Origin of the sequence: Methylorubrum rhodinum, from assembly GCF_014199935.1 — a bacterium.
In the GTDB taxonomy this organism is placed as follows: Bacteria; Pseudomonadota; Alphaproteobacteria; order Rhizobiales; family Beijerinckiaceae; genus Methylobacterium; species Methylobacterium rhodinum.
The window spans coordinates 1-165,191 of record NZ_JACHOP010000010.1; the positions used below are offsets into that span (position 1 = coordinate 1).

Genomic DNA, 165,191 nt, shown 5'->3' on the forward strand with positions numbered 1-165,191 from the left:
ATCACAGGCCGGACATATGGATGCAGGTCAGCGCAACCAGATCACCGCTCCAAACCTTGCGAGAAGGGGGCCGTCCACATATGGATTCCGGGTTCCGCTGCGCGGCCCCGGAATGACGGTGTAGTTTTTGATTTGAGACGCTTCTGAACGGCTTGGGCGTGCTCACCAGCCCGATCCGTGTCTCAAGCCGCTTCCGGCCGCTCTTGTGGTGCCGGGGGCGTTGCGGCAAAGCGGGCCCCGTTCGAGCCCCGAGAGCCGCCCATGCACGACATCCGCGCCATCCGCGAGAACCCGCAAGGCTTCGACCACGATCTGAAGAGACGCGACCTCGCGCCCCTGTCGGCCGAGCTGATCGCCCTCGACGACGCCCGCAAGGGCGCGGTCTCGGCGGCGCAGGCCAATCAGGAGCGGCGCAACGCGCTGTCGAAGGAGATCGGCGGCGCCAAGAAGGCGAAGGACGAGGCCCGCGCCGCGGAACTGATGGCCGAGGTCGCCCGCCTCAAGGACGAGGCGCCGGGCCTGGAGGCCGCGCAAGCGGAAGCCGCCCAAACCCTCGACGCGCGGCTGGCCGCGATCCCGAACCGGCCAAAGGACGACGTGCCCGAGGGCGCCGACGAGCACGGCAACGTCCTGTATCGCGAGTTCAGTTCGTCGCGCGAAAAACTCACGGAAGGCCGCCAGCATTTCGAGCTGGGCGAGGCCACCGGCCTGATGGATTTCGAGGCCGCCGCCAAGCTCTCGGGCTCGCGCTTCGTGGTGCTGAAGGGGCAGCTCGCCCGGCTGGAGCGGGCGCTCGGGCAGTTCATGCTCGACCTCCACACGGGTGAGCATGGGTATACGGAGGTTGCGCCGCCGATTCTGGTGCGCGACGAGGCGATGTTCGGCACGGCGCAGCTGCCGAAATTTCGAGAAGATCAGTATGCAGCTGTTGACGGCGTAACACTGAATCAGCTTCAGCAAAATCTGGAAGATACCCAAGACCCGTCCACAATCTACAATACCCCAAAAGGCACTCCTAGTTTAGCACGAGACAACGCACGGGATGTGCTAGAATGGCTCCCTAAAGGCCGTCGATGGCTGATCCCCACCGCCGAAGTTCCCCTCACCAACCTCGTGCGCGAGTCGATCCTCACCGAGGACGCGTTGCCGCTGCGCCTCACCGCCCTCACCCCCTGCTTCCGCGCCGAGGCCGGCGCGGCGGGGCGCGACACCCGCGGCATGCTGCGTCAGCACCAGTTCAACAAGGTCGAACTCGTCTCGATCACGACTCCCGAAAAGTCGGCGGAGGAGCACGAGCGCATGCTCGATTGCGCCGAGGCGGTCCTGAAAAAGCTCGACTTGAGCTACCGGGTGATGACGCTCTGCACCGGCGACATGGGATTCGCCTCCCAAAAGACCTACGACATCGAGGTCTGGGTGCCGGGCCAGCAGACGTATCGGGAAATTTCCTCGTGCTCGGTCTGCGGCGATTTCCAGGCGCGGCGCATGGGCGCGCGCTTCCGGGGCAAGGAAGGCAAGGCCGTCAACTTCGTCCACACCCTCAACGGCTCGGGCGTCGCGGTCGGCCGCGCGCTCATCGCCGTGATGGAGAACTACCAGAACTCCGACGGCAGCATCACGGTCCCGTCGGCGCTCGCGCCCTACATGGGCGGCCTCACCCGGATCGAGGGACCGAACACCTGATGCGCATCCTGGTCACCAACGACGACGGCATCCACGCGCCGGGCCTGGAGACGCTGGAGGGCATCGCCCGCGCCTTGAGCGACGACGTCTGGGTCGTCGCGCCCGAGACCGACCAGTCGGGCGTGTCGCACTCGCTCTCGCTCAACGATCCGCTGCGCCTGCGCCAGATCTCGGAAAAACGGTTCGCCGTGAAGGGCACGCCGTCGGACTGCATCATCATGGGCGTGGCCCACCTGCTCAAGGACCATAAGCCCGACCTCGTGCTGTCGGGGGTCAACCGCGGCCAGAACGTCGCCGAGGACGTGACCTATTCGGGCACCATCGCGGGCGCCATGGAGGGCACCATCCTCGGCATCCGCTCGATCGCGATGAGCCAGGCCTACGGCGCGGGCGGGCGCACCGCCATCAAATGGGCCTGCGCCGCCGCGCACGGGCCACGGGTGATCCGAAAGATCCTGGAGACGGGAATCGAGCCCGGCATCGTCGTCAACGTCAACTTCCCCGATTGCGAGCCGGACGCGGTCGCCGGGGTCGCGGTGTCGGCCCAGGGGCGGCGCAACCAGGAACTCCTGCGCATCGACGCCCGCCAGGACGGGCGCGGCAACCCGTATTTCTGGCTCGCCTTCGCCAAGGCGCGGTTCGAGCCGGGCAACGGCACCGACCTGAAGGCGATCGCGGAGAACCGCATCTCGGTGACGCCGCTACGGCTCGACCTCACCGACGAGCCGGAGCTGACCCGCTTCGCCAAGGCGTTCGAGGAATAGCAGGATGGCCGGGCCCGACGTGGTCTCGGATGGCGCGCGTAACCCGACCGGTGGTCGGCTTCCGCGCGTTCGGCGGACGCCCGCCGCCCCGCATGTGCGGGGGCCATCGACGATGAGGCATCGTCGATGGGACGTCTGCCGAGGATGAACACGAGCGAAGACACGGCCGGCCTCAGCCGGGCGATCGGCAGCGCCGCCTTCGTGCTGGCGCTCCGCGAGCGCGGGGTGCGCGACACCGCCGTGCTGCGGGCGATGGAGCAGGTGCCGCGCGAACATTTCGCGCCGCCCCACCTGCGGGAGCATGCCCGGCGCGACATCGCCCTGCCGCTGCCGCACGGGCAGACCATGACGGCGCCCTCCGTCGCCGCCGCCATGCTCGGCGCCCTCGACGTGCAGGCAGGCGCCCGCGTGCTGGAGGTCGGCACCGGGTCGGGCTACGTCACCGCCCTGCTGGTGCGGCTGGGCGCCGGCCACGTGCGCAGCCTGGAGCGCTACGCCACCCTCGCCCGCGCCGCCCGCGACCGGCTGGGAGCCAATCTCAACGACGCCACGGTGGAGGCCGCCGACGGGCTCGGCCCCGGCGGCAGCGAGCGGCAGCGTTTCGACCGCATCCTGATCAACGGCGCCGTGGCGACCGTGCCGCCGCATTGCCTCGCGGCGCTGAACCCCGGCGGGCGGCTGGTCGCGGGGCTGTGGAGCGGCAGCACCTGCCGCCTCGTGACGCTCAATCGCGACGGCGAGGGCGCGCCGACGCGCCTCGACGGTCCCGTCCTGCGGCTCGGGCCGATGACGCCGGGCCGGGCGCGCGTGTCCTGAAGGCCGCAACCCGTCCCGCCAGCGCACGAAACCGACGCACGCCGCGCCCAAGGGAACGGATGCTTAACCTGAATCCCGTTTGAATAGTCGCATCAAGTTGCGTCAGGTGGAACGGGTGCGTCGATGCGGGTTCGGGGTTCGGTTCTGGGCTTGAGGACGGTGTCGCGCTTCGCCCTCATCGCCGTCATCGGTGGCGGTCTCGCCGCCTGTTCGTCGGACGCCTCGCGTCTGGGCGATCCCTTCGGCAACCCGTTCTCGGGGCTGATGGGCGGTGAGCCCGCCGCCACGGGCAGCCTCGGCGGCGAGGGGGAGGCCGACATCGCGCCGGCCCCCGCGATCCGCACGCCGCGGGTCCAGTCGCAGGCGCTGCCCGCGCCGAACCTCTCGCCCCGTCCGATGGCGATCGGCCCGGCCCCGGCCGCCACCGCCGCCCGCGTGGCCTCGGCCGAGGCCATGAGCGCGACGTCCGGTGTCGTCTCCGGCATGAACCCGTCGGCCGCGGGCCTGAACCCGGATGCGGGCCGCGCCATGACCCCGCGCGCCGCCTCGCCGGTGCCCGCGCCGAAACTCCAGTTCGGCAAGCCGGCCGACAAGGCCGAGGAGAAGCTCGCCGAGAAGAAGGCCGCCGAGGCCGCCGCCCGCGAGGCCGCCACCAAGGCCGCCGAGGCGAAGGCGGTGGAAGCCCGCCGCGAGGCCGAGCGGCAGGCCGCCGCGGCCAAGATCGCCGAGGCCAAGGCCGCCGAGAAGGCCGCCGCCGCCAAGGCCGCGGAGTCGAAGAAACTCGCCGACGTGAAGAAGGCGGTCGAGGCCAAGAAGGCGGCAGAGGCCGAAGCCAAGAAGCTCGAGGACAAGAAGTCCGAGGGCAAGCTCGCGGACGCCAAGAAGCGCGTCCGTCCGGGCCAGACCGACAAGGCCGAGACCAAGGAAGCCAAGGCGGACGCGAAGACCGCCGACCCCAAAGCCGAGGCCAAGCGCAGTGCCGAGGCCGAGGCCGCCCGCAAGGCGGAAGCCGAGGCGAAGCTCGCCAAGGCGGACGCCGCCCGGAAGCTCGCCGAGGCCAAGGCCGCGGAGACCGCCGCGAAGGCCGCCGCCGCCAAGGAGGCGAAGGAAGCCAAGGAGACCAAGCAGGCCGCCGCAGCCCCGGTGAAGGTCGCGAGCGCCGACGCCGCCGCCCCGGTGGCGGCTCCGGCCGCGAGCGAATCCGCCGAGTCGTTCCGCTGGCCGGCCAAGGGCCGCGTCATCAACGGCTACGGCTCGGCCGGCAACGAGGGCATCAACATCGCGGTGCCCGAGGGCACGCCGGTCAAGGCGGCCGAGGACGGCACGGTGGCCTATGCGGGCTCGGACGTGAAGGGCTACGGCAAGCTGGTGCTGGTGCGGCACAACAACGGCTACGTCTCGGCCTACGCCCATAACGGCGAGCTCGACGTGCGCCCCGGCGAGAAGGTGAAGCGCGGCCAGACCATCGCCAAGTCGGGCGCGACCGGCAACGTCACCTCGCCCCAGCTCCACTTCGAGATCCGGAAAGGCGCGACCCCGGTCGACCCGATGCCGCACCTCGCCAGCAACTGATTTTTGGGTTTCGGGACAGAGGCGGCGGCTCCGGGAGGGGCCGCCGCCTTTCGCTTGCGCGGGCACAAGCGTTGCGTGAGGGAACGGCTCGGGCCATCCTATCGGCGAACCTCGATCCGCCGCCGCAATGCCTCCCCCCCGCCTTTCCGACCTTCCGCACGCCAACCGCATCTTCGTCGATCGTGAAGAGCCGCAGCGCGTCTTCGAGACGGCGGCCTTCGCGATTCCCGCCGACCGCGCCGCCTTGCGCGTGTTCTACGGCATCGGCGGCCAGGGCAAGACCGCGCTCTGCCGCGAGTTGATCCGCAAGACCGGGCCGGGGGGCGACCCGTCCTACGGCTTCCTGCGCTGCGCGCTGCTCGACCTCCACGGGCGCCCCAAAACCGATCCCGACCTGTTGCTCGTCTGGATCCGCAACGGCTTCGCCGAGGCCGGGATCGACCTGCCGGCCTTCGATCTCGCCCTGGCGCTGGCCTGGGAGGCGTCGCGCGGGGAGGCGCCCTTCCCGACGCTGACGAAGCCCTGGCTGGCGCGCGCGACCGGCACGGCGCGCAACGCGGTGGACGAGGGCGGCAACTGGCTCGGCAGCGACACCGCCAAGGAGATGATCGGCGAGGCGGTCGGCGAGATTCCCGGCGTCGGCTTCCTCGCCCGGCGCCTCGGCAACTGGGCGATCGACCGGGGGAAGCGCGCCTATCTCGACCGCACCCGCGACTCGCTCAAGCGGCTCTATGACGACACCGGGGCGCTGAGGCCGCCGCACGAGCTGTCGGCTTTGCTGCCGTGGATGCTGGCGCAGGACCTCAACCATTACGTCGCGCGGCACCCGGACGAGCGGCTGGTGCTGTTCATCGACGAGTACGAGCGGGTCTTCGAGCAGGGCGGCGCGGGTGCGCGCTGGGTCGAGAACCCGTTCGACCGCCACATGCGCGCGCTGCTGGGCGAGACGAACGGGCTCTTGGCCGTGTTCTTCTCCCGCGAGCGCCTGCCCTGGGAAGCGAACTCGGACTGGCGCGACGACCTCGCCGGCCACCAGCATCTTTTGGGCGGCCTCGCCGACGCGGATGCCGACGCCTTCCTCGCGGCGATCCCGATTGAGGACGCGGCGATCCGCGCAGCGATCATCGACGGCGCGCGGGAGCGCGCGGGCGCGGAGGCCCCGGTCTACCCACTGATGCTCGACCTCCAGGTCGAACACTGGCGCAACCTCTCGGCCAAGGGACAGGCGGCACCCGAGCGCTTTACCGTCGAGGCGGAGACCTCCGACGACCGCTGCATCAAGATGATCAAGCAGGTTCTGCGAGATTACGGCGATCCGCTCCAGACGACGATCGAGCGCCTGTCGGTCGCGCAACGCTTTGACCGTGCCGCCTTCGCTTGCGTGGTAAAAACCTTCGGCACGGCCGTGCCACAGGACAGCTTCGAGCGGATTGCAGACCTATCCTTCGTCACCCGCGCGCCCGACGGGTTCCTTAGCCTGCACGACGTGGTCGCCGTGGCGATCCGCAGCCAGTTGGACGAGGACAAACGGCGTACGTCGATCGATGCCTTGCTCGACCACTACACGGCACGGGCCCGCGTCGAGTCGCATTTCGATCTGACGGACGCGCACGTGCTCGCGCTGTTCGAGGCAGCGTCCTTAAGATGGGCACAGGGCGCCGAAGGGTACGTCACTTGGCTTTTCGAAATCGTGGAGCCATTACAAATTTCCGCTCGATATGCCGAAGCTACGGCACTCTGGCGCAATGCCCTGACCCTGATCGAGACAGCACTTTACTCCAATCACCCGGACACAATCAAAAGCCTCAACAACCTCGCCTTCCTCCTCAACGTACAAGGCGACTATGCTGGAGCTAGGCCCTTCTACGAACGCGCTCTGGCTATGCGCGAGGAAGCGCTTGAACCTAACCATCTCGACACGGCCTTAAGTCTCAATAACCTTGCCGGCCTGCTCAGGGATCAGGGCGATTATGCTGGAGCCAAGCCACTTTGCGAGCGTGCCCTCGCTATCCACGAGATGGTGCTCGGACCCAACCACCCCGACACGGCCATAAGCCTCAACAATCTTGCCGACCTACTCAATAATCAAGGCGACTATGCCCGAGCCAAGCCTCTTTACGAGCGCGCCCTCGCTATCCAAGAAATGGCGTTCGGACCCGACCACCCCGGCACAGCCATAAGCCTCAACAACCTTGCCGGCCTACTCAGCAATCAAGGCGATTATGCAGGGGCCAAGCCCCTCTGCGAGCGCGCCCTAATTATTACAGAGGAAGCATTTGGACCTAACCACCCCCAAGTTGCCAGAATTCTCAACAACTTCGCGGGGCTTCTTATTGCGCAAGGCGACTGTGCAGGGGCTAAACCCCTCTACGAGCGCGCCCTACTCATCACAGAGGAATCACTCGGACCTAGCCATCCCAACACGGTCACGAGCCTCAACAACCTCGCCAAGTTGCTCAGTGCACAGCGCGAATATGAGAAAGCCAAACCTCTCTACGAACGCGCCCTGGCCATCGCTGAGAAAACACTCGGACACGACCATCCCAACACGGCCACGAGCCTCAACAACCTCGCTGGGCTGCTCGACAACGCTGGAGCTGAACCCCTCTACAAGCGCGCCCTAGCCATCTGCGAGAAAGCGCTCGGACTAAATCATCCAACCACGCGGATCGTCAGAGAAAATCTCGAAAGCGTTCTTTCGGGTCGTCCAATAATCTCTTTCGCCACAGGCTCATACACCTTCAAGCCGCTGCCCCAGCCGCCCCGCTAAATCCTGGATGAACTGGAACGCCGTGCGGCCCGAGCGCGAGCCCCGCGTGGTGGCCCATTCGAGCGCCTCGGCGCGCAGCCGCTCCGGCTCCGCGGTCAGGCCGTAGCGCTCCGCGTAGGCGGAAATCATCGCCAGATATTCGTCCTGGCTGCATTTGTGGAAGCCGAGCCAGAGGCCGAAGCGGTCGGAGAGCGAGACCTTCTCCTCCACCGCCTCGCCGGGATTGATCGCGGTGGAGCGCTCGTTCTCGACCATCTCGCGGGCGAGCAGGTGGCGGCGATTGGAGGTGGCGTAGAACAGGACGTTTTCGGGCCGGCCCTCGATGCCGCCGTCGAGCGCGGTCTTGAGCGACTTGTAGGAGGTGTCGTCGGCGTCGAACGACAGGTCGTCGCAGAACACCAGCCAGCGGTGGGGATCGTCGCGCAGCAGGCTCATCAGCTCGGGCAGCGCCTCGATGTCCTCGCGGTGGATCTCGACGAGCTTCATCGCGAGATTTGTCCCATCGGTGCCCTCGGCGCGGCGCCCGTTGATCTCGGCCTGCGCCGCCTTGACCAGCGACGACTTGCCCATGCCGCGGGCACCCCACAGCAGGGCGTTGTTGGCCGGGAGCCCCTTCGCGAAGCGCTCGGTGTTCTCCACCAGCGTGTCGCGGGCGCGGTCGATGCCGGTCAGCAGGCCGATCTCGACGCGGTTGACCTTGGGCACCGGGATCAGCCGGCGCTCGGGCCCCCACAGGAAGGCGTCGGCCGCCGAGGTGTCGACCTTCGAGACGGAAGGGGGCGCGGCGCGCTCAAGCGCGGTGGCGATCCGTTCCAAGAGCGGCAGCAGGTCGGCGGGCGTCGGCGCAGCGGCCATGGCGATGTCCGGTTCTCAGGGGAGGGCACCCGCCCTCGTGTCGCCCGGCTGTGTAGGCGCTTCGCACGCAAATGGGGAGGCAGGATGCATGCACGGCCTCGGACCCGACCGACGGGACCACGCGACGCCTCGCTGTCAGGAGGATTTCGCCGAGGAGGGCAGCGCCCTGGAGCCGCGACAGGACTCGTCCTCTCGCAACCTCGACGGATCCCTCACCCGTAGGCCGCCAGCGCCCGCACCCCGCCCGGCTCGGCCACCGGCACACCGGCATCGACATATTCGTTGAGCTTGTTGCGCAGCGTGCGGATCGAGATGCCGAGGATGCGGGCGGCATGCGTGCGGTTGCCGAGGCAATGGTCGAGGGTGTCGAGGATCAGGTCGCGCTCGACGTCGGCGACGGTGCGGCCGACGAGGCCGCGGGTGGCGGCCTCCGCCAGGGTCGCGGCGCGCTCGACCGGGCCGGAGGGAGCAGCATGAGCCAGGGATTCGCCCTCCGGGCTCAGGATCGCGTCGGGACCGATCTCGGCGCCCTGCGCCAGCAGCACGGCGCGGTGGATCGTGTTCTCCAGTTCGCGCACGTTGCCGCGCCACGGGTTGCGGGCGACGAGGCTCTGGCCCTCGCGGGCGAGCGCGCGGACCGGCACGCCGTTGATCTCGGCGTATTTGCGGGCGAAGTGGGCGGCGAGTTCGAGGATGTCGGCGGGGCGCTCGCGCAGCGGCGGCAGGCGCAGGTGCACGACGTTGAGGCGGTAGAACAGGTCCTCGCGGAACGTCCCCTTCTTGACCTCCTCGGCGAGGTTGCGGTTCGAGGTGGCGAGCACGCGGATATCGACCTTCACGGGGGCTGCGCCGCCGACCCGGTCGATCACCCGCTCCTGCAGGGCGCGCAGGAGCTTGGATTGCAGCCGCACGTCCATCTCGGAAATCTCGTCGAGGAGCAGCGTGCCGCCGTTGGCCTCCTCGAACCGGCCGATGCGCCGGGCGACCGCCCCGGTGAACGCACCCTTCTCGTGGCCGAACAGCTCGGATTCGAGCAGGGCCTCGGGGATCGCCGCGCAGTTGACGCAGACGAAGGGCCGGCTGCCGCGGTTCGACTTGGCGTGGACGTGGCGGGCCAGCACCTCCTTGCCGGTGCCGCTCTCGCCGGTGATGAGCACCGAGGCCTCCGAGCGGGCGACCTGCTCGGCGAGCTTGACCACCCGCTCCATCGACGGATCGCGCCAGACGAAGCTGCGGGCATCCGCCGCCACCGCCTCCAGCACCGCCGCGATCAGCTCGGGATCGGGCGGCAGGGGGATGTACTCCTTGGCGCCGGCCTGGATCGCGGCGACCGCGGCGCGGGCGTCGGAGGCGATGCCGCAGGCGACCACGGGGGTGCGGATGCGCTCCTCGGCGAGCGCCCGCACGAGCCGGGCGATGTCGAGCCCGACATCGGCCATGACGAGGTCGCCGCCCTTGGCGCGCAGCACCGCGAGCCCCTGCTCGATGCCTTCCGCATGGGTCACCGAGGCGCCCCGGTGCATGGCGATCTTCGAGGCGGTGACCAGCTCGCCCGAGAGCCGTCCGACGATGAGGAGCCGCATGACGTCGTCCTGTTCCTGATCCCGTCGGCGAGTGACCGCCTCGGTTGAGCGTGCATCCCCTCTCCCCGCACGCGGGGAGAGGGCCGCGACGACCCTGTCGTCGGCGCGGCGAGGCGGCAGCCGAAGGTGAGGGGGCGGTTCCGGAGAGGCACATCCTGAGACGCCCCCTCACCGTCGCTCCGGCTTCGCCTTCGCTTCCCGTAGGCACGACAAGGTGCCTACGGGCCTCTCCCCGCGTGCGGGGAGAGGGGGGCCCGGCGGAGCCGGGCACGAAAAAAACGGCTAGTGATCGTTCTTGATGATCTCGGTCATGGTGACGCCGAGGCGTTCCTCGACGAGGACGACCTCGCCGCGGGCGACGAGGCGGTTGTTGACGAAGACGTCGATGGCCTCGCCGACCTTGCGGTCGAGCTCCAGCACGGCGCCGGGGCCGAGGCGCAAGAGGTCGCCGATCGGCATGCGCGAGGAGCCGAGCACCGCCGAGACCACCACCGGCACGTCGAAGACCTGCTCGAGGTCGGCGGCGCTCTTGGGCGTGGTCGGCACGTCGCGCACCGAGCCGGGGCCGCCCTCGTCGTAGGCGAGGTCGGTGTCGTTGAGCTGGGGCAGGCTGAAATCGTCGCGGGGCATCGGGGCCTCAGGGCTCGGAAGGGATGCAGGGCGTCAGGGCGTCGGCGACGGCGGCCTCGATGCGGGCGCGCGTGCGCACCACGCCGCCGTCGGCCCATTCGAGGCGGGCGTCGCCCGGCGGCATGTCGGGCTCGCCGAGCACGACGAGGCGGCCCTCGAAGCCGTGCTCGCGGGCCAGCCGCCGCATCAGCGTCTCGGCCTCCTCGACGAGGCTCTCGTTGAGCCGCAGCACGAGATGGGGCACGCCGCGCAGGTGGCGGAGCGCGGCGCGGGCCGCCTCCTCGACGCCGGCGAGCGGCTTCGCGTCGATGGCCTCGCCCGCGATGCGTTTCGCCAGCGCGGCGGCGAAGGCCAGCGCCTGCGCCTCGCGCTCGGCGTCGCGGGCATCCGACTGGTGGATCAGTCCGGCGGCGGCGAGGCCGACGCGGGTGAGGGCGTCGGCGAGCCGCGCCTGCCCCTGGGCGGCGGCCTCGGCGCGGCCCTCCTGCAGGCCGCGGGCATGCGCCGTGGCCGCCGCCGCATCGCGCTCGGCGGCGGCCTGGGCGGCGGCTTCGGCCTCGGCCGGGGAGGGGCCGCGGGCGCGGCCGAAATCGGTGTCGAACAGGAACGGGCGGGAGGCGCGCATCAATAGACCAGCTCCTCCTCGCCGCCGTTCTTGGCGATCATGATCTCACCCTTCTCGGCCAAATCCTTGGCGAGCTCGGTCATCTTGGCCTGGGCCTCGTCGACCTCCTTGAGGCGGATCGGGCCCATCGAGCCCATCTCGTCGTTGAGGTTCTTGGCCGCCCGGCTCGACATCTGGCCCATGAAGAAGCCCCGCACCCGCTCGTCGGCGCCCTTCAGCGCCCGGCACAGGGTGTCGTTGTCGACCTTGCGCATCAGGGTCTGGACCGAGCCCGGATCGAGCTTGAGCAGGTCCTCGAAGGTGAACATCAGCTGCCGGATCTTCTTGGCCGAGCCGCGGTTGGCCTGGTCGATCGCGGCGAGGAAGCGCGTCTCGGTCTGGCGGTCGAAGGCGTTGAACACCTCGGCCATCAGCTCGTGCGCGTCGCGGCGCGTGGTCTGGGCGATGGTGGAGACGAATTCGACCCGCAGGGTCTCCTCGATGTGGCGCAGGGCCTCCTTCTGCACCGTCTCCATCCGCAGCATCCGGTTGAGCACGTCGATGGCGAATTCTTCCGGCAGGATGGTGAGGACCTTGGCGGCGTAGTCGGCCCGCACCTTCGAGAGCACGACGGCGACCGTCTGCGGGTACTCGTTGCGCAGGAAGTTCGCGAGGATCTCGGGGTCGATCTGGACGATCGAGCCCCAGACGCGCTTGCCCGACGCGCCCTTGATCTCCGCCATGATCGAGGAGACCTGCTCGGGCGGGAAGATCTTGAGCAGCAGTGCCTCGGTGCGCTCGAAGTTCGAGGTCATGCCGCCGCCCGAGGAGAGGCGCGAGACGAAGTCGACGATCAGCTTCTCGACGGTGCCGGCCTCCAGCGAGCCGAGCTGCACCATCGCGTGGGAGACGATCTTGATCTCCTCCTCCTCCAGGCGCTGCCAGATCGGCGCGCCCTCCTCCTCGCCGAGCAGCAGCAGCAGGGCGGCGGCGCGCTGCGGCCCCGGCATCTGCGCGAAGGCGGCCGACGAGTCGATGCTCTCCATCGCGGCGGTGAAGTTGACGCCCGCGGACGGATTGACGCCTGCCGACATGGTGCTGCTCCCTCCTCAGGCGTCTCAGGTGTCGTGGATCCAGTTGCGCAGCACCTCGACGGTCTCGGTCGGGCTCGCCCGCACCATGTCGACCACGCGCTCCACCGTCTCGGCCTGGATCTGGCCGTTGATCTTGGCCGATTCCAGGAAGCGGTTGGTGCTGCTCGTGCGCGCCGGCTCGGACCCGCCCTCGCCCGCGGCGGCCTCGCCCCCGCCGGCCAGCGCCAGCGCGCCGGCCGGCCCCATGATCGCGGCCATCGGCGTCTCGGATTCGAGCACGCGCCGGAGGAGCGGGCGCACCACCGCCATCAGCACGATCAGGGTGAGGAGGCTCAGCACGGCGAGCTCGACCATGCGCATCACCTCCTCCTTGCTCGGGCTCATGAGCGACTGGAGCAGGCTCGGCTCGGCGAGGTCGCCCACTGCCGGCACCTCGGCGAAGCGCAGGTTGACCACCTCGACCTGATCGCCCCGCGCCTTGTCGAAGCCGACCGCGGTGCGCACCAGCGCGGCGATCCGCTCGATCTCGGCCGGGGGGCGCGGCTGGTAGGTCGCCTTGCCGTCGGCGCCGGGCACGTAGAGCCCGTCGACCACCACGGCGACCGAGAGGCGCTTGAGGCGCCCGCCCTCCAGGGTCTCGACCCGGGTGACGCGGGAGATCTCGTAGTTCGTGGTCTCCTCGTTCTTCTGGCTCTGGTCCTTCTGGGCCTGCTGGCCCTGCCCCTGGCCGGCGCCGGGCAATTCGTTGCCGACGGTGACCTGCCCCTCGCCGCCTCCACTCTGCGAGTTCTCGGAGCGGGTCTGGGTCGAGCGCACGACGCGGCTCTCGGGATCGAAGCTCTCCGAGCGGCTCTCGACCCGGTTGAGGTCCATCTCGGCGGCGACCTGCACCCGCGCGCGGCCCTGGCCGACGATGCCGGCGACGATCTCCTCGATCTGCGCGCGCAGGCGCCGCTCGATGCCGCCCTGGCGCTCCTCCATCAGGCCCGCGCCCTCGGCCTCGGCGCCCCGCGCCCCGTCGGCGAGCAGCCTTCCGCGCTCGTCGACGATCGAGACCCGCTCGGGCTTCAGGCCCTCGACCGCCGAGGCCGCGAGATGGCGGATGGCGCGCACCTGGCCCGGATCGAGGTCGCCCATCAGCTTGACCACGATGGCGGCGGACGGGGCCTCGCGGTCGCGCTCGAACAGGCGCCGCTCCGGGATGACGAGGTGGACGCGGGCCGCCTGGACCCGGCCGATGGCGCGGATCGAGCGGGCGAGCTCGCCCTCCATCGCCCGCAGGTGGTTCACGTTCTGGACGAAGCTGGTGGAGGAGAAGGCGTCGCCCTTGTCGAAGATCTCGTAGCCGACGCCGCCCTGGCTCGGCAGGCCCTTGCCGGCGAGATCCATGCGCAGCTTGGCCAGATCGGCGCGGGGCGCCATCACGGTCTGGCCGGAATCGCCCTTGGTCTCGTAGGCGATGCCCCGCGCATCGAGTTCCCGGACGACGGCGGAGGAATCCTGCATCGACAGGTCGGAGAACAGCACGCCCATGTCGGGGCGCGAGACCCGCAGGATCACGAAGGCGAAGAAGCCGACGAGCGTCAGCGTCACGGCCGCCATCGCGGCGATGCGCGCGGGGCCCAGCTTCGTCACCAGTTCGAGGATCGGCTTCACGGTCGGTCGCGGCCCACGGCGAGAGGCGCGGGCGCATGTCCGGCGCCCACCCGGCAAGAATTGCCCAGGCGGTGGTTAGCGGGGGGTTAATGCGGGGCGGCGGGACCGTTCAGAAACGCGAAAGCCGCCTTGCGTCTCCGCGAGGCGGCTTCCCGATGAGCTGGGCGAGACAAGCCTCGCACCAGACTGATCCGTTTGAAGAAGGATCAGTGCCGGTAGTGCTGGATGCGCGTGGTGCGCAGGCCCGCGAGTCCGTGCTGATCGATGGAGTACTGCCAGCTGAGGAATTCCTCGGTGGTGAGGGTGTAGCGCTGGCAGGCCTCCTCCAGGCTGAGGAGACCACCGCGCACCGCGGCGACGACTTCGGCCTTGCGGCGGATGACCCAACGGCGGGTGGAAACGGGGGGGAGATCGGCGATCGTCAGGGGGCTGCCGTCGGGCCCGATCACATACTTCACGCGGGGCCGGGGGGTCTCGGTCATGATACGCTCTACACTCGACTGACCTGTCGAGAGCCAAGCTACTTGCGCCCGCTTAAAAGTTCTTGAAGTGGGTCGATCGAATGTGATTCGTCGTTTTGGGGCAGGTGTGGAAAACGCTTGCTGCACCGCATCAAGTCGCTGATGCCACGAGCGATTTGACCGCCGACGCCGGAACGCGCGCCGAACCGATGGTCAGCACCGGCTCCGTGCCGCTGAGGTCCACCCCGTCGACCTTGCCGCTCACCTTGGTGTCGACCGCGACCTTGGCGCCGGTGGCGTCGATGGCGTCGACCGTGATCGTGTACTGCCCGTCCTTGACGGTGAGGCCGGAGGCGGCGGCGCCGTTCCAGTCGAAGGTTTGGCTGCCGGCCTTGAGCGTCGTCGTCTTGGTGGCGACGACGCTCCCGTCCGCACCCTTGATCGTGACGATCGCGCGGGCCGCGGCGCGGGCCGGGTTGAGGCTCCAGCTTGCCTTGCCGCCGGTCAGGTCGGTGGTGGCGCCCTCGGCCACGACCGAGCGGCCGATCAGGCTCGAGGTCGAGGCCGCGGCCGAGGCCTTCGAATTGGCCATGATCGTGCCGAGCTGGTCGTTGGTCTTGAGCTGCTGCTCGACGCCCGCGAACTGCACCAGCTGCTGGGTGAACTGGTTGGTGTCCATCGGGTCGAGGGGGTTCTGGTTCCGGAGCTGCGTGGTCAGCAGCGTGAGGAACTGGGTGAAGTTGCCCGCGATCGCCTTGGTGTCGACCGTCGTGGTGGCCGTCGCGTTCGTGATGCTGGTGCTGCTGCCGATGCCCGCGGCCATGGTCTTTATATCCTAGATGCGGATGTCGAGGCCGCCCGTCGCGCGCAGGCGGCGGAGGGCGGAGGGATCGAGGGCGAGGGCTTCCGCCTCGCGGCCGGTCGCGGCGCCGGTGCGCGCGCCGGGGGCGCTGGCCTGCTCGGGGGTGCGCCCGGAATTCTGGCCGTCCTGGCCGCCCGTCTCGCCGCGCAGCGACAGGCCGATGCCGTCCGTGGCCTCGAAGCCGGCCTGCGCCAGCGCCTGCTGCAGGGCGCCCGCGTCGCGCTGGAGCAGCGCCAGGGTCTCGGGCCGCTCGACGGTGAGATGGGCCCGCGCCCGCCCGGCCTCCCGGTCGAGGTCGAGCGACACCTCGATCGCGCCGAGTTCGACCGGATCGAGCCGGATCGCGAAGCGGGCGGCCCCGGCGAGCGTGCGCAGGCCGATCGTCATCGGCACGGCGCCCAGCGGGATCGGGGCGGGCAGGGCAGGGGTGTTCCCCGCGGCAGGCGCGGCTTCCGCTGCGGCCGCAGCGGCGGGGCCGCCCGGCGCGGCGGTGTTTTGTAAGGGGGAGGAGAGAGCAGGCGCGGCGCCGGCATCGCTTCCGCTCGCGGCCGCGGCCAGCGCGGCCTCGAAGGCCTTAGCGCCGCCGAGCGCGTCGCCGTTGGCCCCATCGCCCGCGGCCACCTCAACCTTGGCCACCTCACTCTTGGCCACCTCACTCTTGGCAACATCGTCCCCGGTCGTTCCGGCTTCGGCCGTACCGGCCGGCTCGGCCCCGGCCGCAGCCTCTCCGACGGGCACGGCCGCGAAGGCTTGGCTTCCCGGCGCGACGACCGGCTCCGCCGACACCGCATGGCCGGGCTGCCCCTCCCATGCCGTCCCGGAGGCCGACGCGACCGGTGCCGCCGCAGGGGCGGGAACCGGCATCGGCGCGGGGCCGGCGACGCCTTCGGGCGTCGGATCGGTTGCCGCAGCCTCATCCTCCCGCGCCGCGCGCTCTTCGGCGGAGCCTTCGCCCGTCGCAGCGGCGACCGCACCCGCCGCGCCTTCCGGCGCAGGGGCCGCCTCGCCCGCCGCACCGGCCCGCTCGGCGTCCTTCGTGTCGCCGCCCTGCGCCTTCGCACCGTTCGCCGGGCGCGGCGCGGCTTCCTTCGGCGCGCTCTTCGGGCCGCCCTTGTCCGCGCCCTCGGCCGTTTCCGGGCGCGGCGCAGCCGCCTCGGCGGCCGGTGCCTCGGCCGGCGGCGCGCGCTTGGCCGCCCCAGCGGCCGCCGCCCGGCTCGCATCGTCCGCCGGCCGCGCCTCGCGCCCGACCTCGGCTTGGCGAGCATCCGATTGGCGCGCCTCGGCAACGCGGGCGCGATCCTGCCGCGCGGCGGCGGTCCGAGCCTCTGCCTGCGCCGCGTCGCGGCGATCCTGATCGAGGCTGAAGCGCTCGACGGTGGCGGCGCGCGTCGGCACGGCCTGCCGCGCCGACGACCATGCCGACATCTCCGTCCTGTCCGTGCGTGCGACCGTCATGCCTCGACCTCGTTCCGGCAGCCCCGGCGCAAGCCGCGCGCCAGTCCGCCGATCGGGCAAGCCGTTCACGGATCGAACGAATTTTCCGCTGCCGTCGACCCGCCCCGCGGCAGGCAAGCGAAAAATGCCGCCCGCCCGGCAGGTTTTGCCGGCCCAGCCCCTCGGTCCGTCCCTGGAAAACCGGGATCGGGATCGCTATAGACGAGGCCACGCGCGCGCCCTGTGCCGCTCGCGCCCTCGCGACGGTCCGCACGGGCCCATCACGGCCATGAACTCGCTCGATCTCCCGAAGCCCCCGCACGAGACGCGCGTCGTCGTCGCCATGTCGGGCGGCGTGGATTCCTCGGTGGTGGCCGGGCTGCTGAAGCGCGAGGGCTACGACGTCGTCGGCGTCACGCTCCAGCTCTACGATCACGGCGCGGCGACCCACCGCAAGGGCGCCTGCTGCGCGGGGCGCGACATCCACGATGCCCGCAACGTCGCCGAGACGCTGGGCATCCCCCACTACGTCCTCGACTACGAGGACCGCTTCCGCGAGTCGGTGATCGACCGCTTCGCCGAGAGCTATCTGTCGGGCGAGACGCCGATCCCCTGCGTCGAGTGCAACCGCTCGGTCAAGTTCCGCGACCTGCTCGGCATGGCCCGCGATCTCGGCGCCGAGGCTTTGGCCACCGGCCACTACGTCGCGAGCCGGCCGGCCGCGGGGGGAGGGCGCGCGCTCTACCGCGCCCTCGATCCGGCCCGCGACCAGAGCTACTTCCTCTACGCGACCACGCCCGAGCAGCTCGCCTTCCTGCGCTTTCCGCTCGGCGAGCGCCCCAAGGACGAGACCCGGGCGCTCGCCCGCGACCTGGGGCTGACGGTCGCCGACAAGGCCGACAGCCAGGACATCTGCTTCGTGCCCCAGGGCGGCTATGCCGACGTCATCGCCAAGCTGCGGCCCGAGGCGGCCCGCCCCGGCGCCATCGTCGATCTGGAAGGCCGCCAGCTCGGCGAGCACCAGGGCATCGTCCACTACACCGTCGGCCAGCGCCGCGGCCTGAAGCTCTCGGTCGGCGAACCGCTCTACGTCGTGCGGCTGGAGCCCGAGACCGCCCGCGTCGTCGTCGGCCCCCGCGCCGCGCTCGCCACCCGCCGCATCCGGCTGACCGGCCTCAACTGGCTCGGCGAGGGCGCGCCCGAGACGCTGGCCGACCTGCCGGTGGCCGTGCGCGTGCGCTCCACCCGCGAGCCGCGGCCCGCGCGCCTGTCGTGGAACGCCGCGGAGTCTTGCGCCGAAGTCGAACTCGCCGCCCCCGAGGACGGCGTCTCGCCGGGGCAGGCCTGCGTGATCTACGCCGACGACGGCCCCCGCGCCCGCGTGCTCGGCGGCGGCACCATCCGCCGCATCGGCGCGTTGCAGGCCGGAGCGGCCGAGGCGGCTTGATGGGACGCCTCGCGCAAAGCCCGTCGCAATCCGGTTTTCCGATAGCTTTATCCCTCGCCCCGTCCCGGCCTCAGCCCGGTTCGCGGCGCGACGGGACGATCTGAGAAAAGGGTCACGCACGCAATGCTGAACCAGCGGGCGCCCGAGGCCGGGCCGACCACCGACCTGATGCGCAAGGCCTATGCCCGCTGGGCGCCGGTCTACGACGTCGTCTACGACAAGCTGACCGAGCCCGCCGCCCGCGCCGCCGTCCAGGCCGCCGTCGCCCACGGGCCGCGGGTGCTGGAGGCCGGCGTCGGCACCGGCCTGTCGCTCGGCTACTACCCGCGCGACAGCTTCGTCTGCGGCGTCGATCTCTCGCAGGACATGCTGAAGCGCGCGAGCCGCAAGGTCGCCCGCCGCGGCCTCACCCACGTCAAGGGCCTGCAGGTCATGGACGTGTGCCGCCTCGGCTACCGGGACGCCAGCTTCGACGCGGTGGTGGCGCAGTTCCTGATCACCCTGGTGCCCGACCCGGAAGCGGCGCTGACCGAGTTCCTGCGGGTGGTGCGCCCCGGCGGCGGCATCGTGCTCGCCAATCATTTCGGCCAGTCCAACGGCCCGGTCGCCCGCGTCGAGGAGATCGTCGCCCCGCTCTGCACCAAGATCGGCTGGTCCTCCGACTTCAAGGCGACCCGCATCGAAGCCTGGGCCCGCCGCAACGGCGTCGAGGTGATGGGCCTCGCCCCGACCTTCCCCGGCGGCTTCTTCAAGATCCTCCGGATGCGCAAGCCCGGCTGATGGGCAATTCCGGGATCCCAAAGGGATCATCCCTTTGGCGGGGCACCGGGGCGGAGCCCCGGTCTCCCTCCCAACCAGGGCTCCGCCCTGGACCCGCGAAAGGGCTTGCCCTTTCGAAACCCAGGATCGGGCGATGATGGAGGGTGGTCCCCGGCGGCGGGTCTGGCTGCGCTGGCTGCCGCTCGTGGTGCTGCTGGCCCTGTCCCTCGGGATCGCCGCCGCCGGCGGCGCGCGCCTGCTCGATCTCGACCGCATCTCCGAGGCCCGCGCCGCGCTCCAGGCCGCCGTCGCCGAGGACCGGGCGCGGGCCATCGCGCTCATGGCCCTCGTCTTCGTCGGCGGCGTGGTCGTCTCGATCCCTGCCGTCACCGTCGCGCTCACTTCCCTCTCCGGCCTCCTGTTCGGCACGCTCACCGGCGCCCTGATCTCGGTCGGTTCGGCGACCACGGGGGCGATGATCGTGTTCTCGATCGGGCGGCTCGCCGCGGGCGACCTGATCCGCCGCCGGGCCGGCCCCCGCCTCGGGCGCTTCGCCGAAGGCTTCCGCCGCGACGGCTTCGGCTACGTCCTGACCCTGCGGCTGCTGCCGATCTTCCCGTTCTGGATGACCAACCTCACGCCCGCGGCCTTCGGGGTGTCGTTCCGCAGCTTCTTCCTCGCCACCCTGCTCGGCCTGATGCCGGGCGCCTTCGTCTTCGCCGGCCTCGGCGCCGGCCTCGACGAGCTGCTCGCCGCCCGCGAGGCGACCCGCGCCGCCTGCCTCGCCGCGGGCGGCACGGATTGCGCCGTCGGCCTCGACCTGCGCTCCCTGGTGAGCCCGACCCTGATCGCCGCCCTCGCCGGACTCGCGGCCTTCGCGCTCCTGTCGGTTTATCTACGCAGACGTCTTGAGCGACGGACGCTCCGCGCATAAGACTTGCGCACAAGCGAGTGGCGCACGCCCCTCGTCCCGGGCGCCTCGGCCAGAGGTCAGGCCGGGGCGAGGGATGCGCCGCTCAGATCGACAGCCACAACGACGGGTGACGCTTGAGACGGCCCCGCTTTCCGTTCTCGCGCCGGGCTGGCACCCCGGAGCGGACGGACCGGCACGAACCGGCGGCTTTGGCCGCCCTTCCCGTGCCCCTGAACGTGCAATGTGAGATTTCGGCCGGGACGACGATGGGGGGAGCATCCCGCTTCCGCTCGGCCTCCCGCTCGCGCCTCGGCCTGTCGGGCCGGTTGTTCCTGCTCACCGTCGCCTTCGTGGTGCTGGCCGAGATCCTGGTCTTCGTGCCTCTGCTCGCGAGCTACCGGCTCTCGCGCCTGTCCGACCGCGTGGCGGCGGCCCAGGTCGCCGCCCTGGTGCTGCGGGCCGCTCCCGAGGGCAACGTCTCCGGCGACCTCGCCCGGCGCCTGCTGGCCGAGTTGGGCGCGCGGGCCATCGCGGTGCGCGACGGCGAGGCATGGCGGCTGCTCGCCGTCGAGCCGGTGCCCGAGGCGGTCGCCGAGACCGTGGACCTGCGCGAGCAGGATTGGACCGGTGCCGTCCGCGGCGCCTTCCGCACCCTGCTGTTTCCCGCCGACAAGCCGATCCGGGCGGTCGGCAACGGGCGGGGCGGCCTCGGGGCCGTCGAGGTCCTCGTGGACGAGGCGCCCCTGCGCGACCGGCTCGTCGCCTTCGCGCTGCGCCTGCTGGCCGCCTGCGCCGTCATCGCCGCCATCGCCGCCGGCCTCGTGTTCTTCGTGCTGCAGCGGACCATCGTGCGGCCGGTCCTGCGGCTCGCCCGCAACATCGCCGCCTTCGCCGACGATCCCGAGCGACCCGACCGCCCGGCGTCCGGCCCGCGCCGCACCGACGAGATCGGTCAGGCCGAGGCCGCGCTCGCCCGGATGGAAGTGGCGCTCGGCGGCGAGCTGCGCCAGAAGCGGCGGCTGGCCGAACTCGGCCTCTCGGTGAGCAAGATCAACCACGAGCTGCGCAACTTGCTCACCACCGCCCAGTTGCTGGGCGACCGGTTCGAGACCTCCTCCGATCCGCTGGTGCAGCGCGTCGCCCCGCGCCTCGTCGCCACCCTCGACCGGGCGATCCGCTTCTGCGAAGCGACGCTCGCCTACGGCCGGGCGACCGAGCCCAGCCCGCAGCGCCGCATGGTGGCTTTGGCCCCGCTCCTCGACGAGTTGCCCGACCTCGGCGGCCTCATGCCGGCCGCGGGCGTGCAGGTGAGCGTGCGCGCCCCCGACGACCTCGAGATCGACGCCGATCCCGAGCAGCTCCTGCGGGCGCTGACCAACCTCGTGCGCAACGCGGTCCAGGCCCACGCGGCTTCGCGCACCCAGGGCGCCCATGTCGAGATCGAGGGCTTTCGCGACGGCGCCCGCGGCTCGGGCCGCGTCACGATCCTTGTCTCGGACAATGGCCCCGGCGTGCCGCCCCGCGCGCGGGCCAACCTGTTTTCCGCCTTCCAGGGCTCGACCCGCCCCGGCGGCACGGGGCTCGGCCTCGCCATCGCCTCGGAGCTGGTGCGCCTCAACGGCGGCACTTTGGGCCTCGACGAGACCGCGAGCGGCGCCTGCTTCCGCCTCGTCATCCCGGACCGGGCGGCGCAGGCGAAGGCGGCGTAAAGCGACCGGCCTCCACCCCACACCCTCCTCCTGAGGTGCCGCGAAGCGGCCTCGAAGGAGGGCTCCAGGGATCGCACGCGAGTTGGAGGCCTCCTTCGAGGCTCCGCTTCGCTCCGCACCTCAGGATGAGGGCGTGGGTGGGAAAGGCCGCGTTTTACTCCGCCGCCGCCAGCGTCACCTCCGGCACCGGCACGCCGATGTCGCGCAGGAGCGCGGCGTCCTCGTCCGCCTCGTTGTTGGCGGTGGTGAGCAGGCGCTCGCCGTAGAAGATCGAGTTGGCGCCGGCCAGGAAGCAGAGGATCTGCGCCTCGCGGGTCAGGCTCTTGCGGCCGGCGCTGAGGCGCACGCGGGCCTTGGGCATGACGATGCGGGCGGTGGCGCACATCCGGACCAATTCGAGCGGATCGATCGGCGGGCGGTCCTCCAGCGGTGTGCCCTCGACGGCCACCAGCGCGTTGATCGGCACGCTCTCCGGATGCGGCGCGTGGTTGGCCAGCACCAGCAGCATCTCGGCCCGGTCGCGCACCCGCTCGCCCATGCCGACGATGCCGCCGCAGCAGACGCCGATGCCGGCCTCGCGCACGTGCTCCAGGGTCTGGAGCCGGTCCTCGTAGGTGCGCGTCGAGATGATGTCGCCGTAGAATTCGGGGCCGGTGTCGAGGTTGTGGTTGTAGGAGGTGAGCCCGGCCTCCGCGAGGCGCTGCGCTTGGCTATGCGTCAGCATGCCGAGGGTCACGCAGGCTTCCATCCCGAGACCGCGCACGCCGCGCACCATCTCCAGCACCGCGTCGAAGTCCGGCCCGTCCTTCGGCTTGCGCCACGCCGCGCCCATGCAGAAACGGTGCGCCCCGTTGGCTTTCGCCGCAGCGGCCTCCTTCAGCACGGCCTCCACCGGCATCAGCCGCTCGCGCGGCAGGTTGGCGCCCTTGTGATGGGCCGATTGCGGACAATAGGCGCAATCCTCGGGGCAGCCGCCGGTCTTGATCGAGAGCAGCGCGGCCCGCTGGATGTCGGCCGGGTCGTTGTGCGCCCGATGCACGAGGCCGGCCCGATGCACGAGGTCGAGCAGCGGCAGGTCGTGGATCGCCTGGATCTCGGACAGCGTCCAGTCGTGCCGGATGGCGGCCGGGGCGGCGGAGGAGGTGAGGGGGACAACGGTGTCGCTCATGGACACCTTTGAGGGCGAAGGCGGGGGAAAAATCAAGCCTTGCCGTGGAGCGGGCGGTTGTACGATGCTTGACTGGCAACCCTGCGGGGCCGCGCGTTGTCGCTGGACGGTGATTTGCCTAGATGTGGACGGCGGATCGGATCACGATCGAGATCGACGAGGCGGAAGGCTCCGAGATGATCGTCGTGATCGGGACGCCGTCCGGCATCGTGCGACTCGCCGGCGCGGTGCGGCTGTCGGGCGGCGTTCTGACGATCGAAGACGCGCATGTAGAGGGACTTGCGCCGGGCGCACTCCGGCGCAGCGGCCTGAATGCGATCGGTTCGAAAATCCTGGAGGTGACCGGTGCCGACTCGCTTGTCCTTCAAGGAAGCGCTCGCACGACGGGACGAAACCCCGGCCGAGCCCCCCGCCTTATCCGGTTCCCCCGCTAGGCTGCGGCTGTCGATGGCGGGGCCGATCCCGCAGCCCGTCACGGCGATCCAGACCATCAAGGCGCTTGGCACGTCCCTGCGCGAAGCGCACGCCGCGATGGACCGGATCGCGGCCGGCCACGCCGTCACTCTCGCTCTCACGATCCCGGACGAGCGCGATGTGCAGGCCGAATTCGCCGCTCTCGGCATTCATGCGCAGATCATGGACGCGGATATCGATGTTCGCGCCATCCGCCAGGGGCTCGACCTGACGCTCCAGGAATTCGCGATCCGCTTCGCGCTCGACCCCGACACCGTCCAGAGCTGGGAGCAGGGCCGCACCCGGCCCGATCCGGCCGCCGCCGTGCTGCTGCGGGTGATCGCGACGAACCCGGCGGCGGTGGATGCCGCGCTGATGTCCTAAGAAATCAATTCGTCGGCTCGCCCGCGGCGACCTTCGCGGTCCAGTCGTCGAACGCCACGACCCGTTGGCGCTGTTCGCCGAGGCCGTCGATGCGCAGCACCATCTCGTCGTCGCTGCGGAGGAAGCGCTGCGGCTTCATGCCGAGCCCCACGCCCGGCGGCGTGCCGGTGGTGATGACGTCGCCGGGCTCCAGCATCATGAAGTGCGAGACGTAGGCGACGATCTGCGCCACGTCGAAGATCATGGTGGCGGTCGAGCCGGTCTGCATCCGCCGCCCGTTGAGGTCGAGGCTCATCGCGAGGGTCTTCAGGTCGGGAATCTCGTCGAGCGTCACCAGCCAGGGGCCGAGCGGGCCGAAGGTCGGGCAGCCCTTGCCCTTCGTCCACGTGCCGCCGCGCTCCATCTGGAATTCGCGCTCGGACAGGTCGTTGCAGATGCACACGCCCGCCACGTAGCGCAGGGCCTCGTTGGCGTGGACATAAGAAGCGCGGGCGCCGATCACCACGGCGAGCTCCACCTCCCAGTCGGTCTTGGCCGAGCCCTTGGGCAGGATCACCGTGTCGTTGGGGCCGACGATGCAGGAGGGCGCCTTGTTGAACACGATCGGCTCGGCGGGAATCGCCGCGCCGGTCTCGGCGGCGTGGTCGGCATAGTTGAGGCCGATCGCCACGAAGTTGCGGGTGCCGCCGACGCAGGGGCCGAGACGGGTGCCCGCGGGCAGGAGCGGCAGGCTCTGCGGATCGATGCGGGCGAGCCGGTCGAGGGATTCGCGCGAGAGGCCGGGGCCGGCGATGTCGCGCAACACGCCCGAGAGGTCGCGCAGGCCGCCGTCGCGATCGACCAGACCCGGCCGCTCCTCGCCGTTCTCGCCGTGCCGGATCAGCTTCATCGCCGGATCTCCCTGAACTCTCCGGGGCTTTTGCGGCGAGCATGGCCGCCGCGGGGACGGGGTGCAAGCGCGGCCGCTCAAGATGGAGGCGAAACCCCGGCACCGCTCGTCCCGGTTTCCGGACGGGTCCGACGTGGCGCCGCGGCCACGGAAGACGGAGCCCGGCGCGACCGTGGCAAAAATCGCGCGGTCGGTAATTCTTGATTAAGTCATCCCCTCGAACCCTCGACGCGCGGTGCGTGAACCGCTTCGATTGTCGTCCTCGACAACGATCAAGAAACGCTCGGGAGAACGACATGACTGGGGAGACGATCCGTGCCCTCGCCTTCGCGGGGGCGGTCGCGGCGGCGTCGATGGGCGCGGCGACGGGGGCGCAGGCCGGCGCCTTCGGCCTGCGCGAGCAGAGCGCGCAGGGCCTGGGGCTCTCCTTCGCCGGGTCGGCCTCGGGCGCGGCGGGCGTCTCGTCGATCTTCTGGAACCCGGCGACCGTGACGATGCGGCCGGGCTTCGTCTCCGAGCAGAGCCTGACCTTCGTCAACCTGTCGGGCGAGATCCGGCCGACCGTCGGCACGGCTCCGTTCCTCGCGCCCTTCGGGGATTCCGGCGAGATCGGCCAGGGCGCCGTGCTGCCGTCCGGCGCGACCTCCTACCAGCTCACCGACCGCCTCTACGTCGGCATCCAGACCGGCGCGCCCTACGGCCTCGTCACCAAGCCGCGCCCCGACTGGGCCGGCTCGATCTACGGCCGCTCCTCGCGCATCTTCTCCCTCGCGTTCAATCCGGTCATCGGCTACCGGGTGAACGACTGGCTCTCGGTCGGCGTCGGCGCCAACATCGAGTATTTCCGCCTCACCCTGCGCCAGGCGGTGCCGGTCGCCGGCCTCTCCCCGGCCTTCTACCCGCCGGCCTTCCTCAAGGGCGAGTCGTGGAGCGCGGGCTGGACCGCGGGCGCGACGATCACCCCCTGGGACGGCACGGTGCTCGGCGTCGGCTACCGCTCCTCGGTCCATCACGACATCGACGGCTCGTTCGCCGTTCCCAACCCGGCGATCGCCTTCGCGGTCGGCGCGGTCAAGGCCAACCTCAACACGCCGGAGAAGCTCAGCGTCGGCCTGACCCAGGCGATCAACCCGGTCACCCGGATCAATCTCGGCTTCGAGTGGGACAATTGGTCGAGGGTCGGCGACATCGCCATCGTCTCGAAGCTGCTCGGCGTGCCGGTCACCGAGCTGCCGCTCAAGTTCAAGGATTCCTACTTCTACTCGGTCGGCCTGGAATACGACTGGTCGCCGAACCTGACGGTGCGCGGCGGCTTCGGCTACGACGACGGGCCGATCGACAATTCCAACCGCTCGGTGCGCCTGCCCGACAGCGACCGCTACATCGTCTCGGTCGGCGGCAGCTACCGTTGGAGCGACAAGCTGACCCTCAACGCCAGCTACGCCCACGTCTTCATCCAGAAGAACCGGATCGTGGCCGGCCCGGGCCAGAACTACAACGTCGGCAACATCCCGTTCGCGGCCGTCGCCGACGGCAGCGCCGACCTCGTCTCGGTGGGCTTCCGCTATGCCTGGGACAGCCCGGCCTCCGTCGCCCCGGCCCCGCTGGTGCGCAAGGACTGACGCCGTCCGGCGCGCCCGCAGGCGCGCCGTTTCCCGCATCGCCCGAAGCGTCGTCCCGGATTACCGATCCGGGGCGACGGTTTCGTTTGCGCTCCGTCGCCTCCCCGCGCGGGGCCTCTCCCGGCGCCTGCACCTTCCTGTGATCGGGCCGCGCCACCGCCTCAGGATGGGGGGCAGGGTCGGACGAACCGCAGCAACTCCTGGATGAGACGAGCGAAGCCGGCTCGATCGGCCGGCCTCACGCCTGCGCGATCCCGTCGAACGACAGGCACAGGTGACGCGGCCCCCTGAGCGAGGCGCCGGGCCGGTAGGGCGGCGGGTCCTCGACGAGCCGGGGGTTCCCGAGCCGCTTCGCGAGGGAGACGAGGGCGACCTCGGCCTCGATCCGGGCGAGCGGCGCGCCGACGCAGTAATGCAGGCCGCCGCCGAAGCCGAGATGGCGGTTGTCGGAGCGGTCCGGATCGAATCGGTCGGGATCGGCGAACCGGGCCGGATCGCGGTTGCCCGAGGCCAGCAGCAGCACGACGGGCGCGTCCTTCGGGATCGTCACGCCGGCGATCGGGATGTCGGCGACCGCGAGCCGCGTGCGGTACTGGACCGGCGGCTCGTAGCGCAGCATCTCCTCGATCAGGCGCGGCGCGATCTCCGGCTCACGCGCGAGCCGCTGCCAGTGCTCGGGGAAGCGCAGCAGCGTCAGCACGCTGTTGGTGATCAGGTTCACCGTCGTCTCGTGGCCGGCCACCAGCAGCAGCACCGCGGTGGCGATCAGGTCGAAGTCGTTCATCCGCTCGGTGTCGTCGTCGCCGTTGGCGAGATCCGTGAGGATGTCGTCCTGGGGCTCCTTGCGCTTCCTCGCGATCAGGTCGCGCAGGAACTCCGAGATCTCGGTGAAGCACTGCTCGTTCTTGGCCCGCGTCTCCTCGTCGCCGCGCTGGTTCGGCTCCAGCGCGGTGGCGAGCTGCGTCGCCCAGCCCTGGAATTGCGGCTCGTCCTCCGGCGGCACGCCGAGCAGCTTGCAGATCACCGTGACGGGGACCGGGTAGGAGAAGTCGTCGACGAGATCGATCCGGGCCTTGCCCTCGAATTTTTCGATGAGTTCGTTGGTGAGGTCGGTCGTCTCCTGGCGCATCCGCCGCACCCGCTCGGGCGAGAAGGCGCGCATCACGAGGCCGCGCAGGCGGTCGTGGTCGGGCGGATCGCGGAAGATGAAGGGCTGGTGGCGCCGCCTGATCTCGGCGCGGATCGGGCGCACGAAGAGGTCGGTGATCGGATGCCCGGTCCAGCGGAACTTCTGCGGGTCGGGCAGGTCCTCGGAACTGATGCGCGGATCGGAGATCAGGCGGGCGATCTCGGCATGCGTGCTGACGACGTAGGTGCCGTCCTCCTGGCGGCAGACCGGCTGGCGCCGCAATTGCGCGAAGAGCGGGTAGGGGTTCGCCCGGTTGTCGGGGTCGAGCACCTGCTCGAACAGCGTGGTGCAGCTCACGTCACGGCTCCTCGATACGCAGGCGCGGCTGGTCGATGGCGTCCTCGATCGGCGGGAACGGCGCGCGCTCGCGGATCGCGGCCTCGTAGGCGGGGAGCCAGCGGGCGCTGTCGATCGAGACCGCGGCGACCGTGCGGCCCTCACGCCCATAGAGCGCCACGAAGCGCCGCGCCTCCAGCGAGCCGTGGACGACGGCGAGGCTGTCGGCTCCGTCCGTCAGCCCGACGAGCTTGATCGTCAGCCCGAATTGCTGCGACCAGAAATCCGGCAGGTGGTCGTGGCGGGTCAGGCCCGCGGCGGGGCCGGCCAGCATGTTGTGCGCCGCCGCCTTCGCTTGCGCCCGCGCATTGCCCCAGTGCTCGACGGCGACCAGCGCCTCGTCCCCATGCGGGTTCGGCCAGCGGGCGACGTCGCCGGCCGCGAACACGTCCGGGACGATGTCGCCGTTGGTGCGCAAGGCCCGGCAATAGCCGTCGCACAGAACGCCGCCCTCGTCGGCCGCGAGGCCGGAGCCTTCGAGCCATTCGACGTTGCGGACCGTGCCGATCGCCGCCACGACGATGTCGGCCTCGATCCGCTCGCCCCCTTTGAGCGTCACGCCGGTCAGGCGACCGCCTTCCGCTTCCATCCGCTCGATCTCGGCGCCGAGCCGCAGATCGACGCCGCGCTCGCGGGCGATCGCGCCGACGAGGCCGCCGAGGCGGGGACCGAGGGCGGCTTCGAGCGGCTGGCCGTCGCGCACCAGCAGGGTGACCGGGATGTCGAGGTCGCGGCAGGTCGAGGCCACCTCGAAGCCGATGAAGCCGCCGCCGACGAGGACGACGCGCTTCGGCCCCGCCTTCAGCCGGCCCGCGAGCTTTTCGGAATCGTCGCGGGTGCGCAGGGTGAACACGCCGGCGAGCATGGCCTCGTCGGGCTTCGGCCAGGGCCGGGCGCGGGTGCCGGTGGCGATCAGCAGGCGGTCGTAGGGCAGCGTCGTGCCGTCGCCGAGGTTTACGGTATGGGCGCCGAGATCGAGCGCGCGGGCGGGCGTGCCGAGGCGAAATTCGGCGTTCAGGTCGGGATGGCGGGGCAGGGTGGTGTCGGGCGAAAAAAGCCCGCGCAGCACCTGCTTCGACAGCGGCGGCCGGTCGTAGGGCGCGTGCGGCTCGTCGCCGACCAGCGTCAGCGAGCCGGTGAAGCCGTGCGAGCGCAGGGCGTGGGCGGCGGAGAGGCCGGCGAGCGAGGCGCCGACGACGACGATCCGCTCCGGCGCCCCGGAGGGACCCGCGCTCACTTGGCCTCTCCGGCCGGGTCCGGATAGGCGGTGATGGCCCGCACCGGGCAGGCCTGGACCGCCCGCTCGATCTCGGCGCGCGCCGCCTCGTCGGGGGAGGGGTCGTAGACCAGGGCCTCGCGCCCGTGCAGCACGAAGTGCCGCGGCGCCGCGTAGATGCACTGGGCGTAGGCCTGGCAGCGGTTGAGATCGACGACGACCTTCATGCGCGGTTCGTTCGGGCTTTCACGAATGGGATGGCCTCATGAAACGCCGCGCGCGGCCGGATGTCCCCGCCGCGCGCTCGGCGTTTTGACGCGCGCCTGAGCGAGGGCGAGGCAGGGCAGAATTGGACCGTCGAAGCAACCTTACGGCCCGGCGGGCTCGATGGTGCCGAGGGTGCGCCGCCCCATCGCCCGCGCCTTGAGCCGAAGCGCCGGCTTCTCGATGCCGTACCAGGAGGCGGCGGCGACGATCAGCGTGAGCAGGATCGCCGGGGCGAGGAGGGCCAGCGCCCCGGCCGAAGGCGACAGCGCGTGCAGGCTCTGCTGCACCGGCCAGCCGTAGAGATAGACCCCGTAGGAGAGGTCCGCCTTCGGATCGAGGGCGGGGCGGGCGAGCACGGGCAGGAAGGCGAGCCAGATCGCCGTATAGCTCTCGGCGACGAACAGCAGCGTGCGCGCGGGCGCGTGCGGCTGGAGCAGGACGGCGAGGACGAGGCCGACGAGCGGCCAGGCCCCGAGCCGGATGCGGTCGCGCCCGAGATAGAGGCAGGCGCCGCAGGCGAAGATCAGCGGCAGGCGTAAAGCCGTCTCGACGCCCTTCGACAGGGTCGGCGCGGTGAATTCGAGCCACGCCAGGGTCAGCGCCAGCCCGGCGGCGAGCGCCGGCACGGCCCAGCGTCGACGCAACAATCCCAAAAGTCCGACGGCGAGGACGGCGGCGTAGCAGATCGTCTCGTATTTGAGCGTCCAGACCGTGCCGAGCGGGCTGCGCAGGGGATTGTCCTCGAACACGCCGGGCAGGCTGGCATTGCTCTTGAACGAGAGCAGCGTGCCGCGCACGAACCGCCACACTTCGGGGCTGGCACAATACTCGGCGAGCGGCAGCCGGGTCATCGCCGCGCCGAGGCCGAGGCCGACGACGAGCGTCGCGGCGATCAGCCCCGGCAGGATGCGCAAGGAGCGGGCGAGAACGTAGTCGCGCCATCCGCGCCGGTCGTAGCTCATGGTCACGAGGAAGCCCGAGACGGCGAAGAAGCCGTTCACCGCGTGCTCGCCGAGCGAGAAGCCGGTCGCGTGCACCAGCGGCTCGTCCTCGAACCGGCCGGTCACGACGCTAGCGGCGTGCGACAGCACCACCATCAGGGCCAGCGCGAGCCGCAGGGCGGAAAAGCCGTTGTGCGGGCGCGCCAGCGCTTCCGCCACGGTCGGGCCGGAGAGGAGGAACCTCACGGCACGAGTCCTTCGCGGGCGAGCGCCGAGGCCCCGCGGAGCGCCGCCCACGCGCCTATCGCCGAGCCGCCGTAGCGCTCGACGCCCGCGCGACGGAGGACGAGAGCGGAGAGCAGGGCCTTGGGGGCGTTGGTCATCAGCATGCCGAGGCTCGGGCTCGGCAGCCCGTATTTTCGGGACACATAGGCGCGCGACCACGCCTGATGCCAGCGGGTGCGGAACACCCGGCCGGGCTCCGGCGCGGAGGAGCGCCCGCGCCCGTGGAGCGCCACCGCGCCGTGGACATGGACCAGCGCGCGCCCCGCGTCCGTTACCCGGCGGCAGAGGTCGTCGTCCTCGTAGAACAGGAAGATGTTTTCGTCGAACCCGCCGAGATCGAGGAAGAAGGCCCGCTCGATCATCAGGCAGGCGCCCGAGAGGAAGGGTGCGCAGGCGTCGCCCTCCGGCAGGGCGCGCACGCCCTTCGGGTTGGCGAGGTAGGGGGCGAGCAGCGAGCGCGGCTGGTAGAAGAAGCGCCCGTCCGGCTCGTGGATGCGCGGGGCGAACAGGCCGGCATCCGGCCATTCCCGCGCGGCCGCCATGAGTGCCGCCGCCGCGCCGGGCTGGAGGATCAGGTCGGGGTTGAGGATCAGGACGTGGCTGGCGCCCTCGGCGGCGCGCACGCCGAGGGTGTTGGCGCGGCCGTAGCCCTCGTTGCGGGCGTTTCGGATGACGTGCGCGCCGTGCGCCCGCGCCACCGCGACGGAGGCGTCGCGGCTGGCATTGTCGACGACGAGGGTCCGCACGCCCTCGCGGGTGAGGGCGGCGAGGCAGTCGGGCAGGGCGCCCGCGCTGTCGTGGGCGACGACGACGGCGGTGAGGGTCGCGACCCCTGGCCCTCCCCCCTCCGCGGGGGAGGGTGGCCCCCGAAGGCGGTCGGGAGAGGGGAGCGACGCTTCCGGAGAGTTCGGAGCCAGCCCCTCTCCCGCCTCGCTCCGCGAGGCACCCTCCCCCGCGGAGGGGGGAGGGTTCGGCGGAAGCCTCACCCCTTCTTCTCGGGCAGATTCAGCCGGATGTGCAGCTCGCGCAGCTGCTTGGGCGTCACCTCGGCCGGCGCGCCCATCATCAGGTCCTCGGCGCGCTGGTTCATCGGGTACAGCACGACCTCGCGGATGTTCGGCTCCTCGCAGAGCAGCATGACGATGCGGTCCACACCCGGCGCGATGCCGCCGTGCGGCGGGGCGCCCAGCCGCAGGGCGTTCAGCATGCCGCCGAACTTCTCCTCCAGCACCTCACGGCCGTAGCCCGCGATACTGAACGCCTTCTCCATCACGTCGGGGCGGTGGTTCCGGATCGCGCCCGACGACAGCTCGATGCCGTTGCAGACGATGTCGTACTGGAACGCCTTGATCCCGAGGATTTTTTCGGAGTCTTCCTCGCCCAGCGCCAGGAACTCCTCGCGCTCGAAATTGGGCATCGAGAACGGGTTGTGGGAGAAGTCGATGCGCTTCTCGTCCTCGTTCCACTCGTACATCGGGAAGTCGACGACCCAGCAGAACGCGAACTGGTCCTTATCGGACAGACCCAGCTCGTCGCCGATGCGGATGCGCGCCTTGCCGGCGAGCCCGGCGGCCTTGGCCTCGGTCCCGGCTGCGAAGAACACCGCATCGCCCGCCTTGGCGCCCGCCTTCTGCGCGATGCGGGCCTGGATGTCGGCGGGGATGAACTTGGCGATCGGCCCCTTGCCGGTGAGCGCCCCGCCCTCTTCCTCGAACACGATGTAGCCGAGCCCCGGCGCGCCTTCCGAGCGGGCCCAGTCGTTGAGCTTGTCGAAGAACGAGCGCGGCTGGCCGGCCGCCCCCGTGGCGGGGATGGCGCGCACGACGCCGCCGGACTTGATCACGCCCTTGAACGCCTTGAACTCGACCGCGTCCTCGCCGAACTCGTCGGTGACGTCGGCGATGATCAGCGGGTTGCGCAGATCCGGCTTGTCGACGCCGTATTTCAGCATCGCGTCGGCGTAGGTGATGCGCGGGAATTCCTTCGTCACCCGCTTGGCCGCAGCGAACTCCTCGAACACGCCGCGCAGCACGGGTTCCACCGCCTGGAACACGTCCTCCTGCGTGACGAAGCTCATCTCGATGTCGAGCTGGTAGAACTCGCCCGGGCTACGGTCGGCGCGGGCGTCCTCGTCGCGAAAACAGGGGGCGATCTGGAAGTAGCGGTCGAAGCCCGCGATCATCGTGAGCTGCTTGAACTGCTGCGGGGCCTGCGGCAGCGCGTAGAATTTTCCGGGGTGGACGCGGGACGGGACGAGGTAGTCGCGCGCCCCCTCAGGCGAGGAGGCGGTCAGGATCGGCGTCTGAAATTCGAAAAAACCGCCCTCGCGCATGCGGCGGCGGAGCGAATCGATGATCGCGCCGCGCTTCATGATGTTGGCGTGCAGCTTCTCCCGGCGCAGATCGAGGAAGCGGTACTTGAGCCGCGTCTCCTCCGGGTATTCCTGATCGCCGAACACCTGCAGCGGCAGCTCGCCGGCCGGGCCCAGCACTTCGAGGTCGTCGATGTAGACTTCGATCGCGCCGGTCGGCAGCTCGGCGTTCTCGGTGCCGCCGGGCCTCGTGCGCACGCGCCCGTCGATGCGGATCACCCACTCGGAGCGGGCGGTCTCGGCGGCCTTGAAGGCCTTGGAATCGGTGTCGATCACGCACTGCGTCAGGCCGTAATGGTCGCGCAGGTCGATGAAGAGCACGCCGCCATGGTCGCGGATGCGGTGGCACCAGCCGGACAGGCGGACGCTGCCGCCGACGTCGGACGGGCGGAGCGCCCCGCAGGTATGGGTACGGTAACGGTGCATGGCGGGCTCTTGAGAATGAGGCCGGCACCATTCACGGGGAGGGGGGGAAGTCAAGGATTGTCGCCGCGCGGTCGGGTTTCAGGTCTCTCGCCGTCATTCCGGGGCGCGAAGCGAACCCGGAATCCATGACTGGGCTCGTCACCGTCCACGAGCCGCGCATCACGTGTGGATTCCGGGTCCTGCTGCGCGGTCCCGGAATGACGGCGGTGGATTGGCAATGGACGTCACAGCCGCGGGTCGAGCGCGTCCGACAGCCCGTCGCCCAGGCGGTTCAGCGCCATCAGGGTCACGACGAGAAACCCTGCGGGCGCGGCGAGCATCCAGGGCGCGGCCTCCAGGGCCCGCGCCCCTTCCGCGATCAGCACACCCCAGGAGGTGGCCGGCTCCTGCACGCCGAGGCCGAGAAAGGACAAAAAACTCTCCAGCAGGATCACCCGCGGCACCAGGAGCGTCGCAGCGGCGATGATCGGCCCCAGCGTGTTGGGCACGGCGTGGCGCACCAGCACCGCCCCGGTATCCGACCCCAGCGCATAGGCCGCGCGGAAAAAGTCGCGGCTTTTCAGGCTCATCGTCTGGGTGCGGACGATGCGGGCCATGTCGAGCCACTCGACCGCGGCCACCGCCACCAGCACCAGCCACAGGCCGGCGCGGAAGAACACGAGCAGCACGATGACGAAGAACACGAACGGCAGGGCGTAGAGGATATCGACGACCCGCATCATCAGCGCGTCGAGCCCGCCGCCGACGAGGCCGGAGACCGCGCCGTAGGTGACGCCGAGCGACAGGGCGACCAGGGTCGCGACGAGGCCGATCAGGAGCGAGACCCGGCCCGCCACGAGGCAGCGGGTGAGGAGGTCGCGCCCGAGCATATCGGTGCCGAGGAGGAAGTGGAGCCGCCGCAAAGGCGCCTCGACCACGAGCCTCCGGCCGTCGGGCGAGCGCTCGATAACGGTCGCGGGGCCGAACAGGTCGGAGCGCGGCAGGAGGACGAGGTTGCGCGGATCGATGGGCTTTTGGGCGTTAAGCGTCAGGCGGACTTGTCCGCCCTCCCGGCGCACGTCTTCGAGGGTGACGCGCATGCGCTGGGCGAGGCGGTCGAGGGCCGGGCGGATCTCGTCGGGCGTCGGGTGGGCGGACAGGCTCGGAGTGGTGCGGACGAAATCGGGATAGATCCGCTCCGGCGCGTGGCCGGTCAGGAACGGGCCGATCAGACAGGCCAGCGCGGTCGCCACGAGGGCGACGAGCGCCGCCACGGCGCCGCGGTCGCGGGCGAGGCGTCGGCGGGCCAGCGCCGTGAGCGAGGCGCTCATGCCGCCCGCATCCGCGGATCGAGGGCGGCGGCGATGAGGTCGGCGATCAGGTTGAAGGCCAGCACCAGCACGGCCACCAGCACCACCGTGCCCATCACCAGCGTGTAGTCGCGGTTGAGCGCGCCATCGACGAAGTAGCGGCCGATGCCGGGCAGGCCAAAAATGGTCTCGACCACGACCGAGCCGGTCATCAGCCCGGCGGCGAGCGGCCCGAGCGTCGCGACGACCGGCAGCAGCGCCCCGCGCAGGGCATGGCGGGCGACGCGAAGCCTCGAAAACCCCATGGCGCGCTGCGTTCGGATATGCGGCTGCACCAGCACCTCGGCGAGCGACGCGCGGGTGAGCCGGGCGATGCCGGCGGCATGCGGGAGCGCCAGCGTGATCACCGGCAGGACGAGGTTCTGCGGAGAGCCCCCACCCCAGCCGCCGACGGGGAGCCACGCGAGCCCGAGGCCGAAGCCGATCTGGAGGAGCGGCGCGATGACGAAGTTCGGCACCGCGAGGCCCAGCGAGGCGACGAGCCCGACGAGGCGGTCGGCGCGCCCGCCGCGGCGGACGGCGGCTAGGCTGCCGAGCGCGAGGCCGAGGGTCAGCGCCAGCACGAGCGCCAGCGCGCCCAGCGTCGCCGAGACCGGCAGGCCACGGGCGAACAGGTCGGCGACGGTGAGGTCGCGGAAGGTGAAGGAGGGGCCGAGATCGCCCCGCGCGAGGCCCGCGAGGTAGCGGAAAAACTGGACCGGCAGCGGCTCGTCGAGGCCGTAGAGCCGGCGCAGGTTCTCCATCGCGGCGGGCGGCAGCGGCCGCTCCAGATCGAACGGGCCGCCCGGCGCCAGCCGGATCAGGAAGAAGCTGCCGGCGATGACCAGGAACAGGGTCGGCAGGCTTTGCGCCAGCCGGCGCAGGAGGAGGGCGGTCATGCGGCGCGCTCCCACATCCACGCGGTGGACAGAATAGAGCGCCTCTCCTCCCCCTTGCGGGGAGGAGGGAGGAGGTGGGGGTGGTGCCGGATGTGGCTCGGCGATCCATCCTGAACCACCCCCACCCCTAACCCCTCCCCGCAAGGGGGAGGGGAATGTGCGGTGATGCTCATGCGTCGAGCCGGAGGTAGCGGGTGGGGGCGACGTTGCGGATGTTCTCGTGGACGCCGTGGAGGCGCGGCGCGATCAGCGCCTTCGACCGGTAGTGCAGCACAGGAATCCAGGGCAGCTCGTCGAGCACGATTTTTTCGGCGTCGAACAGCATCCGGGCGCGGCGGCCCACATCGCGCTCCTGGGCGGCGTCGGTGAGAAGCCCGTCGAACCGGGCATTCGACCAGCGCCCGGCATTGAACCCGTCGTTTCCGGTGCGGAGCAAAAACAAGAAGTTCTGCGGGTCGGAATAGTCGGCGATCCAGGACATGCGGGCGAGGTCGAAATCGCCGCCGTCGCGCATGTAGGCGAAGTGGGTCTTGGCGTCGGTGGCGACGAAGCGCGTCGTCACGCCGATGCCGCGCCAGACGTCGGCGAGCGCAATGGCGGTGTTGCGGTTGTTGTCGGTGACGTTGAAGCGGTACTCGACGCTCAGCGGATTCTTCGGCCCGAACCCGGCCTCGGAGAGGAGCTGCAGCGCCTGCTCCTCGCGGTCGATCGGCCCGTCCTCGCGGCCGGGCAGGAGCGGGGAGGGAAGCGCGTTGTCGAGGCCCGGCGGGCAGAACGAATAGGCCGGGGCCATGGTCTCGCCCCAGACGGCGGCGGCCAGGAATTCCCGGTCGATGGCGAGCGACAGGGCGCGGCGCACCCGCGGGTCGTCGAACGGCTTCTTGCGCGTGTTCACCCCGATCGCCATGAGGCCGAGCCCCGGCCCGAGCCGCACCTGCGGGCCGAACCGCTGCTTCAGCGAGGCGATCTGGTCGGCGGGGAGGTCGGCGAGCGAGTCGATCTCGCCGGCCGCATAGCGGCGTACGGCCGCGGCGAGGTCGGGAGTCGGCACGAAGTCGACTTGGGCAATCGGGATCGCGCCCGCATCGCGAAAATGCGGATTCTTGCGCAGGGTGATGCGGTCGTTCGGCACCCAGTCGATCAGGGCGTAGGGGCCGTTGGTGACGGCCCGGCCCGGCCGGGTGAAGCCGTCGCCCCATCGGGCGAGCGAGGGGCGATGGACCGGAAGCGCCGTCTGGTGGGTGAGGAGTTCGAGCAGGTAGGGCACCGGCTCGGCCAACGCGATCTCGACGGTGCCCGGATCGGGGGCGGCGACGCCGAGCGTCTCGAGGGGCGCCTCGCCGGCGTTGACGGCGGCCGCGCCGCGGATCGGAAACAGCACCTCGGCGTATTTCGCCCCCGTTTTTGGATCGAGGATGCGGCGCAGCGAGAACACGAAGTCGTCCGCGACCACCGGATCGCCGTTCGACCAGCGCCCGTCGGGGCGGAGCGCGAAGCGGTAGGTCAGGCGGTCGTCGGAGACGCTCCAGCGTTCCGCGACACCGGGGACGATGGTGCCGAAATTGTCGTAGGTGAGCAGCCCCTCGTAGAGATCGCGCAGGATATGCGCCTCGGCCACCGTCGAGGTCTTGTGCGGATCGAGCGTCTCCGGGTCGGCGTCGTTGCCGCGGCGGTAGACGGGGGCACCCGCCGCCCGCGCCGGCAAAGCCAGCGCCGCGGCGAGCGCCGTGCCTCCCTGCAGCCAGCGGCGGCGGTCGGGCCGCATTTGAGAAGTCAGGCGCCGGTGTCGCCGACGAGCCCGGCCGCCTCGATGCCGGCGAGCGCGCAGATCTCGTCGTTGTCCGAGGTGTCGCCGGAAATGCCGACGGCGCCGAGCAGGCGGCCGTCGGCCCCGCGGATCAGCACGCCGCCGGCCACCGGCACCAGGGCGTCGGGCCCGACGAGATGGCTCACCGCGGCGACGAAATGCGGCTGCTCCTCCGCCCGCTTGGCGATGGCGCGCGAGCCGAGGCCGAGCGCCAGCGCGCCGTTGGCCTTGCCGCGGGCGATCTCGGCGCGGCGCAGCGACGTGCCGTCCTCGGCGGCCAGGCACTTGAGGGCGCCGCGGGCGTCGTAGACCACGACCGCGAGCGGCTTCAGGTCGCGCGCGCGGGCGGTCTTCAGCGCGGTCGCCACGAGGGTCTGGGCGGCGGCGAGCGTCAGGTCGGTCATGGCGTGTCCTCGGTGATGCGTCTCCAAGGACATGCACCGGCGGACGCCGCCGCGCCAGCATTCAGGCGATGATGATCTCGGCGCGCACCGAGTTGGCGATGAAGCAGACCGCGTGCGCCTCCGCGTGCAGGGCCGCGAGCCTGTCCGCGTCGGGCGCCGCGCCGGTCCAGTCGATGGCGGGGTGGAGCACCACCCGCGTCACCGCCTGCCGTCCGGGGGCGATCTCGGCCATCGTGCCCTCCGCCCGGTCGCGGTAGGCGCTCACGCCGAACCCGGCGAGGCGGGCGACGTGGAGAAAACTCAGCATGTGGCAGGCGGAAAGTGCCGCCACCAGCATCTCCTCGGGATCGACCGCGGCCGGGTCGGCCCACTTGCCGACGACGTGGGGCGAGGCCGAGCCCGGCATCACGATCCCGCCGTCGAAGCGCAGGGTGTGGCCGCGGCCGTAGCGGCCGGCGGCGAAGTCCTCGCCTGCCCTCAACGACCAGTCGACCTCGGCGACGTGGCGTGCCATTGGTCTGAGCCTCACGATTGTTTCCGCGGGCGAGCCTATCGGAAGCGGCCGGGGCGGGCCACGGCGTGCCCTCCGCCGCGACCGGGCCCGGTGCGCCCGGGAAGACCAAGGACTCGCGGGAAGCGGCGACCATGCGCTACGGCACCACCAAGAAGATCCTCGTCACGGGGGGCGCGGGCTTTCTCGGCTCGCACCTGTGCGAGCGGCTGATCGCGCAGGGCCACGAAGTGCTGTGCGTCGACAACTTCTTCACCGGCGCGCGCCGCAACGTCGCCCACCTGCTCGACCACTCCTCCTTCGAGCTGATGCGCCACGACGTGACCTTCCCGCTCTACGTCGAGGTGGACGAGATCTACAATCTCGCCTGCCCGGCCTCGCCGGTGCATTACCAGTTCGATCCGGTGCAGACGACGAAGACCTCCGTGCACGGGGCGATCAACGTGCTGGGGCTCGCCAAGCGGGTGAAGGCTACCGTGCTCCAGGCCTCGACCTCGGAGGTCTACGGCGACCCGGAAGTGCACCCCCAGGCGGAGGAATATTGGGGCCGGGTCAACCCGATCGGCTTCCGCTCCTGCTACGACGAGGGCAAGCGCTGCGCCGAGACGCTGTTCTTCGACTATCACCGCCAGCACAAGGTGCCGATCAAGGTGGTGCGCATCTTCAACACCTACGGGCCGCGGATGCACCCCAACGACGGGCGCGTGGTCTCGAACCTGATCGTCCAGGCGTTGAAGGGCGAGGACATCACCCTCTACGGCGACGGCCAGCAGACCCGCTCGTTCTGCTACGTCGACGACCTGATCGAGGCGATGATGCGGATGATGGGCACAGGCCCCGAGGTGACCGGCCCGATCAACATCGGCAATCCCGGCGAGTTCACGATCCGGGAACTGGCCGAGGCCGTGCTCGACCTCACCGGCTCGAAGTCGAAGCTCGTCCACCGGCCGCTGCCGCCGGACGATCCGCGCCAGCGCCGGCCCGACATCACCAAGGCCCAGTCCGTGCTGGGATGGGAGCCGACGATTCCCCTGCGCGACGGCCTGACCAAGACCATCGGGTATTTCGACGCCTATCTCGCCTCCGAGCCGAAGGAAGGCTGAGCCGCGCCGCTTGACCTTGCCACGGTGGGAAGGTGGAGCCTGCGCGAGGCCGGCACGATCCGGATCGCGAGGGAGACGACACCGATGAAGACGCGCGTTGCGGCTGCGGCCGCCCTGGTTCTGCTGGGCTGCGCCCCCGCCCTGGCGATGCGCTGCTGCGGCGGCCCCGGCAAGGCCGCCATGTGCGCCAAGGACGGCATGGGCAAGGACGGCATCGGCAAGGGCGGCATGAAGGGCGGCATGGCGATGAGCCGCGCCGATAAGGGCGGCAAGGGCTGCTGCTGCGAGGGCATGTCGGGCCGGATGAGCCGCCGCGGCTGAACGCGGCAGGGACGGCGCTCGGGAGCGCCCTAGTTCAATCCGGAATCCCGAGCTGAGCAGGACCCCGATGAGTGCGCGTCATTCAGATCGCCCCACCACCGTCTGCCACATGACCACCTCGGTCGACGGGCGCATCAAGGTGCGGCGCTGGACGACGGTCGACGCGGATTCCCATTACGAGGCGATCCACGAAAAACTCGGCGGCGATGCCTGGATGTGCGGGCGCATCACCATGCAGGGCTACGCCGACAGCGCCGAGCCGCTGCCCGAGATCCCCGGAGAGGAGCCGGTCTCGCGCGAGGACCACGTGGCCCGCAGGGACGCCCTCGGCTACGCCGTGGCGCTCGATGCCCGCGGCGCGATGGATTGGGGCGCGCGCAACGACATCACCGGCGATCACGTCGTCGTGGTGACGACGGGGCAGGTCTCCGACGACCGCCTGCGCCGTCTCAGGGCCGGGGGCCAGTCCTACATCATCGCGGGCGAGCGCGAGGTCGATTTCAGTCTGGCGCTGCGCAAGCTCAAGGCGCTGTTCGGCATCGAGCGGCTGCTGATCGAGGGCGGCGGGCGCATCAACGGCTCGCTGCTCAAGGCCGGGCTGATCGACGAGTTGAGCCTGCTGCTCGCGCCCGCCGTCGACGGCGTGGCCGGCACGCCGGCGCTGTTCGACTTCGACGGCGAGGAGGCCGACTCGATGGGTTCGCGCCTGCGCCTGACCCGCACCGCCTGCGAGCCCTTCGACGACGGCACCGTCTGGCTCCGCTACCGCGTCGAACCGGCCTGAATCCGGATATCCGAAGGGATCCCATCCCCGGTCGTGTCCCAGGCGATGGTGTCGCCGAGGGGGGCATCGGCGTTTGCCGGGCGGGGTCGGGTTGCGACAGCCCGCCCCGAACCCGAGAGACCTCCGATGACCGACGCGATGATGGCCCTGCGCGGGACCCCATCGTGGCAGGCCACGATGGGGTCCCGCCGATGGAGAAGAGCGCCGACGCCGACCGGCTCCTGCTGCGCGAGATGCTCGGCTTTGCGGCCGAGCGGTTAGGGAGAGGGAGGTGGGCGGCCTGACCGGGGCGGCCCACGGCGAGAAGAGCCCGGAGTGTCCGGTCCGGCGCAACCGCTACCGTGACCGGGACCGGCAGACGCGGGCCGGCACGGTCGAGCGGCATCCCGAAATTGCGCAAGGGCACCTACTTCCCCGGCTTCCTGGAGGCGCGGCGGATGGCCGAGCCCTTCGACAGGATCAGGGTGAGGGGCGAATGGCCGTATCTCCGGATCGATGCGACCTCCATGACGGTGCGGGACGCCGGCCGCATCGTCTCTGTGGCGGGGCGATCGGGCCGGCTCGACGCGATGGCGGTTCCGCGCAACCACCACAGCGTTGCCGTGCTGATGACGGCCGGCCGGAGGAGGGCGATGCGCCGATGGCGACGGCACCGATCACCCGGACCTGCGGATCGTCACCCCGCCCGACCTGATCGTATCAGGCCCGTAGCCGGTTCATCGCGGCGGCCAGCGCGTAGGTCGCCCGGTCGCGTGCGAATTCCAGATTGATCTTGGCGATGCGCGCCTCGGCGAGCTCGGCGACCGTGTTGAGCACGTCGACGGTGGTCATCGAGCCGAGACGCAGCTCCATCTGCCGGCCCTGCACGGCGCGGGCGATCTTGCGCACGCGCTGCTCGGCCTGCGCCACCTGCTGGATCGTCGAGCGGCGCTGGTGGAAGGCGGCGGTGGCCTGGGCGAGCAGCGCGCGCTCCAGGTCGAGCGCCTCGTAGTCCTTCTGGCGTGCGACGGCGTGCTCCCGGGACAGGTTCGAGAACGCGCCCGGCTGGTAGATCGGGATCAGGGCCTGGAGCAGCGTGGTCGTGTCCTGGACCTTGTAGGGCGTGTTGGAGACGATGCCCCGCCGCGCGTGGGTGAAGACGAGGTTGAGTTGCGGCGAGAACTGGGAATAGGCGGCGCGCGCCGTGTAGGCGGCCGCGTCGGCGGACAGGCGAGCGGCGGCGAGCCTGCCATTGCTGTCGAGCAGGATCCCGCGCAGCTCCTCGGCCGAGTTCGGCAGGAGGGCGTTGGGCACCTGCGGGAGCTGACTTGGATTGGCTCCCGCGCCCGCAAGGCGCGCCAACTCGATCTCGGCGGTCGCGAGGTTCGCCCGGGCCTGTTCGAGCGCGCTCTCCGCCGCCGTGACCCGGGATTCGGCCAGCGCGGCCTCCGCGTTGGTGGCGTCGTGCACCTCGCGGCGGACGGCGACGCTGCGAGAGACCTTCCGCACGTCGGCGAGCCCCGCCTCGCGCAGCCGCACGATGGCCCGATCGCGCAGCACGGCGAGATAGGCGCTCGCGGTGTCGAGGAGGATCTGCTGGGCCTTGTCGTTCTGGAGGCCCCGGCCCGCGGCCACCGCGCTGCGGGCCGCCTGCATGTCGTTGAAGCGCCGCAGCCCGTCGAAGAGGGGCATGGTGAGGAGGAAGCCCTCCTCGTTCGCCTGCCGCCGCGGGACGGTGTCGAGCGCGCTCGGGGCGAGGGGATCGGTGAAGATGTCGGGGGTGTAGGTGATCTTGCTGTCCAGCCGGCGGCTCACGGCATAGCCGACCGTCGGCAGGAAGGCCTCGTAGCTGCCCCGCAGCTGCGCCTCCACGCCGGCCTGCCGCTCGTCGTCGGCCTTGCGATCGAAACTGGAGCGCAGGGCCATGCCCATCACGGACTCGATCGACTCGGCCCGCGGCCGGGCCGTGCCCGTCCCGAGCAGGACCGCGCCGATCAGGAGCGTCGCGCCCGTCCGCCACGCGGATCGGCACGCACCGCTTCCCTGATCCGTGGACGCCGTCGCCATGTGGAGAGTCTTGCCCGCTCACGCCCCCGGCGCGCCCGGCTCCATCAAAGGCCAGTCATGGTTAATCGGCCGTGAAGGAAGAAGGACTGGACTTGGCCTCCGCCTCGACTGGTCGAATCGCTCTCCCGCCGCGGCGCGACCTCAAGGTTGCGGCGCGGCCCTCGCCGCGTCACGCTCCGGCAGGGCGGCGAGCCACGCTTCGAGCCGCGCCGCGGCGCCCGGGTCGTCGAGGACGCGGTGCCCGGCCCCCGCCACGGCCGCGAAGGCGACGTTCGGCCCGGCCCCGGCCACGAGGCGCTCGGCGTCCTCGACCGGAATCACCGGATCGTCGCGGCCGTGCAGAACGAGCATGGGCGCGCGCACCCGCGCGAGGTCGGCGGCCACGTCGAAGGGATCGCGCATTCCCGAGGAGACCGGGAACATCCAGTAGCGCCGTGCCGCGATCTCGCGGATCGAGCGGTAGGCGCCCGCGAGCACGACCCCGCCGACCGGGCGCTCCGCGGCGAGCCGCAGGGCCAGGCCCGAGCCGAGGGACTCGCCCAGCACCACGATGTCCCGCGGGGCGAAGCCGGCCTCGGTCGCGTGGCGGTAGGCGGCCTCGGCGTCGCGGGTGAGCCCGGCCTCGGAGGGCGCGCCCGTCGAGCCCCCGAAGCCGCGGTAGTCGATCGCCAGCACCGCGCCGTGGGCGGCGAGTTCGCCCACCCGCGGGGCGCGGTCGGCCAGCGACCCGCCGGTGCCGTGCAGGTACAGGATCAGCCGCCGCCGCTCGCTCGGGACAAACCACGCGACGAGGCTCACCCCCGCCTCGGCGGCGATGGATCGCACCCGCGCACCGGGCAGGCCGAGCGCCTCCGGCGGCAGGGCGCGGGGATCGGGATCGAACAGGAGCGGGCGCTGGGCGAGGTACAGGGCCGCCGCCGCCGCCCCGTAGAGGGCGGCGAGGAGACCGAGCCCAGCGGCGAGCGCCCGGATCACGCCGAGCGCGTCGGCGGCGGGCCGTCGGGCTCGGCGAGCACCAGCATCAGGGTCAGTTCGGCCCTCAGCACCGGCCGCACCGCCTCGCCAGCCTCGGCCTCCGAGTCGGCCTTCAAGTCTGCGTTCGAGTCGGTTTCCACGCAGGCCGAGAGCCGAAGTGCCACCTTGCCCTCGGGCAGGGCGCTCACCCCGTCGAGCACGAAGACGCCTCGCAGGCGCGTCCCGCAACGGACGGGCGCGAGGAAGCGCACCCGGTCGGCGCCGAGGTTGAGCGCCGCCCGCACGCAGGGATGCGCGGGCAGGATCTCGCCCGCGGCGGCGCCCAGCAGCGACAGGGTCAGGTAGCCGTGCGCCACCGTCCCGCCGAACGGCGTCTCGGCGGCGGCGCGCACGGGATCGACGTGGACGAACTGGCGGTCGCCCGTGGCGTCGGCGAAGCGGTCGATCCGCGCCTGATCGACGAGGGTCCAGGCGGAGACGCCGATGCGCGTGCCGATCCGCTCGCGCAGGCCGGCCAGGAAGGCCGCCGGATCGTCGCGCGGGGGGACGGCGGACCGGACGGGGGCGAGGGCGGGGGATGCAGTCACGGCGGGCCGCCTCCTCAGATCCGCCGCAGGACGAGGCTGGCGTTCAGTCCCCCGAAGGCGAAGGAGTTCGACATGGCCGCCGGGATCGGCATCGCCCTGGCGGTCAGCGGGATCGCGTCGATGTCGAGTTCGGTATCGGGGTCGTTCAGGTGGGCGGTCGGCGGGGCGAGCCCACGTCGCATGGCCAGCACGGTCGCCACCGCTTCCAGGCCGCCCGCCGCGCCGAGCGCGTGGCCGGTGGCGCCCTTGGTGGAGGAGGTCGGCGGAAGCGCGCCCGCGCCGAACACCGCGCGCATCGCCCGCACCTCGGTCAGGTCGTTGGCGCGGGTGCCCGTGCCGTGCGCGTTCACGTAGGCGATCTCGGCGGGCGAGAGGCCGGCGTCCTCGAGCGCCGCCCGCATCGCCCGTGCCATGCCCTCGGCGGTCGGCGCGACGATGTCGCCCGCGTCCGCCCCGGAGCCGAAGCCGGCCAGCGCCACCTCGGGGCGCAGGCCGCGGGCCCGCGCATGCGCCTCGCGCTCCAGCACCAGCACCCCGGCGCCTTCCGAGACGACCAGCCCGTCCCGGTCGCGGGAGAACGGCCGGCAGCCCGTGCGGCTCATGATCTTCATGGCGTTCCAGGCCATCAGGGTGCCCCGCGACAGCGGCGCCTCGGTCCCGCCGGTGATCGCCACGTCGACGAGGCCGCCGCGCACGAGCCCCGCCGCCACGCCGATCGCGTGGGTGGCCGAGGCGCAGGCGCTCGCCACCACGAAGCACGGCCCTCGCGCCCCGAAGGCGATGGAGACCCAACTCGCCGAGGAACTGCCCATCGCCCGCACGATCGAGAAGGGGTGGGGGCGCTTGGTCTCGACGAACAGCCGCTCGTACTGCGTGTCGAGGCTGGTGAGCCCGCCGCCGCCGTTGCCGAGCACCACCGCGACCCGCTCGGGCGCGACCGAGCCCGGCACGAGGCCGGCCTCGGTCAGGGCTTGGCGCGCCGCGGCCACCGCCAACACCGCGTTGCGGTCGCAGGCGGCCGGGACCGGGATCGGCAGGTCCGCGAAGGCCTCGCCCTCCTCGACCTCGCCGCAGATCACCCCCGATCCGGGCAGGGCCCGGGCCGGGGCGAAGGCGGAGCGGCCCGCCGTCAGGTTCGCCCAGAACGTCTCGACGTCGAGGGCGCCTGGGGCTGCGACCCCGAGTCCGGAGACGACGACGGCGCTCACGCGGCCCGCGCCTTTGAGGCCAGCGCCGCGCGGATCATCCCGACGACCTCGCCGAAGGTGATCTCGCCCGCCGGCTTCGTGTTGGCGTTGAAGTTGATCTCGACGCCGAAGCGGTCCTCGATCTCGAACACGATCTCGACGAGGTCGAGGGAGTCGATCTGCGCTTCGTCCATGGTGGTCTGCGCGGTCCAGGCCGCGTCCGGGCTCTTCAGGTATTTGCGCACGATCGTGAACAGACCGCCCTCCACGTCCTCTTCATTGGCGGCGGCGGACGGGCGGTCGATGGCAGTGCTGGCGGCGGACATGACGGCTCCTCGGCGGATCTTCGGTCGATACCCGAGCGAGTGTCATAAATGGAACGTGTGCGTGCAAGCAATTTATCAGTCATTAAGCAGTTTGTGTTCAGGATGGTAAACGTGCATTTCTGAGTAATGGCTTGAAATTGAGTCTACGCAGTCCGCATCAGTTGCTGGATACCTCTCGTAAACCTAGCTTTGTCCCGTGGCCAGCGAAGGGCCGCCCGGCGAGGCAGGAGCCGAGCCGGACTTCCACGGAGGCATCTGATGAAGAAGCTCGACCTCTCGACCCTCTCGACCGTGTCCGGCGGCACCGACAAGGGCCACGGCCACGACAAGGGCTACGACAAGGGCCACGACAAGGGTCACGGCCACAAGGGCAAAGACAAGTCCTGAGTCCAGGCGGGCCTGAGGCCCGTCGAGCGCTGCGAGCCGATCGCAGCGTTCGCCCCGATCTGAGTTGGGCGTGGGCGAGGGGGGTTCCGGGCTTCCGAGGGTCTCCCTCGCTCTCCCCGGTGTCGTCCCCGAACCGGCCTGCGCCGCCCGTGGCGCCATGATCGAGATCAGCCGATCCGACGCCTTCGTCGCCGGCCTGCCCCTGCGGATACGCCGTGGCCTCCTGCGCGCGTCCTGGCGGGCGCGCCGCCTGTCGCGAACGCCGCCGGGCTTCGGACTCGCGCCCGTCTTCGAATCGCTCCTGCGTGTTCCGCGCGCGGAGGCCGCCCGCCTCGACGGCGAGGCGGTCTACGCGGACCGGCTCCAGGAACTGGAGTGGCTCGCCCTGCTCAACCGCCCGCACCGCGACATCGCCGCGGACCTGCGCCGGCTGCGGGTCGCCGGGCGCGCCCTGTTCGAGCGCGCCGCCACGGGCGGCAAGCCCGTGATCCTCGCGCCCATCCACATGGGCTGCTTCGTCCTGCCGCTGGCCGGGCTGATCCACAACACCTTCCGCGGCCGGCGCATGCTGATCCTGCGGGCGCGCGAGGATCATCCGCTCGAGACGCGGGTGATGGAGCGGATCAACGAGGCGGGCGTCGAGATGCGCTTCCTCAATGTGCGCGACAAGCAGGACTATATCGACGCGATCCGCTTCGCCCGGACCGGCTCGGTGATCGTCTCCTTCCTCGACCTGCCCGCGAGCTACGGTGTGGCCGCGGACACGACCCTGTTCGGACGCCCGGTGCGGCTGGGCCTCGGCATCGACGGCCTCGCCCGGCTGACCGAGGGAACGGTGATCCCGCTCTCGGTGACCTCGGGCGTGGCGGGCGACGAACTCCACGCCAGCGAGCCGTTCGAGGTGGCCGACAACGCCCCCGAGACCCGGCGCGGGGTGGTGGACCGCGTGCGCCGCCACATCGAGGCCTCGGTGCTGCGCGCGCCCGAGCAATGGGCGATGTGGCCACGCCTCGACGAGTTCCTGGTCGACGACGCCCCCACGTCCGTGCCCCCCGCGCAGGGAGCCGCCGCATGACCCCGTCCGGTGAACCGGAGGCTCCCGCCCCCGCCTCCGAGATGCGCCTCGCCGAAACCCACGGCGGCCTGGCCCCGTCGGAGCGTCCGGTCCAGGCGATCCCCGCCGCGCGCGTCCTGCAGACGATCGACCTGCGCCAGGATCGCAGCGCGAGCGTCGCGGCGCTGCTCGTCGTGGCCATCGTCGGCGCGGTGATCGCGGGATTGTGGTTCGGGCGCTTCGCGCAGACCGAAAGCGTGCGCGGGATCGTGGCCGCCACGGGCGGATTCGCGCGCATCGACGCACCGCGTGCCGGGATCGTCACCCGCATCGACGTGGGCCAGGGCGCCGCGGTGCGGCCCGGCCAGACGCTCTTCGCCCTGCGGATGGGCACCGCCACGGCGGGCGGCGAATCCGCCGTCGAGGCCGAGATCCGCAATCTCCGGCAGACCCGCAAGGGGCTTCAGGACGAGATCGCCCGCGCCGACGCCTTCATCGCCGAGGCCACGCGCCAGCAGGAGCAGATCGAGGCCGACCAGAAGCCCTTCTACGCGGGCCTCGCCGAGCAGACGAAGCGCAACCAGGCCGCGGTCGAGAAGACGCGGGCGACGGTGCGCCGCGTCGCGGCCTATGTCCGGCAGGGCGACGCGACCCGCGACCTTCTGGAGCAGCACGAGCGCACCGCCTTCGACTACGAGCGGCAGGTGGCCGAGCTGCAGCTCAAGCGCATGGAGTATCAGCGCCAGGACACCGAGCGGAAGCGCGCCTTCCGGGAACTCGTCGTCGCCAGGCAGTCGCAGCGGGCCGAGGCACAGGGCCGGATCGAGACGACCGACAGCCGGCTCGCCTCCCTGCGCACCGAGGCGCTCCTCGAGGTCCAGGCCCAGCACGCGGGCACGGTGCTGGCGCTCGCGGCCAAGGTCGGCGACTCGGTCAAGGCCGGCCAGTTCGTGGCCGCGGTGGGCGATCCCGACGCCGCGCCGGTGATCGTCGTCGAGGCCCCCGCCCGGGCGGTCGGCCTCGCCAAGGTCGGGCAGCGGGTCGTGCTCAAGTACGACGCCTTCCCCTTCAAGACCTTCGGCATCCACCACGGCACGGTGAGCTACATCTCGCAGGCCGCCATCCGCGGCACGCTCTCCGAGGAGCGCCAGGAGGGCGGGCTCGACCCGCGGCCGGTGCCGCTGCAATCGGCCTACCGCATCGAGATCGTGCCCGACCGGGCCGATGTCGACGCCTACGGCGAGCGGGTGCCGATCCGGATCGGCTCGACGCTCTCGGCCGACATCGTGGTCGAGCGCCGTCGTCTGATCGACTGGATGCTCGACCCGATCCGGGCCCTGCGCGGGCGCTGAGCTCGCAATTCCCACGATCCCCGGCGGGACGCCGCCGGGGCCGGTCCAGTTCGGGGACGCCGCCGATGTTCGCCGCCACCTTCGCCCGATTCTCCGGCAGCCCGCACCGGCGGCCGGTCCGCAGCGTCATGCAGAGCGAGTCCATGGAGTGCGGCCTGGCCTGCCTCGCCATGGTCGCCAACGCCCATCGCCACGACCTCGACCTGCCCTACCTGCGCGCGCTGTTCCCCCCCTCGCGCCGCGGCATGACCTTCGCCGAACTCGTCGAGGTGGCCGGTCAGATCGGGCTGGACGCGCAGGGGCTCGGCGTCGCCAACGTGGGCGAGCTCGCCCAGGTGAGCTGCCCGGCGATCCTGCACTGGAACGGCAACCACTTCGTGGTGCTGGAGAAGGTCGTGCGCGGGGCCTTCCACATCCACGATCCGGCCTTCGGCCTGCGCGTCTACGCCCGCGAGGACGTGGAGCGGCACTTCGGCGGCGTGGCGCTGGAATTCGAGCCCCGGGTCGACTTCAAGGCCGTCAAGGCCCAGCGCAAGTCGCTGTTCTGGAGCGTCTACCGCTCCTGCCGCGGCATCGAGCACACGATCGGGATGATCGCCGTGCTGTCCTTCGCCGCGACCCTGTTCACGCTGGCCACGCCCATCTTCCTCCAGACGGCCATCGACACGGTGATCCCGCAATACGACCTCGATCTGCTGACGGTCGTGATCGTCGGCCTGATCCTGTTCAGCGCCTTCGAGGCGGTCTCGCGCTGGCTGCGCGACGTGATCACGCTGCGCGCGGCGACGATGTTCGAGATCCACTTCACGCGCAACATCATCGGCCACGCCTTCCGCCTGCCGGTCGGCTTCTTCGAGGCCCGCCATCCCGGCGATTTCGTCACGCGCGTCAACTCGGTCGACCACATCAAGACTTTCCTGGTGACCGGCTTCGTCTCCTCGATCGCCGACGGCACCATGTCGATCCTGCTGATCGCCATGATGACCTACTACTCGCCCACCATGACGGCGGCCTCGCTGGGCACCCTCGCCGCCGCGATCCTGGTGCGCTTCGCGACCTACCCGCAGATCGCCCGCTCGACCGCCCAGTCGCTCGAGTCGCGCTCCGAGGAGCAGGCCCGCCTGCTCGACGGCCTCAACCAGATCGCCGCGCTGAAGGTCAGCAACTCGGGCGGGTTCTTCACGCTGAAGTGGCTGGAGAGCTTCACGCGCTTCGCGAACTTCAGCTACCGCTCCAAGAAGCTCTCCATCGACGCGGACCTGTTCCTGCACCTGATCTTCATGCTCGGCACGGTCGCGACCCTCTACATGGGGGTCGTCGACGTCATGAAGAGCACCCTCTCGGTCGGCGTGCTCTACGCCTTCTTCGCCCTGCGGACCTCGTTCTTCAACAGCATGAACGAGCTGATCATGAGCCTCCTGCAGCTCTCGGTGATGCGCGTGCACTTCGCGCGGCTCGACGACGTGCTCAACGAGGCGCCCGAGCCCGCGAGCGAGGGCGTCCACATCGCCCGGGTGATTCGGCGCGGCGTCAGCCTGGAGGACGTGGCGGTGCAGTTCGGCGCGAGCCAGCGCCCGCTTCTCTCCGACGTGAACCTGACGATCGACACCGCCCGCCACGAGACGATCGCGATCATCGGCCAGTCGGGCTGCGGCAAGTCCTCGCTGCTGCGCATCCTGGCGAGCCTGCACACGGCCCCGCGCGGGCGCGTCGTCGTCGACGGGCGCTCGCTCGACGAGTTCGGCGTGCACGAGTACCGCGCCAATATCGGCTGCGTCTTCGCCGACGACAGCCTGTTCGCGGGCACGGTCGCCGAGAACGTCGCCCTGCACGCCCCCGACGTGAGCCAGGACCGGATCGAGGCGGCGCTGGAGCAGGTCGGCCTGCTCGACGCGGTCCAGGGCCTGCCCCAGGGCTACGCGACGCTGCTCTCCGACGAGAGCCCGCTGCTCTCGACCGGCCAGCGCCGCCGGCTGATCCTGGCCCGCGCCCTGTGCCGGCGGCCCCGCCTGCTCCTGCTCGACGAGGTGACGGCCAATCTCGACCCGGCCTCGGAGGCCGAGCTGGTCCAGACGCTGATCCGCTTCCCCGCCGCCAAGGTGTTCGTGACCCATAGCGGCCACGTCCTGCCCTTCGCCGACCGCGTCCTGAAGGTCAGCGGAGGCCGGCTCGTGGATGTCACCCCGGAGAGCGCCGAGGCGGCCTGATCGTCGCCGGCGCCGAATGAGACGCGAACGGCCGCACACGAACGGCCCCTTCGACAGGCTCGGGATGAGGACTCGAGCGCTGCTGGCGCAGCCTGGGCGAGGACATGATCGACGGCACGTCTTCGAGGACCTCGATCATGGCTCGCGAGCTTCCGCGATCCATAGTCTCCTGCAACGCGATGCGCCCGCATCAGGCCCTCGGCGGCATCCCGAAGGCTTTCCCGACCGCCCTGATCGTCAACGGACCGACCCACCGCGATCAACGGATCGCCCAACATCCACACGATGGCGCTGATGTCGTCGCTCGGCCGCGAGGGCTGGGCACGGACGAAGTCCGCAGAGGTGATCTCCGCAGGGCGATCCCGGCGGCTCTGCGCCCTCGATGCCGGCCCCATGGACCGGCCGCCGGTTGCCCGGCGGGCGCGCCCGCGCCAGGAAGGGCGGGGGCCGGAGGGTCCCGCCACCCGTCCGAGGGCCCGAGCCATCCCCGCCTCCCCGCTGTCCTGCCCCACCCCCTTACCGCGGCAGCGCTCGCGCGGGTGTGTCGATCTCCATGTCGGTCCCGTCGGGGCGGGCGGGCCGACACGGCTGCGCGACATCGCGGAATCCGGCCCGTCGCGGCTGCGCTTCCCTCGGCAAGCCGGGACGATGGAGGGCATCCTCGTCAACACGGCCGGCGGCATCGCCTGCGGCGACGATTTTAGCGTCTCCGCCCGGCTCGATCCGGGCGCCGACCTCGTGCTGACGACCGTGGCGGCCGAGAAAGTCTACCGCTCCGACGGCCCTGTGAGCCGCGTCCACAACCGCCTCGAGCTCGGAGCCGGCGCCCGGCTCGCGTGGCTGCCGCAGGAGACGATCCTGTTCGACCGCGCGCGGCTGCGCCGGAGCTTCGAGGCCGATCTCGCCGCCGACGCCGCCCTGATCGTGGCCGAAATCACCGCCTTCGGCCGCGCCGCGCGGGGCGAGACGTTGGAGGACGCCCTGTTCGAGGACGTCTGGCGGGTGCGGCGCGCCCACAGACTCGTCTATGCCGACACCGTGCGGCTGGAGGGCCCGGTCTCGGCCCTGCTCGCCCGCGCGGCCATCGGCGGCGGGGCGCGGGCGATGGGCACGATCCTCGATTGTTCGCCCGGCGCCGAAGGCCGGATCGAGGAGGCCCGCGCCTGCCTCGAAGCGGCGGGCCCCGGCGGCACCGAGGCCGCCGCGAGCGCCTGGAACGGGCATCTCGTCCTGCGCCTGCTCGGCCCTGAGGTCGGGTCCTTGCGCGAACGCGTCGCCCGCTTCCTGTCCGCCTATCGCGGCGTGCCGATGCCGCGCGTGTGGCAGACTTGACAGGACGGCGGTCTCGCACGCCCCGTGCATGGTCCGCGCGAAATCGAAAAAATCCGGAGAGCGCCCGTGCTCCTCACCCCCCGCGAGAAAGACAAGCTTCTGGTCGCCATGGCGGCGCAGGTGGCCCGCAACCGGCTGGCGCGGGGGGTGAAGCTCAACCACCCGGAGGCGGTGGCGCTCATCACCGATGTCGTCGTCGAGGGCGCCCGCGACGGGCGCTCGGTGGCCGAACTGATGCAGGCCGGCGCCCACGTGCTCACCGCCGATCAGGTGATGCCGGGCATCCCCGAGATGATCCACGACATCCAGGTCGAGGCGACCTTCCCCGACGGCACCAAGCTCGTCACCGTCCATCACCCGATCCGCGGCGCGCCCTCCCAGGACGTGCCGGGTACGGTGACGACGCTGCCGGGCGACATCGAACTCAACGCGGGCGCGCCGCGTACCGTGGTCACGGTCGCCAACACCGGCGACCGGCCGATCCAGGTCGGCTCGCACTACCACTTCTTCGAGGTGAACCCCGGCTTGCGTTTCGACCGGGAAAAGGCCCGCGGCCAGCGCCTCGACATCGCGCCGGGCACCGCCGTGCGGTTCGAGCCGGGCTCGACCCGCGACGTGACGCTGGTGCCGCTCTCGGGCTCCCGCACCGTCTACGGCTTCCGCGGCGAGGTGATGGGCCGGCTGTGACACCGGCCCACCCCCACGCACGCGTCAGGGCAGGGCGCGCCTCACGGCTCGATCTCCGGCAGGGCGAGGTCGTCCACGCTCCAGGCCATGCCGAACAGGTCGCGCACGGCCTCGACCCGGCCTTCGCTCCCCGCCGCGTAGGTCAGCAGCCCCCCGATCACGCCGCGCGGGTCGCGCCCGTCATAGGCCTCGAAGGCGGCCTTGGTCAGCCGCTTGTCGAAGCGCCGGAAGGCAAGCGCGGCGTAGTCCTTGCGCGGCAGGCCGCGGTGCTCGGCCGCGAAAGCGCGGATGTCGGCGGCATGCGCCGCAGCCCGCGTTTCGATGGTCGCCTGATAGGCGAGCAGCCGCGCGGCCGCCGCCTCGGGCAGGATCGGCACCACGTCGTCGACGGCGCCCGCCGCGACCCAGGCCAGCACCGTCTTCTCCAGCCGCACGCCGGTGAGCGCGCGGTGGCGCAGCACGTAGCCGTCGGTCTTGAGCTTGAGTCGATGACCGTCCTCGAACGCCAGCACGTAGCCCTCGATGCCGGCCTCGCGGCGGGCCCGGGCGACGAACGCGGCGGCGTCCGCGAGCGGGGGCCCGGCCCGCACCACGGCGACGCCGAAGCGCGCCCCGAGCCGCACCAGCTCGGCCTGCGGCAGGTAGGCGCCGCTCACCATCGCCCGCGCCGCGAGCAGGGTGAGCGCCGGCCGCTCGTAGGCCACCACGATGCGGTTGTCCGGCGCGGTGAACTCGAAGATCGGCGTGATGCCGCCCGCGAGCAGGTGGTCGGCGAGATCGAGGAGGCCCGGATCGGCATGGCGTTGCGCCGCCGCGGCCTGCCCGGTGGCGCCCATCCGGGTCATGAACACGGTCGCGCCGTCGAGCCTGACCGGATGCACCATCGAGCCGTCGAGCTTGTCGAGCACGTGATGGGGCGCCGACCAGTCGATCTGTTCGATCCGCTGGCGCTCGCCGAGATTGAAGAACTTGTGGAAGGGCCGGCCGATGATCCGCCCGTCGCGGTCGAACTTCAGGCCGCGGCATTCCAGAGCCATGGCGGAGCTGAAGGTCTCGGGGACGGTGTAGACGTAATCGATCACCGTATGGTCGGGCCGTCGCGAGACGACGAAACCCCGATCGAAAGAAACGTGCGGTGTGACTTGGTCGAGATGTTCGATATTCGGGAATGTCATGTCCGTATCTTTTGCTTGAGGCGACGACGGGCGAAACCGGCACTAAATTTGCTGGAATACGGGCGACAAATTCGGTTCGCGATGAGCTTACGGTTCGACATGACGGTCTCCTTGTCCGACAAATCCGTCGGCGATTCGGTTATGAGCCGGGCGCGGTGCGGTGAGCAAGGCGGCGCGCCGCGAGAGGATCGGTCGTGAGCATTTTCCCCCACTGGCGCCTCAAGACCTCCGGCGAGGTCGCGCCCGACGAGCGGCTGCCCGCCGGCCAGACCCTGGTGCTCGGGCTCCAGCACGTCGTCGCGATGTTCGGCTCGACCGCGCTGGCGCCGATCCTGATGGGGTTCGACCCCAACACCGCGATCCTGTTCTCCGGAATCGGCACGCTGCTGTTCTTCGTGCTGACGGGCGGGCGGCTGCCGTCCTATCTCGGCTCCAGCTTCGCCTTCATCGCCGTGGTGATCGCCGCCACCGGCTATGCCGGCACCGGGCCGAACCCGAATATCGGCGTCGCGCTCGGGGGCATCGTCGCCTGCGGCGTGGTCTACGCGGCTATCGGGCTCGCCGTGCACCTGTCGGGCACCGCCTGGATCGAGCGGCTGATGCCCCCCGTCGTCACCGGCGCCATCGTCGCGGCGATCGGGCTCAACCTCGCGCCCGTCGCCGTGAAGAGCATCTCGGGCGCCGGCTTCGACACCGCGATGGGGCTGGTGACGGCGTTGCTCGTCGGGCTCGTGGCGGTGCGCGGGCATGGGCTCGCGCGGCGCCTGCCGATCCTGATCGGGGCGGGCCTCGCCTACGGGCTCTATCTCGTCCTCGCCAACGGGCTGGGGCTCGCCAAGCCGATCGACTTCGCTCGCCTCGGGGAGGCCGCCTGGATCGGCCTGCCGCATTTTTCGGCGCCGGTCTTCACCGCGCCCGCCATGGTGCTGATCGCGCCGGTCGCCCTCATCCTGGTCGCGGAGAACCTCGGCCATATCAAGGGGATCGCCGCGATGACGGGGCGCGACTACGATCCCCTCATCGGCCGCGGCTTCCTCGCCGACGGGCTCGCCACGATCCTGTCCGGGTTCGGTGGCGGCACCGGCGTGACGACCTATGCCGAGAACATGGGCGTGATGGCGGTCACCCGCATCTACTCGACGCTGGTCTTCGTCGCCGCGGCGGGCTTTGCCATCCTTCTCGGCTTCTCGCCGAAATTCGGCGCCCTGGTGCTGACGATCCCCGGGCCGGTCGTCGGCGGGCTGGCGCTCGTGGTGTTCGGCCTGATCGCCGCCACCGGCGGACGCATCTGGGTGCAGGACCGGACCGACTTCTCCGACGCCCGCAACCTCGTCACCGCGGCGGTCGCGCTGATCGCGGGCGCGGGCGACCTGACGGTGCGCCTGGGCGACTTCGCGATGGGCGGCATCGGCACCGCGACCTTCGGGGCGATCCTGGTCTACCACCTGCTCGGGTCCGGCCCCGCCCTGGTCGGCGAAGCCATTCATGGGGCTCCGCCCCAGACCCCGCCAAAGGGATGATCCCTTTGGGATCCCGATATCTCGCCGACGAGGGACACTGATGAGCACGCAGATACCCCCGGCCTCGCTGCCGCGTGGCGCCTACGCCGCCATGTTCGGACCCACGACCGGCGACCGCATCCGGCTGGCCGATACCGGCCTCGTCATCGAGGTCGAGCGCGATCTCACCACCTACGGCGAGGAGGTGAAGTTCGGCGGCGGCAAGGTGATCCGCGACGGCATGGGCCAGAGCCAGGTGACCAACGCCGCGGGCGCGGTCGACACCGTCATCACCAACGCGGTCGTCCTCGACCATTGGGGCATCGTGAAATGCGATGTCGGCCTCAAGGGCGGGCGCATCGTCCGGCTCGGCAAGGCCGGCAACCCGGACATCCAGCCGGGCGTCGACATCGTGGTCGGGCCGGGCACCGAAGTGATCGCGGGGGAGGGGAAGATCCTCACCGCGGGCGGCTTCGACAGCCACATCCACTACATCTGCCCGCAGCAGATCGAGGAGGCGCTCTGCTCCGGCGTCACGACCATGCTGGGCGGCGGCACCGGGCCGGCGCACGGGACGCTGGCCACCACCTGCACGCCGGGCCCCTGGCACCTCGCCCGGATGATCGAGGCCGCCGACCATTTCCCGATGAACCTCGCGTTTGCCGGCAAGGGCAACGCCTCGCTGCCCGGCGCCCTGGAGGAGATGGTGCGGGCGGGCGCCTGCGCGCTGAAACTCCATGAGGATTGGGGCACGACCCCGCAGGCCATCGACACCTGCCTCACGGTGGCGGATGCCCACGACGTGCAGGTGATGATCCACTCCGACACCCTCAACGAGGGCGGCTTCGTCGAGGACACGATTCACGCCTTCAAGGGCCGCACCATCCACGCCTTCCACACCGAAGGGGCGGGGGGCGGCCACGCGCCGGACATCATGAAGGTGGCGGGGCTCTCGAATGTGCTCCCGTCGTCGACGAACCCGACGCGCCCCTACACCAAAAATACCATCGACGAGCATCTCGACATGCTGATGGTGTGCCATCACCTCGACCCGTCGATCCCCGAGGATCTCGCCTTCGCCGAGAGCCGGATCCGGAAGGAGACCATCGCGGCCGAGGACATCCTGCACGATCTCGGCGCGCTCTCGATGATGTCCTCCGACAGTCAGGCGATGGGCCGGGTCGGCGAGGTGGTGATCCGCACGTGGCAGACCGCCGACAAGATGAAGCGCCAGCGCGGCGCCCTGCCCGGCGACGCTTCCGGCAACGACAACCTGCGCGCCCGCCGCTACGTGGCGAAATACACGATCAACCCGGCGATCGCCCACGGCGTGTCGCGCCATATCGGCTCGGTGGAGCCGGGCAAGCTCGCCGACCTCGTGCTGTGGTCGCCCGCCTTCTTCGGCGTGAAGCCAGACCTCGTGCTGAAGGGCGGCATGATCGCCACCGCGCCGATGGGCGACCCCAACGCCTCGATCCCGACGCCCCAGCCGGTGCATTACCGCCCGATGTTCGCCAGTTACGGCCGGGCGCCCTTCGCCACGGCGCTGACCTTCGTCTCCAAGGCGGCGATCGAGGACGGACTCTCGGCCCGGCTCAGGGTCAACAAGGAATTGGTCGCCGTCGAGAACACCCGCGAGGGAATCTCGAAGAAGAGCATGATCCTCAACGACGCGACGCCCGTGATCGAGATCGACCCCGAGACCTACGACGTGCGCGCCGACGGCGAGCTTCTGGTGTGCGAGCCGGCGGAGGTGGTGCCGATGGCGCAAAGGTATTTCCTGTTCTGATGCAGCGCGCCCGAACCCTCATCCGCCGCGATGCGCTCACAAGCGGCGAGATCGTCGACCGCGTCGTGCTCGACCACGGCGACCGGCATCGGCGCCGGATCGCCATGCGCGGCGTCGGCGGCACCGCGTTCCTGCTCGACCTCGCGCAGGCGACCGTGCTCGACGACGGGGACGCCCTCGTCCTCGACGACGGCCGTCTCGTCTGGGTCGAGGCGGCGCCCGAGCGCCTGCTGGAAATCCGGGCGCCCACCGACCATGCCCTCAAGCGCCTGATCTGGCATATCGGCAACCGGCACATCCCCGCCGAGATCGGGGCGGAGGCCGTGTGGATCGCGCAGGATCACGTGCTCGCCGAGATGGTGCGGGGGCTGGGCGGCAGCGCCGAGCCGGTGGAGCGGCCGTTCCGCCCCGAGGGTGGGGCCTACGAGGGCGGGCACGGCCACGCGCATTCGCACGATCACGATCATGATCACCACCACGGCCATCACCGGCATGATTGAGGCGCTGCGGCTGATGGCGTGGCTGTCGCCGGCCTATCCGGTCGGGGGCTTCGCCTATTCGCACGGCCTCGAATGGGCGGTGGAAGCCGGCATCGTGGCCGACGAGGCGGGTCTTTCGGAGTGGCTCGGCGACGTGCTGGAGCGGGGCTCCGGGCGCAACGACCTGATCCTGGCCGCCCACGCCCACGCTGCGGCCGGGGAGGGCGCCGTCCTGGAGGCGGTCAACGACCTCGCCCTGGCGATGGCGCCCTCGCGGGAGCTCCACTTGGAGACGAGCCAGCAGGGCCGCAGCTTCCTCGACGCGACGCTCGCGGCCTGGCCCTGCCCGGCCCTCGACGCGGTCGCGCAAGCCCTGCCCGGGCCGGTGGCGCTGCCGGTGGCCGTCGGCGCGGCGGCCTCCGCCCACGGCATGGCGCGCGGGCCGGTGCTCGCGGCCTACGGGCTCGCCTTCGTCCAGGCCATCGTCTCGGCCGCGCTCCGCGTCGCGCCGATCGGGCAGGCGGCCGGCACCCGCGTGGTCGCCGCGCTGGCTCCGCGGGTGGTGGCTCTGGCCGAGGCGGTCGAACCGCTCGGCCTCGACGCGCTCGGCTCGGCCACGCTTATGGTCGATCTCGGCTCGTTCCGGCACGAGACCCAGTATTCCCGGATCTTTCGCTCGTGAGGCTCGCAATGACAGAGGCGACGACATCCGCGAACGGCCCCTTACGCGTCGGCATCGGCGGCCCCGTCGGCTCCGGCAAGACGGCGCTGATGGAGCAGTTGTGTAAGCGGCTGCGCGATGCCTACGACATCTGCGCCATCACCAACGACATCTACACCAAGGAGGATGCCCGCCTCCTCACGGTCGCCGGGGCGCTGCCCGAGGAGCGGATCATGGGCGTCGAGACGGGCGGCTGCCCGCACACGGCGATCCGCGAGGACGCCTCGATCAACCTCGCGGCGGTGGCCGAGATGCGCCGCCGCTTCCCCGATCTCGACGTGGTGCTGATCGAATCCGGCGGCGACAACCTCGCCGCCACCTTCTCGCCGGAACTGGCCGACCTCACCCTCTACGTCATCGACGTGGCGGGCGGGGAGAAGATCCCGCGCAAGGGGGGGCCGGGCATCACCCGCTCCGACCTCCTCGTCGTCAACAAGACCGACCTCGCCCCCCTCGTCGGCGCGGATCTTGCCGTGATGGAGGCCGACACCCGCCGCATGCGGGGAACCCGGCCCTACGTCTTCGCCTCGCTGCGCGAGGGGCACGGGGCCGACGCCATCGCCCGCTTCGTCGTCGAGTCCGGGGGACTCGCCAAATGATCTTTGTTCGGAGAACCCGCATGATCTCTCGCTCCTTGGTGCCGGCAGCAATGCTCGTGCTCCTGCCCGGCGCGGCGCTGGCCCATCCGGGCCACGGCGAGGCGATGGGCTGGGCCGCGGGCTTTGCCCATCCGGTCGGCGGCGCCGACCACGTCCTGGCGATGGTCGCGGTCGGCATCATCGCCGGCCTCGTCGGCGGGCGGGCGCTCTGGCTGCTGCCGGCCTGCTTCCTCGGCATGATGACGCTGGGCGCGGGCGGGGCCATCGCCGGCCTCGACCTGCCCTTCGTCGAGCCGGCGATCCTCGCCTCCGTCGCGGCCTTCGCCGTGATGGCTTCTTGCGCCCGGATGATCCCGCTCGCGGCGCTGGCCGGCCTCGTCGGCGCCTTCGCCGTCTTCCATGGGGCGGCGCACGGGGCCGAGATGCCCGAGACCGCCTCGGGCCTCGCCTACGGCCTCGGCTTCCTCGCCGCGACCGCCGGGCTCCACGCGGCCGGCCTCGCCGCCGGGCTCGGGCTGACGCGGGTGCTGCCGCGCGCCAGCGCCGCGCCCCAAGACGCCTGATGCAGCTCCCCCGTCATCGCGAGGCGGAACTGACGCGATCCAGCGCTCCGCATTCTCCGAAGAGGGCGAGCCGCTGGATGAAGCGGTCCCGAGCGCGCCTCCTCTGGACAGTGCGGAGCACTGGATTGCTTCGGCTTCGCCTCGCAATGACGGGGAGAGGCAGCGACCGAAGCGGTCGTCCGGTCACCGTATCACGGGTGTCTCCCACGGGGCACAGCCGCACCGCTTCGCGGCCGGCGCGCCCGCTGGCGCGTTGACGGTGCAGGCGAGCGCCGTGCTAGCGTGAGCGTGACGGTTCCCCTCGGGGATCAAAAGGGAACGCGGTAAGGGTTTTTCGAGCCCGATGCCGCGGCTGCCCCCGCAACTGTGAGCGGCGAGCCTTCCGCCACCTGTGTCACTGGATGCGCCGCATCCGGGAAGACGGTGAGAGGGCCGCGACCCGCGAGCCAGGAGACCTGCCGTCAGCCGTGGTCACACGCGAGGCGCGTCGGGCGGGGTGCACCGATGGGTTGCCGGGGACGGCACCGATCCTGCTCAGGGCTCGGAGGTGTCCACGGCTTCGTTCGCGGTGACGTGCCACTGCCGTTGCCCGAGGCCCCCGTGTCCGATCCCCGTTCCCCGACCGTCCTGCGTCTGGCGGCGCTCGCCGCCGCGCTCCTGCCGCTGCCCGCCGTCGCGCAGGAGGCGGTCACGCTCGACGAACTCTCCGTCGCGAGCCAAGCGCCGTCGGCGCCCGCCGCCTTCTCGGCCAGCGCCGGTTACGTCGGCGGCGTCACCGGCATCGGCGGCGCGCTCCAGCCGGAGGCGTCGGCGAGCGGCGGCATCGTCTCCGGCGCGCAGGTCAACGCCCGGCCCGTCACCCGCCCCGGCGAGGTGCTGGAGGCGGTGCCCGGCCTGATCGTCACCCAGCATTCGGGAGAGGGGAAGGCCAATCAGTTCTTCCTGCGCGGGTTCAACCTCGACCACGGCACCGACATCGCCCTGTTCGTCGACGGCATGCCGGTCAACATGCGCACCCACGCCCACGGCCAGGGCTATGCCGACCTCAACTTCCTGATCCCCGAACTCGTCGGCGCGGTGGAGTTCCACAAGGGCCCCTACTTCGTGCGCGACGGCGACTTCGCCTCCGCCGGCTCGGTGCGGATCGACTATCTCGACACCGTGGCCAGGAACGTCGCCCTGACCTCGATCGGTTCGTTCGGCTACAAGCGCGCGCTCACCATCGCCTCCGCACCGCTGGGTGAAGGCAACCTGCTGGTCGCGGGCGAGGCGCAGACCTACGACGGGCCTTGGGACGTGCCGGACCGCCTGAAAAAACTCAACGGCGTCCTGCGCTACAGCCAGGGCACGGCGCTCGACGGCTTCTCCGTCACCGGCATGGCCTATTGGGCGAAGTGGAACGCCACCAACCAGATCCCGGAACGCGCGGTTGCGGAAGGCCTCATCGGCCGCTTCGGCACCCTCGATCCGACGGATGGCGGCGACACCGGCCGCTTCTCGCTGTCGGGCCGCTGGAGCCACACGGGCGAGGCCGGGATCACCCGGGCCAACGCCTACCTCATCCGCTACCGGATGAATCTGTGGAACAACTTCACCTACTTCCTCAACGATCCCGATAACGGCGACCAGTTCCGCCAGCTCGACGACCGGGTGCTCGGCGGCGCGGAAGTCAGCCACGTCGTCCCCGGTGACCTCTTCGGGATGCCGATGGAGAACGAGATCGGGGTGCAGACCCGCACCGACTCGATGCGGGTCGGCCTGTTCAACACCACGCGGCGGCAGTTCCGCTCGCCCGTGCTCGACGATCAGGTGCTGGAGACGAGCGCGGCGTTCTACGCCGAGAACCGGGTGCGCTGGACCGACTGGCTGCGCACCAGCGTGGGCTTCCGGGCCGACGGCTACTGGGCCGATGTCCGCTCGAACCTCGCCGGCGGCGCCTCCGGCCGACCCAGCGACGGCATCGTCAGCCCGAAGCTCGGCCTCGTGCTCGGGCCCTGGGCCGACACCGAACTCTATCTGAATTACGGCGGCGGCTTCCACTCGAACGACGTGCGCGGCGTCATCGCCACCGGCGATCCGGCGGGCGCGCTCGGCGTGCCGCGCGCGCCGTTCCTCGTGCCCTCGACCGGCTACGAGATCGGCCTGCGCAACCGCTCGATTGCCGGGCTGGAGACGGCAATCGCCCTGTTCCGGCTCGATCTCGCCTCGGAGAACCTGTTCCAGGGCGATTCCGGCACCACCGAGCCGAGCCGCCCGACCCGCCGCTTCGGCGTCGAGTGGACCAACCGCTACGCGCTGACCCCCTGGCTCCAGTTGGAGGGCGACCTGACGGTGACGAATGCGCGCTTCGCCGACCGCGTCCCGGATGCCGGCCGCCGCGTGCCCGACGCGCCGACCACCATCGCCTCGGCCGGGATCGGCTTCGGCGAGACCGAGGGCTGGTTCGGGTCCTTGCGCTTCCGCTATTTCGGCCAGCGACCGCTGATCGAGGACAATTCGGTGCGCTCGCGGGCAACCGCTCTGCTCAACGGCCGGATCGGCTACGCCTTCGGCAACGGCGTCAGCCTGTCGCTCGACGTCCTGAACCTGACGAACGCCAAGGCCGACCAGATCACGTACTATTACGTGTCCCGTCTGTCCGGCGAGGGTGCGGACGGTGTTCCCGACCGCCACTTCCACCCCGTCGAGCCCACCGCCGTGCGGCTGACGCTCGCCGGGCGCTTCTGACGAACGGGCGGGGGGGCCGTGATCGCCCCGCCCGTTCGTGACGGCCTCACACCACCAGGAAGTCGGCGTGTGTGAGCGCCGCCTTGTTGTCGAGAACGGCGAACTTCACCGCCGCGCCGCTGCCCGAGCCGTCCGCGTCGTAGAACAGCTCGCCCGTCGTCTGCTTGTACAGGATGCGGTCGCCCGCATCCGCATTGCCCGTGCTGATGTTCTTGAACGCGCCCTCGGCGAGCTGCCCCGGCGCCAGCGCGGAAAAGACGCTCTTCGACAGCCGCACCGTGTCCTCGGCCGCGAAGTCGACGATCCGGTCGACGTTGCCCGCGCCGAGCGCCGTCGAGAAGGCGAAGCTGTCCGCTCCGCCCCGGCCGGTCAGCACGTCGCCGCCGCCCCGGCCGTCGAGCACGTTGGCGCCGTTGTTGCCCACCAGCGACTGCCCGAATTCGTTGCCGGAGAGGTTGAACCGCGCCGAGCCGGTCGAGGCCAGCAGCTGCAGCGCCTCGATCTCCTGGCCGGCCCCGAGCGCGTAGCTCGCCGTCGCCAGCACCGTATCGCGCCCGCCGCCCGCCGCCTCGGTGATGCGGTCGCCGAGATTGTCGACGATGTAGGTGTCGCCGCCGCCGCGCCCCGTCATCGCATCGCGGCCGATACCGCCGTTGATGACGTTGGCGCCGTTGTTGCCCACCAGCGACTGGCTGATCGCGTTGCCGGTCAGGTTCAGGTTGGCCGAGCCGGTCGCGGCGAGCAGTTGCAGCCCCTCGATCTCCTGCCCGGCTTGGAGCGTGTAGCTCGTCGAGGCGAATACCCGGTCGACGCCCCCGCCCGAGGCCTCGAACACGAGGTCCCCGGCATTGTCGACGACGAAGGCGTCGTTGCCGGTCCCGCCCGTCAGCCGGTCGGCGCCCGCGCCGCCGTTGAGGGTGTCGGCGCCCGCCCCGCCGTTGAGCGTGTCGATGCCGTCGAGCGTGGTGAAGGTGTCGGCGCCGGAGCCGCCGGTCAGCGTGATGTTGCCGATGCTGGTGGTGGTGGTGCCGTCGCCGACCAGCGTGGTGGTGCCGCCGACGCTCTGCATGACGAAGCGCAAAGCCGCGGTGGCGCCGGAGCGGTCGATGATCGCGCTGTCGCTGTCCTGGCCGCCGAGCAGCACGTCGCGCCCGCCCAGGCTGATCAGGGTGTCCCGGCCGGCCCCGCCGTCGAGGCGGTTGTTTCCGGCATTGTCGCGCAGGGTGTTGGCGAGTTCGTTGCCGGTGAGGTCGAGGCTGGCGGTGCCGACGGCGAGTTCCAGCGTCTCGATCGACTGTCCGGCGGCCAGGACGTAGCTGACCGAGGCGCGGACGGTGTCGCTGCCCTCGCCGGCCCGCTCGAACACGCGGTCGCCGACATTGTCGACGCGATAGGTGTCGTTGCCGGCCCCGCCGGTGAGGCTGTCGGCGCCGCCCGCCCCGTCGAGGGTGTTGGCGCCGGCATTGCCGATCAGGGCATTGGAAAAGCCGTTGCCGGTCAGGCTGCGGGCGGCGGTGCCGGCGGGGTCGGCGAGCCGCAGGGTCTCGATCTCCTGGCCGATGCCGAGCGTGTAGCTGCCGCTGGTGACGACGGTGTCGTTGCCCTCGGCCCCGGCCTCGAACACCAGATCGTCGTTGCCGTCGACGATGTAGGTGTCGTCGCCCGCCCATCCGATTAGGCGGCTGGCGCCGCCGTTGCCGATCAGCGTCTGGCCGAACTCGTTGCCGATCAGATCGAAGGAAGCGCTCGACCGGCCGTCGCGGAAGCGGAACGTCTCGATCGAGTCGCCGGCGCCGAGGGTGTAGCTGACCGAGGTGACGACGGTATCCGATCCCGCATTCGCCCGCTCGATGACCGCGTCGTTCAGGTCGTCCACGTCGTAAGTGTCGTTTCCGGCACCGCCGTTGAGCTGATCGGCGCCCCCGCCGCCGTCGAGCACGTCGTCCCCGCTTCCGCCCTGGATCTGGTTGCGGAACTCGTTGCCGGTCAGCTTGACGGGGACGCGGCTGGAACCCGTGCTGAAAAAGAGCCTTTCGACCTCGGACCCGGCCGACAGCGTGAAGTCGACGGACGTGTAGACCGTATCCGCGAGGCCCTCGCCGACCGCTTCGATAACTTGATCGCCGGAATTCAATACATAGTATATGTCGTTTCCTATTCCGCCGAGCATACGATCTATGCCTGCACCACCGTCCAGCGTGTCATCGCCGCCATTTCCGATCAGAATATCGCTTCCCCCAAGTCCGTAAAGTTTATTACTTTGCTTGTTTCCGGCAAGGCTGTTATCGGACGCATTGCCAGTTCCTGAAAAAGAGTCAAAGTAGTAATCCAGATAATCGCGAAGAATAGCATTTTCTATATTCGCTGACAAGATGACGCTGAAATTGGTGGAGATCGTATCGATGCCGCCGCCCGCCTGCTCCTCGACCACATCCTTCGCGTTATCGAGGTAGTAGGCATCGTCGCCGGAGCCGCCGATCATGCGGTCGATCCCGCGATTGGCGTCAGTCCCATCGAGGGTGTCGTTACCGCTGCCGCCATCAAGGGTATCGCTACCCAAGCCACCTGTGAGGATATCGTCGCCGTCGAGCCCGCTGAGGACGTTGTTCCCCGACGTGCCGGCGATCACGTTGGCGAGGCCGTTGCCGGTCCCGGAAAGGCCGGCGGTGCCGGTCAGCACGAGATCATCGAGATTCGCGCCGAGCGTGGTCGAGAGGAAGGCGATGACGGTATCGCGCCCGGCCCCGGCCGCCTCGACGATCGTGTCGCCCACGTCGTCGACGTAGTAGCGATCGTCGCCGATCCCGCCACGAAGGATGTCGGGGCCGCGCCCGCCGTCGAGGATGTCGTTGCCGGCGGCGCCGCTCAGATCGTCCCGCCCGGCATTGCCGACGAGGGTGTCGTTGCCGCCGCCGCCATCGGCCTTGTCGTTGGCCGAGGAGAGCAGCACCGTCTCGCTGCTGCCGTCGCCGACGAAGGTCTGGGCACCGGAATGCGCCCGGACCTTGACGGTGAAGCTCTGGCCGTTGACCGCCGCCAGAAAATCGCCGTCCCGATCGTAATCGAGACCGAACGTCACGGTCTCGCCATAATTGGAATACGCCTCCGCGGGTGACCCGTCTCCCTTCGAGACTGTGGCGGTCACGAGGCTTCCGGTCTGGCCCGCGGGACGCGGCACATCCAAGACCAGGAGTCCATCGCTGTCGATGGCGTAGGAGTAGTCACCGAAGGAAACGGTGCCGCCGTCGCGGCTGAAGACCGGCTTGCCCGTGACCGGGACGCCGAAGAAGCTGCCGTCGTCGAGGAAGGAGAGCGGCGTGACCGCGCCGGTTCCGAGGCCCTTGAGGAAGACATCGAGCCCCCCGTTGATGTCGTTCGGGACGAGGTTGGCCGCCGTGCTCCGGAAGGCGATTGATCGGCCGTCCGGAGAGAACACCGCGTCGGTCGAATCACCGTTGCCCGCCACGCCGGAGGACGAGGTGGACACGAGGGTGACCGTGCCCGTGGCGATGTCCTTCACGAACACGTCCGAGAAGCCGTTCGCGTCGCCGGCCACGAGGTTGTCGGCCCTGCTGTGGAAGATGAGCTTGGTCCCGTCGGGCGACACGTCGAGGCCGCCGGACGCGGCGTTGGCCTGCCCGCCCGAGGCCGAGGTGGACACCCGCGTCACCGCGCCGGTCTCGAGGTTCTTGAGGAACACGTCGGCGACGCCGTTGGTGTCGCCCGCCACGAGGTTGCTGGACGTGCTGACGAAGGCGACGAACTTACCGCCGTTCACGAAATGCGCTTCGGTGGCCGTGCCGTTGCCGGCCGCACCCGACGACGATGAATTGACTTCGAATACAGCTCCTGATTTCATGTTGAGCGCCAAATAACTATACGATCTCTCATCATCAGGCTCAAGAGAGGCAACGCGCAGCAAGGCAGACAAGCTGTCGTCCGAGACGTAAGACTCGACGCCATAGCTTTCGAATTCCTTGAGAACAACGGGTTCGGACATGGCATCGACATCCACACGCAGCACGCGCGTGGATGTATTGGAATAATCGGCGTATTCGTATTCTATATAGTAGAAAAATTTGGAGTCCGTCGTAAATGAAACAGACCAATACGTAGAAGCATAGTCAAAAGGGCTGCTAGTGTAAGTGATTTTCTCACCTGTTATTTTGTTTTCGATTGTATATGTCCGATATTCTCTTGTAAATGATTTCTCGCCATCGGGGGATATGACCGTCACATTCTTGGGGTCGGGCGCCACGACCGGATCGAATGTTTCGTGAAGCGGCAGCGGCTGCTGAGAGTACGCATAGGTAACAGGAGAGCTTGCCACGAATCGACCCCATCTTCGCCTTGTTTGCCAAAGCTTGGCACGTCGCGTGTGAAGCAACGCGCTACAGTGGTTGTACCCAAAAAATTTCAACCTGACGAGAGCCGATCGGCGACACTGTCTTGAAGAGACGACGAGGTGTCGCGAAGAAACCCGGCCGGACGCGCATCGCGCGGCCGGCATAATGGTGCAAGCGCCCCACCGTGGCGCGATGACGCCCGTCCTCGCAGCCAGCAAAATCAGAATTATATGCCCGGCTTTCGCGACAGGAGGTCATCGTGAGGAAGCCGGAGAAGCCGGGCACGCAGGACAGCAAGACGCAGGAGGGCGGGGCGCTCGGCAATATCGACGAGCAGACCGGCGACCCCGGCAAGGGCACGTCGGGGGCGACGATGCGGCCCGAGGACAACCCCGACCCGTCGAAGGACCCCAAGCCCGAGACGCCTGGGGACGCGGACAAGCCGGGCTGAGGCTACTCCGCCGCCCGCAGCGGGCTCTCGTCCTCGCCGAGCCAGGCGGCGAGGGCGGCCCGCGCCCGGTCGGTCAGGGCCCGCTTCTTGAGCGCGGCCTTCTCGGGGCCGCGCAGGCGCTTGCCCGTCTCGTTGCGCGGCATCCGCTCCAGCGGCGGAAACAGGCCGAAATTCACGTTCATCGGCTGGAACGAGCGCGGCGCGTTGGAATCGGACTCCGCGCCCGCTTCCACGTGCCCGCCGGTGATGTGGGCGATCAGCGCGCCGAGCGCCGTCGTCGGGGGCAGGGGGGCCAGCGTCTCCCCGGCGGCCTCGGCGAGCGCGTAGCGGCCCGCCATCAGCCCGACCGCGGCGCTCTCGACATAGCCCTCGCAGCCGGTGATCTGGCCGGCGAAGCGCAACGAGGGTCGCGCCTTCAGCCGCAGGGTCGCGTCGAGCAGGCGCGGGGAATCGAGGTAGGTGTTGCGGTGCAAGCCGCCGAGGCGGGCGAACTCGGCGTTCTCCAGCCCCGGAATCGTGCGGAAGACGCGGATCTGCTCGGCGTGGCGCAGCTTGGTCTGGAAGCCCACCATGTTGAACAGGGTGCCGAGCGCGTTGTCCTGGCGCAGCTGGACGATGGCGCAGGGTTTCACCGTCGGGTCGTGCGGATTGGTGAGCCCCACCGGCTTCATCGGGCCGTGGCGCAGGGTCTCGGGGCCGCGCTCGGCCATCACCTCGATCGGCAGGCAGCCGTCGAAATAGGGGGTCGTGGCCTCCCATTCCTTGAACGAGGTCTTTTCGCCCGCGATCAGGGCGGCGATGAAGGCGTCGTACTGGGCCCGGTCCATCGGGCAGTTGAGGTAGTCGGCCCCGGTGCCGCCCGGCCCGGCCTTGTCGTAGCGCGACTGGAACCACGCGACGCCCATGTCGATCGAGTCGCGGTGGACGATCGGGGCGATGGCGTCGAAGAAGGCGAGCGACTCCTTGCCCGTGAGCCCAGCCACGGCCTCGGCCAGCGCCGGGGCGGTGAGGGGGCCGGTGGCCAGGATGGTCGGGCCCCAGGCCTCGGGGGGCAGGCCGGCGACTTCTTCGCGGACGATCGTCACGTTCGGATGCGCTTCGAGCGCGGCGGTGACGGCCCTGGAGAAGCCGTCGCGGTCGACCGCGAGCGCGCCGCCCGCGGGCACTTGGTGGGCGTCGGCCGCGCGCATGATCAGCGAGCCGAGGCGCCGCATCTCCTGATGCAGCAGGCCGACGGCGTTGCCGTTCGCGTCGTCCGAGCGGAACGAGTTCGAGCAGACCAGTTCGGCCAAGCCGTCGGTCCGGTGGGCCTCGGTGGCGCGATGGGGCCGCATCTCGTGCAGCACGACGCGCCCGCCGCCTTGCGCGATCTGCCACGCGGCCTCGGAACCGGCGAGCCCGCCGCCGACGATATGGATCGGATCCGTCATCGCGACGGGATAGAGCCCCGCGCGCCCGCGATCAATCCGGCCGTGCGCGGGCCGCCGACCCTCGGGCCGGTCCGGGCGGCGTTGCCGGGCTGCAAGGCCGCCGCAAAATCGTGGCCGCGGCCCGCCTCAGCCTTGTCACGGCAGGCCGGGGCCGGCATTCCTGTCACATCGATCCGCGCGACAAGCATCGCCGCAACCCTCGTCTGGAACTTTGCTCATGTCGGGCGGCCCTCTTCCGAGTCAGTACTTCGCCAATGTCTTCGGCCTGTATAAGAAGAGCGGGGCTTCGTTTCAGGTCGGGTTCGAATTCAACCTGGGAAGTGCGAACGTCACCGACCCCTCGGACGAGGCTGGGGACACCCCGACGCAGCTCGGCGACATTTCCTCGGACGGATTCGCCACGGACGAACCGTTCCTCGGCAGCGGTTTCACGTTCATCGGGACCGCGCAGGACGGGAACGGTTTCGTCGGGAAGAACTCCAGCGGAGACTATTTTCTTTTCACGGACAGGCGCTACGGCGACCTGTCGTACTTCACCGTGAAGGACGAAGCCTACGCTCTGGCCTGCTTCACATCCGGCACGCGCCTCGCGACCGCGGGGGGCCCCGTCGCGGTCGAAGATCTGGCGGTCGGCGACCGTGTCGTGACCGCATCCGGTGCGGAGCGCCCGGTCCGCTGGATCGGCCACCGCGCCCTCGCCTGCCGCGGCCGTGCCGACTGGCAACCGGTGCGCATCGCGGCGCATGCCTTCGGCGAGGGCCGCCCGGAGCGCGACCTCCTGGTCTCACCCGGCCACGCGCTCTGCGTCGACGTGCTCGGCGAGGTGCTGGTCCCGGCCGGCCGCCTCGTCAACGGCACCACGCTGGCCCGGATGGAGCTGGAGAGCGTCACCTACTGGCACGTCGAACTCGACGACCACGACATCCTGCTGGCCGAGGGTCTGCCCGCCGAAAGCTATCGGGACACCGGCAATCGCGGCTTCTTCGCCGAGGACGAAGGGTCCGGCGAGGCCGATCCGGCCCCGGGACCGGACGGATGGACGCAGCCCCGGACGGGGACCGAGCCCTGCCGCCCTCTCCATGAGGCGGGCGTGCTGGTCGAGGTCCTGCGCGACCGCCTGACGGACCGCGCCCGGTCGCTCGGCTGGCGTCTCGCCGAGGCGCCGCTGGCCGGTCTGCACCTCGTCGCCGACGGGCAGATCGTCCGTCCCGACATCGACGGCCTCGTCGCCCGCTTCGTCCTGTCGGCGGAGGCGCGGCAGGTGCGCCTCGTCTGCGACACCAGCGTTCCGGCCCATGTCGTGCCCGGCTCGACCGACGAGCGGCGGCTCGGCGTGGCGCTCGCCGCGCTGACCCTCGACGACGGACTGACCGGCCTGCGCACGATCGCGCTCGACGATCCCCGTCTCGGCGAGGGCTTCCATCCGCCCGACGGGGAGGGGGAGACGCGCTGGCGCTGGACCGACGGCTCGGCCCTGCTGCCGGACGCGTTGTGGGAGGGCTGCCGCGGCACGCTGTTCCTGCGGGTCGGGCTGTCCTGCCCCGCCCTGCCGCGCTGGATCGGCCCGCGCGAGGCCGCGGGCGTGGTCGAACTCGCCGAATTCCGGCGGCCGGTCTGACGACCGACGCATCGCGGCCGCCCCGTCATCGAGACGCCATCGTCCGGCACGGCCGGTCGGGCCCCTCCGCCGGCAGAGGAAGGCCTCGCGGCCTCAGATCGCCATTTCGGGCTGCGGGAAATGCGCCATGAAGCGCAGCCCGTCCCACAATTCGACGATCGCTTCCTCGGACCGCTGACGCGCCAGTGACAGCGCCTCGGCGTCGCTCGCCGCCGCCAGGGGCTCGCTCAGGAGCACTTGGCCGCTCTCGCTCAGAACCAGCACGCGATAGGCGGCGGGCAGTTCGGGGCAGATCGGCGGGCCGACGAAGAGAGGCAAGACCGGTCTCCGTGTCCGTTCAGGCGGGAGCACGAGGGTCTCTCAGCCGCTGGCGCCCAGGATTGCCCTGCCAGCGATCGGGCAAGTGTAAATCCCCGTAACATGAACGCAAGCCGAACACGGTGTGGGCCGAGGTCGCAGGGGCGGGGGCCCGTCCCCGAGACGCGGTCGGAAACCCCTATGAAATACCGATATCGAATCAGTTTTCGGAAATCCCGTGGCCGCCTTTCGGTCCCATGCTCCCGCGGAACCTCGCAGCCGCTCAGTGGAGCTTCGGCCCTACCAGGAAGCGCTCGCGGTCGACCGAGGTCAGCGAGAGGCGCAGCGAGCGGCCGTCGCGGTTGATCGTCAGCGGGACGCGCACGCCGGCCTCGCCGAGCGCCCAGACCTGCCGGAAGAAGCCCGCCAGATCCCCCACCGGCTCGCCCGCCACCTCCGCCAGCACGTCGCCGGGGCGCAGGTCGGCCGCCTCCGACGGGCCCTTGTCGGTCAGCCCCATCACCACGACGCCGTCCTCGGTCTCGGTGGCGTAGAGGCCGAGCCAGGGCCGAGGCGGCCGGTCGGCCCGGCCGCGGGTCTCGAGGTCGGCGAGGATCGGCGGCAGCAGCTCGATCGGCACCACCATGTTGATCGCCCGCGCGCCCGCGCTGCCGCCCTGCTGGAGCTGGAGCGAGCCGATGCCGATCAGGTCGCCCTCCGGCCCGATCAGGGCGGTGCCGCCCCAATGCGGGTGCGCCGGCGCCGTGAACAGCGCCTCGTCGAGGACGTATTCCCAGTAGCCCGCGAATTCCTGGCGCCCGACCAGCTCGACCGCGAGGCTGTGACCGCGCCCGCCCGCCCCCGCGACCACGGCGCGGTCGCCGATCCGCAAGGCGTCCGAGCGGCCGAGCCGCAGCGCCGGCAGGCCGAGATCGCCGAGCGCCTGGACGAGGCCGAAACCGGTGACGGCATCGTAGCCGACGACGTGGGCAGGCACGAAGCGCCCGTCATGGGTGGTGAGCCAGACGCTCTCGGCCTCGATCACGAGATAGCCGATGGTGAGCACGAGGCCGTCCTCGCGGATCACCACGCCGTTGCCGGCCCGCTCGGTGCCGAGCGTCTCGGCGGTGAAGGCCTCCGCGGGCACCCGCGAGGACAGCGAGACCACCGAGGCGAGCGCCCGTTCGAGGTCGTAGCCGTAGTCGCCCGGCTTCGGCTGCTGGGCGGCCGGGATCCTGTGTTCGCCGTGCGCGGCCATGCGACCCCTCTCCCGCGACGCCTCGACCCGACGAGAATCGGGCATCCGGCACAAGATAGGCGGCCGTGCCGCCGCCGACAGCCGCCTTCCCCGCGCATCCGGCAGGCACGGGTGATGGCGCGGAAGCCTCCCCTCCGATAGATTGCCCGCAACGCTCCCGCCAGACGGACGATCCCGAGCCGCCCGCATGCCCCAAGCCGCGCCGATCGAGACAGGAGCGGGCCGTGGCGCCGCCTGACGACATCGCCATCGCGGAGGATGCGGCGCTCGCCCGCCTCCTCGAACGGATCGCGACAGGGGACGAGGCGGCGCTCCGGGCGCTCTACGACCGCACGGCGGCGAAACTTCTCGGCATCGTCCTGCGTATCCAGCGCGACCGGAGCTTGGCCGAGGACGTGCTTCAGGACGTCTACCTGCGGATCTGGCATGCGGCCGGGTCCTACGCGCCCGCGGCGGGGGCGCCGCTCCCCTGGCTGTGCGCCATCGCGCGCAACCGGGCCATCGATGGGGTCCGCCGCCGAAGCGAGGTCATGATGCCGTCGGGCGAGGCCGGCGAGGCGTATTGGGAGCGGTTGGCCGCGCCGGGCGGCGGCGAGGACGCGATCCTCGACCGCGACGCGCTGCTCGCCTGCCTGTCCCGGCTCGACCCGACCCAGCGCGACTGCGTGGTGCTGGCCTATTGCGAGGGCTGGTCGCGGGAGGAGCTGGCCGCGCGTTACGGCCGGCCGGTCAACACCGTGAAGACCTGGCTGCACCGCACGCTGGGCGCGCTGAAATCCTGCCTGGAGACGGGTCCATGAGCGGCGGGGAGCGCGACCTGCGCGCCGCCGAGTACGTGCTCGGCACCCTCGACGCCGCCGAGCGGGCGGCGTTCGAGCTGGAGCGGACGGTCGATCCGGCGAGCGAGGCGGCCCTGCATGCCTGGGAGCGGCGGCTCGGCCCCCTGGCGCAGGCGGTGCCGGAGATCCCGCCGGGCCCCGAACTCTGGACGCGAATCGCCGCAGCGCTGCCGTCGGGCGGGGCGGGGCAGGGGACCGCCGCCCAGGACGAGGCCCGCGAGAGCGCGGCGGGGTTCGCCGCCAACGACAACCGCCTGCGCGACCTCGCCCGGCAGGTTCGGTTCTGGCGCCGCGCGACCGTCGCGGCGGCGGGCGCGGCCGGGCTCGCCGCCGCCGGCCTCGCCCTGGTGCTGGCCGGGCCGATGCGGCCGACCCCCCCGCCGGGCGGCCGCTCCGTCGCGGTGGTGACGAGCGGCGGCGACCTGCCGGCGCTGATCGTCAGCGTCGATGCCGCCAGCGGCACCGTGCGGGTGCGCCCCCTCGCCGCCCGCGCCCCCGAGGGCCGCAGCCTGGAACTCTGGTACATCGGCGCGGGCGCCGCCCCGCGCCCGCTCGGCCTCGTCGGCCCCGAGCCGTCCCGCCTCGCCCTGCCCCCGGAGGCCGGAGCCACCGCGGGCGCCACCCTCGCGGTCTCGGTCGAGCCGCCGGGCGGCTCGCCCACCGGCCAGCCGACGGGGCAGGTGGTCTATTCGGGCAAGCTGATCCCGGAATGAGGGGGATCAGGGTAGAGATATTTTTCTGAATCAATGTCAGTGTTTTATCGTCATTTCCTGAGGTGACGCACGAGCCCCTGGCCAGCTCTTGCCCTCGCGACGCAAGCGAGGCCAGCCGCCGGGCCGGGATGACAGCCGACAGACTGGAACAACAAAAAAGCCGCCCGGCCTCGCGGCCGGGCGGCTCTGCCCGTTCGGGCTCGGGGGCGCCGCTGGCGCCCCCGGTCCGGATCAGTACTTGCGCACCAGCGGGGCCGGGGCGACCGCCACCGGGGCCGGCGGGGTGTAGAGCGGGGCGACGATGCGGAACCAGCCCTCGGTCGAGTCGAAGGAGTCCGCGGTGCGGGCGACGGTGCGAGCCACGTAGAACTGCGTGGTGAACGGCCCGAAGTCGTAGCCGACGAGACCGCCGAGGAGGAAGCGGCCGCCGCGGCCGATCGTGGCGCCGCCGAGAACCGGGTTGATCAGCAGGTTCGGGTCGAGGTTGACCGTGCCGTAGCCGATGGCGCCGATTTCGAACTTGCCGAACTTCTTGGTCGCGGTCAGGTCGAGGTTGAGCGCGTCCGACATCTGGTACGGGCCACGCGTCAGGAACGCGTTGTTGCCGCTGAAGGTCGCCGGGGAGTCGTAGAAGTTGTAGGTCAGGTTGGCGGTGATGTTCCAGCCGTCGCCGGTGTAGCTGCCGGCCACGCCGATGCGGTAGGTGTTGGAGGCGAGGAACGGCAGCGCCGCGCCGGGAACCAGAACGCCCGCGTTGGTCACGACCACGCCGCGGCCGGCATTGGCCTCGTTGAGGTAGGCACCGCCGAGCAAGCTGACGCCGAAGTTGCCGCCGAGGTCGAACGCCCAGATGCCGCCGACGAAGGTACCGACGTTGACCGAGAAGTCGCGGATGCCGCCGGGGCCGCTGCTCTTGCCGAAGGCGAACACGGTCGGCGGGGCGACGACGAACTCGAGACGGCCGCCGAGCGGAACCCACGGGGTCGACCACACGAGGATCGGGATGTTCACACCGATGTCCAGCGCGCCCTGATCGCGGCCGCCGTAGGTGAAGGTGTTGATGGCGTACACGCCCTCGGGGAGCGGGGCGCCGACCGCGAGGCCGACCTGCTCGCCGGGGACCGTGGTGGTCTGGGCCTGAGCAACGGTCGTCGTCATTCCGGCCGTCAGCGCGATCGCGCCGGCGGCGAGCCAGTTCTTCATCATTTTCTCGTTCCTTCCCAAGGATTTCAGGCGTCCGCCCCGTAGCCCCCGCATCCCGGCTTGCCCTCCCGCCCTCTCCGGAGCGGGACCGACCGGCCCGATGCCGACGCCCCCTTACGGCCGCACCTCAAGTCTCGACGACGGGAACTATTCTACAGACCGGCCCCGAATGACAGGGGATTGCCCGCAATCTCGGCAGTTCGGGTCACACCGTTGCGCAAAAGCCGCATTTTCGCTGCGGGGCAACGGATTCCTTAACGAGATCTTACTGGTGTACCGCACGGCCGACGACGACGACCGCACGGCCGGTGCGTGAAAATAGCCAAGCTCGATCAAGCCGTTGGACGCGGTGCGCAGGCGGGCATCTTCGGCATGGCGGGCGGGCCGATTGCGCAAGGCCCCCGCGGACTTTCGCACCGCAGCAACCGTGAGCAGGCTCCGGAGGCCGGTCCCGGGGGGGAATCGGGCGCCGAATCGTCGGGCGCCGGCCGGTTGCGGCGGCTACTCGGCCGCCTGACGGCCGCGGCCGGTGCCGGGTCCGCGCCGCGCGGCGGCCTTTTCGGGCGCGGGCTTGGCGGCTGCTTTGGCGGATGCCTTCGTCTTGACCGGCGCGGCGGGGCGGCGGGCCAGCACCTCGCGCAGGAAGCGCCCGGTATGGCTGGCATGGCTCGCGGCGATCTGCTCGGGCGTGCCCTGCGCCACCAATTGGCCGCCACCGTCGCCGCCCTCGGGGCCCATGTCGATCACCCAGTCGGCGGTCTTGATGACTTCCAGGTTGTGCTCGATCACGACCACCGTGTTGCCCTGGTCGACCAGTTCGTGCAGCACTTCCATCAGCTTGGCGACGTCGTGGAAGTGCAGGCCGGTGGTCGGCTCATCAAGGATGTAGAGGGTGCGGCCGGTGGCGCGCTTCGACAGCTCCTTGGACAGCTTCACCCTTTGCGCCTCGCCGCCCGACAGAGTGGTCGCCTGCTGGCCGACGCGGACGTAGTGCAGGCCGACCCGGGCCAGCGTCTCCATCTTCTCGCGGATGGACGGGACGGCCTTGAACAGGTCGGCGGCCTCCTCGACCGTCATGTCGAGCACATCGGCGATGGACTTGTTGCGGTAGCGCACCTCCAGCGTCTCGCGATCGTAGCGCTTGCCCTTGCAGACGTCGCAGGTGACGTAGACGTCGGGCAGGAAGTGCATCTCGATCTTGATGACGCCGTCGCCCGAGCAGGCCTCGCAGCGCCCGCCCTTCACGTTGAACGAGAAGCGCCCGGCCTGATAGCCGCGGGCCTTGGCTTCGGGGAGCCCCGCGAACCAGTCGCGGATCGGGGTGAAGGCGCCCGTGTAGGTCGCCGGGTTCGAGCGCGGCGTGCGGCCGATCGGCGACTGGTCGATGTCGATGACCTTGTCGAGATGCTCCAGCCCCTCGATCGCGTCGAAGGGCGCGGGGTGCTCCAGCGCGCCGTTGAGGCGCTTGGCCGCCGCCTTGTAGAGCGTGTCGATCACGAGGGTCGACTTGCCGCCGCCCGAGACGCCGGTGATGCAGGTGAAGGTGCCGAGCGGGATCTTGGCGGTCACGTCCTTGAGGTTGTTGCCGCGCGCGCCGACGACGGTGAGGATGCCGCGGCCGGGATCGCGCCGGACCTTGGGGGTGTGCACCGAGAGCTCGCCGGTCAGGTACTTGGCCGTCAGCGAGGCCGGGTCCTTCAGGAGTTCGTCCGGCGTGCCCTGGGCGATGATCTGCCCGCCATGGATGCCGGCGCCGGGGCCGACATCGACGACGTAGTCGGCCTGGAGGATCGCGTCCTCGTCGTGCTCGACCACGATCACCGAATTGCCGAGATCGCGCAGGCGCTTGAGCGTGCCGAGCAGGCGCTCGTTGTCGCGCTGGTGCAGGCCGATCGAGGGCTCGTCGAGGACGTAGAGCACGCCGGTCAGCCCCGAGCCGATCTGCGAGGCGAGGCGGATGCGCTGGCTCTCGCCGCCCGACAGCGAGCCGGAGCCGCGGGCCAGCGTCAGGTATTCGAGGCCGACATCGACGAGGAAGGTCAGCCGGTCGCGGATTTCCTTGAGGATGCGGACCGCGATCTCGTTCTGCTTGTCCGTGAGTTTTTGCGAGATTTCCGAGAACCAGCGATGCGCCTCGCGCACCGACAACGCAGTCACCTCGCCGATGTCTTGGCCTGCGATCTTCACCGCCAGCGCCTCGGGCTTGAGCCGCTTGCCGCCGCAGGACTCGCAAGGGCTGGCGCTCATGAAGCGGCCGATCTCGTCGCGGGAGGCGTCGCTCTCGGTCTCCTTGTAGCGCCGCTCCAGATTCGGGATGACGCCCTCGAACGGCTTGTTGACCGAGTAGGAGCGCAGGCCGTCGTTGTAGTCGAACCGCACCGATTCCGTGCCGGTGCCGTAGAGGATCGCCTGCTTGGCCGAGGCCGGCAGCGCCGACCACGCCACCGTGGTCTTGAAGCCGAAATGGCGCGCGAGCGCATCCAGCGTCTGGTCGTAATAGGGCGAGGTGGACTTCGCCCACGGCCCGACCGCGCCGCGCTTCAGTGACAGGGCCGCATCGGAGATCACGAGTTCGGGGTCGATCCGCATCTCGTGGCCGATGCCGCCGCAGGTCGGGCAGGCGCCGAACGGGTTGTTGAAGGAGAACAGCCGCGGCTCGATCTCGGGGATGGTGAAGCCCGAGACCGGGCAGGCGAAGCGCGACGAGAACGTAATCTTCTTCGGGGTCTCGCCCTCCGGCGTGTCGGCGAACTCGATGTCCGCGATGCCGTCGGCGAGTTCCAGCGCGGTCTCGAACGAGTCGGCGAGCCGGCTCGCGATGTCGGCGCGCACGACGATGCGGTCCACCACCACGTCGATGTCGTGCTTGAGCTTCTTGTCGAGCTTCGGCACGTCGTCGATCGGGTAGTACTCGCCGTCGATGCGCAGCCGCTGGAACCCCTTCTTCTGGAACTCGGCGATCTCTTTTCGATATTCGCCCTTCCGCCCGCGCACGACGGGGGCGAGCAGATAGAGCCGCGTCTTCTCCGGCAGCTCCAGCACGCGATCGACCATCTGCGAGACGGTCTGGCTCTCGATCGGCAGGCCGGTGGCGGGCGAGTAGGGGATGCCGATCCGCGCCCAGAGCAGGCGCATGTAGTCGTAGATCTCGGTGACGGTACCGACCGTCGAGCGCGGGTTCTTCGAGGTGGTCTTCTGCTCGATGGAGATCGCGGGCGAGAGCCCGTCGATCTGATCGACATCGGGCTTGGCCATCATCTCGAGGAACTGGCGGGCATAGGCCGAGAGCGATTCGACGTAGCGGCGCTGCCCTTCCGCGTAGATCGTGTCGAAGGCGAGCGACGACTTGCCCGAGCCCGACAGCCCGGTGAACACCACGAGCTTGTCGCGGGGGATCGTCAGATCGACGTTCTTGAGGTTGTGCTCGCGCGCGCCCCGCACCGCGATCACGCGGGTGTCGCGGGCCGGCGGGGCAGCGTCGAACATCGCGGCAAGGCGGGCGTCGGCCTGCTGTTCGGTTTTTACCCCTTTGCCGGCCGCGGTCTCGGCTTTGCGGGCTTTGGCTGTGGCCATGGGCGACAAATTCTCTGACGGTCGAGCCGAGGTGACGGCGCCGGGAGCGGCCGGGCGAAGGAAGCAGTGCCGCACAGACGACGCTGTGCCGCGCGGGAACAGGTTTCGGACACGCAGATGGGTTCCGGGCAGCGCGAAACCACTAGAACGGAACGGGTACGACGGCAACGGCGATCACGTCGCGAGGCTCACGAGCAGAATGAGGGTCGCGAGCGCGCCCAGTCCGCTCCGCCCCGCGTGGAGACGGCCCCAGCGGACGACGAGGGCACGCGCCTCCGGTGCGGCCCGTGTCGGCTCGATCGCCTCAAGCCGCTTGTTGACCGGCATGATGGCCAAAAGCGTGTAGGGCCAGTTCGCCACCAGCACGAGCCCGCCGACGAGGAAGCCGGCCCGGCCCGTGAACCACCACGCCGCAGCGGCCAGCACGAAGCCGAGAACCGCGAGCCCCGCCTGCATCGGCAGGCCGCGGGCATAGGCGCGGCGCCACTGCACCAGAAGCGCGGAATCGGGCAGCAGGAGCCGGGCCGGCTGCTCGGCCAGATTGATGTAGACGGCCGCACCCGTGAATAGGGCGGCGGCGGTCAGCGCGAGCAGGGCGGGGATCATCCGGCGGCAACTCCGCGAGAACGGGCCATCCGCGACATGGGGAGCCGGGCGGCCCGGCGCTACGCTCCGTCGCCCTCGGCGTTGCGGGCCATGAAGCTCGCGGGCGTCCCGTCCTCCGGGTTCACGAACACGATGTCGGTCGGCGCCCGGCGCGGGGTGTCGACCGAGAGGAACACCAGCGGCTCCTCCAGGATCTTGGGCAGCGCGTGGACGGTGTTGCGGTCGAACAGCAGCAGGTGGCCGGGGCCGAACTCGGCCTCGTCGGCAGCATCGCCCATCCAGAAGGTGCCGCGGCCCGAGAGGCAGACCAGCACCTCGTCGCAGGTGGCGTGGAAGTGCGGCGGGGTCGGGCGGTAGACCCGGAACACCCGCACGCTCGCCGCCGGACGGTCCGACAGGTAGGCGTCGACCAGAAGCGTCGCGGCCCCGTCCGGCAGGCCGCGGGCGATGGCATGGAGGTCGAAGCGCCCGCCTCCTCGGCCGATCTCGTCGGATGCCGCCATGCTGGTCTCCCGTCTCGCGCCCCGACACGTTCCAAGACGGCCGGCGCCGCCCGGTTCCGCCGAGGGATAGGGCCGAGGGACAGTGAGATGAGACAAGACGACGACGACCGGCGAGCAGGACGACTTGCAAGCCGCCAAGATATCAAATGATCAGAAACGCGAGCGAGCGCCGGATATTGCTCGGTTTCGAGGCTTTCAGCCTAAAAAATAGACATGAGGCCAAGCTCGAAGAAACAGAGTGCCGAACAATCATTTATTCATAATATGATCTCAAGCCTGGGTCGACACTCGCTCAAGTATGGCCCCCGATGTCAGAGCCCTCTTCGCAAAGACCTTCCGCTGTTGGCAGCACCGGCGCAGCAATGCTCGGCGGGCGCGTGCTCGGCTCGCTGCGCGGGCGCATCGTCGCCGTGGCGCTGATCCCCTGCCTCGCCTTCGCCGGGGTGGCGGGCGAGGCGGTGTTCGAGCGGGTCGGAGAGGGCCGGGCGATGGCCCGGATGGAGGCGCTGGTCGGCCTCTCGTCCCGGGTCAGCGCGATGGTGCACGAGGCGCAGAAGGAGCGCGGCGCCTCCTCGCTGTTCCTCGGCTCGAAGGGGACGCAGTTCGGCGCCGAACTCGCCGCCCAGCGCAAGCTCACCGACGCCGCCCGCGCGGACCTCACCGCGGCGCTCGGCGCGAACGAGGCCGGCGAGTCCTTCACCCGCAAGGCGGAGGCCCTGCGTGCGGCGATCGCCCGGATCGAGGCCCATCGCATTGCGGTCGATCGGCTGGAGGCGAGCGTGCCGGCCAACCTCGCCCTCTATTCGGGCGCCATCGCCGCGGCGCTGAACCTCGTGCGCGAGGTCGGCCAGATCGCCGCCGACCCGGCGGTGGGCGCGCGGATTTCGGCCTACTCGGCCTTCCTGTCCCTCAAGGAAATGGCCGGCCAGGAGCGGGCGGCGGCCTCGGCGGTCTTCGCCGCGGGCAGCCTCGACCTGCCGGGCTACCGGCGGCTTGCCGGGCTCTCGGCCGATCAGGACACCTACGAGCGGCTCTTTCGCGTCGCGAGCCCGGCGGAGGACGCGGCCGCGCTCGACGCGGCCAACGCCGCCGAGCCCGCCCGCGAGGTCGCCCGCCTGCGCGCGATCGCGCTCGGCACGCTGCCGGGGCAGGCGCCGGCCTATGCCGACGCCAAGGGCTGGTTTCGCCTCGCCACCCAGCGCATCGACGGGCTCAAGGCCCTCGAGGATCGGCTGACCGAGGCGCTCGGGCGGGAGGCCGGCGCCGCCCGCGCCCGGGCCGAGCGCGCGGTCGCGGTGTGGTCGGCGGGGCTGCTGGCGATGCTGGCGCTCTCGGTGGCGCTCGCCTTCGCCCTCGGCTCGGCCATCGCGAGACCCCTGAGCCGCATGGCCCGCGCGCTCACCGCGATCGGGCAGGGCGACACCGATGTCGCGGTGCCGGCGAAGGGCCCGCACGAATTGCGCGCCATCGCGGCCGCCGCGGCCGAGTTCCGCGACAGCGTCGCCGAGCGCGCCCGCACCCGCGCCGAGCGCGAGCGCAGCGTCGAGGCCGAGGCGGCCCGCCGCCGCGCCGCGATGATGGGCGTGGCCGACGGCTTCGAGGCGCGGGTCGGCGGCATCGTCGCCGCGGTCTCGGCTGCGGCCCAGCAGCTGGAGGGCGCGGCGCGTGCCATGAGCGCGGCGGCGGGCGACACCTCCGCCTTGAGCGCTTCCGCCGCGGCGGCCTCCGAAAGGGCGGCGCTCGCCTCCGACTCGATCGCGGCGGCGACCGAGGAGCTCTCGGCCTCGATCCACGAGATCGGCACCCAGGTCGTCGCCTCGGCCTCCGCCGCGGCGCTGGCCGAAGGGGACGCCGCGCGCACCGCGGCGGAAGTCGAGCGGCTGGCGGGGGCCGCGGGCGGCATCGCCCGGATCGTCGGGCTGATCTCGGACATCGCCGGCCAGACCAACCTTCTGGCCTTGAACGCCACGATCGAGGCGGCCCGCGCCGGCGAGGCCGGCCGGGGCTTCGCCGTCGTCGCCGCGGAGGTGAAGGAGCTCGCCTCCCAGACCGCGCGGGCGACGGACGAGATCGCCAGCCGCGTCGCCGAGATCGCCGCCTCGGGCGAGGCCTCGATCGCCGGCATCGGCGGGGTCGGCCGCACCATCCGCGAACTCGCGCGCATCTCCGGCGACATCGCCGCCGCGGTCGAGCAGCAGGGCGCGGCCACCGCCGAGATCGCCCGCACCACGGTCGAGACCTCGCAGGGCACCCGCACCGTCTCCGACACCGTCGCGGGCGTGGCCGACGCCGCCACCGGCACCAGCGCCGGCTCGGCCCAGGTGCTCGGCGCGGCGAGCGACCTCGCCCGTCAGGCGGCGGCGCTCAGGCGGGAGGTCGGCGGGTTCCTGGAGCAGGTACGGGCGGCGTGAGGGTGGACCGGATGTGGCGCGGGGGTCACGCCGCCGAAGATCGCGCGTTTCCCTTCGGCGCCGCCATTCTTCAACCATAGGTCCGCGGCACCGGAGCGATGCGCCAGAGAGCGCCAGGAAACGCATCGCTTCGGGGCTACAGATGATCATCATTCGGAAGGATACTGTCTGGGGGCCGGGCGAAGGTTATCTGTATGATAATATTCAGGTTGCAGAGGGTGTGACGCTGACCATTTCCGCCGGAGCCGAAATATTCGGTAATGGTTATGCGATTGAAGCTTATGGATCGGTTAAAGTGTCGGGTACTGCTAGCCGTCCTATAGCTTTAAACAATGTCGAAATTGGATTGGGCGAAAACTATAAAGATGGCGGTAGGGTAGAAATATCTTATACGCACATCAGCGGCGGCGGAATAAATTCTTCAACGCTCGGAGGATTTGGAGGCCTTGTAGTAAATAATTCAGTTATTACCGACGTAAAATCAACGATATACGACTTCTCATCCGCGACTAACTCATCGAGTTTTTCGAACAATGTGTTTTTAAATTCAGATCCAATATACATTGGCTACGGCGCTACATCCAGCCTGAGGTACAATATATTTGACCGCTATGCGCCTGACGAAGCATACTCAGTTTATCATGCCGGAGCGGTCGTGTCCTCCGCCGGTCAAAACGGAATACCGACCTCAATAGGCAACGCATACCTTGACACTGGCGCAAAAACTATCGAACTTCAGGATACAAGCGGTAAGCTTATCAGTCAAAATGACTATTTTGGGACTACGAATCGGTCTGTAGTTTCTAATATGATAAGGGATGCGAATGATGACCTATCCATAACGAATGTGGTTAATCTTGATAAAATTTCTAGCTCACCTGCACCTGGACTATTAAAATCATTATTCTCTTTTACGTCTATTTCTATTCCAAGGGATGTTATTGTCGAGGCTCGTCTTTTGGGAACTAAGAATGTCGATCTAACTGGAAATAGGCTCAACAACAAGCTCGCCGGCAACATCGGCGACAACACCATCGACGGCGGCCTCGGCGCCGACACGATGAGCGGCGGGGGCGGCAACGACACCTACATCGTCGACAACGTCGGCGATGGGATCGTCGAGAGCAGCAACAGGGGCACCGACAGCGTCGTGGCCTCCGTGTCGTACGCGCTGTCGGCCAACGTCGAAGCGCTGACGCTCACGGGTGCGAAGGCGATCAACGCGACCGGCAACGCGCTCGCCAACCACCTGATCGGCAACGGCGCGGCCAACGTCCTCGACGGCAAGGGCGGCGCCGACGTGATGGAGGGCGGCACTGGCAACGACACCTACCATGTCGATCACAGGGCCGACCGCATCGTCGAGGCGTTCGGCGCGGGAACGGACACGCTCGTCAGCACGGTGAGCTACGCCCTCGCCGCCGGTCAGGCGGTCGAGACCCTGCACTTCGCAAAAACGGTCGGCACCGCGGCCCTCGACCTCACCGGCAACGAATTCGCCAACACACTGGTCGGCAGCGCCGGCGACAACGTGCTCAACGGCGGCGGCGGGGCCGATGCCCTGTATGGCGGCTCCGGCAACGACACCTACGTGGTCGACAACCTGAACGACAAGGTGTCCGAGGCGAAGGGCGCCGGCACGGATGCGGTGCTGTCGTCGGTGAGCTACGCGCTCAAGGGCGGTCAGGAGATCGAGAGCCTGCAGTTGCTGGCTTCGACCGGCTCGGCCGCGCTGAACCTGACCGGCAACGAGTTCGCCCAGAGCCTGCGGGGCAATGCGGGCGCCAACGTCCTCAACGGCGGCCTCGGCAACGACGTGCTGACCGGCGGCAAGGGGGCGGACACCTTCGCCTTCTCGACCGCGCTCGGCTCGACCCACGTCGACCGCATCACGGACTTCGCCGCCGAGGACACGATCCGGCTCGCCAAGGGCATCGTCGCGGCGCTCGCACCGGGCCAACTGGCGGACGGGGCCTTCAAGAGCGTCGCCGCGATCTCGACCGCCAAGCTCGATGCGGACGACCGCATCCTCTACAAGCAGGCGACGGGCGAGTTGTTCTACGACGCGGACGGCTCGGGCACGGCAGCGGCGGTGAAGTTCGCCGTCCTCGACAACAAGGCCGCGCTCACCCACGCCGACTTCCTCATCGCGTGACGCTGCGCCGGTCGGGGCAGGGCGCCTGTCCCGACGGTACGGTCCCCGCGAGGCCGCGCGGGGAAAAATGCCGGTCAGGGCGCGTCCAGCGCCATGATCGCGTCGTAGGGTCCGGCGCCGCCGAGGGTGGCTTCGACCGCCGAGTTGACGGCGGCGCTGATGAGAAGGAGGACGGCGAGGAGGAGCGCCGCCTCGGTCAGGACGCGGGCGAGGGCCGCGGCGTGGGCGCGGGCGGCGTGGATCAGGGCGCAGCCCGCCACGAACACGAGGGCCTGCACGGCCGGCATGGTGAGAAGCGTCATCGTCTCCGTCTCGCTCGCATCCTCGATCGAACGCGCTTACCAACGCCCTTGCCGCCGCCCGAACCCGTGCGGATGCGCACGCCCCGCGCAGCAAGACCCGGACCGTCGTCTCTCCGAGGCATCGATTGTCAGTGTCGCGCCTCGCCCGAAGCGGGCGTGTTGTCCGCGGCCTTGACCGGCTCGGCGGCCTGCGGTTCGACCTTGAGGTTCTGGCGCAGGCTCTGGAGATGGTCGATCACCACCCTGGTGCCGGGCTTGAGACCTTTCATCACCGCGGTGGCGTCGCCGTAGGCATCGCCGGTCTCGATCGCGGTCATGTGGACCATGTTCTTGTCGTCCACGGTCCAGACCACCTGCTGGTCGAGCTGGGCCGAGAGGGCGATGGTCGGCACCAGCAGCCGCTCCTGGCGGCCGACCTCGATGCGGGCGCGCACGAAGCGGCCGGGCAGGTAGCGCTCGTCGGCATTGTCGAGCCACGCCTGGATCAGCCGGCGGCCGGTGCGGGGATCGAAGCGGTTGTCGAGGCGGTAGATCGTGGCCTCGCGCACGGGCTCGCGCTGCACGTCGAGGAGCTGCACCTTGGCCCGCTTCTCGGCCAGCGCGACCCGCACGGCCTCAGCGTCCTCGGAGGAGAGCGCCATCTGCACGTCGATCGGATTCACCTGCACCACCGAGACGAGCTTGGTCTGATTCTCGATCACCATGTCGCCGACGTTGACGAGCGACAGCGAGGAGCGCCCGTCGATGGGCGCACGGATCACCGCGTAATCGAGGTTGAGCTTCTGCCGGGCGATGGCGGCTTCCGCCTCGTTGAGCTTGGCGACCGCGGTGGCGAGGTTCGACTGGTTCTGCTGGGCGCGCTGCTCGGTGGCAAAACCCTTGTCGGCGAGCTGCTCGGTGCGGTTCACCTCGGCCTGGGCGAAGTCGAGGGCGGCCTTGGCCTGGTCGCGCAGCGCGGTGGCCGATTGCAGCGCCACCTCGAAGGGCCGCGGATCGATGCGGAACAGCACCTGCCCCTTCTTGACGTGGCCGCCGGGCTCGAAGGCGCGCTCCACCACGATGCCGGTCACCCGCGCCTGCAGCTCGGCGTCGCGGGGCGAGACGATCGTGCCGGTATACTCGAAGGCGACCGGCACCTCGCGGGCTTCCGCCGGCACCACCTTCACGGCGAGCGCCGGCTCCTCTTTGTCCTTGGCTTTGGCGCGCTGACTCACCTTGAGGTGGTGGGCGAGGAAGCCGGGGATCGGATGGCCCATCCCCCACCACGCGCCGCCCGCGATCCCCATCGCCCCGATGACGAGGCCGGTGACGATGAAACCGACGCCTGAGCGCACCTAAAGACCCCTCCGGAAGCCGACCATCCGCCTCTGCGAGGCCGCGCGGCAGGTGGGGGAACACGCGTCACGCCAAGACGTTGCACGCGGACCCTTCACGGCCCCGCTCAAATTCCGGAGATGGCCCGGCCCATGTTCGCCACCTTCGTCGACCGGCCGATCCTGGCGGGCGTGATCTCGGTCATCATCACGACCATCGGCATCGTCGCCGGGCTGACCCTGCCGGTGGCGCAGTACCCGGAGATCGCGCCGCCCGTCGTCAACATCCAGGCGACCTATCCGGGGGCGTCCGCCCAGCAGGCCTACGAGTCGATCGCGATCCCCCTGGAGCAGGAGATCAACGGGGCCCCGAACCTCATCTACATCCAGTCGACCTCGTCCGCCGACGGCAGCGTCTCGGTCGACGCCACCTTCGAGGTCGGCTCGAACCTGGACGCGGCCGCCGCCGAGGTGCTGACCCGGTCGAGCCGGGCCGAGGCCAAGCTGCCGCAGGCGGTGCGCGACCAGGGCCTGGAGATCCAGAAGTCCTCGCGCCAGCGGCTCGGCAACGTCGTGCTCTACGCCGACGAGGGCACCGGCTTCGACGAGCTGTTCCTGGCCAACTACGCCGAGACGCAGGTGATCAAGCCGCTGCGCCGCGTCACCGGCATGGGCCGCATCCTCAACTTCTCGAACATGCGCTACGCCATGCGGGTCTGGCTCGACCCGGCCAAGATGGAAGCGCTCGGCATGGCGACCGAGACCGTGCTCCAGGCGATCCAGGCGCAGAACGCGCAAGTCACCACAGGCTCGCTCGGCAAGCTGCCGATGGACCGGGCCACGCCGTTCGAGCTGCAGCTCGTCACCAAGGGCCGTCTGGTCAAGCCGGAGGAGTTCGCCAACATCGTGCTGCGGGCCAATGCCGACGGCTCGGTGGTGCGGGTGGCCGATGTCGGCCGGGTGGAACTCGGCTCCGAGCAGTACGGCGTCACCTCGAACTTCGACGGCAAGCCCTCGGCCACGCTCGGCATCTTCCAGAACCCCGACGCCAACGCGGTGGAGGTGATGAACGGGACGCGCGAGACCATGGCGGACCTCGCCAAACGGTTTCCGCCCGGGCTGCACTACTCGATCGCGCTCGATTCCACCGAGTTCGTCAAGGAGGCGATCTACGAGGTGGTGCGCACGCTGGTCGAGGCGATCCTGATCGTCACCGTCGTGACCTACCTGTTCCTCCAGAACTGGCGCGCGACGCTGATCCCGACCATCGCCGTGCCGGTGGCGCTGATCGGCACGTTCGGGCCGATGGCGCTGCTCGGCTTCTCGTTCAACACGTTGAGCCTCCTCGGCCTCGTCCTGGCGGTGGGATTGGTGGTCGACGACGCCATCATCGTCGTCGAGAACACCGAGCGGCTGATGGCGGAGGGGCAGGAGCCCAAGCCCGCCGCGCGGGAGGCGGTCAACGAGGTCGGCGGGCCGGTCATCGCCACGACTTTGGTGCTCGCCGCCCTGTTCGTGCCGGTGGCCTTCATTCCGGGGCTGACCGGCCAGCTCTACAACCAGTTCGCGCTGACCATCGCGATCTCGGTGCTGATCTCGGCCGTCGTCTCGCTGACGCTCACGCCGGCGCTCTGCGGCCTGCTGCTGCGCCCGCACGAGCCGGGGCACCGCCGCCCGTGGTGGCAGCGCCCGCTCGACTGGTTCAACACCGCCCTGGAGCGGGCGGCGGGCTTCGTCGTCGCCGCCATCGGGTTCCTGTCCCGCCACGTCGTGCTGACGCTCGTGGCCTTCGCGCTGTTCGCCGGGGCGACGGTGCTGCTGCTGATGCAGCGCCCGACCGCCTTCGTGCCGGAGGAGGACCAGGGCTATCTCTACGCCGAGGTGGCGATGCCGCTCGGCGCCTCGGTTCAGCGCACCGAGGCGATGAACGCCCGCTTCGGCGAGGTGTTGCGCGCCCGCGACGACGTGGATCATACGATCGGGGTGTCCGGCCGCTCGTTCCTCGCCGACACGGTGGCCCCGTTCTACGGCTTCAACATTCCCGTCATGAAGCCCTGGGACGAGCGAAAGACCACGGTCAACGACCTGATCCGCGACATGGAGGAGCGGTTCAAGCACGACCCCGACGGGCAGGTGCGCATCGCCAACCCCTCGCCGCTCCCCGGCCTCGGCAGCCGCGGCGGCCTGACCCTGGAGATTCAGGACCGCTCGGGCAATGGCGGCCTCGGGCTCGCCAAGACCGCCGCCGAGTTCATCGAGAAGATCAAGGCGCTCCCCGGCGTCAGCGGGGCGACCTCGACCACCGAGTGGGGCGTGCCGCAGATCCGCCTCGACATCGACCGGGCCAAGGCCGAGCAGCTCGGCGTGCCGCTGTCGCGGCTGTTCGAGGCGCTCGGCACCTATGTCGGATCGAGTTTCGTCAACCTCTTCAACCGCTTCGGCTTCGTCTATCAGGTCTACGTCCAGAGCGAGGCCTCGGGCCGCCGCCTGTACCAGGATCTGGAGGCCCTGACCGTGCTGAACGCGGAAGGCCAGCCGGTGCGCCTCGGCTCGCTGGTGCAGGCGAAGTTCACCACCGGGCCGACCGCGGTCCTGTCCTACAACACCTATCCGGCGATCGAGGTGGCGATCACCGTCGAGGCCGATTCCTCCTCCGGCACGATCCTCGAAGAGGTCGAGCGCCTGTCCTCCGAATTGCCGCGCAACTTCTCGATCGAGTGGACCGAGGTGGCCTATCAGGAAAAGATCGCCGGCAGCTTCGCGCCGCTGATCTTCGGGCTCGGCGTGTTCATGATCTTCTGCTTCCTCGCCGGGCAGTACGAATCGGTCCGCCTGCCGCTCGTGATCCTGCTGGCGACGCCGCTCGCCATCTTCGGCGCCGTCGGATTCCTGGCGCTGCGCGACATGCCGCTCGACGTGTTCGGGCAGATCGGGCTCCTCCTGCTCGTCGGCCTGGCGGCCAAGAACTCGATCCTGCTCGTCTCCTTCGCCGAGGAATTGCGGGCCAAGGGCGAGGACGCGCTGGAAGCCGCCAAGCACGCCACGCGGATGCGGATGCGCCCGATCCTTATGACCTCCTTCGCCTTCATCCTCGGCGCGGTGCCGCTGGCCATCGCCAGCGGGGCCGGGGCCAACGCCCGGCTGTCGATGGGCACGGTGGTGATCGGCGGCCTCGTGGTGGCCACCATCCTGACCCTGTTCGTCACCCCGGTCTTCTACATCGCCGCCGAGCGGCTGCGGGGGGACACGAAGGGCAAGGCGGAAAGTGGGGAGGAGCGAGCGGTCCCGGCGCAGTAATTTTTGGGATTCCGCCGATGCGCCATCCCACCCACACCTTCATCCTGAGGTGCGGAGCGTAGCGGAGCCTCGAAGGAGGGCTCCAGGGATCGCGCGACTTCTGGAGCCCTCCTTCGAGGCCGCTTCGCGGCACCTCAGGATGAGGGGTTGGGTGGGATGAGCCGGTCAGACCGGTTCTGATATCCCAGCGGTCATGTACCGGGCGCCGTCGCCGTAGCTCGACAGCTTTTCCCGCAAGCCCGGATCGTCGTCCGCCTCGAAGCCGAGCCCCGACCACAATCCGACGGTGCCGTACACCGAGACGCAGGCGAGATGCGCAACCCTGAGCGCCCGTGCCTGCGCCGTGAGGATCGCGACGTACCGGGCCGCGGCCCGCTGACCGCGCGCCCTGGGAAGAATCGCGACGTCGTGGACGTAGAGGCAGGTCGGCGACGGCGGCAGCGTGGTCAGGAAGGCGTCGAGAGGCGGGACGTCGCGCAGGGCCCACGGATGCGCCAACCCGTATCCGACGATCTGCCCCTCGCGCACGAGCTTCAGGCAGGTCGCGGGCCAGAGGTCGCGTTTCTCCGCGAGCACCGCGGGCCGCTCCGGCAGGCCGGCATGGATCAGGCCCGCGATCCGATCGACCTGCGCCATGTCGGCCACCTGCAGCGGCTGCCAGTCCGCCGCCGGTCTCGGTGTGATCACGCGGGCTATCCCCCCAACCCCTCCCGCATCGTCCGCGCCAGGGCCGCCCCGAGGGGTTTGGCCGAAAACCGCGCGTCGCAGGGCAGGGCGTCCGGTTCCGGGTTCGGACCTGAGGAGACCGCCACCAGGGCGAGGCCGGGCCGGAGGCGGGCGATGGCGTGGACCAGGGCGAAGCGTCCGTCCGGATCGGACAGGTCGGCGTCGATCACGATGAGGCGCAGCTCGGGATGGCGCTCGATCTGGCGAAGGGCGGTCGGCCCGTTCCAGGCCTCGATCACCTCGAACCCGGCCTCCGCCACGCAATCGGCCGTCTCGATGCGCTGGATCGCGTCGCCCTCGACGACCAAGGCGAGCGGGCGAGCGCCGTCACGCGAAACGGGGGACGGGGAAACGGGTTCATCCATCGGGGCTCCTCGGCCGAGTCACTGCGACAAACGGCGAGAGGCCGGTTCGTTGCCCCCGAGGATGCGGAAAATGTCGTTGCCGGCCGGCGGGCCAAATAAAATTTACTCCTTCTCCAGGAGCCCTTCGAGCGGCGCGGTGATGCGGCAGACCACGCCGTCGGGGGCATAGTCGGTCCGGGTCTCGCCGCCGACGGCGCCGGAGAGGCCGCGCTCGATCAGGCGCGAGCCGAAGCCCTTTCGCGTCGGCACCGTGACCGGAGGGCCGCCGCGCTCGGTCCAGATCATCCGCACGAGCGCGTCCGGGCCGCTCCCGTCCTCGATCGTCCACTCCACGGCGACGCGCCCGCCGGGCACCGAGAAGGCGCCGTACTTGGCGGCGTTGGTGGCGAGTTCGTGGATCATCAGCGAGAGCGAGAGCGCGGCCTTCGGGCCGACCTCGATCGGGGGGCCCGACAGGCGGATGCGGTCCGGCTCGCCGTCGTCGTGGATGGCGAGCGCGCCGGCCAGCACCGCCTCCAGCCCGGCGCCCTCCTCGCCCTCTCCCGAGAGCAGGATGTCGTGCGCCTTGCCGAGCGCCACGAGGCGGGCGACCAGCGCATCCTTGACCGAGCGGACATCGGTGACGTTGCGCAGGGTCTGCGAGGCGATGGCCTGGGCCATGGTCAGGGTGTTCTTGAGGCGGTGGCTCAGCTCGCGGTTGAGCACGCGCTGCTGCTCCTCGGCCTGGAGCCGGGCCAGCGCCGCCCAGACCCGCTCGGCCACCTCGCGCACGAAGCCGACCTCGCCCGCCTCCCAGGCGCGGGGCGCCGCGGCGTGGGCGAAGAGCAGGCCGACGAGTTCACCGCGGCGCAGCAGCGGCACCTTGATCTGGGCGCGGATGCGGTGCTCGGCATAGCTTCCCCGGTCCGGGGCCAGACCCGGATCGGCGGCGATGTCGGCCACGACCAGAACCTCGCCCCGCCGCAGGCGCGCCACCGTCGCCGCGACCATGTCGAGCGGATGGGTTCCGGCAAGGCTCGCCACCGTCCCGTCGGTCCGGTCGCGCTCGATCCGGAAGCGCCCCGCGCCGGTCTCGATGGCGGTGTAGCCCGCCCGCGACAGGCCGAGCGTCTTCCCGAGAATCTCGGCGGCGATCCCCGACACCTCGGCGGTGTCGGCGGCGTCGCGCAGGCGGTCGCCGAGTTCGATCAGGGCGCGCTGGCGCGCCTCGAGCCGCTTCTCCTCGGTGATGTCCTCGATCATCGCGGTGATGAGGAGGCCGTCGCCGTTCACCTGCGAGACGAGGTTGACCCGGCCCCAGATCAGGCGCCCGTCCTTGCGGCGGTAGCGCTTCTCCAGGGTCTCGCGCATGATCTCGCCGGCCGCCAGCCGCCGGTGCAGGCGGTCGCGCTCTTCCACGTCCTCCGCGGGCGTCCACTTGGCCACCGAGTGGCCGAGGATGTCGGCTTCCTCCGCGCCCCAGATCGCGCAGAGCTTGGCGTTGACCTCCAGGGCGACGAGCGTGCGCGGATCGATCTGGACGATGCCGACATTGGCGCCCTCGAACACCGCCCGGAGCTGGGCCGCGACGCGGTTGCGCTCGGTCAGGTCCAGCATGGCGCCGATCATGCGCAGGGGCTCTCCGCGGGGTCCGCGCACCATCGAGCCGCGGTCGAACACCTCGGCGTAGGAGCCGTCGGCGCGGCGGAAGCGGTACTCGTGGCGCCAGTCGTCACCGCCGCGATCGATGACGCCGCGGATGTCGGCCTCGACCCGGGCGCGGTCCTCGGGGTGGACGCGCTCCAGCCACCAGCCGCCGGTGGGCTCCACCGTCTCCGGCGCCCAGCCATAGGCGTCCTCCAGCGCCTCGTTCCACAGCACGTGGTCGGTGACGAGGTCCCAGTCCCAGATCGCGTCGTTGGTGGCCCGCGTGGCGAGCCGCAGCCGCTCCTCCGTGGCGGCGAGCGCTCCTTGCGCGGCGCGCTCGGCGGTCACGTCGCGCACGGTGCCGACGAAGCGGATCGCTCGCCCCCCCTCGCGGACGAGGGCGCCGCGGGCGGCGACGCGGTGGAGCAGGGCGCCGTCGCGGGCCACCGTGCGGTACTCGCAATCGAACAGGCCGGAGCCGTCGGGATCGAGGGCGGCGCGGACGGCGGCGTCGGCCCGTGCCCGGTCCTCCGGATGGAGGCCGGGCAGGAAGCTGCCCTCGTAGCTCACGGGCGCGTCCGGGCCGACCCCGAACAGGGCGCGGGTGCGCCCGTCCCAGCGCAAGCTCCCCGCGGCGAAGTCGTAGTCGAAGGTGCCGATGCCGGTCGCCTCCACGGCGAGCCGCAGGCGCAGTTCGCTCTCGGCGAGCGCGGCGATCTCCGCCCGGCGCGACAGGGCCGCCCGGCGCAGCGCGAACGTCGTCATCACCGAGCGCGCGAGCGCGGCGAGCCCCGCGGCTTGCGCCGGGCTCAGGCCCTCGGGCCGGGGCGCCGTGTCGAGCACGCACAGGGCGCCGATGGCGACGCCCTCGGGCGTGATCAGCGGCGCGCCCGCGTAGAAGCGCATCCCCTTCGCCCCCGTGACCAGGGGGTTGGCGCGGGTGCGGGCATCCGCGGCGAGATCGGGGATGACGAGGACGTCGGTCAGGCCCAGAGTGTGCGAGCAGACCGAGCGGTCGAGCCCGGTCTCGGAGGCATCGAATCCGAGCCGCGCCTTGAACCATTGCCGGTCCTCGGTGACGAGGCTGACGAGCGCCGTCGGCGCGGCGCAGAGCTGCGCGGCGAGCGCGACCGCGTCGTCGAAATCCTGCTCGGGCGGCGTGTCGAGGATGCCGTAGCGCGCGAGCGCGGCGCGGCGCTCGGCCGGCCCGGTCGCGACGGGGGCGTCAGGCGGTCGGCTCATCGCCGCCGCCGGGCTCGCTGTCGAGCGCTCTGTCGATGAGGAGGTCGTGCCGCAGGGCCTGCTCCGTGTCCTGCCGCGTCGTCATCCCCTCTCCCCGTGGGTTCGGCGACCCGGCCTTCCTTCAGGAAACGGCCCTGCCCCCGGATCGTTCGGCGAACGTTCCTGGGCTTCGGAGCATCGGCCCGAACGGTGGTCGCCGGCTTTCGCAAACATGCCGATGCGGCACGAGAACCCGGACCGTCGCCCTGGATATCGAATCCAGGGCGATGGTCTAGGTGGGCGGATCGATCGCGACAAGGCGACCATTCGGACCATAGACCGCCCCGAGCACCGTCTCGAAATGACGTTTGACGCAGGCGTGGCACTCGCAGGCCACCGCCTCGGTCTCGGCCCGGTCCACGATGGTGATGCGCCCGCGCCCGACCTCGATCAGCCCCTGCTGCTGCAGCATCCGCAGGATGCGCGTCAGGTAGGTGCGCTGGACGCCGAGCATCGCCGCGAGCGATTCCTGGGTGATCGGCAGCACGTCGCTCTCCAGCCGGTCCTGCAGGGTCAGGAGCCAGCGCAGGCAACGCTCCTCGATCGGGTGGAGGGCGTTGCAGGCGACCGATTGCAGCACCTGCGCCAGCAGGCAGTCGGAGTAGCGGGTGAACAGGTTGCGCAACGGTTCCGAGCGGCGCTTGGCGTCCTGAAGCCGGGCCGAATCCATCCGCAGCATCGGGCCGGCGATCTGAACCATGGCGTGGGTCGAGGCGGGCAGGCCGCCGTTGCTGACCACGCCGCCGACCGCGCCCTCGCGGCCGATCGTGGCGGTCTCGGCGCTGCGCCCGTCGATCATCGAGATCAGCAGCGTCACGACCGTCTGGTCGATGGGGAAGCTGATGAAGTCGACCTCGCGCCCGGCCGCGAACAAGGTGGCGCCGCGCGTATACTCGACCCGCTCGACGTAGGGCAGGAGCAGGGCGCGATCCTCGGGACGCAGGGATCTCAGGAGGAGGTTGCCTTCGAAGCAGCGCTCCAAGTCCGAAGGCATGAAAAGGCTCGAATCCGTCGGGTGGTGCGGCGCTTCCGGAGTCGTGCCCGATCCTGTCGGATCGGATCACGCCCCCGGATCCTTGCGACGCGCTTCGTGCCGACGAACCGGCAACCACTTCGTCGCGAAGCGCTCCTAGCGCGAGCCCCGACATGACGTCTGTCTACAAGTAGACAAATCTGCCGCTGGGCTCGGAAAAATCCTGCGCCGCGCCGCTTCTGATCGCGTTCGATAAGCTTGGGCGCGGACCGGTCGACAACATATGTTGTCCCCACCCCTCCCGACGCGAAGCTACTTGGCGCTGCACAGCCCCTGCGAGGCGAGGTGGCGATGGTCGCGCGGGTCGCAATCGGTGGAGAGGAAGGAGGCCCACTCCTTCGGGCTGCCGTAGAAGGCGTTGCGGTCCACGTCGCCGCGCACGCCGGGCACGCGGCCGGTCGAGGTGAACTGCCACAGCATCCACTTGCGGTTGGCGTAGCGCTGCTCCGGCTCGGCCGCGGTGGAGCGGACCCAGTGGGGATAATCGGGCAGCTCGTCCTCCAGCACGTCCTTGTGGAAGGTGATGTCGGTGTAGATGATCGGCCGCTTGCCGGTGTAGCGCTCCATCTCCTCCAGCATGTAGCGGGTCATCGCGAGCGCCTGGGCCTTGGGCAGCTTCTTCGGGCACTTGGCCGAGTGGCCGTTCCACTCCACGTCGAGCACCGGGGGCAGGGCAGTCGGATCGTTCGGGACGTTGCGCTTGAACCACGCCATCTGGTCCTCCGCCGAGCGGCACCAGAACACGAAGTGGTAGGCGCCCCGCGGCACGCCGGCCCGGCCGGCCCCGTCCCAGTTCTCGCGGAACCGCTCGTCGACGTGGTCGCCGCCCTCGGTCGCCTTGATGAAGGCGAACTGCGTGCCCGCGCCCTTCACCGAGGCCCAGTCGATCGGGCCCTGCCACTTCGAGATGTCGATGCCCTGGATCGGGTGGTTCTTGGCCTTGGCCACGCCCGGATGGGGCTTCACGTCGCCCTTGGTCGGGTAGAAGTCGCTCTGCGAGGCGCAGGCCGCGAGCCCGGACAGCAGGGCGGCGGCGAGCCCCCGCTTCAGCCAGGCGCGAGGAGCCGTGGCGCGCTCAGAGGTGTATTCGGTGTCCTGCGACATCGATGGCCCGCCACTTCCCGCGTGCGAAATCAATGGGTATTCGATGCCCCGCGGGCGGTTAACAGAGCTTTGCCAGCATTGCGGCGGATTTCCGGAAGCCGTTGCAAACCGGGCACATAGGCCGGCTTGAGGCCGCCTCCGGCGGCGTGGGGGCCGGCGCTAATTCGTTCCGCAGCCTCGGAGTTTCGGGCGAGCCGTCCATGCGCAACACTCTGTTCACCATAGGATACGAAGGCTTGGCGCCGGAGCGCCTGCACGCCGCGCTGACGGAGGCGGGGGTCGGCGTGCTCGCCGACGTGCGGGCGGTGGCGAACTCCCGCAAGCGCGGTTTCTCGAAGGGGGCGCTGAAGGCCGGATTGGAGGAGGCGGGCCTCGGCTACGAGCACTTTCGCAGTCTCGGGACCCCGAAATCCGGCCGCGAGGCCGCCCGCGCCCACGACGCCGGACTGATGCGCAAGATCTACTGCGAGGAGGTGCTCGACACCGCCGACGGCGGCCTCGCCCTCGACGGCCTCGCGCAGCTCGCCGCCCGCACCCCCACCTGCCTGCTCTGCTTCGAGCGCGACCCCGCCCGCTGCCACCGCCGGGTGCTGGCCGAGCGGTTGGCGGAACGGGGGTTCGAGACGGTCGATCTCTACGGCGATTTTTTGTAATTCTTTTCTAATTCTCAGCGTCTTGCGGCACGCAGCGAGCGTTCCGCGCACCCCCTCTCCCCGCACGCGGGGAGAGGGCTTTGCCGACCTTGCCGTCGGCAAAGCGAGGCGGCAGCCGAAGGTGAGGGGGCGCATCCGGGTGTGCCCGATCCTGAGATACCCCCTCACCCTCGCTCCGGCTTCGCCTCCGCTTCCTGCCTGCACGACAAGATGCAGGCAGGCCTCTCCCCGCCCGGCGGGGAGAGGGGAAAAACCATCAGCGCATCAACCGCGGCGCCCCGAGCCGCGGCTGCACGCCCTCGCGCATGACGAGGCGGCGCAAGGGGGCGACCGAGGAGAGGACGACGAGACCGAGGCCGCGCAGGGCATCGACCGGCACGAGGTCGGTCAGCAGCGAGCGGTTGAGCATGTCGACCGCCGCCCCGCGCAGGCGGGCGTCGATCCCCCGGCTCCGGGCGAAGCCCGCGAGCGAGGCGGGAATCCCCGGATCGCGCCCGGCCTCGCGGGCGGAGAGGACCGCGTCGCGGAGCGCCGCGGCATCGCGCAGGCCGAGGTTGAGTCCCTGCGCCCCGATCGGCGGGAAGACGTGGGCGGCCTCGCCGACCAGCGCGAGCCGCTCGGCCACCGGGCTTGCCACCGACAAGCCCCGCATCGGCACGAGGCCGCGCGGCCCGTCGATCCGCATCGCGCCGAGCATCGAGCGGGCCTGATGCTCCACCGCCGCCGCGAGCGCGGCATCGTCGAGGCCGGACAGGCGCTTGGCCGCCCGCTCGCCCGTGACCCAGACGAGGCTGGAGCGCTGCCCGCCCGGCAGGGGCACCAGAGTGAAGGGCCCGTTGCGGGTGTGGAACTCGGTGGAGACGTCGCGGTGGGGCCGCTCGTGGGCGAGCAAGGTCGTCAGCGCCGCCTGCGGATAGGACCATTCGCGGGTGCGCAAGCCCGCCGCCTGCCGCAGGGGCGAGCGGCCTCCGTCGGCGGCGACGACGAGCTGCGCCGCCAGACTCCGCCCATCCGCCAGGGTGAGGAGCGCGGCGCCCTCGGTGCGCTGCATCCCGGTGGAATTCGCTTCGAACAGGGTCAGGCCGGGGGTGGTGCGAGCCTGCCGCCGCAGGGTCTCGACCAAGCGGGCGCTCTCGACGTTCCAGCCGAACGCGTCGAGGCCGATCTCGGCCGCGGAGAACCGGGCGGGCGGCGGGCGAAACAGGCTGCCGGTGTCGTCGACGAGATGCATCTCGGCGAGCGGCGCCGCGTGCGGGGCGATCTCGGCCCAGGCGCCGAGCGCGGTGAGCAGCCGCACCGAGCCGTCGAGCAGCGCGACGGTGCGCCCGTCGGCCACCGGCGCGTGGCGCCCGACCAGGGCGGTCGCGACGCCGTCGCGGGCGAGCGCCAGGGCGGCGGCGAGCCCCACCGCCCCGGCGCCGACCACCGCCGCCTCGAAGCGCGGCGGGAGGGGGGGGAGGGGGGAGGGCGGGACCGTCACGGTGAAGGAGACTCCTCGGGGCGGCGCGCCGGGAGGGGCGGCCGCCTGTTCCTACAGAGGCTGCGCCGGGGCCGGGTCAAGGGCGGCGCCCGCCCCGTGCGACGGCCTGGGCCAGGCCGCGGCGGCGACAAGACGACGCGATGACATGAAACCAAATCGCCCCACGCGCATTGCCAAACAAATGTTGGTCCGTCTCAGACCATCCCAGTGGGTGCCGGACGCAACGCATCGTCGAACGGCGCGAGACACACGTCTGAGGGGGCGTTCGTGCGGAAATTCATCATAGCCCGACCCGAGGCCGCCTCGGGTGATTTCGGCTCTCCCTACGATCCCGTGCTCGCGGGCGTGGCGCAGGGCCTGTCCCACCTGTTCCCGCCGATCCGCCAGGCGCGCCCGCCCCGTGCCGACGCTCCGGCCGGCGACGGCCCTTCGGAGGTCCCGCGCACCGGCGCGGCGGCGAGCGGGGGAGGGCGCGGATGAGCGGAGGTGCGTCAGGCATGCGGCCCGACCTGATCGACCAGCACATCGCGGCGATGACCACGGCGAGCACCAACCTGCTGCGGCAGATGCGCGACGAGGGCCTGCGCTACCGCGTGATCGTGCGGCCCGAGGACACCGCGACGATGCACGTCCACGTCCACCAGCTCACCCCGGAGATCGCCGAGCGCATCCACCGCTGCCTCGCCGGCATCGGCATGCGCGTCGACGTGCAGGAGGGATAGGCGAGGGGACGAATCCCGCTCCAACCTCACAAAGGTGCTTGCCGATGGCGGCGCGCCCGATATCTCCCGCCCGTAAGAGGGCGGGCGACAGGACGGAGCGAACACGATGCCGAAGGCGATCCGGGTGCACCAGTACGGCGGCCCCGAGGCGATGGTCTACGAGGACATCCCGACGCCGGAGCCCGGCCCCGGCCAGATCCGCGTCCGCCAGACCGCCATCGGCGTCAACTTCATCGACATCTACTTCCGCTCCGGCGCCTACAAGGCGGCGTCCCTCCCCTTCACCCTCGGCAAGGAGGGCGCGGGCGTGGTCGATGCGCTGGGCGAGGGCGTCACCGATTTCCGCGTCGGCGAGCGCGTCGCCTATGCCGGCGCCGTCGGCACCTATGCCGAGGAGGTCGTGGTCGACGTGAAGGGCGTGGTCCACGTGCCCGACGCGGTTCCCGACGAGACCGCCGCCGCGATGATGCTCAAGGGCCTCACCGCCCATTACCTGCTGCGCCTGACCTACCGGGTGCAGCCCAGCGACACGATCCTGTTCCACGCCGCCGCCGGCGGCGTCGGCCTCATCGCCACGCAATGGGCCAAGCACCTCGGCGCCACCGTGATCGGCACCGTCGGCACGCCGGAGAAGGCGGAGTTGGCCAAAGAGCACGGCTGCGACCACGTCATCCTCTACCGCGACGAGGATTTCGCCGCCCGCGTGAAGGAGATCACGGGCGGGAAGGGGGTTCCGGTGGTCTACGACGGCGTCGGCAAGGCGACCTTCCCGGCCTCGCTCGACTGCCTCGCGCCCCGCGGCGTCTTCGCCAGCTTCGGCTCGGCCTCCGGCCCGATCGAGGCCTTCGACATCGGCATCCTGGCGGCCAAGGGCTCGCTCTACGCCACCCGCCCCACCCTCTTCACCCACATCGCCACCCGCGAACAGCTCGACGCCAACGCCGCCGAGCTGTTCGAGGTCGTGGCGAGCGGCGCGGTGAAGATTCCGATCCATGCGCGCGCCAAGCTCGCCGACGCCGCGCAGGTGCATCGCGATCTGGCGGATCGGCAGACCACCGGTGCCACGGTGATGACGCCGTGAGGCCGGGCTCCGCCCGGACCCGCCGAGGGACTTGTCCCTCGGGACCCTGGGACTTGGCACAATGAGCGATAACACCGACGTTCTGCTCGTCGTCGATGTGCAGAACGATTTTCTGCCCGGCGGGGCCCTGGCCGTGCCCGATGGCGACGCCGTGATCGGGCCGGTCAACCGGCTGGCAAAGCTCTTCCCGCACTTGGTGCTGACCCAGGACTGGCATCCGCCGGGCCACGCCTCCTTCGCCTCGCGCCATCCGGGCCGAAAGGCGTTCGACACGGTGGCGATGCCCTACGGCGAGCAGGTGCTCTGGCCGGACCATTGCGTGCAGGGCACCCAAGGCGCCGCCCTCGCCCCAGGCCTCGAAGCGGAGCGGGCCGAACTGGTGATCCGCAAGGGCCACCACCCGGAGGTCGACAGCTACTCCGCCTTCCTCGAAGCCGACCGGCACACCCGCACCGGGTTCGCCGGCTATCTACGGGAACGCGGCCTCACCCACCTGTTCCTCGCCGGCCTCGCCACCGATTACTGCATCCGCTGGACCGCGCTCGACGCCCGCGCCGCCGGCTTCGAGGTCACCGTGATCGAGGACGCGGTGCGCGGCATCGACCGCGACGGCACCCTGCGGGCCTGGGCCGAGATGGAGCGGGCAGGGGTGCGGCGGGCGACGAGCGATGCGTTCGCCTGAGCGACGCTCATCCCATTCACCCCCTCATCCTGAGGTGCGGAGCGAAGCGTAGCCTCGAAGGAGGGCTCCAGGGATCGCGCGATACGCTGGAGCCCTCCTTCGAGGCCGCTTCGCGGCACCTCAGGATGAGGGGGTGGGTGGGATGAAGGGATCACGGCGTCCCGCGATCCTGTGATCACGCCATCCCCGGATCACGGGTTCAAGGCGTGAGCCTCGACGCCGCACGAGGCCGCCACCGCCTCACGCAAACCGGCCCACAGCCGCCGCACGGTCGCGTGCTCGGCGCTGTCGTAAGCGGTAGCGCCGATGGCCGCCACGGGGGCGATCAGGCGAAGGGAATTGGTGACGAACAAAGCCTCCGCCCGCTCCAGCTCGGCAAGCCGAAGCGGGCGCTCCTCGACGGAGAGGCCGAGCCCCGGCGCGATGGTCGAAAGAATCTCGCCCCGGACGATGCCCGGCAGCACGCCCTCCTCCGCCGGAGGCGTCACCAGCACATCTCCCAAAACGACAAAAACATTGCCGGTCCCGGCGCAGGCCACGCGGCCCTTCGTGTTCAGGAACAGCGCCTCGTCGAACCCGGCCGCCGTCGCGGCGCGAGCGGCGAGCACCGCGTCGAGATAGCCCAGTGTCTTGAGCCGGGAGGCCGGGGAGGTCTCGTTGCGGGCGATCTCGGTCGGCAGGAGACGGAGGGCTGAGAAGAACAGGCCGGCCCTGGCCGGGGCGGCGCTGGCGAACAGGAACGGCGCGGGTTCCTGCGGCGGGGCGAGGCCGCGCGGCCCGGAGCCGCGGGTCAGCGTGGTGCGGATCGCCGCGAGCGGCAGGGTGTCGGCCAGCTCCCGCATCGCCTGTCGGATCGCGTCCGGATCGGCGGGATAACCGAGGGCAGCGGCCGCGGCGAAAAGACGGTCGATATGGGCGGATTCGAACGCGATCCGGCCTTGCACCGCGAGCGCCGTGTCGAACACCCCGTCGCCGAGCAGGAGCCCGCGGTCGCCCATGTCGAAGGGCAGCGTTCCGCCCTCGACGAGGCGCCCGTCAGCCCACAGCATCGGCTACCTTGGTTTGCGCCGCGCCGCGCCACGCGCGGGCGCCCTTCAAAAAATTGGCAAACAGCGCGTGGCCGTTCTCGGTCAGCACCGATTCCGGATGGAACTGGATGCCCCAGGTCGGGTGCGTCCGGTGCGACAGGGCCATCACCTCGCCCTCCGAGGAGACCGCATCGACGCTGAGCCGGCGCTCCATCTCCGGGGTCGGCGTCACGATCAGCGAGTGGTAGCGCCCGACCTGCATCGGCTGCGGCAGGCCGGAAAACAGCCCTTCGCCGCCGTGGCGGATCGGCGTGGCCTGCCCGTGCAGCGGGCGCCCGGCCCGCTCGACCCGGCCGCCGAAGGCCGCGCCGATCGCCTGATGGCCGAGGCACACCCCGAGGATCGGCAACTCGCCCGAGAGTTCGCGGATCGCGGATAAGCTGACGCCCGCCTCCGCCGGGGTGCAGGGGCCGGGCGAGATCACCACCGCCTCGGGGTTCAGGGCACGGATGCCGGGCACATCCAGCGCGTCGTTGCGCACGACCCGGACCGTCTCGCCCAACTCCTCGAAGTAGCGCACGACGTTGAAGACGAACGAGTCGTAATTGTCGACGACGAGGATCACGGCGCCTCCTCGAACGCGGCGAAGACCCGGGCGGCCTTGGTCAGCGTCTCCTCGTACTCGGAGGCCGGATCGGACAGGAGCGTCACCCCGCCGCCCGCCTGGAGCACGGCCTGGGCCTCGTCCATGAACACGGTGCGGATCGCGATCGAGGTGTCGAGCGAGCCGTCGAAGCCGAGCGCGCCGATCACCCCGCAATAGAGCTCGCGCGCGTCCCCCTCGATCTCGGTGATGATGTCCATGGCCCTGAGCTTCGGCGCGCCGGTGATCGAGCCGCCGGGAAACGTTTTTTGGATCAGATCGAGGGCGTCGGCGTCTTCGCGCAAGGTGCCGGTGACCACCGAAACGAGATGGTGGATGCCGGCATAGGATTCCAGCCCGCACAGGACCGGCACCTTCACGCTGCCGGGCTCGCAGACCCGCGACAGGTCGTTGCGCAGCAGATCCACGATCATGATGTTCTCGGCCCGCTCCTTCGGATTGGCCTGAAGCGCGGCCGCGACCTCGGCGTCGCGGGCCGGATCGGGATCGCGCCGCACCGTGCCCTTGATCGGCCGGGTCTCGACCGCGCGGCCCTGCAACTTCAGGAAGCGCTCCGGCGAGGACGAGGCGACCGTGAGATCATCGAAGTCGAGATAGGCCCCGAAGGTCGCCGGGTTGGTGGCGCGAAGCCGCCGGTAGAAGGCGAAGGGGTCGAAGCCGGGCGGCAGGTCGGCCACAAAACGCTGGGCGATGTTGGCCTGATAGATGTCGCCCGCGCGGATATAGTCCCGGACGGTTTCGACCGCTCTTTCATAGGCTTCCCGCGAAAGGTTCGTGCGCCACGCGAGCTTGATCGGGGTCCAGTCGGGCGGCGTTTCCGCCGGACTCGCGAGGAGTGCGGCGAAGGCGTCGAGCCGGGCTTTTGCGCGCGCCTCCCGGGCCTCGGGGTCGGTCTCCGGGAAGCCGGTGGCGATCAGCAGGCCGGTGCCGCTGGCGTGATCGATGGCGAGCAGCGTGTCGTAGAGGTTGAACGCGATGTCGTCGGTGAGCCCTGCCCGGCGGGCGGGCGGGACGACCCGCTCCAGGCTCGCGCCGAGATCGTAGGCGAAGTAGCCGATCGCCGCGCCGGGAAAGGCCGGCAGGTCGGGCCGGGGCGCGAGCCGGTAGGGGGCGAGGCAGGCCCGCAGGGCATCGAGCGGCGCGCCCGGCACCGGGCCCCCGTCGAGAGTCGCCTGCCCCTCGCGATACCGAAACCGCCCGAACGGGTCGGCGGCCAGCACCGAGACGCGCCCAAGCGTGTCGTGCGGCATGGCGCTGTCGAGGAAGGCGAGCCCCGGCAGCCGGGCGAGGCGGGTGGCCGCCGCGACCGGGTCGAGGAAGGGAATCGCGCGGGTCCAGACCATCGTCTTATAGGGTGTCGTGCGTCGGCGTCCGTCGCGGCAACGTCTCCGCCCACCCAAGGGCGTCCGGAACCGCGCCGTCAATCACCTCGCACATCTTGGGCCCGCGGGAGGGGTATGCGGATGTTCCGCCCGCTCTTCATCGAACAGGTGAAGAATGGCTATCAAACCACTGACCCGATTCGTTTTTGCTAGGCAAGGCAGGTCGTCTCGGTGAGAGGCGCAGCGGCGTCCGGTCGCCGCGGCCGTGAGACAATCGCTTGTGCTCCGCCTAGAGCTGCACGACATTGTCGTGCAAGCGAGGATTCAATGCCGACCAAGCCTCTGGTCCAGACCCGGATCGATGCCGAGACCAAGGAAGAAGCCACCGCCGTCCTCAAGGCGATGGGACTGACCGTCTCCGACGCGGTGCGGATGATGCTCGTGCGCGTCGCGCGGGAGAAGGCGCTGCCGTTCGAGCCGCTGGTGCCCAACGAGACCACGGTCGCGGCCATGCGCGAGGCCCGCGCCGGCGACTTGCCGCGCTTCGGCGGCGTCGAGGCGCTGATGGCCGACCTCGATGCGGACGATTGAGCGGACCACGCAGTTCAAGCGCGACTTCAAGCGGGAGAGGAAGGGGCGCCATCGCGCGACCCTCCCGGCCGACCTGACGGCGGTGATCTCCGACCTCGCGGCGGATCAGCCGCTCGCGCCGCGCCTGTGCGACCACGCGCTCACCGGCAGCTGGAATGATCACCGCGATTGCCACGTGAAGCCCGATCTCGTGCTGATCTACCGGTTGGTCGGCACGGAAACGCTTCAGCTTGTGCGCCTCGGCTCGCATGCCGAGCTGGGTTTTTAGAAACAACGGCTCCGCTCGCAACCGCGCCCCAATGCGGCTATATCGGCGACTTCACCGCCCTTCGCTTAAAGCGCACGCGGCCCTCTTCCGCAAAAGAGGCGCCGCTCACGACGAGCCGTCATGACCGCCACCGCCTCTCCCTCGGACACCAAGAGTGCCGCCAAGAGCGCCGCCGCGCCGCGGATCTCGTTCGTGTCGCTGGGCTGCCCCAAGGCGCTCGTCGATTCCGAGCGCATCCTCACGCATCTGCGCGCCGAGGGCTACGAGCTGTCGCGCCGCCACGACGGGGCGGACGTCGTCATCGTCAACACCTGCGGCTTCCTCGATTCGGCCAAGGCGGAATCGTTGTCGGCGATCGGCGAGGCCATGGCGGAGAACGGCCGGGTGATCGTCACCGGCTGCATGGGCGCCCAGCCGGAAGAAATTCGCGAAAAATATCCGAACCTTCTGGCCGTCACCGGCCCCCAGGCCTACGAATCGGTGGTGGCCGCCGTGCACGAGGCGGTGCCGCCGGCGCACGATCCGTTCCTCGACCTGATCCCGCCGCAGGGCGTCAAGCTGACGCCGCGCCACTACGCCTATCTGAAGATCTCGGAAGGCTGCAACAACCGCTGCAGCTTCTGCATCATCCCGAGCTTGCGCGGCGATCTCGTCAGCCGCCCGGCGGCGGACGTGCTGCGCGAAGCGGAAAAACTGGTGAAGGCGGGCGTGAAGGAGTTGCTCGTCGTCTCGCAGGACACCTCGGCCTACGGCCTCGACACCCGCTACGCGCCGAGCCGCTGGCAGGACCGCGAGGTGCGTGCCCGGTTCTATGATCTCGCCAAGGAACTCGGCGAACTCGGCGCCTGGGTGCGGCTGCACTACGTCTACCCCTATCCGCACGTGGACGAGGTCATCCCGCTGATGGCCGAGGGACGTGTGCTGCCGTATCTCGACATGCCGCTCCAGCACGCGAGCCCGTCGGTGCTCAAGCGGATGCGCCGGCCGGGCAACCAGGAAAAGCAGCTCGACCGCATCCGCCGCTGGCGCGAGATCTGCCCCGATCTCGCGATCCGCTCGACCTTCATCGTCGGCTTCCCCGGCGAGACCGACGCGGAGTTCGAGGAACTCTTGGAGTGGATCAAGGAAGCGCGTCTGGAGCGGGTCGGCTGCTTCGCGTACGAGCCGGTCAAGGGCGCCACCGCCAACGATCTCGGCCTGCCCGTGCCGCCCGAGGTCAAGGCCGAGCGCAAGCGCCGGTTCATGGCGGCCCAGGAGGTCGTGTCGCTGCGGCTGCAGCGGGCGAAGGTGGGCAAGCGCATCCCGGTCATCATCGACGAGGTCGGCCCGACGGTGGCGCGCGGGCGCTCGAAGTCGGACGCGCCGGAGATCGACGGCACCGTCCACGTCGCCTCGCGCCGCCCGGTGCGGCCGGGCGACATCGTCACCGTGAAGATCGAGCGGGCCGAGGCCCACGACCTGCACGGCCTCGCGGTGTGAGCCGAACCGCCCCGCCCGCCGAGGCGTTGCCCCGCCGACAGCAACCGGAAGGTTTGACCATGGCGGACGAGCAGCGCGACCGGAGCGACGAGGCCGCACTCTCGCCCAAGGATCCGGTGACGGGTCGGGTGAAGGCGCAAGACGGCCCGATGGAGCGCGCCGGCACGGAGGCCGAGGAAGCCGCCCACGGCAACACCCCGTCCGGCGCGACGCGCGAATCCCCCAAGCCGGAGCGCTCCGCCTGAGCCCCGCCTCGTGACCGACGACCGCCGTGGGCTGCGGCTCGGCCTGATCGGCCTCTACGGCTTCATCGGCGTGGTGCACCTCGCTGCCACCGACAAATTCCTGCCGATCATGCCGACCTTCGTGCCGCAGCCGCGCCTCGTCGTGATCGCCACGGGCCTGTGCGAGATTGCGGCGGCCCTCGCGCTGACGACGCCGTGGCCGGGCCTGCGCCGGGCGGCGGGGATCGGGCTCGCGCTCTACGCGGTCTGCGTGTTCCCGGCCAACATCAAGCATGCGGTCGAGGGCATCTCCCTGCCGCCGATCCCGGACACGTGGTGGTACCACGGCCCACGCCTCGCCCTGCAGCCGGTCATGGTGTGGTGGGCGCTCTACGCCACGAAGGCGATCGACTGGCCGTTCCGGGATCGGCGGATCCCCTGATCCCGTGATCCGAACGTCCCTTGATCCAGGGATCCGGGCATCCCCGGATCCCGGCCGGCCGCATCATGAATTCCTGATGATGATCGTCGGCACCGCACAGTCCTTCCGGGCTTTCGGCCGGTGCCGCTCGGCCGCGCCACGCCGCCGAGCGGCATCTTTCCAAATATGCGCAAGTCTTTTCTTGAGGAAAACCCGGCCTGGAGCGGTCGGGCGGCGCCAGAGCGGTGGCCGCGCGGATGCGAGGCCGTCTAGCCTCGCCTCATGCCGAAGCGTCGCGATCCGAGCCGGACCAGCAAGCCGCGCGGCGGGGCGGACGAGCCGCCTCGCCCGGAGCAATCGGCCGTCGAGCGCGCCCTGGAACGCGTGCTGGAGCGCCTGAAGCCGAAGCCGCCCCGCAAGGGCACCTGAATCCGGGTTTCGAAAGGGATCATCCCTTTCGCGGGTTCAGGGCAGAGCCCTGATCTTGGAGGGAAACCGGGGCTCTACCCCGGTGCCCGGCCAAAGGGATGATCCCTTTGGGAACCCGGACTTAATTCGCGTGGCCCAGGCGCATGCGGTAGCCGCCGTCGGGGTCGCGCTCGAACACCTCGGGAATGCCGGCGTGGCGCAGGGCCTCGCCGGAGGTGTCGGGCACGAGGTTCTGCTCGGAGACGTAGGCGACGTACTCGCTGTCGGCGTTCTCGGCGAGCAGGTGGTAGAACGGCTGGTCCTTGCGCGGCCGAACCTCTTCCGGAATCGCCAGCCACCATTCCTCGGTGTTGGAAAATTCCGGATCGACGTCGAACACCACGCCCCGGAACGGGTAGATCCGGTGCCGGACCACCGCACCGAGGCCGAATTTCGCGGTTCTCATGCTGGTCTGCTGATTCATGATCGACAAGATAGGCCTCGCGCCCGCTCCCTGCCAATGCGAGGCCCACCCTCCGCGACGATCAGGGCAGATTGTAGACCTTGGCGAGGTCCGGGTCCTTGTCGGCCACGAGCCGGGCGAGGTCGACGATGACCTTGGCCTGCTTCCACGTGGCGTCGTCCTGCATCTTGCCGTCGATCATCACGGCGCCGGTGCCGTCGGGCATCGCCGCGACGATGCGGGAGGCGAAGTTCACCTCGTCCGGATCGGGGGCGAACACGGTCTTGGCGAGCGCGACCTGGCTCGGATGCAGCGTCCAGGCGCCGGCGCAGCCCATCAGGAAGGCGTTGCGGAACTGGACCTCGCAGGCGGCCGAATCGGAGAAGTCACCGAACGGGCCGTAGAACGCCTTGATGCCGTTGGCCATGCAGGCATCGACCATCTTCGCGATGGTGTAGTGCCACAGATCCTGCTGGGCGGAGGAGCGCTCGGCGTCGCCCTTCGGGTCGGACAGAACCTTGTAGTCCGGGTGGCCGCCGCCGACGCGGGTGGTCTTCATCCCGCGGGACGCCGCGAGATCGGCCGGCCCCAGGCTCATGCCGTGCATGCGGGGGCTTGCGCTGGCGATGGCATCGACGTTGGCCACGCCCTCCGCCGTCTCGAGGATGGCGTGGACGAGGATCGGCTTCTTGACGTTATGACGCGCCTCGAGCTGGGCGAGCAGCTGGTCGATGTAGTGGATGTCCCACGGGCCCTCGACCTTGGGCACCATCACGACGTCGAGCCGGTCGCCGACTTCGGCCACCAGGGTGAACAGGTCGTCGAGGATCCAGGGCGAGTTCAGCGCATTGATGCGCGTCCACAGGCCGGTGCCGGAGGCGGCGAAATCGGTGGCCTTGGCCATCGCGACGAAGCCGTTGCGGGCTGCCTCCTTCTGGTCGGCGGGGACCGCGTCCTCCAGGTTGCCGAGCACCACGTCGACCGTCTTGGCGAGTTCCGGCACGCGGGCGCGGACCTTCTCGTTGTGGGGCGGCACGAAGTGGATCATCCGCTCGAGCTTGATCGGCAGTTCGCGGAACGGCTCGGGCGCGCCGGCGGCGAGCGGCTGGAAGAAGCGGCGGGGCAGTTTCATCGGATGTCCAGGCTCCGGTTTCGGCGTCTGGCCAACCGGTTAGAGCACCCCGGCCCCCGTCGTAAAGCCGGGCTTTCGGGCAAGGGCGGCGACCCGCCGCACGCTCGGACCCGGCATGGATAGAACATCCGCGGACAACCCTTGCGCCGGATGCATTCGAGCATTGCACGAAACCGCATTCGGGAAGATCATCCGCGGGCGAGCTCAAGATTCGGCCAAGGATTCGGGTGTGCCCGCGCACCGCGTCCGGGTCCGGTTCGCCCCAGATTGGCGTCAGTTGCTTGCCCGGCGAAGCATGACGGCCTGGAACGCTCCGGGCCGGGCCGTGTTTTCCGGCCGAGGCGGGCGTGTGGATTCACGAAACTCCTGCCGGTCCATGGCGGCCGGTGGGGGACATCCGGTGATCGGATGTATCGAGGGTCCACGCAGATCGAACACCGTCAAGGGACGTGCGTCGATGCCGGAACGGATCACGATTTCGAAAGGGCAGGGGCTGCCGGCCGCCGGGCGGATGCGCCGGGGGCTCGTGCTCACCTTGCTCGGCACCGCCATGGCGCTCGGTTCGCCCGCCTTCGCGGCCGAGCGGCCGGCGGCCAAGAAGATGCAAGCGGAGAAGGTGCAGGCCGACAGGCCCGCCGAGAAGCTGCCCGAGGAGCGGGCGGACTACACCGCGGCCCAAGCCGCGAACGCCCGGCCCGAGGGGCTGCCGGCGTCCGTCCGCATCGCGGGCGACGACGCGAGCGCCTTCAAGGCGCTGATCGACGGGGCCGACAAGGCCTCCGATCCCTGGCTGGTGCTGTCGGGGGGCGGGGAGAACGGTGCCTTCGCCGCGGGCCTGCTGGCGGGCTGGAGCGAGCGCGGCGACCGGCCGTCCTTCGGTGTGATCACCGGCGTCTCGACCGGCGCGCTGATCGCCCCCTTCGCCTTCGTCGGGCCCCAGGCCGACGGGGCCTTGAAGCAGAACTACACCGAGATCTCCGCCGCCGACGTGTTCGAGTTCGGCGGCACGCGGGATTCGCTCACCGACACGTGGCCGCTGAAAGAACGGATCGAGCGCGCGGTGACGCCCGCGCTGCTCAAGGCGGTGGCGGCCGAGCACGCCAGGGGCCGGCGCCTCTTCATCGCCACGACCCAGGTCGACAGCGAGCGGCCGACCCTGTGGGACATGGGCGCGATCGCGACGCTGAACGCCGGCGGCGACGCCCGCGCCCTCAAGCTGTTCCGCGAGATCGTGCTGGCCTCGACCGCCGTGCCCGGCGTGTTTCCGCCGGTGCTGATCCCGGCGAGCAGCGGGGGCAGGAGCTTCGAGGAGATGCACGACGACGGCGGCGCCATGGGCCCGTTCTTCCTCGCCCCCGCCGCGGCGGTGGCGGGCGAGACGCGCCTGATCCTGCCGGCCTCGCGGATCTACCTCGTGGTCAACAACCGGCTGGAGCCGGACTTCCAGATGGCGGGCCGCTCGGTGCTGTCGGTGCTCGGCCGTACCATGTCGGCGGCGATCAAGGCGCAGACCCGGGCGGCACTCGCGCTGACCCGCTCCTACGCCCAGCGCACCGGCCTCGACCTGCAGGTGGCGCTGATCGACCAGCGCTTCACCCGGACCTCGGAGCGCCCGTTCGACCGGCCCTACATGCAGGCCCTGTTCGCCCACGGCCAAGCGCTCGGCCGCGACGGCACCGCCTTCGCGGAGACCGCCCCCCACGACGGGGGGCATGCGGACGTGTCGGGCTCGGTGGGGACCGTCGCCGGGCGGTGACGGGGGAGGGGTCGCGTCGATACGCGATCCGTTGTCGCCCCTCGCGACGGTAGCATCCGGCGGCCATCGCCGGACGCGCGAACGACACGCGGAGGCTGCGCACCGGTCAAGCACCCGTGTGCAGCTTTTTCGTTTGTGCCCCTCACCCCTCCTCCGCCTCGGCCGGGGCGTAGACGGCGTCGCCCAGGCGGCGGAGCGGGCCGCCGGGGGCGGAGCGCTTCCACAGCCGCGTGTTGAGGGCCGCCACCGGATCGGCGCCCGGTAGGGCGAAGCCCTGGTCGGACAGCCGCGCCCAGATCTCGCCGGCATGGAGCGGCCGGCCGGCCTCCTCCAGCGCGGCGAGCGCCGCCTCGATCAGGGCCCGGCCGTAGCGGCGCGCCTGCACTGTCTCCGACAGGCCGCCGGCCTCGGCCTCCGTCCGTGGGGGGGACGGGGGCGGGGAGGGCGGTACTGGCGCCCACGGTGCGGGCGGGACAGCGGGGGAGGCGGCTCGGGACGGCTCCGCGGCGGGACGGCGTGGGGCGGGCGCATCCTCCGGCTCCTCGGACGCCGCGTCGGCCCCCTGCCCCGCGAGGCGGCGGCCGAGTTCGAGATAGAGGACGAGGTCGGCGATCTCCCGCTCGATGACGTCGCGGCGGCGGCGCAGCTCCGCCAGCCTCGCCTCGGCCTGCGCTTCCGACAGCCCCATGTTCCGAACGCTCCGACGGGCCCCTACACGGAATGGGGCGAGGATTGGAAGATAGCGCGGATTGGGATGGATTGGAATAAAGGCTCGCGGGCTTCGCGCTATTCATCACAGTTGGAATTTTTGGAGTTCCAGGTATTCCATATTCCGTATGCACTGCGCCTCGCGCGAGCCTGCATCTGCCTGCCGTCCTGACTTCCGCTTCGATCCGTCATCGCGAGGCGAAGCCGAAGCGATCCTGGGCGCGACCTGTTCGGATACGGCGTGACCGCGCCGAAGCGGTCGTCGGCGCGGCTTTTCCGGCGCGCTGGATTGCCTCGGCTCCGCCTTGCAATGACGGGAATGTTTCGATGGAACGAGGCTAGCGCCGCTGAGGCGGCCAAAATGGAATATTCCGTATGGCGCTATTCCACGGTGGAGTTACCTAGGGAATTTCTACCTCAGAATACCTCATGTTCCGTTCCGCAAAGGAAGGGAACATTCGCTCACGCCCGCGCGGCCTTGGCCGTGCGCGCCGCCTTCGGCGGCACCAGCAGGCTGCCGGGGTCGGCCGGGTGGAGGAGGAGGCCGCCCTCGTCGAGGTCGATGCGGAGCTTCGGGAACACCTCCAGCAGGCCGGCGAGGTCGGCCTTGAAGGCCTGGCGGAAGCTGCGCAGGCTGGCGTTCTCGGCCCCGAACTGGCGGTGCAGGTTCTCCCAGGTGAGGCGGAGCGGCCGCTGCAGGGCGCGGAGCCGATAGCCGGTCCAGAACAGCAGATCGAGCTTGCGCGCCGAGCCGGAGAAGGCGCGGGCCGCGCGGATATCGACGGGCAGCGCGTGCCGGATCAGGCTGTCGTAGAAGTCCTGGTGGAACGAGACGGTCTTCTGCCAGACGAGTCCGTCCTCGCCGCGGCGCCACAGCTCCAGGGCGCGAAAAGGGGGCACGTTGAGGGTCGAGGCCTGGCCCTCGCCGTCCCACAGGCCGATCTGCATCGAGCAGGCGGCGAGCCGGTTGAGCTGGTCCTTGAAGGCGCCGATCGTGCCGCGCTCGCCGCCGGTGACGGCAAAGCCCATGGCCTTCATGAACCCCGAGAGGCTGTCGGCGACCTCGATGGTCGGGCTCCTCTGGCGCACCGCCTCGGTGCAGAGATGCAGCAGCACGAGCCGCGCCTTGGGGCCGTAGGGGAGGCCCTGCGGCTCCATCTCGCCGGTCACCGGGTTCTTCAGGCGCCCGGCCATGAGGCTTAGCGAGTTGCGGCCGTATTCCCGCACGAATTCGCGGGATCCGCCGGGATCGCGGTAGGGCAGGCCGCAGAGCGCCAGGACCGAGTGCAGGTGCTGGAGGTTTTCCGGGGCGGTCGGCTCGTTCTCGATGACCTCGCGCACGGCCTCGCGGCGGCGGCGGTCGCGGCCCATGGCCTCGCGGCGCTCCGCCTGCGCCCCGGCGGCTTCCCGCTCGGCATCGCGCTCGCGCTGGCGGTAGAGCAGATGCTCGACGATCGGCGCGAACAGGAAGCCGCCGCGCGCCGCCTCCAGCTCGGCGCGCAGGTCCGCGTCGCGGATCCGGTCGATCTTGGCCTCGAGCCCGGACATGGCCGGTTCTCAGCGAGCCGCCGCGGGGGCGAGGAGGGAAGGGGAGATCACGGGTGTCTCGGGTCCTGCCTAAGGCCAAATCGCGTACGGCCAAGTCGTGTACGGCCAAGCCTGGGGTTCCTGCCGCCAACCACCCTGTCGCGATTCGGCTCCGCGGAGTCTCAGGGGGCCGGGGAGTTTTCCCGGCAATTCACGCATCCCCGGCCCGCTCTGCACAGGCAGGCAGGGCGGCGGCCGCGCAGAGTTCGATACGGGGGCAAACCGGCCCACGCAGAGTTCGATACGCCCCCGGCCGGCACCTTGTCCCCACGATCCACCGGCGAGCGCCGCGATCCACGCCGAATCCCGTGCGCACCCGCGCAGAATCCGATGCGATTCCTCCGTGAGCCCGCGCAGAATCCCATGCGGGTCCACGCAGAGTTCGATGCGCATCCACGCAGAGTTCGATGCGCGAACAGGGTCCAAGCCACGGACGGGACAGGGGATTTCGGCGCCCCCTATAACTTGCCGAACTGACTCTCGAAGAATCCTTTACAGATAGCTTTCCTAAGGGGTGTGGAGCCGCGTTCGGCAAAACGAACAGGCCGAAAGCCCTGATTTTCAAAAGGAATTAAGGGAATTTTGCACAGGGCCGGACGGGATCCGCCTCGGGTTGTCCCCGCCGTGGGCTGCTGCCGCAGCGGGGCAGGAGCGGCTATGAGCAACTCCGAAAAAACAGCCGGAGGCCGGGCGGATGGCGGAGCGGGACGGAGCGGCGATCGACAGGCTGCGGGCGCTGATGGCGGCCTTGCGCGATCCCGAGCGGGGCTGCGCCTGGGACTTGGCCCAGACGCCCGAGAGCATCGTGCCCTACACGATCGAGGAGGCCTACGAGGTCGCCGACGCCGTCGAGCGCGGCGACGCGGACGACCTGCGCGACGAACTCGGCGACCTGCTGCTGCAGGTCGTGTTCCAGGCCCGCCTCGCGGAAGAGGCCGGCGCTTTCGGCTTCGACGAGGTGGCGGAGGCGATCGTCGCCAAGCTGATCCGGCGCCATCCGCACGTGTTCGACGCCGACGGCGCGTTCCTGTCGCTGGGGCAGCGGCCGGACGATCCGGCGGCGATCGAGGCGGCCTGGGCGCGGATCAAGGCGCAGGAGCGGGCAGCCAAGGCGGCGTCCGGTCGGGCCGAGGCGGCGCCCGGACCGTTCGCGGACGTGCCGCGGGCGCTGCCGGCGCTGGCGCGGGCCGACAAGGTCTCGCGGCGGGCGGCCGCGACGGGCTTCGACTGGCCGGATGCGGCGCAGGTGCTCGCCAAGGTGCGCGAGGAGACCGACGAGGTCGAGGAGAGCTTAAGCGCGGGCGACCCGGAGGCGGTGGTCGAGGAGATCGGCGACCTGCTGTTCTCGGTGGCCAACCTCGCCCGTCATGCGGGCGTCGATCCGGAAGAGGCCCTGCGCCGGGGCACGCGCAAGTTCGAGCGCCGCTTCGCGGCCATGGCGGCCCGCCTCGACGGCCCCCTGGAGGCCAGCGACCTCGCCGCCATGGAAGCCGCGTGGCAGGCGGTCAAACGTACCGAATCATGAAGACCACCGGGGCTTTATGCCCCGGTGGTCTTCATGATCCTGGTTTCGAAAGGACAAGTCCTTTCGCGGGTCCAGGGCAGGGCCCTGGTCGGCGAAGCCATCCATGGGGCTCCGCCCCAAACCCCGCCAAAGGGATGATCCCTTTGGGATCCCGGACTTCAGGAGATCAGGTCGAGCTTGGCGGTCTCGAAGCCGGCGCTGCGCAGGCCGTCGGGGAGGGCGGCATAGTCGGCGTAGCCGGCCTCACGGGCCATGGCGTCGAGGGCGGTGCGCTCGTCGTCGGCGCTGCCGGTCCAGAGGACGGCGCCGCTGGTCTTCTGGCGGATCTGGAAGATGCTCATGCCGGGAACCTCATCGGGAAGGGGTCGGCGGTTCGGCCCGCGTCTCACCGGGAGGCGCGACGAATCCTGTATCGAGACAACCCGCGGGCACGGCCGCGGTTGCACCGACCTTCGGCGCAAAGGTCTCAGGCAAGGAAATCCGTATAGCCGGGCGCGAAGAGCGCCCCGCAGACGCGGCCGCCGGCGCTTGAGGCCAAGCATAAGATGCGACCTTGCACCGCGCCATCAAATCGCCCGGCCTCGTGGACAAGGGGAGGGCGGCCCTGCCCGTTCTCCGTCGAAGCGAAGCCCCATGCCCGCCCGCCTCCTCGCCCTGCCGGTCGCGGCCTGCCTGTGCTTCGCGCCCGCGACCCTGCGCGCCGAGCAGGCGCCGCCCGCGGCCGCCGTGCCGGACCCGGCCGCTCTGCTGCCGGCGGTGAGCGTGGTGCCGGCCGAGCGGCGGGAGATCGTCGAGCGGGCGATCGTCACCGGCACGCTGGTGCCCCGCGACGAGATTCTGGTCGCTCCCGAGGTCGAGGGGCTGCGCATCGTCGAGCTGGCGGTGGAGGAGGGGGACCGGGTCGAGAAGGGCGCGGTCCTGGCCCGCCTCTCCCTGGAGATGATCGAGACGCAGGAGGCCGCCAACGCCGCCGCGACCGCCAAGGCGGAAGCCGCGATCCTCCAGGCCAGAAGCCAGATCGTCCAGGCCGAGGCGGCGCAGGTCGAGGCGCGCCAAGCGCTGGAGCGGGCGCAGTCGCTCGTGCGGACCGGCAACGCCACCGCGGTCACCCTGGAGCAGAGGGTCTCGGCAGCGGAAGGCGCCAACGGGCGGCTCGACGCGGCGCGCGCGGGCCTCGCGCTCGCCCAGGCCGACCTCGCCGCGGCGAAGGCGCAAGCCCGAGAGATCGCGCTGCGGCGCGCCCGCACCGAGATCCGCGCGCCGGAGGCCGGCATCGTCAGCCGCCGCACGGCCCGCGTCGGCGCCACCGCGAGCGCGGTCGGCGAACCCTTGTTCCGGCTGATCGCGCGGGGCGAGATCGAACTCGAAGGGGAGGTGCCCGAGACCGCCCTGCCCCGGCTCAACCCCGGCGATCCGGCCCGCCTCGAACTGGAGGACGGGCGCGCGATCCCCGGCGCGGTGCGGCGGGTCTATCCCGAGGTCGAGCGGGCGACGCGGCTGGGTAAGGTCCGCATCCGGCTGCAGCCGGACCCGGCGCTGCATATCGGCGCCTTCGCCCGCGGGCGGGTCGAGGTGGCGCGGCGCTCCGGCGTCGCGGTGCCGCTCGCCGCGGTGCTCTACGCCGCCGACGGCACCGCCACGGTGCTGGCGGTCGCGGAGGGCCGCGTCGCCGCCCGCCGGGTCGAGACCGGGCTCTCGGCCGAGGGCTTCACGGAAGTCCGCTCCGGGATCAGCGCCGGCGAGACCGTCGTGGCGCGGGCCGGCTCGTTCCTGCGCGACGGCGACCGGGTGCGGCCGGTCCTGCCGGCGACCGCCGCGGCCCGCTGAGGGGAACTCGCCATGCGCCTCAACATCTCGGCCTGGGCGATCCGCAAGCCGATTCCCTCGCTCGTCCTGTTCCTCGTGCTGATGGTGCTCGGCCTCGTCAGCTTCCGGTCCCTGCCGATCACGCGGTTTCCCAACATCGACATCCCGATCGTCTCGGTGACGATCACGCAGTCGGGCGCCGCGCCCTCCGAATTGCAGACCCAGGTGACGAAGTGGGTCGAGGATTCGGTGGCCGGCGTGAAGGGCGTCAAGCACATCCTCTCGACGATCTCGGAGGGCTCGTCGGTCACGACGATCGAGTTCCGGCTCGAGACGAACCAGGACCGCGCCGTCAACGACGTGAAGGATGCGGTGTCCAAGATCCGCATCAACCTGCCGCGCACCATCGACGAGCCGATCATCAGCCGCGTCGAGATCGCCGGCCTGCCGATCATGATCTACGGCGCCTCCGCGCCCGCCATGACGCCGGAGGACCTGTCGTGGTTCGTCGACGACGTGGTGGCGCGCCAGATCCAGGGGGTGAAGGGCGTCGGCGGCGTCGAGCGGCTCGGCGGCGTCGCCCGCGAGATTCGCGTGACCTTGAAGCCCGACCGGCTGCTCGCGCTCGGCATCACCGCCGCGGACGTGAACCGGCAACTGCGCCTGACCTCGGCCGACATGGCCGGGGGGCGCGGGGAACTGGCCGGCTCCGAGCAGTCGATCCGGACATTGGGCGGCTCGGCGAGCCTGGAGACGCTGGGGGCCACCTCCATCGTCGTGCCGGGGGGCCGCAAGGTGCGGCTCGACGAACTCGCCACCCTGATGGATTCGGCCGAGGAGCCGCGCACCTTCGCCCGCTTCAACGGCGAGCCGGTGGTGGGCTTCGCGATCTCGCGGGCGATGGGGGCGAGCGACGCCGAGGTCTCGGTCGCGGTCGCCAAGCGCGTCGAGGACCTGCACGCCGCCAATCCGGGGGTGCGCTTCGATCTGATCGACACCAGCGTGATCAACACGGTGGGCAACTACCACTCGGCGATGATCGGCCTGCTCGAAGGGGCGGCGCTCGCCGTGATCGTGGTGTTCCTGTTCCTGCGGGATTGGCGCGCCACGCTGATCGCCGCGGTGGCGCTGCCGCTCTCGGTGCTGCCGACCTTCTGGGTGATGAGCGCGCTCGGCTTCTCGCTCAACGCCGTGAGTCTGCTGGCCATCACCTTGGTGACCGGCATCCTCGTCGACGACGCCATCGTCGAGATCGAGAACATCGTCCGCCACATGCGGATGGGGAAGTCGCCCTACCGCGCCGCGCTGGAGGCCGCCGACGAGATCGGGCTCGCGGTCATCGCCATCACGGCGACCATCATCGCGATCTTCGCGCCCGTGTCGTTCATGCCGGGCATCGCCGGGCAGTATTTCAAGCAGTTCGGCCTCACCATCGCGGCCGCCGTGTTCATGTCGCTGCTGGTGGCCCGCCTCATCACGCCGCTTCTGGCCGCCTATTTCCTGCGCGACCACGGACCCGAGGACGAGCGCGAGGGGCCGGTGATGCGGCTCTACGGCCGGGTCGTGGCGTGGTCGGTGCGCCACAAATACGTGACGCTGGTGCTCGGGCTCGCGTGCTTTGCCGGCTCGATCATGTCCACCCGGCTCCTGCCCGCGGGCTTCCTGCCGGCGGAGGACGCCGCGCGCACGATGTTCGTGGTGGAACTGCCTCCGGGCGCCCGGCTCGACGACACCAAGCGGGTCTCCGACGGCATCGTCGAGACGATCCGGGCCATGCCCGAGGTGAAGTCCGTCTTCGTCGACGGCGGGCGCCAGCTGCCGGGCAAGAAGGAGGTCAGGCTGGCGAGCCTCACCGTCAACCTCACCCCGAAGAACACGCGCCGTCTCACCCAGAAGCAGGTCGACCTGAAGATCTCCGACATCCTGCGGCAGGTGCCGGACATCCGCTTCTGGTCGCTGCAGGAGGGCGGCCAGCGCGAACTCGCCCTGATCGTCTCGGGGCCCGACAAGGACGTCGTGGCCGAGGTGGCCGCTCGGCTCCAGCGCGAGGCCGCGGGCGTGCCCTACCTCGTCAACGTGATGTCGACGGCCCCCCTCGACCGCACCGAGATCCGCATCGTCCCGAAGCCCGGCGTCGCGGCCGATCTCGGCGTCTCGACCGATCTCATCGCCGAGACGGTGCGGGTCGGCACCATCGGCGACATCGCGGCCAACCTCGCCAAGTTCAACGCCAAGGACCGGCAGGTGCCGATCCGCGTCATGCTGCCCGAACGCCTGCGCGGGCAACTCCCCGAGATCGAGACCCTGAAGGTGCCGGTGAAGGCGGGCGCCGCCGTCCCGCTCTCGACGGTGGCCGACCTCAAGCTCGGGCGAGGGCCCACCGCGATCGAGCGCTACGACCGCACGGTGCGCGTCGCCATCGAGGGCGACCTCCAGGGCTCGGACGCGCTCGGCACCATCATCGAGCAGGTGATGGCGCTGCCGGCCGCGACCCACCTGCCGGACGGCGTCACCATCAAGCAGACCGGCGACGCCGAGGTGATGGGCGAGGTGTTCGAGGGCTTCGCGCTCGCCATGGGCGCCGGGCTGATGATGGTGTTCGGCGTGCTCGTGCTGCTGTTCGGCAACTTCCTCCAGCCGCTCACCATCCTGTTCTCGCTGCCGCTCTCCATCGGCGGGGCGATCCTGGGGCTGCTGATCTTCCACATGCCGATCTCGATGCCGGTGGTGATCGGCATCCTGATGCTGATGGGCGTGGTGACGAAGAACGCGATCATGCTGGTGGACTTCGCCGTGGAGGAGACCGCCCGCGGCGTCGATCGCGTCACCGCCATCGTCGAGGCCGGGCGCAAGCGGGCGCGGCCGATCGTGATGACGACGATCGCCATGGCGGCCGGGATGGTGCCCTCGGCGATGGCCTTCGGCATCGGCGGCGAGTTCCGCGCGCCCATGGCGGTGGCGGTGATCGGCGGGCTGATCGTCTCGACGGTGCTGTCGCTGGTGTTCGTGCCCGCGATCTACCTCCTCGTGGACGATCTCTCGGGCCTGTTCGTGCGCCTGTTCGGCCGCTTCGTCGGCGAGACCGACGAGCCCGAGGCGGAGGCGCCGTTCCATCCCGCGCCGCCGGCCAACGCGCCCGGGACGCCCGGCTACGGCGCCCGCGTCGCCGCCGAGTGACGGCGGCGGCGACGGCACGCCTCGCGACGGCACGGCCCCCGGATCGCCGGAAGACGGCGCACGAGAAGAAAAAACCCCGAGACGCCGATCCGACCCGGTGCGATCGGGTCGGGCCCCGTCCCGATCCGGGAAGATGTTTCCCAAAAGCATTCCGCAATGTCCTCGCCGGCCCGTGAAACCGGCAGGGATTCGGGCTGTCGCGTGCGCCGCGGCCAAATCCAACGGCGCGGCCGACTGCCAAGCATCACGCAATTGGGCCGATCGGATGTATTCGATCGCCGCGCATTTCGGAAAAGAATTTGGCAACCATTTCATCATAACCTATACGAAGCATGCCCGCTCCGCTCGAATTCTGCGGCGGACGCTCATGGGCGGCGGCCGGCGGTACTCTCATGACGGAACGCTTCGTCTGCCTCGTCTCGGACCGCCGCGAGCGGGCCGAGCGGCTGGCGCGCGGCATCGCCCTCGTCCTGCCGTGCCGGGTGATCGAGCCGGGCGCCGCCCTGCCCCCGGGGGCGCCCGCGGCCTTCGTCGTCGACATCGCCGCCGACCGGGCCGAGGCCGAGGGCAGCGCCTGGATCGAGCGGCTCGCGGCGCTGATCCGCGGATCGGCGATGCCCTGCCTCTATCTCGCCCGCGGCAACGGCACCCAGAACGCGGCGGCCCGGCGGCTGTTCGGCGATCCGGTCGTGGTCGATCCGCGCGGCTCGGTCGGCATCGTGCCGACGCTGCTGCGCCTCGTCAAGGAGGCGCAGGCCAAAGAGGCCAAGGCCGGTGCCCCGGAGGAATCCCGGAGCGACCCGCGGGCGCGGGTCGGCGCCGCCACCCGCGTCGTCACCCGGATGTTCGACGCCGCCGCGGCGGGCCGGCCTCCGAGCCCGACGGAGGCGGAGGAAGGCACCGCGATCGTGCTCGACACCGTGTCCGAGATCGGCATCCGCGCCTGGCTCGATCTCGTCTGGCGCCACGACATCCTCGTCTACCAGCATTCCCTGAGCGTGGCGGGCTTCGCCGCCGCCTTCGCGGCCGACCTCGGCTTCTCGCGGGCCGACCGGGAGCGGCTCGCCCGGGCCGCGCTGCTGCACGATGTCGGCAAGGCCCTGATCCCGCTCGACATCCTCAACAAGCCCGGACCCCTGACCCCGGACGAGATGGCGGTGATGCGCGGCCACGCCGATCTCGGGGCCGACCTGCTCACCCGGAATGCCGCGTTCGGGCCCGACATCCTCGACGTGGTGCGCCACCATCACGAGCGCCTCGACGGCTCGGGCTATCCCGCGGGCCTGAAAGCGGCGCGGATCGGCGACCTCGTGCGGCTGGTGGCGATCTGCGACGTGCATTCGGCGCTCACCGAGCGCCGGGTCTACCGGGCGCCGATGACCCATGCCGAGGCCTTCGCGATCATGGAGGCCCAGGCCGGCCAACTCGACCCGGACCTACTGCGGGCCTATCGCCCCGTCGTCGCGCGCGCGGCGGCGGGTGAGCCGGGCCACGCCGTCGCCCCGGCCGCTGCCGGCCGCTGAGCCGGGCCGATCCCTGTCGATCTCGCAAAGGTCCGGCGTCGCACGAGCCGCCGAAGCGCGCCCTTGTGCGGATACGTTGCCTCGCGCCCTGCCTGAATACAGGCCGGGACCTTCCTGGACGAGGTTCCCGAAGCGGAACCCGAGATCGGATCAGGCGGGCTCTCCCGCCCCGGCCCGCACGGCGACCCGCTCGGCCAATAGACACAGAATCTCGAACAGCAGGCCTGCGCCCGCGAGCGACGTGATGCCCGCCGCATCGAGCGGCGGCGCGACCTCGACGAGATCGGCGCCGACGAGGTCGAGACCGCGCAGGGCCCGCAGCAGGTGCAGGGCCTCCCGCGTGGTGAAGCCGCCGATCTCCGGCGTGCCGGTGCCGGGGGCGAAGGCGGGATCGAGGGCGTCGATGTCGAAGCTCAGATAGGCCGGCGCGTCGCCGACGACGGCGCGGGCTTCCGCGGCCACCTCCGGCAGGCCGCGGGCGCAGACCTCCTCCATCTCGACGATGCGGATGCCTTCCGCCTTGGCCCAGTCGCGCTCGTCGCCTGCGTCCATGCTGCCGCGGATGCCGATCTGCACGCAGCGCTTCGGGTCGAGCACGCCCGCCTCCACCGCCCGGCGGAACGGCGTGCCGTGGGTGAGGCGCGATCCGCCGTACTGGCTGTCGTCGGTGTCGCTGTGGGCGTCGATGTGGATCAGCCCGAGCGGCCGGGCCGCGCCCAGCGCCCGCAGCACGGGGTAGCTGACGAAGTGGTCGCCCCCGACCGAGAGCGGCACGAGGCCGGCCTCGGCGAGTGGCCGGTAGAACGCCTCGATGCGCCGGTCGGTCTCGGCGGCGTCGACCGGATTGACCGGCACGTCGCCGAGATCGGCGCAGGCCGCGAGCGCGTAGGGCGCGATCCCCGTGGCGTGGTTGAGCGCCCGCGTGCCGGTGGAGGCCTCGCGCAGGGCCCGCGGCCCGAGCCGGGCGCCGGGCCGGTTGGTGGTGGTGCCGTCGAAGGGGATGCCGATCAGCCCGATCTCGACCGCGCCCGGCGCGTCCGCGGGCGCGAGCACCGGCAGCCGCATGAAGCTCGACAGGCCGGAGAAGCGCGGCGTGTCCATCCCGGATGCGGGTCGGAACCGTGCAAGCCGCTCCGCCCGCGCGTCGTCGCGATCCTGTGCCATGGCGCCTCCTTCCGCACGCCCATCAAGCCGAACGGGGCGCCCGCCCGCAAGCGTGGCCGCCGCTTGTGGTAGAATGGGAGGAGAATCGGCAATCCCTCGGGGGCACCGATGCAGGATATCGAGCGCGCGGCCTGGACTCCGGAGCAGTGGGCCCTGTGGGCCCGGATCGCGGCCCATCCGTTCGAGCGGGGCGACCACGCCCTCGACTTCACCGCCCGGCTCGCCCGCGACCGCGGCTGGGACCTCGCCTTCGCCCGGGGCGCGGTCGAGGAATATCGCCGCTTCGGCTTCCTGGCCGCGACCGCCGACACGCCGGTGACGCCGAGCGAGGAGGTCGACGAGGTCTGGCACCAGCACCTGACCTATTCCCGCGACTACTGGGAGGTCTGGTGCGGGCAGGTGCTGCGGGCGCCGCTCCACCACGACCCGACCGCGGGCGGGCCCGTCGAGGCGGCGCGCTACCGGGCGCAGTATGCCGGCACGCTCGCCCGCTACGAGGCCGTCTTCGGCCCACCGGATCCGGTGTTCTGGCCGGGCTTCCGCGGGCGCTTCCGCGCGCGGCCGCGCTACCGCACGGTCGATGCCGACCGGGTGTTCGTGCTGCGGCGGCCCCGCTTCCTGCGCAGCGGCGTTCGGGTGGGGGTCGCCCTCGCCCTGTTGCCGGGCCTCGCCCTCGTCGCGGAGCCGGCCCGGGCCCTGCCGCTCAACCCGATCGACTGGCCGGGGCCGGAATTCCTCGCGCTCTACCTGTGCCTCGCGCTCGGCGGGCTCGTCCTCGCCTTCCTCCTGTGCGACCGCCTGCGCGACGCGGGAGACGGCGCGGCGGACGACGATCTCGACCTGCTGGAGGTCGCGTGGCTCGCGGGCGGGAAGGGGCGGGCCGCCGAAACGGTGGTGGCCGGCCTGATCGAGGCCGGCGAGGCCCGCCTCGCCCCGCGCCGGATGTTTTTCGACGGTTCGGAGATCACCGTCGAGCCCGGCACCGGCCCGCTGCCGGACTTCCTCGCGCCGTTCCGCGGCCTCGTCCACGGCAGCGTCTCTTACGGCACCCTGCAACGGGCGGTGCGGGAGCGGCTGCCGCCGCTGCGGGCCGGGCTGGAGCGGCGCGGGCTCGTGCCCGATTCCGCGCGCCGGGCCCGGATCCTGCGCACCGTGCCGATGGTGCTCGGCCCGGTGATCCTGTTCGGGATCGCCAAGGCGCTGGTGGGCGCCGCCCGCGACCGGCCGGTCGGTTTCCTCCTCTTCCTGATCCTCGCCACGATCGTGCTCGGCGGCCTCGTGATCGCGGGGGTGCCGGACCGGACCGAGCGGGGCGACGCGGCGCTCGCCCGCTGCCGCGCCCGGTTCCGGCGGGCGGCCGAGGCGCCGCGCGCCGAGGAGGTGCTGTTCGCCTTCGCCGTCGGCGGCGCGGCGGCGCTCGCCGGCACCCATCTCGACGCCTACGGCCGCATGCTGCGCGCCCATGGCGGCGGCGGCGATGCCGGCGGTGGCGGCGACGGCAGCGGCGGGGGAGGGTGCGGCGGTTGCGGCGGGGGCGACTGATCGCCGGCCCTGCCCGACCGGTCGGCCGCTCCGCTTGCGGGGGGCTCTCCTCGCCCGAGCCGTTCACGCGCTCAGGCGCTGCGCCCGTCCGCCGTCGGGACCGGTGCCGGTCTCCCCCAGGCGCTCGAGCAGGGACGTCATCCGCATGGGTCTGCCGATCAGGTAGCCCTGGACGTAGCGGCAGCCGAGACGCCGCAGGATCGCGAGCTGATCGGCGGTCTCGACGCCCTCGACGATGCAGGAGAGATCGAGGTTCCTGCAGAGTTCGAGGATGGTGGCGACGATGCGCTCGCCCTGCCGCGACGAGAGGTCGGCCATGAAGCTGCGGTCGATCTTGACCTTGTCCAGCGGCAGGCGGTGGACGTAGCTGAGGCTCGAATAGCCGCTCCCGAAATCGTCGAGCGCGATCCGGATGCCGAGCGCCTGGAGCAGCGTGATGGCTTCCCGGGCGCGCTCGAAATCCCGCATCAGGGCGGTCTCGGTCAGTTCCAGCGTGAGGCGGCGGGGATCGAACCCGCTCTCGCGCACGATGCCCAGGATCGCCACGACCGTCTCGGACGAGGTGAGGTCGTGCGACGAGAGGTTGAACGACAGGCCGATCTCCGGCGGCAGGCGGGCGGCGTCGGCGAGCGCCTTGCGCAGCAGCAGCGTCGTCAGCCGGTGGATCGCGCCGCAGCGCTCGGCCGCCGCGACGAAGCGGTCGGGCGCGATCCGGCCGAGGGTGAAGTGCGTCCAGCGCGCCAGCCCCTCGACCATGACGACGCGGTTCGTCCCCGCATCCAGGATCGGCTGGTAATGCACCTCGATCTCGTGGACCAGATAGGGGCCGTGCAGGGCGGCCTCGATGGCGCGCTCGGTGCGGATGGCGCTCTCGTGCTCCTGCGAGAACAGGGTGGTCCGGCCGCGCTGGTTCAGCTTGGAATGATAGAGGGCGTAATCGGCCCGGTCGAACAGCTCGGCCGCCCGGCGGCCGGCGTCGGGATACAGGGCGAGACCCGCCGAGCAGCCCGTCACGACCGGTGTCTCCCCGAGCCAGATCGGCGCCCGGAGGGCCTCGCAGATCCGGGTGCTGAACGCCGTCACCTCGGCGCCGTCGGCCGGCCGGCGGATCAGCGCGCCGAACTCGTCGCCGCCGAGCCGCGCCACCGCCACCTCGGCCCCGGCGAAGGCGGCGAGCCGCTGTCCGGTCTCCCGCAGCACGTGGTCGCCGGCATTGTGGCCGTAGCTGTCGTTGATGGGCTTGAAGCGGTCGAGATCGAAGATCGCGAGCGCGAACGGGGCCCGGCCGTCGGCCGAGGCCAGTGCTTCCAGCTGCTGGAAGAAGGCGCGCCGGTTGGGCAGCCCGGTCAGGCTGTCGGTCAGCGCCTGACGCGCATTCTCCTCGGCGAGCCGCTGCGCCTCGAACTGCGATTGCGTGAGCTCGATGAAGGCCCGGTAGTTGTTGGCGAGGATGCGCACCATCACGACCGTCACGAAGGTCGTGTTGAGGCCGATCGCGACGAACACGCCGTTGCCGCTCGTCAGGCAGTGGATCAGGAACGCGCCCGTGACGACGAGCGTCACGCCGAAGGCGGCGACCGGCAGGTGGGTCAGGCAGAAGATGCAGCCGATGACCGTGATGGCGATGAAGATCGCCGCGTGGCCCTGCTCGTAGGGGCCGCCATGGGCGCCGAGCGCGATCGACCAGGCGACGAAGCCGACCGACAGGGCGATGGCGAGCACGGTCGTCAGGCGAAGCCGCCGCCGGGCCTGCGCCTCGGTCAGGGTCTCGGGCTTGAGCCGCCACCAGTGCAGCGCCCGGGCCGCGCAGAGCGCCACGAACACGGCCGGGCAGGCGAGGGTCAGCCAAGGGGGGGTGAGGCCGAGATGGGTGAAGGCGAGCGCGCAGGCGTTGACCGAGAGCAGGGCGTAGAGCGAGACGATCTGCGTTCTCAGCTCGATCATCTGCCGGACGGCGATCCGGCCCTCGGCGCGGGCGAACGGCGGCTCGGCCAGGCGCGTGCGGATCCGTCCCAAGGAAAACATGGTTCTGTGGTCTCGACCGTTCTCCGGATCGTGAGCGGATCGCCTTAACAATCGATGACGTGGCGAAAACTCTCCGCTCGATCGGGAGGCCGGATCGGATTCTTGGAAAGATCTCCGGCCGCACGATTCACATTTGTGGAGATTGCAGCCGACACCTGCCCGTCCCCGCGTCCGGCGGACGCTCGCCGTCGCGTGGGCGATCGGCGACGGATACGGCCATCGCCGGTCGGCCTCAACCGTTTCGGGCCGCCAGCAACGCGGCGAAGCGGGCCACCAGCCGTCGCCCGACCTCCTCCTTGCCGAGCTTCGGCCAGGTCTCGACGCCGCCGTCGCGGGCGACGAGGTGGACGGTGTTGTCGAGGCCGCCCATCACGCCGCCCTCCGCCGAGACGTCGTTGGCGACGATCAGGTCGCAGCCCTTCCGCGCGATCTTTTTGCGCGCGTTGTCGAGCACCGCATCGGTCTCGGCGGCGAAGCCCACGACCAGCGGCGGGCGCCCTTCCGTGCGGGCGGAGATCGTGGCGAGGATGTCGGGGTTCTCGACCAGCGTCAGCGGGGCCGGCATGTGGCCGTCCTTCTTGATCTTGGCGTCCCGCATCTCCGCCGGGCGCCAGTCGCCGACCGCGGCGGCGAAGATCGCGAGGTCGGCCGGCAGCGCCGCCTCGACCGCGGCCAGCATCGCGCGGGCGCTCTCGACCCGCACCACCGTGACCCCCGCCGGATCGGGGATCGCCACCGGCCCCGAGACCAGGGTGACGCGCGCGCCGGCTTCCGCGGCGGCGGCGGCGACCGCGTGGCCCTGGCGGCCCGACGAGCGGTTGGCGAGGTAGCGCACCGGATCGATCGCCTCGTGGGTCGGCCCCGAGGTGACCAGCACGTGCCGCCCGGCCATCGGCTTTTGGGGGACTTCGCGGCCGGCCAGGAACCCGAAGCCGGCGCCTTCCGAGCGGTGCGCCAGCATCGCTTCCAGCGCGTCGGCGATCTCGTGCGGCTCGGCCAGCCGCCCGGGGCCGAACTCGGCCTCGGCCATCGCGCCCTCGTTGGGGCCCACCACCGCGACGCCGTCGCCCTTCAGGGTCGCGAGGTTGCGTTGCGTGGCCGGATGCAGCCACATCCGCACGTTCATGGCCGGGGCGATCAGGATCGGCAGGGTGGTGGCGAGCAACACCGTCGCGGCCAGATCCGGCGCGTGGCCGGTCGCCATCCGGGCCATCATGTTGGCGGTGGCCGGCGCCACCACGATCGCGTCGGCGTCGCGGGCGAGCCGGATATGGCCGATATCGGCCTCGGTCTCCCGGTCGAACAGGTCGGTATGGGTCCGTTCGCCCGCGAGCGCGGACGCCGCCAACGGCGTGATGAATTCCTGCGCCGACTCGGTCAGCAGCGGGCGCACCGCCGCGCCCCGGTCGCGCAGGCGCCGGATCAGGTCGAGCGCCTTGTAGGCGGCGATGCCGCCGCCGACGATCAGCAGGACGCGGCGGCCGGCGAGCGGGCCGGCGGGGGGACCGGACTTGGAGGGCGAGTGGGACATGGGCGCAGAACGAAATTCTTTCGGGCGGCGCGTCAAGGGGCGCGGTGTGCCGGGCTTCTCCCGCGATCTTGCCGCCCGTCACATTTCGATCTTGATCCGGGTCCCCCGCCGCTCCACCATCCGGAACGTCAGCGAGGGTCGTCACCATGAAGTCCGCCGAGCGTGCCGCGCTCAAGTCGGCCATCAAACGCTACACCCGCGCGAAAAAGGCGTCGAAAGCCATCGCGTTGGCGTCCCTGATCAAGGAAGGGACGCATACCCCCGACGGGAAGATCACGACCGATTACGGCGGCAAGGCGAGCAAGAAGAGGGTCTCCAACGGAGGATGACCCGAAGCGCGTCCTCCCTCGTGCTCGGCTATCACGGTTGCAGCGAAAGACTGGGGCGAAAGGCGCTGTCGGACGGCCTGCCCCTGGAGCCGTCGGACAAGGATTACGACTGGCTGGGGCCCGGGATCTATTTCTGGGAAAACGACCCGGTTCGTGCGCGGGAATGGGCGGAGAGCAAGGCGGCACGCGGCGCTTACGACGATCCGTTCGTCATCGGCGCCCTGATCGACCTGAGCAATTGCCTCGACTTGTTGACGAGAGAAAACATCGAACTCCTCGCTTTCGCCTATGAGAGCCTGCGGGACATCAACAAGACCGCCGGCGTGGACATGCCCGAGAACAAGGACTCACGAGCGGTCAACCGAGGCGACAAGCTGCTGCGCTATCGAGATTGCGCGGTCATTCGCCATCTGCACGAGATCGTCGAGGACGAAGAGGCCAACCCGCCCGGCAGCACGACTTACATCGAACCGTTCGATACCGTCCGCGGCCTGTTCGTGGAGGGCAAGCGCGCCTATCCCGGCGGCGGCTTCTTCTCCAAGACGCACACACAAATCGCCGTTCGCAACGAGAGATGCATCAAGGGCATTTTTCTTCCGCGATGACGCGCGTCATCCCCCTCAATCCGGCACCTTCAACCCCGCGATCCCCTCCCGCGCCGGCGGAAACTGCGGGTCCATCGCCTCCAGGGTGTCGGCGATGGTGCGGGCCACCATCAGGTTGCGGGCCCATTTGCGGTTGGCCGGCACCACGTGCCAGGGCGCGTAGGGGGTCGAGCAGCGCGATAGCGCGTCGTCGAAGGCGGTGCGGTAGGCGTCCCAGCTCTTGCGCTCGGTGAGGTCGGCCGGGTCGAACTTCCAGTGCTTCTCCGGGTCTTCGAGGCGCGCCTCCAGGCGCTTCTTCTGCTCCTCCTTGGAGATGTGGAGGAAGAACTTCAGGATCGTGGTGCCGGACAGCGTCAGCAGCCGCTCGAAGTCGTTGATGACGCCGTAGCGCTCGCGCCACGTCTCCTCGGGCACGAGCCCCTTCACCCGCACCACCAGCACGTCCTCGTAATGGCTGCGGTTGAACACGCCGATCAGGCCGCGGCCCGGGGCGCGGGCGTGGTAGCGCCACAGGAAGTCCTGATCGCGTTCCTCGGCGCTCGGCACCTTGAACGACCACACCCGGCAGCCCTGCGGGTTCACGCCCTCCAGGACGGAGCGGATCGTGCCGTCCTTGCCGCCGGTGTCGATCGCCTGGAACACCACGAGGAGCGAGCGGGCGTGCTCGGCATAGAGCCGCTCCTGCAACGCCTTGATCCGCTCGCGCACGCCGGCCAGCGCCGCCTTGGCCTCGGCCTTCTCGAGGCCCCCCGTCGCATCGGGATCGACCGAGGCGAGGCTGAAGCGCGTGCCGGGCTCCACCGTGACGATGCCGGGCGCGGCCCGCGGCAGGGACGGAAGGCGGTGCGGCGACAGGCTCGGCGCGGTGCCCATCCCGGCATCGACGGCCCGCGCCCAGGCGGCGGAGGAGGGCGGATGGTCGTCGGCCCGCTTCTTACGGGCGTCCTTCTTGTCCTTCCCCTTGCCCTTGCCCTTGTGCTCCGCGTCACCCTGCGACGCTGTTTCCCGGTTTTTCCCCGTCTCCGGGCCGCTCGCGTCCTTGCCGTTCGTCTTGCTCATACCGAAGATCACTCGCTCGTGAGCCGAGCGCGGGCTCGAGGCCCGCGGGAAGGGGAAAGTGTTGAGCCCCAAACAGATGCGCCGTCCAGCCCGTTCCCACCGGAGCCGGCCGGCGTGAGCGAGACGCCGACGATCTGGTTCCTGCGCCACGGCCAGACCGACTGGAACGCGCAAGGCCGCCTCCAGGGCCATCGCGACATCGACCTCAACGCCCACGGCCTCGCCCAGGCCGGGGAGGCGGCCGACCGGCTGCGCCGCGTCGCCGGGGCGGACCTGCCCACCGCCGACTACGTCGCGAGCCCGCTCCTGCGCACCCGCCGCACCATGGAGACGGTGCGGGCCCGCATCGGTCTGCCGCCGACCGGCTACCGCGCCGACCCGCGCCTGCGCGAGATCGGCTTCGGCCACTGGGAGGGCCACACCTGGGCCGAGATCCGCCGCCGCGATCCCGCGGGGGCCCGCGACCGCGACCGGGACCGCTGGGGCTACCGCCCGCGCGGCGAGAACGGCGAGAGCTACGCCATGGTCGAGACACGCGTGGAGGAGGTGGTGGCCGAACTGCGCCGTCCCACCGTGATGGTCTCGCACGGCGGCGTCGCCCGCGCGCTCCTCGTCATCCTCGGCCATCTCGACATCCATGCCGCGGTGCGCATGGGCATCCGCCAGGGCAGCGTATTGGTCCTCGACGCCAAGGGCTGGCGCTGGGCCTGACGTTTTCGGAACCGCCCGCCTCTCTCCCTGCCGTCGCCCGCGGACAGGTTTCTTCGCCGTTCACTGGGTGTATGGGACGGGCCGGCACGCGACCGGGCCGCCGAGCGGGCGCGATCCCGTCGCAAAAGCGCCCCGCGCGCCGCGCTACTCAGGCGCCGGGGGCGGACGGACAATCGATCGGCCGACGGGGCCGACACGGAGCAGCGGATGGACGGTCTCGCCGAGATGAGCCCGACCCGGCACGACGGCAACGGGGGTGCCCCGCCGACGGGCCGGGCGATCCTGCGCGGCGCGGTGCGGCCCGACCTGATCCGCCGGGAGACCCTGGCCTCGATCTTTCGCGACAGCGCGCGGGCCCGCCCGCAGGCTCCCTGCCTGATCGACGCCGCCGGCAACGGCCCCGACGGGCGCCCCCCGGTCCTGACCTACGCCGAGGTCGATGCCCGCTCCGACCGGCTCGCCGCCGCGCTCAGTGCCCGCGGGATCGGGCCGGGCGCCGTGGTCGGCCTGTGGATGGCCCGCGGCACCGAATTGCTGATCGCCCAGATCGCCATCGCCAAGTCGGGCGCCGCGTGGCTCCCGTTCGACGCCGAGGCCCCCGCCGACCGGGTCGCGGTCTGCCTGTCGGATGCCGCCGCCACGGCCCTGTTTGTCTCGCACAGTCTGCGCCCGCAGGCGCCCGACGGCGTGGCCCCCGTCACCACCGCCGAATTGTTGGGCGAAGTGTCCGCGGGCGCCCCCGCCCCCGATCTCGACGCGGCGGGCCTGACCCCGGAGCACCCGGCCTATCTGATCTACACCTCGGGCTCGACCGGCGTGCCCAAGGGCATCGTCATCAGCCACGCCAACATCTGCCACTTCCTGCGTTCGGGGAATGCCGTCTACGGCATGAGCCCGGACGACGTGGTGTTCCAGGGCGCCTCGGTCGCCTTCGATCTCTCGATGGAGGAGATCTGGGTCCCCTATCTCGTCGGCGCCTGCCTCTACGTGGCGAGCCCGGCGATGATGGGCGATGTCGAGGCCCTGCCCGGCCTGATCGAGCGCGCCAGCGTCACCGTGCTCGACACGGTGCCCACACTCCTCGCCATGATCCCCGGCGATCTCCCGACCGTGCGCCTCGTGCTGCTCGGCGGCGAGGCCCTGCCCGAGCCGCTGGTGGCGCGCTGGGCCACCCCGCCCCGGCGCCTGTTCAACACCTACGGCCCGACCGAGGCGACGGTGGTGGCCACCGCCGCCGAGATGCGGCCCGGCATGCCCGTCACCATCGGCGGCCCGATCCCGAACTATTCGGTGTATGTCGCCGACGAGGCGCTGAACCTCCTCAAGCCCGGCGAGCAAGGGGAACTCCTGATCGGCGGCCCGGGCGTGGCGGGGGGCTATCTCAAGCGCCCGGAACTGACGGCCGAAAAATTCGTCGCCAACCCCTATCCGTCCGACGGCACCGATCCGGTGCTCTACCGCTCGGGCGACGCCGTCTCGATGACGGCGGACGGCGACATCCTCTTCCACGGCCGCATCGACGATCAGGTCAAGATCCGTGGGTTCCGGGTCGAACTCGGCGAGATCGAGGCCCGCATCCGGGCCGAGGAGGGGGTGAACCAAGCCGCCGTGGTGCTGCGCCGCGACGACGAGGTCGACCGCCTCGTCGCCTTCCTGGTCCCCGAGCGCGGCGTCGAGATCGACCGGACCAAGCTCCGCAAGGATCTCGCGGCGCAGATGCCGCCCTACATGGTGCCGGGCCATTTCGAGACGGTCGAGACCCTGCCGCGGCTCACCTCGGGCAAGGTCGATCGCAAGGCCCTCAGGCTCGCCCCCCTCACCGTCGCGGCGAGCGACGGCACGCAGGAGGCGCCCGACAACGAGACCGAGGCGGCGCTGCTGGCCGCCGCCAAGAAGATCTTCGGCGAGCAGCCGATCGGGCTCGAGGCCGACTTCTTCTCCGAACTCGGCGGCCACTCGCTGCTGGCCGCCCGCTTCGTCGGCGCGGTGCGCGAGACGCCCGCGCTCACCGGCATCACCCTGCAGGACGTCTATGCCGGGCGCACCCTGCGGGTGATGGCCGCCCACCTGATCGAGCGCACCGGCGGCGCCGGGGCCGAGACGGCCGTGCGGGATTTGAGCTTCGCGCCACCCCCGCTGCTCCGCCGCGCGCTGTGCGGTCTGGCCCAGGCGGTGGCGCTCCCCTTCGTGATCGCGCTCGCCACCGCGCAGTGGCTCGGCATCTTCGTCACCTACCTGCTGCTGACCGGCGGCGGGCTCGGCTTCTGGGGCGAACTGGGGGTGCTGCTGCTCGTCTATATCGGCATCAACGCGGTCACCGCGACGGTCGCCATCGTGGCGAAATGGCTGATCCTCGGGCGGACGAAGCCCGGCCGCTATCCGCTCTGGGGCGTCTACTATTACCGCTGGTGGCTGGCGCAGCGTCTGACGCCGCTCGTCCACATCAAGTGGCTCCAGGGCTCGCCCGTCATCGCCACCTACCTGCGGCTGCTGGGTGCGAAGATCGGCGAGGACGTGCTGATCTCCGACCTCGATGTCGGCGCGCCCGATCTCCTCACCATCGGCCGCGGGGCCTCGCTCGGCGGACGGCTCGTCATCGCCAATGCCGAGGTGGTCGGCAACGAACTGGTCATCGGCCCCGTGACCATCGGCGACGACGTGGCCATCGGCACCTCCTGCGTCATCGGCCCCGACACGGTGATCGAGGACCACGCCGAGATCGCCGACCTCACCACCGTGCCGGGGGGCACCACCGTCGGCACGGCCGAATCCTGGGACGGCTCGCCGGGCCGCCGCGTCGGCACCATCGACTTCGCCGATCTGCCCGAGCCCGCCACCGCCTCACCGGCGCGGCGGGCGGCGTTCGGCGCGATCTACGCCTTCCTGCTCGCGGCGGTGCCCGCGGTCGGCCTGCTGCCGATCTTCCCGGCCTTCTTCGTCTTCGACAGCATCTCGGACCGGCTCTCCGAGATCACCGACGTGGATTACCACGCCTACCTGCCGCTGCTGACCTGGCCCACCGCCATGCTGATGACGGCGGGCACGGTGCTGCTGATCTCCGGCATCCGCTGGGCGGTGCTGCCGCGGGCGACCACCGGCACCTACTCGATCTGGTCGGGCTTCTATCTGCGCAAGTGGCTGGTCGCGCTCGCGGCCGAAGTGACGCTGGAGACGCTCTCCTCGCTCTTCGCCACCGTCTACATGCGGGCTTGGTACCGGCTGATGGGCGCCAAGATGGGCAAGGGCGCCGAAATCTCGACCAATCTCGGCTCGCGCCACGACCTCGTCTCGGTCGGCGCCAACAACTTCGTCGCCGACGAGGTGGTGGTGGGCGAAGAAGAGATCCGCCGCGGCTGGATGCATCTCCACACCGTCGAGACCGGCGCCCGCGTTTTTGTGGGCAACGACGGGGTGCTGCCGCCCGGCGCCAAGATTCCCGACGACGTGCTGATCGGCATCAAGTCGAAGCCGCCGAAGAACGACGCGATGCGGCCGGGCGAGACGTGGTTCGGCTCGCCGCCGATCCGCCTGCCGGTGCGCCAGAAGGTCGATCTCGGCTCCCGCGCGCAGACCTTCGAGCCGAGCGTGTGGGCGAAGCTGAGGCGCGGCCTGTTCGAGGCCTTCGCGACCTCGTTCTCGCCGATGCTCTACCTGTCGCTCGCGATTCTCGCGATCGACTGGGTGTTCTACCCCGCGATCCTGGAAGAGAACTGGTCCGGCCTCGCGGTCTCGTTCGTGGTCGCGAGCGTCGTCATCGCGCTGATCCAGACCTCCACCGTCATCGCCCTCAAGTGGCTGCTGATGGGGCGCTACCGGCCCGGCATGCGGCCGATGTGGTCGTGGTGGGCGATGCGCACCGAGGCCATCGCGGTGGCCTATTGGGGCCTGGCCGGCAAGGTGCTGCTGGAGCACCTGATGGGCACGCCGTTCCTGCCCTGGGTCCTGCGCCTGTTCGGCGTGAAGGTCGGCAAGGGCGCCTGTCTGCTCATGACCGACATCACCGAGTTCGACTGCGTGTCGATCGGCGACTTTGCCGCCATCAACCGCTCGGCGGCGCTCCAGACCCACCTCTACGAGGACCGCATCATGAAGGTCGGCCGGGTCAGTATCGGCCACGGCGTCTCGGTCGGCGCCTTCTCGACGGTGCTCTACGACAGCCATGTCGGCGATTTTGCCCGCCTGCGCCCGCTCACCATCGTGATGAAGGGCGAGTCGATCCCCGCGCATTCGCAATGGGAGGGAGCGCCGGCGGTGCCGGTGGTGCATTCGGTGACGGAAACGGCGAAGGCGGCGTGAGCCTTGTTGATCGTACCAATTTTGGTACGATCGATTCATGCCTCCCGTGCCGGCCATCCCTCTCGCGTTCTATCGAAGCGCGGCGGGTCATGAGCCGGTTCGCGAGTGGCTGAGGGAACTGCCGGCGGAGGATAAGCGGGTCATCGGCTTCGACATCCGCCGCGTCCAGCTCGGCTGGCCGATCGGGTTGCCGGTCTGTTGTCCGATGTCGGGCGGATTGTTCGAGGTGCGGTCCACGCTTCCGAGCCGGCGCGAAGCCCGTCTGCTGTTCGGCTTCCACGAAGGGCGACTGATCGCCCTGCACGCCTTCATCAAGAAGGCTCAGCGGACTCCGGCGGCGGACCTCGATCTGGCGCGGCGGCGCCTGAAGGACATCATCGGATGAACGCGGACAACCCCCATATCGGGTCGAGCTTCGAGAGCTGGCTGGACGAAGAGGGCCTCACCGAGGAGATCACCGCGGCGGCGGCCAAGAGCCTCATCGCCGAGCAGATCGCCGCCGAGATGAAGCGGCAGAAGATCAGCAAGGTTCAGATGGCCGAACGCATGCGGACGAGCCGCGCCCAAGTCGATCGCCTGCTCGATCCGTCGAGCGGCGGCGCGACGCTGGAAACCCTGGTCCGGGCGGCGCGGGCGGTCGGTCGAGAACTGCGGGTCGAACTCGTCTGAGGCCTTATGATGCTCGCAGGAATGTCGAGTTTCGTGCGAACCTCCGCGGGTCCCGGAGGCCATCCATGCCCGACGCGAAACCACCCGCTTGGCCCGAACCGCACAGCCTGATCGGCACGTGGCGGCGCTTCGGTCCGGTCGGTCCGGTCTACGAGATTTTCGGGGCCGGCCGATCGCTTTTGAAAGGCGGGCCGTCCATGCGGGTGCGGGTGGTGGAGTCCGGTGAGGAACTCGATTACCCGCTCGCAGACATCCTCGACGATCCGAAAGAAAGGCCGACGATCGGATCGAGTTTCGAGAGCGGGTTGGACGAAGAAGGTCTCACCGAGGAAGTCACCGCGGCGGCGGCCAAGAGCGTCATCGCCGAGCAGATCGCCGCCGAGATGAAGCGGAAAAACCCTCCCCCCTCCGCGGGGGAGGGTGGCCCGCGAAGCGGGTCGGGAGAGGGGAGCGACGTGTCCGGAGAGGGCGTTCCCCTCTCCCGCCTGCTCCGCAGGCACCCTCTCCCGCAGAGGGGAGAGGGTTCGTAGAAACCTTATGCCGCCTCGGTCTTCCCGCCGAGCCGCTTGTCCAGATAGGTGTCGACCGTCTGGGTCAGCTCGTCGACCTTGCCGTCGAAGAAGTGGTTGGCGCCCTCGACCATCTGGTGCTCGATGATGACGCCCTTCTGCGTCTTCACCTTCTCGATCACCGGGATCACCTCGCGGGCCGGGGCCACGCGGTCCTCCGAGCCGTGCACGAACAGGCCCGAGGACGGGCAGGGCGCCAGGAAGGTGAAGTCGTAGCGGTTGGCCATGGCGGCGATCGAGATGAAGCCCTCGATCTCCGGGCGGCGCATCAGCAGCTGCATGCCGATCCACGAGCCGAACGACACGCCCGCGATCCAGCAGGACTTCGCCTCCGGGTTGACCGACTGCACCCAATCGAGCGCCGCGGCCGCGTCCGACAGCTCGCCCGAGCCGTGATCGAACGCGCCCTGGCTGCGCCCGACCCCGCGGAAATTGAAGCGCAGGGCCGCGAATCCGCGATTGGCGAAGGTGTAGAACAGATTGTACACGATCTGATTGTTCATCGTGCCCCCGAACTGGGGATGCGGATGCAGCACGATCGCGATCGGCGCGCCCTTCTTCTTGGGCGCCTGGTAGCGGCCTTCGAGGCGGCCGGCGGGGCCGGAAAAGATGACTTCGGGCATGGTGTCCTCAGGTGACTCACCGCACCCGCCCGGACGAGGCCGAACGGGCATGGCTGCGAGGGCCGGCACGCGCCGACCCTGCCTTGACTCGCTCGGCGCGCCTCTTAAAAGCGGTCTTAGAATGATTCTAGGTGATTAGAACCGTTCTAAAGAAGAGGGTTTCGAAACCTCGACCCTGTCAGACGGGCGCCGTTGCGGGCGCCTTAGCATGGGGACGGGGGGACAAATCAAGGAAATCACGGTTTCCGGGGCGACAAGGACAGTTCAAGGACGGATGGACACGGCAGCGCGCAGCTATCTCGACCACAACGCGACCTCTCCGGTACGGCCGGAGGTGGCGGCGGCGGTCGCGCGCGCCCTGAACCTACCGGGCAACCCGTCCTCGATCCATGCGGAGGGCCGCGCCGCCCGCCACGCCCTTCAGGAAGCCCGCGCCCGGCTCGCCGCCCTCGTCGGCGCCGCGCCGGAGCGGGTGGTCTTCACCAGCGGCGGGACGGAAGCCGCCAACACCGTCCTGTCGGGGGCGCTGCGCCGCCGCGGTTGCCCCGCGCCGACCCGGCTGATGATCTCGGCGACCGAGCACCCCTGCGTCGCCGCGGGCCACCGCTTTTCGGACGAGGCGGTCGAGACCCTGCCGGTGGATGCGGGCGGGACGCTGCGCCTCGATGCGCTCGCCGCGCGACTCGATGCCTGCCGTGACGAGGCCGTGCTGATCTCGGTTCATGCGGCCAACAACGAGACCGGCGTGGTGCAGCCGCTCGCCGAGATCGTGCGCCTCACCCGCGCCCACGGCCGGGCGCTGGTCCACAGCGACGCGGTGCAGGCGGTCGGCAAGATTCCGCTGAGCCTCGACGCCCTCGGGCTCGATGCCCTGACCCTGTCGGGCCACAAGTTCGCCGCGCCCAAGGGCGTCGGCGCCCTGGTGCTGGCCGAGGGCGTCACGCTGGAGACCGCGTTCCTGCGCGGCGGCGGCCAGGAGGCACGGCTGCGCTGCGGCACCGAAAACCTTTTGGGGATCGTCGGCATGGGCGAGGCGGCCGAGATCGCGCGCATTGCCCTCGACGCCGAGGCCGTGCGCCTCGCGGGCCTTCGCGATGCGCTCCAGAATCGGGTGAGGGCGCTCGCCCCCGACGCGGTGGTGTTCGGGGAGGGCGCCGCGCGGCTGCCCAACACGCTCAGCGTCTCCGTGCCGGGCCTGGAGGCCGCGACCGCGCTGATCGCTCTCGATCTCGCGAATGTGGCCGTCTCCTCGGGCTCGGCCTGCGCCTCGGGCAAGGTCGCCCGCTCGCCCGTGCTCGCGGCCATGGGCGTGAGCCCTGCGCTGGCCGTGGGGGCGCTGCGCGTGAGTTTGGGCTGGAATTCGGGCGACGCCGACCTGCGACGCTTCCTCGAGGGGTTCGAACGGGTCGTGTCGTCCCTATATCAACGGCGAGGGCAGGCCGCCTGAGCCACGCTCAGCGCCGCCCGCCCAAGCCATCTTTTTGGTTGAAACCCCCGGTCCTTGAAACCGGCGTCGGTTAGGAGAGGCTGAATGCCTGCTGTGCAGGAGACCATCGATCGGGTCCGTTCGATCGACATCGACCAGTACAAGTACGGGTTCGAGACCGTCATCGAGATGGAGAAGTCCGAGAAGGGCATCTCCGAGGACGTGGTGCGCTTCATCTCGGCCAAGAAGAACGAGCCCGAGTGGATGCTCGAATGGCGCCTCGACGCCTACAAGCGCTGGCTCACGATGAAGGAGCCCGAGTGGGCCCGCGTCGAGTACGACAAGGTCGATTACAACGACATCTACTACTACGCCGCGCCGAAGCGGAAGGGCCCGGAATCGCTCGACGAGATCGATCCCGAGATCCTCAAGACCTACGAGAAGCTCGGCATCCCGCTGCGCGAGGTCGAGATGCTGGAGGGCATCGCCCCCGAGCGCCGCGTCGCGGTGGACGCGGTGTTCGACTCGGTCTCGGTGGCGACCACCTTCAAGAAGGAGCTGGAGAAGGCCGGCGTGATCTTCATGCCGATCTCCGAGGCCATTCGCGAGTACCCGGACCTCGTCAAGAAGTACCTCGGCTCGGTCGTGCCGGTGACCGACAACTTCTTCGCGACCCTCAACTCGGCGGTCTTCTCGGACGGGTCGTTCGTCTACATCCCGCCGGGCGTGCGCTGCCCGATGGAGCTGTCGACCTATTTCCGCATCAACGAGCGCGACACCGGCCAGTTCGAGCGGACCCTCATCATCGCCGACAAGGGTTCCTACGTCTCGTATCTGGAGGGCTGCACCGCCCCGAAGCGCGACGACAACCAGCTCCACGCCGCGGTGGTCGAGCTGGTGGCGCTCGATGATGCCGAGATCAAGTACTCGACCGTCCAGAACTGGTACCCCGGCGACAACGAGGGCAAGGGCGGCATCTACAACTTCGTGACGAAGCGCGGCGATTGCCGCGGCGCCCGCTCGAAGATCTCGTGGACGCAGGTCGAGACCGGCTCGGCGATCACGTGGAAGTACCCGTCCTGCATCCTGCGCGGCGACGATTCCCGCGGCGAGTTCTACTCCATCGCGGTGTCGAACGGCATGCAGCAGGTCGATTCCGGCACCAAGATGATCCATCTCGGCAAAAACACCACCAGCCGGATCATCTCGAAGGGCATCTCCGCGGGCCGCTCGCAGAACACCTATCGCGGCCTCGTCTCGGCCCACCGGAAGGCCAAGGGGGCGCGCAACTTCACCAACTGCGACTCGCTGCTGATCGGCGACCAGTGCGGGGCGCACACCGTGCCCTACATCGAGTCGAAGAACGCGTCCGCGGTGTTTGAGCATGAGGCCACCACCTCGAAGATCTCCGAGGACCAGAAGTTCTACTGCCTGCAGCGCGGCCTCTCCGAGGAGGAGGCGACCGCCCTCATCGTCAACGGCTTCGTCCGCGACGTGCTGCAGCAGCTGCCGATGGAGTTCGCGGTCGAGGCCCAGAAGCTGATCTCGATCAGCCTGGAAGGGAGCGTCGGATGACGACCGAGGCGCCGGACAACCTCGTGCTGGAACACCTGCGCGCGATCCGGAGCGACATCTCCCGGATCAAGGAGGACATTCACGGCCTGCGGGCGGAGATGACTTCCGTCCGTCAGCATCTCGGCGGTGTCGTCACGCTGCAGGAGTTCGACCACACGGATCTGGCCAGCCTCAAGGTCCGCATCGAGCGGATCGAGAAGCGGCTCGAACTGGCCGACTGACGGTGGTGGCGTGAGCCAAGATGTCGATGCGACCGTGCTGCGCGCGGCCCATCAGCACAGCGTGTGGCACGGGGACGAGGTGAGGAGCAGCCCGCTCTGCGGCTGCTTCTACTGCCTGGAAGTCTTCGCGCTGGATGAGATCGCGGAGTGGATCGACGAGGACGCGACCGCTCTGTGCCCCCGGTGCGGTATCGACGCAGTGATCGGCGAGATGTCTGGATATCCGATCCGGAACGCCGCCTTCCTGCGGGCGATGCATCAGGAATGGTTTTTCAAGGACTTGGACGAACATGCTTGAGATCAAGAACCTCGTCGTACAGATCGAGGACAACCGCATCCTCAATGGCCTGAACCTCACCGTGAACGACGGCGAGGTCGCCGCGATCATGGGTCCGAACGGCTCGGGCAAGTCGACGCTCTCCTACGTCATCGCCGGCAAGGAGGACTACGAGGTCCTCGACGGCGAGATCCTGCTCGACGGGCAGAACGTGCTGGAGATGGCGGCCGACGAGCGCGCCGCCGCCGGCATCTTCCTGGCCTTCCAGTATCCGCTGGAAATCCCCGGCGTCGGCACGATGACCTTCCTCAAGGCCTGCCTCAACGCCCAGCGCAAGGCGCGCGGCGAGGCCGAACTCTCGACGCCGGAGTTCATCCGCGCGGTCAACACTGCGGCCGACAAGCTCGAGATCAACAAGGAGATGCTCAAGCGTGCGCTGAACGTCGGCTTCTCCGGCGGCGAGAAGAAGCGCATGGAGATCCTGCAGATGGCGCTCTTGCAGCCGAAGTTCTGCGTGCTCGACGAGACCGATTCCGGCCTCGACATCGACGCGCTGCGCATCGTCTCCGAGGGCGTGAACGCGCTGCGCGCACAGGGGCGCTCGTTCCTCGTCATCACCCACTACCAACGGCTCCTCAACCACATCGTGCCCGACACCGTGCACGTCATGTCGCGGGGCCAGATCGTGAAGAGCGGCGGCAAGGAGCTGGCGCTCGAACTCGAGGCCTCCGGCTACGCCGAGTACCGCACCGGCGAGGCCGCGTGATGGCCGAGGTCACCAATCTCCGCTCCCCCGCCGAGGCCGGGCTGTCCAAGCTGTTCGAGTCCTCGCGCGCGGCCTTCGCCAGCGAATCCGCCATCAGCCGCGAGGAGGCGTTCCGCTTCTTCGAGGCCACCGGCCTGCCGAGCCGCCGGGTCGAGGCGTTCAAGTACACGGACCTGCGCGCCGCCATCACCGAGGCCGCCCCACCGGCGGAAGCGCCCTCCGACGAGGCCGCCAAGGCCGCGGTCGCGGGTGCCACGGGCTTTGCCGAGGTCGAGGCCGTGCGCCTCACCTTCGTCAACGGCCATCTCGTGCCGGCCCTGTCGGACCTCGACCGGATCCCCGAGGGCGTCACCGTCACGCCGCTCAACGAGGCGATGGGGAAGGGCGACCCGCGCCTGAAGCTGCTCGCCCCGGTCGAGCAGGTGCGCGAGAACCCGGTCTACCAGCTCAACACCGCCTTCCTGGCGGACGGCGCGCTGATCTCGGTCGCGGCCGGCGCCAAGCCGTCCACACCCGTGCATCTGCGCTTCGTCGGCACCGGCGAAACGTCGTTCTCGACGGCGACCCGCGTGCTGGTCGATGTCGGTTCGGGCGCCGAGTTCTTCCTGCTGGAGAGCCACGAGGGGCCGTCCGGGCTGATCTACCAGCCGAACGACGCGCTCGACGTGCGCATCGGTGAGGACGCCGCCTTCCGCCACTCCCGGATCAACCGCGAGGGGGACGCGGCCATCGCCCTCTCGACGCTGTCCGTGCGGCTCGAGCGCCAAGCGCAGCTGGAGACGGTCAACCTCGTGACCGGCGCCAAGCTCTCGCGCCACCAGATCTACCTGCACGTCGCGGGCGCGGACGCCAACGCGGTCGTCAACGGCGCGGCGCTGCTCGGTGACGGGCAGCTCGCGGACTCGACCCTGCTCGCCGACCACGCGGCGACCGGGGGTGTGGGCCGCGAGATGTTCAAGACGGTGATCGACGGCGAATCGACCGGCGTGTTCCAGGGCAAGATCATCGTCCGCCAGGTCGCGCAGCAGACCGACGGCAAGATGAAGTCCGATTGCCTGCTCCTCAAGGACGAGGGGCAGATGATGAACAAGCCGGAGCTGGAAATCTTCGCCGACGACGTCGCCTGCGGCCACGGCGCCACCTGCGGCGCGCCGGACGAGGACCTGCTGTTCTACCTCATGGCCCGCGGCCTGCCGCGCAGCCTCGCCGAAAGCCTGCTGGTCCAGGCCTTCGTCGGCGAGGCGGTCGAAGCCGTCACCCACGAGGGCGCCCGCGCGGCGCTGATCGGCGGGATCGAGGCTTGGCTGAAAGCCAGAGGGTAAGGCGCAGCCCATAACCCTCCCCCCTCTGCGGGGGAGGGTGCCCGAGTTCGCGTCTTTCCAACCCTGAACCTCATCCTGAGGTGCCCGCGTCAGCGGGCCTCGAAGGAGGGCTTCAGGGATCGCACAGACATCTGGAGGGCTCGCTCAAAGCCCTCCGCTTCGCTCCGGCACCTCGGGATGAGGGGAGGAGCGGGATCGGCGGCACCTTGGCCGTCACGCTTCAAGGTCGAGACGATGAACGCACCCGTCCGCCCCACCCCCCAAGTAGCCCCCTACGACGTCCAGGCGATCCGGAAGGAATTTCCGATCCTCTCGGAAAAGGTCTACGGCAAGCCGCTGGTCTATCTCGACAACGCGGCCTCGTCGCAGAAGCCGAAAGCGGTGATCGACGCCATGGTCTCGTGCATGCAGACCGGCTACGCCAACGTCCATCGCGGCCTGCACTACATGGCCAACGCCGCCACCGAAGGGTTCGAGGGCGCGCGCGAGACCACGCGCCAGTTCCTCAACGCCGCCTCGACCGACGAGATCATCTTCACCCGCAACGCCACCGAGGCCTACAACCTCGTCGCGTCCTCCATGGGGCAGGCTGGGCTGATCGGGGAGGGGGACGAGATCATCCTCTCGATCATGGAGCACCACTCCAACATCGTCCCCTGGCACTTTTTGCGCGAGCGGCACGGTGCGGTGATCAAGTGGGCGCCGGTCGATGACGAGGGCAACTTCCTCGTCGAGGAGTACGAAAAGCTCTTTACCCCGCGCACCAAGATGGTGGCGATCACCCACATGTCGAACGTGCTCGGCACGGTGACGCCGGCGGAAGAAATCATCCGCATCGCCCACGCCCACGGCGTGCCGGTGCTGCTCGACGGGGCGCAGAGCGCCGTCCACCGGGCGGTCGATGTCCAGGCGCTCGACTGCGATTTCTTCGTCTTCACCGGCCACAAGGTCTACGGGCCGACCGGCATCGGGGTTCTGTACGGCAAGAAGGAATGGCTGGAGCGTCTGCCGCCCTACCAGGGCGGCGGCGAGATGATCCGCACCGTCAGCCAGGACGCGATCACCTACAACGACCCGCCCCACCGCTTCGAGGCGGGCACGCCGGCGATCGTCGAGGCCGTGGGCCTGGGCGCCGCGCTCGAATTCATGATGACGCTCGGGCGCGACAGGATCGCGGCGCACGAGGCGGCGCTGACGGCCTACGCGCAGGAGCGGCTCGGCGCCATGAATGCCCTCACCCTGATCGGCACGGCCAAGGACAAGGGCGGCGTGATCGCCTTCGAGATGAAGGGCGCGCACGCGCACGATGTGGCCACCATCATCGACCGGCAGGGCGTGGCGGTGCGGGCCGGCACCCACTGCGCCATGCCGCTGCTCAACCGCTTCGGCGTCACCTCGACCTGTCGCGCCTCGTTCGGCCTGTATAATACGACCGACGAGATCGACGCGCTGGCCGAGGCGCTGACCAAGGCCGAGATGCTGTTTTCATAATGGTTCGGCCGCGGGGCCCTGAGTCCCGCTGGCCGGAGGAGTGATCCGATGAGCGCAGACGCCACCATCACCGGCGGCACCAACGCCCCCGCCCTCGCGGCGGCCCCGGCGATCCCGCCGGAAGAGATCGACCGCCTGACCGACGACATCGTCGCGGCGCTGAAGTCGGTCTACGATCCCGAGATCCCCGCCGACATCTACGAGCTCGGCCTGATCTACCGCGTCCAGATCGAGGACGACCGGCGCGTCCTGATCGACATGACGCTGACCGCGCCGGGCTGCCCCGTCGCGGGCGAGATGCCGGGCTGGGTCGAGAACGCGGTGACCGCGGTGCCGGGCGTCCAGTCCTGCTCCGTCACGATGGTGTTCGATCCGCCGTGGGACCAGAGCCGCATGTCCGACGAGGCCCGCGTCGCGCTCGACATGTGGTGACGCCGCTCCCTGTGATCCCCTCGGCTTCCACCACCCGCCGTCATCGCGAGGCGGAGCCGAAGCGATCCAGGGCGCGACCTTTTCGGATGAGGCAAAGCGACTTCGGCCGTCTCGCATCGGCGGCACGCACCATCCTGACAATGCGGAGCGCTGGATTGCTTCGGCTCCGCCTCGCAATGACGGGTCGGAGCGGAGCCCAGGCAGTCAACCGGACGCCGTATGGCTCGTCACTGGGCCGCGCGGCCGGGTTCGAAGGTCATGTCCGCATAGACGTCGGCGAGCGTGAGGCGCGCGCCGATGGCGGGCAGCTCGATCACGGCGTCCAGCGCCTCGAAGCTCTCGTCCGCCCACCCCTCGCCTTCCCGCCGGTAGAGCACGGTACCGGGAAAGCGGGTCTCGACAAGGAGGATGTAGGCGAGGCTCGGGTGGCGCCGGTACTCGGCGAGCTTGCGGAAGCAGTCGATGGTCGTGGTGCAGGGCGAGATCACCTCGGCGACGAGGCGCGGGGCGCGGTTCTCGTAACTGTCGGGGATCATGGGGGCGTTCTCGACCGTCACGTCCGGTCGACGCAGGGTGGGGGGCCCGGTGCGCAGCGCAACGTTGCCGGTGGTGAGGCGGCACCCGGTTCCCCGCATGGGGCCGTGGAGCGCGCAGAGCAGGTTCACGGTGACGTGGTCATGCCAGCGGCTCACCGCGGTGAACGCCTTGGCGTGCGGGCGCGGATGCCCATCGACGAGTTCGTAGGGCTCGGCCTGGGTGTTCTGCCATGCGAAGAACGCCTCCGGCGTCATTCGATCGGCCATCGCACCCCTCCGTGACTGCCGAAGCATAGCACGCCGGAATGCATGCGGCGCGGGGTGCCCTCCGGTGGACCCTCGCCCGTCGAATGCTTATCTTCGAAACACCCGAAAAAACTCACCCGCCCGGGCCTTGAACCCGGCCGCAGGAGAGAGAGCACGATGTCAGGTTTCAAGGTGATCTCGCTGACCGACCGCGCGGCGGAGCGGCTCAAGGCGATCATGGCCGATGCCGAGCGCCCCATCGCAGGGTTGCGCGTCGGCGTGAAGAACGGCGGCTGCGCCGGCATGTCCTACACGATGGAATATGCCGAGGAGCGGAAAGTCGGCGAGGACGTGATCGAGGATCGCGGCGTGACCGTGTTCATCGATCCCAAGGCGGTGCTGTTCCTGCTCGGCACCGAGATGGACTTCCAGACCACCAAGCTGTCGTCGCAGTTCGTGTTCAACAACCCGAACCAGACCTCGGCCTGCGGCTGCGGCGAGTCGGTGGCGATCACGCCCGCGACGCCGGACCGGCTGGCGGCGACGGTCTGAGGGGTTCGTTCGAGCGGATCCTCTTACCACCCCCCCCTCATTCCGAGGCGGCGACGCGCAGCGGCGCCCTCGAAGGAGGGCTTCTGGGATCGCGCGAGGGGGCGCGCGCGCCGCTCAGGCCACGTTGGGCAGGGCGGCCGCCTGGCTCTCGTCCAGCGTGCGGTTGCGGCCGGCGCGCTTGGCGGCGAACAGGCAGGCATCGGCCCGCTCCAGCAGCGAGACCGCGTTGTCGTCGGCGCGCTGCATCGCGACGCCGAGCGAGACCGTGACCTTGCCGAGCGACTCGCCGGTCGAGCGCTTGACCAGTTCGCGGCCGGTCACGCTGGTGCGCACCCGCTCGGCGATCTCGCGGGCGGTGGCCCGGTCGGTCTCCGGCAGGACGATGCCGAACTCCTCGCCGCCGAAGCGGGCGAGCGTCGCGCCCTTCTGGCCGACATGCTCGCGCATCACGATGGCGACGAGGCGCAGCACCTGATCGCCGGTGAGATGGCCGTAGAGGTCGTTGAAGCGCTTGAAGTAGTCGATGTCGAGCACGATCAGGCTCGACGGCCGGTGGGCCGCCCCCGCATCGATCGCCCGGCGCAGGCCTTCCTCGAAGTTCTTGCGGTTCCCTAAGCCCGTCAGCGGGTCGGTCAGGCTCTCCAGCCGCGTCGCCTCCAGCGTCTCGCGCAGGGATTCGATCTCGCTGCGGCTCTCGCGCATGCGGGCTTCGAGGGTGCGGTTGTTGGCGGTCACGTTGCGGGTGTTGGCGATGATCGCGGCGACCACCTCCTTCAACCGCGCCCGGCTCGTCGCCGCGTTGGCGATGTCGTGGGTGAAGGCCTGGAGCGACTCGCCGTACTGGGCGGTGGAGCGGACCGAGACGTCGATCATCTCCATGATGCCCTCGACCTCGGCGATGAGGCTCGAATTCATCCGGTCCATCTCGCCCGCGAGACGACGCCCGTCGATGTAGGTGTCGTGCAACTGGTCGATGTCGGCGCTGGTCAGCGTGCCGTTCTGCGTGGTCAGGCGCTTGATGGCGTCGTTCATCAGCGGCTGGCTGCCGGCCACGTAGGTGTACCAGACCGCGTAGGCGCGCGGCGTCGCGGAACTGCAATAGTCCCGCATCAGCTCGAAGCTGCGCTGCGCCAGGACAAGGCTGCGTTCACGGTCGAGGTCGGGGCTCATCCGGCGATTTCCGCTCCTCCGGACGAGGGCCGTCCTTGTCGGACTATCGCCCCGCGATCCTCGCCAGGACGTTAAGAGCGGGCTGAGAAATGCGCGCGGAAGTCCCCATCCCGCGGCTTTTCCCCGGCTGGCGGGATCCGGGGAAGGACGACCGGATCAGTCCTTGCTCCTCCGCGGCGCGGTGGGCTTCAGCAGGAAGGCCGGCACGTGTGAGCCAAGGCCCACCGGCGTATCGTCGTCCTCGTCGCGGTGGCGGCCCCGCGCTTCGCCGCGGGCGCGCTCGGGCGCGCGGCGGGGCTCTCGGGCCGGCGGCGAGACGGGCTCGGCCTCGCGGCGCGGTTCCGCCTCGCGGCGCGGCTCTTCGGACCGGGCGCGCTCGCCCGCGGCGCGGCGTGTCCGCCCGCGGCCCTCCGCGCGTCCGCCCTCGGCCTTCGCGCCCTCCCGCTCGGACGGCTTGTCGGAATCCTTCTCCGCGGGCTTGCCGGTGCTGCGCCGGGTGCCGCGGCGGCGGCGCGGCCCGGCCTCGTCCTCCGCCGGCTCGGACAGGCTGGCGAGGTCGCCGTCGAGCCACGCGATCGGCTGGCCGATCAGCGCCTCGATCGCCGAGAGCGAGCGCTCGTCGGAGCGGTTCGCCAGGGTGAAGGCGTTGCCGGCCCGTCCCGCGCGGCCGGTGCGGCCGATGCGGTGGACGTAGTCCTCCGGGTGGTGCGGCACGTCGAAGTTGAAGACGTGGCTCACCGCCGGGATGTCGAGGCCGCGGGCGGCGACGTCGGACGCCACGAGCAGCGGAACCTCGCCGCTGCGGAAGCCGTCGAGCGCCGCCGTGCGGGCGCGCTGGTCCATGTCGCCGTGCAGCGCGGCGACGTTGAAGCCGTGGCTGGCGAGCGACTTCTGCAGCAGCGCCACGTCGCGCTTGCGGTTGCAGAAGATGATGCCGTTCTGGAGCTCGTCCGCCGCGCGGATGAGCTGGCGCAGGACCTTGCGCTTCTCGTGGCCCTCCGAGCCGGTGGCCACGAGGCGCTGCTCGATGGTGGTCGCGGCGGACGCCGGGCGGCTGACCTCGACCCTCTGCGGGTTCGACAGGAACATGTCGGCCAGCCGCTCGATCTCCGGCGGCATGGTCGCGGAGAAGAACAGCGTCTGGCGGGTGAACGGCACCATCTTCACGATGCGCTCGATATCGGGGATGAAGCCCATGTCGAGCATGCGGTCGGCCTCGTCGATGACGAGGAGCTCGACGCCGGTGAGCAGCAGCTTGCCGCGCTCGAAATGGTCGAGCAGGCGGCCGGGGGTCGCGATCAGCACGTCGGTGCCGCGGGTGAGCTTGGCGTCCTGGTCGGCGAAGGAGACGCCGCCGATGATGAGCGCGACGTTGAGCTTGTGGTTGGTGCCGTAGCGCTCGAAGTTCTCCTCGACCTGGGCCGCGAGTTCGCGGGTCGGCTCCAGGATGAGCGTGCGCGGCATGCGCGCCCGCGCCCGGCCCGATTCCAGCATGGTCAGCATCGGCAGGGTGAAGGCCGCGGTCTTGCCGGTGCCGGTCTGGGCGATGCCGAGGACGTCGCGGCGGGCCAGCACGTGGGGGATCGCCTGGGCCTGGATCGGCGTCGGCTCGGTGTAGCCGGCCGCAGTGACGGCCTGGAGGACCTTGTCGCTCAGTCCGAGATCGGCAAAAGACATCTGGTGCAGGGAACCATCGCGCGTGGGATCGGCCGGTCGGTCGAGGGCCGGGCGCGTTCCGCCGGTTCTCGCGGTGCCGTCGCGCAAGCCGTCGTCGCGCATCCCGACGCGCGCGACACTTAGAGGGCCGGGCGGGCTTGTCAATCGATCGCGGGGCGCGAGCCCCGGCCGCATCGACCGGGCACGGTTGCGCCCAGGGCATCCGGATCCGCGGAGACCGGCGGCGGTCGGCCCGTCAGCGCCCGCGCAAGGCGCAGGGGTCGAGGGCGGTCGTCCTCGCCGCCGGGCCGATCGAGCCCGTCACTATGGGATCGAGATCGCGGGAGGCCACGAGCGCCGCACCGGGCTCGATCGTGCGGGCGACATAGTGGCCGAGCAGGGCGGCGGCGACGCCCGCGGCGAGCGTCACCTTCACGGTCCACGAGAGAAGGCCGCGCGTCGCCTTCGGATCGGAATCGAGAGACATGGCGGCGGGATCCGAACCCTTGCTGGAAGCCCCGGCGGGGCCGTGGGCCGAGATTGCCCGAACAGGGTTAACGCCGCCTTCGCCCTCTCGCCGGCCCCCGCGCCCGCGCGGGACCCTCGGGGGCCAGCCGAGGTCCGAAAGACTTTATTTACCACGTCGGCGGATCGGCGTCCGATCAAGTCTTGACTTCGACTTCGGGCTATTCGGAGCAAGACTGGACGTGCGGAACGACACATCCGGTCGGGGCCGGCGCATACGGGTGCGTAAGCTTCACGTTTCGTTGACGGGTTCGGTCTAATTGCTTCGTTCATCGCAGGAGGGCGACGCCATCCGGGGAAGGTCCCCGGCACTCACCAGGCCAGGATGCAGGCCGTAACAACCGGAGCGTGATGCGCACCGGCTCCCGCCGAACTCAGGAACGTCAAGCCATGAAGACCCTTCTCCTCGCCTCCACCGCGCTCGTCGTCGGCACCGTCGCCGCTTCGGCCGCCGATCTGCCCCGCCGCATGGCGGCGCCGCCGGTGTTCCAGCCGGTCCCCGTCTTCACCTGGACCGGCTTCTACGCCGGTTTCAACGCCGGTTACGGCTTCGGCACCAACGACAACCGCCGCGACCCCACCATCATCGGCGTGAACGGTGCCTCCGGCCTCGTCGCCGCCCCCGGTGCCGCCGTGATCGGCTTCAGCAACGGCCGCACCGCCAACGAGGGCTTCGTCGGCGGCGGCCAGATCGGCTACAACTACCAGTTCACGCCGGGTTCGGGCTTCGTCGTCGGCGTCGAGGCCGACGCCCAGTACGTCGATTTCGGCCGCGAGCGGAACCGCTTCGCCGTCGCTCCGGGCTCCGCGGCCTTCCTGGCCGGCACCCAGATCTTCAACCCGAACGGCGTCTCGGGCCTCGACTATTTCGGCACCGTCCGCGGTCGCCTCGGCTACGCCTTCGACCGCACCCTGGTCTACGGCACCGGCGGCTTCGCCTACGGCGCCGGCGGCGGCCGCGAGTTCGGCCTGCCGAACGGCTCCAGCGACGACTTCAAGACCGGCTACGCCGTCGGCGGCGGTATCGAGTACGCTCTCCCGACCGACTCGTTCCTGAACTTCTTCCGCTCCTCGGCCGTGACGCTGAAGGTGGAAGGCCTGTACGTGAACCTCGACCGCGGCAACCGCACCACCGGCGCCTTCGCCGCGACCCCGGCCGGCGCGCTCGTCTACACGAACAGCCCGGGCGTGATCCTGGCGAGCGGCGGCGCCGCCCGCAACCGCGACACCGAGTTCGCCGTCGTCCGCGCCGGCGTCAACTACAAGTTCGGTTCGTACTGAGATCGTCGCAAGACGAAGCTGGAAAAGTCTCGACACCTTCCCAGCGCCGACGGCTCCCCCGAGCCGTCGGCCGCCTTCGGGCCCGGCGCCATGCGCCGGGCTCTTTTCGTTTGGCCGCGATCCTGCAAAAGCGCTCTGCAAGTGCGCTCTGCGAGTGCGCGGCGCCCGGTCTTCATGTCCGGTTTACCATACCGGCGGATGCTGCCGGGCCGGATGCCCTCGAACGGGCCGCCGGACCCCGCGAACGCCAGGCGAGGCCCGCAGCCGCATGATCCATCCGAGACGGGCCAGGGATGACGACCGGCCGGCGCGGCGGTGGGGGCGGCGGTGGGGGCTGCCTTGCGCGCTCGCGCTCTTTGCCGCCGCCGCGGTCTCGGCTATGCCCGCCGCTGTCCGCGCGGAGGAACCGCTCTACCTGCGGATTCGTCCCAAGCCCTCGTCCGAGGCGGCCGTCTCGGCGGGATCGGTGCAAGCGCGCGGGTTCGGGCGCGAATCCGGGCGTGAGTCCGTATGGGAGCGCGCCGACCGGCGCGCCCGCATCGCGATCGCCTCGGTCTGCACCGGATGCCTCGACGCGCGTTCCGTCGGGCGTCCGATCGAGGCGCCGGACCCGGTCGTGCGTGCGTCCCCTCCTTCCCCCGTGGCGATGGCCGCGGCGGAGGACAGCGTTTCGTCATCCACCCCTTCGCCAGCAGGTGACCCATGAGTCAGGCCCACCCGACCACCGGCGCGACCGTCGATCCGGAATGCCCGGTCTCCCTCGAACTCCTCGGCGAGGTCTACCGCGCCGACGAGTACGACCTGCCCTACATCCTGGAGACGATCCCGGCGCTGACGCGGGCGAAGCTCGCCGCCTACCTCTACGGCAAGAGCCACATGCACCAGCTCGGCCTCAAGGTGGCGCGCGCCTGCGAGCGCGACGACCTGATCCGCGCGGCCGGCGAGATCGGCTCGGTCATCCACGGTCAGTCGAACCTGAAGGCCGCGCCCGCCGCCGCCCCGGAGCCCGCCGCCCCCGGCCGCGGTGGCCGGGCGGTGCCGGCCCCGAAGAAGATCAGCCTCGGCGGCTCGGCCGCCAAGGGCCGCAGCTTCGACTGAGGCTGCCGGCCTGAAAGGAATCACGAAACATGTTCGGACCGTGGTGGAAGCTCGGGGTCGACACGACCCTTCTCGCCTTCGAGGCGCAGGCGGTGATCGGCCTGCGGCTGGCCAAGCTCGCGGCGGGCGGCAGCGCCGCTCAGGTCGAGGCGCAGCGCATGGTGAGCGAGAAGGTCCTTGCCGCCGGCGAGGCGGCGATGCAGATCGCCACCGGCGCCTCGACCGGCGCGGTGGTCGCGGGCTACCGCCGCAAGGTGCTGGCGAACCACCGCCGGCTGTCGCGGGCACCCAAGGGGGCCGCCAAGCCGTGAGGAAGCGGGGCGGTTAACCGCACCTTAACCATGGCCTCCCATCGTTCGGGCTCACGCCGGACGACCATCAGGAGGCTTCATGCCGTTGTGCGAGCACCAGGTGCGCGAGCGCGCCTACTACATCTGGGAAGACGAGGGCCGGGGCTTCGGCCGGTCCGAGATCCACTGGCTGCGGGCCGAGGCCGAGCTGCGCCGCGCGGTCGAGGCGGCTGCCGAGGTCGTGGCCGAGGCCGCTCCGAAGGCCCCTAAGGCCGCCGCGAAGCCTCGCGCCAAGGCGGCCGTGCGCACGCCCGCCGAGGCGCTGGCGGGCGTCACCGAGGCGGCCAAGTCGCCCGCAGCCCGCACGGCCGTGAAGCCGGTCAAGACCGCATCCAAGACGGCTGACAAGGGCGCCGACAAGGCTTCGGCCGACGCTTCGGCCAAGGCCCCTGCCAAGGCTCCTGCCAAATCGGCTGCCAAGGCCGCGCCGAAGGCAACGCGCGCAAAACCCCGCGCCACCGAGGGCGTGTCCCTGCACTGAACCCGTCCCCCGCGGCACGGTTCGAGAGCCCGCCGCCCGAAAGGGACGGCGGGCTTCGCCGTTTGAAGGGGGGAGGGGCGACGCCGGCTCGGGAACGCCGGGCAGGCTCGACCGTTTGTTCCACGCCGCCCGCCGGGGCGAGGGTTCGCGAGAGGGTGCCATGCGCGCGATGACGACAGGATTGCTGGCGGCGGCCCTCGGCGCCACCCTGGCGGCCGGCACGGCCGAGGCGGGGCCGCGGCGCGAGGCGGTCTTCGAGGGGCCGGCCGTGCCGGCAGCGAGCGGTCGCGCGCCGTGGAACACCCCGTGGGAGTACGATTCGGGCAGCGACAACGACCGTCGCCCGGAACTGCCCTATTACCAGCAGGGCCGCGGCCAGCAGACCGGTGGGCCGGCCCGCAACCTGTTGCCCGACGACGGCCTGCATATCGTCCCGCGCTGAGCGACGCATCCGTGGCATCGCACCGAGGCGCCGTCGTCTTCGACATCGACGGCACATTGCTCGACAGCGTCGATCAGCATGCCCGCGCCTGGGTCGAGGCGTTCGCACATTTCGGGATTCATGCGGAGGAGGCGGAGGTCCGCCACCAGATCGGCAAGGGCGGCGACCAGCTCCTGCCGGTCTTCGTCGATCGCGACCGGCTCGCCCGCGAGGGCAAGACCATCGAGGCCTACCGCTCCGACCTGTTCAAGCGGCGCTACCTCGATCAGGTCCGGCCGTTTCCCGGCGTGCAGGAACTTCTCTCCCGTCTGCGGGAGGACGGCCTGGCGGTCGCGCTCGCCTCCTCGGGCAAGGCCTCCGAGGTCGAGAACTACCAAAGAATCCTCGGCATCGAGGGTCTGGTGGACGCGGTGACGAGCGCGGACGACGCCGATCGCTCCAAGCCCCATCCGGACATCTTCGAGGCGGTGCTGGAAAAACTGCCCGGCCTGCCGAAGGCGGCGGTGATCGCGGTGGGCGACACGCCCTACGACGCCGAGGCCGCCGGGAAGGCCGGAATCAGGACCATCGGGCTCCTGTGCGGCGGCTTCCCCGAGGCCGACCTGTCGGCCGCCGGTTGCATCGCGCTCTACCGCGACCCGCAGGACTTGCTCGACGGCTACGCCCGCTCGCCCCTCGCGGTAAAGAGGCTGTGAACGGCGACGCGTCCCTGCGGGGAGGCGGGTAACCGCGAGCCGGCAAACCTATAGCCATTCCAGCCGGAAGGGTCTATGAGCGCGCCCCGCGGGGGGCCGAAGCCCGCTCTTGGGATGCACTCGATGCCGACCACTGCCGAGACGCTTGCGCCGTCCTCGCCCTGCCCGGGCAAATCCCTGCAGCAGCAGGTCGCCGAGGCGATCGAGGATCGCGCGCTGCCCATCAGCCGGCTGCTGCGCCTGATGTGGGCGCTCGACGCCGACCACAGCCCCGCCAACCAGAACCTGCGCGCCCGCCTGCGCGCCCGCATCGGCGAGCCCCTCGGCGCCTGATTCTTTTCGGGAGTTTTCTCCCGCGCATCCGAGATTAGGGCTTTTGCTGGATCGCGGCAAAAGTCGAGACGGTTCAGGTGCTTGAAGCGCGTTGTTGAGGCGATGCATCGATCGCCTTCGGTTCAACTCAGCTCTCAACCTCACGCCGTCATTGCGAGGCGAAGCCGAAGCAATCCAGGGCTCCGCACTCTCCGGAAAGGTCGTTTCCGTGGCCGCTTACGTCGGCGCGGTCTCGACTGCTTCGAGAAGGTCGCGCCCTGGATCGCTTCGGCTCCGCCTCGCGAGGACGGGGAGGGCGAACGGAAGCCGTCCGCCGAGACCGCGCCTCAGCGGTGACGCCGCCGACGCTGGCTCTTCTTGGCCGGGCCGCCCGCCTTGCGCTGCATGCAGGAGGCCCAGATCCGGCGGCCGATCTCGTGCAGGCCGAGATTGAGCGGGTCGGGCGCCGAAAACACCTGCGCCCGCGCCTCGCTGCGGCAGAAGGCGTCCTCGGCGCTGCGGATCGGCGGCTCGGCCTGGGCGCCGGTCGCGATCAGCGACAGCCCGGCCGCGGCGGCCAACAGGGCGAGCTTCCGGGCTGGCATCCCGGCCTGCTCTCGGGTGATTCGCCGGATGGTTCGCACGGATGTCCTCCCCTCAAGTCACGGCCTCGCCGCGTCTTTGAGGGGAAGTGGTGCCGACAAAGCCCGGCCTTGCCAAGCGCCGTCCGGCGAAATCCTGCGAAGATTGCGTAGTTTGCCCGGAGAGCCGAGGCGCCTCGCGCCGCCGTGTCCGATACGAAAAGAAAACGCGCCGGGCTCGAAGCTCCGGCGCGTGCGGTCGTGGTCGTCGTGGAGACCGCCCGTCAGCGGCGGATCTTCACCTTGGCCTTGCGGGCCGCGTAGCGGGCATCGCGGGCGGCCTTCTTCTCGGCGGCTTCCGCGGCCTTGCGCTCGGCCGTCGCGGCGGCCTCGGCGGCCTCGCGGGCGATCTGGGCGGCGAGTTCCGCCTCCTCGCGCAGGCGCTTCTCTTCCGCCGCCTTGCGCTCGGCCTCGATCCGGGCGCGCTCACGCTCGCGGGTGCGCTCCTCGCGGGCGCGGGCCACCTCGGCGCGGGCCTGGGCCTTGGCGCGCTGCTCCGGATCGTCGGAGGGCGGGCGGGCCTTGAATTTCTCGAGCAAGGCCGCCTTGGCGGCCTGGGAGTTCTGACGACGGTCCTCGAAGTTCCTGAAGTCGAATGCGCTCATATGACCTTTCTCATGTGGTGATACGGCCGGCCGCCGGGTCTCCTCAAGGGGCGGCGTCTCGCGGATCGGGCCTTCGAGACCGGATCGCGTGGAACGGGCGGCCGAGACTCGGCGAGAGCCTTATGCAACCGGCGCACTCGATGCACGAGTGCGTCGCAACACGCAACAGACGTCGAAGGTTCCACGGCCGGCTTCGGCAAGATTTTTCGGCCTGTTGCGGCAAATCGCCAGTGTTCGTAAACGCCGCCCGCCGGCCGGTCCCGGCGCGGCCTCAGCCGGCCTGGAGGTTGATCGCCGCGGGCTTGCCGCTGCGGCGGTCGTTCTCGATGTCGAACGTCACCTTCTGACCCTCGGCGAGGCCGCGCAGACCCGCTTGCTGGACGGCGGAGATGTGCACGAAGACGTCCTTGCCGCCGCTGTCGGGCTGGATGAACCCGTAGCCCTTGATCTCGTCGAACCACTTCACGGTGCCAGTGTTCATGCGGGTCTCTCCTTCCCCATCGTCAGGGGCCGCACGGGCTGCGTCCCGGCCTCAAGGCCGTCCCGATCGTCGAAGCGAGCGAGGGGAGTGGTGCCGGAGCCGCATCCCGTTCGGGACATCGGGGACGATCTCGCAAAGATCGGCCGCCGATCGACGGGGCGTACGTATGATCGAAGAGGCAAACCTGCAACCCGGACGAAGGTTTCATCGTGGCCGTTGGCTTCTTCGCGGTCGAACGACCTTGGCCTTACGTTGCCCGGACCGTGGCCCGCCCGTCGTTCACGGGAAAGGGAGCCGGTCTCCCGGCCCCCGAACCTTTCCGCGCCGCTCCGTGATCGTGGCCGCGGCGGTAGCTGCGATCGCGGTCACCGGGGCGCTGCTCGCGGTCATCGTCGTCGCAATAGCCGTTGCGGGCGCGCATCTCGCGCCGGGCCCGTCCGGGCCGATGGTGATCGACCGGGCCGAGGCCGGCGCACGGGTGGCCACTGTCGCGACGACGGGAGTGCCCGCGAGGAGGGGCGTCACGGTCTTTATGCGATGTCTCTCCTGTCTCGGTTCGAAGACCGATGCATGGTACGTAATGAGGTTCAGATTTCGGTCGGTCGTCTCGGTCCGAGTCCGGCAAATCCTGCAAAATGTACTTCTCTCGTCGGTGCCGAATGTGCGTGAAAAGCTCGTTTTCACGCGGCTGTGACCCGCGATCTGCCACGCTCGTCATCGGATGCCCTGTCCGAGACCTTCTGAGACGGAACCCGCCATGCCTGCCCGCCCGCTGATCTTCCATCCCGATCCGCGCCTGAGCCGCCCGGCCGCGCCGATGGCCCTGTCGCCCGAGGCCGTGCGCGTGCTGGCGCAGGACGTGCTCGACACCCTCGGCGCGGTCGGGGCGATGGGGCTGACCGCGCCGCATCTCGGCATCCCCGAGCGGATCGTGATGATCCGCATGCAGCCGGACGAGCCGGCCGCAGCTTACGTCGATCCGGTGGTCGTCTGGGCCTCGATTGAGCGCGCCGCGCACCCCGAGGGCAGCGTCTCGATGCCCGGCGTGATCGAGCCGGTGGAACGGCCGGCCCGCATCCGGGTCCGCTACCGCGACCTCGACGGGGTGGAGCGGGAGGAGGCGGCGGAAGGGCTGCGCGCGGCCTGCCTCCAGCACGAGATCGACCAGCTCGACGGCGTGTTCTGGACCGAGCGCCTGACCCGCCTGCGCCGCGAGCGGGCGCTCAAGCGCTTCGCCAAGCTGAAGGGGCAGGCGGGGCGCCAGGGGACGTGAGGCGGCGTGAGGGTGTGCGGGAGAGCACCGGCCCGGCGGGCGTCGTTGCACGGCACCGTTCGCGGCATGGTAGGATCGAACCGTTCGTCCGGGACTTTTCCGATGCGCCGCCTTCTCCCTCTCTTCGCCGTCCTCGCCGCCATGAGCGCTGCCACGAGCGCCGCCGCGCAGGGGGCGCCCGCGAAGGGCGCGTCCGAGCCGGCGATCGGCTGCACCTCGCTGGCCAACCTGCGCAGCCTTCTGCGCGACACCAAGGGCGACACCGCTGCGGCGCTGGCGACGATCCGCGATCCGAAATCCGATCTCGGCTGCAGCACGGTCGAGCGCGCGGCCGTGACCGAGATCACCGACCACGTCTCGCTGGGGGGGCGCGCCTACGACTGCCTCGCCATCAAGGGCACGGCGGTCTGCCACTGGGTGGTGGCGGGAGCGGTGGCGCCGCCCGAACCGAAGGCGGCGCCGACCAAATCCAAGAAGTGAGAGGCGAACCTCAGCGGGCCTTCTTGGTCAGCTTCTGGGCGATCTCGAACATCTCCTCCGGCGCGTAGTCCGGCGTGAAGGCCGAGGGGACGCCGGTGAGCTGGTGGATCTTGCCGCCGTCCGGCATGCCCTCCACCACCTCCAATTCGCCCGGCGGATCACCGGGAAGCGCCTGCTCGCCGTTGCCCCAGAGGCCCGCGATCTCGCGGTAATCCTTCGGGCTCCAGGTGTAGAGCCGGCGGTGCGAACCCTCCGCCAGGTACTTCTGGCTCTCGGGGATCTTCGACAGGTCGATGTTGGGCGTGGGCAAAAACTTCTCGATCTCGACGCCGGTGATCTTCTTCAGCGCCAGCGCGTAGGCATGCGCGTGGACCGAGCCGCGCACCAGCAGGTAGCCGCAGACCTCGCGGCCGGTCGGATCGGTCAGCGTCTCGTAGACCCGCAGCTTGTGCAGCCGCGCGCCGCATTCGAGGTGGAAGTTGTGCAGCAGATCGACGACGACGTTGCCGGTCGAGGTGATGAAGTCGTTGTTCCACGAGGCGCCGTTGCTGTTGATCGGCGCCGCCCCGCCCCCGCCCGAGAGGAAGGCCGCCGCGAGGCGGATGTCCTTCATGTCCTCGAACGGCGCGCCGGTGATGTCGCCGCCGTCGCTCGTGTCGCCGTCGCTCGTGTCGCCGTCGTTGTCCGGCCCGTTGTTGAGCATGGCCACGCCGTTGCTGACGAGCTCGACATGGCCGAGCTCCTCCGCGGTGATGCTGGCGACCAGGCTGTAGAACGGCTTGAGCTTGTCCTTGCTGCGGAAGTTGAAGCTCTGGAACATGTAGTTCCCGAGGGTCGACATCTCGCCGTACTTGCCCCCCAGGAGTTCCTGGAGCGCGGCCGCCGCGTTGGGATCGCGGCGCTTCGGGGCGGGCAGTTCGGCCTGCAACTGGTCGACGCGCATGAACATGAGAGGGCTCCTTCGCCGTCGCGACCATGAGGGTCGCGATCTGGGAATCCCCTTGGGAACCCACCCGGAGCCGCCCGTATCCGAGCCCGCTTCAGGTTTACGCACGGCCGAACGGACGGCGCGCCGTAACCTGTTGCAAGGTCACGACACTTGCCCTGCATACAGGATACGATGCGTTGAGCGGGCCGGACGCCTCTGCTAGCACCCGCCCACAAGGTCCGGAAAAAACCGGGCAGGAGGAGGGCGACGCCCGTGACACCCTGGAACCAAGTCTACGATCCGTTCGGGAGCCAATGGCTCTCGACCTTCATGGCCTCGCTGCCGGTCATCGCCCTGCTGGGCATGATCGCCAGCGGTAAGATCAAGGTCCACATCGCCGCCGTCCTGGCGCTGATCGTCGCCTTCCTCGTGGCGGTGGTGGCCTTCGGCATGCCGACCGACCTCGCGGTCCGCGCGACCATCCTCGGCATGGTCACGGGCATGTTCCCGATCGGCTGGATCATCCTGAACGTGATCTTCCTCTACCGCCTGACGGTGGAGAAGGGCTGGTTCGGAACCCTTCAGCAATCGGTCGCGGGCATCACCGAGGATCGGCGCATCCAGCTCCTGCTGGTGGCCTTCGCCTTCGGCGCCTTCTTCGAGGGCGCGGGCGGCTTCGGCACCCCGGTCGCCGTCACCGGCGCCATCCTGATCGGGCTGGGCTTCTCGCCGCTGGCCGCATCCGGCCTCTCGCTCATCGCCAACACCGCCCCCGTGGCCTACGGCGCGCTGGGCGCTCCCGTTCAGGGGCTGGCCTCGGTGACGGGCTACGACCCCTACGTGCTCGGCGCCATGATCGGCCGTCAGCTGCCGTTCTTCTCGGTGATCGTGCCGTTCTGGCTGATCTGGGTGTTCGCGGGCTTCCGCGGCATGATCGCGATCTGGCCGCCGATCGCCGTCTGCGGCATCTCGTTCGCCCTCGCGCAGTTCCTGATCTCGAACTTCATCAACCCCTGGATCGTCGACATCGGCGCCTCGCTCGCCTCCATGGGCGCGCTCGTGCTGTTCCTGAAGTTCTGGCGCCCGGCCCAGGTCTGGACCTCGCCCGCGCTTCGCGGCCACGATCCCTCGCTCGGCTACGGCGCGCCCAAGCCGGCGTCCCTCGGCGCGGGCGTGCCGAGCGACCTGCCGAAGGTCAATCTCGGGGGCCGCACCGCCACCTCGCGGGAGATCTTCATGGCCTGGGTGCCGTGGATCATCCTCTCGATCATCGTCGCGATCTGGGGCACCGGCTGGTTCAAGGGCATCGTCAACCCGATCTTCTCGTGGAAGTACGAGGTGCCGGGCCTGCACAACATGATCATGAAGGTGCCGCCGGTGGAGGCGAAGCCGAAGGCCGAGGCCGCGATCTTCAACTTCACCTACATGTCCTACACCGGCACGGGCGTGCTGTTCGCCGCGATCATCTCCGGCTTCATCATGCGCTTCTCGCCGCTGCGCCTGATCACCGCCTATTTCGAGACGATCTGGGTGCTGCGCTACTCGCTCATCACCATCGCGGCGATGCTGGCGCTGGGCGTGCTCACCCGCTACGCGGGCGTCGACGCCACGCTCGGCCTCGCGTTCGCCGGAACCGGCATCCTCTACCCGTTCTTCGGCACGCTGCTCGGGTGGCTGGGCGTCGCGCTGACGGGCTCGGACACCGCCTCCAACGTGCTGTTCGGCGGCCTGCAGCGGATCACCTCCGAGCAGCTCGGCCTGTCGGGCATCCTGATGGCCTCGGCCAACTCCTCGGGCGGCGTGATGGGCAAGATGATCGACGCGCAGTCGATCGTCGTCGCCTCGACCGCCACCGGGTATTTCGGCCAGGAGAGCAAGATCCTGCGCTTCGTGTTCTGGCACTCGATCGTGCTGGCCTGCCTCGTCGGCGGCCTCGTGATGCTCCAGGCCTACGTCTACCCGTTCACCGAGATGGTGATCCATCCGCCGGCCGGCCTCGCGCCCGCCGCGCACTGAGCCGGACCGGCCTCACGCCACACGAAAAGGCCCGCCCCGTTGCCACGGGGCGGGCCTTTCTCGTTTCAGAGGCGGACGGGCTCAGGCCGGCCCGGACGCGTCCGGCTTTACGGCCGCCGCCGGGGCGGGCCGGGCCAGCCGGCCTTCCTCGGCCTTGTGGACGTACTGGCTCGCCACCAGCCAGCCCTTGAAGAAGCGTAAAGGCAGCGTGCAGGTGATCAGCACCACCGGCAGCGTCAGCACGAAGTGGAGCCAGACCGGCGGGTCGTAGCTCAATTCCAGCCACAGGCCGAAGGCGACCGCGGGGATCGCCGTCGTCATCATCACGAAGAAGGCCGGGCCGTCCGCCGGGTCGGCGAAGGAGAAGTCGAGCCCGCAATCGTCGCAAGCCGGCGCGACCTCCAAAAAACCCTTGAACAGATGGCCGCGCCCGCAGCGCGGGCAGGCGCTGCGCGCGGCGCAGGACAGCGGCGACTGGGCGGTATAGGCGGGATCGGGCATCGAACCTCTCTTCGATCGGGCAACGGAGCCCGGCCGCGATGGTTCGCCCTCATCACAAGCCCGCGACATCCCGGCAAGGGCCGGCCTCGCCCGGCCGATATTCGCAAGCCCCTCGGGATTAGGCCGGCGGCGTCGGACGTGCCTTTCCCTGCCCGTCTCCACGCCCACATGCAAAGAGATGTTCCTCCGGCGCGCCCGTCCCGAAAACCTCCTCGACCTGCCCCGGATCGAGACCGAGCGGCTGGCGATCGTGTCGCTGGAGCGGGCCGACGCGGCGGCGCTCCACCGCCTCACCGACGATCCGGCGATCACCGGCGCCATCGATTTCCTGCCCGAGCCCTTCACGCTCGCGGATGCCGAGGGGCTGATCGCGGGCGCCCGGCACGGGCGCGACCGCTTCCTCGGAGCGTGGCTGCGCCAAGAGAGAATGAAGGACAGGACGCTCGCCGGCGTCGTCGGCGCGCATCTGCGGGGGGAGGGCACCATCGAGATCGGCTACTGGGTCGGCGGCGCCGCCCGCGGGCGCGGCTTGGCCGCCGAGGCGGTGGGCGGCGTGCTCGGCCTGCTGCGCGGCCGCTTCCCGCGCCGGACGATCCTGGCCGAGTGCCGACCCGGCAACGTCGCCTCCTGGGGGCTGCTGCACAAGCTCGGGTTTCGCGAGACCGGCGCGGAGGGCCACCGTCCGGGCCGGCGCCAGCTCGTGCTGGAGGGTTCCTGACGGGGCCGGCGATTGGACGAAAGCACGGGCAGCCATCCTTGCCGAAATGCCCTAGGATTCACGACTGAGACCGGGCCGTCCCGGCCCACCGGAAGGCGTGACCCCGCGATGATGGCCAGCGCAGCAACCGATCCGGGCAACGAACCCGCCCCGCGCGCGGGGGAGGGCACCTTGCGTCTCCTCCTCGTCGACGACCATCCGCTGTTCCGCGAGGCGCTGGCGAGCGCCATCGCGCTGGCCTTCCCCGGCGCCGAGCTGCACGAGGCCGACGGCATCCGCGCGGCCTGCGACATCCTCGACCGCAACGCCGGCATCGACCTGACGCTGCTCGATCTCACCATGCAGGGCGTGGCGGGCTTCGACGGGCTCGTCACCATCCGCACCCGCTTTCCCCGCGTGCCGATCCTGATCGTGTCGGGGCTGGAGGAGCCGCGCATCATGCACGAGGCCCTGCGCCACGGCGCGGCGGGCTTCGTGCCCAAGGCCGTCGACAAGGCGACGCTGACGCGCGCCATCTCCGAGGTGCTGGGCGGCGCCCTGTTCATGCCGCCCGACCGCGGGGGCCCGCCCGCCCCCGCCCGCCCCAACAGCCGGAAGCCGCCGCTGGCCGAGCGCGTCGCCCGGCTGACGCCGCAGCAGATGCGGGTGCTGACGATGATCCGGCAGGGCAAGCTCAACAAGCAGATCGCCCACGAGCTTCAGGTCGGCGACTCGACCGTGAAGGCCCACGTCTCCGAGATTCTGAGGAAGCTCGAGGTCATCAGCCGCACCCAGATCGTGATCGAGACCGCCTATCTCGATTTTGACCAGACCGGCGGGGGGTTTTGACGCCCGTTCGGCCGTTCCAACCCACCCACCTCATCCTGAGGTGCTCAGCCGCTGGCTGAGCCTCGAAGGAGGGCTCCAGCCAGCCGCGCGACCCCTGGAGCCCTCGCTCAAAGCTGCTTCGCAGCACCTCAGGATGAGGGGAGGATTGGGAAAAACCGCGGCCTGCCGGACGTTATGCAAAAAGAATCCGGTCGCCGGACGGTCTTCGATGCACGATAGTGCCGACGTTGGGTGCGGGGCGAGGGGCGTGACATGGCCGAAGGTGGCGTGGCCGAACCCGGAACCGGCATCGCACCGGAGGGCCCGTCCGCGCCCGTGACGCTGGCCGACTCGCTGGTGCGCGAGGCCGGCTGGGGCCCGGCGCAGTTCGGCCGGGAGGGGCCGAACCCGCCCTACCTGCGCATCGGCGGGCGGCTTCGCCTGTCGCTCTCGGCCTACGAGCCGTGCTTCGCCGCTGTCCACCGCGACCGCGGATTGTTTCGCTCCAAGGTCGGCATGGCCGACCATCTCGCCAAATACGACGCCCTGATGGTCGATCCGATCGCGTTCGAGGAATGCTTCGGGGCCGGCGAGGGCAACGCGACGGTGTTCCCCTTCGGCGCGTGGCTCGGCGTCCGCCGGGTCGGCTTCGGCGGGCTGGAGCTGTGGGGCAAGCGCCAGGGCGCCGTGACCCTGCCGCTGGAGCCGCTGACCGTGGCATCCGCGATCTGGCTGCGGCGGGCGCCGCTTCAGGCGCCGCGCAACATCGACTGAACCGCGGCCTCCAGCGCGCGGGCCGCAGCGGCGACCGCCGGGGAATGGGCGCGGGCGAACATCACGATCTCGGAGGGCGGGAGCGCAGGCAGGCCGTAGCGCGGTCCCACGTCGCCCATCCGCCCGGAGGCGACCGCGCCCATCGGCGCGATGCCGAGGCCCGCCCGCACCGCGGCGACGAGCGCGCTGCAGGAGCCGCCGACGAAGGCCTCGCGCCAGGGCCGGTGGGCGGCCTCGAGATGGCGCACGGCCATCGAGCGCACGCCGCAATGGGGGCCGAGCGTGACGAGGGGGATCGGCCGGTCCGGCGCGACGACATCCTCCTCGGTGGCGCGCCAGCCCAGCGGATCGAGCCCCAGCACCTCGCCGTCGGCGCCGCCGGCCTCGCGGCGGATGATCACGGCGTCGAGTTCGCCCTCGTCGAAGGCCGTGCGGATCGGCTGCGACAGCCCGAGGCGCAGTTCGACCGCGCTGCGGTGGGGAAGCGCGGCGCGCACGTGCCGGATCACGTGCTCCAGCCCGGTGCCGAGCGCGTGGTCGCTCGCCCCGATGGCGAGGCGGACCGTCGGCGCGTCGTCGAAGCGCGTCGCCGCGTCGTGCGCGGCCATCAGCGCCCGCGCCTTGGCGAGGAAGGCCACGCCGTCCTCGGTCGGCCGGACGAAGCGGGGCGTGCGCTCCAGAAGCTTGCGGCCGAGCGCCGCCTCCAGCGCCTTGATCCGGGCGCTCACCACCGGCTGCACCGTGCCGGCGGCCTCCGCCGCTCGCGAAAAGTTGCCGAACTCGACCGCGAGGAGGAACAGCCGCACCGACGCGAGATCGAGCATGATCTATTTTCGCTATGATGATGAGAGTCAATCATAGCGTTCCATGGGGGTGCGGCAACGGCCAGATTGCTCCTGCGAAACACCCAGGAGGCTCCCATGCCGATGATCATCGTCCGCTACGTCACGCCCATGCCCCGTCCCGATCTCCGCCCCCGCATCGCCGAACTCGCCGCGCGGCTCGGCGCGGACAAGCTCGGCAAGGACAGAAGCGTCACCGCCGTGCTGGTCGAGGAGGCCGATCCGAAGGGCTGGTTCATCGGCGCCAAGAACCCGACCGACGAGGGCCTCTCGGCCTTCTGGATGGACTTCACGATCACCGCCGGCACCAACACCAAGGCCGAGACCACCGCCTTCGTGAAGGCCGCGTTCGAGGGCATGGAGGCCCTGCTCGGGCGGCTGCACGAGGAATGCTACGTGCTGGTCCATGCCGCCGACGGCGACGCCTACGGCTATGGCGGGCGCACCCAGAACGGCCGCTGGGCCGCGGCCCATCCGGGCTGAGCGCGGGGCGCGCGGGCCCTACGCCGCCCCCTCGATCTCGCCGCTCACCTCCAGCCACTCCTCCTCGGCCTTGGCGAGCGCGTCGGCGGCCTCGGCCCGCATGCGGGCGAGGTCGCCGGCTTTGGCCGCGTCCTTGAGGAAGGCGGTGCCGTCGGCGAGCGCCGCGTCGATCTTCTGGATGGCCCCCGAGAGCTTGCCCATCCGCGCCTCGATCCCGTCGAGCCGCTTCTTGAGCGGCGCCAGCGCGGCGCGGCGCTCGACCGCGGAGCGGCGCGCCTCGGCCTTCTGGCCGCCGGTGGATTCCCCCGCGGACTCCGTCCGCTCCGGGCCGGCGAGCACGAGGCGGCGGTAATCGTCCATGTCGCCGTCGAAGGTCTTCACCGAGCCGTCGCGCACCAGCCAGAGCCGGTCGGCGCAGGCCTCGATCAGGAAGCGGTCGTGGGAGACGAGGATCACTGCGCCCTCGTAGTCGTTGATCGCCTCGACCAGCGCCTGCCGGCTCTCGATGTCGAGGTGGTTGGTCGGCTCGTCGAGGATGAGCAGATGGGGGCCATCGAAGGCGGCCAAGCCCATCAGCAGCCGCGCCTTCTCGCCGCCCGACAGTTTTTCCACCGGCGTGTCCGCCTTGGTCGCGGGAAATCCCAGCCGGGCGGCGGCCGAGCGCACACGCGCCTCGGGCGCGTCGGGCATCCGGTCGCGCACATGCGCCACCGCGCTCTCGGTGGGGCGCAGCTCGTCGAGCTGGTGCTGGGCGAAATACGCCACCTCCATCTTGGAGGAGCGCTTCATCTCGCCCGCGAGCGGCGGCAGCCGCCCGCCGATCAGCTTGCAGAAGGTCGACTTGCCGTTGCCGTTGGCGCCGAGCAGCGCCACCCGGTCGTCGGGGGCGAGCGACAGGTTGAGCCCCGTGAGCACGATGCGCTCGCCGTAGCCGGCCTGGACCCGCTCCATCGCGACGATCGGCGGCGAGAGCGGCTTGTCCGGGCTCGGCAGGTGGATCACCGGCACGTCGTCCTCGATCAGCGCCGCGATCGGCTCCATCTTGGCGAGCCGCTTCATCCGCGACTGGGCTTGGCGCGCCTTGGTCGCCTTGGCCTTGAACCGGTCGATGAAGCTCTGGAGATGGGCCCGCTCGACGTCCTGCTTGGCCTTGGCTTTCGCCTGGAGCACCCGCTTCTCGGAGAGCTGGCGCGCGAAGGAGGTGAAGCCGCCGCGGTAGATCGTCAGCTTGCCGCGGTCGAGATGCAGGATGTGGTCGACCGAGGTGTCGAGCAGTTCCCGGTCGTGGCTGATGATGATCGCCGTGCGCGGGTATTTTTCGAGATAGTCGTAGAGCCAGAGCGTGCCCTCGATGTCGAGGTAGTTGGTCGGCTCGTCGAGCAGCAGCAGGTCCGGCTCGGAGAACAGGACGGCCGCGAGCGCCACGCGCATGCGCCAGCCGCCGGAGAAGTCCGCGCAGGGGCGGCTTTGCGCCGCCGCGTCGAAGCCCAGCCCGTGCAGGATCGCCGCCGCGCGGGCCGGGGCCGAGTGGGCGCCGATATCGACGAGCCGCGTCTCGATCTCGGCGCGGGCCACGCCGTCCGCGTCTTCCGCCTCCCGCATCAGCCGGGCGCGCTCGGTGTCGGCGGCGAGCACGACCTCGTGCAGGGTCTCGGGCCCGGCGGGCGCCTCTTGCGCCACCGCGCCGATGCGCATGCCCTTCGGCACCGAGACCGCGCCGGCGTCGATGGCCAGCTCGCCGAGGATCGCCCGGAACAGGGTGGTCTTGCCCGCCCCGTTGCGGCCCACCAGCCCGACGCGGGCGCGGTCGGGGATCGCGAAGGTCGCGGAGTCGAGGATGACCCGCTCGCCGATGCGGTAGGTGAGATCGTTGACGCGCAGCATGGCCGCGTTCTGGGGGCGGGCGGGGGCGAGCGCAAGAGCAGGCGGCACTCTCCTCCCCCTTGCCTCCCCCTTGCGGGGAGGAGTTGGAGGTGGGGGTGGTTCAGGAGGAACCACAAAGGTGCCTTCTGCCCGACCCCCACCCCTACCCCTCCCCGCAAGGGGGAGGGGAATTCGCGCTCTCCGCGAACGTTTTGCCGACTTGAGCGTTCGGTTCCCACGACCAAACTATGCCGTGGGAGGGTGGGACGCGATGGGCAAGCCCGACATCATGGAGCCGCGCCCGCCGGAACTGCTCTCGCCCTGGCGCACGGAACGCCGCGTCGCCCTCCAGGCGGAGGCGCGGACCTTCGCCCGCGACGTGGTCCTGCCGCTCGCCGACGAACTCGATCCGCAGAAGGGCGAGATGCCCCGCTCGCTCATCGACCAGATGGCGCAGAAGGGCTGGTTCGGCATCACCATCCCCGCCGAGTACGGCGGCATGGGCCTGGGCGTCTTCGAATACTGCCTGATCTCGGAGGAACTCGCCCGCGCGTGGCTCTCCACCGGCTCGATCCTCGCCCGCGGCCAGGGGCTCGGCACCCAGACGATCGACGACGAGCGCCGCAAGGCGCTGCTCGGTAAGTCCGCCCGAGGCGAGTGGATCGGCTCGATCGCCTTGTCCGAACCCACCGCCGGCTCGGATCTCGCCGGGGTGCAGACACGGGCCGTGCGCGAGGGCGACTATTGGTACCTCACCGGCACCAAGCGCTGGGCCGGTTTCGCGCAAGGCGCGGACTTCATCGAGGTGCTCGCCCGCGTGCGCGACCCGAAACCCGGCGAACCGCGCTCGGCCGGGCTCGAACCGTTCCTCGTGCTGAAGGAACCCGGCACCTTCCCCGAGGGCATGCAGGGCACGGTGATCGACAAGATCGGCTATCACGGCTTCCTCACCTTCGAGCTGAAGCTCGACCGGGTGAAGGTGCCCGAGCGCGACCGCCTCACCGGCCTCTACGGCGACGAGGGCGCGGATGCCGATGCCGGCGGCTTCGCCTCGGTCCAGCGCGGCCTCAACATCGCCCGCGTCCACACCGCGGCCCGCGCGGTCGGCGTCGCCCGCGCGGCGGTCGAGGACTGCACCGCCTACCTTCAGGAGCGCGAACAGTTCGGCCGGCCGATCGGCCAGTTCCAGGCCCTGCGCTTCGCGCTCGCCGACATGGCGGCGGAAGTGGCGCAGGCCCGCGCCTACTGGTGCCAAGTCGCCCACCTCCTCGACGAGGGCCTGCCCGCCGAGAGCGAGTCGGCGGCGGTGAAGCTTCTCGCCACCGAGATGGCGGTGCGCGTCACGAACCAGGCGATGCAGCTCCACGGCGGCAACGGCTACACCACCGAGCGGCGGATCGAGCGCTACTGGCGCGACGCGCGGCTGACCACGATCTTCGAGGGCACCAGCGAAATCCAGCGCCGCATCATCAGCGACCGGATGCTGCCGCGGGGGTAAGGCGGCGGGGCGCGGGTCGAGGCAGCTCACGATCGGCCGCCCCATCCTCCACCGTCATCAACTCAGTTCGTGGCGACCTGTCGTTTTTCGGCGAAGGCGTCGCGCAGGCGCGCGTTTGCGATGACGATGAGGCGCCGCATGAGGGC

The 165,191-nt window shown here is 70.4% G+C and carries 152 protein-coding genes, 1 pseudogene and 1 riboswitch; of the genes and pseudogenes, 85 read left to right on the plus strand and 68 right to left on the minus strand.

The features are described 5' to 3' along the window. Nucleotides 1-261 precede the first annotated feature (261 nt). From serS to HNR00_RS12865, 5 genes are all read left to right on the plus strand, one after another. Nucleotides 262-1,683 carry a serine--tRNA ligase gene (serS, locus tag HNR00_RS12845; RefSeq protein WP_183569850.1) on the plus strand — a complete coding sequence of 474 codons (1,422 nt, stop codon included), beginning with the start codon at nucleotides 262-264 and terminating at the stop codon, nucleotides 1,681-1,683. Next, nucleotides 1,683-2,447, plus strand: a complete 765-nt coding sequence (gene surE / locus HNR00_RS12850; RefSeq protein ID WP_183569852.1) for a 5'/3'-nucleotidase SurE — start codon at nucleotides 1,683-1,685, stop codon at nucleotides 2,445-2,447. The genes serS and surE overlap by 1 nt, the downstream gene beginning before the upstream one ends. A 144-nt stretch (nucleotides 2,448-2,591) precedes the next feature. Next, the gene (locus tag HNR00_RS12855) at nucleotides 2,592-3,263 is read left to right on the plus strand and encodes a protein-L-isoaspartate O-methyltransferase family protein (RefSeq protein WP_183569854.1); all 672 of its coding nucleotides are present in this window, start codon (nucleotides 2,592-2,594) and stop codon (nucleotides 3,261-3,263) included. Between the two features lie 123 nt (nucleotides 3,264-3,386). Beyond that, the gene (locus HNR00_RS12860; protein ID WP_183569856.1) at nucleotides 3,387-4,835 is read left to right on the plus strand and encodes a M23 family metallopeptidase; all 1,449 of its coding nucleotides are present in this window, start codon (nucleotides 3,387-3,389) and stop codon (nucleotides 4,833-4,835) included. Nucleotides 4,836-4,962: 127 nt separating this feature from the next. Further along, a complete protein-coding gene (locus HNR00_RS12865) occupies nucleotides 4,963-7,605 on the plus strand; it encodes a tetratricopeptide repeat protein (protein ID WP_183569858.1) in 2,643 nt (880 codons plus the stop codon). On the opposite strand, the gene HNR00_RS12870 is transcribed toward HNR00_RS12865, so the two are convergent. From HNR00_RS12870 to HNR00_RS12910, 9 genes are all read right to left on the minus strand, one after another. Next, a complete protein-coding gene (locus HNR00_RS12870) occupies nucleotides 7,567-8,460 on the minus strand; it encodes an ATP-binding protein (RefSeq protein WP_183569861.1) in 894 nt (297 codons plus the stop codon). The genes HNR00_RS12865 and HNR00_RS12870 overlap by 39 nt on opposite strands. Nucleotides 8,461-8,672: 212 nt before the next feature. Next, a complete protein-coding gene (gene flbD / locus HNR00_RS12875; RefSeq protein WP_183569863.1) occupies nucleotides 8,673-10,043 on the minus strand; it encodes a sigma-54-dependent transcriptional regulator FlbD in 1,371 nt (456 codons plus the stop codon). A gap of 282 nt (nucleotides 10,044-10,325) precedes the next feature. After that, a complete protein-coding gene (gene fliN, locus HNR00_RS12880; RefSeq protein WP_183569865.1) occupies nucleotides 10,326-10,673 on the minus strand; it encodes a flagellar motor switch protein FliN in 348 nt (115 codons plus the stop codon). Between the two features lie 7 nt (nucleotides 10,674-10,680). Further along, entirely contained in the window at nucleotides 10,681-11,298 is a 618-nt protein-coding gene (locus tag HNR00_RS12885; protein WP_183569867.1) for a FliH/SctL family protein, read from the minus strand. Then, complete coding sequence (gene fliG / locus HNR00_RS12890) at nucleotides 11,298-12,323, minus strand: flagellar motor switch protein FliG (RefSeq protein WP_246390599.1); 1,026 nt, start codon at nucleotides 12,321-12,323, stop codon at nucleotides 11,298-11,300. Before fliG ends, HNR00_RS12885 begins: the two co-directional genes overlap by 1 nt. A 72-nt stretch (nucleotides 12,324-12,395) precedes the next feature. Further along, on the minus strand, nucleotides 12,396-14,027 hold the full coding sequence (gene fliF / locus HNR00_RS12895) for a flagellar basal-body MS-ring/collar protein FliF (RefSeq protein WP_183569871.1): 1,632 nt from the start codon (nucleotides 14,025-14,027) through the stop codon (nucleotides 12,396-12,398). Between the two features lie 206 nt (nucleotides 14,028-14,233). After that, nucleotides 14,234-14,509: a CtrA inhibitor SciP gene (gene sciP, locus HNR00_RS12900; protein ID WP_056238806.1), complete on the minus strand. Its 276-nt coding sequence runs from the start codon at nucleotides 14,507-14,509 to the stop codon at nucleotides 14,234-14,236. A 130-nt stretch (nucleotides 14,510-14,639) separates the two neighbouring features. Then, nucleotides 14,640-15,311, minus strand: coding sequence for a flagellar hook assembly protein FlgD (locus HNR00_RS12905; RefSeq protein WP_183569873.1), 672 nt, complete (start codon nucleotides 15,309-15,311; stop codon nucleotides 14,640-14,642). A gap of 12 nt (nucleotides 15,312-15,323) precedes the next feature. After that, nucleotides 15,324-16,805 (minus strand): flagellar hook-length control protein FliK, encoded by a 1,482-nt coding sequence (locus tag HNR00_RS12910; RefSeq protein WP_183569875.1) that lies wholly within the window; start codon nucleotides 16,803-16,805, stop codon nucleotides 15,324-15,326. A 268-nt stretch (nucleotides 16,806-17,073) separates the two neighbouring features. Here HNR00_RS12910 and mnmA point away from each other — a divergent pair, with 268 nt between their 5' ends. The 4 genes from mnmA (at nucleotide 17,074) to HNR00_RS12930 (ending at nucleotide 21,612) form a co-directional block, all read left to right on the plus strand. Continuing rightward, nucleotides 17,074-18,231, plus strand: coding sequence for a tRNA 2-thiouridine(34) synthase MnmA (gene mnmA / locus HNR00_RS12915; RefSeq protein ID WP_183569877.1), 1,158 nt, complete (start codon nucleotides 17,074-17,076; stop codon nucleotides 18,229-18,231). Between the two features lie 123 nt (nucleotides 18,232-18,354). Beyond that, nucleotides 18,355-19,011, plus strand: a complete 657-nt coding sequence (locus HNR00_RS12920) for a class I SAM-dependent methyltransferase (protein WP_183569879.1) — start codon at nucleotides 18,355-18,357, stop codon at nucleotides 19,009-19,011. Nucleotides 19,012-19,144: 133 nt separating this feature from the next. Further along, on the plus strand, nucleotides 19,145-19,924 hold the full coding sequence (locus HNR00_RS12925; RefSeq protein WP_183569881.1) for a TVP38/TMEM64 family protein: 780 nt from the start codon (nucleotides 19,145-19,147) through the stop codon (nucleotides 19,922-19,924). Between the two features lie 245 nt (nucleotides 19,925-20,169). After that, nucleotides 20,170-21,612 carry a sensor histidine kinase gene (locus HNR00_RS12930; protein ID WP_183569883.1) on the plus strand — a complete coding sequence of 481 codons (1,443 nt, stop codon included), beginning with the start codon at nucleotides 20,170-20,172 and terminating at the stop codon, nucleotides 21,610-21,612. A 154-nt stretch (nucleotides 21,613-21,766) separates the two neighbouring features. On the opposite strand, the gene bioB is transcribed toward HNR00_RS12930, so the two are convergent. Next, nucleotides 21,767-22,780, minus strand: coding sequence for a biotin synthase BioB (gene bioB / locus HNR00_RS12935; RefSeq protein WP_183569885.1), 1,014 nt, complete (start codon nucleotides 22,778-22,780; stop codon nucleotides 21,767-21,769). Between the two features lie 122 nt (nucleotides 22,781-22,902). Here bioB and HNR00_RS12940 point away from each other — a divergent pair, with 122 nt between their 5' ends. Further along, nucleotides 22,903-23,214, plus strand: a complete 312-nt coding sequence (locus HNR00_RS12940) for a hypothetical protein (protein WP_183569887.1) — start codon at nucleotides 22,903-22,905, stop codon at nucleotides 23,212-23,214. Nucleotides 23,215-23,227: 13 nt separating this feature from the next. Continuing rightward, nucleotides 23,228-23,617, plus strand: a complete 390-nt coding sequence (locus tag HNR00_RS12945) for a helix-turn-helix domain-containing protein (RefSeq protein WP_183569889.1) — start codon at nucleotides 23,228-23,230, stop codon at nucleotides 23,615-23,617. A 4-nt stretch (nucleotides 23,618-23,621) separates the two neighbouring features. Here the strand turns inward: HNR00_RS12945 and HNR00_RS12950 are convergent, their stop codons facing one another. Then, nucleotides 23,622-24,506 (minus strand): fumarylacetoacetate hydrolase family protein, encoded by an 885-nt coding sequence (locus HNR00_RS12950; RefSeq protein WP_183569891.1) that lies wholly within the window; start codon nucleotides 24,504-24,506, stop codon nucleotides 23,622-23,624. 296 nt (nucleotides 24,507-24,802) lie between these two features. Between HNR00_RS12950 and HNR00_RS12955 the strand changes: the two genes are divergently transcribed. Next, nucleotides 24,803-26,128 carry an OmpP1/FadL family transporter gene (locus tag HNR00_RS12955; protein ID WP_183569893.1) on the plus strand — a complete coding sequence of 442 codons (1,326 nt, stop codon included), beginning with the start codon at nucleotides 24,803-24,805 and terminating at the stop codon, nucleotides 26,126-26,128. 238 nt (nucleotides 26,129-26,366) lie between these two features. On the opposite strand, the gene HNR00_RS12960 is transcribed toward HNR00_RS12955, so the two are convergent. The 11 genes from HNR00_RS12960 to HNR00_RS13010 all read right to left on the minus strand — a co-directional run bounded on the left by HNR00_RS12960 (nucleotide 26,367) and on the right by HNR00_RS13010 (nucleotide 38,111). Then, nucleotides 26,367-27,614, minus strand: coding sequence for a cytochrome P450 (locus HNR00_RS12960; RefSeq protein WP_183569895.1), 1,248 nt, complete (start codon nucleotides 27,612-27,614; stop codon nucleotides 26,367-26,369). Between the two features lies 1 nt (nucleotide 27,615). Continuing rightward, nucleotides 27,616-28,890, minus strand: a complete 1,275-nt coding sequence (locus HNR00_RS12965; RefSeq protein ID WP_183569897.1) for an NAD(P)/FAD-dependent oxidoreductase — start codon at nucleotides 28,888-28,890, stop codon at nucleotides 27,616-27,618. Continuing rightward, entirely contained in the window at nucleotides 28,887-29,096 is a 210-nt protein-coding gene (locus tag HNR00_RS12970; RefSeq protein WP_183569899.1) for a ferredoxin, read from the minus strand. Before HNR00_RS12970 ends, HNR00_RS12965 begins: the two co-directional genes overlap by 4 nt. 141 nt (nucleotides 29,097-29,237) lie before the next feature. Next, complete coding sequence (locus tag HNR00_RS12975; RefSeq protein WP_183569901.1) at nucleotides 29,238-30,323, minus strand: acyltransferase family protein; 1,086 nt, start codon at nucleotides 30,321-30,323, stop codon at nucleotides 29,238-29,240. Beyond that, the gene (locus HNR00_RS12980) at nucleotides 30,320-31,144 is read right to left on the minus strand and encodes a glycosyltransferase family 2 protein (RefSeq protein ID WP_246390603.1); all 825 of its coding nucleotides are present in this window, start codon (nucleotides 31,142-31,144) and stop codon (nucleotides 30,320-30,322) included. Before HNR00_RS12980 ends, HNR00_RS12975 begins: the two co-directional genes overlap by 4 nt. A gap of 200 nt (nucleotides 31,145-31,344) precedes the next feature. After that, complete coding sequence (gene aspS, locus HNR00_RS12985) at nucleotides 31,345-33,159, minus strand: aspartate--tRNA ligase (protein WP_183569903.1); 1,815 nt, start codon at nucleotides 33,157-33,159, stop codon at nucleotides 31,345-31,347. Nucleotides 33,160-33,383: 224 nt separating this feature from the next. Further along, entirely contained in the window at nucleotides 33,384-34,469 is a 1,086-nt protein-coding gene (locus HNR00_RS12990) for an ABC transporter permease (protein WP_183569905.1), read from the minus strand. Next, nucleotides 34,466-35,386, minus strand: coding sequence for an ABC transporter permease (locus HNR00_RS12995; protein WP_183569907.1), 921 nt, complete (start codon nucleotides 35,384-35,386; stop codon nucleotides 34,466-34,468). Before HNR00_RS12995 ends, HNR00_RS12990 begins: the two co-directional genes overlap by 4 nt. A gap of 169 nt (nucleotides 35,387-35,555) precedes the next feature. Further along, entirely contained in the window at nucleotides 35,556-37,151 is a 1,596-nt protein-coding gene (locus HNR00_RS13000; RefSeq protein WP_183569909.1) for a peptide ABC transporter substrate-binding protein, read from the minus strand. Nucleotides 37,152-37,159: 8 nt separating this feature from the next. Next, nucleotides 37,160-37,597 (minus strand): GlcG/HbpS family heme-binding protein, encoded by a 438-nt coding sequence (locus HNR00_RS13005; RefSeq protein WP_183569911.1) that lies wholly within the window; start codon nucleotides 37,595-37,597, stop codon nucleotides 37,160-37,162. Nucleotides 37,598-37,658: 61 nt separating this feature from the next. Next, a complete protein-coding gene (locus HNR00_RS13010) occupies nucleotides 37,659-38,111 on the minus strand; it encodes an OsmC family protein (protein WP_183569913.1) in 453 nt (150 codons plus the stop codon). 131 nt (nucleotides 38,112-38,242) lie between these two features. Between HNR00_RS13010 and HNR00_RS13015 the strand changes: the two genes are divergently transcribed. The 4 genes and pseudogenes from HNR00_RS13015 to HNR00_RS13030 form a co-directional block, all read left to right on the plus strand. Then, a complete protein-coding gene (locus tag HNR00_RS13015) occupies nucleotides 38,243-39,211 on the plus strand; it encodes a UDP-glucuronic acid decarboxylase family protein (RefSeq protein ID WP_183569915.1) in 969 nt (322 codons plus the stop codon). An 84-nt stretch (nucleotides 39,212-39,295) separates the two neighbouring features. Continuing rightward, nucleotides 39,296-39,532 (plus strand): hypothetical protein, encoded by a 237-nt coding sequence (locus HNR00_RS13020; RefSeq protein WP_183569917.1) that lies wholly within the window; start codon nucleotides 39,296-39,298, stop codon nucleotides 39,530-39,532. 67 nt (nucleotides 39,533-39,599) lie between these two features. Next, the gene (locus HNR00_RS13025) at nucleotides 39,600-40,316 is read left to right on the plus strand and encodes a RibD family protein (RefSeq protein ID WP_183569919.1); all 717 of its coding nucleotides are present in this window, start codon (nucleotides 39,600-39,602) and stop codon (nucleotides 40,314-40,316) included. Between the two features lie 191 nt (nucleotides 40,317-40,507). Further along, nucleotides 40,508-40,861 (plus strand): annotated as a pseudogene (locus tag HNR00_RS13030) (transposase); the annotation flags it as partial. 154 nt (nucleotides 40,862-41,015) lie between these two features. Here the strand turns inward: HNR00_RS13030 and HNR00_RS13035 are convergent. The 5 genes from HNR00_RS13035 to HNR00_RS13055 all read right to left on the minus strand — a co-directional run bounded on the left by HNR00_RS13035 (nucleotide 41,016) and on the right by HNR00_RS13055 (nucleotide 45,437). Then, nucleotides 41,016-42,362 (minus strand): TolC family protein, encoded by a 1,347-nt coding sequence (locus HNR00_RS13035; RefSeq protein ID WP_183569921.1) that lies wholly within the window; start codon nucleotides 42,360-42,362, stop codon nucleotides 41,016-41,018. Nucleotides 42,363-42,503: 141 nt separating this feature from the next. Then, on the minus strand, nucleotides 42,504-43,337 hold the full coding sequence (locus tag HNR00_RS13040) for an alpha/beta hydrolase (protein WP_183569923.1): 834 nt from the start codon (nucleotides 43,335-43,337) through the stop codon (nucleotides 42,504-42,506). After that, complete coding sequence (locus tag HNR00_RS13045; protein ID WP_183569925.1) at nucleotides 43,334-43,924, minus strand: MaoC family dehydratase; 591 nt, start codon at nucleotides 43,922-43,924, stop codon at nucleotides 43,334-43,336. Before HNR00_RS13045 ends, HNR00_RS13040 begins: the two co-directional genes overlap by 4 nt. Nucleotides 43,925-43,938: 14 nt before the next feature. After that, nucleotides 43,939-45,132 carry a beta-ketoacyl-[acyl-carrier-protein] synthase family protein gene (locus tag HNR00_RS25935; protein ID WP_183569927.1) on the minus strand — a complete coding sequence of 398 codons (1,194 nt, stop codon included), beginning with the start codon at nucleotides 45,130-45,132 and terminating at the stop codon, nucleotides 43,939-43,941. Continuing rightward, entirely contained in the window at nucleotides 45,129-45,437 is a 309-nt protein-coding gene (locus HNR00_RS13055) for an acyl carrier protein (protein ID WP_183569929.1), read from the minus strand. Before HNR00_RS13055 ends, HNR00_RS25935 begins: the two co-directional genes overlap by 4 nt. A gap of 258 nt (nucleotides 45,438-45,695) precedes the next feature. On the opposite strand from HNR00_RS13055, the gene HNR00_RS25800 reads away from it, so the two are divergent. From HNR00_RS25800 to HNR00_RS13080, 6 genes are all read left to right on the plus strand, one after another. Then, nucleotides 45,696-45,824 (plus strand): hypothetical protein, encoded by a 129-nt coding sequence (locus HNR00_RS25800; RefSeq protein ID WP_281383314.1) that lies wholly within the window; start codon nucleotides 45,696-45,698, stop codon nucleotides 45,822-45,824. 157 nt (nucleotides 45,825-45,981) lie between these two features. After that, complete coding sequence (locus HNR00_RS13060; RefSeq protein WP_183569931.1) at nucleotides 45,982-46,899, plus strand: lysophospholipid acyltransferase family protein; 918 nt, start codon at nucleotides 45,982-45,984, stop codon at nucleotides 46,897-46,899. After that, entirely contained in the window at nucleotides 46,896-48,230 is a 1,335-nt protein-coding gene (locus tag HNR00_RS13065) for an HlyD family secretion protein (RefSeq protein WP_246390590.1), read from the plus strand. The genes HNR00_RS13060 and HNR00_RS13065 overlap by 4 nt, the downstream gene beginning before the upstream one ends. A 65-nt stretch (nucleotides 48,231-48,295) precedes the next feature. Continuing rightward, a complete protein-coding gene (locus tag HNR00_RS13070) occupies nucleotides 48,296-50,437 on the plus strand; it encodes a peptidase domain-containing ABC transporter (protein WP_183569933.1) in 2,142 nt (713 codons plus the stop codon). Nucleotides 50,438-50,830: 393 nt separating this feature from the next. Then, a complete protein-coding gene (locus HNR00_RS13075) occupies nucleotides 50,831-51,769 on the plus strand; it encodes an urease accessory protein UreD (protein WP_183570132.1) in 939 nt (312 codons plus the stop codon). Between the two features lie 66 nt (nucleotides 51,770-51,835). Then, entirely contained in the window at nucleotides 51,836-52,456 is a 621-nt protein-coding gene (locus HNR00_RS13080; RefSeq protein ID WP_183569935.1) for an urease subunit gamma, read from the plus strand. A gap of 41 nt (nucleotides 52,457-52,497) precedes the next feature. Here the strand turns inward: HNR00_RS13080 and HNR00_RS13085 are convergent, their stop codons facing one another. Next, nucleotides 52,498-53,631 carry an RNA ligase gene (locus HNR00_RS13085; protein ID WP_183569937.1) on the minus strand — a complete coding sequence of 378 codons (1,134 nt, stop codon included), beginning with the start codon at nucleotides 53,629-53,631 and terminating at the stop codon, nucleotides 52,498-52,500. A gap of 194 nt (nucleotides 53,632-53,825) precedes the next feature. On the opposite strand from HNR00_RS13085, the gene HNR00_RS13090 reads away from it, so the two are divergent. The 7 genes from HNR00_RS13090 (at nucleotide 53,826) to HNR00_RS13120 (ending at nucleotide 62,008) form a co-directional block, all read left to right on the plus strand. Further along, nucleotides 53,826-55,151: a solute carrier family 23 protein gene (locus HNR00_RS13090; protein WP_183569940.1), complete on the plus strand. Its 1,326-nt coding sequence runs from the start codon at nucleotides 53,826-53,828 to the stop codon at nucleotides 55,149-55,151. A 40-nt stretch (nucleotides 55,152-55,191) separates the two neighbouring features. Beyond that, the gene (ureC, locus tag HNR00_RS13095; RefSeq protein WP_183569942.1) at nucleotides 55,192-56,919 is read left to right on the plus strand and encodes an urease subunit alpha; all 1,728 of its coding nucleotides are present in this window, start codon (nucleotides 55,192-55,194) and stop codon (nucleotides 56,917-56,919) included. After that, complete coding sequence (locus tag HNR00_RS13100) at nucleotides 56,919-57,419, plus strand: urease accessory protein UreE (protein WP_183569944.1); 501 nt, start codon at nucleotides 56,919-56,921, stop codon at nucleotides 57,417-57,419. The genes ureC and HNR00_RS13100 overlap by 1 nt, the downstream gene beginning before the upstream one ends. After that, nucleotides 57,385-58,080, plus strand: a complete 696-nt coding sequence (locus HNR00_RS13105; RefSeq protein ID WP_246390592.1) for an urease accessory protein UreF — start codon at nucleotides 57,385-57,387, stop codon at nucleotides 58,078-58,080. The genes HNR00_RS13100 and HNR00_RS13105 overlap by 35 nt, the downstream gene beginning before the upstream one ends. A gap of 8 nt (nucleotides 58,081-58,088) precedes the next feature. Further along, nucleotides 58,089-58,718 carry an urease accessory protein UreG gene (ureG, locus tag HNR00_RS13110; protein WP_183569946.1) on the plus strand — a complete coding sequence of 210 codons (630 nt, stop codon included), beginning with the start codon at nucleotides 58,089-58,091 and terminating at the stop codon, nucleotides 58,716-58,718. Between the two features lie 20 nt (nucleotides 58,719-58,738). Beyond that, a complete protein-coding gene (locus tag HNR00_RS13115; protein ID WP_246390593.1) occupies nucleotides 58,739-59,281 on the plus strand; it encodes a HupE/UreJ family protein in 543 nt (180 codons plus the stop codon). A 275-nt stretch (nucleotides 59,282-59,556) separates the two neighbouring features. Continuing rightward, nucleotides 59,557-59,758, plus strand: a riboswitch (cobalamin riboswitch). 123 nt (nucleotides 59,759-59,881) lie between these two features. Further along, a complete protein-coding gene (locus tag HNR00_RS13120) occupies nucleotides 59,882-62,008 on the plus strand; it encodes a TonB-dependent receptor (protein ID WP_376770382.1) in 2,127 nt (708 codons plus the stop codon). Nucleotides 62,009-62,054: 46 nt separating this feature from the next. Here HNR00_RS13120 and HNR00_RS13125 read toward each other — a convergent pair whose 3' ends face one another. Then, the gene (locus tag HNR00_RS13125) at nucleotides 62,055-66,518 is read right to left on the minus strand and encodes a beta strand repeat-containing protein (protein ID WP_183569952.1); all 4,464 of its coding nucleotides are present in this window, start codon (nucleotides 66,516-66,518) and stop codon (nucleotides 62,055-62,057) included. Between the two features lie 95 nt (nucleotides 66,519-66,613). Here HNR00_RS13125 and HNR00_RS13130 point away from each other — a divergent pair, with 95 nt between their 5' ends. Beyond that, entirely contained in the window at nucleotides 66,614-66,805 is a 192-nt protein-coding gene (locus HNR00_RS13130; protein WP_183569954.1) for a hypothetical protein, read from the plus strand. Between the two features lie 2 nt (nucleotides 66,806-66,807). Here HNR00_RS13130 and trmFO read toward each other — a convergent pair whose 3' ends face one another. Next, nucleotides 66,808-68,235 (minus strand): methylenetetrahydrofolate--tRNA-(uracil(54)-C(5))-methyltransferase (FADH(2)-oxidizing) TrmFO, encoded by a 1,428-nt coding sequence (gene trmFO, locus HNR00_RS13135; protein WP_183569956.1) that lies wholly within the window; start codon nucleotides 68,233-68,235, stop codon nucleotides 66,808-66,810. 217 nt (nucleotides 68,236-68,452) lie between these two features. Here trmFO and HNR00_RS13140 point away from each other — a divergent pair, with 217 nt between their 5' ends. Further along, the gene (locus tag HNR00_RS13140) at nucleotides 68,453-69,853 is read left to right on the plus strand and encodes a Hint domain-containing protein (RefSeq protein WP_183569958.1); all 1,401 of its coding nucleotides are present in this window, start codon (nucleotides 68,453-68,455) and stop codon (nucleotides 69,851-69,853) included. Between the two features lie 93 nt (nucleotides 69,854-69,946). Here HNR00_RS13140 and HNR00_RS13145 read toward each other — a convergent pair whose 3' ends face one another. Both HNR00_RS13145 and HNR00_RS13150 read right to left on the minus strand, forming a co-directional pair. After that, nucleotides 69,947-70,171, minus strand: a complete 225-nt coding sequence (locus HNR00_RS13145) for a hypothetical protein (protein WP_183569960.1) — start codon at nucleotides 70,169-70,171, stop codon at nucleotides 69,947-69,949. 262 nt (nucleotides 70,172-70,433) lie between these two features. Next, nucleotides 70,434-71,408 carry a S1C family serine protease gene (locus tag HNR00_RS13150; RefSeq protein WP_183569963.1) on the minus strand — a complete coding sequence of 325 codons (975 nt, stop codon included), beginning with the start codon at nucleotides 71,406-71,408 and terminating at the stop codon, nucleotides 70,434-70,436. A gap of 248 nt (nucleotides 71,409-71,656) precedes the next feature. On the opposite strand from HNR00_RS13150, the gene HNR00_RS13155 reads away from it, so the two are divergent. After that, nucleotides 71,657-72,208 (plus strand): sigma-70 family RNA polymerase sigma factor, encoded by a 552-nt coding sequence (locus HNR00_RS13155; protein ID WP_183570136.1) that lies wholly within the window; start codon nucleotides 71,657-71,659, stop codon nucleotides 72,206-72,208. After that, nucleotides 72,205-72,960, plus strand: coding sequence for an anti-sigma factor (locus tag HNR00_RS13160; RefSeq protein ID WP_183569965.1), 756 nt, complete (start codon nucleotides 72,205-72,207; stop codon nucleotides 72,958-72,960). Before HNR00_RS13155 ends, HNR00_RS13160 begins: the two co-directional genes overlap by 4 nt. A gap of 231 nt (nucleotides 72,961-73,191) precedes the next feature. Here the strand turns inward: HNR00_RS13160 and HNR00_RS13165 are convergent, their stop codons facing one another. From HNR00_RS13165 to HNR00_RS13180, 4 genes are all read right to left on the minus strand, one after another. After that, complete coding sequence (locus HNR00_RS13165) at nucleotides 73,192-74,166, minus strand: transporter family protein (protein ID WP_183569967.1); 975 nt, start codon at nucleotides 74,164-74,166, stop codon at nucleotides 73,192-73,194. Nucleotides 74,167-74,664: 498 nt separating this feature from the next. Further along, nucleotides 74,665-77,736 (minus strand): excinuclease ABC subunit UvrA, encoded by a 3,072-nt coding sequence (gene uvrA / locus HNR00_RS13170; protein ID WP_183569969.1) that lies wholly within the window; start codon nucleotides 77,734-77,736, stop codon nucleotides 74,665-74,667. 174 nt (nucleotides 77,737-77,910) lie between these two features. Continuing rightward, a complete protein-coding gene (locus HNR00_RS13175; protein ID WP_183570138.1) occupies nucleotides 77,911-78,339 on the minus strand; it encodes an anthrone oxygenase family protein in 429 nt (142 codons plus the stop codon). A 62-nt stretch (nucleotides 78,340-78,401) separates the two neighbouring features. After that, the gene (locus tag HNR00_RS13180) at nucleotides 78,402-78,845 is read right to left on the minus strand and encodes a cupin domain-containing protein (protein ID WP_183569971.1); all 444 of its coding nucleotides are present in this window, start codon (nucleotides 78,843-78,845) and stop codon (nucleotides 78,402-78,404) included. Between the two features lie 362 nt (nucleotides 78,846-79,207). Between HNR00_RS13180 and HNR00_RS13185 the strand changes: the two genes are divergently transcribed. Beyond that, nucleotides 79,208-81,256, plus strand: coding sequence for a methyl-accepting chemotaxis protein (locus HNR00_RS13185; protein WP_183569973.1), 2,049 nt, complete (start codon nucleotides 79,208-79,210; stop codon nucleotides 81,254-81,256). 958 nt (nucleotides 81,257-82,214) lie between these two features. Continuing rightward, nucleotides 82,215-83,411 carry a calcium-binding protein gene (locus HNR00_RS13190; RefSeq protein WP_183569975.1) on the plus strand — a complete coding sequence of 399 codons (1,197 nt, stop codon included), beginning with the start codon at nucleotides 82,215-82,217 and terminating at the stop codon, nucleotides 83,409-83,411. Between the two features lie 74 nt (nucleotides 83,412-83,485). Here HNR00_RS13190 and HNR00_RS13195 read toward each other — a convergent pair whose 3' ends face one another. Both HNR00_RS13195 and HNR00_RS13200 read right to left on the minus strand, forming a co-directional pair. Next, nucleotides 83,486-83,713 carry a hypothetical protein gene (locus HNR00_RS13195; RefSeq protein ID WP_183569977.1) on the minus strand — a complete coding sequence of 76 codons (228 nt, stop codon included), beginning with the start codon at nucleotides 83,711-83,713 and terminating at the stop codon, nucleotides 83,486-83,488. Between the two features lie 128 nt (nucleotides 83,714-83,841). Beyond that, nucleotides 83,842-85,047: an efflux RND transporter periplasmic adaptor subunit gene (locus tag HNR00_RS13200; RefSeq protein WP_183569978.1), complete on the minus strand. Its 1,206-nt coding sequence runs from the start codon at nucleotides 85,045-85,047 to the stop codon at nucleotides 83,842-83,844. 132 nt (nucleotides 85,048-85,179) lie between these two features. Between HNR00_RS13200 and HNR00_RS13205 the strand changes: the two genes are divergently transcribed. Further along, on the plus strand, nucleotides 85,180-88,323 hold the full coding sequence (locus tag HNR00_RS13205) for an efflux RND transporter permease subunit (RefSeq protein ID WP_183569980.1): 3,144 nt from the start codon (nucleotides 85,180-85,182) through the stop codon (nucleotides 88,321-88,323). Nucleotides 88,324-88,488: 165 nt separating this feature from the next. On the opposite strand, the gene HNR00_RS13210 is transcribed toward HNR00_RS13205, so the two are convergent. From HNR00_RS13210 to HNR00_RS13230, 5 genes are all read right to left on the minus strand, one after another. Continuing rightward, nucleotides 88,489-89,010, minus strand: a complete 522-nt coding sequence (locus HNR00_RS13210; RefSeq protein ID WP_312886050.1) for a GNAT family N-acetyltransferase — start codon at nucleotides 89,008-89,010, stop codon at nucleotides 88,489-88,491. A 5-nt stretch (nucleotides 89,011-89,015) separates the two neighbouring features. Beyond that, on the minus strand, nucleotides 89,016-89,414 hold the full coding sequence (locus HNR00_RS13215; RefSeq protein WP_183569982.1) for a response regulator: 399 nt from the start codon (nucleotides 89,412-89,414) through the stop codon (nucleotides 89,016-89,018). 102 nt (nucleotides 89,415-89,516) lie between these two features. Next, on the minus strand, nucleotides 89,517-92,282 hold the full coding sequence (locus HNR00_RS13220; protein WP_183569984.1) for a PAS domain S-box protein: 2,766 nt from the start codon (nucleotides 92,280-92,282) through the stop codon (nucleotides 89,517-89,519). A 271-nt stretch (nucleotides 92,283-92,553) separates the two neighbouring features. After that, nucleotides 92,554-93,315 carry a Crp/Fnr family transcriptional regulator gene (locus HNR00_RS13225; protein ID WP_183569986.1) on the minus strand — a complete coding sequence of 254 codons (762 nt, stop codon included), beginning with the start codon at nucleotides 93,313-93,315 and terminating at the stop codon, nucleotides 92,554-92,556. Nucleotides 93,316-93,606: 291 nt separating this feature from the next. Then, complete coding sequence (locus HNR00_RS13230; RefSeq protein ID WP_183569988.1) at nucleotides 93,607-94,458, minus strand: glycoside hydrolase family 25 protein; 852 nt, start codon at nucleotides 94,456-94,458, stop codon at nucleotides 93,607-93,609. Between the two features lie 200 nt (nucleotides 94,459-94,658). Here HNR00_RS13230 and HNR00_RS13235 point away from each other — a divergent pair, with 200 nt between their 5' ends. Then, entirely contained in the window at nucleotides 94,659-95,111 is a 453-nt protein-coding gene (locus tag HNR00_RS13235) for a DUF488 domain-containing protein (protein WP_183569991.1), read from the plus strand. 256 nt (nucleotides 95,112-95,367) lie between these two features. On the opposite strand, the gene HNR00_RS13240 is transcribed toward HNR00_RS13235, so the two are convergent. Next, nucleotides 95,368-96,591: an FAD-dependent monooxygenase gene (locus tag HNR00_RS13240; protein ID WP_183569993.1), complete on the minus strand. Its 1,224-nt coding sequence runs from the start codon at nucleotides 96,589-96,591 to the stop codon at nucleotides 95,368-95,370. 267 nt (nucleotides 96,592-96,858) lie between these two features. Between HNR00_RS13240 and HNR00_RS13245 the strand changes: the two genes are divergently transcribed. From HNR00_RS13245 to pncA, 4 genes are all read left to right on the plus strand, one after another. After that, on the plus strand, nucleotides 96,859-97,071 hold the full coding sequence (locus tag HNR00_RS13245; protein WP_183569995.1) for a hypothetical protein: 213 nt from the start codon (nucleotides 96,859-96,861) through the stop codon (nucleotides 97,069-97,071). Beyond that, a complete protein-coding gene (locus tag HNR00_RS13250; protein ID WP_246390595.1) occupies nucleotides 97,068-97,313 on the plus strand; it encodes a hypothetical protein in 246 nt (81 codons plus the stop codon). The genes HNR00_RS13245 and HNR00_RS13250 overlap by 4 nt, the downstream gene beginning before the upstream one ends. A gap of 106 nt (nucleotides 97,314-97,419) precedes the next feature. Further along, the gene (locus HNR00_RS13255; protein ID WP_183569997.1) at nucleotides 97,420-98,394 is read left to right on the plus strand and encodes a quinone oxidoreductase family protein; all 975 of its coding nucleotides are present in this window, start codon (nucleotides 97,420-97,422) and stop codon (nucleotides 98,392-98,394) included. A gap of 61 nt (nucleotides 98,395-98,455) precedes the next feature. Then, nucleotides 98,456-99,076 (plus strand): bifunctional nicotinamidase/pyrazinamidase, encoded by a 621-nt coding sequence (gene pncA / locus HNR00_RS13260; RefSeq protein ID WP_183569999.1) that lies wholly within the window; start codon nucleotides 98,456-98,458, stop codon nucleotides 99,074-99,076. 191 nt (nucleotides 99,077-99,267) lie between these two features. Here the strand turns inward: pncA and HNR00_RS13265 are convergent, their stop codons facing one another. Genes HNR00_RS13265 through pabB form a run of 3 tightly spaced genes read right to left on the minus strand, consistent with a single transcriptional unit; the run spans nucleotide 99,268 to nucleotide 102,111 of the window. Next, nucleotides 99,268-100,125, minus strand: a complete 858-nt coding sequence (locus tag HNR00_RS13265; RefSeq protein WP_183570002.1) for an aminotransferase class IV — start codon at nucleotides 100,123-100,125, stop codon at nucleotides 99,268-99,270. Then, the gene (locus HNR00_RS13270) at nucleotides 100,112-100,729 is read right to left on the minus strand and encodes an anthranilate synthase component II (RefSeq protein WP_183570004.1); all 618 of its coding nucleotides are present in this window, start codon (nucleotides 100,727-100,729) and stop codon (nucleotides 100,112-100,114) included. Before HNR00_RS13270 ends, HNR00_RS13265 begins: the two co-directional genes overlap by 14 nt. After that, complete coding sequence (gene pabB, locus HNR00_RS13275) at nucleotides 100,726-102,111, minus strand: aminodeoxychorismate synthase component I (protein ID WP_183570006.1); 1,386 nt, start codon at nucleotides 102,109-102,111, stop codon at nucleotides 100,726-100,728. Before pabB ends, HNR00_RS13270 begins: the two co-directional genes overlap by 4 nt. A 306-nt stretch (nucleotides 102,112-102,417) precedes the next feature. On the opposite strand from pabB, the gene HNR00_RS13280 reads away from it, so the two are divergent. From HNR00_RS13280 to HNR00_RS13305, 6 genes are all read left to right on the plus strand, one after another. Next, on the plus strand, nucleotides 102,418-102,681 hold the full coding sequence (locus HNR00_RS13280; RefSeq protein WP_183570008.1) for a type II toxin-antitoxin system RelB/DinJ family antitoxin: 264 nt from the start codon (nucleotides 102,418-102,420) through the stop codon (nucleotides 102,679-102,681). Further along, nucleotides 102,668-102,949: a type II toxin-antitoxin system RelE/ParE family toxin gene (locus HNR00_RS13285; RefSeq protein WP_183570010.1), complete on the plus strand. Its 282-nt coding sequence runs from the start codon at nucleotides 102,668-102,670 to the stop codon at nucleotides 102,947-102,949. The genes HNR00_RS13280 and HNR00_RS13285 overlap by 14 nt, the downstream gene beginning before the upstream one ends. A gap of 120 nt (nucleotides 102,950-103,069) precedes the next feature. Next, nucleotides 103,070-104,428 (plus strand): 30S ribosomal protein S12 methylthiotransferase RimO, encoded by a 1,359-nt coding sequence (gene rimO, locus HNR00_RS13290; protein ID WP_183570012.1) that lies wholly within the window; start codon nucleotides 103,070-103,072, stop codon nucleotides 104,426-104,428. A 59-nt stretch (nucleotides 104,429-104,487) separates the two neighbouring features. Then, nucleotides 104,488-104,673: a hypothetical protein gene (locus tag HNR00_RS13295; RefSeq protein WP_183570014.1), complete on the plus strand. Its 186-nt coding sequence runs from the start codon at nucleotides 104,488-104,490 to the stop codon at nucleotides 104,671-104,673. 10 nt (nucleotides 104,674-104,683) lie between these two features. Continuing rightward, nucleotides 104,684-105,094 (plus strand): DoxX family protein, encoded by a 411-nt coding sequence (locus HNR00_RS13300; protein ID WP_183570016.1) that lies wholly within the window; start codon nucleotides 104,684-104,686, stop codon nucleotides 105,092-105,094. A gap of 261 nt (nucleotides 105,095-105,355) precedes the next feature. After that, nucleotides 105,356-105,502, plus strand: a complete 147-nt coding sequence (locus HNR00_RS13305; protein WP_183570018.1) for a hypothetical protein — start codon at nucleotides 105,356-105,358, stop codon at nucleotides 105,500-105,502. 121 nt (nucleotides 105,503-105,623) lie between these two features. Here HNR00_RS13305 and hspQ read toward each other — a convergent pair whose 3' ends face one another. Then, nucleotides 105,624-105,965 carry a heat shock protein HspQ gene (hspQ, locus tag HNR00_RS13310; RefSeq protein ID WP_183570144.1) on the minus strand — a complete coding sequence of 114 codons (342 nt, stop codon included), beginning with the start codon at nucleotides 105,963-105,965 and terminating at the stop codon, nucleotides 105,624-105,626. Nucleotides 105,966-106,026: 61 nt separating this feature from the next. Continuing rightward, a complete protein-coding gene (locus HNR00_RS13315; protein ID WP_183570020.1) occupies nucleotides 106,027-107,076 on the minus strand; it encodes an HpcH/HpaI aldolase/citrate lyase family protein in 1,050 nt (349 codons plus the stop codon). Between the two features lie 457 nt (nucleotides 107,077-107,533). Between HNR00_RS13315 and HNR00_RS13320 the strand changes: the two genes are divergently transcribed. Further along, entirely contained in the window at nucleotides 107,534-108,832 is a 1,299-nt protein-coding gene (locus tag HNR00_RS13320) for a patatin-like phospholipase family protein (protein ID WP_376770383.1), read from the plus strand. Between the two features lie 142 nt (nucleotides 108,833-108,974). Here HNR00_RS13320 and HNR00_RS13325 read toward each other — a convergent pair whose 3' ends face one another. Both HNR00_RS13325 and HNR00_RS13330 read right to left on the minus strand, forming a co-directional pair. Next, a complete protein-coding gene (locus HNR00_RS13325; protein ID WP_183570022.1) occupies nucleotides 108,975-109,520 on the minus strand; it encodes a hypothetical protein in 546 nt (181 codons plus the stop codon). Between the two features lie 482 nt (nucleotides 109,521-110,002). Next, on the minus strand, nucleotides 110,003-111,088 hold the full coding sequence (locus HNR00_RS13330) for a replication protein RepA (RefSeq protein ID WP_183570024.1): 1,086 nt from the start codon (nucleotides 111,086-111,088) through the stop codon (nucleotides 110,003-110,005). A 733-nt stretch (nucleotides 111,089-111,821) separates the two neighbouring features. On the opposite strand from HNR00_RS13330, the gene mazG reads away from it, so the two are divergent. After that, entirely contained in the window at nucleotides 111,822-112,652 is an 831-nt protein-coding gene (mazG, locus tag HNR00_RS13335) for a nucleoside triphosphate pyrophosphohydrolase (RefSeq protein ID WP_183570026.1), read from the plus strand. Between the two features lie 158 nt (nucleotides 112,653-112,810). Here mazG and HNR00_RS13340 read toward each other — a convergent pair whose 3' ends face one another. After that, nucleotides 112,811-112,993, minus strand: coding sequence for a hypothetical protein (locus HNR00_RS13340; RefSeq protein WP_183570028.1), 183 nt, complete (start codon nucleotides 112,991-112,993; stop codon nucleotides 112,811-112,813). A 292-nt stretch (nucleotides 112,994-113,285) separates the two neighbouring features. Here HNR00_RS13340 and HNR00_RS13345 point away from each other — a divergent pair, with 292 nt between their 5' ends. From HNR00_RS13345 to HNR00_RS13355, 3 genes are all read left to right on the plus strand, one after another. Then, nucleotides 113,286-114,479 carry an efflux RND transporter periplasmic adaptor subunit gene (locus HNR00_RS13345; RefSeq protein ID WP_183570030.1) on the plus strand — a complete coding sequence of 398 codons (1,194 nt, stop codon included), beginning with the start codon at nucleotides 113,286-113,288 and terminating at the stop codon, nucleotides 114,477-114,479. A 12-nt stretch (nucleotides 114,480-114,491) separates the two neighbouring features. After that, the gene (locus tag HNR00_RS13350; RefSeq protein ID WP_183570032.1) at nucleotides 114,492-117,635 is read left to right on the plus strand and encodes an efflux RND transporter permease subunit; all 3,144 of its coding nucleotides are present in this window, start codon (nucleotides 114,492-114,494) and stop codon (nucleotides 117,633-117,635) included. A 392-nt stretch (nucleotides 117,636-118,027) separates the two neighbouring features. Beyond that, nucleotides 118,028-119,158 carry an HD-GYP domain-containing protein gene (locus HNR00_RS13355; RefSeq protein ID WP_183570035.1) on the plus strand — a complete coding sequence of 377 codons (1,131 nt, stop codon included), beginning with the start codon at nucleotides 118,028-118,030 and terminating at the stop codon, nucleotides 119,156-119,158. Nucleotides 119,159-119,308: 150 nt separating this feature from the next. On the opposite strand, the gene speB is transcribed toward HNR00_RS13355, so the two are convergent. After that, entirely contained in the window at nucleotides 119,309-120,322 is a 1,014-nt protein-coding gene (speB, locus tag HNR00_RS13360) for an agmatinase (protein WP_183570037.1), read from the minus strand. A 108-nt stretch (nucleotides 120,323-120,430) separates the two neighbouring features. Here speB and HNR00_RS13365 point away from each other — a divergent pair, with 108 nt between their 5' ends. Continuing rightward, the gene (locus HNR00_RS13365) at nucleotides 120,431-121,864 is read left to right on the plus strand and encodes a TIGR04222 domain-containing membrane protein (RefSeq protein WP_183570039.1); all 1,434 of its coding nucleotides are present in this window, start codon (nucleotides 120,431-120,433) and stop codon (nucleotides 121,862-121,864) included. Between the two features lie 63 nt (nucleotides 121,865-121,927). Here HNR00_RS13365 and HNR00_RS13370 read toward each other — a convergent pair whose 3' ends face one another. Together HNR00_RS13370 and coaBC are read right to left on the minus strand one after the other, a co-directional pair. Continuing rightward, a complete protein-coding gene (locus HNR00_RS13370; RefSeq protein WP_246390614.1) occupies nucleotides 121,928-123,808 on the minus strand; it encodes a putative bifunctional diguanylate cyclase/phosphodiesterase in 1,881 nt (626 codons plus the stop codon). Between the two features lie 313 nt (nucleotides 123,809-124,121). Then, nucleotides 124,122-125,420, minus strand: coding sequence for a bifunctional phosphopantothenoylcysteine decarboxylase/phosphopantothenate--cysteine ligase CoaBC (gene coaBC, locus HNR00_RS13375; protein ID WP_183570043.1), 1,299 nt, complete (start codon nucleotides 125,418-125,420; stop codon nucleotides 124,122-124,124). 146 nt (nucleotides 125,421-125,566) lie between these two features. On the opposite strand from coaBC, the gene HNR00_RS13380 reads away from it, so the two are divergent. Further along, a complete protein-coding gene (locus tag HNR00_RS13380; protein WP_183570045.1) occupies nucleotides 125,567-125,749 on the plus strand; it encodes a hypothetical protein in 183 nt (60 codons plus the stop codon). Between the two features lie 20 nt (nucleotides 125,750-125,769). Further along, complete coding sequence (locus HNR00_RS13385; protein ID WP_312886051.1) at nucleotides 125,770-126,354, plus strand: hypothetical protein; 585 nt, start codon at nucleotides 125,770-125,772, stop codon at nucleotides 126,352-126,354. Nucleotides 126,355-126,369: 15 nt separating this feature from the next. Here the strand turns inward: HNR00_RS13385 and HNR00_RS13390 are convergent, their stop codons facing one another. Continuing rightward, entirely contained in the window at nucleotides 126,370-127,413 is a 1,044-nt protein-coding gene (locus HNR00_RS13390) for a polyphosphate kinase 2 family protein (protein ID WP_183570049.1), read from the minus strand. 114 nt (nucleotides 127,414-127,527) lie between these two features. On the opposite strand from HNR00_RS13390, the gene HNR00_RS13395 reads away from it, so the two are divergent. The 5 genes from HNR00_RS13395 to HNR00_RS13415 all read left to right on the plus strand — a co-directional run bounded on the left by HNR00_RS13395 (nucleotide 127,528) and on the right by HNR00_RS13415 (nucleotide 133,619). Then, nucleotides 127,528-128,124, plus strand: coding sequence for a histidine phosphatase family protein (locus HNR00_RS13395; RefSeq protein ID WP_183570051.1), 597 nt, complete (start codon nucleotides 127,528-127,530; stop codon nucleotides 128,122-128,124). Nucleotides 128,125-128,331: 207 nt separating this feature from the next. Continuing rightward, nucleotides 128,332-132,420: a Pls/PosA family non-ribosomal peptide synthetase gene (locus HNR00_RS13400; protein ID WP_183570053.1), complete on the plus strand. Its 4,089-nt coding sequence runs from the start codon at nucleotides 128,332-128,334 to the stop codon at nucleotides 132,418-132,420. Nucleotides 132,421-132,457: 37 nt separating this feature from the next. After that, nucleotides 132,458-132,805 (plus strand): type II toxin-antitoxin system RelE/ParE family toxin, encoded by a 348-nt coding sequence (locus HNR00_RS13405; protein ID WP_183570055.1) that lies wholly within the window; start codon nucleotides 132,458-132,460, stop codon nucleotides 132,803-132,805. After that, entirely contained in the window at nucleotides 132,802-133,089 is a 288-nt protein-coding gene (locus HNR00_RS13410) for an XRE family transcriptional regulator (protein WP_183570057.1), read from the plus strand. The genes HNR00_RS13405 and HNR00_RS13410 overlap by 4 nt, the downstream gene beginning before the upstream one ends. A gap of 65 nt (nucleotides 133,090-133,154) precedes the next feature. Further along, the gene (locus tag HNR00_RS13415; protein WP_183570059.1) at nucleotides 133,155-133,619 is read left to right on the plus strand and encodes a DUF5397 family protein; all 465 of its coding nucleotides are present in this window, start codon (nucleotides 133,155-133,157) and stop codon (nucleotides 133,617-133,619) included. 5 nt (nucleotides 133,620-133,624) lie between these two features. On the opposite strand, the gene HNR00_RS13420 is transcribed toward HNR00_RS13415, so the two are convergent. Beyond that, complete coding sequence (locus tag HNR00_RS13420) at nucleotides 133,625-134,281, minus strand: alpha/beta hydrolase (protein ID WP_056237741.1); 657 nt, start codon at nucleotides 134,279-134,281, stop codon at nucleotides 133,625-133,627. A gap of 274 nt (nucleotides 134,282-134,555) precedes the next feature. Between HNR00_RS13420 and HNR00_RS13425 the strand changes: the two genes are divergently transcribed. From HNR00_RS13425 to HNR00_RS13460, 8 genes are all read left to right on the plus strand, one after another. Then, nucleotides 134,556-135,728 (plus strand): cysteine desulfurase family protein, encoded by a 1,173-nt coding sequence (locus HNR00_RS13425; protein WP_183570061.1) that lies wholly within the window; start codon nucleotides 134,556-134,558, stop codon nucleotides 135,726-135,728. Nucleotides 135,729-135,812: 84 nt separating this feature from the next. After that, the gene (gene sufB / locus HNR00_RS13430) at nucleotides 135,813-137,282 is read left to right on the plus strand and encodes a Fe-S cluster assembly protein SufB (RefSeq protein ID WP_183570063.1); all 1,470 of its coding nucleotides are present in this window, start codon (nucleotides 135,813-135,815) and stop codon (nucleotides 137,280-137,282) included. Further along, the gene (locus HNR00_RS13435) at nucleotides 137,279-137,503 is read left to right on the plus strand and encodes a hypothetical protein (RefSeq protein ID WP_183570065.1); all 225 of its coding nucleotides are present in this window, start codon (nucleotides 137,279-137,281) and stop codon (nucleotides 137,501-137,503) included. Before sufB ends, HNR00_RS13435 begins: the two co-directional genes overlap by 4 nt. A 10-nt stretch (nucleotides 137,504-137,513) precedes the next feature. Beyond that, on the plus strand, nucleotides 137,514-137,801 hold the full coding sequence (locus HNR00_RS13440; RefSeq protein ID WP_312886052.1) for a cytoplasmic protein: 288 nt from the start codon (nucleotides 137,514-137,516) through the stop codon (nucleotides 137,799-137,801). After that, nucleotides 137,794-138,546 carry a Fe-S cluster assembly ATPase SufC gene (sufC, locus tag HNR00_RS13445; RefSeq protein WP_183570067.1) on the plus strand — a complete coding sequence of 251 codons (753 nt, stop codon included), beginning with the start codon at nucleotides 137,794-137,796 and terminating at the stop codon, nucleotides 138,544-138,546. The genes HNR00_RS13440 and sufC overlap by 8 nt, the downstream gene beginning before the upstream one ends. Beyond that, entirely contained in the window at nucleotides 138,546-139,868 is a 1,323-nt protein-coding gene (locus HNR00_RS13450; protein ID WP_183570069.1) for a SufB/SufD family protein, read from the plus strand. The genes sufC and HNR00_RS13450 overlap by 1 nt, the downstream gene beginning before the upstream one ends. 234 nt (nucleotides 139,869-140,102) lie before the next feature. Then, nucleotides 140,103-141,359: a cysteine desulfurase gene (locus tag HNR00_RS13455; RefSeq protein WP_183570071.1), complete on the plus strand. Its 1,257-nt coding sequence runs from the start codon at nucleotides 140,103-140,105 to the stop codon at nucleotides 141,357-141,359. A gap of 48 nt (nucleotides 141,360-141,407) precedes the next feature. Further along, nucleotides 141,408-141,791 carry an SUF system Fe-S cluster assembly protein gene (locus HNR00_RS13460; protein WP_183570073.1) on the plus strand — a complete coding sequence of 128 codons (384 nt, stop codon included), beginning with the start codon at nucleotides 141,408-141,410 and terminating at the stop codon, nucleotides 141,789-141,791. 227 nt (nucleotides 141,792-142,018) lie between these two features. Here HNR00_RS13460 and HNR00_RS13465 read toward each other — a convergent pair whose 3' ends face one another. After that, nucleotides 142,019-142,594 (minus strand): Uma2 family endonuclease, encoded by a 576-nt coding sequence (locus HNR00_RS13465; RefSeq protein ID WP_183570075.1) that lies wholly within the window; start codon nucleotides 142,592-142,594, stop codon nucleotides 142,019-142,021. A gap of 156 nt (nucleotides 142,595-142,750) precedes the next feature. Here HNR00_RS13465 and HNR00_RS13470 point away from each other — a divergent pair, with 156 nt between their 5' ends. Then, complete coding sequence (locus HNR00_RS13470; protein ID WP_183570077.1) at nucleotides 142,751-143,125, plus strand: HesB/IscA family protein; 375 nt, start codon at nucleotides 142,751-142,753, stop codon at nucleotides 143,123-143,125. Nucleotides 143,126-143,239: 114 nt separating this feature from the next. Here the strand turns inward: HNR00_RS13470 and HNR00_RS13475 are convergent, their stop codons facing one another. From HNR00_RS13475 to HNR00_RS13485, 3 genes are all read right to left on the minus strand, one after another. Further along, nucleotides 143,240-144,295: a GGDEF domain-containing protein gene (locus HNR00_RS13475; RefSeq protein ID WP_183570079.1), complete on the minus strand. Its 1,056-nt coding sequence runs from the start codon at nucleotides 144,293-144,295 to the stop codon at nucleotides 143,240-143,242. Nucleotides 144,296-144,451: 156 nt separating this feature from the next. Then, nucleotides 144,452-145,972 (minus strand): DEAD/DEAH box helicase, encoded by a 1,521-nt coding sequence (locus HNR00_RS13480; RefSeq protein WP_183570150.1) that lies wholly within the window; start codon nucleotides 145,970-145,972, stop codon nucleotides 144,452-144,454. Between the two features lie 235 nt (nucleotides 145,973-146,207). Beyond that, a complete protein-coding gene (locus HNR00_RS13485; RefSeq protein WP_183570081.1) occupies nucleotides 146,208-146,438 on the minus strand; it encodes a hypothetical protein in 231 nt (76 codons plus the stop codon). A 428-nt stretch (nucleotides 146,439-146,866) separates the two neighbouring features. Here HNR00_RS13485 and HNR00_RS13490 point away from each other — a divergent pair, with 428 nt between their 5' ends. The 7 genes from HNR00_RS13490 (at nucleotide 146,867) to HNR00_RS13520 (ending at nucleotide 151,156) form a co-directional block, all read left to right on the plus strand. Next, complete coding sequence (locus HNR00_RS13490; protein ID WP_183570083.1) at nucleotides 146,867-147,757, plus strand: outer membrane protein; 891 nt, start codon at nucleotides 146,867-146,869, stop codon at nucleotides 147,755-147,757. Nucleotides 147,758-148,459: 702 nt separating this feature from the next. After that, nucleotides 148,460-148,855: a hypothetical protein gene (locus HNR00_RS13495; protein ID WP_183570085.1), complete on the plus strand. Its 396-nt coding sequence runs from the start codon at nucleotides 148,460-148,462 to the stop codon at nucleotides 148,853-148,855. A gap of 29 nt (nucleotides 148,856-148,884) precedes the next feature. Next, complete coding sequence (locus tag HNR00_RS13500; RefSeq protein ID WP_183570087.1) at nucleotides 148,885-149,166, plus strand: hypothetical protein; 282 nt, start codon at nucleotides 148,885-148,887, stop codon at nucleotides 149,164-149,166. 100 nt (nucleotides 149,167-149,266) lie between these two features. Continuing rightward, complete coding sequence (locus HNR00_RS13505) at nucleotides 149,267-149,686, plus strand: DUF2934 domain-containing protein (RefSeq protein WP_312886053.1); 420 nt, start codon at nucleotides 149,267-149,269, stop codon at nucleotides 149,684-149,686. Nucleotides 149,687-149,846: 160 nt separating this feature from the next. Next, a complete protein-coding gene (locus HNR00_RS13510) occupies nucleotides 149,847-150,128 on the plus strand; it encodes a hypothetical protein (RefSeq protein ID WP_376770384.1) in 282 nt (93 codons plus the stop codon). An 11-nt stretch (nucleotides 150,129-150,139) separates the two neighbouring features. Continuing rightward, complete coding sequence (locus HNR00_RS13515) at nucleotides 150,140-150,823, plus strand: HAD family hydrolase (RefSeq protein ID WP_183570093.1); 684 nt, start codon at nucleotides 150,140-150,142, stop codon at nucleotides 150,821-150,823. A 123-nt stretch (nucleotides 150,824-150,946) separates the two neighbouring features. After that, a complete protein-coding gene (locus tag HNR00_RS13520; RefSeq protein WP_183570095.1) occupies nucleotides 150,947-151,156 on the plus strand; it encodes a hypothetical protein in 210 nt (69 codons plus the stop codon). Between the two features lie 326 nt (nucleotides 151,157-151,482). On the opposite strand, the gene HNR00_RS13525 is transcribed toward HNR00_RS13520, so the two are convergent. The 3 genes from HNR00_RS13525 to HNR00_RS13535 all read right to left on the minus strand — a co-directional run bounded on the left by HNR00_RS13525 (nucleotide 151,483) and on the right by HNR00_RS13535 (nucleotide 152,862). Then, nucleotides 151,483-151,740 carry a hypothetical protein gene (locus HNR00_RS13525; protein WP_183570097.1) on the minus strand — a complete coding sequence of 86 codons (258 nt, stop codon included), beginning with the start codon at nucleotides 151,738-151,740 and terminating at the stop codon, nucleotides 151,483-151,485. A gap of 260 nt (nucleotides 151,741-152,000) precedes the next feature. Then, a complete protein-coding gene (locus tag HNR00_RS13530) occupies nucleotides 152,001-152,381 on the minus strand; it encodes a DUF6481 family protein (RefSeq protein WP_183570099.1) in 381 nt (126 codons plus the stop codon). A 271-nt stretch (nucleotides 152,382-152,652) separates the two neighbouring features. Next, on the minus strand, nucleotides 152,653-152,862 hold the full coding sequence (locus tag HNR00_RS13535) for a cold-shock protein (protein ID WP_183570101.1): 210 nt from the start codon (nucleotides 152,860-152,862) through the stop codon (nucleotides 152,653-152,655). A 331-nt stretch (nucleotides 152,863-153,193) separates the two neighbouring features. Between HNR00_RS13535 and HNR00_RS13540 the strand changes: the two genes are divergently transcribed. From HNR00_RS13540 to HNR00_RS13550, 3 genes are all read left to right on the plus strand, one after another. After that, a complete protein-coding gene (locus HNR00_RS13540) occupies nucleotides 153,194-153,556 on the plus strand; it encodes a hypothetical protein (protein WP_183570103.1) in 363 nt (120 codons plus the stop codon). Between the two features lie 63 nt (nucleotides 153,557-153,619). Then, entirely contained in the window at nucleotides 153,620-154,135 is a 516-nt protein-coding gene (locus HNR00_RS13545; protein WP_183570105.1) for a peptide deformylase, read from the plus strand. A 102-nt stretch (nucleotides 154,136-154,237) separates the two neighbouring features. Beyond that, entirely contained in the window at nucleotides 154,238-154,615 is a 378-nt protein-coding gene (locus HNR00_RS13550) for a hypothetical protein (RefSeq protein ID WP_183570107.1), read from the plus strand. 10 nt (nucleotides 154,616-154,625) lie between these two features. On the opposite strand, the gene HNR00_RS13555 is transcribed toward HNR00_RS13550, so the two are convergent. Then, a complete protein-coding gene (locus tag HNR00_RS13555; protein WP_183570109.1) occupies nucleotides 154,626-155,564 on the minus strand; it encodes a manganese catalase family protein in 939 nt (312 codons plus the stop codon). A 252-nt stretch (nucleotides 155,565-155,816) separates the two neighbouring features. Between HNR00_RS13555 and HNR00_RS13560 the strand changes: the two genes are divergently transcribed. Further along, nucleotides 155,817-157,559: an L-lactate permease gene (locus HNR00_RS13560; RefSeq protein WP_183570111.1), complete on the plus strand. Its 1,743-nt coding sequence runs from the start codon at nucleotides 155,817-155,819 to the stop codon at nucleotides 157,557-157,559. Between the two features lie 81 nt (nucleotides 157,560-157,640). Here HNR00_RS13560 and HNR00_RS13565 read toward each other — a convergent pair whose 3' ends face one another. Beyond that, nucleotides 157,641-158,060, minus strand: a complete 420-nt coding sequence (locus HNR00_RS13565) for a DUF983 domain-containing protein (RefSeq protein WP_183570113.1) — start codon at nucleotides 158,058-158,060, stop codon at nucleotides 157,641-157,643. A 178-nt stretch (nucleotides 158,061-158,238) separates the two neighbouring features. Between HNR00_RS13565 and HNR00_RS13570 the strand changes: the two genes are divergently transcribed. The 3 genes from HNR00_RS13570 to HNR00_RS13580 all read left to right on the plus strand — a co-directional run bounded on the left by HNR00_RS13570 (nucleotide 158,239) and on the right by HNR00_RS13580 (nucleotide 160,359). After that, entirely contained in the window at nucleotides 158,239-158,778 is a 540-nt protein-coding gene (locus HNR00_RS13570; protein ID WP_183570115.1) for a GNAT family N-acetyltransferase, read from the plus strand. Nucleotides 158,779-158,889: 111 nt separating this feature from the next. After that, entirely contained in the window at nucleotides 158,890-159,606 is a 717-nt protein-coding gene (locus tag HNR00_RS13575) for a response regulator (RefSeq protein ID WP_246390596.1), read from the plus strand. Nucleotides 159,607-159,858: 252 nt separating this feature from the next. Further along, complete coding sequence (locus HNR00_RS13580; protein WP_183570120.1) at nucleotides 159,859-160,359, plus strand: hypothetical protein; 501 nt, start codon at nucleotides 159,859-159,861, stop codon at nucleotides 160,357-160,359. Here the strand turns inward: HNR00_RS13580 and HNR00_RS13585 are convergent. Then, entirely contained in the window at nucleotides 160,335-161,183 is an 849-nt protein-coding gene (locus HNR00_RS13585) for a LysR family transcriptional regulator (RefSeq protein ID WP_183570122.1), read from the minus strand. The genes HNR00_RS13580 and HNR00_RS13585 overlap by 25 nt on opposite strands. A gap of 96 nt (nucleotides 161,184-161,279) precedes the next feature. On the opposite strand from HNR00_RS13585, the gene HNR00_RS13590 reads away from it, so the two are divergent. Then, nucleotides 161,280-161,684, plus strand: coding sequence for a tautomerase family protein (locus tag HNR00_RS13590; protein WP_183570124.1), 405 nt, complete (start codon nucleotides 161,280-161,282; stop codon nucleotides 161,682-161,684). A gap of 18 nt (nucleotides 161,685-161,702) precedes the next feature. Here the strand turns inward: HNR00_RS13590 and HNR00_RS13595 are convergent, their stop codons facing one another. Continuing rightward, a complete protein-coding gene (locus HNR00_RS13595) occupies nucleotides 161,703-163,568 on the minus strand; it encodes an ABC-F family ATP-binding cassette domain-containing protein (protein WP_183570152.1) in 1,866 nt (621 codons plus the stop codon). 250 nt (nucleotides 163,569-163,818) lie between these two features. On the opposite strand from HNR00_RS13595, the gene HNR00_RS13600 reads away from it, so the two are divergent. After that, entirely contained in the window at nucleotides 163,819-165,045 is a 1,227-nt protein-coding gene (locus HNR00_RS13600) for an acyl-CoA dehydrogenase family protein (protein ID WP_183570126.1), read from the plus strand. The last annotated feature ends 146 nt before the right edge of the window (nucleotides 165,046-165,191 follow it).

Excerpts from the sequence above, each read along its gene's own strand:
- serS (WP_183569850.1), top strand. The coding sequence starts at position 262 with ATGCACGACATCCGCGCCATCCGCGAGAACCCGCAAGGCTTCGACCAC.
- surE (WP_183569852.1), top strand. The coding sequence starts at position 1,683 with ATGCGCATCCTGGTCACCAACGACGACGGCATCCACGCGCCGGGCCTG.
- HNR00_RS12855 (WP_183569854.1), top strand. The coding sequence starts at position 2,592 with ATGAACACGAGCGAAGACACGGCCGGCCTCAGCCGGGCGATCGGCAGC.
- HNR00_RS12860 (WP_183569856.1), top strand. The coding sequence starts at position 3,387 with ATGCGGGTTCGGGGTTCGGTTCTGGGCTTGAGGACGGTGTCGCGCTTC.
- HNR00_RS12865 (WP_183569858.1), top strand. The coding sequence starts at position 4,963 with ATGCCTCCCCCCCGCCTTTCCGACCTTCCGCACGCCAACCGCATCTTC.
- HNR00_RS12870 (WP_183569861.1), bottom strand. The coding sequence starts at position 8,460 with ATGGCCGCTGCGCCGACGCCCGCCGACCTGCTGCCGCTCTTGGAACGG.
- flbD (WP_183569863.1), bottom strand. The coding sequence starts at position 10,043 with ATGCGGCTCCTCATCGTCGGACGGCTCTCGGGCGAGCTGGTCACCGCC.
- fliN (WP_183569865.1), bottom strand. The coding sequence starts at position 10,673 with ATGCCCCGCGACGATTTCAGCCTGCCCCAGCTCAACGACACCGACCTC.
- HNR00_RS12885 (WP_183569867.1), bottom strand. The coding sequence starts at position 11,298 with ATGCGCGCCTCCCGCCCGTTCCTGTTCGACACCGATTTCGGCCGCGCC.
- fliG (WP_246390599.1), bottom strand. The coding sequence starts at position 12,323 with ATGGAGAGCATCGACTCGTCGGCCGCCTTCGCGCAGATGCCGGGGCCG.
- sciP (WP_056238806.1), bottom strand. The coding sequence starts at position 14,509 with ATGACCGAGACCCCCCGGCCCCGCGTGAAGTATGTGATCGGGCCCGAC.
- HNR00_RS12905 (WP_183569873.1), bottom strand. The coding sequence starts at position 15,311 with ATGGCCGCGGGCATCGGCAGCAGCACCAGCATCACGAACGCGACGGCC.
- HNR00_RS12910 (WP_183569875.1), bottom strand. The coding sequence starts at position 16,805 with ATGACGGTCGCACGCACGGACAGGACGGAGATGTCGGCATGGTCGTCG.
- mnmA (WP_183569877.1), top strand. The coding sequence starts at position 17,074 with ATGAACTCGCTCGATCTCCCGAAGCCCCCGCACGAGACGCGCGTCGTC.
- HNR00_RS12920 (WP_183569879.1), top strand. The coding sequence starts at position 18,355 with ATGCTGAACCAGCGGGCGCCCGAGGCCGGGCCGACCACCGACCTGATG.
- HNR00_RS12925 (WP_183569881.1), top strand. The coding sequence starts at position 19,145 with ATGATGGAGGGTGGTCCCCGGCGGCGGGTCTGGCTGCGCTGGCTGCCG.
- HNR00_RS12930 (WP_183569883.1), top strand. The coding sequence starts at position 20,170 with ATGGGGGGAGCATCCCGCTTCCGCTCGGCCTCCCGCTCGCGCCTCGGC.
- bioB (WP_183569885.1), bottom strand. The coding sequence starts at position 22,780 with ATGAGCGACACCGTTGTCCCCCTCACCTCCTCCGCCGCCCCGGCCGCC.
- HNR00_RS12940 (WP_183569887.1), top strand. The coding sequence starts at position 22,903 with ATGTGGACGGCGGATCGGATCACGATCGAGATCGACGAGGCGGAAGGC.
- HNR00_RS12945 (WP_183569889.1), top strand. The coding sequence starts at position 23,228 with ATGGCGGGGCCGATCCCGCAGCCCGTCACGGCGATCCAGACCATCAAG.
- HNR00_RS12950 (WP_183569891.1), bottom strand. The coding sequence starts at position 24,506 with ATGAAGCTGATCCGGCACGGCGAGAACGGCGAGGAGCGGCCGGGTCTG.
- HNR00_RS12955 (WP_183569893.1), top strand. The coding sequence starts at position 24,803 with ATGACTGGGGAGACGATCCGTGCCCTCGCCTTCGCGGGGGCGGTCGCG.
- HNR00_RS12970 (WP_183569899.1), bottom strand. The coding sequence starts at position 29,096 with ATGAAGGTCGTCGTCGATCTCAACCGCTGCCAGGCCTACGCCCAGTGC.
- aspS (WP_183569903.1), bottom strand. The coding sequence starts at position 33,159 with ATGCACCGTTACCGTACCCATACCTGCGGGGCGCTCCGCCCGTCCGAC.
- HNR00_RS12990 (WP_183569905.1), bottom strand. The coding sequence starts at position 34,469 with ATGAGCGCCTCGCTCACGGCGCTGGCCCGCCGACGCCTCGCCCGCGAC.
- HNR00_RS12995 (WP_183569907.1), bottom strand. The coding sequence starts at position 35,386 with ATGACCGCCCTCCTCCTGCGCCGGCTGGCGCAAAGCCTGCCGACCCTG.
- HNR00_RS13000 (WP_183569909.1), bottom strand. The coding sequence starts at position 37,151 with ATGCGGCCCGACCGCCGCCGCTGGCTGCAGGGAGGCACGGCGCTCGCC.
- HNR00_RS13005 (WP_183569911.1), bottom strand. The coding sequence starts at position 37,597 with ATGACCGACCTGACGCTCGCCGCCGCCCAGACCCTCGTGGCGACCGCG.
- HNR00_RS13010 (WP_183569913.1), bottom strand. The coding sequence starts at position 38,111 with ATGGCACGCCACGTCGCCGAGGTCGACTGGTCGTTGAGGGCAGGCGAG.
- HNR00_RS13015 (WP_183569915.1), top strand. The coding sequence starts at position 38,243 with ATGCGCTACGGCACCACCAAGAAGATCCTCGTCACGGGGGGCGCGGGC.
- HNR00_RS13020 (WP_183569917.1), top strand. The coding sequence starts at position 39,296 with ATGAAGACGCGCGTTGCGGCTGCGGCCGCCCTGGTTCTGCTGGGCTGC.
- HNR00_RS13025 (WP_183569919.1), top strand. The coding sequence starts at position 39,600 with ATGAGTGCGCGTCATTCAGATCGCCCCACCACCGTCTGCCACATGACC.
- HNR00_RS13035 (WP_183569921.1), bottom strand. The coding sequence starts at position 42,362 with ATGGCGACGGCGTCCACGGATCAGGGAAGCGGTGCGTGCCGATCCGCG.
- HNR00_RS13055 (WP_183569929.1), bottom strand. The coding sequence starts at position 45,437 with ATGTCCGCCGCCAGCACTGCCATCGACCGCCCGTCCGCCGCCGCCAAT.
- HNR00_RS25800 (WP_281383314.1), top strand. The coding sequence starts at position 45,696 with ATGAAGAAGCTCGACCTCTCGACCCTCTCGACCGTGTCCGGCGGCACC.
- HNR00_RS13060 (WP_183569931.1), top strand. The coding sequence starts at position 45,982 with ATGATCGAGATCAGCCGATCCGACGCCTTCGTCGCCGGCCTGCCCCTG.
- HNR00_RS13065 (WP_246390590.1), top strand. The coding sequence starts at position 46,896 with ATGACCCCGTCCGGTGAACCGGAGGCTCCCGCCCCCGCCTCCGAGATG.
- HNR00_RS13070 (WP_183569933.1), top strand. The coding sequence starts at position 48,296 with ATGTTCGCCGCCACCTTCGCCCGATTCTCCGGCAGCCCGCACCGGCGG.
- HNR00_RS13075 (WP_183570132.1), top strand. The coding sequence starts at position 50,831 with ATGGACCGGCCGCCGGTTGCCCGGCGGGCGCGCCCGCGCCAGGAAGGG.
- HNR00_RS13085 (WP_183569937.1), bottom strand. The coding sequence starts at position 53,631 with ATGACATTCCCGAATATCGAACATCTCGACCAAGTCACACCGCACGTT.
- ureC (WP_183569942.1), top strand. The coding sequence starts at position 55,192 with ATGAGCACGCAGATACCCCCGGCCTCGCTGCCGCGTGGCGCCTACGCC.
- HNR00_RS13100 (WP_183569944.1), top strand. The coding sequence starts at position 56,919 with ATGCAGCGCGCCCGAACCCTCATCCGCCGCGATGCGCTCACAAGCGGC.
- HNR00_RS13105 (WP_246390592.1), top strand. The coding sequence starts at position 57,385 with ATGATCACCACCACGGCCATCACCGGCATGATTGAGGCGCTGCGGCTG.
- ureG (WP_183569946.1), top strand. The coding sequence starts at position 58,089 with ATGACAGAGGCGACGACATCCGCGAACGGCCCCTTACGCGTCGGCATC.
- HNR00_RS13115 (WP_246390593.1), top strand. The coding sequence starts at position 58,739 with ATGATCTCTCGCTCCTTGGTGCCGGCAGCAATGCTCGTGCTCCTGCCC.
- HNR00_RS13125 (WP_183569952.1), bottom strand. The coding sequence starts at position 66,518 with ATGCCGGCCGCGCGATGCGCGTCCGGCCGGGTTTCTTCGCGACACCTC.
- trmFO (WP_183569956.1), bottom strand. The coding sequence starts at position 68,235 with ATGACGGATCCGATCCATATCGTCGGCGGCGGGCTCGCCGGTTCCGAG.
- HNR00_RS13140 (WP_183569958.1), top strand. The coding sequence starts at position 68,453 with ATGTCGGGCGGCCCTCTTCCGAGTCAGTACTTCGCCAATGTCTTCGGC.
- HNR00_RS13150 (WP_183569963.1), bottom strand. The coding sequence starts at position 71,408 with ATGGCCGCGCACGGCGAACACAGGATCCCGGCCGCCCAGCAGCCGAAG.
- HNR00_RS13160 (WP_183569965.1), top strand. The coding sequence starts at position 72,205 with ATGAGCGGCGGGGAGCGCGACCTGCGCGCCGCCGAGTACGTGCTCGGC.
- HNR00_RS13165 (WP_183569967.1), bottom strand. The coding sequence starts at position 74,166 with ATGATGAAGAACTGGCTCGCCGCCGGCGCGATCGCGCTGACGGCCGGA.
- uvrA (WP_183569969.1), bottom strand. The coding sequence starts at position 77,736 with ATGGCCACAGCCAAAGCCCGCAAAGCCGAGACCGCGGCCGGCAAAGGG.
- HNR00_RS13180 (WP_183569971.1), bottom strand. The coding sequence starts at position 78,845 with ATGGCGGCATCCGACGAGATCGGCCGAGGAGGCGGGCGCTTCGACCTC.
- HNR00_RS13185 (WP_183569973.1), top strand. The coding sequence starts at position 79,208 with ATGCTCGGCGGGCGCGTGCTCGGCTCGCTGCGCGGGCGCATCGTCGCC.
- HNR00_RS13195 (WP_183569977.1), bottom strand. The coding sequence starts at position 83,713 with ATGACGCTTCTCACCATGCCGGCCGTGCAGGCCCTCGTGTTCGTGGCG.
- HNR00_RS13205 (WP_183569980.1), top strand. The coding sequence starts at position 85,180 with ATGTTCGCCACCTTCGTCGACCGGCCGATCCTGGCGGGCGTGATCTCG.
- HNR00_RS13215 (WP_183569982.1), bottom strand. The coding sequence starts at position 89,414 with ATGGATGAACCCGTTTCCCCGTCCCCCGTTTCGCGTGACGGCGCTCGC.
- HNR00_RS13220 (WP_183569984.1), bottom strand. The coding sequence starts at position 92,282 with ATGAGCCGACCGCCTGACGCCCCCGTCGCGACCGGGCCGGCCGAGCGC.
- HNR00_RS13225 (WP_183569986.1), bottom strand. The coding sequence starts at position 93,315 with ATGCCTTCGGACTTGGAGCGCTGCTTCGAAGGCAACCTCCTCCTGAGA.
- HNR00_RS13230 (WP_183569988.1), bottom strand. The coding sequence starts at position 94,458 with ATGTCGCAGGACACCGAATACACCTCTGAGCGCGCCACGGCTCCTCGC.
- HNR00_RS13235 (WP_183569991.1), top strand. The coding sequence starts at position 94,659 with ATGCGCAACACTCTGTTCACCATAGGATACGAAGGCTTGGCGCCGGAG.
- HNR00_RS13250 (WP_246390595.1), top strand. The coding sequence starts at position 97,068 with ATGAGCGGAGGTGCGTCAGGCATGCGGCCCGACCTGATCGACCAGCAC.
- HNR00_RS13255 (WP_183569997.1), top strand. The coding sequence starts at position 97,420 with ATGCCGAAGGCGATCCGGGTGCACCAGTACGGCGGCCCCGAGGCGATG.
- pncA (WP_183569999.1), top strand. The coding sequence starts at position 98,456 with ATGAGCGATAACACCGACGTTCTGCTCGTCGTCGATGTGCAGAACGAT.
- HNR00_RS13265 (WP_183570002.1), bottom strand. The coding sequence starts at position 100,125 with ATGCTGTGGGCTGACGGGCGCCTCGTCGAGGGCGGAACGCTGCCCTTC.
- pabB (WP_183570006.1), bottom strand. The coding sequence starts at position 102,111 with ATGGTCTGGACCCGCGCGATTCCCTTCCTCGACCCGGTCGCGGCGGCC.
- HNR00_RS13280 (WP_183570008.1), top strand. The coding sequence starts at position 102,418 with ATGCCGACCAAGCCTCTGGTCCAGACCCGGATCGATGCCGAGACCAAG.
- HNR00_RS13285 (WP_183570010.1), top strand. The coding sequence starts at position 102,668 with ATGCGGACGATTGAGCGGACCACGCAGTTCAAGCGCGACTTCAAGCGG.
- rimO (WP_183570012.1), top strand. The coding sequence starts at position 103,070 with ATGACCGCCACCGCCTCTCCCTCGGACACCAAGAGTGCCGCCAAGAGC.
- HNR00_RS13295 (WP_183570014.1), top strand. The coding sequence starts at position 104,488 with ATGGCGGACGAGCAGCGCGACCGGAGCGACGAGGCCGCACTCTCGCCC.
- HNR00_RS13305 (WP_183570018.1), top strand. The coding sequence starts at position 105,356 with ATGCCGAAGCGTCGCGATCCGAGCCGGACCAGCAAGCCGCGCGGCGGG.
- hspQ (WP_183570144.1), bottom strand. The coding sequence starts at position 105,965 with ATGAATCAGCAGACCAGCATGAGAACCGCGAAATTCGGCCTCGGTGCG.
- HNR00_RS13315 (WP_183570020.1), bottom strand. The coding sequence starts at position 107,076 with ATGAAACTGCCCCGCCGCTTCTTCCAGCCGCTCGCCGCCGGCGCGCCC.
- HNR00_RS13320 (WP_376770383.1), top strand. The coding sequence starts at position 107,534 with ATGCCGGAACGGATCACGATTTCGAAAGGGCAGGGGCTGCCGGCCGCC.
- HNR00_RS13325 (WP_183570022.1), bottom strand. The coding sequence starts at position 109,520 with ATGGGGCTGTCGGAAGCGCAGGCCGAGGCGAGGCTGGCGGAGCTGCGC.
- HNR00_RS13330 (WP_183570024.1), bottom strand. The coding sequence starts at position 111,088 with ATGTCCGGGCTCGAGGCCAAGATCGACCGGATCCGCGACGCGGACCTG.
- mazG (WP_183570026.1), top strand. The coding sequence starts at position 111,822 with ATGGCGGAGCGGGACGGAGCGGCGATCGACAGGCTGCGGGCGCTGATG.
- HNR00_RS13340 (WP_183570028.1), bottom strand. The coding sequence starts at position 112,993 with ATGAGCATCTTCCAGATCCGCCAGAAGACCAGCGGCGCCGTCCTCTGG.
- HNR00_RS13345 (WP_183570030.1), top strand. The coding sequence starts at position 113,286 with ATGCCCGCCCGCCTCCTCGCCCTGCCGGTCGCGGCCTGCCTGTGCTTC.
- HNR00_RS13350 (WP_183570032.1), top strand. The coding sequence starts at position 114,492 with ATGCGCCTCAACATCTCGGCCTGGGCGATCCGCAAGCCGATTCCCTCG.
- HNR00_RS13355 (WP_183570035.1), top strand. The coding sequence starts at position 118,028 with ATGACGGAACGCTTCGTCTGCCTCGTCTCGGACCGCCGCGAGCGGGCC.
- speB (WP_183570037.1), bottom strand. The coding sequence starts at position 120,322 with ATGGCACAGGATCGCGACGACGCGCGGGCGGAGCGGCTTGCACGGTTC.
- HNR00_RS13365 (WP_183570039.1), top strand. The coding sequence starts at position 120,431 with ATGCAGGATATCGAGCGCGCGGCCTGGACTCCGGAGCAGTGGGCCCTG.
- HNR00_RS13370 (WP_246390614.1), bottom strand. The coding sequence starts at position 123,808 with ATGATCGAGCTGAGAACGCAGATCGTCTCGCTCTACGCCCTGCTCTCG.
- coaBC (WP_183570043.1), bottom strand. The coding sequence starts at position 125,420 with ATGTCCCACTCGCCCTCCAAGTCCGGTCCCCCCGCCGGCCCGCTCGCC.
- HNR00_RS13380 (WP_183570045.1), top strand. The coding sequence starts at position 125,567 with ATGAAGTCCGCCGAGCGTGCCGCGCTCAAGTCGGCCATCAAACGCTAC.
- HNR00_RS13390 (WP_183570049.1), bottom strand. The coding sequence starts at position 127,413 with ATGAGCAAGACGAACGGCAAGGACGCGAGCGGCCCGGAGACGGGGAAA.
- HNR00_RS13400 (WP_183570053.1), top strand. The coding sequence starts at position 128,332 with ATGGACGGTCTCGCCGAGATGAGCCCGACCCGGCACGACGGCAACGGG.
- HNR00_RS13405 (WP_183570055.1), top strand. The coding sequence starts at position 132,458 with ATGCCTCCCGTGCCGGCCATCCCTCTCGCGTTCTATCGAAGCGCGGCG.
- HNR00_RS13410 (WP_183570057.1), top strand. The coding sequence starts at position 132,802 with ATGAACGCGGACAACCCCCATATCGGGTCGAGCTTCGAGAGCTGGCTG.
- HNR00_RS13415 (WP_183570059.1), top strand. The coding sequence starts at position 133,155 with ATGCCCGACGCGAAACCACCCGCTTGGCCCGAACCGCACAGCCTGATC.
- HNR00_RS13420 (WP_056237741.1), bottom strand. The coding sequence starts at position 134,281 with ATGCCCGAAGTCATCTTTTCCGGCCCCGCCGGCCGCCTCGAAGGCCGC.
- HNR00_RS13425 (WP_183570061.1), top strand. The coding sequence starts at position 134,556 with ATGGACACGGCAGCGCGCAGCTATCTCGACCACAACGCGACCTCTCCG.
- sufB (WP_183570063.1), top strand. The coding sequence starts at position 135,813 with ATGCCTGCTGTGCAGGAGACCATCGATCGGGTCCGTTCGATCGACATC.
- HNR00_RS13435 (WP_183570065.1), top strand. The coding sequence starts at position 137,279 with ATGACGACCGAGGCGCCGGACAACCTCGTGCTGGAACACCTGCGCGCG.
- sufC (WP_183570067.1), top strand. The coding sequence starts at position 137,794 with ATGCTTGAGATCAAGAACCTCGTCGTACAGATCGAGGACAACCGCATC.
- HNR00_RS13450 (WP_183570069.1), top strand. The coding sequence starts at position 138,546 with ATGGCCGAGGTCACCAATCTCCGCTCCCCCGCCGAGGCCGGGCTGTCC.
- HNR00_RS13455 (WP_183570071.1), top strand. The coding sequence starts at position 140,103 with ATGAACGCACCCGTCCGCCCCACCCCCCAAGTAGCCCCCTACGACGTC.
- HNR00_RS13460 (WP_183570073.1), top strand. The coding sequence starts at position 141,408 with ATGAGCGCAGACGCCACCATCACCGGCGGCACCAACGCCCCCGCCCTC.
- HNR00_RS13465 (WP_183570075.1), bottom strand. The coding sequence starts at position 142,594 with ATGGCCGATCGAATGACGCCGGAGGCGTTCTTCGCATGGCAGAACACC.
- HNR00_RS13470 (WP_183570077.1), top strand. The coding sequence starts at position 142,751 with ATGTCAGGTTTCAAGGTGATCTCGCTGACCGACCGCGCGGCGGAGCGG.
- HNR00_RS13475 (WP_183570079.1), bottom strand. The coding sequence starts at position 144,295 with ATGAGCCCCGACCTCGACCGTGAACGCAGCCTTGTCCTGGCGCAGCGC.
- HNR00_RS13480 (WP_183570150.1), bottom strand. The coding sequence starts at position 145,972 with ATGTCTTTTGCCGATCTCGGACTGAGCGACAAGGTCCTCCAGGCCGTC.
- HNR00_RS13485 (WP_183570081.1), bottom strand. The coding sequence starts at position 146,438 with ATGTCTCTCGATTCCGATCCGAAGGCGACGCGCGGCCTTCTCTCGTGG.
- HNR00_RS13490 (WP_183570083.1), top strand. The coding sequence starts at position 146,867 with ATGAAGACCCTTCTCCTCGCCTCCACCGCGCTCGTCGTCGGCACCGTC.
- HNR00_RS13495 (WP_183570085.1), top strand. The coding sequence starts at position 148,460 with ATGAGTCAGGCCCACCCGACCACCGGCGCGACCGTCGATCCGGAATGC.
- HNR00_RS13500 (WP_183570087.1), top strand. The coding sequence starts at position 148,885 with ATGTTCGGACCGTGGTGGAAGCTCGGGGTCGACACGACCCTTCTCGCC.
- HNR00_RS13510 (WP_376770384.1), top strand. The coding sequence starts at position 149,847 with ATGCGCGCGATGACGACAGGATTGCTGGCGGCGGCCCTCGGCGCCACC.
- HNR00_RS13520 (WP_183570095.1), top strand. The coding sequence starts at position 150,947 with ATGCCGACCACTGCCGAGACGCTTGCGCCGTCCTCGCCCTGCCCGGGC.
- HNR00_RS13525 (WP_183570097.1), bottom strand. The coding sequence starts at position 151,740 with ATGCCAGCCCGGAAGCTCGCCCTGTTGGCCGCCGCGGCCGGGCTGTCG.
- HNR00_RS13530 (WP_183570099.1), bottom strand. The coding sequence starts at position 152,381 with ATGAGCGCATTCGACTTCAGGAACTTCGAGGACCGTCGTCAGAACTCC.
- HNR00_RS13535 (WP_183570101.1), bottom strand. The coding sequence starts at position 152,862 with ATGAACACTGGCACCGTGAAGTGGTTCGACGAGATCAAGGGCTACGGG.
- HNR00_RS13545 (WP_183570105.1), top strand. The coding sequence starts at position 153,620 with ATGCCTGCCCGCCCGCTGATCTTCCATCCCGATCCGCGCCTGAGCCGC.
- HNR00_RS13550 (WP_183570107.1), top strand. The coding sequence starts at position 154,238 with ATGCGCCGCCTTCTCCCTCTCTTCGCCGTCCTCGCCGCCATGAGCGCT.
- HNR00_RS13555 (WP_183570109.1), bottom strand. The coding sequence starts at position 155,564 with ATGTTCATGCGCGTCGACCAGTTGCAGGCCGAACTGCCCGCCCCGAAG.
- HNR00_RS13565 (WP_183570113.1), bottom strand. The coding sequence starts at position 158,060 with ATGCCCGATCCCGCCTATACCGCCCAGTCGCCGCTGTCCTGCGCCGCG.
- HNR00_RS13570 (WP_183570115.1), top strand. The coding sequence starts at position 158,239 with ATGTTCCTCCGGCGCGCCCGTCCCGAAAACCTCCTCGACCTGCCCCGG.
- HNR00_RS13575 (WP_246390596.1), top strand. The coding sequence starts at position 158,890 with ATGGCCAGCGCAGCAACCGATCCGGGCAACGAACCCGCCCCGCGCGCG.
- HNR00_RS13580 (WP_183570120.1), top strand. The coding sequence starts at position 159,859 with ATGGCCGAAGGTGGCGTGGCCGAACCCGGAACCGGCATCGCACCGGAG.
- HNR00_RS13585 (WP_183570122.1), bottom strand. The coding sequence starts at position 161,183 with ATGCTCGATCTCGCGTCGGTGCGGCTGTTCCTCCTCGCGGTCGAGTTC.
- HNR00_RS13590 (WP_183570124.1), top strand. The coding sequence starts at position 161,280 with ATGCCGATGATCATCGTCCGCTACGTCACGCCCATGCCCCGTCCCGAT.
- HNR00_RS13595 (WP_183570152.1), bottom strand. The coding sequence starts at position 163,568 with ATGCTGCGCGTCAACGATCTCACCTACCGCATCGGCGAGCGGGTCATC.
- HNR00_RS13600 (WP_183570126.1), top strand. The coding sequence starts at position 163,819 with ATGGGCAAGCCCGACATCATGGAGCCGCGCCCGCCGGAACTGCTCTCG.